Below are 230,686 nucleotides of genomic sequence, written 5' to 3' on the forward strand. Positions count from 1 at the left end.
ATTCCTCGCTATCGGTTCAGTTGCTTCGTACGCGTTCTCGTCCGGTTTCGCCGTTGCCGTCAGCGTGATAGTATTTTTGATCTATACGCTTCTTTGTATCGCGCTGCCCGTTTACACACTGTACGGCTTGTACGGCCTTAAGGGTGATCCTGACAAAAAAGCCCTGCAGCTCAAAAAGATGCTGCGCTATAACTGGATCCCGCTGATTCTGTTCTTTTTGGCGATGATTCTTTCGTTCTTTGGATCCGAATACGGGTTCGACGCCGCTAATATGTTTACCAGCCTCGGTGATGGTTATGGTCCGGGTGTCTTTCTGAATGTTCTTTCCTGGGGTATCATAGTATCTCTGGGTGCGTTCATTCTGGTGGCCGTCAAAGGGGTCGAGATTTAACGAGTAAAAGAAAAATACAAATATAACTTAATCTGGAGGATTAGTTCACGTGGTTAAACAAACGATTTTCGTCACTCTTAACGCAATCGTTGCTTTCGCGATAGGCTTTGGCCTGTGGTATGGAGTGTTTAGAACATCAGACAATCCCATCGTTCACTCGATCTATCAGGGCGGACCGCTCGTGGTGGTTCTGATTATGATCCTTTGTATGCTCATAGTCTTTGTTATCGAGCGCTACATGTCCCTGTATGGCGTCGCCAAGGGAAAGAGCTCGGTCCAGGTGTTCTTCAAGAAGCTGGTCACGCTTATTCAGAATGACGATCTCGATGGCGCCCTGGCTGCCTGCGACAAGCAGCGCGGCACGACCGCCAACGTCCTGAGAGCCGGCATCGACCGCTACCGCGAAGTCAAAGGCAACAGCGCGATGGATGCTGAGAAGAAGATTCAGCTGACGCAGTCGGCTATCGAAGAAGCCAACGCCCTCGAGGGACCGCTTCTTGAGCGTAATCTTATCGCCCTCTCGACCATTGCTTCGATCGCGACCATGGTTGGACTTCTGGGAACGACTATCGGTATGATTCGCGCCTTTGCCGCTACCGGTAACGTTGAAGGCGGCGTTATCGACGCCACCCAGCTGGCCGTTGGTATTTCCGAGGCTCTGGTTAACACCGCCGGTGGACTCGTCTCCGGTATTCTCGGAATCTTTTTCTACAATTTCTTTGTTAATAAGGTAGATGCCTTTAACTATACGACCGACGAGGCGACCTTTGAAATCATGCAGATTCTGAAGGAAAAAGAAGGAATCTAAAAAATGGCAACCAAGAAGAAACGGCGCATTTCTATCAGGATCGATATGACTCCGATGGTGGATATCGCCTTCTTGCTTCTGATCTTCTATATGGCGACCACGCAGTTCAAGCCACCGGAAGCGAGGGCTGTGGATCTGCCGCAATCGCATTCGCAGATTGAGTTGCCGGATAAAGATATTATCAATATCACCGTGACCAAGTACGACTCCATTTACGTGGACTACGTCGAAAAGCGTACTATCGATATCGAGGGCCAGGAGGTGGAAACCAAGGTCCGTATCGTCAAGACGACCGACACGTACAATGTCTCGGGTGAGATTAACCGGGCCAGAGCTAAAAACTACAGGGCGCTGATTGTGATCAAGGCCGATGAAAAGGCCAGCTTCGGCATCATGCAGGATGTAATGCGGTCCATGCAGGAAAACCACCTCGAACGCTTCCTGATTATCACCGATCACGAAGTTGAAGTCGGCGGTGGGACCGGTGAAGAAGAGGCTTAACCGGAGAGCGGTTTTTAGCGAAAGGTCAAAATGAAACGCGTATATATATATATTGAGAGGAGAGTGATGTAATAAATGGCCGGTGAAGTTGCAGAACGGGCACCGAAAGGCGGAAAAAAGGGATTAAGAAGGCCCAAGCGAAGAATCTCTATCCGTATCGATATGACACCGATGGTTGACATCGCTTTCCTTCTGTTGATCTTCTACATGGTTACGACCGTGTTCTCGATGCCCCAGGCTATGGAAATTAACCTGCCTCCCATCGAGCAGGAAGAGGATATCGAGGTTGCCGAGTCGAACCTTCTGTCGATTCGCGTCGATGCCGACGGTCGCTTCTGGTGGAATCTGAAAACGCCGACGCCGGATAATCTGCCCATACTGTTGCCTTCAGCTCCTCTCAGCGCCGATGATACGGTTAAATACCGTCTTGATTCGGACACTCTCAGGAGCCTTTTGATGGCACAGAACCTTGAGAATCCCAAACTCAATACACTGATTCTCATCCATCGGGACGGAAGTTACGGCGATATGGTTGATATCCTCGACGAAATCGACTTTCTCGAACGCGGTTGGAACCGTAACATTGCCGACCGGTTGGGCGTAAAGATCGAAGAAATTCCCAAAGATGAGAAATTCTCGTATCGTTATGCCATCGGCAAATGGGAAGATCGAGATAATAAGGTCATTGAAGCTGCCGTGGTTCAGGCACAAGGAAGGGGTGAATTACAATGACAACCCCAAATGCATTGTACTCGCCGTACGGAGCTTTTGAGCTGAAGGCCCGCTACCAGTTTAATTTCATGCTGGGAACGCTCATTACAGTGGCTGCTGTTGCGGCCATCCTTCTCACCTTCTGGATTATCAACAAGATGGGAGAGGATGACCTCGAGGCCATCGATTTGAGCGCCAAGGTGATTAAAACCGTAGCGGATCTGGGACCACCGCCCAGCGTGGCCAAAAAGCCGCCGCAGGTGAAGGTGGATCAGCCGCAGGTGGCTGCCCCGAAAGTGGGTATCCCCAAGCCGGTTGCCGACGATGAAGCTATCGACGAGGATGTCGTCTTGGCTACTCGTGACGAGCTGGCGGAGATCGTGGCTCCGGATATAGCTGCTGTGAACGAAGGCGACGGTAATATCGTTATCGATATCGCTGAGGACGATTATCTGCCGGCGCCGGACGAGTTCGTTCCGGTGGAAATCTATCCGGAGATGATTTTCCAGCAGGCCCCCGAATACCCGCGACTGGCCAAACAGGCCGGTATCACCGGTGTCGTGTGGGTCCGCGCTCTGGTCGACAAGGAAGGTAATGTGCGCAATTCCATGGTGCACAAATCTTCCGGAACCGCTTCGCTCGATGAAGCCGCCGTCGCGGCCGCGTACAAAAACAAATTCAAACCCGGCATTCAAAACGGTCGTCCCGTCAACTGCTGGGTGAGCTATAAAGTCGTGTTCGAGCTCGATACTTAATCGATTTTCGTCAGTACGACTTTTTAGCTGAAAGATCCGGGCATCCAATTGCTCCACGCAATCGGATGCCCGTTTTCTATCCCCGAATCAATTGCCTGCCGGAAGATTTCATACTCTCCAGAGTATCTAATTTAGGGCAGCGAGCTAAACCAACGATCGATTCGCTGCGTCTCATTATTAGTAGTAGGAGGGAATCCCATCTCGCTGGGCCTGAGTACGGAAATGGAACGTGCTCGCCACTCTTCTCGCTCAGTTTTTTTGCCACGACTCGAATCGATGACGTTGAACATACATGGTGAATATCATCACCTGTGACGCAATGCAGGGAGGAGGTGATTTGCGATGACAGCGTCAACTTATACGCCGTACGGGGCTTTCGAATTGAAAGCAAGGTATCAACCTAACCTAATAAAGGCCATGCTGCTCACAATTACAACGGTGGGTGTGATCCTGCTGGCAGCCTTACTGATAGAAAATCTCAAGGGCGAGCCACAGATACTTCCGGATGACAAGAAGGAGGATCGAATCATCATCATCACGGATATAAAGCAGGAACCACTGATTATCAGGTCTCGCGACATGAATGAGCAGTTCGAGCGGTCCATGGAAGCGAGAGGGACGATTCCAAAACCGATTGTCGACAGTCTCGTTGCCGACCCGGATGCCATGATTGCCTCGCGCATAGAAAAGCAGTATATGGTCGATGCCACGGGATTCGATGGGATTCCCGAAGGAACAAATATCATTGTCGTGGAAACCGAAGACGTAATCCCGCCCGCGACGGAATTCCATCCGACCGACACCCCGGCGGAGATGATCTTTTCCGTTAAGCCCATCTATCCGAGATTGGCGAAATTGTCTGGATTGGAAGGCGTGGTCTCTGTGCAGGCCTATGTCGGCATTGACGGAAACGTAATCAAGGCTCAGGTGGGGGTCTCCTCGGGATCGGATGTGCTCGATGAAGCCGCCGTGGAGGCGGCCTACAAAAACAAATTCAAGCCGGCTGTATTCGATGGTCAGCCGGTGGCTGTTTGGGTAACCTATCAAGTGCGCTTTACTCTGGACTAAAGGGCTGTCGTTGAAGACAGTTGCTGGGGGACAGCAGCAAAGGGAGGGTGACACCGGTGCCGGGCGAAGGGACTCGCCCGGTACATTTTGTTATCACACCGCTATCAGGGCAGACGAAATTCAATTTTGAGTGAGACCCAGCTTGCAACAGGCTCACTGCCGCAATGCGCCGGCTCAAATTGATACAGCTTCGCAGCGTCGAGAGCCGCCTCTTCGAAACCGCATGACTCGCAATCGGTCGTGACCACTTCCAAATCCGAAATATCACCTTCAATACCGACCAATCCCTTAACCCAGACCGTGCCCTCAAGCTCCTGTTTAAGAGCCTCCGGGGGATAAGACGGCGATGGCTGGTGCACGGCTGTGGCCGGCGTAACAGCCGGACCGTCAAAAAGCGAAGGAGGTCCGGGCAGGACAATCGCCATTGCCGCGTGTGAAGTGGAAAGGATCGCGATGATGAGAAGACCCGCTGCCAATGGATATGTTAAAAGATTTTTCATTGGTGCCTCAAAGATTAAGACCCGGTAATGCCGCTAATTTGCTGAGAACCCTGTTGCTAATAACGACGCATTTATACACCGCGCCGTTCATATTTTATTTACGGGATTATCCCGCGGGGGTTGCCACGATTTATTTTGAATCGAACCTGAGCAACTGATTCTTTTGATCAAACGTGAGTGAAAATCTCCTCAATACTTCGTAGCCGATATTCGGGCTATCCCAGTCCATGGCGAATGTGACTTTGATATTGAAAATGCTGTGTCCCGCCACCTGAAGAGGTTCAGCCAGCTGGGCGCCATACACGGCAAAACTGTTGTTGGCCGTCTTGGCCCATCCGATCAACCTGACCTCATCTCGCGTGCTCGTAGTTGCCATATAGGACCCGGGCAGGTTCAAGCCGCCTTCATGGCCGGTGTCAATGGTTGCCTGAAACTCCTTTGAGCCAAGTCTGGCGTCGACCAGGCAAAACAGCCCGTCTTTGCTGCGCATATAAGGCGTCACGTGTTTTCTGTCCGGTCCGGTCAAATCACCGAACTGCATCTGTATTTCCTTGTCGTGGTAGTCAATAGTCAGAAGCAAATCCGAAAACAGGCCGAAACTGAGGATTCCCATAATCGGTCCTTTCACCAGGCCCGGAAGATTTCCGTAGTCACGCGCCATGCATTTTAGCCCCCGAAACACTGCCCCGCCGATTTGTATGCTGTCAACAAAGACCAGATCGTGGTACTGTACGTTACTACCGGTACCATCGTCGTTCAGAGCCAGCCCCACCTTGCGAAGCCCGAATTTCGTAACCAGCGAGGTGTCAATCCGGCCGTCTCCCGATGTACCGGTATCGAGCAGAAAAGAGAAGGGGCCTTCACCATTGACTTTCGCCTTAACGACAATCTGCCCGTAAGAGCATTTAATCGGGACCTTGACGACCTCGGTGGCCAGTTCAGTTCTGGGGGGGATGGGCAGAGACTGCTCAGCCTCAATTTCGACCGCTCCGCCGGCACCGTGTGACAGACCCAGCGCCATCAGGGCAATAGCGATATGTGGCAATTTTGGCAGCATACAAAAGCCTCCATAAAAAACTACGCATCAGATATTGATTTGGTTCAAAAGTCCGTCGGCCGACACGCGCGACTTTCCATGCCGTAAGTCATTGTCGGAACGAGCATTAGTCTGGGGGGCGATTTTTTCATGAAAAATTGGTGCGATTTTTTGAAAATGCACTTGACAACTGCACAAATGTGCAGTATTATCGGTTCGCGTCGATAATTTGCCACAAAGCACCTTGAGTTAACCCTCGCTGAATCAGTCGGGGGAGTTAAACCCCAGCGATGCAGGAGCTCGATCATGAACAAAGCACAATTGATAAATAGTTGTCTTTGCGCCGAGATAACAGAGGACTACGACCACCCGACCGGAGCTTTCGCGCCGGTTGTCAGTGTGGGTGATTACTATACCTATCTCAATGCGGGCACCTGCCCCGATTGCGGGGCATCCATGTTTCGGCAGGGAAGGTGTTTTACGTGCATGTCGTGTGGTTTTACAAGCTGTGGCTGCTGAGCGACTTCGATTGACTACAACCAACAGGGGAGGAAACAGGCTATGCGTTTGGAAGATCTCGAAAAATACGGCATACCCGGACAGGTCATCTCAAGGCTGGCCCAAAGGCAGGGACAGAGCCTTCTTCCGGTCCAGAGCCGGGCAATTCGGAAAGGGCTGATTGGCAATCCGGGCGAAGCTTTTGGCGCCAGGTGTGTCAGAATGCTTGTCTCGTCCCCAACGTCCTCAGGAAAGTCATTTTGCGCTGAGATAGCCTCTATGAAGGCCCTGACGGCACGCCAGAAGACGGTTATGCTGTTTCCGCTAAAATCACTGGCCGAACAGAAATACGAGCTTCTCTCGCAAACCTACGGTGATCTCGGCATACGCACTATAATCGTTACCGGCGATCACCCTGAAAACGACGAGCGCTTTTACAAAGGCGACTACCAGATCGCCGTGGCGATTTATGAGAAATTTGACCTTCTGCTGACAAGGTTGCTCGATTCTCTTAAGAACATCGGTCTGGTTGTTATCGACGAAATCCAGACTATCACCGAACCGGGGCGGGGGGCGATTCTGGAAAGACTTCTGACCAAGATTCTGGCTTCGGGCTATAACCCGTCGCTGCTGGGTCTCTCGGCTGTTATTGGCGATGATTGCGGCTCGGCCGGCAAGCTGGCTGCCTGGCTGAGAGCGACTCTGATTGAAGAAACCACCCGGCCGGTCGAGTTGATGAGGGGAGTGGCGGCCGAAGGTTCCTTCCGGTACAGGCTTTTTAACGATGGTCTCGATGGCGTGGAGCCGTTTGAGGATTGCGATGCGGGCGATGAGCGCTTTGAACAGTTCGTCAGGCAAATCAAGAAGGCCGAAGGCTCGACGCTGGTATTTCTGAAATCACGGATGGAGACCGTTGACTGTGCCTTCAGGCTGGCGGCATCGGTTAACTGGCCCGAGGCGACAGCGGCTCTGGTTGAACTCGACGACGAGGAACCGTCGTTTCTGGTCCGCTCCCTTAAACAGGCGCTCACGCGGGGAGTGGCTTTTCATAGCTCTGACTTGTCGCCGCGTCAAAGAACAATAGTGGAACAAGCTTTTATAAATAAAGAGATTAAAGCCCTATTCTCAACTACTACTTTAGCAATGGGGGTCAACCTTTCGGCTGATACGGTCTATCTGGAAACCGTCAAATATTCATCGGGCAAATATGACCAGCGCCCGTCGCTGGTACCTGTATCCCGGTCGGATTTTGATAACATGAGCGGCCGGGCCGGTCGGCTGATACCTGATGCCAAAGCGGACCATCCTGGACGAGCCATCATTCTGGCGGAAACGGAGTTCGATCGTGAGATTCTCTGGCAGAACTATATTGCCTGCGACTCCCCTCAAGCCATCCGCTCGGCTTTCGAGAGCGTGCCTGCCGAAGACTGGTTGCTGGACATGATTGCCTGCGGTTTAATCAGGCAGGGCACCGGCGAGGCTCTCGGCGAGCCGTTCAATTATACTTTTTTGAAAAGTCTTGATAAGGCATGTCCGGTGCCCGATTTCACGGCCTCGTTACAGCGGCTGATTCATTCCGGTCTTGTCGAGATGGATGCCTTGTCCGGCAAGCTTACCGCTACCGCTCTCGGGCAGGCAACAGCCCGGGGAGGGCTCAGTGTCGAAGAAACCGTTCACTACCGGCGTGCTCTCGACTCAGGCTATCCTGATACGCCGGCGGGATGGATTGCCCTCGCGCTCAGCGGCCACGGCTGGAGCCTGCCTCCGGCTATCCTGAGCCGCTTTGAGCAAACCCACAACCTGCCTCTCAAGATGCTCTACGCTGACTTTGACAACCTCGTTGATGAGGCTGTCCGCTACCTTGCGATCAACCGCAAATCGAGCCAACCCCTGCCATACCGTCAGGCGGCATCAATCAAGGCGCTCATGCTGCTCGAACAGTGGCGCCAACTGACCCCGGTGGAAAAGCTCGAAGAGCGATTCCAGATGCACCTCGGGCAGATCATCGGCCTGGCCGAGTCAATAGCCCACCTGATGACTTCGCTCGGCGAGATTGTCCGCTCTACCGATGGGGGCTTGGCGATCACCGGTCGGCTGAAAGATTATGCTTTCAACATAAGATACGGCGTCCCGGTATCGATGCGGTCACTGCACGAACATTTCGGCAGGATACTCAACCGGTTTGATTTCGCGGCTCTCAGGCAGGCTAAAGTTGAATCGGTTGACGATCTTTTCAATGTCAGCCCGGACAATCTTGGCGCGTTAATTAAGGGTAGTAGTAAGCTAAAGAAAATCAATGACATAATAGCTATACTTAAAGGAGAACTTGAAATGGAAGCAAGAACCTCCATGACGGAAAACCGCTGCAGCTCGGCGGTGTCAGCATCGTTTGTTAAGCCGGAGTCAATCGAGATTGATGGCTCTTATGAACGGGAGAGGTATCTGGTGAAAATAAACGGTTTCCCGGTCCGGTTGACGGGTAAGTCGTTCAAGTATTTCACCAAGCTGGCCTGGTCTCGCCTCAATCGGGATTCCGGGTGGATTTACAAAGAGGATATTGAGGTTGGTTTCAACCAGGCCCGGTATCTTTATCGCATGAAAGGGGAGATCAGCGCCGGGCTCAACAGTCCCTGGCCGGTGGTCGAAAACAACCGATTGGGTTATTACCGGTTGAGCATCGACCCGTCCCGAATCCGCGTCAATGTCAACAACCTGAAAAACCACCCTGACTGGGAGGTCAGGTCGCTGGTGGCAGATAAAGACGCGGGCCGGGTCAACTAAATCGACGGTATAGCCGTTTTGTGTATCCCGCTCGGTGGGTTCAGATCGGGTATAATATGTTGGAAAAGAGTCCGTAACGGGCGGCTTTTCAGTCGTTGAAATAAAAATTTGACAACGACTTATATTTCAAGTTGCTTGCGTTCAGGGATTAACAGAATAGCCGATTAATATGCAAAACGGTGACCAATGATTATAAACAGCAAAGAAAGACTCCCGATACTAGCCGCCGATAGGGAAGAAAAATACCCGATTCTCCCGTTGAGGACGGGCGTGCTTTTTCCAGGCATGATGCTGACTATTCAGGTCGGCCGTCCGGAGAATCTGGAGCTGCTCGAACAGAGTCGTTCGGGTAAGAAACAGTTCGTTGCCGCCTACTCACCATCGCGTTATGCCGAAGCTGAGGCGACGCCCTTCCATCAGGTTGGGGTGCTGGCCGAGGTACGCGATATCAAGGCCGGTTCAGGCAACTCTCAGGTGGTTACTATCGAAGGCCTCAAACGAGTCGCCATATCCAAAATTATTCAGAGCGAACCTTTTGTTATCGCCTCGGTCAACTACATGCAGCCGGCCACGGACATGTCGAAGGAGTTGCCGGCGAAGCTCGATGAGGTTGTGGCTGTGGTGAGGGAAATCACGGCTCTTGACCCCACCTACTCGCCCGAGCAGATCAACGTACTCCAGATGAATCGCGAAGATTTCTCGCTGGCAGCCGACACCGTGGCTGCCACCTATCATTTTCCCCTTGAAGCCAAGCAGGACCTTCTGGAGACCGTTAACCTGGAACTGCGGTTCGACCGGTTGCTTAACTATCTCAACGCCGAACTCAGTCGCGTGGTTACCATACACAACATTAACACGAATGTCCAAAAGAGTCTCGAGGATGAGCAGCGCAAACACTTTTTGAGGCAGCAACTTCACGAAATCCGCAAGGCGCTCGGTGAGGACTTTGCCGAGGAAAAGGAAGCTGCCCGCATCCGCAATCTTATAAAGACCGCTCCGCACCTTCCGCCCGAGGTCGTCGCCCGGGCCACTATCGAGGCAGACCGTTTGACACACTTGTCGACCGCATCGGCCGAATATGGCGTGACCAAAAACTATCTCGACTGGCTTCTGGCGTTGCCGTGGGGGAGATGTAAGCCCGAGGATTACAAGATAACCGAAGTCGAAAAAGTTCTGTCGACCGAATACTATGGGCCGGTTAGTCTCAAAGAGCAGATTCTCCAGCGGCTGTCGGTCAGAAAACTTCTCGGCGGTGTCAACGAAGGCCCCACCCTTTGTTTGATTGGCGCTCACGGTACCGGTAAGGCGGCAATCGCCAAAGCGATCGCCAAAGCTATGGGCAAAGACTTTATTCGGATGTCGGTGGGCGGAATCTCCGATGTGACCGAAATCAAAGGCACTTCGCGAACTTTCCTCGGAGCCATGCCCGGTAAAATCATGCGTGCCCTGAGAAATGCCGGCACCTGCGATCCGGTCATGCTGATCGAAGATATCGATTATTTCAATATCGAAAACGACTCGTCTGTCAACATGGCTTTGCTTGAGGCTATAGATAATCGCATCAACTCGCGTTTTCTTGACAACTACATCGGCGTGCCCTTCGACCTGAGCAAGATAGTGTTCATTTGTTCCGTTCGTTCCTACGAAGAGATCCCGGAGCAGTTTATCCCGCGTTTTGAGATTATCGAGTTGCCCGGTTATATAGAGAGAGAGAAGATCGTCATAACAAAGAGATATATTGTCCCCAAGCTGCTCAAGAAACACGGCATCACTAAGACCGAGTTGAAATTCCCGGACAAAATTCTCTCGCGCATAATCAACAACTACACTATGGAAGCCGGGCTTCTGGGGTTGTCACAGCAGCTCGAAAAGATCTGCCGCAAGGTGGCACTCGAAAAAGTGTCCAATAATAAAAAGTCCTGGCAGGTCACCGAGAAAAATCTGGAATCGTATATCGGCCAGCCTGTCTATATACCGGAAAAAGCCGAAACTACGCCTGAAATAGGTATCGCAGCCGGTCTGGCCTGGACAGGCGCCGGCGGCGATCTGATGTTCATCGAGGGACTGAAAATGAAAGGTGGTGGGGAAATCTTCACCACCGGCTCGCTGGGCGATGTTATGCGCGAGTCGATTCAGGCGGCTTTCTCTTACGTGCGCTCCAAAGCCGATATGCTCGGCATCGACTCAGCCGACTTCAATGATTTCGATATCCATATCCATTTCCCATCGGGCGCTATTCCCAAGGATGGTCCCTCGGCCGGCGTCACGGTTTGTCTGGTAATCGCCTCGGTTATGGCCGAACGTCCTATCCGAAATGACATCGCCATGACCGGCGAAATTACGCTTCGCGGTAAAGTCCTTCCGGTGGGGGGAATTAAGGAAAAAGTCTCGGCGGCGTTCAGGGCCGGAATCTACAACGTGGCTATTCCCAAAGAGAACCAGAAAGACCTCAGGGAACTGCCAAAAGAAATCCTGCGCAAAACCAAATTCACTTTGCTGGAAAGAGTCGATGAACTCTTCGAGACCTGTCTGCTGGATTTCACACCGTCTTCCTACACCCTCGAGAAGATTTTCCAGGAGGAGATAAAGAAGGCGAAAAAGAAGACCCGCACCGGCAGGAAGAAATCGCGGGCGGCCAAGTCCAAATCGACATCGGGTAAATAACCTCTCCGCTGTTATAACCTCCCTGTTTTCAAGGCGTTGATAACGCCTGTCAAAACTTTTTGTTTACAAACATATCCAATCAACGTATCATATTTCATCAATTATCGAACTTACTGCGACTTACTGCCGTTGGGACTGTTATGTCGGGCCAAAAGAAAATAGAAACCTTTCATATCTCTACCTTCGGATGCCAGATGAATCTGGCCGATTCCTCGACATTGGTTGCAACAATGCACTCACGCGGTTATCGGCGGGTGGATGATGAAAAGGACGCTGACCTGATAATTCTCAACACCTGCTCGGTGCGTGAAAAAGCCGAGCAGAGAGTTATCGGCAGGCTCGGCGAGATATATAAATTCAAGCGAACGCGGCCCGCGCTCAAGGTGGCCGTGGTCGGGTGTATGGCTCAACGGATGGGGGAGAAGCTGCTCGAAAAGGTCCCTCACGTCGACTATGTTTTGGGAACCGACCGCATCTTTGAGCTCCCCGATGTTATCGAAGGCTCCGAGGGAACCAACCGCGTTATGACGGCATTCGGGCATGAGAATATCGATGTTATCACACCTACGAAAGAAACACCTTTCTCGGGTTTTGTTACTATCTCCCGCGGTTGTGACAACTACTGCACCTACTGCATCGTGCCTTATGTCCGTGGCAAGGAGCGTTCGCACTCGGCCGATTTCATTGTCGACTCTATCAAGAAACTGGCTGACGAAGGTGTGGTCGAGATTACGCTCCTCGGCCAGAACGTCAACAGCTATAACTGCGATGGTGTTGATTTCCCCGACCTGCTGGTAAGAACCGCCGAAGAGACTTCAGTGAAGCGTATTCGCTTTATGACCTCGCATCCCAAGGATTTTTCGTTCAAACTTGTTGATGTTATGGCCGCGCAGCCGAAGGTTGCGCCCCATATCCATCTGCCGCTCCAGTCCGGATCCGACAGGATACTCAAGAAGATGGGTCGCGTCTATACGGTCGAGCATTATCGGCGGGTGGTCGAGTATATCCGGAGCAGATTGGACTATGTCTGTCTTACGACCGACCTTATTGTCGGTTTCCCGACCGAGACGGAGGATGAATACAGGGCGACGCTGGATATTGTCCGGGAGATTGGTTTTGACAGTGCCTTTATGTTTCGCTACTCGGTGCGTCCGGGAACCACCGCGGCGAGATTTCTCGATGATGTCCCTGAGAAACAGAAGATAGACCGCCTCAAGAATTTGATTGCCCTGCAGCAGGAGATTTCGTTGAGCCGCAACCAGCGTGAGCTTGGCCAGGTCCGGTTCAGCCTTGTTGAAGGAAGCGCCCGGCGGGACAACCACCTGATGCGAGCCAGAACCGAAGGCAACAAGATAGTCTTATTCGAGGCTGACAATATCGAGCCCGGCAGCATGAGACCGATTCGAATCACGCAGGCCGATGCTTTCACACTGCACGGTACGATCGAGGAGCCCAGCTGATGTCGGCAGCATTTGCGATAGTCTCATCGATAATAGTGCTTGTCACTGCTGTTTTCCTGGTCTACCGTCTTGGTTTTTTTGCGAGTGAGAAGTTGTCCGGCCGGTACGCCTTTCTCATCGGCGGATTTCTGCTGTTTGTCGCGTCCGCGTGGCAGGTAATCAGGTACACAACCGACTACAACTTATGGTTCATCGATGAAGCATACCCGATTCTCGACATCGGGCAGTTGTTGATCTTCGTGCTTGGCTCGCTGCTGATGGTTGTCGGTCTGGCGCTCTATGCCGATTTCTGGCAGACCCGTCGCGAAGAACTCTCCATCCGCGACCAGCACCTGTCCATTCTGAACAATTTGCAGGATGATGCCCGTCAGCCATACCAGACAATGGAGCTGCTCGACATCGCGATAAAAGAGATCGTGAGTCATCTGCCGGAAACCTCCGGCGCGATATTCCTTGCCAACCGGAGTCTTCGCCAGTTGGTGCTTACTTCGTCGGTCGGCTTCACCAAGCAGGAAACGGCTTTTCTCGAACGATACCCGTTCGGCCAGAATGTAGTCAGTCAGGCAATCGAGATGAGCGAGCCGATTATAACGGGCAATTTTGTGTTCGTAGATGCTTTGGGCAAGAGCATTGTTTCGCCTTACAACTGCTGCCTCGTTCTGCCGTTGGCGGCGGGAACGGAGAAGATCGGGGCCATGCTGCTTCTATCGCAGCAAAGCAAGGCATTCGGCCGCGCCGAGATCAGGTATCTATCGCCTGTGGCCAACTGGCTGGCCGAAACCGTGAGATCATCGCGTCTGGCTAAAGAACTTGCCAGTGTCAAGGGGGAGTTGAGTTCCGCCTCGGCTCTTTATGATGATTTCAAGCACCGCATCGTTTCATCCGCCGATGCTTTTTCGGCTTCGGAAATACTCACGGCTTTCTGCCGCAGCCTGGTAGGACTGGCCGGTTCTCAATCGGTTCAGCTGCTTGGAATGAAAAACGGAATGCTGCACATTTTTGGCGGCAGCCAGCCGCTGATTGACCTCTCCGAGAACTACCGCACAGCTCTTATTGAAGCGCTCGACAGGAGAAAGCCGCTTATAATCAACCAGGAGGCGTCGGGCGACGAGGGCAGGACATATATCGCCCGTTCGACACTTCTTTATCCAATGGGCGATCAGCCTGAAACAAGCGCCATAATGTTCATGAAGGATGGCTCTCCGTTCAGGGTGAGTGATGATGTTCTCAAGACAATGGAAGTTTTCACCAAACTGGCGCGTCTGACAATCCAGCAAAGCGAAATGCACCGTCTCGATATCACCCGTCGCAAAGGGCTCGATAAGATTGTCCGGCTCCTGCGCGTCGACCGGAGCGTGAATTTCCAGGCGGCCCCCGGCTTCTTTGTCAAACACCTGGCCGGTGTGTTGCCGGTTCGTTCGGTGGCGGTGACCTTCGCAAAACAGCGCAACGGTTCCTTTAAGGCGGTCGATGGAGTAAATGTTGCCGAAGATCAACTCGAAGGTATCGAGACTCTGCCGGGCGAAGGCGTGGTGGGTAGTGTTGCTGTCGATGCTCAAACGCACTTCATCTCCGGGCGGAACAACGTGATTCAGGCGCTGCGTTCTTTCGATGAAGTCAATCGCGACAACTTACAGAAGCTTTTCGGCGAGCAGGGACAACCCAATTTCATGGCGGCCTGTCCTATCGTAAAAGTGGATGAAATAGAAGGCGTGGCGCTGTTTTTCATGTTCGATGTTTCCGAAAATGAGAAAAACGAGTGGCCGCGACTTTTGACCCTCGCGTCGGGACTCTTTTCACTACGGCTTACCATAACCGACCTCTACGAAAAACGTCTGCAACCGGAAACAGCCGACGCCGTGCCTGCCGGTAACCTCGGCGAAATAGTCAACCAGCTCAATAACCACCTGGCGGCAATTGTCGGCAACGCCGGATTGGCTGAGGTTCGTCAGGACCTGACAGGCGAGCTAAGACAACAGTTCCGGGGCATTATCGATGAAGCAGAGCGCGCTGCCGACCTTCTCAGAAGCGCTCTCGGGGAGAACAACGCGGAAATATCTCCGGCAGAGGCCGTCGAACAACCTGCTACCTATCAGCTCAACGACATCGTTGATTCTGTTCTGACCGGGCACCGCATCTCGGACAATCTGCACATGCTGGCCGGGCGCCCGCGCGAGATCAAACGGCAGCTTGGCAGTGTTCAGCAGGTCGCCTTTGGATCCGACGCTCTGCGGAGCCTCTTCGAAGAAGCGATTAGCCGCTTCGCCTCGGTTGCCGAAGACGACGATGTCATTACGGTCGCGACATATACCCGCGACGGGTATGTTTACCTTGATGTCTCCCGGCACCATCGGGATTTTCCACCGGTGCAAAACGTAGCCGGCTTCGGGCATTATCAGCAGCCATCTCAAGCGCTCCAGCACCGACCGTCGGATACTTTCCTAAAGCATCTCGGCGATCGCCCGTCCTACTACTCGGTCGACCGGGTGTCATCCACACCATCCTATCTTTCTTTCAAGTTTCCCATTAAGAGTACACCGACGGTTGCTGCGACCGAAGGCCGCCGGCCGAGGATACTGGCTATCGACGATCAGGCTGTGATTCTGGACTTGATTTCGGCCATGTGCCAATCAACGGGCTATGATGTCAAGACGGCCGAGACGGGTCAGGGTGGCCTGGAGATGGCGTTGAGGGAGAAGTTCGATGTCATTTTGACCGACCTGGCCATGCCCGGTCTGTCCGGCGTCGAAATAGCCCACGAAATTCGCAAAAAACGACCGAATGTTCCCGTCGTGCTGGTCACCGGTTACGAGGTCAAAATCAGCGCGGAACGGCTTGAGGCGGCAGGAATAACCCGTGTGCTTCATAAGCCCTTCAGGATAGAGCAATTGACCGAAATTATAGAATCCCTCATAAAGCAGCCCACTGCCTGATTTTTCCGCTCCCGTCAGCATAAACCATTACATCTTTTGACCGATATTATCGATAAGGTGTAAGATGAAGAAGATTTCGATAATCGATCAAATACGCCGGGATACGGATCTGCTGTCTTTGCCGCAGGTATTATCAGAAGTTCTCGGGGAGGTAGGCAAAGAGGATTTCTCCGCCAACAAACTGGCCGACATAATCCTCAAGGATCCATCCCTGACCAGCCGCGTGCTGCGCATGTCGAATTCTTCGTTTTACCAGAGGTTCGCTGAGATCAAAACAGTGCACCAGGCCATTTCCGTGCTTGGCGCAACCACCGTCAAGTGTCTCGCCCTGTCGACCTCCGTCTTTCACCCCGAAAAGATAGCTCGCGAAAGCGGTGTCGATGCCGCTGAGTATTTCATGTATGTTCTTTCAGTGGCTGCCGGATGCCAGAAGATTGCAAGGGCGGTTTCATATCCATCCACCGAGGAAGCTTTCATTGCCGGGCTTTTACACGATATCGGCGTGATGTTTTTCCTCCATAAGTACCCCCGTGAATACAAACAAATAATCGCCCACGAGTCACATGTCGATTCCTTGGCCGAGGCCGAGAAGAACATCTTCGGGACCGACCATACCGAGGTTGGATTGCACATGGCCGAGGTTTGGCGGATCCCGCGTGAAATTGTCGAGGCTATCGGCAACCACCATTCCTCGCCGGTAAAAGGCGAAGGCGGCAGTCTCTCGAATATCGTCCGCCTGGCGGTTCTTATGTCCCGCGACCGCTGGTCAGGATACGAAGTCGGGCTGGAAGACAGGCTGAACGAAATCAACGCCGCCGCCGGGACACTGTCTTTAAGCAAAGACCAGATCGACAGCATTTCGAGTTCGCTGCTGATCGATACCCTTGAGATCGCCGAGTACCTTGGCCTTGATATAGGCAACGTTGAGGCTATGCTGACCCAGGCTAACCAGGAAATCTGGAAGACCTACCTGATAGTTGAAAACCTCTTCAAAGAACGCCAGGAACTCAGCCAGAGTTTGCTCAGAGAAGAGCGCGCCAAAGGCGCGGTCGAATCAAAAAATATCGCCATGGCCACTCTCTCGCACTATCTGAACAATGCCGTGATGGCCATATACGGGCGGTCCCAGATTCTGCGCCTGATGTTGCAGAAAGGCCAGACCGAAAGAATCCTCGAGCAGCTCGAGGACAACCTTCAGAGAATAGACCAGTCGGTCAAGAGAATCGTCGCTGTCCTTGAAGAGATGAAGCAGGTCTCGCCAATCGACCAGAAGAAATTCGATTCCATGTCAAAGGCTATGAATATCGATGACCGTATCGCCAAGAGGCTTGCCAAGCTCAATGAGACCGCCAAATGGGATGAGGTTATTGCTCCTCCCGCCAAGTAATCACCACAGTTGACCACGACCCTTATTTTTCTTATCATCTGCTATGCTTAGATTTCTCACTTCGGGCGAATCTCACGGCCCGCAACTGACTGCCATAATCGATGGCTTCCCGGCCGGCTTCAAAGTCGACATCAAGAAGATAAATTCGGAACTTGCTCGCCGTCAGAAAGGCTTCGGCCGGGGGGGCAGGATGAAGATTGAAAATGATAAAGTCGATATAGTGTCCGGCCTGCGTGGCGGCGTGACGCTTGGTTCTCCCGTAACGCTGGTGATCGTCAATAAGGACTGGACCAACTGGCGCAATGTAATGCATCCCACACAGCCTGTCTCGGGCAAACTGTCCGCGAGAGAACAAGAGCTTGCCGGAGAAATTACCGGCCCAAGACCGGGACACGCCGACCTGCCCGGCGCGATCAAGTTTGCTCACCGCGATATCAGAAATGTTCTGGAGAGAGCGTCAGCACGAGAGACTGCCGCGAGAACCGCCGTCGGCGCTTTGGCCCGTCAGTTCCTGGAGCATTTTAATGTCCAGATTGTCTCACAGGTGACCCGGATCGGCGACGTCGTTATGCCCGGGATATCTTATCCGGAGAATCTTGAGGTTTGGCGCGAGCGCGTTGAAAAGTCACTGGTACGTTGCCCCGACTCCAAAATCGGCGCAAAGATGATCGAGGCTATAAAAGCGGCCAAGAAAGCAAAAGACTCTCTGGGCGGGGTTGTCGAAGTCATCACACGCGGTCTGCCGGTTGGACTGGGAAGTTACACCCAATGGGATCTTCGCATGGACAGCCGTCTGGCGGCAGCATTTATGTCCATTCCATCCGTTAAAGGCGTCGAAATCGGGCTGGGCTTCAAAGCGGCCGAAAAAAGAGGCAGTCAGGTACACGATGAGATAGAATTTCTGGAAAAAGTAAGACCTGCCTCGAAAGATTTCGTGCGTAAGTCAAATAACGCAGGTGGAATAGAAGGTGGCATTTCAAATGGAGAAGACATCATCGTGCGTGCCGCTGTAAAACCGGTTTCAACCCTGTACCGTCCGCTGAATACGGTCGATACAGTCACCCGGAAGACTGTCAAGGCCAGGATCGAGCGGGCGGATACGTGTGTTGTTCCCGCCGTTGCCGTCATAGGTGAGGCCGTGGCGGCGGTTGTCTTTATGGATACTTTCCTTGATAAATTCGGCCATGATAACATGGCTGAGATTGAGGCCAACTACCAGGGGTTCCTGGCAAGGGGGTTGTAGCACGTTTTTTTTCTTCCCTTTTTCCACAAAATACCATAAAATGGGTAAGAGTAATAGATTATTATGGTGAAATAGACCCTCAATATATACTTGGAGATTTTAGATGACATACAAATATTCAGCCGGCCCGATCGAAGAATTTCATGGCGGAACTGCTGTCATTTTCCTGCCGCAATTCGAAAAAGTCTCCGACCGATTGCTTAAGAAACTCGATGAAGCTACTGCCGGTTCTGTTACGACCATGCTGGAGTCCGGTGAGTTTTGCGGCAAGGAGAAAGAGCTGGCTGTTATCTATCGAACCAGCGGTTTTAAGGCGGACAGAATAATCCTTGCCGGGTTGGGCGAATCAAAGAAAATAGACGCCGACAGCTATCGCAAAGCGGCCGGCATTGCCTCGCGTTCCAAGGCCCTCACCACCGCCCGAAAGGCTGCTTTCTATCTCGGCAAAGGTCGCAAGGAAGAGTTTTATCAGGCGGCAGTGGAAGGCTATCTGCTCGGATCACACAAGCTCCTTGAATTCAAGACGGGCAAAAGCAGCAAGGATGAAAATGTCTTGGACGAGATAACGTTCATCTCCGATGATTCAAAGGACCTCAAAAAGATAGAGAAGGCTGTTGGCCGTGGCGTTATTTACGCCGAAAGCCAAAATCTCGTAAGAGTCCTGGCCAACACTCCCGGAAATCATCTCACGCCACGGTTACTTGCGGCCAAAGCCCAGGAACTTGCCAAAGCGCATGGACTTCGATGCACAATCCTTGAAGAAAAGCAGATTGTGAGAGAGAAGATGGGCGCTCTCATGGCGGTTGCCAAAGGGGCCACCGAGCCGCCTCGCTTCATTGTCCTCGAACACCGCGGGGCTTCTGCCTCAAGCAAGCCGATAGTGCTGGTGGGAAAGGGTGTTACTTTTGACACCGGCGGCATTTCGCTCAAACCGGCTCTGAATATGCACGAAATGAAAAGCGACATGGCCGGAGCGGCGGCTGTTCTTGCGGCGGTTGTCGCGGCGGCCCGCTTAAAAATCCCCCAGAATGTTGTTGGACTTATGCCGGCCACTGAGAATGTCCCTTCCGCCACGGCAACCAAGCCCGGTGATATCGTCACCTCCCGCAAAGGCCTGACCATTGAGATTATCAATACCGATGCCGAAGGTCGGTTGATTCTCGCGGATGCTTTAGATTACGCGAACAAGTTCAAGCCGCAGGCAGTTGTCGATATAGCGACCCTGACCGGTTCGGCTCTCGTTGTTCTGGGATACGCCGGTATTCCCATATTGGGCAACAATCCGAAGCTGATTAAGGCTATCCAAGAAGCAGCCGAAGCTACCGCCGAGAGAGTATGGGAATTGCCTATCTGGGATGAACACCGTGAGAATATGAAATCTACTATAGCCGATGTCGTCAATTCACATGGACGGCCGGGTGCCACTATCACCGCCGCGGCTTTTCTGGAGAACTTTATCGGCGACTATCCCTGGGCACATGTTGATATTGCTTCGGTCGATACCGAGCCGAGTGGACGCCCCTATATCCCCAAGGGCGTAACGGGTATTGGAGCCCGCCTGCTGATTGATTTGGTTCACAGGTGGAAAAGGCTCTGAGCAAGACGGTCCTATGAGATAAAAGGCCGCCTTTTAGGCGGCCTTTCCCAATTTGGTCAAAGGGCTGGTCAGCGCGACCAGCAAGGCGCTGTATCCTTTCCCGGGCGGGTCAACCGCCGCAGATTATTGCCTTCAATGTCACAGATCCAGATGGAACCATCATCGGTCGCGAACGTCAACCACTTCGCGTCCGGAGAAAACGAGGGAGGATACTGTGCCAGCGTCGTACGCGCCGGTGCCTTTACAATGAGACTCTTCTCCAGAAGGTCAGGGGAGAGTCTGTACAACCCTGCTTCCGCCGAATCGACGCCAATGGCAGCCAACCACGCGCCATCGGGTGACCATCTCGGCGCCACCAGCCCCATATTCTTCGCGGCCAGAGTTCCAATCGAATCAAGCGATATCTTGATCTCGTCGGTGGACAGCACCACAATTCCGCCGGGCTGATACTCATCAAAGAAAACAAAAGCGATATCCCCCGAATCATTCATCGTGGGCGTTACCAGAAACAACTCCTCCTCCTGCTTCCAGTCCGGGCGGAGCAACTCTATTTCACCGTCGGCGACATTTAGAAGGCACAGCTGATAGCTGGGATGGTGGGCGCTGATTCGATCCGCGTTCATATCGTTCCATAACAGGATTTTCGCGCCGTCACCACTCCACTCGGGACCGCGTGCCCCGAGTTGTTCGGTCAGTCGGATCCAGTGTTTCATATTTCCGGTATCGGCTGAATCGAGATCGCATAGAAAAAGGTCGTACACTTTGTGACGGCCGCCCGTCATGTCCGGCGCCTTCAAATCGACAACTCCGGAACGCGTGAACACTATTTGGCGGTTGTCCGGCGACCAGGAGAGTCTTCCGTCAGCGTTGTGTACCTCGCAGACCATTCGCTGATTGGTACCATCGGCATCCATAATCCAGATATTGCCTGCCCGGATGTAGGCAATTTGTCCCGACGGTGCTAAAAGTTGGGAGGCGGAATCAGAAGGCGGCGTCTGCGCCGACGCCGCCGTTATCATCACAACGACTAAAATTATATGCAGTGAGGCTATATGCATGACTCGATATGGAAACTTCACTTAAACCACTCCTGTGAAACTCGACATCCTGCTTACCTAAAGAATGCGAGTCGCTCCGTACGAGTCAACAATATACTTTCCGGCTGTTTTTACCAGCTGAAGAAACGCTTCAACTCCAGCTTACCGGTGAAGCCGGACAGGCCAAGATCCACTCTACCGTCCGAATCTCCGGTATAAGAAGCGATAATCTCCTCATCCTGGTCGTTATACCAGGCGACATTATCGAAATTCAAATACAAGTATTTGAAGTCTACGCCCAGTACCAGGCCGAAAACTCTTGTCGGGTAGTCAGCGCCCGCGCCAAACGAAAACCCGAGAGCCTGATCCTTGAACGTAGCGTTATCGGCGTCGCTGGTATTGGTCGCGAGATTCAAATTCTGATACTCCGACCATACATCCCACTGGGCTTGGTAAAAGCCGACACCGGCGTTAACTCTCAATGAGATGTTTTCCAGTTCTTGATCGACTTTGGGCGGATTGTAAAAATAGTACTGGATCATCGTCGAGGCGCCATAAACATGGACCTCCGACGACGGGTTCTCGATGTACGCGCCCACCGGCTCATAGAAATAACTGCCTTCGAGGCTCTCGCCGATCTTGAGCCAGTATTCGACGCCAACCGACCAGGCGAAACGTTTGTTGAACATCATACCAAAGTCGAGTCCGAAAGTTTTCGCATCACCGAGCCAGGAAATGGTGGCGTCGGTGAAGTTCACGGTTTCATAGCTGGCGAACTTGTTGTAGTCGTTGTCGCGATTGATGCGATTCAACGCAAAATAGCCCGAAACCCACGTCAGCTTTTTGGTATGTTTCTTCTCGATCTTGTTCATGTACTTCTGGATGAATTCATCTTCAGACGAGTCGCCGGCATTTACGATCACGGCCGACAAGAGTAAACATATCCCCGTCAGCGCAATAATGATTCTTGGACGCATTTTTCCTCCTGCATTTCGAAAGTGCTTGGTTTTCTATTATGTATCGGAAAAAAGGTGTGTTTTCTTGACGGTATTGATTTTGGGAATGGGGGAAACAAAAAGGCGGGTCAGCGACCCGCCTTAGTTGTTGCCAGTAAATAAGTTATGTTCTACTTGCCAGACTTCGAATAATCCAGGCCCGCAAGCTGAGAATACAGATTCCAGCGACGGTCACAGTCCCTCTGACCCAGCTCCAAAAGCATCTTGGCCCGCTGGGCATCCTGAGCCTTCAGAGTCCTGAATCGAATCTCAGCGTAAGCGTAATCCTCGAATGAGATCGAGGGAGCCTTGCAATCAAGCTGGAGGGGATTCTTACCCTGATCAATAAGATCCGGGTTGTAGCGGTAAAGCAGCCAGTGCCCGGACTTCACAGCCTTCTCTTCGGCTTCGAGTCCGTGCGCCATGTCGATACCGTGAGCGATACAGTGGCTGTAGCAAATTACGATCGACGGTCCGTTGTACTTTTCCGCTTCGACCATAGCCTTAACCGTCTGATTCTGGCTGGCGCCCATAGCAACCTGAGCCACGTAGACCGAGCCATACGACATCATCATCAGGCCGAGGTCTTTCTTGGCCAGGGGTTTGCCGGCAGCGGCGAATTTGGCCGTGGAGCCGCGCGGTGTCGCCTTGGACATCTGACCACCGGTGTTCGAGTAAACCTCGGTATCGAGCACCAGGAGGTTCACGTTGCGGCCGGACGCCAAAACGTGGTCCAGACCGCCGAAACCGATGTCGTACGCCCATCCGTCACCGCCAATACCCCAAACCGACTTGCGAACGAGATAATTGGCCACATTCCGCAGCGCTTTGACTTTATCCTTGTTGGCGCCGTTCATGTTGTTCAGTTTGTCGAAAAGAGCCTTTACGCGTTCGCGCTGTTTTTCGATACCTTCCTGACTCAACTGATCGGCGTTGGCGAGTCCATCGTACATCTCAGGAGTCAGGTCCTTGACCAACTCCAGAGCGTACGTGTTGAGCTTGTCCACTGTCAGACGCATACCGAGCGCGAACTCGGCGTTGTCCTCAAACAGTGAATTCGACCACGCCGGACCGAGGCCATCGGCTCTCTTGCAGTAAGGAGTCGTTGGCAGGTTGCCGCCGTATATCGAACTACAGCCCGTGGCGTTGCCGCACAGAGCGCGATCACCGAATAACTGTGTCATGAGCTTCACATAAGGGGTCTCGCCGCAGCCACCGCAGGCGCCGGAGAATTCAAACAACGGCTGAACGAACTGTGAACCCTTCACGGTCTCGATATTGAACAACGACTGATCCGGATCGGGCAGTTCGTTCATGAAAAACTCCCAGTTCTTCTTTTCGCGCTCGCGAATCGGAGCCTGAAGAGTCATGTTAATTGCCTTGCGACCGGTCTTGTTGCCTTCGGCATCCTTCACCTCGACCGGGCAGGCGTTAACGCAGACCACGCAGCCGGTGCAGTCTTCCGGAGCGACCTGAAGCGAATAATACAGACCTTCATACTGTTTGGTCCTGGCATCGGCATACAAAAAGTCCGCCGGAGCTTTCGCGATATACTTCTTATCGTATACCTTTGGTCTGATAGCGGCATGCGGGCAGACGATAGAACAGATATTACACTGAATACAGGCTTCCTTGTCCCACTGGGGAATGTCCACGGCGATATTGCGCTTTTCGTATTGCGTCGTGCCGGTGGGATACGTTCCGTCAATAGGGAACGCCGAAACCGGAAGGTCGTCGCCGCGACCGGCGATAATCTCAGCCGTGACAGTCTTGACGAATTCGGGCGCGAAATCCGGTACGATCGGCGGACGATGCGCCTTGCTGGTGACCTTCTGCGGGTACTTGACCTCCTTGACAGCGTCAGCAGAGGCGTCTACCGCTTCGTGATTCATCTTGACGACCTTTTCGCCCTTGGCGCCATAGGTCTTGACGATGGAATCTTTGATAGCCTTAATGGCCTCATCCGGAGGAAGAATTCCGGAGATGAGGAAGAAGGCGGTTTGCATGATCATGTTGATGCGAGCGCCCAGCCCCAGCTTTTTCGCTACCGCGATAGCATCGATTACATAAAACTTGGCCCTGCGATCGATTATCTGCTTTTGGACCTCGATAGGCATCTGGTCCCAGATTTCATCCGGACCGAATGGTGAGTTCAATAGAAACGTGCCGCCTTCAATCAGCTTGTCGACCATGTCATATTTCTCGAGGAAAGAGAAATTGTGGCAGGCAACGAACTGTCCTCTGGTGATCAGATATGGCTTGCGGATAAGGTTTTTTCCGAAGCGGACGTGTGACACGGTTACCGCGCCGGCTTTCTTGGAGTCGTAAACGAAATATCCCTGGGCGTAGTTGTCCGTGTACTCACCGATGATCTTGATGGAGTTTTTGTTGGCCCCCACGGTACCATCGGCTCCGAGTCCGTAAAACAGGCCGCGGAAGTTGGCGCCCTCGAGATCGAATGACAGGTCGGGGTCGAGCGATGTCATTGTCACGTCGTCTTTGATACCTACGGTAAAGTGATTTTTCGGCTCTTTCTGTTTCAGATTGTCGAAAATCGCTTTCGCCATCGGCGGGTTGAACTCTTTCGAACCCAGACCATAGCGGCCGCCGACAATCAACGGACGATTCTTGAACGGTGCGAAGCCGTTGTCAAGCGCTTCGTTCAGGGCGGTCTGAACATCGGCATAGAGCGGCTCACCAACAGAGCCCGGCTCCTTGGTGCGGTCCATGACGGCGATCTTCTTCACACTCGCCGGCAGGGCCTCGGCGAATGCCTTGACCGCAAACGGACGGTACAGACGGACTTTGATCAGGCCGACTTTTTCACCCTTGGCAACCAACTCGTCAACAGTCTCATGAACCACTTCGGCGCCCGTTCCCATGATTACCACGACATTCTCGGCATCGGGATGACCAAAGTAATCGAACAACTTGTACTGACGTCCTACTACTTTGGCATACTTGTTCATCGCCTGCTGGATGTGATCCGGGGCGGCGCTGTAGAACTTGTTAACCGTCTCGCGCGACTGGAAGAATACATCGGGGTTCTGCGAAGTTCCCTTGATGGTCGGGAAATCGGGGGAGAGGGCGCGTTTGCGATGTTGCGCCACGAGGTCCACATCCATCAGTTCTCTCATGTCGTCGAACGTCACTTCTTCGACCTTCTGTACCTCATGCGACGTGCGGAAACCGTCAAAGAAGTGAACGAACGGTACTCGGCTGGCGAGGGTGCCCATCTGGGCGATGAGAGCGAGGTCCATTACTTCCTGAACCGAACCCGAAGCAAGCAGGCCGAATCCGGTCGATCGGGTAGCCATAACGTCGGAATGGTCACCGAAGATCGACAGAGCATGACTCGCTACCGCGCGCGCCGAAACATGGAACACTGTCGGTGTCAGCTCGCCGGCGATTTTGAACATGTTCGGAATCATCAGAAGCAGACCCTGCGAGGCCGTGAATGTGGTCGTCAAAGCTCCGCTGGTCAACGCTCCATGAACCGCACCCGAGGCGCCTCCCTCAGACTGCATCTCAACTACATCGGGGATAGTTCCCCAGATATTGGTTTCTCCCGCCGCCGACTTTTCATCGGCAATTTCACCCATATTCGATGAGGGTGTGATCGGATAAATCGCGATTACCTCGTTTGTGGCATGCGCCGCATAAGCGGCAGCAGTATTGCCATCAATAGTAACCATCCGACGTGCCTTCTTCGTACTTTTAGAATTCCTGGAATCTTTATTTTGTACGGCTTCTTTTGACATCATCAACTCCTGAATTACTCAATGACTAACAACCCGTAGGTCTTTAAAAAAATCCCCGGGATACTCAGTCCGATTTGGACGTCGTTATCCCCTGTTGTCCTTGATATTTACCTTTTTTATCTCTATATGAATGACTACAAATCTCGTCTGCCTGAAGAAATATCAGCTGGGCGATTCCCTCGTTGGCGTACACCCGGGCAGGTACCGGACCGGTGTTGGAGAGCGAAATAGTCGCATAGCCTTCCCACTCCGGTTCAAAAGGAGTGACATTTACAATCACACCCGACCGCGCGTAAGTCGACTTGCCGGTGCAGATGGTGATTATGTTACGGGGAATCTTGAAATATTCGCGGGTGCGTCCCAGCAGGAAGGAATTGGCCGGAATGAGCACCGACTCCGCCCGCAGGTCCTTGAAATGCTCAAGCGGGCTGTTCTTTGGGTCAATTTCGGACAGTCCGGAGGGGTCGAAAACCTTGAACTCGTCAGACAGGCTTATATCGTAGCCGTAAGACGACACCCCAAAACTTATCCCAGCCCTGACCTGGGACTCGGAAAAGGGCTTGATCATCTCATGGTTTTTGGCCATTTCGATGATCCAGCGATCGGACTTTACCGGCATAAACTAACCCAATCCTTCTCTTTTGCAAACGTCCAGAGAAGATAAGGTTTTTGATATGGGTTGTAAACCGGTTTAACAGGAAAAAAGTCAGAATTTCTTCTGATTAGCCGGCGACAGTCTTGCTGGTCTGCCAGCGGGAAAGGTCCGCTAACGTATGGTCAGCAAATACAGAGATCAACTTACTCTCAGCTATCACCAACAACTCTCTAAGTGAACAGAACCCCGCCTTGGTACAAAGCGTTGGTTCCGGTATGCACTTGAGTAGATGATAAGGTCCCTGGATAGACTCCAGAATCTCTTTTATGGAGATCTCTTCCGGACGTTTACCCAGCGTGAAACCGCCGCGTACCCCTCTGTGTGAGCGCACAAGACCAGATCTGGATAGCGACTGGAATATTTTCGCGAGGAATTTTTCCGGTATCTCCTGAGCCTCAGAAATCTCCGAAAGAGGAGTTATGACATTAGGTTCTTTTTCGGCAAGGTACAAGATCCCCAGTAGCCCGTACTCCTCAGCCTTCGTAAACTGCACCGCACCCTCCTTCCCAAAGAGCTTCGTATTTCAATTAGTGAATCAAAATCAATAATATCTTTATTTAAATATATCTTCGGGAAGCCGCATTGTCAACCGAATTTGGTCAGTATTCAAATAAATACCAATCGGCGGCAGGCAAACCTCAAACCATTTGGGCGGTTGCCTTTTTGACCGCGAAATTGTACATTTTCGGACACGGGCTAACTCTGAAAGGATCAAAATGACAGAAAAAAAGGCCGATTCCAAGGGCCTTCTGTTGGTCTATACGGGCAACGGAAAAGGCAAAACTACGGCTGCCCTGGGCATGTGTGTGCGTGCGGTTGGTTATAACTGGAATATATGCGTTATCCAGTTCATCAAAGGAAGCTGGAAATACGGCGAACTCAAGGGCATCAAAAGACTCGAGCCCAATGTTGAACTTCACACCGTCGGCGAAGGTTTTGTAGGTATAATCGATGATGACAAGTCTTTTGAAGAACACCGGTTCGCCGCCCAGGAGGGAGTGAAGCTGGCGCTCGACAAAATATCCTCAGGCAAATACCAGTTGATTATCCTCGATGAACTCAATGTTGCCATTGATCTTGGCCTGGTCACCGAGGAGGAACTCGACTCAATTCTGGCTGCCCGTAATGAAAAGCAACACTTGGTAATAACCGGACGAAATGCCCTGGACTCGTTACAGCAGAAAGCCGATTTGGTGACCGAGATGCGCGAAATTAAACACCCCTACCAGAAGGGCATTCTCGCTCAAAAGGGGATTGACTGGTGAAAATCGCTGTCACCGGCGGAACAGGGTTCGTTGGTCACCATCTGGTGAACAAGCTGCTGAGCGCCGGACACGAAGTCACGGTAGTGACGCGAAGAGTACCGGCCCGCGATCGTTTTGTCAGCGAGGTGGTGTATCATGTAGGCTCGGTCGACGATACCGAGGCGCTTAAGTCGGCTTTTAAAAGCATCTTTGCGGTCTATCATCTGGTCGGGATTATCGCCGAGACAAAAACGAACTCCTTCGATAAAACCGTATCTCAAGGGACCGCCAACGTAGTGCAGGCCTGCCACGAGTCCTCTGTTGCAAGACTGATCTACCTATCGGCAATGGGCACCTCCATCAATGCTCCCACCAGATACCACCGGACGAAATATCTCGCTGAGCAGGCAGTGATCGACTCGGGACTGGACTTTGTAATCTACAGGCCCTCGATCATCTACGGTCCGGGGGACGGATTTGTCTCCCTTCTGACCCGAATGATTAAGATGTATCCCGTCACACCGGTTATCGGATCCGGTAAATTCATGCTGCAGCCGGTCTATATCGATGACCTCGTGCAGGCGATGGCGGCCGCCCTGACCAACGACCGGGTCTTGTCTCAGATAATCGAAATTGGCGGTCCCGAAAAGCTTGAATATATTGAAATATTGAATATTATTAAGCGCGTGCTTGGCAAACGGAGGGTGAACTTTCACATCCCCATAGCGGTTATGTACGCAGTAGCATCGGCGCTGGAGAAAATTCTCACGCCGGCCCCGATAACGCGCGACCAACTGAAGATGATGGAGATGGGCAACACCGGTGACATCACCAGAATGAAAGAACTTCTCTCGATTGAACCGATAGAATTGGAAAAAGGACTAAGAAAATATCTGAGGTATCCAAATGGCTGAAATAATCGAATATGATGTTGTAATTGTTGGCGGTGGACCCGGCGGTCTTTGCGCCGGACTTTATTCCGCCCGCGCCAATCGCAAAACAGTCTGTCTCGAAAAATATATTCCCGGCGGCCAGATTGCCAACACGGGCGAGGTCGAAGACTATATCGGATTCGAACACATCCAGGGCTCGGAACTGGCCCAGAAGTTCGCTGACCACGCCACAAAATTCGGCCTTGAAATCAAAATGGAAGAAGTCGAAGAAGTTTACTCCGAAGGCGACTATCGTTTGGCAAAATGCGCTTCCGGCAAAGTATACAGAGGGAGAGCGGTTATTCTCTCCACCGGCGGCTCACCTGTGTTTCTTGACATCCCCGGAGAAAAGGAATATAGCGGCAGGGGCGTCTCTTATTGTGCCATATGCGACGGCGCTTTCTTCAAGGGCCAGGTTATCGCCGTCGTCGGTGGGGGAGATGCCGCCGTGGAAGAAGGCGGCTACCTGACAAAATACGCGTCGAAAGTCTATATCATCCACCGCCGCGACGAACTGCGCGCTCAGAAAATTATTCAGCAACGAGCTTTCGCCAACGACAAAATTGAATTTATCTGGGATTCCGTCGTCGAGGAAATCGAGGGCGACGGTAAACGCGTCAGTAATCTCAAACTCAAAAATGTGAAAACCGGGGAAATGTCGGATCTCGCCGTCGGCGCGGTTTTCCCCTATATCGGCTTCCATCCCAATTCAGATATAACCCGCGAAGAGATGAAAAAAGACGAGGGCGGCTATATTCTCACCGATTACAAGATGGCGACCTCCATCCCCGGCGTATTCGCCTGTGGCGATGTTCGCTCCCAGCTCGTCAGACAGGTCACCAACGCTGTGGGCGACGGTACCACCGCTGCTGTGGCCGCCGAGAAATATATCGAAGCACTTGAGGACAAGCACGCTAAGCGCGCCTAAGATAATATCTTACGAATCAATATCAGCCGGTCCGATGATGCTGACCACGCCATCCAGCCGGCTGTTGCGTCCTGTGCGGGTACTTGCCGCATCCTGATGCCATCAAAATTGTGAATTTTGCTTCGGCAAAATATTGCACTATTGCATACGATTTTTGAAGTAAATCACCAATATTCGTATCGGTTTTATCCATTTTGGGGTCTTTTTATTTCTTGCTACTTAATGGGTTATCCATTATCATGAGTGTAAGGCCGACGCAACATACCACTTTCGGTAATCGGCACGGGGCTTGCAACGTATAAAGTTTGCAGGACTTTAAAGGTTTGGAGAAATGGGAGTGGTGTGTGCTGGACATCCAGCCACCTGACGTTAGAGTCGGGCATCCCCCCTCCACCACTCCCACTTTGTATTTTCAGCCCAGGTCAACTTTCCCCCGAATCATCCGATATATCTTAAGGTTATGAGCATAAAAAGGATAATGCGCGTTTTCCCGAACAAGCGGGCCGCTTTTCTTACCAGGCTGGGGAATATAATACTAATTCAGGTTGTTTTTGTTTTTACTGCCCTTGCCATTGTCATCTTCTATCCCGCCGAAAACGAGACGGTCGATTCAGAATACGTCTCGATGAGAAATAAACTTCGCGAAGCTACATCAAGTATTGACCGGGCGGCCGACAGCTCCTATTCAGACATAGCCTCGCTCGTCGGTGACAAGGAATTCCGAAAGCAACTTGAGCATTCCCTGAAAATCAACAACGTGGTCCAGTCTTACCTCTACGCGGTGAGCGGTGACAGTAAAGCCGTGAGGCTGTTCGAACTCTACGAATTAACCGGACCTTTCCCGGATGAAAAATACGCCGGCTTCGAGTCGCTGGTCGATCCCGACATAATCGTAAACGATGTTGGCTCTTCGGAAGAACTGCTTATCCCCATTATTCACGGCGGACGCTTTTTCGTATACTACTATCACGCCGGGGTCGTGAACAATATGTCGCTGGTCCTTGTGGCGATTTCCGATCACACCAATCTTGGGATGGGCGGGGAGCAGTTTCGGTACACTTTCCTGATGTTGTTTCTGGTGGCGGCCCTGGTGTCGCTGCTGACGGTTTATCTCATCAATAAAAGATTCCAGCAGCCTCTCGAAAGACTCATCCGGGGCTTCGAAAAAACCGTCAAGGGGGAACTGTACTCTCTGGTCGAGACGGACATGGATAACGAACTGTCGAAGCTTGCCGAAGCATACAACAACATGTCTCTCACCCTGTGGGAGAACAATAAGAAGATGACCGATTACAACGCCCGCCTTGAAGAGTCGAATGAGATGCTGATCGAATCGCAGGAGTTTTTGCAGACGCTGATCGACTCTTCACCGGTTTGCATTATATCAACTTCCCCCGAAGGCGAGATAACGGTATTCAATCGCAAAGCCTCCGAGGTTTTCCGGATAGAACGGTCGAAAGCAATCGGCAGCGATGTCGGCAAGCTCTTTTCGCAAAAACGCCATAGTGAAACCGCCAAGCTTGTCCTCGGCGACAACCAGGCTCAGGAAGTACTTTGCCGAAGAGGCGACGCCAGTTTGTTTCCAGCGTATCTCATATCCGCGGCGGTTCATACTCGTGAGGGCGAAGTATGGGCCCACTTGTACATAGTCAAGGACATTTCCGAGTCGAGGAATTTCCAGGAGATGATGGTGCGTCTGGACCGCTACTATACCCGCGGTGAAATGGCCGGCGACATAGCCCACGAAATCAACAATTTCCTCGCCATTCTCTCGGGCAATGTTGAACTGATGCCCCTTCTAATGAAAAAAAATGATAACGAAAAAATTGCCAAGAAACTCGAGGTAATGAAGAATACCATCGACAGAATAGCCCACTTCACCGATGGTCTCATGGATCTCAACGAGGGCGACATCAGATTCGAACCGTCCGATTTGAATCAGCTGATAGAGAACGTGGTCGCTTTCCTCAAGCCACAAAACCGGTTTGACCACATCGAAATCGTCACTAACCTGTCCACCGACATCCCGCTGGTTGAATTGGACCCCGGACAAATCCAGCAGCTTTTGGTCAACCTGCTTCAAAACGCGGCCGAGGCTCTGGAGGAACGGCAATCCGACCGGCGCATCGTGATTGAATCACGCATAGTCGAAAGCGATAGTTCGCGAAGGGCGCTTCTGAAAATCTCCGACAACGGACCCGGCGTCCAGAATGACAAGGAAGACCTCGTTTTCCACAAGCGCTTCACCACCAAGCGCAAGGGACACGGTATCGGCCTGATCACGTGCAAAAAGATAGTAGACACTCATCGGGCAAATATTTTGTACGAATACGATAACGGCGCCTCTTTCACCGTTACCCTGCCCATAGAGCAGAACGTCGCAACCGTCGCCACTTCCTCTGCCGCAGAAGCGGCGACCCCGGCATAACTTTTACTTGCCAGCAATCATCCAATAAAATAGCTTCAGCATATGTCCAGACGGGAAAAAACGGCTATTGCCGGGATTGAACAGCGATATATCGCCATCATTCTGATAACCCTGGCGGTGGTCGTTTTTGTCATAACTTGGGTCAGCATAAAAGAAAGCCGTGAAGACAGCCTCCAACTTCTGGTGGCACAGGGCACGGCGTTTGTAGGGGCCCTCACCGAGGCGGCCGACAACGCAATCGAGTCCGAGCGTTTCTTCGATTATCTCGTCCACATGCGTTATGCCGAAATAGTCGTTGAACTGGCCCAGATGCCGCTCGATGCTTTTACTGACCGGGAATTGCTTCAGGTCGCGTCGGCCCACAATCTTTACGGCATTTACATCTATGGTGTGGATACCAACCTGATCGCCGGAGGCGTCGCGCGCGGGTCAGTTGTCAAGCCTCCCGATTTTGTCGTCAACGAAATAGGCCAGCTCATTGCCAATCCGGAAAACAACTATATCCTTCTGCTTGATCAGGGGGACAGTCCCGATGAAACCGTCCATTACTATATCGAGATGACCAATAACCTCGACCGGATTGTCCTGATTGTCGCCGACGCTCACTACTACGTCAATGCCCTCAGCCAGACACAGATTGGTTTTCTGGTGCAGAAGATGGGACAGGAAGCCGGCGTCGAGTATATAATTTACCAGTCGACCGACGGAATCATCTTTGCCTCCCGCAAAACCGGCAGCCTGCTTTCAATAGAATCAGACCCGTTTCTGTCGGAGTCGCTCGATAGTGATTCAACCCGGCATCGCCTCTATGATTTTCAGGGAAGCGAAGTCCTCGAGTTGGTTCATCCATTCGCTACCACTACTTATCCGTTCGGTCTTCTGAGAATAGGCCTGTCGCTGGATGCCTACGCCGCCATTTCGCGCGGTTACGACAGGCAGATGATCACGATTTCGGCCGTGCTGTTTGTGTTTGTGGTGGTGGTCGTGTTGTATCTGAACACCCGGCGTAAGAGAAAAGAAATCGCCCGCGAGTATCGTCGCATGAAATCAATCAGTGACAAGATATTCGATCAGATGCGAATAGGCGTGGCGGCGGTCGACCGTCGCGGACACATCATCCTTGCCAACGAGGCTTTCGAACGCACCCTGGGACTTAAAGACAGCGCCGGCGCGGTCTGGGACAGCGCCATCAAACTCGAGGAACTCGCCTTCAAGAGGATTGAGGACGGCGCTGAAATGTCGTTTGAGAAAGAACTCTCAGCCAGCGTCAATAACGAGCAGAAGCAACTCCTTGTGGCAATATCGAAGATGAAATCCGATGAAGGTCAGTTCGATGGTATCGTCAGCGTTCTCTATGATGTTACGGGGTACCGCGACTTACAACGCAAGTCGGCCCGCAAGGAGAGACTCTCCGAAATGGGTAACCTCGCCGCCGGCGTCGCCCACGAAATTCGAAATCCGCTCAACACCATCTCAATAGCGGCTCAGCGTCTGGCCGCCGAATTCACGCCTTCGGAGAATCAGCAGGAGTATCTGTCTTTCACGAAGCAGATTCGGGCCGAGACAAAACGTCTCAACGAAATCATCACCAAATTTCTTGCTCTGGCCCACGAAGCCAACGAACGCCGCAAAATCATTAATCTTAGCCAGGCCGCCGCCGATTTCCGCAAGCTTGTTGAAGCGGAAACTGACACGCTGTGTATCGAGTTATCGATCGATGTCGATCCTGCCCTCGAGATACAGGCCGATCCCGACAACCTCAAGCAAGTGCTGTCGAACCTCTTTAACAACGCTAAAGAAGCTCTCGGTGGTCGCCCCGGTGAGATTTCTATCTCGGCCAGAAAAGTCGAGTCTCTGGTTGAGATTCGGTTCGAAGACAGCGGGCCCGGTATATCGCCCGAGATTCGCGAAAAGATATTCACTCCTTACTACACTACCAAGGAAGCTGGAACCGGACTCGGATTGCCTACTGTCCACCGCATAATTTCGGACGCCGGGGGAGAGGTGAAAGTGGAAAGCAGCTCGCTGGGCGGAGCATGCTTTGTCATAACTCTACCCGCTTGAGCGAAACCGATCGTGAATAAAGAAAGCGGCTCGCAAGCGAGCCGCTTTTTATTCTACAATGCCCGAAACAATTACTTGTTGATCTGAGCCTTGATCCAGGCCGTGCTGACTGATTTCGGACGAGTAATGGCCGTACCCAGGGCGCGGTTGAGCACCAGCTGAGCCAGCATACCCATCGAACGGGACACCGAGAACAGAACGGTGTAGTAATCGAATTCCTTAATTCCGGCTTCGTACAGAAGAGCGCCGGAACCGGCATCGACGTTCGGCCACGGGTTCTTGGCCTTGCCCTGAGCCTGAAGTACCTTCGGAACGACATTGAAGACACGGTCGACAGTCTGGAAGACCGGGTTGTTCTTGAGATACTTCTTGCCGAAGCCGTTGAAAGCGGTAAACCGCGGATCAGTGACACGCAATACGGCATGGCCGTATCCCGGGATGACCTTACCACTGTTGAGGGTTTCCCATGCGTAATCTTCAATCTGCTTCTCACTCGGAGCGCCGCCGAATTTCTCCATCGTCTGGAGAATCCAGTTAAGACATTCCTGATTGGCCAGACCATGCAGAGGGCCGGCCAGACCGTTCAAACCCGCTGACACAGCGTAATACGGATCCGAGAGGGCCGAACCAACGGTATGACAGGTAAACGCCGACACGTTACCACCCTCGTGGTCGGTGTGCAGCGTCAGATACAAACGCATCATTTCATAGTTCTGACCCTTGCGCGACGGCAAACCGAGCATCTTGGCATAGTCCGCGCCCCAGTCGAGCTTGTTGGACGGCTCGATCAGGTCACCCTTCTTGTACTTGATGCGATAGACGCCGGCCGCGATGGTGTGGATGGTTGCGATAATTTTGATGGCATCGGCCAGAGCCGGTTCCCAGTATTCCGTTTTCGCCATACCGGCGTCATACTGTTTGCGGAACTGTGACTCGTTCTCCATAGCCAGAATTGCCGTGTCGAGCATAGCCATCGGATGCGAGGTCTTCGGCATCGCCTTGAGAACTTTCCAAACATAGTTCGGAACCTCACCGGCGGCCTTCAGTTCCTTTTGGAACAATTTGAGCTCTTCCTCGGAAGGGAGCTCACCGGTGATCAACAACCAGAAGATTTCTTCAGGAAGTTTATCCTGAATCTTGAGAATCGGCTTGCCACGAATAATCAAACCCTGATCCGGTTCTACGACGGACGTATCGCAAATCATCCCCTTAACGCCGCGCATGCCGCCGAACGCCTGAGCAATAGTAACCTCGGAGATAACTTTATCACCGTGGTTCTTCAGAATATCAGCTCTCTCTTCGCGGAGTTTGGGAATAATACCGGCCAGTGTTTCTTTCAAAGTTTTGGCCATGAGAGACTCCTTTATTTGGTTTTGAATCTTGGGTTAATTGGTTCTCGTATTCCGTTATGTAATAGTTACAATGTGAAATGTTTCACATTCGCCTATATTACATTCGCACTCTAACCTTGTCAAGAGGCACACGTCAATTTGCTCTAAGATTTTTCAATTATACGAAGATTTTTCCGGGATTGAGCAGGCCATCAGCGTCAAAAACGGATTTTATGCGCTTCATGTAATCCAGAGTCAAAGCGTCGAATTCAAGCGTCAAATAGTCCTGTTTTGCCAGACCGATCCCATGTTCGCCCGATAGAGTACCCCCCAGTTCGACTGCCTTTCTCAGAAGTACCCGTATTTGGTCTTCCATGACACCGTAATCGCCCGGGTCACCGGTCATCGACAGGAAATTGACATGAAGATTGCCGTCTCCGGCATGACCGAAGGCGTTAATTCTGAGCGGGCTTCGCCGGTTCATTTCGGCTACAAAGTCCACCAGCACAGGGAACTTTGAAATCGGTACCGCCACATCCTCGGAAATCCTTATCTCGGCTATTTCTTTGACCGCTTTGCTTAGATTGCGTCTTACCCGCCAGAGGGACTCCGCCCGGGAGGCATCGTTTTCCACCCTCAAATAGGAGCATCTGTTCTTTTCGCAAAAAGCCCTTATCACCCCGGTAATCTCCGGGCGTTTCTCTGCCGGCGTCTCGAAAAGCAGAATGGCGGCAGCGTTGTCGATTCCTTCGGTGCGCTCATATTGATTGGAGCAGGCCGCCGCGTCACCATCGAGATACTCCATCACCGTCAGAACGATTCCCGCACGGGTTATATCGCTGACAGTTTGAGCGGCGTTCTTCGGGTTTTCAAATGCCACAAGGATGGTATCCCCAACCGCAGGTGTTGGTATCAGTCGAACGGCGATTTCGGTTATCACAGCAAGGGTACCCTCGCTGCCGATTATCACGTCAGCAAGCGCAAACCCGCGATTTTCGTTGTAGATACCGGTTTTTAGGATTCTGCCGTCAGCCGTCACAGCCCTAAGCCCGATTACATAGTCCTTAGTGACCCCGAAACGCTTACACCTCAGTCCACCGGCATTCTCAGCCACATTTCCACCTATCGTGGATTCATCATAGCTGGCCGGGTCCGGGGGATAGGTCAAACCGAACTCGGCCGCGGAATCCATGAGATGTTTCGTGATCACGCCGGGCCCGACCCGTGCCGTTTCAGTCTCAGCGTCGATTTGAAGCCCTGTCATTCGCTCTGTCGATAGCACCAGACTGCCATCCTTCGGAACGCATCCCCCCGATAGGCCCGTACCCGCTCCCCTCGGCACCACGGCAAGATTATTTTGCTTACAGAATCGCAGAGCGGCAATCACATCCGACTCGTTGGCGGCGAAGACTATGGCCGAAGGTCGACCGATGGCTATGGTGGCATCGTGGAAATACTTTTCGTAGTCGGTGAGATCCGTGACCAGCAGGGAAGGGTCACTCAACTGCCCGGCCAGATCCGAAATAGAAAATGATGACATTTGCGCCCCGGTGATTTTGACTACTTTGCGTTGCTTGCGGACGGTTTGCTGGAAGAAGACTCCGAGCCTGACGTTGACTTGGCACCCGATGAACCGGTAACGCCCGCCGAACTGTCCTTGGTAGCATCAGCTTTGTATTTGCTGTTGCGGTAGTCGGTGATATAGAACCCCGACCCTTTGAAAATCAGTCCCGCGCCGCCACTGATAATACGTTGAGTCTTTCCCCCGCAGGAGGGGCAGATAGTGATGGGCGGGTCACTTATGGCCTGAAATTCTTCGAACTCATGTCCGCACTCAGCACATCGATATTCATAAGTAGGCATTAGTCTTCCCAGTTGCTAATCAGTGCTTCAATCATCCATCCGGTAAGACATTTAACAGATCGGACAGACATTAGTTCACTGATTGTTGATCATCCATACCGCCAGCCCCGGTCGCGTGCCAACCGGGCGTTAGGTTTCCAGTCGGTCAGTTTGGCTGCCGGCTTGTCCTTGGGCGGCGGAGGTGTTGTCTTCTTCGTCGAAGCCATCGAGACCTTGGTTTCGGACTCTGGAGCTATGCTGTAGGAATCCTCGGCGGCGCGAATAATCTCCGCCATCAGACCCTCTTCGGCCACCTTCTCCGTGAAAGCCCGGCGACCGTTGACGAGATCGCGAAGATAGTAGTCTATCTGATCTTTTGAATAGTAATGTTCCGGCACATACTGGCTCAGGTCCGCGCCCTCCGCTGAGACAATCACCTCGGTTCCAAAAAGACTGGGGGCATACTGGTTGGTGCTGCGAAGGTCTCCGCGCTGGATAGCGGCCATGGTGTTTATGGGCACGCGTTCGGTTTTGCGCACCATCTTTTTGGCGCCGCTCTCGCTGAGCTCGATAATCTCGCCCATACCACCGGTGTTATACTGATAAAAAGAGACCTTGTCCGGATAATTGGAGACCAGTTCCATGACAATCCGGTAGAACAGGTTTACCTTGGCGGCTCGTGACCCGACAATAAACGGATCCGTCCCAACCGTGCGCACCGATTCTCCCGCCTTGGCCGGATTCGATGCGTAGCTGTGGCTCGACTCTCCCCACAGATAAGCCAGCACCGCCTGCATCGGCGTCAGACGTTGCGAGAACGACATAATCGTATTACGGCGGGTAATAAACGCAAACACCAAACCATCCAACTCGTCCAGAGGCGGAAGGTCGTACGAGGGATACCAGATGTCCTTCATCGCGAACGGTCCCCAGCCGCGCTTGATCTTGAGCTGCTTTTTCATCACCACCGCGCGGCCGTTACCGCACAGGTTTTCATCGAGAAAATCAGGCGCTCCTCTGGAGTCGATCATGACATTCTCATAAAGCGCGCTCTTGTGAACAAGGGAGTTGTACATCGCTTCCTGAAGTTTGGAGTCCACATCGGTTTTGACGAAGAAGTTGGCCTCGGAACCGAAAGCCGCGCCGTCGTTCTTCAGAAAACAGATATCATCCTGGCAAACCAGCGTCCGCTCGCCCTTGCTCCAGTCCAACCCGAGTTGGTGACATGACCAGGTGCTCTTACCCGTCGCGGAAAGCCCGAACAAAAACACTCCGTACTTCTTAAGCTTGTTAGTTTTCGGGTCCTTTATGATTACGACCTTCGTACCCGCGTGAAGCCCCAGCATTCCCAGTTTGTCGGCGCCGAACATGCCGTTGCGTAAAAATCCCTTTTTGTCCTCGCCCATATAATCCGAGCCAAGAACCATGGTGAGATTATAGTCGGGAAGGACAAGCGCCTGCTGGCGAATCTGATGTTCTTCGGGAATGTGTATCAGGGTGAACTCCGGCCCCGGGTCTTTCGTGATTGGCCCCATGGTGTGTCCCCACATATAAGCCAACCTGTGATTTTTTGGGTCGGCGATCGACATGTAAAGATTACACTTGGGATTGTACTCGGAATTCCGGCCCATCTGGCGACGAAGACGAACGAAAGGCATCGTCTCCATCAGGTGTAGCACCTTGTCCAGCTCGTCCGGCGCTTTGGATATGATCTGTTTCTTGCCGTCGGCAAGATGGTACTCGCGGACTTTCTCCGAGCCGAGCACGACCGTCTTTTCGGCGATACGGCTGGAAACCATCGAGCGCCAGCCCCAGGAACCGTAAGTGGTTTGCCTGCCGGTTGCGACCGCCGGCTCACGCAACTCCTCGAGAGTTACGTCCTTTATGTTTGGCCCGTTCAGGCGCCGCTGAAGGTCACGATAAAAACGGGCGTAAATTTCAGTTTGATATATTGAATCTGACATTTCGATTTATTCCTTGGGCAATATGTCATCATCTTTAAAAAAGAACGCAACTTCAGTCTTGGCCGTTGCACTGCTATCCGAACCGTGGACAACGTTCTTCTCCACAGAAGTGCCAAACTCGCGCCTAATGGTGCTATACTTGGCCTTGGCAGGGTCGGTAGCGCCCATCAATTCACGCCAGCGCTCAATAGAACCATGACCGCCCAGCACCATCACGACAATCGGGCCGGATGTCATGAACTCCACCAGCGATTTATAGAACGGCTTCGCCTCATGGACAGCATAAAACTGCTCAGCCTGAGCTTTACTCAGCTTGAGCACCCGCATGCCGCGAATAACCAGTCCGGCGCTTTCAATCTTGCTGATAATCTTACCCACCAGCTTACGTTTGACGCCGTCCGGCTTTATTATTCCGAGTGTGTTTGCCATGTCAACCTCCTAGCCAACCAATTCTTTGATTCGTGACTTCAGAGCTTCCGGCGGAATCGCGGCGATATTAACCTTGAACGCCTTGGCCACTCGGAATAACTGATGGAAATTACGTCTTTGCAGATCGACCTGATCCACCGACGAACCGAGCATATACGGATTGAAGAAAGGCTGTGTCTTAAACGGAGTCATGCCGGCTCCCGAAGCAAGACGATACTTGCCCTCGGTGACGTACTCCAGCGCCGATGCTTCGTCCAGCTTTTGAATGGCCGGGGAATTCGGCTCATAGCAAAGCATGGCTACCGCTTTAAGACGGCTGCGTTTCACATACCGTTCCGGTCCGCCGATCCACGACGGATCGACCAGCGCGCGGGAAACATCCGAACCCCAGTAGCAATAAGGTTCGCCAAGGTCCAGAGGACACTCGTCTTCAAGCGCCTTCATGTTGGTCCAATCGGCCCGGTTTGTCACCACGTTCTCGCACTTGCTCCGGTCGAAGATTCTCCCGTAACGCGGGAATTTCTCGGTGATATCGGTCTTCAGATAGAACTTTCGCTCCGGAGCGTCAGCCACCGCCTCGTTGCCCCGGTAACGAACGAACACCCAGTCGTTGGTCAAAAAGCGGGCTTTGTCGTCCTCTAAGAGACGGAAAAACGTCGAACCGCGCTTGAGTCCTTTCGGGCCTATCAGCGCCAGTCCCTTTCCGTTGTAATCGACACAGGCAGCCCGGATACCGTGAACATCGAGAAGTCTCTCGCTGGCCTGAGCCACCATGCCCAGCGCCCAACTGCGAACCTGACCGTAATAACTGGTGTTGAACAGAATGGCCGTCCGCATATCCGGGTTGTAGTAACCAAAAGGCGTTCTACCCGGGACACCATCGACAGCATAGATGATACCGTGCGGTTCGAGGTCCGACTCGAGCTGCGCCGGATACCAGTTCTCCACCCAGAAATCGTACAAGTGCGGTACATTGGTGCGAAGCTGAATAATTATGCCGTTGATATTCGCGTTCCACTCGAAATAGCGATCATAAGGCAGGGAAGCCTCCGCTTCCTGCACCAGGGCATCGCGTTCCTCGACGGAAACATCATATTTCGCTTCGACATTGGCGCGCGGGTGAGTCATGACATTCTGAAGAGCCACACGCTTGTACTTGGGCGACTCCTTAAGTTTTGCCATGGCTTCGATAATCCGGTCGGTGCCTTCTTCGATCTTATCCATCGAGGTAGCGTACGACAAACGAATATTGTCTTCCGCCCCGAAAGCGCTTCCCGGTACGATCGCCACAGCGGCTTCTTTTAGAAGGTAGTATGAGAGGCCGTAGGAATTACGAATCTTCATGCCGCCGTACTCCGTGTTGTAGTAGGCCGAAGTGTTGGGGAAGAGGTAGAACGCTCCTTTTGGCTCGAAACACGAAATATCCGGTATCCGTCTCAACTTACTGAGCATGTAATTGCGGCGTGCGCTGAACTCGGCCACCATCTGATTTATTTCGCTCTGATGGCCGCTCAGCGCCTCGGCGGCTGCCTTCTGTGCGATCGAATTCGGGTTTGATGTCGCATGCGACTGAATTATATCCATCGCGTTGATTATCTCTCGCGGTCCGGCGGCAAAACCAATGCGCCATCCGGTCATCGAATACGACTTCGAAACACCGTTGATAACAACAGTCTTCTCTTTGATTTTATCGCTCAAAGATGCGATCGAATGGAAACGGTATCCATCGTAAACAACCTTCTCGTAGATTTCATCCGCTACAATAAGCAGTCCTTCGGCGACCGCGACCTCGCACAGCTCCATAAGCTGGTCGCGAGTATAGGTAGCCCCGGTCGGGTTGGCCGGGTTGTTTATGATTACCGCTTTGGTATTGAAATTTATATTGGCCTTGAGCTCTTCGGGCGTCAGCCTGAATCCATTGTCCTCGCGGGTGGGGACAATGACCGGTTTGCCTTTTACCATCAAAACCTGCTGAGGATACGATACCCAATACGGAGCCGGAATGATTACTTCCTCGTCCTTGTTGAGAATAGCCATCATCAGGTTGTAAAGGCTGTGCTTGGCGCCGCACGATACGATAATCTCTTTCGGCTTATACTCCAGCCCGTGGTCTTCTTTCAAACGGGCGCGGATGGCTTCCTTAAGCTCCGGAATACCGTCATTGGGAGTATAGCCGGTAAAATTATCGTCAATCGCCTTCTTGCCGGCTTCTTTGATATCGGCCGGAGTAGGGAAGTCCGGTTCGCCGACAGAGAAGTCGATGACATCAATGCCCGACGCTTTCATGGCCTTGGCTTTGGCATTGATGCGGAGAGTAGGAGAGAGCTCTAAACGGCCTATCCTGTTGGAAATCATCTCTTATTCCTTATCCGGGCCGGTTTTCGTCTTGCGCGGTGATTCGCTCTTTTCCTCTGTTTGTTTGTCAGCCAGCTTCTTGATCCAGTCTTCCAGATCAAAACCCGACAGTGACTTTACTACCGTAGGCAACTGGCTCATCATGGTCGCCAGTTCGCCGGTAATCTTCGATGTGCCCAGCTTGCCGTCGTTGGACACCATAACGATCTTCTCTATCTTGGATATCGGGGCGGCCATCTCGCGGGCCAGATCAGGAAGCTTCTCGAACATCATTTGAAGCATCGCCGGCTGCGAATAAGAATTCCACGATTCAGCCTTCATGCGCAGAGCTTCAGCTTCGGCATGGCCGACCTTCTCGACAAGCTCAGCTTCAATCAGGCCCTGCACCCGCTTGGCTTCCGCCATGCCTTTGGCTTCGGCCTCAAGACGGTACTGCTCTGCCGCGGCAGGCTTGCGAACTTTCGCTTCAAGCTCCTGCTCGACACGGGCGATCTCTCTTTTTTCCAGCTCGATAGCCGCGTCTTTTTCAATCAGCTTAACCTTGGCTTCCTCGGCCTTCAGTTCCTGGTTGAGTTTGTGTCTTTCCAACTCATAGGCGAAATCGGCATCGGCTTTTTTGCGATTGAGTTCCTTTTGTAGGTCGGTTTTCTTCAGTTCAAAGTCCTGATTGGCCTTGGCGACCGCCGTGTCGGCGACCAACTTGGCAATGTCCCCTTCTTTCTTCGCTTCGGCCGACTTGATGATGGCGTCGCGAGCCGCTTCAGCCTCGGCGACTTCAGCGTCCCGGCGGGCCTGAACAATCCGCGGCTTACCGAGAGCTTCGAGGTAACCCGATGGATCGGTGATTTCTTTGAGGTTGTAAGACTGAAGTTTCAATCCCATGTTGGCGAAATAAGCGGATACATCCTCGAATATCTTGTTCGCGAAATCCTTGCGGCCCTTGTTGAGCGACTCCAGATTCATCGTACCTATCAACGCGCGAGTCGAACCTTCAAGAGTGCGAAGAGCTACATCGCGAATCTCCGATATCGGTCTTCCCAGAAATTGTTCGGCGGCCAGATGAATCGATGCTTCATCTCCGGCGATCTTTACCTCGGCCGTACCCTTAACAGTCGACCGGATACCGTTGGTTGCTATCGCATCCTCGACGACAAAAGACATGGGAATGATCTCGAGCGGCAGTATCTGAGCCTGCTCGATGAACGGCTTGACAAAAGTACCGCCGCCGATGCGGATCCGGTAACCTACTTCCTTAGTGGTGCCATCGGCCAGCGTTACCTGACGCTTCTTGCCACCGGAAATTATCAGCACCTCATTGGGACCGACTTTGCGGTAATTTTTCAGTACGATTATCAATACAGCCGCGATTACGACTACAACTGCGATTACTGTAATTATAAGGGGACTCACGATCACAATCTCCTCTGCAATGATTTCCGGACGGTAGCCTTCCGCCAAAATTTAGTGAAACTGAGAAAATAAGGACTCGCCCAAAATTGTCAACCGATATTTCTGACCAAGCTGTTTAAAATTAGCAGCTTAGCCAACTTATTAAAGATTTTTGCTTCCACTTTTGTATTGTTACAAAATCCAGCCGCTGCTATCCCTTCATCAGAACGGCAATTGCCGAAACATCAACAATATCGCCCGCCGAACAGCCGCGCGACAGGTCGTTGGCCGGTTTGGCCAATCCCTGGATAATCGGGCCTGTGGCCGTGGCTTTCGCCAGCCGCTGGGTCAGCTTGTACGCGATATTGCCCGCATCAAGGTCCGGGAAAATCAGCACATTGGCCTGACCGGCAATCTCACTGCCCGGAGCCTTACTCTTAGCGACTTCAGGCACGATAGCGGCGTCAACCTGAAGCTCACCGTCAACCTTCAACTCCGGATGTTCTTTCTTGAGAATCTCCAGAGCTGTTGTCACCTTCGTGACATCCGAATGCTGCGCCGACCCCTTGGTCGAGAACGATAGCATAGCGATCTTGGGCTCCATACCCAGTAGATTGCGCATCGACTCGGCTGTCGAAACGGCGATTGACGCCAGTTGTTCGGCTGTCGGGTTCGGAACCACCGCGCCATCGGCATAAAAGAATATCTTGTCCTTCTCACCGCGGTATTCCGGAACCGTCATCATAAAGAAACTGGAAACCGTGCTGATACCCGGCTTAAGGCCTATTACCTGTATTCCCGCTCTGAGAACATCACCGGTAGTGTTTACCGCGCCGGCCACCGAAGCGTCGACCTTGTCGTGCCTGACCATCATCGCCCCGAAATAGAGTGTGTTGGCCAAAGTCGCGCGGGCTTCTTGCGCCGAGACTTTGCGTTTCTTGCGCAGCTCCACAAAATCGGCAACATAGGTTTCAAAATCCGGTGATTCGACAGGATTGATGACTTCCACGGTGGCAAGATCCAACCCGTGCTCTTTGGCCAGCCCGGCGATCACTTTCGTGTCACCAAGAATCGTGACCTTGGCGATTTTCTCGGCCACGATTACTCTGGCCGCCTGTATCGTCCTTGGCTCTGTCCCTTCCGGAAGCACCACCCGACGATTCTTTTCTCTGGCTTTGTCCTTTATAATAGATAAGGCGTTCATGAACTGCTCCAGTTGTTTATATTATCAACATCGCGTTGTGCGTTAGTTTGCGACATACTCTTCTTTGAATTCAGGATCACTCAAATAAGCCTCGATAAACTGGTCAATATCACCATCCATAACCGCTTGGACGTTCGATGTCTCCGACGAAGTCCGGTGGTCTTTGACCATATTGTAGGGATGAAAAACATATGACCGAATCTGCGAACCCCACTCGATCTTCTTTTTCGCCTTTTCGAACTTATCCATCTTCTTGGCGTCTTCCTCTCTCTTCAACTGGTAGAGGCGAGCCTTGAGCACGCTGAAAGCGGCATCCTTGTTCTTGTGCTGGCTGCGTTCGGTCTGGCAGGTAACCACAATACCGGTAGGAAAGTGGGTGATGCGAATGGCCGATGAGGTCTTGTTGACATGCTGCCCGCCCGCTCCGGAGGCGCGATACGTGTCCACCCGTATATCTTCTTCCTTGATTTCAATTTCAACACTGTCCTCGACAACCGGATAGACATGCACGGATACGAAGGAAGTATGCCGCCGCGAGTTGGCGTCGAAAGGCGATATCCTGACCAGCCGATGTACCCCTGATTCGGCTTTCAAAAATCCGTAGGCGAACTCGCCCTTGATTTTTAGCATCGCCGATTTCAATCCGGCTTCCTCGCCCGGCTGGTAATCCATCAACTCCGCCGTAAAATCTTTACGTTCCGCCCACCGGTTGTACATCCGAAACAGCATATCAGCCCAGTCCTGCGACTCCGTGCCGCCCGCTCCCGGATGAATGGTTAAAATAGCGTCGCGGTAGTCATCGGGGCCGGACAGCAGGGAAGAGAACTCGAATTTCTCGATTTCCGACTGCACGTCCGCAAACGCCTCGATTACATCACGAGCATCAGCGGAATTGTCAACCAGGTCCGGCATCTCCAACAACTCTTCAACGGCAGCCAGATCAGACGCCAGCTTGGCATGGGCCTCGACCCATTTCTTGTGAGTGGAAATCTCTTTAAGCACGGCCTGGGCGGCCTGATTATCATCCCAGAATCCGGGGGAAGCGCTCCGGGCCTCCAACTTCGCTATTTTGTCGGTTCGCGTCGGAAGGTCAAAGATACCTCGCTAGTTTTTCGAGTTTTTCTTTGAGTTCCGTGAGTTGGCTCTTGGCTTCGGTAAGGTTCATAATCTCCTTTGTCTCCGGTTAAAAAAATTAAGCCTAAATATATGTCAGCACCCATTGCAGGTCAACGACAATCGGGCTGATAATGTGATTTTTTTCACAATTTGAACTCGCCCGGCAACTTTCAAAAACTGTTGACTTTAACCCCGGGCCACCTATTTTGACGACATACTATGACCTTGAAAACACTTGTGGTTGGCCCATTTCAGGTAAACTGTTACCTCTGGTGGCATGAAACCTCGGGCGATGGTGTGATTATCGATCCGGGGGCAGAACATTCCCTTATTATCAGCCAGATCCAAAAGGCCGATTTCTCGCCAAAGGCCATTTTGCTCACCCACGGTCACGGCGACCATATAGCCGCCGTTGCCGATGTGAAGAGCCACTTCGATATCCCGCTCTTTGTTGGGCGAGGGGAAGAGAAGCTTCTGGCCAATCCATCCGCCAATGTCTCAGCGCTTTTCGACCAACCTATCGTGGCGCCACCGCCGGATAGTCTACTTGACGACGAGCAGCTGGTGACTTTCGGCAGCGTAAAACTCAAGGTCCTCAAAACCCCCGGTCACTCTCCGGGCGGTGTGTGTTATCTCGACGAGTCCGCCGGTTACTTGTTCTGCGGCGACACCCTGTTTTACGGTTCAATCGGACGCACCGATTTCCCCGGCTGCTCCCACGAGACGCTGATTAAATCTATTAACGATAAAATCCTGAAACTACCGGACGACATTGTTTGTTATCCGGGACACGGCCCTCACACAACCGTGGGTGCCGAACGAAACAACAACCCTTTTTTGACTGGACGCTATTTTGTCTGACCTGAATAAGATTCAACCGATTCACATTCAGGGGGCGATGGACTACCACGTTCACTGTGATTATTCGATCGATGCCGAAGGCACGATCGATGAATTCTGCGAGGCCGCCATCAAGCGCAACCTCGCTGAAATCTGTTTCACCACCCATTACGACGCCAATCCTAACAGTGATGGCAACGTGGAGTATATCGTCGTGAAAGGACAGAAGCGACCTGTCAGTCCAGACAGCCTGGCTTATTATGTCGATGATGTCCGCCGCGCCGCCGAAGAATTTTACGCCAGGGGCCTGTCAGTTAAGCTGGGTGTCGAAATTGGCTGGTTTAAGGGTTGCGAGGAAATCGTCCAGCGTTTAAAAGAGCGCTTCAACTTCGACTACGTTCTGTGCGGTATCCACGAAATCGAAGATATCTGTTTCTGCTGCAGCCACAGCTACGAGAAATGCTTCAGGCGTTATCAGCCCGAACAGGTAGCCGAGAAGTATTTCGAAGATGTGATTCTGGCGGCCAAAAGCGGGCTGTTCGATTCCATAGCCCACCTGGTTTATTACCTGCGCTCAGGGCAGGACTACTACGGCGATAAGATCCTGCGGGTGCACGAACCATTCCTCGAAGATACCTTCAAAGCGCTTATAGCGAGCGACACTGGAATTGAGATCAACACTTCCGGAATCCGTCACGGATTCAAAGAGTACTATCCCCGGATGAATGTCATCAACGCCGCCAAAAAGGCCGGGGTTGAAGTTAATTTCCTCGGGTCCGACGCTCACAAGCCGGAGCAGATTGGGTATGATTTCGAGGCTGCTTTGGCGTTGGTTCCCGATTCGATTCGGGGTTGCGAGGACTGAGGTTAAACGCCATCAGGGCGAGATCCTCATGGTTGCCAGAAAATCCAAAAAACTGCCGCGTTTATTTTATAACCGGCCGACTCTCGAGGTCGCCCGTGACTTGCTCGGAAAAGTCATCGTTTATAATTCCTCCGAAGGCCGACTTTCGGCAAGAATTGTCGAGGTAGAAGCCTACATAGGCCAGGACGATCCTGCCTGCCACGCCGCTCGTGGAAAAACCAAAAGAAATGCCGTGATGTTTGGGGAACCCGGACACACTTATGTCTATTTCATATACGGTATGTATTATTGCCTCAACTTTGTGACTGAACCGGAAAACCAGGCAGCAGCTGTTTTAATTCGCGCGGCCGAGCCTCTTGAGGGAATCGAGATCATGGAACAGAATTCTCCTCGAAGCACCGAGCAACTCCTGCTGTCCGGCCCGGGAAAATTCTGCCGGTCGTTCGGACTGACCCGCGAGCACAACGGCCTCGATCTTACGGGAGATATTATCTACATCGAAGATCATCCGGACAGACCTGCGAGAATCGTCACCACACCGCGCATTGGTATCAATAACGCCCGCGATAAAAAGTGGCGCTTCTGCGATGCTTCGTCGCCGGCGCTCTCAAGAAAATGAAAACAAAAAATATCACCATACAGAGGTGTTCAAAGATGCCCAGGAAAACAACTACCACTAAAACCAGAAAAACGGCTCGGCCAACCGAACACAGCAAGAGCGTCGTTTCCGTGAAAAACACCATGATACCGATTTCGGTGTTTGGCAACGTCCTCAAGCAGTTCGAAGCGGCCGCCCAAAAGCTCCACCTGGATCCGTCCCTGAAGGAATTCATGAAGATACCCCGGCGGAGCACCATAGTAAATCTGCCGGTGCGCATGGACGATGGTACCTACAAAATGTTCACCGGCTACCGCGTTCAGCACTCAATAGCGAGGGGACCGGCCAAAGGCGGCATCAGGTATCATCCTGATGTTACCCTCGATGAAGTCCAGGCTCTTGCCGCCTGGATGACCTGGAAAAGCGCTGTCGTAAACATTCCCTTCGGCGGCGGCAAAGGCGGGATTGTCTGTGACCCGCAAAAACTCTCCGAGGGAGAACTCGAAAGACTCACTCGCCGCTATGTGGCTGACCTGATGAAGATATTTGGCCCCGATGATGACATTCCGGCTCCCGATGTCGGCACCGGTCCGAGAGTGATGGCCTGGTTCATGGATACCTATTCCATGCGTGAAAACCACTCCGTGCCTGCTTCCGTTACCGGCAAGCCCACGGTGTTGGGCGGCTCGCTCGGACGCACTGAGGCCACCGGCCGCGGTGTTATGCTCACTACCCGCGAGGCCGCAAAGCACTTGAAACTCGATCTCTCCAGGGCTACGGCCTCCGTACAGGGTTTCGGAAATGTCGGCTCTATCTCAGCCAAACTGCTTCACGAACACGGTGTGAAGTTTCTTTACGTTTCCGATGTAACCGGCGCGATTCACAATCCTGATGGTATCGATATTCCGGAAATGATTGCTTATGCGGCAAAGAAAAGGAGCATCCTTGGTTTTCCGGGAACCAAAAAGATCGATCCGGCAGAAGTTCTCAGCGCCAAAGTTGATATTCTCATCCCGGCAGCGCTCGAAAATCAAATAACCGCAGCCAACGCTCAGAAGGTCAACGCCCGGATCGTAGCCGAAGGCGCCAACGGTCCGGTCACGCCCGAGGCAGACGCCATTTTGGAGAAAAAGAAAATAATGGTCATACCCGACATACTCTGCAACGCCGGCGGTGTGACGGTTTCATATTTCGAATGGGTCCAGAATCGCATCGGCTACTCGTGGACGGAGGAAGAAGTCAACCGAAGGCTCGAAGAGAAAATGGTTGCGGCTTTCAAGGATGTGCTCACGATCTCACTCGAGCACAAGACCAGCCTAAGAATCGCGGCCTTTATGCTGGCTATCACCCGGGTTGCCGAGGTCATTCAACTGCGCGGTATCTACGCATAGATACACAGAGGAAAAAGACCAAAACACGCTACGGCCCGCCGACTGCGGGCCGTGTTCTTTTTCGATTTATTTGTTGTCAATGAGCGTATAATTGATAACATTATCGCAAACCAACACGACGGGAGAGACCCATGTTCAGCCAGGAATTCCTTCAACGTGCAATCATAGCGTTGCCGGCTATTCTGTTTGCACTCACCGTGCACGAGTTCTTTCACGCTTATCTTGCACTGAAATTCGGTGACCCCACCGCGCGCGATCAGGGAAGACTCACGCTGAACCCGCTTGCGCATTTGGACCTGATGGGAACGCTCATGATGTTTCTCTCGCAGTTTCGATTCGGCTGGGCCAAGCCGGTACCGGTGAATCCCTACAACCTGAGAAACCCCCGCGTCGCCGACTTCTGGATTTCCGCCGCCGGGCCGCTTTCGAACCTCGGCTTGGGATTCGTATTCGGGATGCTGTTTCGACTTGCCGCTACCACGCAAGTTCAGCTACCGGAACCGCTCTATATGTTCCTTTACTTCTCAGTTATGATCAATGTATCGCTGGCCTTTTTCAATCTTATTCCGATTTTTCCGCTCGATGGTTCGCATATTCTCAGAAGTGTATTGCCTCCCAGCTATGAGCCTACGCTCGATCAGTTCGACCGCATTGGCCCCATCCTGCTTCTTGTCCTGATCGTGGTGGGGGGCTTCTGGATAATTTTGGGACCGTTCATTAGTTTTTTTGTGTACCTGTTCGCGGGGGTGAGGGTTGGCTAAAATGCGAGCGCAATTCTGTCGGTCGGAAGTGATCGCACTTATGCTGCTAACGGTCGGTTGCGGGGGACCGCAAAAGGGACTGTTGGTTGGTGATGAAGCCGAGTGGCAGGGAAACGTCCAGGTAGAAGCATATCTCTTCGATGCCAGGTTGCGTCGCGATAACAAACCAACCTCCGTTCGTCTCGAATTTTTTCACACCGACTCGGTAATTGCCGTCGCCGGCAGGGGATACTTCGGCAAGGGAGCTCTCAAGGGGAGGCTGACCCCTGACTCGCTGGAGATATATTTTCCGACCACCGATGAGTACGTCAGAGAAGCCACCTCAGACCTTATGGCTTCCTTCGATTGCGCGGGTAATATCAAGTCGTTTGATATCATGGCCTTGTTTACAGACCTTCCCGAAAGAGTCCTGAAAGGATCCGGGACCTATATTGCAGCCGATACCACTGATAACCAGCACCCCGTTTACAAGATTACGACCCCCGGTTGCCCCTGGGAGATCGAACTGACCTATGCCCGCCAGCGCAAAGGCTGGCGAATTAAGTCTTTCAGCTTCTCCGATGGGGGCGATGTAACGCTGAAGGGGGACAGGCGCGAGTACAAAAGAGACGCTACTGTCAAAGCCGTCAAATTCTTCGTTCCCATACGCGAAAGCTCCATCCGCATAATCCCCTAATTTTCTTCAACTTATACGAGTTGACATGCCGGGTAAAATGTCAGATATTATTTGTTTGTGCTTTAAATAGGAGCGTTTTCTGAGCCTTTACAGTCGTACCTTCTCGGTTCTAAAGCCGTATTGGAAGCAGTTGGTGACTGCCTCGCTATCGGCGGCTGTTCACGCGATTTTGTCCGGCGTGATGGTCTGGATGTTCGGTCCGCTGCTTATGACCCTCTTTCAGATCCAGACAATTCCGGGCCTGGAGGGCATCGCCGCGCCCGTTCAGCAGCAGACTGTGACAACCGAACAGACCGTCGCCGATGACCAGGGATTCTTTGCCTCAATTACCGCTTCAATCAACTCGGCCAAAGAGTCCATGAAGGGTTGGGTCGATTCACTGGTCGAAGCAGACACCAGGCAAAACCAGTTGATACGCTTCTGCTGGGTTATCTTCTTCGTCGTTTTAGCCCGCAACATATTTTTATATCTTCAGGGCTTTTTCATGGCCTACGTGCAGCAATCGGTCGTGAGATCATTTCGCGACCGCCTGTTCGACAAATATCAACGCCTCTCGCTGGACTATTTTCACAGTCGAAGAACCGGCCAGATAATCTCGCGGGTGACCAACGATGTCATGGTGCTCAATGAGGCGGTCGATATCGGTTTCAATCGTCTGGTTACCGACTCAATCATGGTATTGGTCTATTTCGCCTTCCTGGTCATTCTTTCGTGGAAACTCACGCTGCTGGCGATGGTGATTCTTCCGGTAGTATTCGGCTTCATCTGGTTCGTCGGCAAGAAACTGCGCAAGTACTCCGAGCGCTCTCAAGAGAGGATGTCCGATGTTAACGCGGTGTTGGAAGAATCAGTCAACAATATCCGCATCGTTAAAGCCTTTTCGATGGAGAAGTTCGAGAGCGAGAAATTCTTCAAAGCCACCTACAACTATTTCCGCGCGCTGCTGCGCATGACGCGTATCAGGCATCTGGCTGCCCCGATAAATGACATGCTCGCCACTATCGCCGGTATCATCATTCTGCTCTATGCCGGAAGCAGAATAATAAGCGGCACGGGGGATCTCGACGCCGGCGACTTTATGACTTTCATCCTCGCCATGTTCGCCATGATCAAACCGGTCAAATCGCTCAGCCAGATTCATATCAAACTGCAGGAGGGCATGGCGGCCGCCGAACGCGTCTTCAAGGTCATCGATGCCAACGAAAAAGTCAAAGATATCCCCAACGCCCACGTTATCGAGCGTTTTAACGATAATATCGTCTATGACAAGGTGACCTTCAGCTACAACGGCACCGATACAGTTCTCAAGGATATTTCCTTCGAAGTCAAACTGGGCGAGGTAGTAGCCTTCGTGGGCCCATCAGGGGGCGGCAAGTCCACCCTGTTGGATCTCCTGCCGCGATTTTACGACCCTCAGAACGGACGGATCCTCGTCGATGGCCACGATATCAAGACAGTCTCGCTGCAGTCGCTGCGCTCGCTTCTGGGAATCGTCACCCAGGAAACGTATCTGTTCAACGATACTGTCTTCAACAATATCGCCTACGGACTAAATGGCGTTTCCCAGGAGAGAGTCATCGAAACCGCTCGGATGGCCAACGCTCACGACTTCATCGAGCACCTCGAATCCGGCTACGATACATTGGTCGGCAACAGGGGCGTTAAATTGTCCGGCGGCCAGCGTCAACGACTCGCCATCGCGAGAGCGCTTCTCAAAAATCCCCAGATTCTCATTTTTGATGAAGCCACTTCGGCGCTGGATACCGAAGCTGAAGTTCTGGTGCAGGAGGCTATAGACCGGCTCATGAAAAACCGCACGACTCTCGTCATAGCCCACCGCTTATCGACTATCAAACACGCCAACCGCATCCTCGTTGTTGATGGCGGACGTATCGTTGAAAGCGGCTCGCACGAAGAACTTATCAAAATCAACGGTCTCTATCACCGCCTGTACTCCATGCAGTTTCGGGATATGTGATGAATATCGCCTTTCTCAACTCGATTGCGAAAGATACCTACGGCGGCATGGAAGAGTGGATTCGGCTGGTGTCGGCCGGTCTTGAAGCGCTCGGACACCGGGTGACCCTGATAGGAAGACCCGGTTCAAAGTATCTCCGGAGAATCAGCAAGGGCCATCCAGACACAGACATCGTCGAACTTGACATTTCCGGCGATTTCAATCCTTTTACCATATCCAGACTACGGAAATTTCTGCGTGATAAGAAAATCGAAATCCTGCTGGTAAACTTCAACAAGGATGTTCGACTGGGGGGAATCGCCGCGCGATTGAACGGTGATGTCAAAGTCGTATGGTCGGTAGGAATCAATATTGCCGAAAACGGTTTTGTCCACCGCATATTGACTCCGAGGCTGGTTGACAAAATCATTGTGCCTTCCGAATCTCTGAAGCGGGAAATAGCATCGTGCAAACATATAGATGTCGGCAGCATCGAGGTGATTCCCATCGGCATTGGTGACAATTCGTCGGTTCAGCCGAGGGATAAAGCGCGCCGCCGCCTCAGAAAAACTTATGGTCTGCCTGATGACGCCACCGTTGCCGTAACTGTCGGAAGATTCGTTTACCAGAAGGGACATGAGTATCTGGTTGACGCCGCCGTTGAAATCACACGTCGTTTTCCGGATTTGTATTTCCTGCTGCTCGGCGACGGTCCCGGTGAGAAAAAACTCAGGACGCACATTGAAAAATTGGGCCTGACCGATCGCTTTATTTTTGCGGGGATGGTTGATGATGTCGACCGAGAACTTGCCGGGTGTGACCTGATGATCCACCCATCCAAGGAAGAACCATTCGGAATCGCCCTTCTGGAAGGGATGCGAATGGGACTGCCGATTATTGCCAGTCGCGTCGGCGGGATTCCGGAGGTGGTTTCCGATGAGGAGTCGGCGCTGCTTTTCGAGCCGTGCAGCCCCTGGGCCATTGCTGAGGCGGCCTCGGAGGTTCTCGCAGACAGAGACCGCATGAAAAGGATGGGGGAGGCCGGGCGACTGCGATGGCGGGAGAAGTTCAGCTACGAAAAGATGATAAGACGGGTCAGTCGCTGTCTTACGGAATTGTCGGGGGCACTCCGATCATCGACCCTCGCCGACAGTGGCGACGAATCCGCAGCGAAAAACATGCTGAGTACTTAAATGAATATTCTATTTTTCGATTCTATCGATAAAGATATCTTTGGAGGTCTGGAAAACTGGATCGGCATGGTAGCCAGTCGTTTTGTTCAGAAGGGACACGACATAACCGTGGCCGGCCGTCCCAATTCCGAGTTTCTGCGGCGTATCGCCGCTCTCGACCCCAACATCAAAGTCCTGCCCGTTCGTATCTCGGGTGATTTTGACCCGTTTGTGATACAGAAGATCAAGCGATACCTCAAACAACAAGCGATTGACATCGTCTTCGTGAACTTCAATAAAGATATTCGCCTGGCGGGCCTGGCCGCGACGCTCTATGGCAAAGCAAAGGTCATCTGGAGAGTCGGACTCAATATCACTAAAGACAGCCTCGTTCACAAAATGCTGACCCCGAGGCTCATTGATGGTGTCATCACGCCCTCACATTCGCTCAAAAAAGAAATCACGGCATTGGGTTATATAACCAACGACATAGTCGAGGTCATACATAACGGTACCCTCGTGAAAAACTTTCCTCGCCCCGACCAGGAGGCCCGCGCCGAACTTCGCCGGAAGTACAATCTACCCGGAAACAGCATAATAGCCGTGACCGTTGGAAGATTCGTCAACCACAAGGGACACGCGTATCTCATCGAGGCAGCTCCCGAAATCGTCAAGAAACACCCGGATGTGAGATTTCTGTTTTTGGGCGACGGCTATATGCAGGCGGATCACGAAAAACGGATTGCCGAATTGGGGCTGGAACAGCATTTTGTTTTTGCCGGCATGCTCGACAACCTTGACCTCGAACTCGGCGGCGCCGATTTCGTTGTCCACCCGTCAATCATCGAGCCGTTCTCAAACGCTGTCCTCGAATGCATGCGGGCCGGGCTGCCGACTGTCGCCACCCGCGTCGGAGGCACCGAGGAGGCGCTCATCGATGGCGAAACCTCGATCATGGTCGACCCGGCAAACTCCGAACAGTTGTCGTCAGCCATCATCAAAATGCTCGACTCCCCGCCGTTGATGCTGGCGATGGGGAAGGCGTCGCAAAAAAGGTGGCGCGAACAGTTTACAATTGATATTATGCTGGACAAGGTGGAAAAATATTTGTCCCGTTTCACTACAAGAGCATAGGAAAATGAATCGACTCAAGCCACTGGAACACTGGTTCAAAGACTTCTTCTTCAACGTTTTTAAGCGCTTTCTGAAGAAGGGGCAGGCCGATTTTACGCCTCTTGACGGCGCCAAAATCAAAAAAGTGCTCTTTCTGCGCCCGGAGAAGATTGGCGATATGGTCATATCGTTTCCGGTGTTCGATGGACTCAAGAAGAATTTCCCGCATATAAAAATCGCCATCCTGGGCTCCCCGACCAACTACGCCATTATCAAGGATGACCCCCGCTTCGACACCATTTATATCTATAAGAAAAAACCGATACACGATATCAAGACCCTCATGGCTATGCGTCGCGGCGGCTACGATTGTGTCGTCGATATGATCGGCAACGACTCGGTCACGGCTCTTTTCCTCTCGCAGCTCTGCGCCCCCGGCAAACCAAGAATCGGCGTTGGGAAAGTGAAATTTCGCGAATACTACGATTTCAACTACGACCACCGCCTCGGCAACACCGGTCACATTATCGAAAACACGCTAAAGCTGCTGAACGCTTTCGATATCAATAGCGAGAAAGTGCCGTGCTACGCCGAACCGTATATCGACGAATCCATCAACGAGATGGCGAAGTCCTATATAAAAACCGTCACCAACGGTGATCACGGTCTGCTGAAAGTGGGCTACAACCTCTCCGCCGGCTCTCCCACGAGAGTCTGGGCCGAGGAAAAGTCCGCCGCCCTGCTGAAAAAGCTGCTGACGCACAACTGCGGCTGCCACGTCATTCTATTCACTGTCCCGTGGGAGCGCAAGCGAGCCCTCAGGCTGCAGCAGCAGGTTGGCGGCAGTATCGATATCGTACCGGATAGATTGAACCTGACCGAGGCCGCGGCCATAATTCGCCATCTCGATGTCTTCATCTCGCCCGACACTTCGCTCGTCCACATTGCCCGGTCGCTCAAAGTTCCGGTCGTGGGCCTCTACAGCCGCTATATGAAGAATTTCCTGCTCTGGAGACCATACGGTCAGCAGACGGGCGCGGTTGTTTCCGGCTGCGATGGAAATATATTTGATATCACGGTCGATCAGGTGTACGATACCTTTGTCGATGTCGTCAAACAGCAAAACCTGGGGAAACAATGAGTCCGCTTTCTGTGGTCATAATCTCCAAAAACGAGGAGCGCAACATCGCTCGCTGCCTCGCGTCGGTAAGCTGGGCCGATGAGATTATTCTGATCGACAGCCAATCCCAGGATGAAACCGTGAATATCGCCCAGCAATACAAAGCAAAGGTCTATTCCCCCGAATGGAAAGGATACGGTGCCGCCAAGAAAGAAGGCGTCAAGAGAGCATCTTCGGATTGGATACTGTCTATCGATGCCGACGAGGAGGTTTCGCCTCAATTGCGCGATGAAATCAGAGAAGTCTTAAGCAGTGACGGCGCCGGATCGGGATACTATCTCAAGCGCAAGACACTCTTTCTCGGACGGTGGATCAAACACTGCGGATGGTACCCTGATTACGTCTTGAGGTTATTTCGGAAATCCAGGGGGGATTTCGATGGAGCCTTCGTTCACGAGAAAGTCGTCGTCGAGGGTGAGATTGGCCACTTGAATAATGAGCTGCTTCACTATAGCTATCCGACGCTCGAAGAGTATTTCCGGAAATTCGACTGGTACACCAGCCTCGGGGCCAGGGAGACCGTCCGCAAAGGAACTTCAGCGGGATGGTTCGACATCGTGGTAAAACCGCCACTCGCCTTTGTGAGCCGCTACGTGCTTCGCCAGGGGTTTCGTGACGGTCTGGAGGGTTTTTTGATCTCGGTGTTGTCGGCGCTGGCGGTCATGGTCAAGTATGCCAAGGCCCGCGAAATATACAGAAAAAAGGAAACGGTAGAATAACCATATGTCTAAACAACTTGAATTTGAAAAGGGCGACGGCATCCTCATCAGCCGGACCGACCGGCTCGGCGACCTGATACTCGCTTTGCCGTTCGTGGAGACTATCTCCGAACGATACCCCCAGTGCCGGGTCGATGTGATCTCGTCGCTGTACGCTTCGCCCATCCTCGAAAACAACAAGCGCATCCATAAAATCCTGCGCGTCCAAAACGATCAGCTTCTCACCAACAAGCTTTACAAGAAAGACCTGCTGCAGAAGATCAAGAAAGAAAAATACAAAGCGGTAGTGGCTCTTTATCCCGAGCGCCAGATGTCGCGGCTGTTCTATAAAGCGGAGATTCCCTATCGTCTGGGCACGGCCGGGCGGTTTCACTCTGTCTTTTTCAACATGCGTCTCGTACACAGCCGCAAGAAGAACCTCAAACACGAATACGAATACAATCTCGACTTCCTCAGATTCTTCCGGCGCGGCAAAACGGTCGATTTTCCCAACGTCTATCTGCGTCCGAAAGAAATAAACAACGCCCGCCGAATCTTAAACGAGGCCGGCGTGAGCGACCATTTCGTTGTAATCCATCCCGGCTCGGGCGGGTCGGCCGAGAGATGGCCGCTGGAAAACTTTATCAGGCTCTACCGTCTTCTCAAGCAGCACGGAATCGAGCTGGTTGTTTCAGGCTCCGAGGAAGAAGGCGAGGTTATCGCCGAGGCCGAAAAGGCGCTTGGCATTCCCGTCCGCAAAATCACCGGACAAACCGACCTGAGAACGCTGGCGGCCGTATTATCCCTGGCGAACCTCGTCGTGGCCAATTCCACCGGGCCGCTGCATCTCGCGGTCGCGGTCGGCACGCACGGCGTGGGCTTATATCCGAGCCGCAAGGCCATGTCGCCGCTCCGCTGGGGACCGCTCGGCGCGGGGGGCAGGGTCATCCAGCCGGTCGGCGTGGAGTGCAAGTGTCCGCCACGGCACTGCAAGTGCATGGAAACCATAACACCCGAACGAGTCATGAACGAAATTCTCGAGATGCTCCAAACCGCGCCGGAGGCAAAACGGTAGAGTATGAACCTGGCTGAATTCATAATCAGGATCGAGGCCTTCAACGCCAATGTCAATATTCCCCTGATTCGCAAGGCGTACGAGTTCTCGGATAAAGCCCACCAGGGGCAAAAGCGCCTCTCCGGTGAACCGTATGTCGAACACTGCCTCGAGGTCGCCTTCATCCTCGCCGAACAGCACATGGATTCCGCCACGATAGCCGCCGGACTGGTTCACGATGTGGTCGAGGACACCGAGGTCAGCCTGGAGGAACTGCGGCAGGATTTCGGCGATGAAATAGCCGACCTTGTCGACGGCGTCACGAAGATCGGCGCGGTGCAGTACTCCTCGCGCGAGGAACAGCAGGTCGAATATTTCCGCAAGATGCTTCTCTCCATGGCGCAGGATATCCGCGTTATCCTCATAAAACTCGCGGACCGGCTTCACAATATGCGTACTCTCGACCACATGGCCCCCGATAAACAGAAACTCATCGCACAGGAAACCCGCGATATCTACTGTTCGCTGGCGCATCGTTTCGGTATTAACAAAGTCAAAACCGAGCTCGAGGACCTCTCTCTCAAATATCTCGAGCCGGAAACCTATGTCGACCTGGCCCGCCGGGTCAAGGAAAGCAAGGAGCAGCGCGAGGAGTATATCACTTCCCTGGTCACGCCTATCAAAGAAGCGCTGAGCAAGGATGGTATCAAGGCCGATGTTTACGGACGCGCCAAACATCTCGATTCCATCAATCGCAAGATGGTCGTGCGAAAAGTGCCGTTCGAAGAGATGTTTGACCTGTTTGCCATCCGCGTTATTGTCAACACCGAACGCGACTGCTACCACGCTCTGGGTATCCTGCACTCCATCTGGAAACCGGTGGCGGATAGATTCCACGACTATATCGCCAATCCCAAACCCAACGGTTACCGCTCGCTGCACACCACCGTTTTCGGGCCGGACAACAAAATGGTCGAGATACAGATCCGGACCCACCAGATGCACCATGTCGCGGAGAACGGTATCGCCGCGCACTGGCTGTATAAAGAAGGCAAGCACCAGATGAGCAAGTCGGACCGTCAGATGGTCTGGTTGCGCGATGTTCTCGAGTGGCAGAAAGACATGACCAATCCATCGGATTTCCTCGAATACCTCAAGATCGATTTGTATTCGGAGGATATTTTCGTATTCACGCCCAATCGCAAACTGGTTCATCTGCCGAAAGGCTCCACGCCGCTCGATTTCGCTTTCCAGATTCATACCGATGTCGGTATCCACTGCGCCGGCGCCAAAATAAACAGCCGTCTGCAGCCGCTCTCGACAGAGCTTCAGTCGGGCGATATCGTTGAGATTATCACCAATCCCAACCGGACCCCATCGCACGACTGGCTCAAACTGGTCCGGACATCATCGGCCCGCGCCAGAATCCGTCGGTGGCTCAAACAGGCCGGTTTTGAACAGTCGGTCGCCCTCGGCAAACAGGTGGTGGAGAGAAAACTCAAAGAGCAGCGCCTCAAGTTGCCGCCCGATGATGTTCTGCAGGGGTATGCCGAGCAGCTCAATCGCAAGTCGGTCGAGGAACTCTTCGCTGCTATCGGCAACGGCTCCATGACCGCCCGTCACCTCATCGAACTTATTAATCCCGAGCCGGAAGAGAAAACCGCCGGGTTTGTCAACAAAGTGATCGACCGTATCCGCGGCGCCAAGGGCATACGGGTGCACGGCATGGATGACATGATGTTCCGGTTCGCGGGATGTTGCCAGCCGGTTCCGGGTGAGGATATTGTCGGTTTTATCACCCGCGGGCGCGGAGTTACTATTCATCGCAGCGACTGCCCGAGCGCCACGCATCTTTTGAACGAGTTTCCGGAGCGACGCATCGATGTCAGCTGGGACACCGCCAAGGGGCAATCTTTCGTGGTGCAGCTCAAGCTGGTGGTCGAGGACCGCCGCAATATGCTTCGCGATATCACTCAGGCTATTGCCGATGTCGACACCAACGTGAGGGCTGCCGAGATGTACACGCAGGATTCGACAGCGATCGGGCGATTCGTGGTGGAGGTGTCGAGTTTGTCGCATTTGAATCGCATTCTCGACAAGGTTCGCAAAGTCAAGGGCGTCGTATCGGTCAACCGCGAGGCCGGGGGAGACACCGGCGCGGAGTGAAGTGGGGGGAAAATGGTCGCCGTAGGGAAGAACCCTCTTCCACAAGAGACTATAATCGTGAGCGGTTCTGCCAGATGCGATCGGCAAGATCGCGTCATTCCGTTGAAAAACGGAATCCAGTCTTCGATGCAGTGTTATCGTGCTGTCAGGTGTCCCCACCTGACGGGCACAGGGAGAAAAAGGCGTGATGTCGCATTTGATAAATCAAACGCCTACATCGCCGCGATCCCCGTAGGGCGGGTCCGTCTTCGAACCCGCCGCTGAACCAAAAAATCCCCCGCATTTTCTTCTCATTCATCCCGTCACACCGATTTGGCTTCGTTTCGTTATTTTGATTGGCCCCTCACCCCGACCCTCTCCCGGAGGGCGAGGGGGGGAAGAGGCGTTTTCGGTTCGGGCAGTGGCGATCGGCAAGGTCGCGTCATTCCGTTGAAAAACGGAATCCAGTCTTCGATGGGTGGCAGGCTCAAACCCTGTTTGGGCCTGACCTGTAGGGGTTCAAAATTTTGAACCCCTACAACGACGGGCGTCTCATCCGCCTGTGGCGAACCCTGGGGCTTGTGCCCGGTGAATCTTCAGATTCACCGGGTAGTACGTTTGATAAATCAAACGCCTACATCGCCGCGATCCCCGTAGGGCGGGTCCGTCTTCGAACCCGCCATTGAACCAAAAAATCCCCGCATTTTCTTCTCATTCATCCCGTTATATTGATTTGGGTTCGTTTCGTTATTTTATGTTACCCCTCACGCAACAACGGGTGGCAGGCTCAAACTTGCTTTGGGCCTGGACCTCAGGGTTCAAGATTTTGAACCCCTACAAGACCGGATTTTCTGATTGGTTGTGTCACCTCTGCAAAATTGTGCCCGGTGAATCTTCAGATTCACCGGGAAATCCAAAATTGGCTTTGTTTCGTTATTTTTCAGGGATCCTAAAATCATGTTTTTTCTCCCTAACTGTTTGTTTCTGTTGATAGTTATGCCATTTTGCGAAGCCATTTTGGTGCACTAATTTTCGTGCTGTCCCGCCGATGGCGGGTCCCCACTTGACAGTTTTCCGTGCTGTTCCGCCGGTGGCGGATCCCCACTTGACAGCTACAACCCTATTGCTTTGTCCGGACATAATTCCACCTCATATATGACGACCTCGCCTGTTTTTTTACACGGATGTTGTTGGGAAAATGCGGGGGGAATTGAGTCTTGACCAAACCGGTTAAAATGTTGATATTTGGCGGTATATTCCATCATGAATCACGAAGAGGGAGGACACCTATTTCGCGGTATTCAATCAGCAAGGGGAGATACGAGATTTAGTATGAAAAACGGTCTTATTCCTGTTAACAGAATAGAGAACAAAATCTTCCTGCTCCGCTCTTGCAACATTATGCTGGACAGCGACCTGGCGAACCTTTACGGAGTAGAGACGAAGGCGCTTATACAGGCGGTCAAAAGAAACATCGACCGGTTCCCCGATGATTTTATGTTTCAGCTTACGAAAGAGGAGTTCGCCAACTTGAGGTCACAATTTGGTACCTCAAGTCAATGGGGCGGGCGACGGTACCCGCCGTATGCCTTCACCGAGCAGGGTGTCGCTATGCTTTCATCGGTGCTGAAAAGCAAGAGGGCGGTGCGGGTCAATATCGAAATCATGCGGGCGTTCGTTAAACTGCGGGAGCTTCTGGCTACGAACGAGAAACTTGCCCGGAAACTGAATGAACTGGAAAAGAAATATGACGCTCAATTCAAAGTCGTTTTCGACGCCATCAGGCAGCTGATGCAGCCGCCGATGAAGAAAGCGCGGAAGATCGGGTTTGAATAGGAGACTAATACTCAGCAAAAGTAGGTCGAAACTCCTGCCCGTCAGGGTCCCCGCCTCGCGGGGAAGTTTCGACAACTAAGAAATTTGGAGAAAGATGTCGAAACCACGCTCATCCCCGCTGCACGCGGGTATGATGCTCAGGGGTTTCGACCTACGAGGATTCAAAAGACTGGCGTAGGAGTCCAATCGCTTGAACTCCTACGTCCAGAATCCTCCCCTGAAAAGCACACGATATCTCTACAATGGAGGCGGAGTCGGCTGTTGTCCCAGCCGGGATGCTCTCTCCATTGCTTGTTGTTGTCGGCGTTTGTTGCGATAGTCTAAGGCTATGAATCCCACGCTCAGCCAGAATCCAAGGAAACACACCATCGCCAGACTGTATGAGAGGGGCCACACCACGAGGCCAAGTCCGATGAGGGCGAACGGTGTGATGGGCGACTGCGCCACCTTCCGAATCACTGACGCACGCGTCTTATACACCTCGATTGCTTTCGTGGTCCACTTTTTTATAGCACGAAGCGGCTTTACTATCTGTCTGCGGTTGATCCACAGCAGAAGTGCCGCGAGTGCTATCAGCAACCACTTGACCACACCGGCCATCCAGTCGCGACTATAGACGACCTCTACACTCAGCGGATCGCCCGGCTTGATGAAGGTCCGCGCGAAACGATACACCTGCCCGCCGGTCGGCACTTGAATCTGAATCGGCAAAATTCCACCGGCCACTCCGCGGGCGTAGGAACTGAGGCGATTACTGAAATCGAACTCCTGCGTTACCTGGTATTTCAACTGCTCTTCCTGTTGCGGGATATTGCGAAATTCGCTGCGGAAATTACCTTCGTTGTAGGCCTTTTTGAGCTCGTCAGCGGGAAGAGCCGAGGGTTCCACCTCGCCGAGTTCGGTCAGGTAACTTACCACTTCACTGTCGAACACACGCTTGCGGTTAGACAATATGTTGATTCCGCGTATCATCTCTTCGATCTCCAGCGTGCTTTCGAAATGGTGGTACGAATAATCGTTAGGCAGATAAACGGACCACATCACCCGGCTGATAAGCAGGTCCACGACCGGAAGGGTAGAAGTGCGCGAACCGTACCAGTCGAAGTTATTCTCAACCACGCAGTAGAGGATCTCAACAGGGAACGACTCGAGCGTGCTCCCGTTCATGCGCGAACGAATGAGCGGGACCATGAGCGTACCACTATCGTTAACCGATGATTCCACCGGCTGATTATCGACAAACACACTCCAGAGATCGGAGCCGTCCGGAATCTGTACTTCCAGAAACTGCTTGTCGCTGTTGACTACCTGATAAACCAGGCGGTGAACGATCTTACCGTCTTCGGTAAACAAAGTGACTACGTTCGCAGAATTTATGGCTGCCACCGGAACCGGAATTTTGTCGTGCTTTTTGATGTCGAGCACAAGGCTGTAAGGATGTTTCAGATATTTGAAACCGACAGTCAATGGCTTACTCGACTTGTTGACTATCTGGGGCGGCAGCTTGGACGCGGCCACCTGCTCAAGCCCTTTGTTCTCTGCTACTGTCACCTCGGCGCTGGTATTCAACACGATTCCGAGAAAGCCCGTCTCTCGCTCGGACTCAAGCACCCGCATCCCGGAAAAGACGTTGGCCATCCCGGATTCGGTCGTCGACAGTTCCGAACGAATTGTTATGGTCGTGTTGCCCTTTTTGTCGTAGGTGAACGGAACCAGGATCGTGCTAACACCATTGAGTTCCTTTTCCTGCCACTCGCCGACGCCTTCGCCAGCGACACTCAGCACCCGAAGATCACGCGGGATGGCCACCCTGATGCCGTCGATTTCGCTGTAAAGGATGTTCAGGTTGATGTCGGTCGTAATGCTCAGGCTGCCGTCTTCAATTGAAAGCAGGTGGTACAACTCGGTGTAAAGCTTGGCCGGAACTTTTTCGGTCGGGGCGACTTTCTTGCGCCAACGTACGCTAACAATGCCATCCGAGGCAATGGCAGCATTTACGATTGTCAGGTCGCCCTTCGTGGTCGTGAGCACCTGCTGAGCCTGCGGAATCTCGACATCGATATCGGCCAGAGGCATCTCCAGCGTGAGAAGACGGATCGGCGTGGGAATAATGCTCAGATCGAATTTGTTCGGCCCCTTGTCGAGCGACGATTTCACGGAGAACCGTACGACCACCTTGTGCTCGCCGTCTTTGTCCAGCACTACCCTGTGAAAGGCCGCATCGGTAGTTACCAATGCCTGTTTGCCATCGACCGTAATGTCTTCCAGAGCAATAACCACCGGAAGAAGCGGAACCTCCACATAGGCGTCTTTCTTCAGGACGTGCACGGTGAATTCGCCAGTAAAGACTGTGCTGCCGGTTTTCATCTTGCCACTGTAGATCGCTTTCGTTATCAGAAAATCGACTGGTCTGCAATCGGTGATTTCAACCGGTGGTTTCATTTGCCTGACCAGTGAGTCGAATTCCGCCCGCGTGAGTACGACGTTGCCGCCGCTGATGATTTGGGCGCCGGTCGGTTTGACGCCGGTTTGGGCCAGCAATTTCTGGAATGTTTCGAGTGAGATGACTATCCGATCCTTATCGAGGTTCAGAAGATTGCTGAATTGATCCCAGGGGACGGTAGCCTCACCGCCCGGATTGACAGGGCGAAAGCTCTCATCGGCTCTTGCCCGATCCGCCAACCCGCCACAGGCGAGTATCGCGATACTGATTAGAACAAGTGACCATTTCATTTGGGCCTCCTCATCTTATTTTGGCTTCTTTCTGATTTACTGTTTGCCTAAGCAACCCCCGCGAAAGCAGGTCTCCAGAAGCTTCTGATGACGGTTGTCTCCGGCCATTATCCACTCTGGTTAATGAGATTACCGTTGAAGGTCTGTTTTCTTCCCGAGAATTTGACCGGAGGCGGTTTTCATACAAAAGCGATAGTGATTGGTTGGGATGGAGCTTATAGGGGTTCAGAATTTTGAACCGCTACAGAATACGAAGACTGGATTCCGTCCTTCGACGGAATGACTTGGTCTGGTGACCGCGTCTCACTGGATTCCGTTTTTCAACGGAATGACGGAGGGTGGCGCAACGAAAGCGGGCAGATGAGATCCCGCGAAGAGCGGGACCATGCACGGAATACAAAAATGATGAAACGAAGCCAAATCACCGTATCTAATAACGAAGCAGCGGGTTATGGCGATATATGGGCTGGGCTAAAACACCAGATCGAGCGAGAGGGTGTCAACACCGCGCTCGACAACCACTACGGTCGAATCGCCGGGGGAAAATTTGCCCAGAGCGCTCATGTAATCATAGATGTCGCCAATGGCATTATCACCGATCCGGATAATAACATCACCCTCGATAACACCCGCTTTCGCGCCCGGACGGTCCGGTATGACACCATCGACACGAACTCCCTTAACCTCGGCCACGTGGTCCGGCATCACCCCCAGACTCACGGAAAATTGCGAGCGTCGTTTGCCCATGCCGCTGTCTTTCGTTTTCTGGAAGGTAAGCGGAGAATCGATAGCATCGAAATGGTCAATTATATCACGGGCGAGCTGTGTCACGCGGACAATGCCGTGCGTATCGATTCGCTCGATATCATCGGTGGGCTTGTGATAATCACTGTGCGGGCCGGTGAAGAAGGTCATCGATGGAATCCCGCGGTTGTAAAACGGGGTGTGATCCGATGGTCCCACGCCGGACTCTTTGAGAGAGAGCTTGAGGTGATCGTAAGAAACGCTGTCGAAGAACGTCTTGAACTCTTCGCAGGTTCCGGTGCCCATGATAGCCAGTCCATCCTGGTCGGCCAGTCGCCCGATCATATCGAGGTTGAGCATCATTCGGACTTTCGAGGAATCTATGGTCATGTTCTTGGCGAAGTGGGTCGAGCCGAGCACGCCGGCTTCTTCACCGGAGAAAGCGATGAAAAGCAGCGAATAATGAAGGCGATCGCGCTCAGATGAATAGTGGCGGGCCAGTTCGAGCATGACGGCTACGCCCGACGCGTTGTCATCGGCGCCGTTGTGAATCATCTTTTCTTCGCCTTTGTACATCGATGATGGTCCGCCCCAGCCCAGATGGTCATAGTGGGCGCCGATTATGACTGTCGTGTCGCTTCGCCCGGGGATGAAACCAATGACGTTGTATGATGTATCGCGGACACGGATAAGCTCGGTCGCGCCGGTCACCGACGATATCAACGGCTCATCGATTGACAAGCCAAGTTTCTCCAGCCCGGCGCGTTTCAGCCAGAGAACGGGGATGTCTTTGGCATGGACGAAAGCGGCCGGTTCATCTTTGATGGCATCGTCTTTGTCCGAGGGTGTGATGAAGATAATCGCCGATGCTTCGTGCTCGACGGCGTTGTTGATCTTGTCGGTAATCGCGGAGTACTTGTCGAAGTCGATGCCCTCGTGTTGATCTTTGGGAGGGGAGAAGCGACGGACGAGTACCGCCTTGCCGGCGACATCTATGCCTTCGTAGTCATCGTAGTCGCCTTCATTTTCCGCGACCGTGATGCCATAGCCGGCATCGACAACGGATTCGAAGTCAAGAGCGGCGGCGGTGTCGGATTGAAGAAGCGGCTGGTAGTCATCGAAAAGCACAAGGGGTGTGCCGTTGATGCTGAGCTTGTTGCCGGGGCCGAGGTCGATGCGCTTTATGAAGTCATAGGCTTGAAGGTAGTCGTCATCATCCCCTGTCGGCGCCAGGCCCGCCCCGACAAAAACATTCTGGATATACTGCCCGGCTTTCCATTCGCCGATTTCGCCGACCTCGCGGCCCTCAAGGGAGTCATCGGCGAGCACCGAAATATGGCGATAGACTGAATCAGCCGTGATAAGATATGGTGAACCGGCCGCACTTGAATTTGTTACAGCGAGTACGAGCAAACTAAACAGAGCGTATGTGAATGAGCGCATTGGAATCCTTTCCTTATTGGTAGTAAGACAACGGCCGGAATATACAGTGAATACCCGCGGTTGTCATGGATTTTGATTGCGCCGGGTTTATCGTCATACGTACCATTGAGTAAAACATATTGGACAATATCGGTTTTTGTTGTTATACTTACGGACTGATAAAGTGAAACGGAAAATGTTCTAAGACATAAGGGTACAGGTGCTTAAGATGAAGCGTTCCAGCAGAGATATTCTGGTGATTGTCGGTGTTCTGATTGTTGTGGCGGTTGGCTATTTTCTCTTCAAAGAGCCATCGCCGCTATCCAAACAAGAGGCGGCTGTGGAGTTTGAACATCCCGATGTTGAGGGGATGGATAGAAACGCTATGCCATCGCTGGCGAACTTTCCGACTGATTATGAGTCACTGGTGCAGCTTGGTAATCAGTTGATGGATCAGGGGAATTTTCCGATCGCGGCCGAGGCCTACAAGCGGGCATTGGCGATCGACCCTCGTGATCCCAATGTCCGCACGGATTTCGGCGCCTGTCTTCACGGGATGGGCCTTCAGCGACGGGCTATCGAAGAGTTTCACCGGGTGCTTACGGAGCATCCCGAACACGCTATCGCCAATTTCAATCTGGGGATAGTTTTTTACAACACCAAGACTCTGGATTCAGCGCGCTATTACTGGAAGGAGTATCTGAGGATTGAACCCGACGGTCAGGCCGCAGCTCAGGCCAAACAATATTTGGAGACGATAGGCGGTTAGTATTCTTACGCTACTTCAAAATTTCGCCGGGTCAGTGTGGGCAATGCTCGTTGACTCGGCGTTTTTGCTCTTAGTCGGGATAGCCCTGGCCGGGCTGGTGCGGGTGCTGCTCAATGAGGCCAGTGTGCGCAGATTTCTGACCGGCTCGAAATCAGCGGTGGTGCTGAAATCGGCGCTGCTTGGGATTCCGCTGCCGTTGTGCTCGTGCTCGGTGGTGCCGGTTGCCTATGAACTCCGCAAGTCCGGCCTCAGCAGAGGCGGCACGACGGCATTTCTGGTGTCTACCCCGGAGACCGGTGTCGATTCCATTCTACTGACCTACTCGCTGACCGATCCGCTTATGACGGTTGCCAGACCGATTACGGCGTTCGTAACGGCTATGGCGGCCGGGCTGGCGGTGGAACTGTCACCCTGGGTAGACGTCAGCGTTGAAGAGCCTGCCGGCGCATGCACAGACGACTGCTGCAGCCCTGTCAGGGCGAATGCGAACACGGAATCCCGGTCTCTCGGGCAGAAGATTGTCGATGGTCTCAAGTATGCTTTTGGGGATTTGATGGATGATCTCGCGCCATATTTATTTATCGGTTATCTGCTGGCGGGCGTGGCGGCACTTTTACTTGGCGACCAGTTTGGCGCGATACCCGAGACATTCCGAAGCGGGTGGGGCAGTTATGTGGGAGCGGTGGTAGTCGGGCTGCCGCTTTATATCTGCGCGACATCATCGACACCGCTCGCCGCGGTGCTGTTGACTTTCGGGTTTTCGCCGGGAGCGGTACTGGTGTTTCTGCTGGTCGGTCCGGCGACCAATGTGGCTTCGCTCACAGTAGTGAGGAAGATTCTCAAAGGGCGGGCAACGCTCGTTTATCTGGCGGCGATTGTCGTGATCTCGATTCTCTGTGGCCTGGTTTTTGACGCCGTGTACAGTTGGCTGGGCTACAGCCCGGTATACAGGTCCGGTGCGGAGAGCGATGCGGCTTCGGTGTGGGGGGTTGTGTCGGCTGTGGTTTTTTCGGTTTACGTGGTGTATCTCACCTTCCGCAAGTTGCTCCGGCGCGTTTTTTAGTTTTATCTTGTCCGGCGGCCCGCTCCGATTTTCTTTTCTGCTATGATGGCAGGCGTAAAGAAACCTCAGTGGCTGGAGGGGATGATTGACTTTTTCTTTCCGCCCCTGTGTCTGGGCTGCGGCGAGTACACTGAGAACGAAGGCTCTATCTGCGGGCGCTGCCTGAAAGCAATCGAGACATTCGACCGGCCGTTCTGTTTAAACTGTATGAGTATCATCCCGGCCGGCCACAAGTGCACTATCTGCAAAGGTGATTCACTGCCGCTTTTTGCCTATGGCAACTACACCAGTCCGCTGGAGGATATCGTCATTCAGTTCAAGTTCAAGGGTATCAAAACGCCGGCGAAGTACTTCGCCCGGCTGCTCCATGAGCAGTTCGCGCCGGTGGTGGAAGAATTGGGCAGTATGACCCTGGCGCCGATTCCTCTTCATCCGTCGCGCGAAAGCCGTCGCGGTTACAATCAGGCAGAGTTGTTAGCGCGTGAATTGGCGCAAATTTTTGGCTACGCCACGCAGGCCGACCTGCTGAGGCGAATCAAGTTGCGTAAAGAACAGGCGCGGCTCAACCACAAAGAGAGGGTGGCGAATATCAGGGGTGTGTTCGAGGTGGCGGAGGAGTTCGATATTGATGGCGGTGTGATTCTGGTTGATGATGTGGTGACATCGGGATCGACCGTACGCGAGGCCGCCGGGATTCTCAGAACGAAAGGCTACAGGGTGGTGGCGGTTCTCGCGATCGCTCACGCCTTGTAGGAATTGTCGATGGTAAAGGCGCATATAGAGGATTATCTGCAGTATCTGAAGCTCGAGCGTGGACTGTCTGCCAATACTCTGGCGTCGTACCGTCGTGACCTGGCGGAGTTTTTTTCTCCGGTTAAACACAGGGAAGTTACATCGGTCAAACCGTCGGATATTAACGAATATCTCACCCGGCTGAACAAGAGCGGGCGTAAGCCGACGACGATAGCGCGCAAGATTTCATCGATCCGCCAGTTTTTTAAATATCTCGTTAATAACGGTGTCGTCAAAGATGACCCCACTTCGGCTTTTGCCGCGCCGAAGATTGTCCGGTATCATCCGCACTATCTCTCCGCGACCGAGATCGAGAAAATCCTGTCATCGATCGAGACCAATACAGTCGCCGGTAAGCGCGATCGGGCCATAATCGAATTGCTGTATGGTTCGGGTCTGAGAATCTCGGAATTGATAAATTTGAAAATTTCTGATATAGAATTTGAGGCCGGATTTATTCGCGTAATCGGCAAAGGGGACAAAGAGCGGCTTGTCCCGATGGGGGATTTTGCTAAATCGGCAATTGAGGAATATCTGAATTTTCGAGATGAGAAAAAGGGGGGCGGTCGCTCTAATTTCGTGTTTGTCAGCAAGATAGGGGATAAATTTTCTCGGGTTAGTTTGTGGAAAATCGTCAGAAAGGTGGTCTTAAAGGCCGGAATTTTGCGGAAGGTGACTCCGCACACTTTCCGTCATTCGTTTGCCACGCATATGCTTGAGGGAGGGGCAGATCTAAGAATAGTGCAAGAAATGCTCGGTCATGCCGATATATCTACAACACAGATATATACGACGATTGATCGGGACTATATAATTGCAGAACACAAAAAGTACCATCCAAGAGAGCTGGCCCGGTCCAACGACGACTGAACCGCCTCGAGGGTCATCGTATCATTTTGCCCTCAGGCAGACCGGGATTAATATAGACTTCCATCTTCAGCGGTTCTTCCAGGCCAACAATATGTACCTGCATTACTTTGAATCGTTTGAAGATCTGGTGACGATCTGTCAAAGATTCCCGGTGGATATTATCATGATGGCCAGCAGGGGCAGTTGCGTTAAGGAAGTCGAATTGGTGAGGACCATTAAGGATAATGTCTTTCTGCGGATTGTGCCGATAATCCTGTTTCATCCGGAGCCGGACGAGAGCATCGTGGTGGCGGCCTACCAGGCCGGCGCCGAGGATTTTGTTTATGGTGACTGGCGCGACAAGTTGACGCAGGTTCGTATCAAGCGGGTGATTGAGCGTTCCCGGCGCGACCTGTCCATTAATCCATCCACCCATCTTCCGGGGCCCGCGATAATAGAGGCCGAGATTGACCGTCAGATAAATATGGAAGCACAGTTCGCCGTGTGTTACGCCGACCTCGATAATTTCAAAGCGTACAACGACTACTATGGCTATTTTTATGGCGACAAAGTGATACAGCTTACCTCGAGAGTAATCAAAGACGTTGTTTTTGATTTGTGCCGGGAGGGGTTTGTCGGTCACATTGCCGGGGATGACTTCATATTCATTATTCCGCCCGAAGAAGTAGAGCGCATCTGCGGTGAGATTATACGCACGTTCGATATACTGATACCGTTTCGGTATGACGAGCGGGCGCGGCAGCGGGGGTTCATAGAGACCACCAACCGGCGGGGAGAGCCCGAAGAATTTCCCATTCTGACGATATCCATTGCCGTTCTTATCAACGAAGACAGGCAGTTCGGGCACGTGGGGGAGATGTCGCGGATGCTGGCCGATCTGAAGACGGCAACAAAGCGCAAAGATGGTTCGAACTACATGGTCGAACGTCGCAAGAAATACTGAGCGGTCTTAGTTGCCGCGGTTCAGAGTATTTCGCAGGTCGAGTGACGGCTGGTAGGAGGGATTGAGAGCCAGCGCTCTGTTGACATACTCAAGCGCCGAATCTACGGGAAAGCCGCTGTTGTAATAAATAACGCCGATACAGTGATACGCCTGATAAAAAGTGCTGTCCCGGTTCACAACCACCCTCATCAGCTCCAAGGACCGGTTGAACTCCTGTCGCCTGAGATAGGAGAGTCCCCAGTTGAACAGTTCGGCTGGGGTGGGCTCTCCCAGAGTTCGTCCGACCGTGAAGAGTGAGTCGGCCATATTCAGTTGGCCGTTCCGAATGCCGTGCGATCCATAGCGGAAATATCCAACCGCTTGTGACGGCGCTGTCAGGATGGATTTGCGGTAGTAGTATTCGGCGGAGTCGGTCAGCCGCAATTGGCTGTAAGTGTCCGCAAGATTGGCGTAGTAGAGAGCGAGTCTTTCCGGATTTATGCCCGGGTCGCCGTGGGTGGCTATGGCATTACGAAAGAGAGCGACAGCCGTATCGGGATTGGCAACCTGTCTGACAAGCAGGCCGAGATTGTTGTAGGCGGGCGAGAAGTTTGGGTCGAGTTGTATTGCCCGCAGGTAATTCTGCGCCGCCTCGCCGTAATTGCCCTGTAAAAACTGAATGTGACCGAGGCTATTGACCAGGGTTGCGGAGTAGGGGTAGTCACGGTCGGCCATGCGGTACGACTGTTCTGCCCGGGCGTAGTCGCCGAGCTGTTCGAACTGGATGCCCTCGTTGAAATAGATTTGGAAGTCACTTGTGCCGACTTCTTCGTAATGCGTGCGGTTGAAGACGAAGAGGGGGATCAACAAGAGAGCACCTGCGACCATATACTGCTTTGACTTCATTTCGCGCAGCGAACCAAACAGATACACCAGCCCACCGGCCGCTATTATGATCATAAAGGGAATCAGGGGCAGGCGATGCCGGGCCGTAACGAGAAATAGAATAATCGACGGGATGTACGCCAATAGGAATATATAGACAGGAATCAGGTTTTTGAACTTCTCTTTCGTCAAATAGACTCCGGCCAGCGTGAGCGGAAGAAGTATTCCGAAGGGGAACATGAGGATCTTTTTCCAGACGAGTATCGAATAAAGGGCTGATTTGGTTCTTTGATGATAGATATCGAGATTATCGCTGTTTTCGAATCCGGAGAGCAAATAAACGGTCTTTCGCCAGAGCAGGTCGGCGAATTTCGCGGGATTGTTTACGATAAAGGATACGGCCTTTTTACTCCAGAATGATGACTGTTCGGCTTCCGAGAGGCGTCTTCCGGCCTCGCGCTCGGCGGCATTTTGAGTGGCGACGCCGAATTGTCGCCAGCTAACGGCCTCATTAAGGTCCACCTCCGGCATCAACATCGTCAGTCCATCGGCCTCCGGGTTATTACCGAGGTACAGATTGATTCCGCCCTGTGATGAGATCAGGATGAAATCTCCGGTGACGATCAGATTCCTGATGGTAACCGGGGCAATGGTAATGATCAGACCCACCAGTAAAACGGTCGGGAGCTTAATGCGAATGGTGAGTGAAGCTTTCTTCACGCCCGAAAAGAACAGCCAGAGCATAAGAAAAGGGATGACAATAAGCACATTGGGCCTGGCCAGTGCCGCCAAGCCGAAAACGATACCGGTCATGAGCCATGTTTTAATGGAGGATGACTGCCGGTAGGCGACGGTTCGAAACATTGCCCACACTATCAGCAAGAGAAACAGAGCGGGGATGAGGAACATTGTTTCATAAAAGACAAGTGTTCCGTAGAAGGCATAAATCAGCCCGGCCACGATGGCGGTTTTCGAATCGAACAACTGCCGAGCCAGTTGGAAGATGAACCAGGCGGTGCCGGCGGTCAGAAGGATTTGAAGAATCTTGGCGAAGAGAATGGAACTTCCGGTAACAAGAGCGAGGAGTGCGAGGAAATACGGATACAACGGGGCCCGGAAGTATGCCCCTTGCCCCCAGAACGATTCACTCAGGATTTGTTGAGCCCATTCCCAGTGCCACTTTTCGTCAACCATCGGAACCAGGAATTCGGGGAGATTGCTTATCTCAAGCAGATATATCAGTCGAACCAGAACAGCTATGGCGGCAATGGTGAGCGGCCATTTATTGTCTTTCAGCCTGTTGAGCATTTTTGATGGTGTCGGAGTCATATTCAAGCGTTTTCCGATTCTCATGGTATTCAAATGTCGGCTGACTGGCAAGTATTTATTGCGTCGCCGCTTGCGGGCCGCGAATTAGCCTGAAACAAGCCTCGAGAATTTGACGTATTTTAAAAGCAAAGGCAGTTCAATACGTAAGGGAGACTTCGAGCATGAAAAGCGTGGTTATTTGCACGATGGTTTGTCTGGTGATGCTGGCCTCCCCGGCCATGTCTCACGATAGTCACCGGACTCATATGGTGTCGGTTCACGACGTCAGTTGCCGGTGGGACAACGTAAATTTTGACCTCGAAGACGGCACGATTGTGCTCGAGCACGAAGGCCGTGATATTGAGACCGTGGAGATCACCGAGGATTATGAGTTATATGTCAACGGCGATAAGATAGAGCTCAATGAACATCAGCAGGAGCTTGTCGCGGAGTTCTATGAGTCGGTTATGGATATAATCGATTACGCCAAGGCACTCGGCTGGGAAGGAGCCAGGATCGGGGCAGAGGGCGCGAAACTTGGCCTTCAGGCGGTGGGGGGGTTGTTCAAGGTTGTCTTTACCAGTTACGACACGGATGACTTTGAACGTGATATTGAAAGGGAGGCCGAGAAGATCGAAGCCAAAGCCGAGAAGCTCGAGAAGAAGGCTGAGCGGATAGAAGTCATGGCGGAGGATTTGGCGGACCTCGCCCAGGAGATGGACGAGGAGATACCTCAACTGGACGAGTTGGGTTGGTTTTAGCGATAGCTCGATAGCGGGGGTATGAGGGGGGCGCCCCCTTGTCAGCGCCCGGTGGATATCGGTGAGAAAGTAAGAAGGCAGAAGCCGTGAAGCTTCTGCCTTTTATTAATTGGTCTCAAAGCATCGATCTCGATCGGGATCGTCTCGAGCTCAAGAATCATCAGACGCCGCTGAATTGAACGTCCTTGAAATACATAGTGGGGCGCTGCAGGCTGGAGTAAGTGTAAGGGTCGTTGCCGACCTCCACCAGCGAGCTCCAGAACTGCAGAATGTTGCCTGACACGTTCATCTCGTTGACCGGCTTAATCAGCTTGCCGTCTTCGACGTAGGTTCCGATTATTCCGAAGGAGAAGTCGCCGGTGGTATCGTTGGAGTTGCCGCCGATAAAACCGGTAACGAGAATCCCCTTCTTCATGTCTTTCACCATTTCATCGAGAGACCTGGTCCCGAGTTCAAAGGTAACGTTGGTGGTGTCGCCGCCCGTGGGTTCAACGCCCAGTTTGCGGGAATAGTACCAATCGATCAGGTATTCCTTGAGGACGCCCTTCTCGATAATAGTTCTCTTACGGCTCGGCAGTCCGTCATCGTCATAGAGACGCGAGGCAAGGCCGCCCTTCATAAACGGGTCATCCACGACCGTCAGTTTATCCGAGAAGACTTTCTGTCCCAATTTGCCATCAAGGCAGGAGTTCTTCTGCTGAAGGTTCCGACCGCTTAGTGGGCCCTCGAGAGCTCCCAAAAGGCTGGCACGGGCCCGGTTCTCGATAATCATGTCGTACGCGCCGGACTCTATCTTGGTTTGGCCGATCCTATCTAAGGCGCGTTCGACGGCGAATTCGCCGTAGGTTGAGATCGGGGGAAGGTCTTTGAAGAATCTTACGGTTCTCCAGTCCCACCATGAGGGCCGGCCGCCTTTGCCATCGGTAATACCCACTTCGACACCGGCGCTGAATGACGTGCTGCGACGCGTACCCTCGAAGCCGTTGCTGTGAACCTTAACCGATTCATAAGTACCGTCGCCGTAATACGATGTCAGCGATACTATTTTATCGGTGCGTTCACGCGTGTCGGTTTCGATGTCGCGGGCAATCTTCACGCGCTGGTCGGCCGAGACTTCATCGTAGCTGTTATCGCAGATACCCAGGTCAGCATCCTTTAGCCCGGCGTAGTATTTCGAATCGGGGAGGCTGCGATAAGGGTCTTCACCCAGATATTTCGTCATGGCCACGGCTTCTTCGATGAACTTGCTCAGTGAATCTTTGCGCAGGTCATTGGTGGTATTGCCGGAATATCTGCCTTTGGTATATATGCGGACGGTCATGCTGTTTTGTGTTGCTTCCTGAAGCTTATCGATTTTCTGGTCGCGGCACTCGATTTCGATTTCGCGACTATTGGCCACATCAACTGCGGCTTCGTCGGCGCCAAACCCTTTGGCTTGTGTAACCGCCCACTTGGCCAGTTCTAATTTCTCTTTATTATTCATAACCTGTTTTCCTGTTTCCTGTCCTTAGTGTGTTTCTGTTTTCTCTTTGACACAGTGCACTAAGCGTTACTGCCCACGGTTATCGAAGAGACCTTGGTGGTCGGCAGACCATCGGTTACCGGCGCCCACTGGCCGCCCTTGCCGCAGGTTCCGCCGCTTTGCTCGACCTCGAGGTCATTGGCCACCATCACCATCTTGGTGAGAACATCGGGCCCGTTACCAATCAGGTTGACATCCTTCACCGGGGTGGTGAGTTTGCCGTCCTCAATCATGTAGCCGGACTTGAGATAGAAAGTGAAATCTCCGGGGCCGATATTGACTTCACCGTTAGTGAACGATTCGGCATAAAGGCCTTTCTTGACACTGGCAATAATCTCCTCTTTAGTGTGCGGACCGTTGAGCATGTAAGTGTTGGTCATGCGTGGGATGGGCATGTAGCGGAAGGATTGCCGGCGACCATTTCCGGTGGGTTTAACGCCGTAGTGTTTGGCGCTGATATAGTCGTGGAGATAGGTTTCGAGTATTCCGTCTCTGACCAGGTACGTTTTGTGGGTGTCATTACCTTCGTCGTCGATATTGATCGATCCGCGGTAGCTGGGGATGGTACCGTCATCGACTATCGAGACGAACGGTTGGGCGACCGGTTTGCCGATTTTGTCCGCGAAGATCGATTCGCCTTTGCGATTGTAGTCGGCTTCCATGCCATGTCCTATGGCTTCGTGAAGGAGGATGCCGGCTTTCCCGGGAGCGAGCACGACTTCCATTTCCCCTCCGGCCATTGGGACGGCCTGGAACAGGTCGATTGTACGTCGCACGGCTTCTTTGGCCAGAGTATCGATATTTTCCGGTGTATAGAGTTCGAGTCCGAAGCGACCTCCGATCATGTGATAGTTTTCTTCGCGGCGGCCCTCCTGTTCGGCGATACACTGGGCGAAGGTGCGGGACATGGGGCGGTAATCGCAGACAATACGGCCATCGGAGGTGGCCAGAAGGACATACTGGGTTCCGCTGGTAAACCAGATTTGGGAGTTCACGACGCGCGGATCGAGCGAGAGGACCTTGTCATTGATTTGTTGGAGCTTTGGTATAATCTCGTCGAAACCGACGTCTTCCCATGACTGCTCTACCGGGTAGAGGTCTTTGCTGTCGTGCAGTACCAGTTCTTTCGGGGGGGCATTCTTTGCCTGATTGGCGATGTTGGCGGCCGTTTTTGCGGCAAGCTTCATCGCCTCGGGCGTAATCTCCTCCGTGAAGGAATATCCGGTCTGGTCACCCTCCACGACTCTGATGCCGACGCCGAAATCCACGGTGGAATAAGCCCGGTTGACCAGATTGTCTTCGAGGCCGATGCTGTTGCTGATTGAGTGTTCGAAGAAGATATCGCAGTAGTCTCCGCCTTTCTCCAGGGCGGCAGCCATTACCTGCTTGATGATAGCCTCATCGACACCGAAGTGGGTGTAGTAGTCATTAAGATTGAGGCTACCGGCGGGTGGGGTAGTGAGCGCCGCCAGCGGGTCTACCTTGAAGATAAAAGGCAGGCTTACGAGCGCTACTCCTTTTGCGCCTGTCTTTACAAATTCTCGTCTGGTCATTGAGGCCATGACAGATTCCTCCGTTTATGATGTAATGGAAACATGTTTGAATTGGCTGGTCATCATGCGCGACTTACACTTGTATAACTACGTCTACGAAAAATGTGACAAAAGTTTTCTTTTTTTTGTGTAATGCGAGTTTTTTTTGAGTTGCGAGGGGGTTTTTACCGGAAGCGTTCGCAAGTCCGCACAAAGCGAGGTCATCAAACTGCCGGTTGGTCGGTCAGCGGAATGCGAAGCGAGGCAACAGACCGGGTCTGTTGCCTCGTCTGAGAGTTCAGCGGCGATTTACCCCTTTTTTTCCAAAGCCGCGCCAGGCCAGGTGGCCCAGGACGGCAGCTAAGCCGAAGAAACATATAAGCGAAAGCCAAGGGCCGAACCATCCGGTGAGAGTCGCCATCATGCCGTCGTGATTATCATAGAAGGACTCATAAGCGCCCCAGGAGCCTATCATAAAGGCCACCGCGACGCCAATGAGAGCGTCGCCAGCTACCAGCCCCGAGGCAAACAGAACGCCATTTTCGTTTCTGGATTTGTAGAGGCCCTTATCGGACCATTTTTTGATTAACAAAGCTACCAGTCCGCCGGTCATAATCGGGGTGGATAAAGACAGCGGGAGATAAAGTCCAATCGCGAACGGCAGTGAGCCGACGCCGAGCAATTCGACAGCGAAAGCGATCATGCCGCCAACGATGATCGGGAGCCACGGAAGGTTGGCGTTCATGACGCCTTTGACGACGGTGGCCATCACGTTGGCTTGCGGGGCAAGAAGGGGGGCTCTGGTAGAACCTTCGATCTGGACGAAGCCGAAAGCGTCGTTAAGGAAGTAGATCGTGAAGCCCATAGCGATAGCGGGGAAGAACAGGCCGATGAATTCGGTGAGCTGCTGTTTCCATGGGGTGGCTCCGAGGAGGTATCCGGTTTTGAGGTCCTGAGCTATGTCGCCAGACATACACACGGCTATACAAACGATAGTACCCACCGACATGGCTGTAACCATACCCTTGACTCCGGAGACTCCGAAATAGACCAAAATAAGACAGGTTGCCAGGAGGGTAGCGATAGTCATTCCGGAGACGGGTGACGATGAAGAGCCGACTATACCGACAATTCTTGCGGCCACCACGACGAAAAAGAAGCCGAATAGTACGGCCATAGCCGACCCGAGCAAGTGGAGTTCGGTGCTTGGGAGAATCCAGATAGCTATAATGATGCCCACTACGGCCAGCAGAACCCACTTCATAGGCAGATCTATGTCGGTTCGCGGGGCGGTTTCGGCATCGGTCTTTTTCTTGCCGAGGAGTTGTCCAAATCCCTTGGAGAAGGAGGAGATGATGACCGGGAATGACTTGATTAGTGATACGAAGCCGCCAACGGCTACTGCTCCGACACCGAGGTATTTAATATAGAAATCACGAAGTTGCGATGAGTCCATGTCGCTGATGGGGATGTCGCCCGGAGTGATGATTATTCCCGGAATTTGCTGACCGATGAAGGCGATTAGCGGTCCGATTCCCAGGTATCCCAGGACCGCTCCGCTGAGCATAAGCGCGGAGATGCGGGGGCCGATTATGTAGCCTACTCCCAGCAGGGCGGGGGTAGCGTCAACGCCGATAGTGCCGCCTTTGAGGACTCTTTGGAAGTCGTAGTTGACGGATTCGGACCAGGTTTTCAGCATGTTCATCAGGATTTTGTAGAACGCTCCCAGACCGATACCCGTGAAAACGAGTTTAGCTTTGTTGCCGCCTTCGTCGCCCGCGACGATAATTTCGGCGCAGGCGGTGCCTTCAGGAAAAGCCAGACGTTCGTGTTCGCGTTCAACCAGGTATTTACGCAGGGGGATCATCAGCAGAATGCCCAGGGCTCCCCCGAGCATAGACAGCCAGAAGATCTGCATTTTGGAGACTTCGTGAAAATACCCGGCCGCAGCCAGGGCCTGATCTGCCGACCAGATGAAGAATGCCGGAATGGTGAAGATGATGCCGGCAGCCAGAGACTCGCCCGCCGAGCCGATTGTCTGGACAATGTTGTTTTCAAGCACGGTGACCTTTTTGAAAAGGAGTCGGAGCACCGCCATAGAGATAACGGCAGCCGGGATAGAGGCGGAGACGGTCATTCCGAATTTGAGTCCGAGGTAGGCATTGGCCACGCCAAAGACTACCGAAATAATGGACCCCAGAATCACCGCTTTCCAGGTCACTTCGGCAACGGACTGCTCCGCGCCGATAAAGGGCTTGAAGTTTTGCTGATTATTTTCGGTGTTGGACACTTATCCTCCGGTAGGTGTGGAATGGAACTAAAATTTCTTAAAAAAAACGGATAGAGTCCGCTAAGTGTCAAGCATTTAGTTAGGTCAGAGTGTCGTAGCGGAGGACATTTTGGTCAATTCGTGTGTTTATACGAACGGGGCGAAATGGGGGTCTGAAGGGGCACTTTTGGCGGAAAATCCATTTTTTTTGTCTTTTTGGATTAAAAAAGGGGAACCCGGCGTGCGTCGATTTAGTAGAAGCCATGAGAGGATTTCGTGGCAATTCATCTTTGAGTACGCCCTAACTTGTTAAAAAATCGACCATTTCATCGTTATAAGCACTTGGTAAACAAGAAAACGCCTTGACAAAATTGCGGTTATGGTATATTTTCCGGGTAAGGTACTGACCGATTTACAATTTAGGTACTACACCGCCTTGGACTTACAGTTGAATAATAGTTCGTATTACACATCTAACAGCTGGCGTGGTCGAGGAATATACTTGATCAGAGTCAGCAGCAACTTAATCAACCCTTAATTGTTAGGGAGGTGAACCTTGACAAAACGTTTACAACCAATCCTAGTTGTCGCCATGGTTCTGTTGGTTCCCGCACTAGTGTTTGCTGGCACCAATAACTTTGGGGTAGCTAAGACTGCCTATCAGAACGGCAGCCTGGTTGTGGAGTTGGTAGTGTCCAATGCTCACCCGCTGGCAGGGCTTGATATTCCTCTTCGTTACTCCGAAGGCGTAACGTTGGAGAAGGTCACATTTGAAGGTACCCGTGTATCTTATTTTGACTTCAAGTCTGCCTACATCAACACGCAGGATCGTACCGTTCTCATCGGGTTACTGCCTCAGCTGAGCCCGGTTGCGAAACCCGATCTCGCGGTTGGTGAGGGTGCCATCTGTCAGCTGCACTTCCGGGTGGACGATGAGTCGGTTTCCGAGGTAACTATTGAAGCTATAGCGACCAAGGATCCGAATCACGTGCTGACCTACATCTACCATGATGGTGATGTCCCTCGCGGTCTTTACCCTGAGTTCAACAGTGTTACTGTTTCGCTCAGCAATCCCGGCGAACTGCCGCAGGCGTACGCCCTTCGCCAGAATTTCCCGAATCCGTTCAACCCCACCACCGATATCTGCTTCGATCTTCCGAAAGCCGGTAAGGTGAATCTGACTGTTTACAACGTACTCGGTCAGAAGGTTGCTACCCTGGTTGACGGTGATCTGGAAGCTGGAAACCATACCATCACCTGGGATGCTTCGCAGCAGGCCAGTGGTGTATACTTCTATCGTATAGAGGCCGGTGAGTTCTCAAAGACGATGAAGTCAATGTTGTTGAAGTAAGAAAGTACTTTTGGGCTTTGGAGACTTGAAGTAAGAAAATTGTTCAGTTAAATAAATTCGCCAATAGCCCTTTCCCCTTACGGGGAAAGGGCTTTTTTTATGCGTAAGCCCAATATCTGCGTCTGGTGTGGCACAGGAACTGCGTTTTTGACGTCAGGTGGGAAAACGCGCAATTCGGGCGCGCAATTTAGCGCATTGACAGTCAAAGGCTTACGACGTATGATGGTCGACTGGCACAATATTTGTTAAGTATTCAGGCAGACACCGGGGTGTTGAAAGACCCAAAAGTCTGGAGACATCTACATCAGCTTTCTTGGCGGTTGAGCTGATGAAGAAAACCCCGGATGGTGAGGAGAGAGAAGGTCTCAGCGTAAAAGTTGGGACCTTTTTCCATTGATCATTTATCCCTGGTTATCATTACCTGATAACGATCAAGCTAACGTCTTCGTCATCGGCGGGCGCCACAGATATCTTTCTCGATGATAAATCGTTCAGCACAGATACCTCGACTGAGACTTCTTTCCTGGCCGATGTGTACCGGGCGGTGATCATGGCCGCTTTGCGCAGGTTTTCCTCGGAGGCGTTACCGATAAGCAGCGCGACGGGCGAGCCGATATTGAGCGCTTCCAGATGAACATGGTGAGGGCGTTTGAGGGCCATCAGTCTGTTGTTGTCACTCTCGTTTCGTCCGACTACGAGTTTGGTGTCAGTATCGAGTCGGAAATGCCGTCCCACTCTGAGCAGGTTGAGGTCGTCGAAGGTCAGCTTTTCGCTGTGGGCGAGAAGGTCGCGGAGCCGGTTGGAGTAGCCGGCATCGGTCAACAGACAACCGGCAGCGGGTGATGGGTAATCATCGAGTCCGTAGTTATCGGCCAATTGGAGTTGACGTTTTCTACTGCGTCCGCTGATAGCCTCGAGCTTTTCTCGGTCAACGATACCATTCAGTTCGGCCTCGGTGGGCGGCAGTAATTTTGCCGAGAGTGGCCGTAGCAGCTTTCCTTTGAGGCCGGATTGTTTCTCTGTCAGGTTCAGTTTGTTGCGAACTTGAGACATCGGTCGTTGTCCAAGGACCTCACCGGTGACTACGAAATCGGCTCCGGCCACTTCCATGAATTGACGGGCTTCGGTGAGCATCAGAATACGGCAGTCGGTGCACGGATTCATGTTTTTTCCGCGTCCGTAGCGCGGGTTTTCGACGATGTCGATGAATTTTTGCCCGAGGTGCATCAGTTTGACATCGAAACCGTACTTTTCGGCGGTCGGGTACGGGTCCGAGCCGCACGATGAGCGGTCCCCAATATCGCAGCCAAAGTGAGTCATGAAGGTCAGGGCGGTAACTTTGATATTCTGGTCAAGCATTAGCAGGACTGCCAGGGCGGAATCGAGTCCTCCGGAGAAAAGCGCTATGGCATGGCCGCGATGGGGTTGTGTTTCTATAATCACTGTCTGATGCCCCTGTGTCGGTTAAATTCTTGTTAAGCTTTAATATAACGACAAATTTAGACCTTGTCTTTGACTAAATATGAATTATTTTAGGTTTTCCGCGGTGGCTTGACCGACTGATTGCGTGAATGCAGTAAGTGAAAGTAGCGATGATATTTATAAGATTGATAAACGACTGGCTACAGCATTTTGCATACGAGTGTCAGAGCATCTTCTTTTTCTCGCTTAAGATGCTCAAGGGTCTCTTTGTCAGACCGGTCTATCATATGGAGATTCGCGAGCAGATGTACCTGATCGGTATCGGTTCGCTTTATCTGGTGGTTCTGACGGGGATATTCGCGGGGCAGGGATTTGCGCTGGCGTTTTCGGTCGAACTGGCTGACTTCGGCGCCAAGAATTACCTGGGCAGGATAATGTCTATTGCTATTGTTCGTGAACTGGGGCCGGTTCTGACGGGGCTTATGATCGCGGCGAGAGTAGCGGCCGGTATCACGGCCGAGATAGGGGCGATGAAATCATCCAATCAGCTCGACGCCATGACAGCTTTTGGGATAGACCCTATCAAGAAACTCGCGGTACCCCGGATGATCGCTCTGTTTTTCATGGTACCGGCTCTGACAATCGTTTGCGACCTGATCGCGATAGTCGGAGGCTGGATGATTGCGGTTTTGATTTCACACGTTACTTCTACCATGTACTGGTCGGCGGTCAAGGAACGGCTGATTTTCGGCAACATTTTTATCGGCCTGTTCAAGCCGGTTATGTACTCTTTGGTGATAGCCTTCGTTTCGTGTTATAAGGGATTTACATCGGAAGGCGGCACGAAAGGGGTTGGCCGGGCCACCACCGAATCGGTAGTGCTGTCATCGATTACCATACTGGTCGTGAACTTTTTCATCACCAAAGTCGTTTTCTCGCTTATCAAGGGATATTTATGATCGAGTTTCGAAACGTAGATTTCTCGTACGACACAAAGCCGATTTTGAAGAACGTGTCATTTACGGTCGGCCAGTCGGAAGCGGTGGTAATCATGGGACCATCGGGTTCCGGAAAGTCCACCGTTCTGCGGCTCATTCTGGGATTGGAGTGTCCGCAGCATGGAGAGATTCTCGTTGATGGTCAGAATATTTGCCTGATGAAGGAAAAGCAGAAGCAGGAGATTCGCAAGAAGATAGGGATGGTTTTTCAGGACGGAGCGCTTTTTGATTCTCTGTCGGTGTGGGAGAATGTGGGGTATTATTTGCTGGAGCACACCACTCTGCCTGTTGATGAGATAGGCCAGCGAGCAATGGAGATGTTGGGTTTTGTGGGGTTGGACGCGGAAGAGATAATGAACAAGTTGCCCGAGCATCTTTCGGGCGGTATGCAGCGCCGGGTGGCCATAGGACGGGCCCTTTTATCGACAGATCCACGGGTCATGCTTTATGATGAGCCCACCACCGGACTTGACCCGCAGTCAACCGAGAATGTGATAGCTCTCATCAACAAGCTTCACGACGAAAAGTCGTTGTCGACGGTCGTCGTGACTCACCAGATTGCCGATGCTCTGGCTATTGCCGACAAGTTTGTGGTTATCGTTAATGGCGAAGTTGTTTTTATAGGCACTCTTGACCAGTTGCGCTTGAGCGACAATGAGAAAGTGCGGGCGTTTCTGGAGCCGTTCAGGCAATCGGTGATGCAGGTGGCGGAAAGAAAATTCGTGGATATCTAAAATACATGCTATCGATATGAGATAAGCGGCACGCCCGCCGGGTGTGTGGTTCAACAGAGGCTGGAGCAGAAAAGGTTTGAGATATGAAAAGAACAACCGTTGTTAAGTGGGGCAATCTTAAGGTCGGTCTGCTGCTGACATTTGTCATTGCCATCCTTTTTTACGCGTCTTTTTCCGGAGGGGGTACCTCTATATTTGATCCCAAGGGGAAGTTTGTGTGTTATTTCCGTAACGTAAACGGCTTGGTGAACGGTTCCCCGGTGTGGATGTCGGGGGTTGAGGTGGGAAATGTACGCTCGGTGAATTTTGTTAATATTGACTCTCTTCATCAGGTTGAAGTGGTTTGTCGCGTGAAGAAATCGGTGTGGAATCGGTTAACGAAGGACGCCAGGGTGATGCTGGGTACGATTGGTTTTCTGGGAGACAAGTATGTGGAAGTGCTGCCGGGAACAGTCGGCGGTCCGGCTATCGAGGAGATGGATGTTATAGAGACGGTAGACGCCGGCGATGCTACCGCGATGTTCAAGGCGGGTGAAGAGGCCATTAACGATGCCAAGCAGTTTGTGGTGGAGCTTGATACTCTTCTGGCGAGGATGAATCGCGGCGAGGGGACGCTGGGGAAGATGGCAACTGATGATAGGATGTACAGCGAGATGACTCTGTTGTTGTCGCGTCTCACAGTTCTGGTTTCCGATCTTCAGAAAAACCAGGAGAGAATAGTCTCGTCGATAGAGAAGACAGCCAACTCTGTTGGAAGTTTATCGGAGAAGGTGGACAACAACACGGGGACGCTGGGACGTCTGGCGAATGATCCGTCGCTTTATGACAATCTGAGCGCATCGACCGCGAAGCTGGATACGATACTTCGGAAGATTAATGCCGCTGAGGGGAACCTCGGATTACTTGTCAATGATACCGCCATGTATTCTGAGATGACCAATCTTATGGCGAGGTTGAACAACCTGATCACGGACATACAGGCGAATCCGCGCAGGTATTTCAAGTTCAGCGTGTTTTAAGGGAAGGTTCTTACATGCTTAGCCGATGGATGGTGCGGCGAGAAGCCAAGAAGCTGCGAAAGCGGGTCCTGCGTTACAATACGAAGGAGCATAAGCGCGAATCCTTGCTCCCGTTGTGCAGAGCATACGTCAGTCTGGTTAAGGAGGTGTACGGGGAGAAAACGGACCTCCTAAGATTTGTCTCACCGGGATCCATGTCGCACGCATCACTAGACAAGGGCTTGAGGGAATTTCTGGCAACGATCGAAACGACGGGGTTACCATATGGTTATCGGGCGCCGAAGAGCACACAGACTGTCTCGGTTATAGTGTCGCTGATTACAGGTGCACTGATACCGATAGTCATTCTCGCAGTTACCAAGCAATCTGACGAAGAAGCGAAAAACAAGTCCTTACGGGCGGCTGCGGAGGTAACGCGAGTGTCGTTCTATGCGTGTTTGGAGGAGTACGACACGCAACGGAAGCGAGACTTCGATTCACTTTATAGCAGCTTAGTTGTGAAATGGGGTGGGAAATCGGGAATAATAGTTACACCTATAAGTAGTTTCCTCAGCGAGCACAGAATGAGAAGAGACAACATTATTGACTCCTTTCTTACGGCCTATACTGGACAAGGTGGAGATTCGAGTACGTTGGAGTACAAGAGGACCTTGCCTGTGAATGCATATCACAGTCTCACTAAGAACCTTCCTGGCTGTGATGGGGCGCTACGCAATCTAGGATTAGATACTCTTTGACCTAGACTCAACTCGCACGCTAATTTCTGGCTGTTTCGAAGCTACCATTAACCGGGCTCTCTTAGCCCTGTTGGTCCCCCATTGGAATTGTAAGCGAGTTTTTTCTCTTGACACAGGTCCCGAATCTGTCGCAATTTATTCTCAACACAGTCAAAAGAAGGAGGGTCTTATGATTAGCATTGGTGTAAAGGGTCTGGCACTGTACATGACGGCAGGAGAGGCGCGTAAACGCCGAATACTCCACGACTACAAATATCCACATCCGGCAGGACATGCCCAGGCGACTTACTACACTGAAGCACGTTCTGCTATAAAGAGATATCATGAGAGCGACGAAGATGTCACGGTGCTCATGGCCTCCTATGCGGCCCTGAAGATGAAGGCTAAGATTTCGAGGGGGCGTCGCAGCACTAAACTCGAACACAATGCTGCGGCAGTGATCGCTTACGTTCCATTTTCCCGTAACTACAAGGGACTTCGGTTACAAAAGCGACCCCAGTTGTCTCTCACCCACGGCAACATTAAGATAACAATGCAGCCGGACATTTACGCGATTTGGAGGAAGCGACCTCTAATCCTCAAGTTCGACTTTTCGGATAGGCAGCCCGAACCAAGGCTCGTCAAGGTGATCACTCAGGCTTATTTGCTGGCGGCCCGGCAAAGCGGAATATCCATCAAGCCACGAGACGTGGCATACTGCGAAATAAGGAGAGGTCGTATCCATAACGGCAGTCGAATTGGCAGCACTGTTACGCGCGACATCGAAGCAGCATGTGACAATATCGATGCAATCTGGGATAGACTATAGTCGACCGCTAATTTCAATCAGAGAAAGGTATATCAGTCTATGCCGGGATGTGGGCGAGCATGTAGTCCAGGAGCTTGAGCACGCCGTCCTTGCCGCTCTCGCCGACTTCCATCGGAGGACCCACGCAGGTCGGGCAACCATCAGAGCAGGCGCACTTTCTGATGTGGTCGCGACAGGACTCGAAAAGTCTCTCATGTTCCACGAATAACTTTTGTGCCAATCCAACCCCTCCGGGGATATTTTCATAGACATAAACAGTGGGCCTTTCCGTAAAGGGGGCGCGCACCTGTGAGATTGAGCGGAGGTCACGCGGGTCGCACATCACCCACAGAGGAGCGATCTTGCCAAGAATGTTCGCCAATCCTCTCAGGGAGCCGCCAAATTGAGACCCGTCGAGGCCCACCCGGAAGGGAATATCGCCCGGGAAGGAATACCAGAAGGAGGTGGTGTGCATCTCAAGCTCAGGAAGATTGAGCTCGCCGGAACCTATATTTTCGTGCGTCTGGAATTTGATTTTCTTGAACAGGACGGTGACGTTGGTGACGGTAACCTCGCCATGGCTCATGACAGCATCACCGAAGTTCTCGTCGTCGATCGTGGACAGCACTTTGAGGTCAGTCTTGGTCTCGGCGTCGGTATAGTAGTCAACATCCACTTCTTTCACATAAGCTTTTTTACCTTCCCAGTCGAGCTTTGTGACCTGATACTGGTTGGCGGAGTGGAGATAGATAGCCTCGGGGTGGAGGAAAATTGGAGCCGAGAAATAGTCCACTTCGCCGATTACCTCGGAGTTGTTGCTTTCATTGAGAATGACGAAATTATCCGGCGAGGCGGACCGGAGCGATATTTGCTGTGCCGGATAGATTTCCGATGACCAGTGATAACGGTTGCCGGCTTTGCGAAGGATATTCGATTCGGTCAGATAGTCCAGGATTTGATTGGTACCATCCTGCTGAAGGCCGTCATTCTCGTCAAAGGGCAGTTCGAAAGCGGCACATTTGATGTGATTGGTCCGGATTATCAGGTTATCGGGATCGATGATGCCGGATTCAGGGGTTCGTTCGAAAACATACTTCGGTTCAGCGCACAGGAACTGGTTGATGGCTGTCGAGTTGGCTACCATTACGGTCACTGCGGTGGTACTTCGCCGTCCGGCTCTCCCTGCCTGCTGCCAGAGCGACGCAATAGAGCCGGGGTAACCGACGATAATGGATACATCGAGACTCCCGATATCAACCCCGAGTTCGAGGGCGTTGGTTGACACGACTCCGGTGATTGAACCGTTTCGCAATCCCGCCTCGATACGTCGTCTCTCATTGGGAAGGTAGCCTCCGCGATAGCCGGCTACATTTATGCCGCGCCCGAAGCTGCCTTTCAATTCTCTCTGGAGGTAGGTTAAGAGAACCTCGACATAAAGGCGGAAGTGAGCGAAGACAATGGTCTGGATTTTTTGCTTCAGAAACAGGGAGGCCAGGCGCGCGGCTTCGTTCACGGATGACTTGCGGATTCCGAGTTGTTTGTTCACCACCGGAGGGTTGTAAATAAGGAAATGGCGCTCGCCCGACGGCGCTCCATTGTTGTCGATGAGGGTGACTTTTCGCCCGATGATCCTTTCGGTCAGGTCGTCGGGGTTGGCGATTGTCGCCGAGCAGCATATGAAGGTCGGATTGGAGCCATAGAACCGGCATATCCGTTTGAGCCGTTTGATGACATTTGCCAGGTGAGAGCCAAAGACGCCTCGATAGTGATGTACCTCGTCTATAACGACATATTTGAGATTTTCGAATAGTTTAATCCATTTGGTATGGTGCGGCAGGATGCCGGCGTGAAGCATGTCCGGGTTGGTGACCACGATATGTCCGGCCGAGCGAATGAGCCTGCGAGCTGTCTGAGGTGTGTCACCATCGAAAGTATAAGTCTTGATATCGACCTCTGTTTTTTGGATCAGGTCATATAGTTCGGCAAGCTGGTCCTGCGAGAGCGCCTTGGTGGGAAACAGGTACAGAGCCCGCGAGTTTGGGTCTTTCATGATGCGATCCAGAACGGGAATGTTATAGCACAGGGTCTTTCCCGAGGCGGTCGGGGTTACCACGACAACATCGTTATCCTTTCGGACAGCTTCGATGGCTTCAGCCTGATGCGTGTAGAGGCGCTCGATACCGCGCTGTTTCAGGGTAGTGACCAACCGTTGGTCAAGGCCCGGGGGGTAGTCGGCATATTTCGCGGGGCGCGGGGGATAGGTTTTCCAGTGGGAAATATTCCCCTTGAGTTCATGGTCGCTTTTGAGGAGGTCGATTATCTGGTCAAGGTTCATAGCGATACGTTAGAATTTTATACCATGCCGGTCAATTGCCTTTTACAAATATCACAGAATCTTTCGGTCTTGTTGTCAATGTCGAGCATCATCTGGCTGTAATAGTTCACGCACTTGGGGTTGCGGCAATCGGAGATTTCGAAAAGATGGGCGATCTGGTGTACCGCCTCTTTGTAAAGCCGAGGGTATATCTTCGAATCGTCTTCGGGCAGACCATAGAACTCCTGGCGGATTTCGTAGAGTGAGACAATTCCGGTGCCCGAAAGGATATCGGCATGCCCGAGAACATTGTTTTCGTCGGGTAGATACAGGTCTTCTTCGCACACGGCGAAGACTTTTTCGCGGCTGTTGGCTTTGAGGCGCTCGAGCTTGGAGAGTATAACCTGGCAGTAGTATTGGTTTCTGATGACATTGTGAGCCTCTACCGGCGTCTTCATGCCCTTGAGGATGTCCACCGACCTGTTAAAGATCGGTCCGAGGTCGGCGGCCAGCCTGTTGACCATCATGAAATCTACTTCGCCGAGGGGGACCACGACTATTTTCGATTTTAACAGCGCCATCTTATCCACTTGAGTCTACCCGCCTGCCACGAAGAATTTATCAGTGGTGCCGTCGGGGGAGACCTTTACTTCCGCCTTTTGCGAACATCGGGGACACCAGCCGACAAAGGCCGTGCCTTTCCGATTCAGATATATGCGGGAGTAAACGTTACAGCATCTGAAATGCATCCCGATAAACGGCCTTTGTTTTTTTTCTGTCATAATTTAAAATAAGCAATTTTCCTATTGAGACAACACTAATTGCTCGTCAATGGTTCATTGACCGGACCTTTTGAGTTCGCGCATAATAGTCACGGAGGCGGAACTTCCCAGCCGCACGGCGCCCGCCACAAGCATTTCACGACAATCGGCCAGGGTGCGAATGCCCCCTGATGCTTTGACTTCAATTTGTTCGTTTGCCGTTGCGACAAGGTTTCGCACCTGCTGTGGGGTTGCTCCGCCGAAGAACCCGGTCGACGTTTTCACGAACTGGGCTCCGCCGTTAATGCACGCCTTCACGGCATCGGCCTGCTGCTGTTCAGTCAGCAAACCGGCCTCTATTATCACTTTGAGCAGTATATTATACGGCAGATTCTTCCGCATTTCATCAACCTCACGTTCAACTTCGACGAATTGATTGTCAACCAGCCGGCCGATTGCGGCCACCATGTCAATCTCGTGAGCGCCGTCGGAAACGGCCTTGATGGCCTCAGTTACTTTGACGTCGGAACGGTTGGCGCCCAGAGGGAATCCTGCCACGGAGACAATTTTGACGTCAGAACCGGATAGCTCCGACTTCGCGGCAGCAACCCACACCGGATTTACGGCTACGGCGTAGAGTTGATGTTCGCTCGCGTCAGCGCACAAGATGGAGATATCACGACGGGTGGTCTCGGGTTTCAGGGCAGCATGATCAAATCGTTTATTCAGGTCAATCAGAATGTTGTCCATTGAATCAGCTCACAATCGAACTCAGGAAAGATTTACCCGTCAGACTGTGTTTGATCCGGAAATTTTCCGCGATGGTGGCGGCGATATCCGCGAAAGTTTCGCGTGTTCCGAGGTACACAGCGGACCTCAATTTGTGCGAGTAGACCAAAAGCGGAACATACTCGCGGGTGTGGTCAGTCGAAGTTTTCAAGGTCGGGTCGCAGCCGTGATCGGCAGTGATAAACAGCAAGTCATCGCCGCGCAAATCACCAAGGAGGGTCTGAAGGTGAAAGTCGAATTCGACCAATCCGCGCGCGAATCCCTTTTCATCGTTGCGATGTCCCCAGAGCATATCGAAGTCCACGCAATTCGCGACAATCATGTGGTGCTGATGGTCGGTGCGTACGCTGTCAATAACGGAGTTCATGACTTCGGCGTTATTGGCGGCCTTGATTCTATTGCTAAAGCCTCGTTCGCCGTAGAGGTCGTACACCTTTCCGATGGCGAGAGTTTCTTTCCCGTTGGCGAGCATAAGGTCAAGAATAGTATTCTTGGGCGGCTTAAGGGAAAAATCTCTTCGGCCGGCGGTTCGGACAAAGTTGCCCTGGGAGCCAACGAAGGGTCTGGCGATTACCCTGGCGACAGCGTATTGTCCGACGAGCAATTGGCGCGCTATTCCACATATGTCGTAGAGTTTTTCCGGACTGTAAACGTCTTCGTGAGCGGCCAGTTGAAAAACGGAATCAGCTGAAGTATAGAGGATAACCTCTCCGGTTTCCATGTGATGGGGGCCGAGTTTCTGGATGATTTCGGTGCCGCTGGCCGGGAAATTGCCGATTGTCTTTATTGACGCGCGGTGTTCAAATTCACGGACCAACTCATGCGGGAAGCCGTTGGGGAAGGTCGGAAAAGGTTCTTCAAGTGTGAGGCCGGCGATTTCCCAGTGTCCTGTGGTTGAGTCTTTGCCGGGCGATTTTTCCGCCATTTTGCCGCAGCACCATTGGGGCGCACGGCTGGGGGGGACACCCTGAATTTCCACGATGTTACCCAGTCCAAGTTTTTCCATGGCGGGGAGATGAAGTCCGCCGGCTGCCCGGGCCACATGGGGGAGAGTAGCCGCCCCGGCATCACCGTACATTTCGGCATCGGGAAGAGCTCCCACACCGCAGGCGTCGATTACAATGACTATCACACGGCCGAAGTACATGCCTGAAATTTAGGTATCCGATTGTCGAAAGTAAACAGCCTGATTGTCACATTTCTGTCGGGGGTATAAAAGAACCGGCGGTGATTCCGCCGGTTTTGCAGTCTTTATTGGCAGAGATTATTCGCTGATGCCTATTTTTTTGAGGGCGTAAACGGCTTCATTTTCGACATCGACCTTGAAATTGACCATCTTACCGTCTTTCAACCTGGAGCGGTCACCATCGACTTTCCACGTCTCTTTCTGTAAGACCACAAGGCCTTCTTTGTAAGCGAAGTACATATGCCCTTTGGATTTTATCTTATCCAGCCCGCTGCGCATTGTGGAGTCTTTGGCGGCGGGCTCGACCGGAATAACGAGGTTGCCTTCGTATTCGATAAGAGCGCAATCGTAGCCGCTTTCTCTTACGAGCGATTTGATGAGGAAGGTAGTCGAGGCTTCCATGCTTTCATTGGGGAGTACCACTTTAGTCGTCTGAGTCCAGTTATAACCGACCGGTTTTTCGCCCGAAGGGAACACCGGAAGACCCTGTTCGTAGTAGTTTTTGATATACTTTATTCTGGACTGTTCTTTGAGGTCGACAAACTCCACTTCGACAATCTTGCCGTTGGGTAGAACCGTCATGAAGGTGGTTCTCTCTGTCTGGTACGGTTCCATTTTCGTGGAATCTTCCTTACTTGGTCTCATAAAGTGCCAGATAGCGTGTTCGGAAACCTGAGCGGCGGTATCATCGACGAACTTCACGAATTCCTGTTCAATGTCCACTTTATATTCTTCGGCGTGTTCATAGATGATCGAGTCGGCTTCCAATACTTTTTCTCTCACTTTGGAGGTCTGTTCGTACTGAAGCTTCATGCCCGGTTCGAATTTAAACCGAAGGCTGATTCTCTTCTCTCCTTGAGAACAACTGCCTATCAGGAGGGCAGCAGCGGACATAAGTAAAATGGCGGTTATCTTCTTCAAAATTTTGCTCCCTGCTTCATGTTAAAACGTAGATCCTGCGACTTGCGCGAGGCCTGTGGGTGGGGCGAATCTCCCCAGAATTCCAGGTGCTCCCAACAGCAGCATCCCTTTGGATACCAGTGCCTTTTCTTCTACGGTCACAATAGTAATATTATCGGAGGCAACAACTTCTTCTAAAGGCACAGATACAAATACTGGGGCCTCGGTAGTCCCGATATCAGCCAGGTGTTGCTTGTGCGTAGAGCCGAGCAGAAGAGCCGAAAAGAGAATAACCAGCGAGGCAGCGACCGAAACAAGCGATCTGACGAAAGCATTGCGATCGTAGGAGCGTCTGTCCACGGCGCGTGTCGCTTCAGAAGGGGGGGCGATAGAATCCACCGTTCTTGCCCGAATCAGGCTAGTTGTTTCCAGCCAGTAATCCTGACCGGGGTCCGGCGTTTTTCTATTTTGGAGGAGCTCCTTGAGGACTATTGCCGATTCATATTCGGCCCGGCATTTATCACATGCCGTAATATGTTTTTCAATTTGAGCCTGCTGCTCAGTTGTCAGTTCTTTATCGACAAAATCCTCAAGGAGCGCCAAAGTGCTTTGGCATGTCATTTTTACTCCTTAGCTTTAAACCGCTGTTTTAAAATCTTCCTTATTTTGGTTCGCGCGATATGGAGGTTTGACCGAACGGTGGCTTCAGGACAATCGAAGACCTGGGCTATCTCACTCTTGGTGTAACCTTCAACATCGTGAAGGATGGCTGTTAAACGTTGCCGAGGGGGCAACTGTTCCAGCGCCCGATTAACCTCTTCCATCAAGCGTTTTCTCTCGAAGCTCTCACTCGGCGTTTCCACGCGCGCTGACAAATCCATTTGGATGCTGCCGGGCAGCGTCGCGGTATCATCAGGTATGGCGCTGTGTCCCTTATGCTTACGCAACATATCAATCGCGTAGTTGGTAGCTACCCGAATGATAAAGCTCGAGAAGTATCTTACATCATTTAGTTCCTTGCGTTTGCGATACACTCTGACGAAGGTCTCCTGAACCACCTCATCGGCATCGAGGTGATTCCCAAGTACCTGGTAGGCCAGAGAGTATATCTTCTTTCTGTATCGCTCGACCAGCAGTCCGAAGGCCTGGTCGTCGCCCGCCAGAAAGTCTTCAACCAGTTCGGGAATCGACTTATTCATCCCCGAACCGCTTTCTATTACCTAACATAGGGACGCTTGCGGGTTTTGCTTGTTTAACAAAATTAGTCCAAAAAAATAGCATTGACTACCCGGATTCAATAGATTATGCTTCAGGGCGATATTTGTCAATCTTTTTTTAGACAATAACTTAGAAGAAATAAAGTCTTGCCGGACGAACCCATCCAAAATAATAAGTACAAGCTCTTTTCCGTTGGGGCCATAGGTACCTTTATGGCAACTCTTGACGGGTCTATTCTCAATGTTGCCCTGCCGACCATAGCCACCGACTTGGACATATCTATTGATATTGTCGCCTGGGTGGTGCTGTCGTATTCATTGACGATGATTTCGCTGATGCTGGTGTTCGGGGCGTGGTCGGGAATCAGGGGTTATTATTTTTCATATCGGTTCGGGTATTCCCTTTTCATCATAGGGTCTCTTATCTGTGCCCTGAGCGGGGATATTTATATGCTGGTAGCGGGAAGGGTGGTACAGGCGGTTGGCACGGCCATGTTCGTTGCTGTTGGTCCGGGGATGATCACGCAGGTTTTCGGCTCCGCTGAAAGGGGCAAGGGTCTTGGGATGATGGTTATGATGGTTTCGGCCGGGTTCATGGTGGGGCCGCCGCTGGGTGGTTTCATGCTCAGCGTGTGGCCGTGGTCATCAATCTTCTTGATCAATATCCCAATAGGACTGTTTGGTTTGGTATGGGTTCACAGGTATTTCAGGAATATTCCTCCGACTTCGCCGGGGAAAAAGCTCAATCTGAGAGGAGCGGTTTCGATTTCGCTCGGTCTGGTGAGCGGGACTTTCTGTCTTTCGTTGATTAACGACTTTCCCCTGTCTGACTTTCGGGTCTGGGGGCTGGCGGTACTTTCGCTGGCGGCAATCGCGGTTTTTTTCAAGTACGAATCACAACGGGAGTATGCTCTCATCGGGCTGGACATCTTCAGGAATCGTCCTTTTATAACGGCGCTGGGGGCCATGTTGTTTACCTTCATGTCAACCTCGGGAGTATTCATCTTAGTTCCTTTTTATCTCGAAGACATCAAGCATTTCGAGCCGAGTCAGGTCGGGCTGTTTTTGATCATCGTACCGATACTCATGCTGGTGCTGGCGCCGGTTTCGGGAAGACTCTCCGATCGGATAGGGTATCGTTTTCTTACCAGTCTGGGGATCGTGCTTTTGATGGTCGGACTGGCGCTGCTGAGTGAACTCGGGGTTGACACCGCGAGTCGGTATATCGTGCTTTGTCTGATCGTGCTCGGGGCCGGAGTGGGGATTTTCAACACGCCGAACTCGTCGGCCATGATGGGTGCGGTTCGTGATGACCAGAGAGCCGTGGTTTCAAGTATTCTTGGGACGACACGGAACATTGGCATGTCGGTGGGCGTGGCGCTTACGACGGTACTTTTCAGCTATTTTCGGGTTGGTTATTCCAGTGTCATGTCGGCGGCGGAGGCTTTTATACACAGCTATCGCAACGTAATCTATGTTTCTATTTTCATTGCTTTGATCAGTCTTATTTTGTCCGCAACCCGGCACAACAGGCTGAGTTGAGCGCTAAATAAACTTATTGACATTGCCGAAACATTGGCTATTATAGGGTTCGTTTTAAGGGGCCATAGCTCAGCTGGGAGAGCGCTTGACTGGCAGTCAAGAGGTCAGGGGTTCGATCCCCCTTGGCTCCACCAAATTTGAGAGAAACCCCGCCGTTTGGCGGGGTTTTTTGTTTGGAAATATCGGAGGTACGTCTTAGATTCAGGTAAGACGAGATCATGTACTCCTACGACAGGTTCATAAAAAGCCCGTGGTCGCTGGTTATTATCGGCGATGGCCGCGTCATTTTTCGCTCCAGGGCCTCAGCCCTCAAACCCTTGGTGCGGTATCTGAGAAGCAGACGAGATCACGGCGGTCAGGTGATTATTTATGACAAGTATATCGGACGAGCGGCAGCCATGCTTATGACCCTCATCGGACCGCTCGAGGTCCATACGCCTGTCATCAGCGAAGGAGGTAAACAGGTTCTGGAGCAATACCGAATTCGGTTTCACGCGGATCGGGAGGTGAAATTTCTCATGGGTATAGCATCTGACCAGATGTGTGGCTGGGAGAAGATGTCCATAGGGAAAACGCCGACGGAGCTCTGGGATATGTTGAAATAAGTCGTACTTTAATGTGCTCAACTGCCGCTTGCAATATGCGGCAATTTGGATGAGGAAGAGGGTAAAAAGACAACCGCCAGTCGACAGCCTTGGACAACCGAATCATAATATTCTGACAACGCCGTTTATGGTTGTTGTAGCGCTGTATTTTGCAGGCAGCTTTTTCCCGGGTCGGCTGACCTGGGGCTTCAGTTACTGGAGTCTCTGGCCCTTGCCGGTAGCTGTCGGCGCGTTTGTTATTGCAGCTATCATGCTGAGACCGGGGGTGGCTAACCCAATAGCGTTGTTGCTTGGCAGGGTGTGTCATCCGGCTGCGGCCATGACGGGGAAGGTCAAGAAACCGGTATCAATGGTTCTGCTTTTCGCCGCGGCAGTTCTGGTTCTGTTTTATTTCAGGTCACGCGGGCTGGTATATGGCGACGGCTACGCCGTGCTCAATGACACCACAAGTGGCGATGATGTTGTCCTGCTGGACCAATACTACCTTCAGATTCTGGCCGTCTATTTCAATCACTATGCCTATGCGTTTCTCGACGCCGTTGTGCCGTGGACAGCGCAGGATAAAATCGCGCTGATCAAAGCGGTCGGGGGCGCGGTCGGGCTGTGGGCGATTTTTCGGATCGCCCGGCAAATCACGACGGATGGTGTTTCGAGAGCTTTTGTAACTGTCGGAGCGCTTTCGAGTGGGTCGGTGATTTTATTCTTCGGCTATATCGAAAATTACACTTGGGCAACCGCTCTGGCTCTCTGGGCGTTGAGTTTTTCCATCGGTTTCGTCCGACGTGAGAACGGGGTGGCCGGGATGGTGATCTGCGCCGTGCTGGCATTCTTTTTCCACATGGCTACGCTGCCAATCGCGGTTGTCGTGCTGATCAGTTTGTTTATGCGAGGCAGTCCCTCCGGCAATTTTCTTCTGGATATCGGCCTGAAGAAAGTAGCCGCGTTCTTTGCCGTTTTCTCGGGCATATTTGTCACGGTATCGCAACTTCTGGATATAGAAATCTTCGTTCCGCTTTGGGCGACGAGGGGGAATCCATATTCAGCGTTTTCGGCCGCCCATCTCATTGATGTGGCCAACCAGATGTTACTGGTAGCTCCTTTGGGGGTACTGCTACTGATCTTTACAGCAGCCTTTGGTCGTAAACTGGCGTTTGCGGTATCCGAAGAAGACGGCATTCTGTGCATGTCGGCGTGGCTGATGTTTCTCGTATCGTTCTGGGTGGATCCGGAGATAGGCGCTCCCCGTGACTGGGATCTTTTGTCGTTCTATGGTATTCCGTTGACGATGTGGGGGTTGTATCGGTTCACGAAGTTCTTCAGGCAGCGGCAAATTCCGTCCATTTATGCGGTCGCCGCGACAGTGGTCGCCGTTTTTACGCTTCTTCCGAATCTGTACGAAAAGCAGAGTCTTCAGCGGTCCGTGTCGCGCCTTGACATGTTACTGGCGGAGGATCCTCATTATCAGTCTACTTATCAGTTGGCGGAACGCTGCATGCCGTGGGTAGCTATCCTGCAGCAGGGGGCGGATGAAGAAGAATTGGCGGTCAAGTACCTCCATCGCCGCTTACTTGCTGTTCCCGACGAGTACAAAGCCTGCTTTACACTGGGCGATATTTACCGTCGGCGTGGAATCTATGATTCGGCGTCGATTTATCTTCGTCGGGGGGCACATCTCAAGCCTGATGAGATGCAGATGATTCTTACTCTGGCGAAGCTGGAACGACATCTTGAGCGTTACGCCGAGTCAATCAAGTGGGCCGCGAGGGCGGTTGAGTTGAGTCCCATGGATGTTGATGCTCTGACCGAACTGGGGATTGCGCTAAGTGAGCGGGGCTACCCTGAGCGATCTCTGCCTCATTTTCAGCGAGCGTTCAGCATAGCTCCGAGCGCCTATGACCAGCAGGTCAATCTGGGGATGTGTCATGCGATGACCGGCACGATAGACTCCGCGTACTATTATATCGCCATGGCATTTTCGAATGCAGCTTCGAGCAGGAGACCGGAGTTGTGCTATTGTCTCATTTCCGCGGCGCTCGAACTCAATTTGACAGCGGATGCCTCGCGGTATCTTGATACCTTAAGGCGAATTGATCCCTCATCACCGCACATATCGAGTCTGGGGGCTCAACTGGCAGCTGCCCAGAAACGCTGATCGCGCTAGGCGTGATTCAATCGTTCCCCTCAGAATCCTGAACAATTCGATAGCGTTTTATCCTGTCCAGCCTGAAGGTTCTGGCTGCCTTAGCTTTTTCGCAGAAGGCGTTTATGTAGTAGACCGAGCCGAGGCGGAAAACCTGCTGAGGGTGAATTATTCGATTGGTGGATGGCTTGACCGGGTGATCGTAGTCAATCATGACCCGTCCGTCAGTATTGATAGCAAGTTGCAGGTCCGCAAAGTTGTCCGGCAACTCGGCTTTTTCGCTTTCCCAGTCAGTCATCTTGTAGACAGTAAGAGTTTTCATTAGAGCGCTTGAGTCCGGAAGGTCAGCAAACTTGTGGGCGGCATTGGCAACGAGCCGGTAAACGAACTCGGCGTCACTGAGGGCGCGGTGCGCCTGCGAGTCGGAGATTCGGAAATGACGTACCAGGTTCAAAAGTGAGTATGACGGCAGACCGGGGAAGAACCGGTGGTAAATATCGACCGTATCCAGAATTGGGTTTTCACCAAAGGTCAGTTTAGAGCGGTCGAGTTCGGTTCCGACGAAAGATATATCGAAAGGTGCGTTGTGAGCTATAAGAATGGATTCAGGTCCGCAGAAGCCGAGAAAATCGCTCAAGACTCTGTCGGCGGTGGGCGAGCCTGCCACCATCTCATCGGTAATTCCATGAATTTCAATGACCTCTTCGGGGACGGGTCGCAGCGGGTTTATCAGTGACTGAAAAGTCTCAATGGGGCCGTCTTCCAGAGTGAATTTTACAGCCGCCAGTTCGACAAGCCGGTTGATCGGCGCCCACATTCCGGTGGTTTCGGTGTCAAAGGCCACGAATACCTGCCGTTTGAGGTAATCTGATAAGACGGGAAGGTTGCTCATAGGGATAATTAGGGTCGACCGAATTCAATTGACAACCTCTTTTTGGAATATATCTTTTCGGATACATGCGGAGGTTAAGTTATGACGAATGTTTTTGATCAGGCAAGCGACAGGGTCTTTTCGATAAGGCCGGTCACCAAAGTCATGACCCGCTACACCCCTGAGTCAGGCTCAGGTCTTCAGGACACTTAGATGTCCGCGCATCAGGTTGACTCGGCTGTAAATTTTTCCCTTAAAGAATCACTAAGTTTTGGAGAATAGATTATGGCTATAGTTTTAGACGGCTCCGGTCTGACGATAGAGAAGTTGGTCAGAATCGCGAGATACAATGAAGAGGTTTCGCTGCACCCCGATGCTGTTGCGCGCATCAAGAAATGCCGCGCTATGCTCGAGAAGAAGATAGAGGCCAAAGAGATCATGTACGGTGTCAACACGGGTATAGGCGAGTTCTCGGAGGTGGTTTTGGATGACGAGCAGGTCAAGCAATTCCAGAAATACCTGGTTTATAATCATTCGGCGGGCATCGGAGATCCGGCGCCAATCGAGTATGTGCGAGGCGCTATGGCTGCCAGAATTAATGTTCACGCTCACGGCAATTCGGGAGTTCGCCCGGAGGTGACCCAGACTCTGGTTGACATGCTGAACAAGGGAGTGACGCCCTTTGTGTGCCAGAAGGGATCGGTGGGGGCGTGCGGCGACCTGGCGCCAATGTCGCAGATTGCGCTGCTGATGATGGGAGAAGGCCAGGCATATTACAAAGGGGAACTTCTCGATGGTAAGGTCGCTCTGGACAGGGCAGGCATTGCTGTTCCCGGTTTGAAGACACGCGACGGACTGGCGGTGATCAATGGTTCAAACGTGCTGACAGCAATGAGCGCTATCCTTTTGTATGATGCCAACCGCTGGTTCAAGCAGGCCGAGATAGCGGCGGCTATGTCTTTGGAAGCGCTCAAGGCCAACATGAAACCGTATACGCCCAAGCTTCATGAGGTACGCGGGTTCGCGGGAGCTGTCAGGAGCGCGAAAGCAATCGGGAAACTGGTAAAGGGCGGCGATCTGGCCGAAGGTCGGATGAAGTGCAAGGTTCAGGATGCTTATTCGATGCGTTCGACGCCGCAGGTTATCGGAGCCGCACATGACGCGCTTCAATATGCCCGTTCGCAGGTTGAAATCGAACTGAATGGCGTGGGTGACAACCCGATTTTCTTCCCGGACGAAAATCTGCAGTTATCGGGAGCCAATTTTCAGGGAAGCCCGGTGTCGGTACCGATGGACATGATTGGCGCCTGTATCACGATGGTGAGCGTGATGTCGGAGAGGCGGATGAACCGCCTGAACAATCCGGCCCTGAGTGTCGGTCTTCCGCCGTTTCTCACCAAGGGCGCCGGAATGTTTTCCGGTCTTATGCTCTGCCAGTACACGGCGGACTCACTGATCGTCGAACAGAGAATCCTGTCAACGCCGGCGTCGATTCATTCGATCCCCGCCGCGGCCGATCAGGAAGATTTCGTTTCGATGGGAATGAACACCGCTATCAAGAACGCGCAGATACTCGATAACGCTTATGGCGTTCTCGGGATTGAATTTCTGGCGGCGGCGCAGGCTCTGGATTTCCGTGAATATAAATTCGGAGATGGCGTCACGAAGGCGAAAGAAGTTGTCAGACGTCATGTCGATTTTCTCGATATCGATCGCCCTCTTTACCCGGATAACACAGCCATGAAAAATCTCGTGAAATCGTGCGAGATTCTCGAAGAGGTTGAGAAGGTGGTCGGTCCGCTCGAGTAAGGTTGTCGTTGATATGAAATGAGAAAGGCTCGCCGGCGCGGGCCTTTTTTCATAGTCACTTTTCGACCGGAAAGGAGAGTTGCTCGGCTGTCTGAACGTACTTTCGAAGTCGGTCCCTGGCCCACAACAATTCATCGGGCAGCACCTCGAACTTCGCCGCAGATTGTCCGACTCCCAGCTCCCGCAATGTGGAATCGACTGACCCGCCAGTACCCTGAAGATACAGATATCCCTGGTCTATCAGGGCGAATCGGTTAAGAACGTGCATGACATTGTATCGAGTAGACTGGTCGAGCATGGCAAGATAGACCTGCGTCCATGGGGGACTGCCGGGGTTTTCTCCGATGACCCCAAGCTGTTCCAGCGTTACATCTCCAAACCATCCCTTCTGTAATGCCCGGGTGCGCCGTGTTCCAAAGCCGTAAATCAGGCCGAGGTCTTCGGCATAGAAGTAGTCGTTGTCAATATACGCTATCCTGCTGCCAACATTCATCACCGCGAATCCGCTGTCTTTTTCGGGCAGTCCGAAAATATCGCGTCCCCAGCTGGCATGGACGTAGTCATCGCCCAATAGCCCCATCAGGGTGGGGAGGATATCTGTTTGCGAACCGTAAGCTCCCACTCGTACGGCGCTGTCGCCGATGAGCGCCGGTGAGTAGATAAGAAGTGGAATGTGAAAGTAATCTGTCTCGAGGATGAACCGCGTTGGTCCGATTCGGTTGTGATCGGAGACGAATACAAAGACTGTGCTGTCGGAGACAGTTTTATCCTCCATGAGGTCGAAGAATATTCCCACGGAATGGTCGGCGTATATCTGGCTGTTGAATATCTTAGAGCTGTCTTCGCTGTCGAAATAGCGCCTTACGGTAGAGTCGGGGAGATCCCAGGGTTCATGGTTGGAGAGAGTCAGTATGGTCATCTGGAACGGTCGGGGGAGTGAGTCGACGAGAGTTGCTGCTTTTTCAAACAGGACATGATCCGGAATTCCCCACTTGGAAAAGTAGAGGTTCCTGCCGAGTTGTTTGTCTCCGTGAAACTCGTGGAATTTTTTCTCTCTGAGAAAGCCTTCCATATTATCGAAAGCCAGATCCCCGCCGTAGACAAAAACGTTTCGGTAGCCGCGGGTATCGAGGATTTCCGAGAGGCTCACGAACGGGTGGCGGGCGTCATAGCGTTTCATGATAGATCGCCCGGGGATGGAAGGAAATGAGCAGAGGGTGGCGGCGATGCCGAAATTGGTGCGAACGCCGCTGGCGTAAAAATGATCAAACAGCATGCCGTTTGTCGCGAGGCGGTCGAAATTGGGCGTCAGGCTGCGTTTTCCGGAGAGCGAGCTTGTGAGATGTGCCGACCAGCTTTCGGAGAGAATTATTACTACGTTAGGTTGAAATCCGTAAGCGTTGGGATTCTGGCGGGTGAGGCGCAGCAGCGAGCTGTCGGGATCGAGCCATTCATCCTTGTCTGTTTCCAGCATCTTCTGCGTCGCAAGCAGAGCATCGTGCGGGTCGACAAAAGGGAAACGGTTCTGGCGGGGCAGGTATGACAGCCTGGGGTCACGATTCTGCTCAGTAAGGTTGCGGCCGAGAGTATAAATGCCGTTTAGGGCCAGTTGATTGAGAAAGCGGTTCTGGCTGAAATAGGCGATTCCCCAGTCCATCGGGGCCAGACTTATTCGTCCGCGGATACCCAGGACTGCCAGGCAGAAAAACAGGACAAAGTAAACTATCTGGTTCGATAAGGAGCGGCGGTTTTCAACGCGGCGGCTAATCCTGAGAATCAGCCACAGCGTCGCCAGAAGCAGCAGGGTGATAACCAACCATACTAAGAGCGATCGATAAAATTCCGGGTCGGTGACAATCAGGTTGCCGGCCATGTTGCCATCGCCAAGATATTCCGCAGCCAGAAAGTTCAGGTGCGAATCGAAGAACTTGTAGAAACGGATGTCGGTCAACAGAAGCAAAGTGAAGAAGGAAAACACGACCGTCAGGTATGCAATCAAGGTTCGGCGTATCGCCTTGCTTGCCGTTTTGACCCAGGGGAGAAGCAGAATGAGTGGGGCCAGCGCCAGCAGAACAATCATCTGGTCGAAGCGGGCGCCTATCAGAAAGGCGCGGAGGACTTCCGATAGCGGTTCGTCGCTGACGTATTCGGCAAAGTTGGTTAAAAACAGTAGTCGAAAGACGGTGAAGAAGACCATACCGGCGATGTACACGGATGCGATGATCACGAAGGGCCGGGAGGGGAGATATTTGCTCAGCGATGGTCGGGTCGAGAGTTTCATAGATAGAATAAAGCCGGCTCTGACAGGCAAGTCAAGAGCCGGTCTGTAACGGTTTCAATCTGTTGGAGCCGTGGCCTATTCGTCTTCGATAATTACAGCGGTTCCGTAGGCCAGAAGTTCCGCGGCGCCCTGCATCATTTCCGAAGTAGAGAAGCGGGCCATTATGATAGCGTTGGCTCCTTGCGCTTTGGCGTCTTCAACCATGCGGTCGATGGCCTGTTCCCGTGATTCCGAAATGAGCTTGGTGTACTCGTTTATTTCACCGCCGACAATGTTGCGGAAAAGGGCGGCGATGTCGCGTCCGATGTGCCGGGCGCGGATGGTATTGCCTCTGACAAGGCCGATGGTCTTTACGACTTTTTTCCCGGCGATGTGCTCACTGGTAGTTATGATCATCTATTAATCTCCCGATAGCGGTCTCGTTTGTAGGCGAACAGTCGTTCTCTAACGAATGAGACCAGCAAGATTACGGAGCCGACAGCAAGGGCCGTAACGCCTATTTTGATCCATATCGGTACCTCGGGATCAATATACAACTGTGAGAAGAATTGAAAAAGGCCAAAAGACAACAGTACAATGGCGCCAAGGGAGAATAATATCCAGCCCACTCCGCGCTCCAGTTTTCGGTACAGGTCCTGCCAGTAGCTATCCCAGACCTCCGGGGGAAGGTCGGCGTAGCGCACCATACTTGTTACCTCCTTGAGTTTTCTGAACTCTTCCAGCTCCGCCCTGAGCTCAGGGTCCGTCAGAAGTGCTTGCTCAAACGCAACTCTCTGCTCGTCGCTGAGCTCTCCGTCGACATAGCCTGCCAGAAGTTCGCGTTTGTCTTTAGTCATAATACTGCCTCATCAGCTTTCCCAGCTTTTTGCGGGCGTAATAAAGTCGCGACATAACCGTACCCTTCGGGATCGACAAGAGCTTCGCTATCTCATCGTATGACATGCCCCGAAAGTGCTGCAACGTTATGATCTCCCGGTCGTCGAACGGGAGATCCATCAACGCCTGCCTGAGACACCTGATCTCTTCTTTTGTTTGAAGGGAGTCTTCGGGCGTCCGGCAGTCGACCAGCAGAAACGACGCATCGTCAACATCGACGATCTTATTGTCGCGGTGAGAGCGACGACGTAGCCAGGTACGGCACAGATTTGAAATGATGGTATAGAACCAGGGGAGGAACGGCTGTTCGATATCGTAGGTGTTGGCGCTTCGGTATACTCTGAGGAAGGCCTCCTGCGAGATGTCATGGGCGTCGTCTTTATTGCCCACCAGTCCCAATGCCAGCCGGTAAGCCAATTTCTTGTGCCGCTCGACCAGTTTTCCAAGAGCGGTTTTATTGCCGGATTTGATATCCATGACCAGAGCGGCATCCGTTTCCATTTCAACTATTTCCTTCGTAAGATTCATACTCTGCTGTTAGCTGGATATTCATGGATTTTGGCTTTAAATACGAAAAAATAATTGAGGTTGTTACACAAGTTAAAACTACTTGCTTAAGTCTGTGAGATATTGAATCTTAGCGTGGTTTGGCTGTCGCCGCAACCTATCGGCACGGCACGCGTATACGGAATATGTATTGAGTGGATTTTGGCTCAGGATGATGATGCATCGCAGAAATGGCAACCAGAAAAACTTTAATATCCCAACAGGCGCACAATATATTGGTAGTGAAGAAGTTGCTGACAATTCCACTGCTGATACGTCTATGGTATAGGCGGGAAAATTAGCACAACAATTCTCGAAAGTGCTTAATGTTTTTGACAGACAGGAAGGTGACGGTTAGGGTGCTCAAAGTGGCTGCGGTGATTTTTGCTGTCGTTTTCATCACGGTTTTGAGCGGTTCGGCGGTGGCCCAGCAATCGGGCAATACATCGATTGAGATTCGCATTACTACTCCAAAGTCGCTGGCGCTGTTCGATGGCGACAAACTGGCGGTTGTATATCATCTGGAAAACGTTGCCGGAAATTTCATTGAGCTTAAGGCATCGAAGTATAACACACCGCAGAGGTATCAGTTGACTGTCGGCAGGGTGAACCGGTTTGATTTGAAGCTCGAGGAGTTGCGCGATTTTTACGCTTTTGACAGTCTGCATGTGACCTTCCGGCCCAGAATATCGGCCAGCAGCCTGGCTGATTCTCTTATCGAAATCGGCGTGCTAAGAGACTCACGGGTGGTGAGAGGAAATTATTCGTATACGCTTGAGAGGGACAACTATGAGCAACAGCCTTTGACCGAGATTGTGGTTGGCTCGGGAGATGATAGTAAAGTCATAAAAGTTCTGGAGTCCAAGCCACAGTGGAAGAAACTGGTGGAAGATTTGTCGGCCAATCCGTCGCGAAGGCGGCTGACCAAAGTAATAAGAATTTCCTCCGCGATTGCGGCTGCAGGTTCAGCCCTCTGGGCGTGGCAGAGTAATAACGAAGCGAACAATGTGTACGATGAGTATATGACCAAGATTCATCCGGTTGACATATCCGCTAAGTACCGTGAGTACGAAGATCTGATCGAGCAACGGAACATCCTGGGAGCTTTTGCTCTGGTCTTCGCGGCGACGAATGCCGCGACCTTCATCTTTGCGCCCGGTGACGAAACGGATTTGGTGCGGGAGTACGAGGCTCAGTGGGGCAAATCGGGTATTTCGTTGGACCTTAAACCCGATTATCAGGGGATTGCCGTCACAGTGCGATTTTAGATTGTGGCAGAGTTTATGCCTATGAAATGGTTAGATGCGACAACGAGCAGGAGAGTGACGCGGTTTACCTCAATATCTCTGCTTGTCATGGTAGTGGTGATGCTCGGCTGTTCACTTGATCCGAAGGAGAGAGCGAATCCGTTTGATCCTGACAATCCGCTCAATTTTGGCGATCCGCTGTGGCTCGAGGTAAGCATCGTAGATACGGTGATAGACTCCTCGCCGGTGAAAGCGCCGCTGCTGGACTGGCGCGATGTTGACCAGACTCTTTTGGACGAATTTCACGTTTACCGAAGACGGACGATATTCGATTCCATCTTGGTGATGGTGGCGACTGTCGAGCCGGATGTATCGGTGTACCTGGATGTTAATACCCGGCTTGGCGTTCGATACGATTACCGGGTGGTGGCAATAATGGCGAATCGCACGGATTCGGTCCTGAGCGCCATTGAGTCCGTTTATCTCAGATAGTTTCCTGGATATAAAGAGCGCTGCTAAGGCAGGGCGACCATGCGGGCCAGTTCTTTTTCGATGCCTTCGGGGTCGAGTCGTTGTACTTTGATGACGGCGCGCCGGCTCATCCCGGTCACTTTTTCCGCGACATAATGATGATCGGCTTCCCGGGCAATCTGATGCAGGTGAGTGACGACAATAAGCTGATTGTCGGAAGACAGTCGTTTCAGTTTTTTGCCGACTTCGATGGCGGTTTGCCCGCCGATTCCCGAGTCGACTTCATCAAAGACCAAGAGTGAATGCGTAAGTTTGTTGTTTTTCTTTTCCGCGGATTTGAGGGCCAGAAGGACGCGGGATATCTCTCCGCCAGAGGCGGTCTTTACCAGAGACTTGAGGGGTTCACCCGGGTTGGCCGAAAATAGTATTCTTCCGGTTTCCAGGCCGCCGGCTCCCGGTTTGACCGCCCGGCCGTTGATAATCACCCCCTGCGGGTCATCCTCGTAGACGAACTCGACTTGGAAGCCGCCATTATCGATGGCCAGTTCTTTCAGCTCCTTGACCACGAGTTTCTGCAGATAATCAGCAGCTTTTCTTCGAGTGTCGGTCAAAGAGAGGGCATGCCGGCAGTAGGTATCGAATAGCTGCTGAGTCTTCTTTGTCAGTTGATCGATGTAACTGTTTACATCCGGGGGACCGCCGGCCAGCTTGTCTCTTATTATTCCAAGAGAGTCGAGAATCGATTGCTCGGAGCCGCCATATTTCTTCTTCAGGCTGTAGATTTCATCGAGCCTCAGGTTGATTTCCTCGATACGCTCAGGGTTGTCTTCGATAGACGAGCCGTACTGTTCGATGAAGGTCCGGAGATCTTCGATTTGATAGGCCACATCGGTGAGTTCTCTGACTTTGGACTCGAGTTTGGAATCGATGTCCGCCATCTTGTCGAGTTCTTTTTGCGCGAGCGAGATCAGCGATGAAATGGAATTTTCTTCGTTTTCGATGATTTCCTGTACGAGGGAGGCCGAAGTCATGAGACTTCGAGCCGAATCGAGAATCTTTTTTTCTCTGATAAGCTCTTCTTCTTCGCCGAGCCGGATTTGTCCCTTTTCGATCTCGTTTTTCTGGAAGAGCAGAAGTTCGCGTTCTTTTGTGAGTTGTTCGCGTTTGGCGATAATATCTGCCAGTTCCGAGGCGCTCTTTTTCCAGGCGAAGTAGGCATCAGCGACGGTGTGTCGGATATCGTGCAGGGCGGCGAAGTTGTCGAGGAAGTGCAGGTGGTTATCCTCATCCATGAGCATCTGGTTGGCGTGCTGGCCGAGAATTTCGGCGACCGGATAGGTAACCGCTTTGAGCTGGTTCAGGGTGGAGTTTTTGCCGTTTATTTTGATTTTCGAGTTACCGTCGCGGGATATCTCGCGATACACTGTCAGCGAGTCTTCGGATATGAAATCCTCGTACTCCTTCTTGTATTCAGGGGACATGAGGGAGACATCGAAGGTGGCTTCGATAACGCTCTGTTCAGCGCCGTGGCGGATATACTCGCGATCGGCCCGTCCGCCGAGGGCAAGAGACAGGGCGGTGACGATTACGGATTTCCCGGCGCCGGTTTCGCCGGTCAACACTGACATGCCGTTGTCGAATTCGAGTTCGGCATTGGCGACGAGGGCGAGGTCTAAGATTTTAATCTTTCTTAGCATCTAATCCAAACGTCCTGAGTTCCTGCAGTATTTCGTCGGCTTTCTGCTGGTTACCTTCGGATTCGGCTTTGGCCAGTTCCTTTTGCAGCCTGCTTCGTATGCGCTTCGATTTTTCTTCCAAAATGAGCTTAACGAATCGACGCGTCTCGGGTTCGATCTTGTCTTCCTCCCACACGGTCGAGGCTACCTCTGTTACGAGTGAAATGAAGCGTTCATCAGCTATGTTATCGACCAGTTTTTTGGCGTCCACAACGCCAATCTCGCGATACTGATTGGCTATGGCGCCGTAGAGCCTGGCCAGTTCGCGGGAATCGAAGTCTTCGGGGGATATTTTCTCGAAGATGGAGTCGATGGTTCCGGGGTTGGAAAACAGCAGCGACAAAAATCCCATCTCGATAGCGTTGTGCTTTTTTGCCCTGACGGTGGCCTGCTCCGGGCCGGATTGTACGATGTCTCTTTGGAAGACGGCGGCGTCCACACCCATCAAGTCGGCGGCCTCGGAGAAAAAGAGCGAGCGCCGGGTGGGGTCACCGATTTTGGAGCCTATGGTCGCAAACTCTTTGACCAGTTTTTCCTTGCCTATGATTCCCGCTGTCTCCCGGTCGAAATCTTTGATTCGATAGGGTACGAACTGCATGGCGTCGTGTTGAAGTTCATCGATTTTGTCTCTGCCGAACTTTCTGGCGATAGTATCCGGGTCTTCGCCTTCGGGCGGCACAATGATTTTGACTTCGAGTCCGGCATCGTAAAGGGAGTCGACCGAGCGGAGGGCGGCGGTGCGGCCGGCCGAGTCAGCGTCGAAAAACAGATAAACTTCTCCCGCAAAGCGAGCCAGCAGGCGGGCCTGTTGCGCCGTGAAGGCCGTTCCCGACGAGGCGACAACATTGCGAACACCGATCTGCCAAAGCGAGATGAGATCGAAGTAGCCCTCGACGACGAAAACCGAGTTACTGTCACGAATGGCATCTTTGGCGGAATTGAGTCCATAGAGGACATTGCCTTTGATATACATGGCAGTTTCGGGTGAGTTTACGTACTTCGCCGGTTCGCCCTTTTTGAGTGTGCGTCCGCCGAAAGCTATCGGTTTCTGGCTGAGATTGAAGATGGGAATCATCAGGCGGTAGCGGAAGCGGTCGAAGTAATTGCCTTTAGTTTCGGACTTCAGCGCAAGTCCGGCCTTTTCCAAATCCTCCGGTGAGATTTCTTTGCGCGCCGCGTGATTTAACAGCCCATCCCACTCGTCGCCGGCCAGACCCAGTTTAAAAAACTCAACGGCTTCGTCGGAGATATTCCTTTTATTTCTCAAATAACCGTCGCGAACCGACGCGTACTTGGGGCGTTCGAGTGTTTTCTGGAAATATTCGAGAGCGGTTTGATTGGCGTAATTGATTCTATCGAGCAGTTCGCGCTTGAAATCATCGGTGCGTTCTTCACGAATGGGGATATTGGCTTTTCGCGCGAGGTGTTTGACCGTTTCGATGAAAGACATCTTTTCGTGTTCCATCAGAAACGTAAAGACGTTACCGCCTTTGCCGCATCCGAAGCAGTGGAATATTTGTTTGTCGGGGGAGACGTTGAACGAGGGGGTTTTTTCGGTGTGGAAGGGGCAAAGGGCCTGGTAGTTGCGGCCGCGCTTTTTCAGACGGATATATTCATTGATCACCTGCACGATGTCGCTGGCCTGCCGGATTTGTTCTATAGTCTCCTGCGGAATCATATCAGCCTTTGAGCCTTATGACGGTTACGCCGGCGCCGCCTTCGTTCCAGTTACCCAGCCTCATGGATGCGACATCCGGGTGACTTTTCAGGTAGTCGGTAAGCTTGCGCCTCAGCGCGCCGGTCCCTTTGCCGTGTATAACGTAAGCGTGATGGAGACCGCTGACAATAGCCTGGTCCAAAAATCTTTCCAGGGCCTCGATAGCTTCATCACCTGTCATTCCTCTCAGGTCGATTTCCGTGCCGGCCGGTTCCTCTTCGGATTGGTATGAGGTGGCGCTGGACCGCGGGAAATCCGATTCTGCCTGAAAGTCAGTTTTCTTCAGGTTTCTCAGCTCGACAACCGTGAAGACGTTGCCCACTTTTATACGTGCCTTGTCCTTGCCGACCATCTCCGAGATTTCCCCTTTCTGATTGAGGGAAATAATCTCGACGCGATCACCCTTTTCGAACGAGGTGTGTGGTGTGACTTTTGGTTGTGATTCGCGCAGCATTCGCCTGACAGCGTCTTCACCTCTGCGAAGTTGATGATGGAACTTCTTTACCGTTTCATCGGAGGCGCCGGAGGTGCGAATATCGGCAACGAGGCGTTCGATATCTTTTCGGGTCTGTTCGAGGAAAGAGCGGGTTTCTTCGAGAGCTTTCTTTTTTTCCGATTCCACTTCTTTTTTGAGATGCTCTGTCTGTGATTTGTACAGGGACTCGAGTTGCTCAACGTTTCTGAGTCTTTCCTCGCGTTCTCGCTGATTCTTTTTGAGGTCGGCCAGCTCCTGTTCGAGGGAGTCAATCAGGCTATCGAGAGATTTTTCACCAGTTCCGAGAAGGGATGAGGCCCGGGTGCAGATCGATGGCGGCATACCCAGTCTACCGGCGATCTCGATGGCGTATGAGGATCCCGGCAGGCCAAGTCTCAGTTTGTAGGTGGGGGCAAAGGTCTGACGGTCAAACTCGAGCGAGGCGTTTTCGATCTGGGGGTACTCCATCGCGAGTGTCTTGAGCTGGGAGTAATGGGTGGTGACGATTAGTTTCGCGCCGCGGTCAAGAGCGTGCAGGATTATCGATTCAGCCAGAGCCGCGCCTTCTTTTGGATCGGTTCCGGCTCCAATTTCATCGTACAACAAGAGGACCTTATCCGAAGCGGCGTTCAGCCCGCTTATGATATTTCTGACATGCGATGAAAAAGTGGAGAGAGAAAGTTCGATAGACTGCTCATCGCCGATATCAGCGAAAATGTCTTCAAAAATGCCGACTTCGGAGAGCTCGTCGGCGGAAATGTGAAGGCCCGCCTGAGCCATTAGGATACTCAGCCCGATCGTTTTAAGGGCTACAGTTTTGCCGCCGGTGTTCGGGCCGGTTATCAAAATACCCTGGCGGGAATCATCGAGCGCGATATTGTTGGCGACGACTTTTGCGGCGTCGGTGAATTGCATTATCAGCAGCGGGTGACGGACATTGCGCAGGTCGAAATCAGGGCGGTCGATAATAGTCGGTCGATTGCCTTTTATCGCATTGGAAAAGGTGCCGGCGGCGTGAAAAGAATCGAGCTTGCCGATCAGCCTGATATTTTCCAGAAGAGCCTCCGCGCGGCGTCCAATCTCGGTCGTAAGGGTTTTCAATATGCGTATTATTTCCTGGCGCTCTTCCTGGTATAGCATGTTGATGCGGTTGTTGAGCTCGACAGTTTCCTGTGGTTCGACATAGAACGTCGCGCCGGATTGACTGCGATCGTGCAGTATACCCATGTCGCCCCGGTACTGACTGGTGGGGATGCCGATCACATAACGCTCATTGCGCATGGTGACAATATCATCCTGCCAGCCGGCCTGTTTGGTCTGTTTGCCGAGTATCTGCTCCAGCCGGTTGATGATTTTCTGTCTGCCGGCTACCAGCTCGGAACGGATCTCCTTGAGTTTGCGAGAGGCGGTATCTTTGACCTCGCCGGTTTCATCGATAGCTTTGTGAATATCCGTTTTCAGCTCCGGGAAAGCCCTGATCTTGTTCAGGTACTCGGCAATCAACGGGAAATTGTCGCGGTTATCCTTATCGTACCTTTCGATCTCGATAGAGACACTGACCAGATTACCGATTGTAAGAATCTGTTTTGGTTCGAGAAAGATGCCCTCGACGGTCGATTGCCGTATTTCCTCCGTGCAGTCTTCGAGGCGGTACAGGGGGAAGGGGGTGCCGAAATTAATGATATCTTTCATTTGCGATATTTCGGACTGTCGCTGTCGTATGGCGGTCGGATCGTACATAGGAACGAAGCCGGATACCTCTGAGGCCCCGAAAGGGGTGAGGCATTTTCCCCTGATGAGCGATATGACTTTGGGGAATTCCAGAATGTTGAGCGTGTGTTCGTTCATGGTTTTTGCCGGCGATACGGCATTAAAAAAACCGGCCGCAGGCCGGTTTAATATAAGAATTCTCGGTACAAATAAAAGTCAAATTACGACTCGTCCATATCGGTGGAGAAGAACTTCTCCATTTGATACAGCACCCGGTGTACCTCGACCCTGTCCTCATCGAGGAACTCTCGCTGTGTCTTTGTTTTTGTGGGGGCGACCAGTAAGGTATTTTCGATCTTTTCCATAAAGCTGGGATTATTGGGGTGGATTTTAGCGGTACTTTCGAACATGAGAGGTACGGTTTTTGCGACGGCCGGTCCGAAGAATGACGATTCATAGGAGGTGTAAAACCCGTCCGGCATCGGCAGCAAAAAGATCAAAAACGACAAAAAGCCTACGGCCACCCACCCTCTTAGGAAGCCGATGAGGGCGCCGCCCAACTGGTCCTTGCGGCCTGTTTGTCTGACCTGTGCTACTTTGTAAAAGAGCATACCCAGAATCTTGAAAACAGCGTAGGACAGAGCCAGGAGGATGGCAAACGACAGGAAGGCCGAAATCAGGGGCGAACCGCCGAGACGCTCGTACACCCAGACAGCAAAGTTGTCGATGTAGTTTACCGATACGATGATGGCGGCAAAGAAGACGATAAATGCCATGAGTTCCCGGATTAACCCTTTTTTCGATCCAACGATTACCGAGGCCAACAGCAAGACGATTAGTATACCATCTATCCAATTCATATAGATTTTTCTCCACTATTAAATGGATTTGTAAGCAATATAGAGAGGCTAAAAAATACGGCGCAAGTTTTATTTTTTCGTCGAAATGCGGGTTATTTGGAGAGTAAGTCCATAACAAGCCTGTTGATTACCTTACCGTCAGCCTGCCCTTTTACTTTCGGCATAACCGCTTTCATCACCAGGCCCACTTTTGCGGGAGAGTCGGCCCCGGTTTCTTTGATTGCCTGTTTGACGATATCGATCAACTGCTCTTCGCTGAGTTGCTCGGGGAGATATTGCTCTATTATTTCCAGCCCGTACTTTTCCTGTCTGACGAGATCATCGCGGCCGCCCTTTTCGAACATCTCGATTGAGTCACGACGTTTCTTGCGGGCGCTGTTAAGCACCGCCACAGCATCGTCATCGGTCAGTTCTTCACGCAACTCGATTTGACGATACTTCAGGTCAGACTTAAGGCCCCGAAGGACCGTGAGTTTTTCTTTCTCACCGGCCTTGAGGGCCTTTTTCATATCATCTTCTATCCTGCTAACGATAGACATTTATATCAGTAATCTTCCTGCATCATTCTCATCCGCCGGGCTTTGCGCTTGGCAACAGCCAGTTTGCGCTTTTTCGCCTCGGACGGTTTTTCGAAATGCTGATGTTTTTTAATATCAGTCAATATTCCGGTTTTTTCACAGAACTTATTGAATCGGCGAAGGGCTTTTTCAAATGACTCATCGTCGCGTACTTTAACGCCTGTCAACTAACAAACACCCCCTTCACCAATGCTAAAGGTTTCTGCGCTAATATCATGTATCATAACATCGGAATGATATCGAATTATCTCCATTTGTCAATGCCATTTTGCAGCAATACTTGCCGAATAAACCCAATTTCTCCTGTTTTGTGATGTAGGGAGGCAAATCAATCGCCGATTTAAAGTGCAACCTTAACATTCGTAAAGAGATATAAGAGACATGCCATTCACCGTAGCCCATCCCGCGATTGTATTGCCGCTCAAAAGGTTCTTCCCGAGATACCTGTCGCTGACCGGATTGATGGCGGGAGCAATGTCGCCGGACCTTATATATTTTTTGGGCTTTTCGACTGCATATCGTGGATTAAGTCACAGCTGGGCAGGTCTATTTTGGTTCTGTGTACCGGCCGGAGTCTTGTTTTCGATAGCTTTTCACCGGCTTTTTAAGGCTCCGTTTATCGGGAATCTGCCAGATCCTCTGGATCGTCATTTTTCGGGTCTGGCGACACAAGAGTGGAGGATAGAGGGCTCTCGCGGCTGGGTGACTCTCACGTTGTCAGTTTTGACCGGCGCGCTGAGTCACTTTTTCTGGGACTCTTTTACACATCCGGGCGGCGAGATTGCCCGGGCAATCCCGCTCTTGGGCGAATACCACCATCTGATGGGATTGTGGCTATCGAACGCCTCCGTGATGCAGCATCTCAGCACGGTTGTCGGTATGTCAGTACTAACCGTAGCCGCATGTAAAGGAAAATACCTCCCACCGCCGGTTTCCGACTGGCGAGGTACCGCGAAGGGAGGCAAAACGGGATTCTGGCTCGCAGGAACGGCGGTGGCTGGCCTGTTTGGTATAGGGGCGGTTTTGGCCAACCAGACGATTTTATCAAAAGATGGGGTACCATCTGCGAATGTCTTTGGCGTTTCATCCTGGGCCGGATTCTTTTATTTCGTGGTGATATATGGACTTGCGCGAAAGCCGAGTCTGCTGAAGATTTTAGAGGAAAATAGATAAATTTAATCAAGTATGTGCAACTTTTTCCTATACCCTGCGTATTACAGGTAGGGTTTAAAGGAAGTAGTAAGCGTTAGATTGAAGGGAAATTGATTCTTTGTTGAGCCGGTTGTAAGAAGTTAAAAATTTAGATTCTTTCGGAGGTTAAGCTTCCGGAAGCACCAAATCCCTTCATCCTCTTGAGCCGCAGGCGAAGGCCCCACATGACTTCGCCTGCATTTTTTTTATATAAGCTGGATTTCATCACTTGAATTCGAGCGACGACGGTTTTCGATCCGAAAGGAAATGGTAGTGGATGTGGTCGATTTCCTGCCCGAAACCATTGTTGATGACTATCCTGAAATGATCTTGCAGCCCCAGTTTTCCTGCTATAATCTTCACGGTATCATCCATTAGGGCCAGAACTTCCGGTGGCGCTTGGAAGAAATTTCTAATCTCCGCTTTAGGAATAATCAGCAAATGAACCGGGGCCTTGGGACGATGGTCGGCTATGACGATAATGTCAGCGGTTTCATAGAAGATTTTCGCGGGCAACTGGCGATTTATTATGCGGGTGAATACTGACGGCATGTAGGGATTATACCTTAGGGCGCCTGTGCAGGCAACCGGTAACAATTGATTTTGAGGACGGTTCTTGCTAATTGCGGGGGTTTTGATTAGATTTATGGCCGATAATTTCCACGGTTGAGTAGTATTTGCCATAGATAAAGGAGGAATCGTCCAATGTCCGGTCACTCAAAATGGGCGACGATCAAGCGCAAAAAGGGAAAAGCCGACGCCGAGCGCGGTAAGATTTTTACGCGTCATATTAAAGAAATAACCATAGCGGCCCGTGAGGGCGGCGGAGACCCCGAAGGGAATCCTCGTTTGCGGACCGCCATTGCAGCCGCAAAGGCATCCAACATGCCGGCCGACAATATCAAACGAGCCATCCAAAAAGGCACGGGAGAACTTCCCGGTGTAACGTATGAGTCTGTGACATATGAAGGCTACGGTCCGGGTGGGGTAGCGGTGTACATGGAAGTGCTCACGGACAACAAAAATCGCGTGGTATCCGAGATACGGCACATCCTCACCAAGTACGGCGGCAACCTCGGTTCCAACGGTTGTGTGGCCTGGATATTCGAGAAGAAGGGCATAATTACTGTCGAGCTCGATGCTGCTGATGAAGACACACTCATGGAAGTTGCCACTGAGGCGGGCGCTGAGGATATTCAAACCGAATCCGGTTCTTACGAGATAGTTACACAGCCCGGCGATGTCGATGTTGTCCGCTCCGCCCTTGAAGCGAAGGGGATACCGATGGTGTCGGCCGAGGTAACCATGCAGGCGTCCAACACCGTGAAGCTCGACAATGAGTCGCAGGCTAATTCGATGTTGAAGATGTACGAGTTGCTGGAAGAGAATGACGATATCCAGAAAGTTTATGCCAACTTCGATATCGATGAATCCGTTCTGGAAAAACTGGCTTGACGGCGGTGGCATCGTTTAAGTTCAGTAACATAAAGGGGCTGTTGTTCGACCTTGATGGTGTTTTATTCGTTGGTGATGAGCCAATCGATGGCGCCGCCGAGACTCTCGCCTATTTGCGGGAGAAGAATATTCCCTGCCGATTCGTAACGAACACCACTACCAGGTCACTGGACGCTCTTTATCAGAAGACGGATCGACTCGGACTCGGAATCAAAAAAGAAGAAATCTTCACGCCTCCCAAGATAGCCGCAAGGTATCTTCGCAAAAAGGGCAACCCCAGTTTGCTTTTGATACTCGAGGAGAGTACCAAGCAGGAGTTTGTCGGGTTTGCTCTCGATGATATCAACCCCGATGTGATTGTGATAGGTCATTACAGCGACCGTTGGAATTACAGTCTCCTGAATCGTCTTTTCGGTCTGATAATTAACGGCGCGGAGCTTTTGGCTCTTCACAAGGGACGCTACTGGGAGACATCCAGGGGGCTCACTCTCGATATAGGCGCTTTCGTTACAGGATTGGAGTATGCGACGGGAACGGAAGCTACCGTTATTGGCAAGCCGTCACGGGAATTCTTCCGGCTGGCCGTTGAAGACATGAATCTTTCGCCGAAAGACGTTGTCATGATCGGTGACGATATAGTTTCGGATATCGGTGGAGCCCAGTTGGCCGGGCTGTCGGGAGTGCTGGTCAGAACCGGCAAATACAGGGAAGAAATTGTAGCCAGATCATCGGTCGTGCCTGATAAGATCGTAGACTCGGTGAGGTCTCTGAAGCATCTGCTTTGACGGGTCTCACAAATTGCCCGGATTCCATGTTTTAAGTTGATATTTTTACCGATTACGGCATATTTGAATTCATGCGTATTCTCGGAATAGACCCCGGGCTGAACATCACCGGCTATGCTGTCATTGAGGACAATTGTGATACTATTACCGTCCAGGAGGCGGGGATAGTTCGCACCGATGGCAGCGATCCGATGGAGACCCGGCTGCACCATATCGGTCAGGAGTTGGAAGCTATTATCGACCAGTTCCGGCCTGACGCGGTGGCGGTGGAGGAGCTTTACTCACATTATAACCATCCGCGCACTGCCATCATAATGGGGCACGCGCGGGGGATAGTGTTTTTGAAGGCGGCCCAGTTCGGCGTTAAAGTGTTTCCATACGCGTCCACGAAAGTAAAAAACGCCCTGACCGGCAACGGCAGAGCCTCCAAGCGTCAGGTTCAGCAGATGATAGCGTCCACGCTTTGTCTGGGCGCCATTCCGGAGCCTCCGGATGTTGCCGATGCTCTGGCGGTGGCACTGTGTCACATGCGCATGCTCAGGCACCAGCAGATGAGTGCAGTATGATAGGATGTATCAAGGGTACACTGGCACGCATCACCGATGATTTCGCCCTGGTAGAAAACGGCGGGGTTTACTATGAGATCCTGCTTCCTTCGGCCGTGGCCGAGAGGCTGAAGGCGAATGGTAAGGTTGGCAGCGAGATCGAATTCAAGACAATTTACTACATTGAAGCGGGCGACAAGAAGTCGAATCATTATCCCAAGCTGGTGGGTTTTACCAGTAATATCGATCGGGAGTTTTTCTCATTGTTTACGCAGGTGCCCGGTCTGGGGATAAAGAAAGCTCTTAAATCGCTGATTCTTCCTATAAGGGAAATCGCGACGGCTATCGAGACCAAGGATGCATCGACGCTGAATCGTCTTCCAGGTGTGGGCGGAAGACTGGCGGATAAGATTATCGCCGAGTTGCACGGCAAGACAAGCAAGTTTGCGCTTTCAAAGACTGATGAACCTTTGGCCAAGAAGGAAGACAAAAAGGCGCTTGGTCCGATTGAACACGAGGCGGTTGAGGTTCTGCTCCAGCTTCAGTATAGGCGTCAGGAGGCGGAGGAGATGGTAGCCAGGGTCATTAAGACCGCTCCCAAGGTAAGCAGGGTCGAGGAGCTTATTTCGCTCATCTTCCGCAACGAGCAACAGGGAAGAGGGTAGGTTTTAGATGGCCCGTGAACGAATAGTATCAGGCTCGCAGGTTACTCCCGAGGAAGACAGCCTGCAGTTATCCCTCAGGCCTAAACTATTGAGTGAGTATATAGGTCAAAATGTCTTACGGGAGAAGCTTAAAGTAACACTTGAGGCGGCTCGCGGACGCTCCGAGTGCATTGAGCATGTTTTGCTATATGGGCCTCCGGGGCTGGGAAAGACAACACTGGCGCACATAATCGCCAATGAGATGGGGACAAAGATTTACGCGACTGCGGGTCCGGCTCTTCAGCGGACCGGCGACCTGATGGGTATTCTGACCAACCTTAAGGAAGGCGATATACTTTTTATCGATGAGATTCATCGCCTTTCGCCTACTATCGAGGAGTTTATGTATCCCGCGATGGAGGATTTCAAGGTTGATTTCGTGGTCGATAAGGGAGCGTTTGCCAAAGTAATCAATGTCCCTCTCAAGCGGTTTACGCTGGTGGGAGCGACGACCCGGGCGGGGATGTTGTCGGCGCCACTGCGAGACCGTTTTGGGCTGTATTACCATTTGGATTTTTATCCGGTCGAAGAACTCAAGGAAATTGTTATTCGTTCCGCCGGTCTGTTGGAGACACAGATAGACCCGGACGCGGCTGCGGTTGTCGCGGGACGATCCCGGGGGACGCCGCGGATAGCCAACCGGCTTTTGAGACGGGTGAGGGATTATGCCGCTGTCAAGGGGGATGGTATCATCGACGCCGATATAGCCGGCAAGGCGCTGGATGCTGAAGGGATTGACAGTATCGGGCTGGATAATCTTGACCGCAAGCTATTGAAGGTCATAATAGAATACTATAAGGGCGGCCCGGTCGGTATTGAGGCTCTGGCCGCCACTCTCAGCGAGGAAGTCGATACGCTCGTCGATATGGTTGAGCCATATCTTCTTAAGATCGGCTTCGTTCAAAGAACCAAGCGAGGTCGGGTGGCCTCAAGTGAAGCGGCCAGGCACCTGGGAGTTGACATTCCAGGTGGCGGTCAGCAGAATCTTTTTTAATCGTAAAGTGTTATCTAAAGAGAACCGATAAAAGGTTCTTTAACGCCTATCTGGCTCCGGAGCGTTTTGCAGCAAGGAGGACGAAATGCCAGATGATGAATTTAGGCTTTTGATTAAATCACTTGGGGGGCAGATGTTTGAGGGAAGGCCGGACGCCAAGGGCGTCATGGCCAGCCTGATTAAAGACACTATTCAGTTTCGCGACAAGCTGAAAGAAGAAACCGGTCAGGTGCTGACGGTGGAAGACACCCGCAAGGCGCTTGATGCTCTGGAGACTCATCTGAGCGGCGATAAATTTCCCAAGAACCTGACGCCGGAGCAGAAGGCCCTGGCGCAGATATTCATCGATCGCGTAATTCTGTTCAAAGTACAGTAGTGGAGTGGCGATGTTGGATCAGGCTGGAAAGTTGCTTATTCTCTTCGGTGTTCTTTTCGTCGCCGCTGGACTCATCATGATATTTTTCGATAAAATTCCGTTTCTGGGCAAACTTCCCGGTGATGTCTCATTCCGCTACGGCAGCAGCCGGGTTTACATTCCTGTTGTTTCCTGTATAATCCTGTCAGTCATCATTACAATAGTAATCAACCTGATTGGCCGTTGGAAGTGACACTGGGACTTGACCCGTATGGTCTTATACCGCTTATTGTCCTGCGATGAATATAAGTCTCTTTGATTACCAGCTTCCGTCTGAGCTAATCGCCCAGCACCCGGCCCGCAACCGGGATGAATCGCGCCTGATGGTTCTCAATCGGGGGACTGGAAATACGGAAATCAAATCCTTTGCGGAATTCATCGATTATCCTCGCGCGGGAGACGCTCTCATTGTTAATAACACGAAAGTATTCAAGGCCCGACTGCTCGGCAATCGGACTACGGGAGCCGAGGTGGAGGTGTTTCTGATTCGCCAATTGGATGAGAATCCTCTACAGTGGCTGGCGATGGTGAGACCGTCAAGGCGAGTGAAAGAGGGAGAAACGATCCATTTTCAGAGGGCCTGTCAGACGGACAGACAGAGTTTGACGCTGGTGGAAAACCGAGGCAGCAAGTGGGTGGTTCGGTTTGACTCAATGCTATCGCAGGAGAGGATTATCGAGTGCTATGGGCACGTGCCTTTACCTCAGTATATCAAGAGGACTGATATCCCGGAAGATGTCAGCCGGTATCAGACAATCTTCGCCAGGGCTGACAGGGTTGGCGCTGTCGCCGCTCCCACCGCCGGTTTTCACTTTACTCCCGAAGTTCTTCGGAGACTAAAGGAGAAGGGCGTCCATGTGGCCGAGTTGACCTTGCACGTGGGGCCAGGCACGTTTAAACCGGTTCAGGTGGAGGAAATTGAGCGGCACACTGTAGATCCTGAATATGCCATTCTTTCTGAGGAGACGACGGCGACGATAAACGGCGTCCGCGAGTCGGGGGGAAGGATATTCGTGGTGGGGACGACTTCGGTTCGTACGCTCGAAGCTGCACCCGTCAAAGATGGAAGGATCGTGCCCTTTGAGGGGGAGGTGGATCTGTTTATCAAGCCGGGGCATCAGTTCAAGTTTGTGGACCATTTGCTAACGAATTTCCATCTGCCCAAATCCTCGCTGCTCATTCTTGTTTCAGCCTTCGCGGGTCGGGAGACAATACTCGAGGCCTACCACAGAGCGGTCGAAAATAGCTTTCGCTTTTACAGCTATGGCGACGCCATGTTAATTCTCTAATGGGTGGCGGCCGGCGGAAACCCGTCAAATTTGCTTCGTTGACTAAGTCTTTAAAGCTCACTTATATTGGCCTATCATGAAAACAGCAGCGCTTATAGTGGCCGGGGGGAAATCAGAGCGGTTTGGAGGGGAAGTTCCCAAACAGTTTAGGACACTGTGCGGACGGCCGATGCTCTCCTGGTGCGTGGACAGTTTTGAAAAAGCCGGTTCAATCGACAACATTATTGTCGTTGTAGCCGAAGAATACCTGTTGTATACGAGCGAGAAGATAATTGACCCGTATGGGTTTCACAAGGTGACCAAGATTGTGCCGGGAGGAGTGAGCAGGCGGGAATCAGTTTACAACGGATTGAAGGCATTGCCGCTTTCGACTGACTTTGTGGCGATTCACGATGGTGCCCGTCCGCTGGTTTTGGCGGAGGATATAAACCGGGTGGTCAAGGTGGCGGCGCAGGAGCGGGCCGCTATTCTGGCAACAAAGGCGGCGGATACAGTTAAGCGGGTCCGTGATTCCTACATAATCTCCACGCTTGAGCGGGACTCGCTTTTCATGGCGCAGACGCCGCAGGTCTTTCAATACGATTTAATAGTCCAGGCGCACCGGGAATGTCATGAAAAAGGCGGGGATGAGAGTATAACAGATGATGCTTCGCTGGTGGAGAAACGGGGATTCAAGGTGAAGGCCGTTGAACCATCGGCCCCCAACTTCAAAGTGACGACATCCGATGATTTGGTGTTGGCAGAGGCGGTTTTGAAAGGACGAGTCAATGACTGATATTCGCATCGGGCACGGTTTTGATGCCCATCGGTTGGTTGCCGGAAGAGCTCTTACGATTGGCGGTGTGAGGATTCCATACGAACGCGGGTTGGAGGGGCACAGCGATGCCGATGTCTTGCTGCACGCGATAATGGACGCCTTGCTGGGAGCCGCGGGTCTTCCCGATATCGGTCAGCACTTCCCACCATCCGATCCCAAATACAGAGGCGCTGACTCGGCTGTGCTTCTTGGCGAGGTATATCGTCTTATCAAGGATGCCGGAATAATCGGTATCATAAATATCGATACGGTTCTGTTTGCCGAGCAGCCGAAGCTCAATCCGCATGTTGAGTCGATGAAGTTGAGGATAGCCGCCATACTCGATATCGAACCGTCGCAAGTAAACATCAAAGCCACGACGACGGAGAAGATGGGGTTTATTGGTCGGGGGGAAGGCATTGGCGCGTCGGCTGTTTGTCTGGTCAGAAAGAATGGTTGAAGATCCCACCAGAATAAACCAGCTACTCGACTTCATATTCAGCTATGGGCCGTTTTGGGTGTACCTGGCTCTTTTTGTGGCCTGTTTTGCTGAAAATGTCTTCCCGCCCTTTCCGGGTGACAGTTTTATTGTCGCCGCGGGCGCTTTGGTGGCAGTAAATCGACTCGATCTTGAGATGGCCATAATCATCATTATGGCGGGGGGACTGGCTTCGGTGATGTTGATTTATCTCTTTGGTGTCCGTTATGGCCGGGATTTCTTCATGGAAAAGGACTACCGCTATTTCTCGGCGAAAGACATTGTTAATGTTGAGCGAAAGTTTGAAAAGTGGGGTCCACTGATTCTTGTTATATCCCGGTTTGTTGTGGGATTTCGTTCGGCGCTTGCCCTGGTAGCCGGTATCAGCCGTTATCAACCGTTCAAAATGCTCGTATATTCGGCTATTTCATATGCTTTGTTCACAGGGCTGCTAATGTACGCTGCGATGAAATTCGTGGAGCACCTGGAAGTGGTGAAAGAATATTTTAGAACATACAATTTGATTATCTGGCCTGTCTTGATTATCGTTGTGGCTTTTTATATAATTCGAAGGTTTAAAATGTCAAGAGAAGGAAAGCGATGAGAGTATTATTGCTTGCCGGAGGTGACTCAAGCGAACGCAGGGTTTCGCTGGATTCCGGAAAGGCCGTGTATGAGGCGCTGCGCCGCCTCGGGCACAAAGTTTATGCCATTGATCCTTCGACCGGAAGGTCTCTTTTGACCAGCGATGGTTCTTTTATCGAGCACAAATCCGATCCGGCGGCGAGGACACCGGTGCCGAAAAGTAAGACCTGGTCATTGGCCAATGCGCTCGGCTCACCGGGATTTACCGATATTGAGGTTGTTTTTATTACCTTGCATGGTGGATCGGGTGAAAACGGAAAGATTCAGTGCTTGCTGGATCTCGCCGGTAAGAAATACACCGGTTCCAATATGGCTGCTTCGGCAATCGCCATGGATAAGGCGGTCGCGAAAAAACTGAGTATCGCCGAAAATATCCAGACGCCGGAATTCGCTCTATATCGCACCAAGGGGAAGAAAATCGACGAGCGGCTTGGCCAGGAGATCTGCCAGCGCTTTAAGTTTCCGATCATAGTAAAACCGAACGATGGCGGCTCGACGATTGGATTGTCGAAAGTCGAATCTGCTGAGGCTCTTCCCGAGGCGCTGGAAAAGTGTAAGAAGGAGACTGACGATATTCTGGTCGAGAAATATATCAAGGGTCGCGAGATAACGGCGGCTGTGCTCGATGGCAAGGCTCTCCCGCTCGTGGAAATCAAGCCGAAGAAGGGGTTGTACGATTTCGAGGCCAAGTACACCAAGGGGATGTCCGATTACATCGTGCCCGCGGAGATAGACAAGGACGCGGCAGCCTCGATTCAGCAGGCCGCTCTCAGAATATACAACGTTATTGGGGCCACGGGACTGGTCAGAGTGGATTTTATTTTAGACGAAGACAACCAATACTTCTTTCTGGAGTTGAACACTCTGCCCGGCATGACGGAATTGTCGCTGGCGCCCATGGCAGCCAATGCGGTGGGAATCGGATTTGATGATCTGGTCAATAAGCTCATGAACTCGGCGATGCATCGATAGGATTTCTGCTGATGGATAGTAAATTTAAGCCGAGAGCTGTTATATTTGATTTGGGGTCAACCTTGATTGAATATGAGTCGGATTCATGGGAAACCCTGAGCATCCTGTGCGCTGCCAGCGTGAACAAGTTTCTGGTCAAGCGAGGATACGCTACTCCCGGTGATGAAGAGTTCTTTCAGTTGTTCGAGGAGGTCAAGAAAGACTTCCGCGAGTCCGCATCCAAAAGTCTGGTGGAGTGGACCATACCTCAGGCGGCGTCGAAGCTACTCGAGAAGCTGGAAATAGAGCCGGGTGACGGCTTCATAGAAGATCTTTTTGAGGCTTATTATAAGCCGGTTGCCGCCAGGATTTACGCATATGACGATGCTGTGCGAATTCTCGAGCGAATCAAGGCAAGAGTGGGGACTATCGGGTTGATATCCAATACCATTTTTCCCGAAGACACTCATCGGGGCGAACTCAAGAAATTCGGGCTGGCCCCGTTTTTGGATTTCACCATATTCAGTTCCAGTTTTGGCTTACGAAAACCACACCCTGACATATTCTACAAAGCAGCCAATCTGGCGGGCTGTGCGCCGGCGGAGTGCGTGTATATAGGGGACAGATATGTCGAGGATTACCGCGGTCCGACGGAGATGGGTATGAAGGCCATCTTGAAACTCTGGCCGCGCCGGGAGTATCCTGGGGACATGCCGGCCGATATTCCCACTATTACTTCGTTGACCGACCTGGGTAACTATCTTGATATTTGAGTGGACGTTAGCGTCGTTCTTTCATATATTACGCCCTAATTGAATCGAAAAATCAGATGTTGCTGTAAATTCAGTGATTGGGAGCCTTTATGGACAAAACCGAACTGCTTTTGAAAGAAATTACCGAAGCTAACGGAGTCTCCGGTTACGAGAGTGAAATTCGCAAATTAATGGTTCGCGAGCTCAAACAGCTGACAGACAAACTTGAATACGACAATCTTGGGTCAGTTTTGGGAGTTAAGAAAGGGACCAGTGACAGTCCGAGGGTTATGGTTATAGGCCATATGGATGAGATCGGGTTTATGGTGAAGGAAATCACCAAGGAGGGCTATATCAAATTCCTTCCGCTCGGCGGTTGGTGGCCTCATGTGACGCTTGGACAGAGGATGCGAGTAATCAGTTCCAAGGGAGTGTTTATAGGCGTGGTTGGTTCTAAGCCGCCGCATATTCTCCCTGAAGAGGATCGCAAGAAGGTTCTTGATATAAAAGATATGTTTATCGATGTCGGTGTTCAGGAGAAATTCGATATCAAGAAGAAGCTGGGTATCCAGCCCGGTGACCCGATTGTACCTGACAGCAATTTTACGATTATGGGCAACGACAAGATGTATCTTTCAAAGGCGTTTGACAACAGGGTTGCTTGCGCAATCGTTCTGGATCTACTGAGAAAGTTTCAGAAGGTGAAGCATCCGAACACTCTTCTGGCCGGTGGTACGGTTCAGGAAGAGGTCGGTTTGAGGGGCGCGCAGACTATAGCCCACGTGGCTGATCCCGATGTCTGCATTACCGTAGATGTCGGCGTGGCCCAGGACGTGCCGCCGGAAGGCTTCTCGCGGCCCGAGAAACTCGGCAGCGGCGCCACCGTATTGATCTATGATGGCGGTATGATTCCGAACCTCAAGCTTCGTGACCTTGTCATAAAGACGGCGGAAGAAAAGAAGATTCCGTATCATTTATCGTATATGGAAAGAGGTTCCGGTGACAGCGCCCGCGTGCACTTGAGTCGTCGGGGAGTACCGTCGATTTACATCGGGCCGCCCGTGCGCTATATCCACAGCCACAACGGCATCCTCAATCGCAGCGACTACGACAACACGGTGAGGTTGTTCTTTGAGGTCATAAAGAAGCTGGATAAGAAGACAGTAAAATCGTTCACGGAGGGATAAGTCGAAAATGGCTCTGGTATTCAGAAATACCCTGACGCGTCAAAAGGAGGAATTCAAGCCCATCGAGCCCGGCAAGGTGCGCATGTACACGTGCGGACCCACCGTATACAAGTTCGCTCATATCGGCAATTTCCGTGCTTATATGTTCGAGGACCTGTTGCGTCGTTACCTGAAGTATAAGGGCTACGACGTCTACCAGGTCATGAACATAACCGACATTGACGACAAGACAATTCGCGACTCTAAGGCACAGGGGATCACGTTGAAGGATTTCACAGCCCCGAATATTAAGTCGTTTTTCGAGGACCTTGATTCGCTTGGAATCGAGCGGGCGGAGAAATATCCGGCTGCTACCGAGCATATTCCTGAAATGGTGGAGTTGGTCAAGAAACTGATCGAGAAAGGTCATGCTTATGAAGTTGACGGCAACTACTATTTCAAGATATCGTCGTTTCGGGATTACGGTAAGCTCGCCAATCTTGATATGGCCGGTCTGAAGGCAGGCGCGAGAATTGCGGCCGATGAGTATGCGAAGGACTCGGTATCGGATTTTGCCCTTTGGAAAGCCTGGGATGAGTCGGACGGCGATGTTTACTGGGAGACGGAAATAGGCAAGGGTCGTCCCGGATGGCATATTGAGTGTTCGGCGATGTCGATGAAGTATCTCGGCAAGCATTTTGATATTCACACCGGTGGCGTCGACAATATGTTCCCACACCACGAGAACGAGATAGCGCAGTCCGAAGCGGCCACTGATGAGAAATTCGTCAACTACTGGTTGCACTGCGGTTACCTGATTGTCGATGGTCGTAAAATGTCAAAGTCGCTGGGGAATTTCTTTACTCTCAGAGACATTCTGGCCAAGGGCTATTCAGGGGTGGTGGTGCGGTATCTGCTGATCGCCAGTCACTATCGTCAGCAGCTCGATTTTACCTTCTCCGGTCTCGATTCGGCGCGCGGCGCTTTGGAGAGATACAATGACTTTATCGCCAACCTGTCCGAGTACACGGGTGGAGAGTCAAGCGGCGCGGCCGATAGTATTATCGAAAAAGCCCTGGCGGGTTTCGAGAAGTCGCTCGATGACGATTTGAATATTTCGGGCGCTCTTGGCGCTGTCTTTGATTTTATCCGCGACATAAATCGTCTCAGGGCGGAAAACGCGCTTTCGGTCAAGGAGCGGGACAGAGCCTTGGAAACAATAAAGGGATTCGACTCGGTGCTCAATTTCACCTATGAATCAAGCGGTGATCTGGACAGGGAGATAGAGTCGCTTATAGCTCAGCGCACCCAGGCGAAAAAGAACAAGGATTATGCTCTGGCCGATAAAATTCGCAATGACCTTCTGGCCAGAGGAATTATCCTTGAGGATACGCCGCAGGGTGTGCGGTGGAAAAAGAAAGTTTGACGGGAAAGTCGAACCGAGGCTCCCTTAGAAAATATATTGACTTGATTGCCAAAATTGTTTGATTAGTACCGCTTCAACGCCGGCGTAACTCAGTTGGTAGAGTAGCTGATTTGTAATCAGCCAGTCAGCGGTTCGAGTCCGCTCGCCGGCTTTTCTTATTGCACGACATCAACCTATCTTACCGCGTCACCGGGAATTAATTTCTTTTAATGGGACGTTGTTTGGAGCCACTCAACTTTTGTGACGGTCAATATCAGATTTTTCCCGTGGGCTCCGGGTTACAGCGACTCTCCGGAAGCCCGCCAGATTCGAGTGAGGGTCTGTTTCCGCGTTACAACAAGGGATGGGTTGGCATACGGAATCTTTTGTGGGGAAGCAGGCTCAGACTCTTCTTATTCAGCTAAACTTTTCAATTTTTTGCGCGTAAAGCCGATAAAATACATGAGCGGTGGGAATTTCAAGCTTGCGCTTCCCGAACCATAGTAGTACCTAAAGGGCAGAGATTGACCGCAGAATAGCTTTATGAACATAGTCGTCACGGAAGACCTGACAAAGATTTACCGCACCGGCATGAAAAAGGGCGGAATTACCGCTCTTGACGGTGTCTCCCTTACAATCGAGCAACCGGAGATATTTGGCTTGCTTGGTCCCAACGGAGCGGGCAAGACAACCCTTCTTAAAACTTTACTGGGAATTACCACCATCACGGCCGGAAGCGCCACCATAGCGGGACTTCCTCCCGATAACCCGGCATCCCGAAGAAAAGTGGGATACCTTCCGGAAAATCACCGTTTCCCGAGTCATCTCACCGGGCTGGGGCTACTGGAGTTCACCGGACGTCTTTTCGGCATGAGTCGCGGCGACATTAACTCACGCGCCGGAATACTTCTCAAGCTGGTCGATATGGACCGGTGGGGTAATGTCAAGATCACGAAATACTCCAAAGGTATGCAGCAGAGGATAGGGTTGGCTCAGGCGATGATGTCCGATCCGGAGATACTGTTTTTGGACGAGCCCACCGATGGTGTTGATCCGGTAGGGAAGACGGAAATAAGGAAGGTACTTCAGAAGATCCGCGATGAGGGCAAGTCGATAATTCTGAATTCGCATCTGTTGTCCGAGGTCGAATCGGTCGCTGACAGAGTGGCGATACTCTCCCGGGGCCGGGTCATAAAGATGGGAACAGTGGATGAGTTGACCAGCCGGGAGAGTCAATACGAAATCGAAGCTGAGTTTGGCAACAAGTTGTTTGAGATTCCGGAGGCGATTGGCAAGCGTGTTTCGTTGTCGATGAACCGTCTGGTGGTCCAGCTTGTCGATGATAAGAAGATAAACTGGGTGATTGATGAGATACGACTGAAGAAGATTGATATCAAATCGGTAAAGCCGATCAAGGTATCGCTGGAACAATCCTTCATTGAGACCATCAGCGGAAGCGGCAAGGTGGAGACGTCATGAGGGGTCTGACTCGAAGTTGCATATCCGAGATGGTCGACCGGAAAATCTTCTGGGTCTTTATCGTGGTGACAATGATTGCTATAGCGGTCATACTTGTAAGTGGTCAGGCGCAGTTTGGTGGTGGTCGCGGGGATTCTATGGAGATGAATCTCGGGGAGGTTAATGAGGCTCTGGGCAATCCAGTGACCCGCGGATTTGCCATTTTCATCGATATTCTCGTAGTGCTGGCGGTCCTGGCTACGGCCGGATTGATACCGAGTATGCTCATCAGGGGGCGGGCGGATTTCTACCTGTCGAAACCGATCTCCCGAACGTCTCTTTTGGTCAACAAGTTCTTTGGTATTCTTGTGGCTTATTCCGTAGTGGTTGTTGTGTGCGGACTTGCCGGAAATCTTGTCATGTATCTGGTCCACGGCATATATAGCGACAATATCATCTACGTGTATCTTTTGAACCTTGTCAGTCTATTTATCTGGCTTTCGATTACCACCTTTGCCGGGATTCTGTTTGGGTCAGGTTCCATGGCAGTGATGACTGCCGTGCTGGTGTGGTTTCTGCAGTATCTGCTGCAGTATCGTGATTTCGTAAATCAGTTCGTAGAGTCGCGGTTCGTAATCAGGCTGATGGATATTTTCTATTATATACTTCCGAAGACCAGTGAGTTGTCCGATCTGACGATTGATGTTGCGGTTGGCTCCAGAGTAGCCAGCTGGCTGCCGCTGTATACGTCGCTGGCTTTCGGCGCGGCGGCTTTGATCGCGGCAATTTTCGTTTTTAACAGAAGAGACTATTAGGGGAGGCGTGGGGCGACTTCATCACGGCACGCAAGCAAGATGGTAAGTGATTCCGAAATAACAAAGTTGCTTGAACCGTTTCAGATCGCGTTGAAGCTTGAGAAGGAAGGTCGAGAACTTTTTCTCTATGCGGCTCGCACGACCAAGAGCAAGCTGGCAAGACAGACTTTCGAGTATCTTGCCCGTGAAGAAGACAAGCATATCGAGAAAATAGAGAAGTTTTACAGCGCTCTGGAGTTGTCCAGAGGCAGTGAGATACCGGAAATAGAAGACTCTCAGGCCGAAGAGAAGCTCGAATCCTTTAATCAGAGACTCGAGAGTATCAAAGATGAGTATCAGGTGACGACATCGGATGTCGAAGCTTATGAGATGGCACTGCAGTTTGAGAGTGGAACAGAGGAGTTCTACGAAGAGAAGTTGCGTGAGGCGGAGAATCCGAAGATTCGGCGATTTTACCAGTGGCTGATGGACGAGGAGCAGATGCACACGAGGCTATTGAAGTCGTGTTTGAGATTTGTGGAGAATCCAGCGGAGTGGTTCGCCAAGAGGAAGAGGATTTGATTGGTAAGTGTAATGCCCTGTGAAAGAAGGCGTTAAGGGGTAAAACAATTCGTAACGGTGATATTAAAAGCTTTACTGTATTAGTGAACATACATATATTGATTTAACATTTTTTGGCGACGAAAACATGGAGACAACTAGATGACGCCATCTGAATACCTCAAGAAGACCGAAAAGAAGAGATTCGACGATCTGTTCAAGCTTCTGCGATTCCCGTCTGTGTCGGCAAAATCAGAACATAAAAAGGATATGAAAATCTGCTCGGACTGGCTAAGAAAGCATTTGAGCGATATAGGCTTTAAGGCAAAGGTTCTTCCGACCGGCGGGCATCCGGTTGTGTATGCGGAATATCTGGTTGGCAAGGATGTGCCGACAGTTCTGTATTATGGTCACTACGATGTTCAACCTCCGGAACCTCTTGATTTGTGGAAGACTGGACCTTTCCAGCCGCAAATTCGTAGCGGTTACATTTATTCCCGGGGTGTTGCGGACGACAAAGGGCAGACGTTTTGTCACATCAAAGGTCTTGAGGCGGTTATCAAGACCACCGGTACTCTTCCGATAAATGTGAAGTTCATTATCGAGGGTGAGGAAGAGGTATCATCGGAACACCTTCCCGCGTTCATAAAGAAAAACAAGAGGATGCTCAGGTCCGATATCGCCGTTGTGTCCGACACGGCGCAGTTTGCCAAGGAAGTGCCGGCGGTTACTTTCGGTTTGCGCGGTCTGGCCTCGGTAGAGGTTTTTGTATATGGCCCGACTCGAGATCTCCATTCCGGGACTTTCGGCGGGGCTGTTGCCAATCCGGTCAATGTTCTGGCGTGGTTAATCGGTCAGTTGCATGATAAGAATGGAAAAGTGGCGGTTCCGGGCTTTTATGAGGATGTTAGACCTGTCAGTGCCTGGGAGCGCGAGCAATTCAAAAAACTCCCGTTCAACGAGTCTGCCTACAGGAAGTCGCTGGGTGTTCCCGCGCTTAACGGAGAGAAGAACTATACGACTTTTGAGCGGACATGGTCCAGGCCGACTCTTGATGTTAACGGTATAGCGGGTGGCTATCAGGGCGAGGGCGGCAAGACCATTATTCCGTCGAAAGCCTCAGCCAAGATCACGATGAGGCTGGTTCCCAATCAGGATCCGTGGGATATTTGTAACAAGGCGGAAAAATATCTACTCAAGATAGCCCCGAAGACTGTCAAGGTGAAGGTCGATAAGCATGGAGGGGCGACCGCGGTGGAGGTTCCTATCGAGGGCCCCTGGCTTGATGCCGCGGCGCTCGCGATCAAGAAGGGCTTTGGGACATCGCCGGTGTTCATGAAGGAGGGTGGTTCAATTCCGATAGTGGGCGATTTCAAGCGCATACTCGGTATTAACACTATACTAATTGGATTCGGACAGAGTGATGATAATGTTCATTCTCCGAATGAGCGACTCCGTGTAAAAGATTTTGAACGTGGTTGCAGGACAGCAGCGGCCCTTCCGGCTGAATTGGCGCAGGTAAAGGTGTAATGGAACTCGGCCTCAAGGGCAAGAAAGCATTAGTTACTGGCGCCTCCGCAGGACTGGGGGCAGCAGCCGCTATGGCGCTGGCTATGGAGGGTGTTCAGCTTTATATCAACTCCCGTGATATAAATAAACTCCAGAAGGCAGCTGACAGAATAACCGAGAGGACGGGCATCACGCCCGTCATGTGCGTGGGGGATGTCTCCAGAGCGGCCGATATAGAGAAGCTCGAGAGCCGGATTGGTCATGTCGATATCCTCGTTTCCAACGCCGGGGGGCCTCCACCGGGGCAATTTACCGACCTTCCTGCGGAAAGCTGGCAGGAGGGGCTCGATCTGGTGCTGTTTTCCGCCATTAATTTGACCAGGATGGTAATCGACGGTATGATAAAGCAGAAATGGGGAAGACTGATTTATCTTACTTCGGTTGGGGTGCTGCAGCCGATTGATGATCTGATTCTATCCAATACTTATCGGGCAGGTGTGACCGGTTTTTGCAAGACGATTTCCAACAATTATGCCAAATACGGTATTACCGCCAATTGCGTCTGTCCCGGATACACCGCTACGGAGAGGCTGGCCAATCTGGCCGCGAAGAAATCCGAAGAGACGGGTAAACCGGTTGAGGAAATCGTGAAAGGCTTTGCCGCTAACATACCGGCCGGGCGTATAGGTAAGCCGGAAGAACTGGCTGCTCTTATCACATTCCTTGCGTCCGATAAAGCGGCGTTTATCACCGGAACATCGATACCGGTTGATGGCGGTATGTTCAAGAGCCTGATTTAGCCATTAGTCCGCTGTGGATTCCTGCCGTGGCAATACCATCACAAGAAACTGAACGTCGGCCGGGCCAAATTCGGTTGGCGTCGCTATTGCCGGCTATCATACTTCTTCAGATTCTTGATGCTCTCTGTTTTCCGATTACAAGGTATGGAACATTAATCATCGAGCCGTTCACGTTTGCGTTTTTTCGTTTTGTAATTTCTTCCGCTGTGCTTCTGACAGTCGTCCGATTTTTCAGGCGAACACCGCCGGTGGAGCGCAGGGATTGGCCGAAGATTGTTCTTCTGGCGGTACTGATAATCCCCGGCAATCAAATGTTGTATATGTTCGGGCAGTCGATGACAGCGGCCGGGCATGGAGCCTTTCTGTTCGCAACGTCGCCGGTCTGGATATTTTTGCTCGCCATAATACATCTTAAAGAGTCTGTCACGGCAAAGAAAGTGTCCGGCATAGTCCTTTCGTTTGGCGGGGTTCTGGTGATAATGTTCGGGGGAGAGGCGCATTTCGGTTTCGAGTACCTCCTTGGGGATCTAATAATCCTCATCGCCGTGATGGCCTGGTGCTATTATACCATTATCGGGAAACCGCTCGTTGAGAAGTATGGCGCTTTTCGTGTGACTGCTTATGCGCTGTCCATTGGCTCCGTTTTGTATTTTCCTTTTGGGCTTTATCGCGCGGTGACGTTTGACTATGCCGGGGTGACGTTGGCCGCATGGGGTGCGGTGGCTTTTATGGCGCTGGGCATGTCTGTCGGTTTATACGTCTTATGGTACTGGGTTTTGAAACATATGGACGCTTCCCGCGTAGCAGTATGGCATAACCTGTTTCCGGTGATTTCGGCGGTAGTGGCTTATTTTATGCTCGGGGAACCACTGACGACAACTTTTGTTCTGGGGGGAGCAGTCGTTCTGGCAGGAGTAACCGTAGCGGAGGTTTGAGATTATTTTAGACCAGCAACTGACACATTCGGTAACGCCCTCAGTAGCGGTCGAGAGGACATATGGCGCCGGCTTTATCATCGGGGTGCTGGTTTTTCAGCAGACCCTGGGGGCCTTGACATTCCCGGTGGCAAAATATGGTTTGGCGTTTATTGAGCCATTTGCTTTCGCGTTCTACCGTTTCGCTCTGTCTTCGGTGATCCTGTTGTCCATCGTGAGGTTCATGAATCACGCTGTTGCTATCGATAGGGCGGATTACTGGAAAATCATAGGACTGGGATTTCTGATTATCCCGTTCAATCAAACCACATACCTTGTCGGGCAGTCACTGACGGGTGCGGGACACGGGGCGCTGCTTTTCGCGACGGTACCGATTTGGATTTTTATCGGCGCCATGCTGCACCTTCGCGAGAGACCTTCCGTTCGCCGTACCCTGGGCGTCGTAGTCGCTCTCAGTGGCGTCATAATCGTCATGACCACGGGTGCTGTTCAAATCAGCTCAGACTATCTCTGGGGCGATCTTCTTATTTTGATAGCGGTCTTTGCCTGGGCCTATTATGCTGTTCTCGGCAAGAAACTGGTTCGCAAGTATGGCGCCCTGCGCGTCACTGCTTACGCGCTTGCTTCGGGTTCGCTTCTTTATTTTCCTTTTGGGCTGTATTTCGCCACGAAAGTCGATTACGCCGCCGTGCCGGTGTCGGCGTGGGGTTCGGTGGCTTATGTGGCCATTGGCGTATCTGTTGTTGCCTATGTTTTGTGGTACTGGGTGTTGAAATACTTCGAGGCATCACGGGTAGCGGTGTTTCACAATATCCAGCCCCTGATTGCCTCCGGAGTAGCCTATGTATGGCTCAACGAACCGCTTGGCCTGACTTTCGTCGTGGGAGGCTCGGTTGCGCTGCTTGGTGTGGTTATCGCCGAGACCCGCTGAAGTCCCGGCTTCGTAACTGCCTGCCTCAGTGTCCTTCGAGACTTTTGAAATTCTTGAACTTCGCAGTATCCGAAAAAGTGTCCGGGAACTTCATATAAGTCAGGACGCTGTCAATCATATAAATGTGGTTGCGCTCCTCGTTGGCTATCAGATTGAGAAGGTTCTTTCGGGCCGGGTCGGGCTCTTCCTCGGCTTTTTCGCGATAGAACTTCTCGGACTTTTCCTCCAGTTTCAGCGCTTCAAGCCAGATCGACTTCTCGTTGTCGGTGAACGAGGGGTGCTTGGTGTTGTTGGATAGCTCGACAAAGATGTTTTTGGCTTTGGTGAGCGTGGCGGAATGACTCTGGCCGGTCGTTAGCGCCGACGGACCGGCTCCTTCGTTGAGCTTTTTAAAGATGTTGTAATGCTTCTGCTCTTCTTCGGCAAGCATTGTCAGCACCTGCCTGAGATCCGCATTTTTCTGCTCGCCGGCATGTTTCAAATAGAAAGCTTTGCCATCGAGCTCCATCTGCATGGCAAATTCAAACATATTCATTTTGGTAGTAACCCTCCTTTGCTAATATATTTTCGAGTACGGAACGCTCTGACGGTTTCAATCCAGACCTTCCGCTTTCAGATTCTCCTTGGAAAAGTCTTTTTCAAGCTGCGGGTCAGTGAACACACCATCCTTACGGATCAATTTCCCGTCGAACCATATCTCGCCGCCGCCGTAGTCCTTTCGCTGGATCAAGACCAAATCCCAGTGAATTGCGGAGTCATTGCCGTTGGGGGCTTCGTCATAGCACTGGCCGGGGGTGAAGTGAATCGAGCCCGCGATCTTCTCGTCAAACAGCGTGTCTTTCATGGGCTTCAGGATGAACGGGTTTACGCCTATGGCGAATTCTCCAACATAACGGGCGCCGTCGTCGGTGTTGAAGATTTTGTTCAGTTTGTCGTTGTCACCGTCGCAGGTAGCTTTGACGATCTTGCCCTTTTCGAAGGTGAGGGAGATGTTCGTGAACACGGTTCCCTGATGCAAACTGGGGGTGTTGTAGGTAATGGTCCCGTTGACCGAGTTCCGCACCGGCGCCGTGTAAACCTCGCCGTCGGGGATGTTACGGAGGCCGTCGCACTTGATAACGCCGATGTCTTTTATCGAGAACGTGAGGTCGGTTCCGGGCGATACTATCCGTACCTTGTCAGTGGTCTGCATCAACGCGAAGAGTTTATCCATAGCTTTGGACATTTTGGCATAGTCGGCGCAGCATACATCATAGTAGAAATCCTCAAACGTCTCCTGCGATGTTTCCGCCAGCTGAGCCATGGCGTTGTTGGGATAGCGAAGAACGACCCAGCGGGTCCGCTTGACACGCTCTTCCAGATGAACCGGTTTGTAGAAGAGGGTGTTAAACTTGTCCATCTTCTCTGTAGGTATGTCGGCCATGTCGAAAGGATTATCAGAGCCACGAAGGGAGATATAAGTATCGGCTTTCTTCATGAGTTCCAGATGAAGTTCGGCGAGCTTTTTGAACTGGTCATCGCCGGCGCCTTTGACATACTGCCTGAGAAGAGATTCATCGCTATAATACCAGAAGGGGGTGGCTCCAAGTTCGGTGGCGCGGCGGATAACGTGTTTGGCCAGGTCCAGAGTATCTTTGCCTTTAATCTCAAGATAGAGAATTTCTCCCGGTTTGATTTTAACCGAGTATTCCAGTAACTGGCGGGCGAGTATTTCGTTACGTTTGTCTTTCATGGCCTATCCTTTCTTTGTATTTACGACCTCTGATGATAGGCAATTTAGGGCGCCAAATCAACAAAATCGGCGATTTTGTTGGAATTCGGACCGAGCCATCCCAGCTCCATCCCGAAACTTTGCCCCCGCAGCAATGTTATACTCAATGTGAATCAGCAACGCGTAAAAATAGGGACTTCCGGTTTCAGCTACAAAGACTGGCTGGGTAATTTTTATCCGCAGTTCTGCCCTCAGGCCGATTTTCTCAAGTACTATTCGTCGCAGTTCAAGACAGTTGAGATTGACGCCACCTTTTATCGTGTTCCATCCAAGGAAACGGTTCAGAAGTGGGCAAAGCTGACCCCCGACGATTTCGTTTTTTCGGCCAAGTTTCCTCAGACAGTCACTCACGATGGTAACCTGTCCGCCCGTGTAGGCAACGCCCTCGATTTCATCGAAGTCATGAAACATCTGGAATCAAAGCGCGGGCCATTGCTTTTGCAGTTTCCTTACAGTTTTAAGCCCGACCAGGCGGAGCTTCTAATCGGTCTTTTGGAAGCGCTGCCGGAAAACGGTCTTTTTGCGGTGGAGTTGCGCAATAAGAAATGGCTTGATGTAAAAGACGTCTTTGAACTCTTTTGCGAAAGAAACATAGCCTTCTGCCTGATAGACCATCCGTGGATGCCATTAGTTAATATCAAGACAGCGGATTTTCAGTACATTCGCATGCTTGGCGACAGAAAGAAGATCGAGAGCGATTTCAGCTATGTCAGGTTCGGCCGGGAGCAGGAGCTTTCCCAGTGGGCTGAGATTATCCGGCAGTGGGCGGCACAGGATGTAAACTGCTTTGTGTATTTCAATAACCACTATTCCGGTCACGCTCCCACGACCGCCGTGCTGCTTCGCGAAATCCTCGTCCAAAATACCTGAGACTGACTTCCTTCGTACTGCCGTTATATAATGTATAAGTTTATGTGAGGGGCGCATACTATTGGTGGGCAGTGTTTTATATGTGCATTGTTTTGACTGGCACGCTCGGCCAGCAGGGCCGTTATGCTTCTACTGCTTAAAGTACGCTCGCATCCTACCGATACTTGCATTGACAGGATTTCTGACAGCCATAAGGCGGACTTGTGTTACCTAAGGAGCATGTTCAATGCACAGTACCGATAAGACAGGGACTTTAGCCGGGTCGGCACACGATAGGCCAAATCCGGTGCAGATTCTGACGATAAGTATCGGCCCCGAGGAGTTCGGGGTAGACATTATGGAGGTCGAAGAGATTCTCCAGAGGCCGACTATCAGTCCGATACCGGGTGCGCCGAATTATGTCGAAGGTACGGTGAGATACGGCGAAAATGTTGTCCCGGTCGTTAACATGCGCAAGGGCTTCGGTCTTGAAGCTACGGAAGGCGACAGCCAGAGTCGCGTCATAGTCGTGAAGATCGAGGGTAAGTTGGCCGGAATGCGGGTTGATTCGGTCAACGGTATTGTTCGCATAACGCAGTCGGAAATTGAACCGACCGGTGATATCAGTAAAGGTGTGGTAAGTCCGGCCTACATCAAGAGCATTGTCAATTTCGATGATCGTTCGCTCGGCATTCTGAATCTCGCGAAGACAATCGAGATTGGTCGGCTGTCAAGATCCGTTACTGATCCATCGGGGTAAGGATATCCCGAGAGTCTCCAAAGCAGGACAGCCGGCGTTTCAGCCGGCTTTCTTGCATCTATCTGACCGTTAATACCACTATTCGCTGGATGGGGCCTCCCTGAGAAAAGCCGCTGATTCTTCCGGAGCGACCGTGTTGATGTATATGCCGGAGCCAATCTCAAATCCGGCCGGGATGGATATTTTGGGTATAATCACCATGTACCAGTGGAGATACCGGGTGTCTTCGTCGCCGATTGGCGACGACCGGATAACATAGTTGTAGTCCGGATCGTTGAGCCCAAAATGTATTTTCGCCAGAATTTCTTTAAGGACACAGGCAAAATCGGACAATTCTTCGTTGGTGGCCGAGACGAAACTGGGCATGTGTCTTCTAGGGTAGATACGGCATTCGAAGGGTGAACGGGCGGCGAAGGGGCAGAAGGCGACGAAATTATCGGTGGTAAGAATGATTCTCTCTTTCTGCCTGAGTTCTTCTTCGAGCATATCACAGTACACGCAGGTCCCCCGTTCATCGTAGTGCAGTACCGCCTGTTCCAGCGGGTATCTGACGTGCGGTGGGACTATGGGGGTGGCGATTATCTGAGAGTGCGGGTGTTCCAGCGATGTCCCTGCGCGCTGCCCATGATTGCGAAATATCGTAATGAGGTTGATCTTGTCGTTTTTGCTGATGGCGAAATGTCGCTGGCGGTAGGCCCGCAGAACATTGGTTACTTCGTCCGGCTTCATCAGAGCGATGCTCGTGTTGTGACGAGGGTGCTCGATGACGACCTCGGCAACACCGAAACCGTCGGCTGTTAAAAAAGACCCGACCCGGTTGCGAGTGGTGTCAAGATTAGGCTGGAGAGCGGCATACTTGTTCGGAACAACCCGCACCTGCCAGTTGTCGTCCTCAGGATAAATATAGACCGGATCTTCGGTTTGGTTCTCGTTACCCGGACAGAACGGGCAACCCTGCTTGTAATCCGGAAAATCTCGACGTTCTTTGCGTGGCCCGGCGTAATCCGATGGCCGTCCCCCGCGCTCGGGCGCCAGGACAACCCATTCCTTAGTGGCTTGATTCTGACGGAATTCCGGCATAGGCCCCCCGTTTCATGTTCTTATTCGCAGCGACTCAGTGATTCCGCTTGATATCGTTGAGCGACCAGTCATAGGGGAAAAATTCGACTGTCCACGGCTCGGTTGTATCAACGAACTCGAAGATAGATTTATCCGCATAGGTGAAGATGAAATTCAGGGCAGCCGCTCTGGCAGGTTCCAGCTGAGGGTATTCTTCGGTTCCATACATTTCGATGAATTCATCGCCGAACCAGGAGAAAAGCTCGTTGGTGGTGACGGTATTGGTATGCGGGTTGATCTTGTTAAGTTTAGGTTCGTTGACGAAGGCTATCACGGCATCGTTGAGCTGGGCACTGACGGTTTGTGGCAAGAGAGGTCGATCCAGAAGGGGAGGAGCTCCCTTTGAGGCGTTATTGAGGGCGAAATGTATTCTGGGGTCCTTAAATTCAGGGCGAAGGATGTCGTGCTCGATCTCATTGAGAGATACCTTTCTACCGGCAATATCCCATTTCTTATCGTCAAAGGCCCCTTTAATATCCTTTATCGATTTCACGGGGTAATGGTTCAGAATCGTCTGCAGCGCGAAGGCATTATAGGCGTTTATCCAGAGCGCCATTCGCGCAGCCGGCTCCAAACTTGCATATGTCTCAGATGATGTCTTTCCGAGTTGGTCGATAAATTTGTCCAGAGCCTTGCGATCTTTGAGCAGGGCTGCATAGTCAACACCGTCGGTCTTCACAAACGAACCGAGAACAGTGCCATAGGAGTAATAGAACTCATTTTCGGCGGGGGATTTGGCGCCTGAGGGTGTGTCCGCCGAGCTGCAGCCTACGACCGGCAGAACTACCATTGTGATGATCCAGAGATATCTCATTTTTGCCCTTCCAAACTAAATCGTGCAAAGATTCATCGGTTTTCTGAAGCCTCCCCTGTCATGGGGACAAATCGAACAGGGATAATCTCCTCAGTTGTCGTCTTTCCGTTGCTTTTAGTAACTAACAAGAGTTGCTGCCAGTGTGTTCCGACCGGAACCACCAAACGTCCTTTGTCGGCCAGCTGGTCAATCAGAGGCTGGGGGATTGAAGGCGGGGCGCAGGTGACGATGACAGCATCGTACGGCGCATGCTCGGCCCAGCCATTGTAGCCATCGCCGCACATAACGCTGATATTGGAGTAGCCGAGACTTTCCAACAGACTATCCGCACGGCGGCACAGGGGTTCGATTATCTCAATGGTGAACACACTGTCGGCCAGTTCGGCCAGAAGAGCTGCCTGGTAACCGGAACCGGTGCCGATCTCCAGGACTTTATCCATAGAGTCGATATCAAGCAGTTCGGTCATGAGGGCTACTATATACGGCTGGGAGATTGTCTGGTCTTCGCCGATCGGCAACGGATAGTCACTATAAGCGTCTTTTTGATACTGTTCGGGGACGAAACGATGTCTCTCAACTTTGCGCATAGCCCCAAGAACGCCCGGGTCAGATATACCTCTGGCTTCAATCTGGCTCTGGACCATTTTAAGTCGTTGTTGTTGGAACACCCCAGTAGAGTCGGATGGGGCATCCTGTTGAGATTGTGAGCAGAATGACAGGCCACAGGCTATGAACAATATGATAACGATTTGTCGTGCCCAGCTCATTTCGTGACCCCTTTGACGACGGAAGATAGAAGGGTGCTACCTTAATCTTGAGTATTTCCATTTGCCTCGCAAGCGATTTTTGTCCGGCTGGAGAGGAATAATACGGGGAAAGTAATTTGCGTCGGGGCCCAATGGTGATATATTGAGGACTGATTCCAGATCAGAACAGGCTTCAGGAGTACCGAAATAAACCGCAAGATCACATTTCTGTATACGAATATCGGGCGAGGCCACCCGTACTATCTCGATGGGATCGTTGAGTCTATCACTCGCCGGGGTCAGCTCGCCATGGTGAGGCGCCAGACAGATGTTTTTGAAGTCTCCAGCGGGTTGGCTCGACTGGGGTGGAAAGCAGTCCGCTCTCTCTACTACCGGGGGGCATCGGACGGCATGTTTGGGAAACTGTATAAAGGGATACGCGGCCGGGCCGATTACAACAGGCCGGGGCTGACTCTTAACGCTCTCGCTGGCGGCATCAGACCGGCTATATTGAACAGTCAGGATACAGTAGTTGTGGCTCATCCGACGCTCGTGGCTATCCTGAGAGGACACAGAGATCTGGTTTATCAGCATGGCGAAGTTGTCGCTCCCGATGAGTCAATAGTCAAAGGGGCAAACTATGTTCTGGTCCCGACTGATACGGTGGCGAAATCTTTTGTTGCGGGAGGTTATGACGAGTCGCGGGTAATTGTTACTGGATTGTGTATTGAGCCGTCGCTGGTGCGAGTCGCCCGTGAGTCGTTTGAGGCGCGAGTGCTCAGAATAAATGGTCAGGGTCCTCTCACTGGAGCGTTCTTCAGTTCCGGAGCCGAGCCCAAGACGCATGTAAAGAGTCTGGTGGCCGCCGCTGTTTATGCCGCAAATTCAGGGGGGAGAGCCATACTGTTCGCCCGCCGGGGCGGTTTTTTTCAACAATACGCCGCGGCAAAGTTTGGCGAGTCTCGGATTCAGTATATGTCGGTGGGGAGCGCCGATGGTTTGCCGTCCGAACTTCCTGAGGCCATGGTGGTGTTGTACGAATCAAGACGCGAACTAAATGCTTTCACGACCAGCCTGTTTCGGTACTTTGACTATTTTGTCTCACCATCGCATGAGAGGACCAATTGGGCTCTCGGGTTGGGTTTGCCGATGTTTGTGGTTGGACCCTGCTATGGTCCTTTCGCGCCCCAGAATAGGGACATCTTGCTAAAATCCGGCGTTGCGGATGTTCTTGACACGCCGGTGTCAGCGGTTGGTTTCGGGGATAAATTGACCGCCATGCGGCAGCACGGCGTGCTCAGCGATATGGCACACGCCGGGATCGGCAAATTTGATATAAACGGGTTTGAAAAGGCCGCTGAATTCTTGACCGCAGAGTAACCTGCGTCTTTACCTTAGACTTAGCGCGGGCGCTTGAGCTGCCGGAGGAATTCGGCTGTGATAGTTGTGGTGTGTGATAGCACTTCGAGGCAAGTCAGCACCCTTTATCTGAGAATCCGATTCCAGCGCACGGGTTTTTCTTTTGCTTTGGCCGGGTATCCTTTATATTCTGCGGATTATGCTTGGCAAAGCGATAGCATTTATCAGACAATTCGATAAGAGTCTGTGGATTCTTTCTGCCGGGTGGTTCGTGAGCGCCGCCGGGTTTGCGATCTCCATTCCTTTCATAGCCATCTACTTTCATGCCGAGTTGGGTATGTCTATGTCCGAAATTGGGGTGTTTTTCGGGGCGATGGCGGTGGTTCGTTCTGTATTTCAAGCTGTCGGAGGAGAGGTTTCCGATCGCATGGAACGGAACACCCTGATGGTGTACTCGCAGATATTCAGGGCGGTGGCCTTTGCCGTTCTCGCAATATCAATCTACCAGGACTGGGGATTTTGGCCGATTGCTTCGTCGCTGGGAGTCAACGCCATATTTGGCGCCGTATTTCAACCGGTGGCGAATGCCGTGGTTTCGGATATCGTTCCGGCAGATAAACGTCTCGATGGCTACGCCATTACTCGATCCGCCGGCAATCTCGGCTGGGCGGTCGGACCGGCGCTTGGAGGTTTTTTCGCGGGATATTCCTACGGCATACTATTCGTCATGTCCTCAGCAGCTACCCTAATCTCCGGGCTCGTTTTCTTGTTCTTCATGAAGCCGGTGCCAACCGTTCGGGTCCAGGAGCGGTTCAAGTTCTCGGATCTGATGGCAATAAAGAAGGACCCCTACCTTGCCCGGCATTCTCTTTTGATATTCGCTTTGTATCTTGTCGTGGCACAGCTTATGGCGCCGTTTTCGGTCTACACGGTGGAGATGGTCAAGATAAGTGAACATCAACTGGGTTTATTGTATACTCTCAACGGTCTGATTGTCGTACTGTTTCAGATACCGGTTACTCGATTATTGGCGAAATACAAGCTTACCAGCCAACTTGCGGCGGGAGCGTTCCTTTATGCCGTAGGTTACGGTATGGTCGGACTGCTCGTCGGATTTGAATATTTCGTGGTGGCTATCGTTATCGTGACCATAGGTGAAATAGTCATGTCGCCGCCATCGCTCACCTTGACCTCAAATCTGGCCCCGGAGGGGAGGATGGGGAGGTACATGGGGATTTTCGGGTTCTTTGTCGCCTCCGGGTGGTCATTTGGCCCCCTTTACGGAGGTGTGATTCTCGACCAGTTCGGAGCTAACGCCGCCATAGCTTGGGCCCTGATTGCATCGCTGGCCATACTCGCCGGTTTCGGTTATATGCTTTTCACGCGGTCACTGCCGGACCGTTTCAATATCAGGGATTAGAACAACCCTACTTGATGATAACGAACTTTCCTATCTGAGTACCCTTCTCAGACTCCACCACCCAGTAATACAGGCCGGTTACCGCTGCCTGAGTGTTGCGAGTGATCAGATTCCATGTATCGTGCATGGCCTCCGGACCACCATCGGGATAATTGTGGTCGAGTTCGCGCACAAGGTCACCGTCGAGAGAGTAGATATATATCTTGCAGACGGGCGGAAGGTTCCCGAAGTGAATCCGCTTCATCCGGCTGGAGGCTTCGTTGCTGTACCGGTTTTCGTAACCTTCGTCGTCGTACCCAGCGTCTGCTCGATAAGGGTTGGGGTATACGTATATCTTTCGATTCTGTTGATCAGCCTGCTCGGCTGAGGTCAGAGGGTATACCTCTATAGCTCCGTTGAGAAGGGAACTCTCCATTGGACCGAGACCGACCTCCGGGGAGCCGAAGTCGAATGCGGTCACGTTAATGAAGTATGGTACCGTAGGAAGAAGATTATCTACCGTCACTTCATACTCAAAGTACTTGAGGTAGCCGTCTTCGGTAACTTCATCGGGCCTTGCCAACTCGGGCGCCAATGATGTTGGATAGGGTTGGTCGGGGTATCTTTTGATAATCGGAGTTGATATTCCCAATTCCGAGCAGTTATAGTCTTGTGTGATGAAGTAGAAGAGTGAGTCGGGGCAGAGGGGATGCTTATAAGGATGCGCGCTTGTATAAGCGAGCGGATTGAAGTTGTCGTCGCCGATCAGGTCACCGTAGAGAAGTTGAAGATCTTCGAGGAGGAACGGCGTATCCTTCACTTCCCATCGGTCACCGACCAGATTGTACACAAACTTTGTATAATCCTCCAGGTCGTACGACCCCACCAGGCTGTAACTGGTGGCTCTGCTGTCGCGGGCACAGTACACGCGATAACCTTCGAAATCAATCCTTCCGGTGAATTGATCTCCCGTCGTTTCCGAGAGAAGGCCGTTGAATCGCACTGTCACGGAGTTCAATTGCGGCTCCAGGCGCACAATCGGTGCTGGAGGCGGAGAGGCACCTCTAAAATCGGGAACCCCGTCGCCTTCGTAAAAAGTCGTCCGACAGTTCACATACGCCAGACCCGTGTCGGTAACGATAGTATCCAGGCAGCAAGTGCGAGACTTTCCGAAATAGCCGTCTCCATCGGTGTCGATGCCCGGGTTGTCGTAGATCCAGGAGGCCCACCGTGTGTTTTTGACGAGGTTGGAGAAGTTGAGAGACTTGTAGTATGCGGCGGGATTGTTGGGGTTCCAGGACGTCTCAAAGTCGGAGGGATTGACGTGGAAGCTGTCTCCGGCGACCAGGGCGAACGTTATAGGTAATGACTCACCCGGATAAATATCAAACGGTCCGAAAGAGAGAAGAAATCTATTATCAAAGCCGTCCGCGAAGTTGTCTGAAAATTCCGGTGGTGGCAGCCACCCCTGCGAGCTATAGTCGATGTTGGCGTACAGCATATCATAGTCGAACTCAGGATGTCTCATTACGTAGTACTTGTTTCGATCCCCTAGCGGAGTTCCGAGTCTATCGCCGAAATCCCTGAAAGGGTCGATCTCCTTTTCAGACCGTCGTGGTCCCCAGTCACGGGATGGATCTTCGTAATTGGTGATCCACCAATTGAATGAATAGTCTGGGTAGTCAGATGGTGTCTTTACGATTTTGACCCCAGCGGCTGCTCGAGGGGAAGTCTCGATCCACTTGCCGTCGGCGGGGTCGCCGTCGTTATCAGCGAAATACGCAATGTTGATGGTATCGATAAACCCGCATCCCTCAGGAGCCGGGTGAAATCGGTAAAAACCGACTATATCGTCCCACCATCCTCCGTCAGTGAGTATGTGCAAAATGTCGCAGTCCATCCAAATGGCCATGTACACTTGTTGGAGTGTTTTGTCCCCGACATTTTTCACTTTGTAGTCAAATAGAATGAAATCATCGGCGTAATCGTAACTCCAGGCCATCGAACGGTGGACCACTTCGACGTTGAGGGGTTTATGAGTGGAATTGTCGTAGAAGTCAATTCCGACTAGTGTCGGATCGTCCCTCGTATCGTCGTACTCACAGATTATATCCTCCTCTGACTTCGCATCTATCGAGTAGTAGCTACTGCTAACATCTATCGTTTTATATTCGAACCCGGCGGTCTGTCGTGTGTGAACAACCCATTCTTCAGTTGGCCAAAACTCGTTTCTGGAATAGAAGTCGTCACTGGCGACCGATACGGCCGTGTCCCGACCAATCACCGCGCCAATCCATAAAGAAGCAGAAAACATGTATATCAGGTCGCTATACTTTGGATAAACGCATCCCAGGAACCACTGGCCGGTGATGGGATCCAAAATGTCTCCCCCTAAAGTGCTGATGGTCCCGTTGTTGGCGACTACCAGTTGCAGGTTGCCGATGTCGTGCACAGCGTACTGGACATAGAGGCCAGAAGCCGTGAGCGACGTCGTCGATTTGGTAGCAGTGAGAAACTGTTTGTTGATAACATCGCGGCCCGCTCCGGAAGACACGAGGAAGCAAAGGACAAACAGTGCCGTCTGACAAAGTTGTTTCATAATGGAAGTACCCTCCTAATAATGTGCTGCTGATTACTTGATGATAACGAACTTCCCCATCTGCGTCCCCTGTTCGGACTCCACCACCCAGTAATACAGGCCGGTTACCGCTGCCTGAGTGTTGCGAGTGATGAGGTCCCAGGTATCGTGCATAGCCTCAGGTCCCCCTTCGGGATAGTTGTGGCCAATCTCGCGAACGAGATCACCGTCGAGAGAGTAGATATATATCTTGCAGACGGGCGGAAGGTTCGCAAAGTGCAATCGGCGCATGCGATCTTCAGATAGAATTCCGTGTCGGTTTTCGTAGCCCAGCCCGTCGTAATCAGCATCGATCCGATAAGGGTTGGGGTAGACATAAACCTTGAGGTCGTTTTCTTCAACTTCCTCCACCGACGTTAGGGGGTAGGCTACCTGAGCGCCATTGAGGACAGATGTTTCCAGCGCCGAAAGACCTATTTCCGGCGATCCGAAGTCAAAAGCGGTGACGTTAATATAGTACGGCACGGTCGGGAGGAGATCCTCGATAATAAATTCGTACTCGAAATATTTGAGGTAGCCGTCTTCGGTCAATTCTTCCGGCTGAGCGTCGTCAGCATTGAGCGTTGAAGGATAGGGCTGGTCAGGGTAGATGCGGCGTATCGGTGTGGTGACGCCGAACTCCGCGCGATTGAAATCCTGGGTGACGAAATAAAACACCGAATCGCGGTAGTAAGGGTGAAAATACGGGTTAACGGCGGAGTATGACGTGGGGTTGAAATTTTCTATTCCAGCCGGGTCACCATAGAGCGCTTGAAGCTCGCTTCTGGTAAACGGTAGATCTGACACAGACCACGCCAATCTGGCGTGGTCGTAAACGTATTTGCTGAAATTTTCCCTATCGTACGAGGCGATTATACTGTAGCTCTGTAACCGGTCGTCGCGGCCTATATAAACGCGATAACCTTCGAAATCAACCAGGCCTGAGAATCTATCGGCTTCGGTCTCCGACCTCAAACCGTTAAATCGGATCCGGAGCGATCCGAGTTGCGGTTCGACCCAGAATTCCGGGGCGGGCGGAGGAGAGGCTCCTCGGAAGTCAGGGACCCCGTCACCTTCGTACCAGGTGGTATCACAAATTCCGAAAACGAGACCGGTGTCGGTGACTGTTGTATCCGAGCAGCAAACATGGTGCTTGCCGCTGTCGCCATCGCCATCGGTATCGACTCCCGGATTATCGTATATCCAGGATGCCCACCGGGAATTGGTCGCCAGCGAGGAGAAATCGAGCTTGTTGTAGAATATGGATGGGTGGTAGGGATCAAAGGAATCGAAATCATTCGGGTTAACGTGAAAATTCTCGCCTCCGACCCAGGCCAGCGATATGGGCAGTTTCTCACCGGGGTCAATAGTAAACGGCCCGAATGACATGATATAGCGAACATCAAATCCTTTAGCATAGGTTTCGGCATATTCGGGCGGCGGCAAGAATCCCTCGGCAGTGTGGTCGACGGCAGTGTACATCAAATCGTAATCGAACTCTTTGTGTCTCATCACATAGTATTTGTTGTGATCGCCCGCCGGCGTGCCCATGCGTACCCCGAAATCACGGAACGGATCTTCCGGTGTACCTCTCAGCCTGGGACCGAAATCTCTGGTGACATCGGTCCAGTTCATTATCCACCAGTTGAAGGAATAGTTCAATGAATCTGAAGGGGTGCGAACCACGCGTACCCCGACGACAGAAAGGGGAGACTTTTCGGTCCAACGACCATCGACCGGTTCACCATCGTTGTCGGCGTGGTAGGCTATATTAATGGTATCGATAAACCCGCAGCCGTCTGCGGAGGGGTGTGTCCTGTAGAATCCGACAATGTCGTCGGTCCAGTACTCTATATCCTGTAAGGACTGGTGAAAGACGCAGCCATCCAACCATATCCCCATATAGACATCCTCAAGCGTTTCGTTGCCGATATTTTCCACCTTGTAGTCGAAGAGTATGAAATCATCGGCGTAATCATAGCTCCAGGCCATAGATCGCTGGGTGGCTTTGATATTCAGGGGCACGTGAGGGGTGGGATCATCACAGTAATCCGAATTGACCAGCGCGGGATTGGTCGAGGTATCCGTGTAGTAACAAATGATATCCTCTTCCGAATACGCGTCTTCGCTGTAGTTCGGACTGGTGGGGTCGATTGTCTCGAATTTCATCTCACCGAACGGGGGGATGTCGGGCCACATCTCGTACGAACAATACAAATCTTCCGCGCCGGTAGATACAATAGTGTCCCTCCCGACCACCGCCCCCACCCACAGGGCGCAAACCCATAGGTAGATGAGATCACTGTTTTTGGGATATATACACGCCTGGACATAGCTGCCGGTAATGGGATCCAGAACAGGTTCGCCTTCGGAACCGAACGTGCCGTTGTTTCGGACGACCAGTTGCATACGCCCCCGTGTGTGCACCGCTCGTTCTATCACACGACGGTCAGAGGCCGCGAGGGTGGTCAAACGGTCGGCTGTCGATGTTCTGTCCAGCTTGGGATTTCGTGCGTCGGCAGAATAGTTGAAGATGCAGGTGACGCAGGTCACCAGGAGAATGGCGGTTCGGAAGCCTTTTTTCAAGAAAGACCCCTACGTTTGTAAGATGCTAGCGTATTATGACGAATTTACCCATCTGGGTGCCGTGCTCGGACTCCACAACCCAGTAGTACAGGCCGCTTACCGCCGCCTGTGTGTTACGGGTGATCAGATTCCATGTGTCGTGCATCGCCTCCGGGCCACCATCGGGATAGTTGTGATCCAACTCGCGAACAAGGTCGCCATCGAGCGAATAGATATATATCTTACAGACCCTGGGCAGATTGGCGAAATGAAGGCGTCTCATGCGTGAGGCGGCCTCGGTACCGTCACGATTCTCAAACCCATCACCGTCATAGTTCTGGTCCGCCCGATACGGATTGGGGTAGACATAAACTTTGAGGTTTTGCTCCTCCACTTCATCTACGGCCGTAAGCGGATAGGCGGTCTGGGCGCCGATAGTGATTGAGCTTTCCATGGCCCCCAATCCCACTTCGGGCGAGCCGAAGTCGAATGCCGTAATGTTCACGTAGTACGGTATCGTGGGCAGGAGATTGTCAATCTCCATTTCGTATTCGAAATACTTGAGGTACCCGTCTTCCGTGAGTTCGTCCTCTTCGGCGAGTTCCGGGTACAGCGATGACGGATAAGGCTGGTCCGGGTAAATCTTGCGGATCGGCGTGGTTACGCCGAATTCGGACTGGTTGAAATCCTGTCTCACGAAGAAGAATAGCGAGTCGGGCGAATACGGATGCTGGTATGGCGATACGCGGGTATAGGCGAGAGGGTCGAATTCAGGCTGTCCGATCGGATCGCCGTATAACTGCTGCAGTTGCTCAAGGCTGAATGGCGTGTCAAACACTTCCCAGGCATCGTAGGTGGCGTTGTAGACGAACTTGGTGAAGTCTTCTCGATCGTATGATGCGACGAGGCTGTAGCTGGTTGCCCGTTCATCGCGTCCTATATACACGCGATAGCCCTCGAAGTCGAGATCACCGGTGAAGTGGTCTCCGGTAATTTCAGACAGCCGGCCGTTAAACCTTACTTTGATGGAACCGACAGAAGGATGCAGCCAGAACTCCGGAGGCGGCGGCGGAGAAGCGCCGCGAAAGTCCGGCACACCGTCGCCCTCATAGAATGTCGTGTCACAGCCCTGGTAGACTATGCCGGTGTCCGTCATTACAGTATCGGTGCAGCAGGTTCTGTATTTGCCACGATAACCGTTACCGTCGGTGTCAACGCCGGGGTTGTCATATATCCACGATGCCCATCGAGCGTTCTCAACAACCGAGGAGAAATCCAGTTTGTTGTAATAACGCGTCGGTTGATACGGATCCCAGTTGTCGTCGAAATCCGTGGGCCCGACATGAAAATCCTCTCCTCCGACCCAGGCGAATGTTATCGGAAGCACCTCTCCCGGTTCGATATCGAAGGGGCCAAAGGACAGAAGGTTGCGCACATCGAAACCGTCGGCATAGTTATCAGCACCTTCCGGGGGAGACAACCAGCCTTCCTGCGTATGATCAACGGCTGTGAACAGCAGATCGTAGTCAAACTCCTGGTGTCTCAGGATGTAGTACTTATTCTTGTCACCCCGTGGACTTCCCAAGCTGTAGTCGAAATCGCGAAAGGGGTCTTCTTCTGTACCCGCCCTTCTGGGCCCCCAGTCTCTGGAACCGTCACTGAAATTCCAGACCCACCAATTGTAGGAATAGCTCAGAGAGTCCGATGGTGTTCTTACCACCTTGACACCCAGAATCGGTCGCACTGACATGGCGTCCCACGCGCCGGAAGTCGGGTCTCCATCATTATCTGCGTGATAGGCGATGTTAATCGTATCAGTGTAGGGGCATACCTCATCAACATCCCAGGTGTGCTTAAAACCGACAATGTCATCGGTCCAGTGATTGGCATCCTTGTTCAATACGTGCCAGACATCTCCGTCGATCCATATCCCCATATACACGTCTGTTAATCTCTCGGTGCCGATATTTTCCACCTTGTAGTCGAAGAGTATGAAGTCATCGGCATAGTCGTAACTCCAGGCCATCGAGCGCTGGGTGACTTCAATGCCGAGGGGGCGGTGCGGTAGATTGTCAAACGGGTCGACGCCGACGATGGATACATCCGTGCGCGTGTCGTCATACATACAGATTATATCCTGTTCGGAATATGCGTCATCGGAATAATAGGCGTTGCTTGGATCAATAGTGAGATATTGGAAACCACCTTTATGTTCGTACTGGCCGCGCCACGATTCAGTGGGCCAGAATTCTTTTGTGTTGTACCAGTCTTCATTGCCGCACGATACCGCCGTGTCGCGTCCCACAACAGCGCCTACCCAGAGAGCCGCCACCCACAAATACACCAAATCGCTGTATTTCGGGTAAACACAGGATGTTATCTGCTCGCCGGTGAAGGGGTCCTCTTTGGCGGTTCCTTCGGTTCCGAAAGTCCCATTGTTGCCGATTATCAGCTGCATGTTGCCGCGGCTGTGGGCGGAGTACTGAATTACCGGATTCTCGTACGACGAAAGAGGTATGGTTCTCGTCGTAGGCACTTTGGATACCACGTCGCGGCCGAAAATGCTGGATGTCGCTAAGGCAAAGACCGCCAACAAGACGAGCTGTTGGCGGGTCTTTACCGCAAAAAATCTGTACATAAAGATGTAGTTACATAATGATGACAAGTTTCCCGACCTGAGCCTCGCCGTCTTCACTCTCGACGACCCAATAATACAGGCCCGAGGCAACCATCTGGGTATTGCGGGTTATCATATTCCAGATTTCATGGGAGGCCTCCGGATCGTCCGGACTCTTGTCATGCTCCAGTTGACGCACTAAATCTCCGTCGAGCGTATATATGCTGATGGTGCACTTGGGCGGCAGATTGGCAAAATGAATCTCTCGAACGCGATCATCGGGACGGTCGGCATCCATTCTACCTTCATACCCCTGCTCGCGGTAATCAGCATCCCCTCGATACGGATTGGGGTATACATAGGCTTTCAGCCCTCTGGCGGCGACCTCGCTCGATGAGGCCAGCGGATAAGCGGCCTGCGCACCGGCAGATTTGGCTGATTCGAGAGCCTGAAGCCCGGATTCCGGTGAGCCAAAGTCGAAGGCGGTAACATTTACCCACCACTCGATGGTTGGCTGCAGGCTGTCGATGGTCAATTCGTATTCGAAATATTTCAGCAAGCTTTCTTCGGTAAGCTCGTCCGGGTCGGCCAGCGACGGGTCGAGATTTGATGGATAGGGCTGGTCGGGATATACTTTCTCGATTCTCGTGCTCACTCCAAGTTCGGATACATTGTAATCCTGCGGGGTGAAGTAGAACATGGAGTCCGGAAATCCCGGCATTCTGTAGGGTTGCGCGATGGAGTAAGAGAGAGGCGTGAAATCATCACCGTAGAGTATCCGTAGCGAGTCAATTGTAAACGGTATGTCTCTGAGCTCATACCCGGCCTCAGGCAGTTTGTTGGGGTTGTAGACCAATTTATTGTAGTCCTCAATGTCATAGGATGCTACAACTCCAAAACTGCTCTCACGTTGGTCCAGGCCCACATAAACGCGGTATCCCTCGAAATCTACAATCCTCGAGAAAACATCGGTTGTTGTCTCAGTCTTGGTTCCGTTGAAACGAACCCGGATTGACCCGACGGAGGACTCAAGCCAGAAATCCGGCGGGGGCGGGGGGGAAGCGCCCTGGAAGTCAGGCTTGCCATCGCCTTTGTACCAGAAAGTTTCACACTGAGTCTGGGCTTCATCAAAGCAGCAGGTTCGTACCGCTCCGGAGTCGCCATCGCCATCGGTGTCCAGCCCGGGGTTATCATAAACTCTGGAAGCCCAAGTCGAGTTGAGCGCCAGGTCGGCGAAGTTCAGGTTGTCGTAGTACGTGTCTGGGTTATAACTTCCCGATTCCAGAAAAGCTCCATTTGTGGGAAGCTGATGGAAGTTTTCACCGGCCACATAAGCGAATGATATCGGCAGTTTCTCCCCCGGTTCGATATCGAACGGTCCGAAGGACAACAGATACCGGGTATCAAAACCGTTGGATACGTTGGCAACGTCGATTCCAGAAGGAAAGGACCAGATTGGATCAGTAGGCTGGACTGCTGCCACCCGGATCTGGTCAAAGTCGAACTCGCGGTTTCGCAACAGATAGTATTTGTTCCGATCGCCCTCAGGTGTTCCGAGGCCGCCGGTACCGAAATCTCTGAAATCCTCTTCCCATGCTCCCACTCCTTCGCGTTCGCGTGGACCGTAGTCAAACTGGGCGGCGCCGTTGGAAATCCACCAGTTGAAGGAGACTTCCGGATAATCTCCGGGGGTACGGACAATTCTCATGGCGGTGACATGAGGGCATGACTCATCGGTAAACGCACCGCCGACCGGGTCTCCGTCGTTATCCACGATATAGGCCAGGTTTACGGTGTCTTCGAACTGACAGACATCTTCGTATGTGGAGACAAAAGTCTCTCGGAAACCGCAGATATCGTCAGTGTGGTAATCCTGTACGCCTGTCCAGCCGACATCGCTATCGTTGTAGAAGCCCATGTAGGCGGCCTTGATGGTGGAGTTACCGATGTTTTTCACTTCGTAGTCAAACAGTACAAAATCCTCGGCGTAGGAGTAAGACCAGGCATACGACCGTTGGGTAACTTCAATGTTCAATGGTGTGTGAAGTTCACCGCCCCATGTGTTCTGCCCTACGAACGGAAAGGTGTCGGAGTACCTGGCTATGTAGTCTTCTTCGGAAATAGCGCCGTTGTACAGATCGGGGCTTTCAGGTTCGCGAAGGGTGCGATAGATCATGTCGCCCAGGCCGAAGACATCGGGCCGGAATTCCTCGCAACAACCAGTTGTCCAGCCATCGGCGCCGGTTGATACCAGCGTATCGCGCCCTATGACCGCGCCGATCCAGAATGATGCTGCGAACAGGTATTCAACGTTTGAATTTTTCGGGTACTCGCACGAACGCACCACATCACCCGTGATACAGTCTTCCGTGCCGCCGACCGCCCAGCCGGTTCCCAGGGTGCCGTTGTTGTTCACACCCAGCGCTATTTTGCCAACATCCTGCGAGACAATACAATAAGCAGGCTGGTCGATTGCGGAGAGGCTGTTATAAAGATCCTTGGCGGTGTTCTTGTCATAAGCCGCTCGACTGAATACAGCCTGAGTGAATAGAAGGCTAATCGCAAGAAACAGAAAAATAGTTTTAAAGATGTTCCTAGTCATCATGACCCTTACACTCTGGTTTGAAAGTTATAAAACTGATATTCATCCTCTTGTATGGTTCAAGGGAACCAGACTAAACTTGCAGCGAATATTAAGCGGTAAAAGTACGAAATTGTAGCAGCGTAGGCAAGCTATTTTGCTGAAAAAATTAGCCACGATTCCTCTCTTGAGCTAAGTTCCCCGGAGCCCTTATCTGCCTGATTTCAGAACGCTTACGCTTTTTCCGAGTCTACGTGCTGCTTAGTCTCAGGCAAAGACATCCATGCGATTTACGTCGCATTCTCCGAGTACCACCGTACTGACGAACTTATCGTGAAAAATGATTAGTTGAATCTCACAAAAAAGAGTGTGAAATAACAACATACAGAGCTTAGCCTGCGCAAATGCTACGCCCTAAACAGGATATAATTTGGTGGTGTTGGCTGACGATTGAAAGAAAGTCCCTGACGCCAGCGGTACAAACCGGCCGACCGCTGTATCCTGTTGATTACATTATGATTACGAGCTTGCCGACCTGAGTCTCGCGGCCGGGTGACTCCACTGTCCAGTAATAGAGTCCCGAGGCGACCATTTGCGTGTTGCGGGTAATAAGGTTCCAGGTCTCATGAGATGCGGTGGGGTCGTAAGGATTGACATCATGCTCCAGCTCTCGGACAAGGTCGCCATCAAGGGAATAAATCTTTATCGTGCACCTTGCAGGTAAGTTCGCAAAGTGTATAGCTCGCACCCGGTCGTCAGGCCGGTCCGTCTGCGTGCGGCCTTCGAATCCGAGGTCTCGGTAGTCCGCATCGCTGCGATAGGGATTGGGGTATACATATACCTTCAGGTTTTTTTGCTCGGCTTCCAAGGCTGTGACGTCGGGATAAGCCACCTGAGCGCCGATGGTCACGGAGCTTTCCAGCGATTCCAATTCGGCCTCCGGCGAACCGAAGTCGAACGCGGTGACATTGACATAGTACGGAACGGTTGGAAGGAGATTCTCAATGAATACTTCGTATTCGAAATATTTCAGGTAGCCATCAGCGGTTACCTCATCCGCACGAGCTGAGTCGGGGTTCAGGCTCGAGGGATAGGGCTGATCCGGGTAAATCTTGCGAATCGGTGATGATTCACCGAAGACCGCGCAATTGAAGTCCTGAGCTTCAAAGATGAACAATGAATCGGGAAACAGCGGATGACGGTACGGATTCACACGGGTGTAAGATGTCGGCTCGAAGGTACTGTCGTCGCAGGAGAGAGCGTAAAGGCAGCGCAGCGAATCCAAGGAGAACGGTATGTCGAACAACTCATAAGTTTCGCCGGTCCAAACCAGTTTATTATAGTCCTGTCGATCATAGGAACCGATCAGGCTGTAACTGGTCTGCCTGTCATCGCGGGAGATATAGACGCGATATCCCTCGAAGTCACAGACGCCCGAGAAGACGTCTTTGGATGTTTCCGAGCGCTGTCCGTTTATTCGCACGCGTATGGCGCCGGTGGTAGGTTCCAGCCAGAAGAGCGGTGGCGGCGGGGGCGAGGCGCCGCGAAAGTCAGGTACGCCGTCGCCCTCATACCAGATCATCTCGCATACATTAGGGTCCCATTCTTGCGTGGTGAGTGTATCCAGTATGTCTTCGAGACTTATTGCCACTGAATCGGAGCAGCACAGGCGCACTTTGCCGGCGTAGCCATCGCCATCGGTGTCGATTCCAGGGTTGTCATAAATGCGTCCGGCCCAGGCGGCGTTAAGGCCGAGGTCGGAAAAGCCGATGTTGTCGTAATACCGATCCGGGCTGAGAGGAAGGTTGTCGATGTTTGCCGGGTCGGTGTGGAAATTCTCTCCGGCAATATAGGCGAATGAGATCGGCAGGCGCTCGCCCGGCTCAATATCGAATGGCCCAAAGGATAGAAGGTACCTGGTATCGAAACCATCGGCGACATTGTAGGCCAGTGACTGAACCGGATAGAGCCATAGTGGGTCCGTAGCGCCGATAGTGGCGGTGTGGACCTGGTCGTAGTCGAATTCCATGTTGCGCATTATATAATATTTATTGCGATCACCTTCGGGAGTGCCCAACCCCCCGGTGCCAAAATCGCGAAATTCTTCCGGCCAGCGGCCGACTTCGCTTCGCTCCCTCGGACCGAAATCCAACGGAGCGGAGGTGTTGCTTACCCACCAGTTAAACGAGACATCGAGGCTGTCGGCAGGTGTGCGTATAATGCGCGTTCCGGTGACATTGGGAACGGACTCTTCTCCGAAGACACCGCCGACGGGGTCGCCGTCGTTATCCGCTATCCAGGCTATGTTTACCGTGTCCCAGAAAAGGCAGCCACCATAGTAACGCGGTGAGGCTTCAATAAAGCCACAGATATCGTCCGCATAGCCCCCTCCCGTAGAACTCTGGCCGAAATAAACATCGGCATCGACATATATTCCCATATAGACATTGCGGAGTTGCGACTCGCCAATGTTGCGGACCGTATAGTCGAAAAGAACGAAATCCTCAGCGTACGAATACGACCAGGCATAAGAACGCTGGCTGACTTCTATGTTCAAAGGGATGTGTGTCCGACCGTCCAGATCGTTACCGGTGCCGGCCACGACCGTATCGGTGTACATCATGATATAGTCTTCCTCCGACACGGCGCCTTGTCTCTGGCTGGCATCGAGTGAGCTAATGGATCGCTTGATGATGTCACCGAAAGGCGACGGGTCGGGAGAGAACTCGCGAACCCACGACCATCCCGTCGCAGCAGTCGAGACCAAGGTGTCACGACCGACGACAGCTCCGATCCAGAAGGATCCGGCATACAGATATCTGGTGTTGGAGCCTTTGGGATATTCGCAGTCCAGGAGCTGCTCGCCGGTGATTACGTCGATCGAGGATACCGAGAAGCCCGTGCCAAACGTGCCGTTGTTGTTGATGGCTAGTACCATTCGTCCGACGTGGTGCCCGACGGCCCCGTAGGCCGGAGTGGACGCCGAAAGGGTGAGGTCGTTGGCCTTGGCGTGTTCGTCGTACAAGGCCCTGCCCGAAACCGAGCCGGTGAATATCAGAAGTGTCAAGGCTAGCGTGCAGGATCGTCTGGCTGTCATTGCTCATCCCCCCGAGTCGAGTTGTTTTTCCAAGAGACGTTCATGGATGTGCAGGTGTTTTATAGTTTCTTCGCCTACTATTTTTTGAAAACGTCAAATATAGCTGGCAGGGCAGTCCGGTGCAATGGTTTTCTGCTTTGGGCTGCCTTGCGGATTGTTGAAAGTTAAGCCGGCCGTATGATTGTCAATTCTGTCATTGTGGTGGTCCGCCTCTGAGGGCGTGCTGATAAAGTCCTCGTGCCTGGTTGCGGCAGGTCCTGTAAATCCGCTTAGCAGATGTATGTGATCTGACGCTTGTGCAGCTCTTGGACTAAGGTGTCAGGTCATAATTTCTGCAAGCAGAAATTATGACCTGACACGACAGCGGAGAGGCGTTTCAACGGGCACCTAAGGGCAGACTTCCGGGGCCGGTCCCGCCTTCCATATGTAATTGACCAGATATGTAAGATCGAGCGGATCAATTTCCCCGTCGCCGTTGTTATCACATTCCTCGGGACACGGAACGTCCGGGCCGCCCTTCCACATCCAGTTTACGAAATACGTCACGTCCAGCGGATCCAGAACACCGTTGTGGTCGATGTCGCCGCGTAGCTGGCAGCACGTCAATACGACCGATATTTCGCCGCTTTCGGTGGGTACCGTATAGTCCAGAATATCGGACTGATACTCCGGCAGATAGGCTTCATAGCCACCGAGTCGCACTGTGGCCGTTTGGCCTTCCACGGCGGCCGCGGGGATGGTCCAGTACAATTTCAGGATGTCTCCCGTACCCGGGGCCAGATCCGGGGATGTCCCTACGTTGGAGGCAATGAGCCTGAGCGTGAAACGCTTGCCGAACCATACGTCATAGTGCAGATAATCCTGCTGTTCAAAATATTCCGTGCGACAACCGACAGTGGAGAAGGAGTCGAAAGTAACGGCCAGATCTCCGGGGAACTCCACCGGAATCTTGAAGTAATGAACGGGTACGGTGTTGTTGGCGGTGATGACGATCTCCACCTGCTCACCGGGCGCCGCGCCGTCTGTGCCTGCTTTCATGGTGTCGGCCAGGACGATCATATAATCCAGCTTGGTCATGGTGTGCGGCTCGCCGCCCGACATGACCTCGAGCGTGACATCAAAAATGCCAGCGGTGTTATAGGTGTGGGCTGGATTTTGTACTGCGGCGGTGCCACCATCGCCGAAGTTCCATGACCAACTATCAACCGCAAGTCCCGAGGAGCCGAAAAAGTCGACACCAAGGGGAGCCCAGCCGCTGGTCACGCTGGAGGTAAAAGACACGCCGAAGACCGCATCACTTGATCCCCTTAGATCCGGAAGCGGTCCGATGTTTTTAGAACTTAAAGCCTGCGGGGTGGAGTACGATGTCAGGAGGGCACGCATTCCGTTGTGATCGAGAGTCGTTGTGTGAGCCGCCTTGTTTATTCCCTGCAGCACGGCGCATGCGCCCACGATTATGGGCGACGCGCTGGAGGTGCCGGCGAACTCGGCGGTATAGTAGTCATCCGGTGTGGTTCCGTACAGGTCACCGTAGCCGAGGGTGAATACGTTCCAGGTTCCGAACGCGTGTACATCGAGACGTATTCCATAGTTCGTGAAAGACGCCGGCACGTGGTTTTCATCGGAGGCGGCTACCATAATGGCGCCGGAAAACCGATAGTCGGGATAAAAAAGGCTGTCGTAGATTGAAGTGTCGTCATAGTTTTCCGCTCCGTTTCCTCCGGCTTCGACAACTATCCGGCCGAGAGCGGACGCGGTCAGGATGGCGTCGAAATTCTCCTGCCAGTATTCCATTGCAACATACCCGCGCTGGTCGGAACGAACCTGGAAATCATAGTGTGGCCCGGGGGCGTGCAGCTCGATGAGAATAATGTCGCCTTCCACACAATTGGCCGTAGCTGTGGTTATCGCGTTGGCTGTGGTCATTGAGCCAATGGAAACAGTGCCGAGGTCAACATTGTAGGCTATGCCGGTCATGCCAAAATCGTTTGAGTCGGAGGCGATTTCTCCCAGAACGGCCGTGCCGTGGTTCCACCATCCTGGGTCATCTATTAAGGCACCCGCGATATGAAAGTCATCCGTTCCGCCGTGCAAATCCTCATGCGTCTGAATCCAGTTTCCCTCGATGTCGATGACTTTGACATTCTCGCCATGACCGCCGGGAAGTCCCCACCCATAGTAGGCATCGATACCGGTAGGAGCCGCCTGCAGATAATACTGTCCCGATTCCCAGGCCGGAGTCAAAGACGATGTTACCTCTATGCTGGCGACCTCCGGTCTGGGTGCAAAATAGGCTACTTCAACAATGTCCAAGCCGCGAATCTGTTTAAGCAATGCCAGGCGTTCCTGAGGCGATGCCGATGCCGGGATATCAATTTCATAATACAGCGTCAGGTCAGGAAGGCTGATTCCGGCCCGGCGAGAACCTTCTTGGCGCATCCTGTCAAGAGCAGACTTGTCCATCTGGAAGCGTGGCGACACGCCGGCAGCGCGGTCGGATGAGGCCAGTAACGCGTTCAAGCTGTTCCAAGCCGTGCCGGTTCGGTCGAAGCGTCCTTGGTTTAAGACCGGCTGGCCAAGTCCCTCTCGGATTTTGAAAACGATTTTGTCGCTTTCCGCGTCGAAAACATCGGACTGATCCGTCGGCAGAGCGACAACGCGTCTTTTGAGCGAATTGTCCTTTGCGTGAAGGCTTGCGGCAGTCAAAAATAGAGCAAACAACAATAACAGTGAGGTACTCAGTCGGTGAAATTGCTGTGGCTTCATATCGAGACCTTTTTATTGAAGAGTTATGTTCGTCGTATTCAGATGTACCCAAACAAGATAAAATAAAACTTCGTTTTAGCAACCATAAATTGCGGCGGCGTCAGGTGTGTCTTGTAAGCTATGACAAAATAAGCAGTTATGTAGTTAGGGGGATAGGGAGAGGGTTCGATGAAACAGGCAAATATCGGTCATAATAGGCGATGAATAGAAAAGATTGTTTCTCTAAATAAAAGAGCCGGCTCGTTGAGCCGGCTCTTATCTGTTGGAAGAACAAATCTATGGTGTGGGCCGGGCAAACAAATCAGAGTTCAACTGAGGATTCACCAGGAATTCCGAAACAACCGTAGAGCCGAAATCCTGTCCGTTGAACGTGCGCTTCAGTTTCATCGGAACTTTTATACCGTCGACTTCGGTCCACTCGTAGTATGTTTCTTCCACCAATCCCGGTCCAAAGGGAGTGGGGCCGTAGTATGCCTTGCAGACCAACTGGCCGTCTTTGCCAATCCCCAGACGACACAACTGGTCGCCGTCTTCATCGCTGATGGCGACATATTCGATATACACGTCATCAATCGAAATGTCGGGACCGTCGTAAACCGCCTCATAATAAGGATGGTCGGCTTGGCTGAAGATATAGATGAAATCGCGTTTTTGTTCCTTGCGATTATCCGCAATATCCTCTTCGGTCATAGGCACGACTTCACCGGTTTCGCCCGTTTTCCAGCCCTCGGTCCCGTTGCGTATGTCGTAGAACGGCTGTCCCATCATGTATATGACGCTCCGAGACTGCTGTGGATAGACGTTGGCGGTTTCGTATTGCAGGGCGATCTCACCCTGCGGCGAACTGACGGTAATGGTGGCGTTGATTGAGGTTGACTGGACTTTCTTGAAGTTCGCCAGACCTCCGGCAGTTTCAATTGCCTTCATGAGAAGAGCGGTTCCCTTGTCGAGATTTTCATCGTTTTTTAGGACTTCCTTTTTGACCTCGCCGGATGGGATGGTTATATCGATGGTATCGACCGGGCCAAGGCCGAGGTTTTCCAGCGGTTCATCGAACTGGGCGGCGTTGCCGACAACGAGGACGATCATTTCATCGGGGCGGATATTGGTTTTAGCGGCGGCTTGCACGGCCTCGGGTGTAACACTTTCGACTTTCATTTTTTCCTGTTGGAGAAAATCTTCAGGCAGGCCGTAGAAGTCGTAGGTCATCATCCGGTCGAGCACCTCGCGACGGCTGTCGAAATTGAAAACGAACGAATTCAAATATCCGTCTTTGCCTTTTTTCATTTCAGGTTCGGTCGGCGGATCCGTTAACATAGATTTGATCTGAGTGAGCATTTCCCGTGTAGCCTGAAGGGCGCTCTGGGGTTTGGTGGCGGCCATCGCGAAGAAATATCCGGGATAGCCGAAGTTCGATATGTAGCGACCGCCGGTCGAATAGGCCAGCCCCAGTTTTGTGCGTACGGCATCGGTCAGGCGGCTTCCGAAGCCTTCGCCCAGGATGCTGCTCATGACGATCCGGTCGGCGTAGTCGGGGTCGGTGGCCAGCCCGCCGATATGCCCGATTCTGATATATGCCTGCTCGACATCCGTCTTTTCCGCGTAGAAGACCTTACTGCGATATTCATAGTTCACTGCGGGCGGGGGAGGAACAGGCTCCGAGCCGCGTTGCCAGTCGCCAAAATACTTTTTTATCTGCTCAATCATTGTGTCGGCGTCTATGTCGCCCCAGACAGCGAGCTGAACGTTTTCCGGTTTGAAATAGCGATCATGAAAGGCGACGAGATCATCGCGCGTGATGGTGTTGATAGTGGCATATTCAGTGTGTCTGGCGTAAGGGGAATCGGCGCCGTAAATGAGTTTCAAGAATTCTCGTCGGGCTACCGTGCTTATTTCGTCGTTGCGGCGTGCGATCCCGGTGCGATGCTGCATTTTGGCCAGATCGATCTTATCCTCGTTAAAGACCGGTCGCCGCAAGATCTCAGCGAGGACTTCGAGGGCGAGGTCGGTGTATTCACTGAGAACATTTATCGATGCCCCAGCCGAGGTGACATCGATGCCGGTTTCCACTCTTCCGCCGATGCCTTCCAGCATTTCGTCGATTTGATCACCGGTCCACTTCGCTGTGCCGCCGGTTCGCATGACCATGCCGCAAATATTGGCCAGTCCCACTTTGTCAGCAGGTTCAAGATACTCTCCGCAGTTGATGCGGGCACTGACATTGAAAACCGGCAGAGACTTGTCTTGAAGCAGGTACAACTGCATGCCATTGTCCAAAGTCACTTTCTGTACTTCCGGCACGGTGAGCTGATTCAAGGGTGGATATTTCAGACCTTCCACGTTCTGGGCGCCAATCGGGCATCCGGCAAAAAGGGACAGAAGACCGACCGCCAGTAATGTGCTGTATATTGTTTTCATTTGATTTCAACTCCCGATTAACTTCCCTGGGTTCTCAAAACGGCAACGGTCCGATTTTGTTTGGTGAGATACTTTTGCGCCACCCGCTGCACGTCTTCGGGCGTGACCGCGTTGATTCTATCGAGCTGTCTGAAGAGTTCCCGCCAATCCCCATAGTCGTTTTGATATCCGGCCAGACGGATGGCCAGGCCCATGTTGTTATCGAGGCCATTTATTAATTCGGCCTTTGCTCTGGCTTTGATCTTTTCAATCTCTTCGACCGGTATTGGTTCATTTTTTAACCGTTCGGCTTCGAAAAACACCTGCTCTTCGCACTCATCGGGGTTGTGTTCGGGTGATGGAACGGCGTAGGCGATCATCATGCATGGGTACTTTGTTCCGGGCCAGCCAAGCATCACGCCCGCCTGAGCGGCTATCTTTTTTTCTTTTACAAGATTTTTGTAAAGGAGTGATGTGCGTCCCTGACCGAAATAGTCAGCAAGGGCCGACACGGCCGGCCAATCGGGATGCGTCTCTTCCGGAACGTGCCAGCCGGTCGCGAATAGAGGCTGTGATGGATCTTCCAGCTCAATTCGACGTTCGCCTTTCTGCTCCGGTTCAACGGTCGCCAGCGATTCAGGTTTGGGTTTGCCTGGGATGCTGCCCCAGTACTTCTGCGCCAGCTTAAATATTTTATCAGGCTCTACATCGCCGACTATCGATACAATCATGTTCGATGGTACATAATATTTGTCGAAATAATCCTTAGCAGCGTCGCGGGTATAGTTCTGAATGTCTGACATATGCCCGACTATTGTAATGCCGTAGGGATGAGCCTGATAAGCGGTTGCCATCAGGCCCCAGAGTGTTCTCATAATGGGATTGTTTTCGAGAGTTTGACGGCGTTCTTCGGCGATGACGTCGCGCTCGCGGTACATCTCGCGAAGCACTGGATTGCGAAAACGCTCCGATTCCATCGCCATCCACAACTCGACCTTGTTCGAGGGCAGGCTCATCAAATAAATGGTCTGGTCCTTGCCGGTGCCGGCGTTCAGACCTACCGCGCCCTGCGATTCCATGATCTGGTCGAACTTATTGGGTTCAACATATTGGCGGGCGTCTTCAATGGCTTTATTGAAGTCCTCGGTCAGTTGGGCCAGGCGCGTTGAGTCGGCAAAACGTCCCTTTTTGCGTTCCGATCTCAGTTCGTACCAAATGGAATCTTCAACCGCCATGGCCTTGAGTTCCTTCTTGAGGTCTTTGGTACCCAGTGTGGTGGTGCCTTTGAAAGCCATGTGTTCGAACATGTGCGCCATTCCGGTGTACTCTTTCGGATCATTGACACCACCAACGTTGACGAAGGTGACAAACGACGCCACCGGGGCGTCGTGGCGCTCCATCACAATAATCTTGAGTCCGTTTTCGAGTTCAAATTCGCTTACCGAATTTTCGAGTTCGGAGAAGTCGAAACCGACGGCAAGCGGAGTTGAGAACAGGAAAACACACAAAGTGAGGACAAGGACTCTTGAAGAGATTTTGCTCATCAATTCCTCCTATATCATCGAGCGATTTACAGGTAATTTACCAACGAATTAAATCGCGCGGAGCGGTCGTGTCAAGAGATTACTCTGCCTTGCCGAGAAAACAAGGCGGATGAGTGGACCATTTTGGATGCGTTTTGACAGAAGCAGACGACAGAGGCGCGTCTACCACCAGCTGATCATCTTGGGCTTGATAGTGTGGGGGAGATTGTCGTTTTTCGGTATGATGCGGGCGGTGATGCCGAATCGTCCGGATTCCATAGCTACGACCTCGCCCGTAAACGAATAGACTCCATTTTCACCGCCGCTGAAAGTGGTCGGCTGCGGTTGGTAATCCAGAATTTGTTCCTGTGAATTGAGTTTTCCGGCCACCACCTCGACAGAGACATCTTCTGGCCTGATCTCTCCCAGCACGACATCGATCTTGATCGGGAATCGCTGACCGACGAAGAGAGTGCCACCGACCTCGGGCGTCTCAACGTCCTTTATAGTAATTTTGTCCCAGCTGGAGTTCATTCTGCCCATCCACCCGGTTACCTCGCGGGTTAAGGCGTAGTCATTGTCACGCAGCTTTTTGGCGAAACCGAGAGCCGGGACGTAAAACTTCTCAACATATTCAATAGCCATCCGGTGAGTGGAGAAATTCTCTCCAGCCATGTGGATGGTCGCTTTCATTTTGGCGATCCAGTCGGCCGGCAAACCGATCTCGTTGCGATCATAAAAAAGCGGAACGACCTCTCGTTCGAGTGTGGAATACAGTAGTTCGGCCTCCAGTTTATCCTGAGTCTCCACGTTCTCGTATTCCTCGCCGTTACCGATCTTGAAGCCGTTCGAATCATCGTAGCCTTCGACCCACCACCCATCCAGAACAGACAGATTCAGAACACCGTTGATGGCGGCTTTCATACCCGATGTTCCCGAGGCCTCCTGAGGACGACGGGGGTTATTCAGCCAGACATCCGCTCCCTGGACCAGATAACGAGCGACGTTGATGTCATAATCTTCAAGAAAGATGATGCGATTGCGGAAGCGTTCCTCGGATGCATATGTTACCAGTTGTTTTATAATTTCCTTACCCGGATTGTCGAGCGGATGCGCCTTCCCGGCGATAATCATCTGCACCGGGAATCTCTCGTTGTTGATTATCTTCTCGAGGCGATTGAGGTCCGAGAATATAAGATTGCCGCGCTTGTATGTTGAAAAGCGTCGGGCAAATCCAATCGTCAAAATTTGAGGGTCGAGAGTCTGGTCGGCCCTTTGAACCTGGAACTGCGATGATCCTCGTCGGGCCAGTTGCCGTTTGAGTTGCTTGCGCGCGAAGAATATCAGGCGCTCGCGACGACGGTTGTGGATTCGCCATAGTTCAGCGTCGGGTATTTTATATGCTTCTTTCCATATCTCGAGTTCGCCCGGTTTTTCCTGATAACGGTGACCGAAATAGGACTCGTACAGTTCTTTCATGTCGTGCGATATCCAAGAGAACGAATGAACCCCGTTGGTGATTGCCGTGATCGGGACTTCTTCCCGTGGTACTTCCGGCCAGATATTGTGCCACATTTCTCTGGATACCCGGCCATGGAGTTTTGAAACCCCGTTGGCAAAAGCGGAATACCGCAGGGCGGCCACCGTCATACAGAATGGTTCCTGTTCGTCTCCCGCGATGACCCGGCCGATGGAAATGAAGTCTTTCCAGCTGATACCCAGATCTGTCACGAATTTGCCGAGATACCGGTGAATCAGAACCGGATCGAAACGTTCATTACCGGCGGGTACCGGGGTGTGAGTGGTGAAAATCGTGGTGGACCAGATATATTGCGACGCTTCTTCGAATGAGAGGTTTTTATCTTGCATCAGGTGTCTGATGCGCTCAAGAGTCAAAAACCACGAATGACCTTCGTTCATGTGATAGATCAGAGGTTCGATACCGAGGGCTCTGAGGGCTTTGACGCCGCCTATGCCGAGGACGATTTCCTGACGGATGCGCATGTCTTTGTCACCGCCGTATAGCACCGATGTTACCTCGCGGCACTTGGACGAGTTCTCGGGTATGTTTGTATCAAGCAGAAAGAGCGGAGTGACACCGACTTTTACTTTCCATATCTGAATGCGGACGGGAGTGCCATCATATTGGACAGTTACCTTGAGCGGTTCACCGCTTTCGTCTTTAACCAGTTCCACCGGCATGTGGTACCAGTCGTTTTCCTCATATCTTTCCTGTTGCCAGCCGTCACTGGACAAAAACTGTCTGAAATAGCCGTAGCGGTAAAGAAGCCCAACCGCCACCACCGGCAGTCCGAGGTCCGAGGCTGACTTGAGCGTGTCACCCGAAAGCACCCCGAGGCCACCGGAGTAAACCGGCAGGCCTGTATCCAGGCCGTATTCCAGTGAAAAATAAGCTACCGCGGTTTTGTCTATATTAGCGTAATGCTCGTCAAACCACTTTTTGGACTGCAGATATGCTTTGAATTTGGTGTACACTCTGTCCATGCTTGCCAGGAAACCTTCATCGGTGGCAGCCTTTTCCAGAGTTTTTTGGGGCAGCCGGGAGAGCATTTCGACCGGATTCTGGGAGCATTCCTCCCACATTTCCGGGTTTAGACGAATGAACAGCTTGACGATATCCCAGTTCCAGGAATACCAGAGGTTTTGCGCCATTTCATGTAACGGGGCGATTCGTTCGGGAAGTTTTGGCAGTACGAGAAACTGTTTAACGCGCATTTGAGTCCTTTACTGTCTGGTCCGTCATTGATGCTAACAGGTATATCTAATTATCGCCTAAATCAACAATTATTTTAACCGCCGGGATTGTCATATTTGATAACAGGCAATCAACGAAATTTGTTTGCCGGTCCTTTGTCCGGCGGGGAGATAACCGCCTTTAAATTCAAAGGCTGACATCAATTTTTAGCTTTTTTTGAGTATCGAATTTGGGTACATTGGCCCACATGAAAAAGCCAAAAAAGAGAATCGGGGTGCTTACGGGTGGTGGAGACTGCCCGGGGCTGAACGCTGTCATACGAGCGATTGTCAAGGCAGCAGATAATGAACTTGGACTTGAAGTTATAGGGTTTAAGGACGGTTACGAAGGGCTAATTGAAAACCGCTTCATGGAGATTGACTCCAGGAATGTCTCGGGCATTCTGGCCCGGGGCGGTACAATCCTTGGTACATCCAACCGGGCTGACCCCTTCAAATATCCGGTGCTTCAGGGCGATGATTACGTGTATTTGGATCGTTCCAGCCAGGCCGTTCGCAACTACGAGGCGCTGGGTCTTGATGCGCTGATTGCCATCGGCGGCGACGGTACTATGGCGGCATCGGCCGGCATGGCCAAAAAAGGCTTGCCGGTTGTGGGCGTTCCCAAAACGATCGATAACGATTTGGCCGGGACCGACGTTACTTTTGGGTTTGACTCAGCCGTGGTGACCGCGACCGAGGCTATCGATAAGATACACACCACCGCCCAATCGCATCATCGGGTGATGATTGTCGAGGTGATGGGTCGATACGCCGGATGGCTCGCCCTGTATTCCGGGATAGCCGGTGGCGGCGATATTATCCTTATGCCGGAATTCCCGTACGATATAGAGGGTATCTGCGATGCCGTACGCAATCGCAACGCCCAGGGTAAGACGTTCTCAATAGTTGTGGTAGGCGAGGGGGCCAAGCCTATCGGTGGCGAGATGGTCGTCAGCCGGACAATCAAAACCTCCCCCGACGCTATCCGCCTCGGTGGTATTTCTCACCAGGTAGCTTCCCAGATTGAGGGGTTGACCAACATCGAATGCCGCGTGACAATTCTCGGACATCTTTTGCGAGGCGGTTCGCCCAGTGCCTATGATCGCATCCTGGCCACCCGTTTTGGAATCGAGGCGGTCAAAATGGTCGACAGAGGCGAGTTTGGAAAACTGGTTGTGCTGAAAAACGGTCAAATGAACTGTGTGCCATTGGAAGATGTTGCCGGTAAACTCCGTCTGGTGACGGTAGATGACCCCATGGTCAAGACCGCACTATCGCTCGGTCTATGTCTCGGCGGTCCCTCGGATGTTCCGTTCAAGGAGTTTTATTCTGAGATACTTAGGAAATGAGTTTGGCCGGCCGTTCTGATGGCGACCGGGCCAGTTTTCGGATAGACTAATTTGATAACACTTTCATTTCACGGGGCGGCCGGAGTCGTCACCGGATCAAAGAACTTAATTACCGTTAACGCTCGCAGGTTCCTGGTTGACTGTGGGGTTTTTCAGGGGCCCAAAGTACTGCGTCAGCAGAATTGGGCAGCACCGCCTTTCGAGCCGGCCTCCATTGAAGCGATAATTCTCACTCACGCTCACATCGACCATATCGGATACCTTCCCCGTCTGGTCAGGCAGGGCTTTAGCGGGAAAATATTCGCCACCGCGCCCACCGTTGAGCTTGCCAGGATTCTTCTGCTCGACGCCGCGCACATTCAAGAAGAAGACGCGGAGTTCAGAAACAAGCGCCGGGCCACGAGTCATGAAAAGGCGCTGCCGTTATATACTACCGATGATGCGAGAAAGACTTTCGACCTTTTCGTGCCGGTTGCGTTCCATCGGTGGAAGAAACTCGGGGACGAAATCAGGTTCCGCTTTCATGCGGTTGGTCACATTCTGGGCGCGGCGAGCGTCGAACTCGGACTTGATGATGGCGTGAAGAAGACATCCATACTGTTTTCCGGTGACGTTGGTCGGTACGCGACGCCGCTTATAATTGATCCGGTCACGCCCCCGCAGACAGATTACCTGGTGTGTGAATCGACTTATGGGGGAGAGGTTCACGAGCCTCAGGACATTTTCTTTGAGATGGCCAAAGTGATTGATGAGGTAATAAGGCGCAAGAGCGTGCTGTTAATACCGGCCTTCGCGGTCGGCAGGACGCAGCAGGTGACATATATTATCGATGTTCTCATCGATCAGAAACGCATCCCCAGTATTCCGATTCACATTGATTCGCCGATGGCCGTGAGGGTCACCGATGTTTACCGGCGTTTTTCATCGTATCACGAGATCAACTCAGACGCTTTGAGGCGCGTGAAGAACGTTTTTTATGGCCGAAACGTAAAACTCCACCGTAAGAGAAAGTCGTCCAAGAAACTCAATCGTATAAAAGGCCCCGCGATCATACTTTCAGCGAGCGGAATGATGACCGCCGGTCGCATTTTGCACCACTTAATAAATCGCCTTCCCGATCCGAAAACTACAGTAGCGCTGGTCGGTTACATGGCCGAGGGAACGCTCGGAAGACGCTTGCTTGAGGGCGAAAAGATGGTTTATATTCATAAGATACCGGTGGAGGTGAAGGCCAAGATGGTGACCATGATGGGGCTGTCCGGACATGCTGATTCGTATGAACTGCTTCACTGGCTCGAGCCGTGGAAGAATCACCCCAAAAAGGTTTTCATCAATCACGGGGAGCCGCTGCGATCGGAGGCGATGGCCAGGCAATTCAGGGAAATCAAGGGCTGGGATACTTACGTCCCCGCCCTGCACGAGACTGTAGAACTGTAGAAAGGAATCAGGCTGGTATGCCGAATAAGAATGACCGCGAAAAAATGGTCGAGAAACTGAAAAGATCCCCCGCTTACCGGATTGCGTATTATGACAACGATTTTATGGACGCCGAATCCTGCCGGCCTGTCAGGTTACAGCTTGAGTTACTGAAACCGGAACTTCTTTTTGCCGAACTTGGCATCCTTTCGACCATCGTGGTTTTCGGTGGTACGAGAATAGTGGAGCCTTCAATCGCCAAGGCCAATGTGGCACGCCTGGAGAAGCGTCTGGCGGCCAAACCCGATGACGCCCAGATAAAAACAGATCTTCGCAGGGCCAAGGCGGTTCTGGCCAAGTCGTGGTACTATGACGAAGCCCGCGAATTCGGGCGACTGGTTTCGGTGGAGGGTCAGATGTCCGGCAACCACAATTTCGTGGTTGTAACCGGAGGCGGGCCGGGTATCATGGAGGCTGCCAATCGCGGCGCCTATGATGTCGGGGCCAAGTCCATCGGGCTGAATATCACCTTGCCGATGGAACAGAGGCCGAATCCATACATCTCACCGGAGCTGTGTCTCCAATTTCACTATTTTGCCATCCGCAAGATGCATTTTATGCTTCGGGCCAAAGCGCTTGTGGCGTTTCCCGGAGGCTACGGGACTATGGACGAAGTCTTTGAGGCGCTGACGCTGGTTCAGACCCATAAAGTCAAGCCGTTGCCCATTGTCCTGTTCGGCGAGAAATACTGGAAAAAGCTTATCGATTTCGATTATCTCGTTGAAGAGGGCACTATTGGGGAGAAGGACCTCGAATTATTCGTCTATGCCGATACGGCTAAAGACGCCTGGGAGTATATCAGGTATTTTTACCAGAGCGAGCTGAACAATAATAGGCGTCAGAATATCTGAAGTTGGGAGATAGTTTATAAGTCAAGGCGGGAACACACGTCCCCGCCTTTTCATTTATGGGATTACACAAGTGGTTCGCCTGCCTATTGTGTTTGCTGCGGTACGCCCGCAAAGTTGCGTTTGGCGCCCTTGGCAGCTTCGACCTGACGAATCACCTCTTTGAAATGTGCCCGGGTAATCTCATCAATACGTTGCGATGCAGCGGCCTTCTTCGCGGCTTGTTCGAGGATATCGAGATCAGTTGCCGCGAGCGTGATGGCGTCGGTCGGATAGACGGCCGGGCTGGTGAGGTAAATGGCCGCGATCCAGTTTAGATGAGCCAGTTGGAGCTGCCGGCGCTGACTGTTGACATTGTCCGGCGCGACAATCTCGCCCCAGATCGATCGACGAACATCCGTGAACATGTCCTGCATTGTGTATGCTTCGTCACCGATCCCGTACCGGTCGATATTATTCAGCAGTTGTCCGACAGTCATGGCGCTGTAGAGTTTGCCGAGCGCCGTCTGCTGAATATTGAGGATATTCTGATGCCAGGGGTAGGCCATGGGCGAGCGGTAGATTGTACCGATAAAGTCGCCGCTTCTGGGGGATTGCAGCCTGTTCAACAGCTCCGCCGGGACATCGAAGGCATCCGCGGCGAAAATGTAATCGCGCAAAAACTCGATAGCGCGGCGCTGTTCGCTGGCCGGCACCGGTGTGAACGGAATGTCACCGTCGGTGTCCCCGATGTGTGTCGTGCCGTGGTACAGCCCGCCAACGTATCGTGCGGCGTACTGGGCCGCTTCGCGGTAGGAGCGCCAGCCGGTGTCGAACACCCGGCGGATCTTTTCATAGCTCTCACCAGGCTTTTCGAAGTCTTTGATGGCGTTGCCCCATAGCTCGCGGGTAAGCTCGATTTTGTGTTTGCTGTAGGCCAGCGGGTCATCGCCAAGATCGAACATATTCGTGAGGGGATCGACACTGAACGCGGTTACATCGAAATCCGTAGCATAGGCCAGAAGATCATCACCTGCCCGTGTGGCAATGGCCTTGAGTTGCTCGAGTTCCTCAGAAGGTGATTGGGCGCCGAATTCGGAGTAGCCGTACTCAACGCGCCAGTCATCAAATGGTCCCGGCACCGAGGCGAAGAACTCTCCTTGCGGCTGACCTTTAGCGGCGATATTCGGCGGGGCATACTCCATAATAGTCCCGGTAGTGCTGTTTTTCTTGGTGAATTCCCGGTTCTGGATCTGCTCGAGGGTGTAGATGGTAGAGGCCTTGAAATTGTGTCTGAAGCCCAGGGTGTGGCCGACTTCGTGCGCCACCAGTTCTACCAGATATGAATGGACATATTCCCTGGTAAGGGAATCTTTGTCGGCCAGGTCGCCAGCCGTGCTCATCAGGTATGCCATACCGAAGGCGGCTTCCTGGGCAAGCTCCTGGGCGTAATTACAGTGAAGTTCGAGGCCGTTGCGGTGTTCCTCAAATGTATCGGGGGCGTCCAGTATGCGGCCATCGTAAGATACCGGCTTTATGAAATTCTCCATATTGGTGTACATGTACCTTACGAAATCGGCTGAGATGCTGATGTCAGCGTCGTATATTTGGCCCGTGAAGGGGTTGGCCCGGCTTGGACCAATCGCATAAACGCCGGGCGAGACCATCCAGCGAATCGTGCTGTAGCGGACATCGAGCGGGTCCCAATCCGCGGTGTCGGGCATTTGTTTGGCTACAATGGCGTTTCTGAAGCCGACTTTTTCAAAAGACTGATTCCAGAACTCGATTCCTTCAGCTATCGCATCGCGATACTCGTGGGGTACGGTATTTTCAATCCAGAACACGATTGGCTGCTCCGGTTCGGAAACCCGGGCCTCGGGGTTTTTCTTTTTCAAATGCCACCGATTGATATACCTCACGTAAGAGGATTCCCGGTCGAGCTCCGAATAGTCCTGGTAGAAGGTGGTGAAGTATCCCACCCGGTCATCATCGAGGCGAGGCACATAGTCAGTCTCCGGCAGAGTCGAGAGTGAAAAGTGATAGGTATGGAAAAAACTTTCGCCGCTTTGTAATGTTGGGCCGTCATTTGGGATAGATGATTTAAAGTGTAGCTTTATATCGATTTCGCTGTTGTGCGGGAAGGATTTGATCCGGTCGAAGAAGCTGTTTTTGGAGTCGAAGGAATAACCCTTTTTGGCCTGAGTTCCCAGGCGATAACTGGTGTTTTCGGCGTCCTGAATGAACAGCGGTTCGGCCTCAATAAGCACGGCGCCGGTTTTTGAGTCGGGTTTGGACTTTACTTCACTTGTGGCAAACAGGTGGTCGGATATGCCCGAGGCTACCGCGTTGTACATGGTGGTGGCGCTGTCGGCCCTTAGCCGGAGATTCTTCTCGAGCAAGAGAATGTTTTTGCCGACCCGCTTGAAATAAAAGGGGAATGATCGTCCGGGAGGGCCGGTATCATAGTAGGTGCCGTCGCCTGTCGCGCGGGCCATACCACACAGGTAAATTGGTCCCATTTGCTCGGGCTTGATCGCCATGAGTACGGTGTTATCAACCGTATCGAGATAGAACGTGAACAGGCCTTCGATAGCGACGCGATCGATTGTCAGTTCATTAAAAGACTTCAGTTTGGTGTCCTTGTTCGGCATGATGACTTCGGCTTTCTGTTCCGACTGCTCCTGTCCGAAAACGCGAACGCGTCTTCCGGCAAAAGCATCGACAGCCAGAATAGCCAGCATGGCCAGCGTGAGGACAAGGATGATTGGGATTTGTCGTGGGCGCATTTTTACTCCTGAGTGTTGAAAATATATTTCAAATACTAATAATCTACGTCAATACGGAATTGCGGTTGCGGCTCCGAGGCTGATTGTCGTATTCATTTTTATCCTTATGACATGAAACAGGCGTGCTTTGTCAACTGTTCTTCAAAAAGTGCGCCAGATACTTTCGCCCTTTATCCGTCAACCGGTAATACGTGTGATTGCGATGTTTGATCCACTTGTTATCGACGATCCCTTTGCGGTATTGCACCATGGTGGCATCGACCCGTTCGATCAGTCTCATGTCCGTTAATTTCCGGTGGCGGTCGAATGCCTCCTGCTTGCTTATGTTCAGCTTTCTGGCTACCACCAGCGAATAATCGATTCCGTACCTCTCGTGATGTCTCAGCACTTCAAAATCTGTGTCCTGCAACTCGCCATAATCCGATTCGGGCCTAAATTCGCTTTTGTCATCAATCGCATCATCCCATCTCACCGAAATCAATCTCTCGGGGTCAAGTTCCTTGACGTGGCCGCAGTCGCGCCGATGGATTTTTATCACGTTGCCGTGGCTGTAGTAGCCGATGATATCGTCGGGGGGAGATGGCGCGCAGCAGGATGCCACCCGGTAGTCTTTCTTTAGTTTCAACTCGCTCAAGTTACAGTCAGATTTAGGTTGAAATTCGATTCGTATCTGCCTAAATTCGTTAAAAACCCCGTAAAAGAAAAGACAATTATCCATGAGTGACGCGATAATCTCAAGTCCGGCCGGTGTTCTTGCTATCCTCGCTGCGATAACATCGTTTTTTTTCTACCTCGAAAACAAAACCAAATGGAATTTCTTCAACTACTTTCCACCGTTAATATTCATTTATGTTCTGCCGGTGTTTTTCTCCAACGCCGGCGTGATACCATCGGCATCGCCCGTGTACGACTTCATGAAAGACAACCTGCTGCCCATGTTTCTGGTGATTATGCTGCTCGAGGTTGATATTTTCGCAACGGTAAAGGTAATGGGCAAGGGTGTGTTCGTGATGCTTCTGGGTACGCTCGGTGTTGTGGTCGGCGCGCCGGTCGCGCTGTTTCTTGTCAAGAGCGGTCTTGGGCCGGAAGCGTGGAAGGGGTTCGCGGCGCTGGCTGGAAGCTGGATTGGCGGCACGGGCAACATGGCCGCAGTGGCGGTGGCATTCGATCTGGACACGAGTTCGCTTGATTTCGGCTATGCTGTCATAACCGATAACGCCGTCTATTTGATCTGGTTGCCGATTATGCTGGCATCGAAGAATTTCGCGAAGAAGTTCAATAAATTCACCGGTATGTCCTCTGACCGTCTGGCTAATATGGAGAAGGCCGCCGAAGAACTCACCACTGATAAAGGTCGGATGGAGATGCGTCACGTTTTGTATCTGGTATTTTTCGGTTTTGCGGTGACGGCTCTATCGGCCTGGCTGGCCGGTTTTGTTTCGACAACACAGGTCTTTTCGTACAGCACATATAAGATACTCATTGTCACAGTGCTTGCCATCGGTCTTTCGTTCACACCCGCCAGTCGCGTTCCCGGTTCGCACGCGGTGGCGATGGCGCTGGTTTATCTATTCGTGGCTCAGATGGGGGCCACGGCGGATTTGTCGAATCTGAGCAGCTCAGTCTTCTGGTTTCTGCTGGGCGGCTATATCTGGATTCTTATCCACGGTTTCTTCCTGGTCGGGGCAGCGCGGTTGTTCAAGGTTGATGTTCACACCGCCGCGATAGCATCGGCCGCCAATATTGGCGGCGCGGCATCGGCGCCCATCGTGGCCGCTTATCACAAACCTTCGCTGGTTCCGGTGTCGATCCTGATGGCGTTGTTGGGTTATGCTGTTGGCACTCCCGCTGCTATTTTTGCCGGGTGGTTGTGCCGGCTGGTGATGTAGACCCCCTCGGTGGGTCCGGTGTGAACGGAATCTACTGTAACGCTCCTATCGGGAATCGGTAAGAATTGGACCACTCAAGAAACTCATTTACCTTCTCTTCATTTTCGGTCAGCCAGGATTGAATGATCGGATCGTCGGAAAGTTGAAATATGTAGTAAACGAAAGGGCGAACCAGTTCCCTGTTGTACATTTCATTAAAATAAGGCGCGTAGTACTTCCAAGCTAAACCTGATCGTTCCTCACCAGACGCGGTACTGTTCATCATACCGAAAATGCCGTCGAGAGCGTCGTAGATTTGTTCGATTGGGTGTTTGTCTTTGTTCTCTTCGTTTAACCGTGAAGCTCCGTAAAGGCCAATCATCAGATTGATGGCTGTAAAGTCGCCCTCAGGATTATCCTCCGTATAGTTCACATTTACCTTGATAACGCTGTCAGCCGTTTTCTCCACTCCCGCCATGAGAAGGTTCTGCAGCTCGGATAGTGCCTCAGCGGCTCTTCGTGTGCCCGGTTCGAGAATGAGGAATCGGCAGAATGCGAGAATGCAAGGAACTCGACAGTTAAGGTTCTCGTATTCCTGAGCGAGAGCCAGATGGCTGGAGGAATGGGTCGGCTCGGAGATGACGGCTTTCTTGTAACATTCAGCTGCCTTTTTCGATTCGCTCATCTTGCTGTAAACCAAGCCTTTGTTAAAATTGAGCATGAAGTAGTCCGGCTGGAAGTCCAAGCCGCGATCGTACGCAGCGATAGCTTCGTTATAGTCTCCCATAATGCTTGCGGTGTTTCCCAGCAGAACTAAGGCGTTCGATAGATGAGGGCCGTTGTACTCTGATGCTCTCTCGATATAACTGCGGGCTGAATCATAGTTCTCGCGATAATAGTACGTGTATGATATTTCGTAAAGAGCCAGAGGATTGTGGGGATTCATCTCGAGGGCCTGGCAATATTTTGAGATAGCTTCATCGTACTTTCGGGCGTTGTGAAGTGCAATACCTTCTTCTATTAACGCGGTCACTTCGGCAGAGTTCTCCACCGGCTGTTTTAAAGACTTTGTTTCGCTGGCAAATGCACCCGACAAAAATAGGCTCAGGAACACGAGGATAAGGATCGTTTTCAACATAGGTCCCTCCAGTTTCTTTTCGTAATAAAGTCTGATTGTAATCCTTAGGGGCAATCAGACGCCTTATCTATATACAAGCACACTTTGAGGACTGAGTCTCCCGCAAAACATCTTCCCTGAAACTCCTTGGTTGTCAGAACTTCGCCGTGAGATGGGGAATCCGACGCACGGAAGTTTCGATTTACTTTTGCTATCCCCCCAGATTCCGTGTTTCCTCTTTTGTGATAATATATTTATTGCAGACGTTGGGGGAGAAGTAGGCCGGAAGGGCCAGCGAGTCAACGTTCCATATCAAGATATCCCCCACGCGATATTGAAAGGGAGCACCTCCACTCAACGTAATGAACTGCTGTGGGAGAAGGTCTCTGGTATTGTCGACTCTCTCAATCGTGAGAGTGTAATCGCTACCGCGGCTGGGGATCTCGCCATCCCGGCACGCGGCGGAGTCAGCCGATGGGGAGAACTTCTCGGACAGGACCAGAAGATAAGAGCTATCGATCTTATCGCGGAAGATGAACAGGTTGTATCCATAGAACAACGTATCGAGAGTGACGAATTCAAGTGTTCCCGAGATTATCCGAGACCGCGGGGGCGCTGTCCGCAGATTGGCGAGCACGCCTATGATAACGGCCACTGCGACAAATATAATGACCCCCAGTTGTGCTTTGCGATCACGAAACATCCGAGTGATCCTCCTGCTTTAATAGTGGCGCCGTGCGCTGTGCGATTCGTTCATCAGTTTGACAATGAGGAAGCCATGAACCTCCCACCTGTAACCTAGAATAAATGATCGACTGTCGGCCGGTCAATATTAAAGACGGACGAAGAGGGAAACCCGTCGTATTTTTATGATAGTTTGAAGCTTACAGGGATTCGGATTCGTTTCGTTTTCTCTTGTTGTTACCAGTCATTGTCCCGTTTGATAAATCAAACGGCCACAAGTCTATTCATACAGTGGTTGGGGTGGGGTAATTACCGTCGGTATGAAGCGAAATTGGCGGGTTGGAAGAAGGAGGGGGCTCAGGCGTTGCCGTGGCGTTCGATATCGCCGCGCATGGGGACAAACCGAACCGCATAGAGGGAGACTCGCTTGAGACCCTCCGGGGTGCGACGGAGCTTGATAAGATCCTGAGCATCATCGTATTCTTCACGGATCGGCAGGACCATGACTCCGTCGGGAGCCAGTTGGCCGATGAGGGCTTCGGGGATTCTCGGCGCGGCAGCGGTGAGGATGATAGCATCGTATGGCCCGTTTTCCGGCCATCCAAGGGAGCCATCAGCGACCTTGGCGTGGATATTGCGATAATGGAGCTGCTTAAACAGCTCCTGAGCCTGATTCAGCAGCGATGGTACGATTTCGACGGTATACACCTCGCGGGCAATTTCGGCAAGCACCGCCGCCTGGTAGCCGCTGCCGGTACCAATTTCGAGCACTTTGCTCTTGTGCGTTAGTTCCATATGTTCAGTCATGGAAGCCACAATATATGGTTGTGAGATCGTCTGGCCGTGTCCGATCGGTAGCGGGCCGTCATCATAGGCTTCGTGCCGCAATTCGGGTGGTACAAAAAGGTGGCGTGGGACGGTACGCATGGCATCGAGCACGGCTTTATCGCGAACATCGCGTCGGGCAATCTGACGTTCGACCATTTCTTCGCGAAGCCGGGCGAAGTCAATATTGGCTGTGTCTTTACTTTTGAATAACATCATAGGGCGCCACCTGCACTAATATAACGCGCGAAGAAGGCGAATTCAACAAAATATGAACTGATGTGGTTGAAATGGGTTGTATCGATTATTAATGTGATAGTAATGGTAATTCGTGATCTTCAGGAGGACGAGCCATATGGTCAGGAAATACTGGCTTTTTAAGAACGAGCCGGACTGTTTTTCGATCGATGATCTGGAGAAAGCGCCAGATCAGACCACGCAGTGGGAGGGGGTACGCAATTATCAGGCACGGAATTTCCTTCGCGACGAAGTCAAAGTGGGTGATGCTGTGCTCTATTATCACAGCAACGCCAAACCGACCGGTATCGTAGGCGTCTGTGAGGTGGTGCGAGCCGGTTATCCCGATCCGACCGCTATGGACCCCGAGAGTGAGTATTTTGACCCGAAGGCGTCGAGGGAGGATCCGAGGTGGTATATGGTAGATGTCAAACTCTGCCGAAGGCTCAAGGGGACAATTACCCTCGCTACTCTGAAGAAGACCCCCGGGCTTGAGAATATGATGGTTACTCAGAAAGGGAGCAGGCTTTCGATACAGCCGGTTAGACTTGAGGAGTGGAAGCTTATCATGAAGTTGACCATAGGCTTGTAGCCCAGGGTTAAGTTGTTAGAAAGTAGTTGACTTGGGCGGAAAATCCGATAATTTGGGCATACTTGTGCTGGGGTAGCTCAGATGGTCAGAGCGCCTGACTGTGGATCAGGAGGTCGGCGGTTCGACCCCGCCCCCCAGTACCATTTTTAGTGTTTCCCACGACAATTCCACTTTCTAAGACCATGCCGGCAGGCATCTGGCTGTTGCGTCGGTCTTCTTTTACTGTTGCGACAAATCTCCAGTAACGTCCGATGGAGCTACTTCTTAGGGCTCAGCTCTTGGGTTTTACGGATGAACCGACGATTGAGATTGTATGGGGTAATATCGATTATTTCGCCCCGTCGCATCCTCGCCTTCATGTCCTGCCAGTACTCGACCGTAAACAGGTCGGCGTGGACTCGTTTGAAGGTTCCTTTAAGAGCCTGGGGAATGCCGGAATAACGTTCCATTTCATCGACAAAGAAGTCATCAGGCATGGCGGTGATTCGGTCTTCTTCGGGCTGGAGAATTTCGATATCGTTGCGTGGCTCGGGCTTTTCGTAGAAATTCACCTGCTCCAGCGGCTCGACATCATCGTAGTCAAACAATACCACCCGGCGACGGCGGGTGACGCCGTAATTCCAGATATTGAACAAGTCGCAGGGGAAAATTCCGGCGGCGGTGAGGTCCTTGAGGAAGTAGCCGAAGTCGACGAGAATGTGGCGGATAGCCTCGGGGTCTTTTTCCTGCTCGAAATACATCGGAAGGGGGATCACTTTGCGCTGCAGGTAGAGGTGTTTGATAACGACAAATTCCTCGTCGATGCTGACCGTTTCCCTGGCGGCCTGGTTGAACTCGTTCAGAAGTTGGCGCGAAAAGCGCCTGGTTCTGAAGCGAAGGTTCTCGAAATCCTGCGTGTCGACCATTCGACCCACTCTGTCACGGCCGCGGACCAGTTCGTATCGGGACATGACTTCTTCGCGGCTGCTCTGTTTGTTGGTGATGGCATCGGATCTCAGGAAACAGGGACGATCCTTGATTACCTTGAAGACAAAATTGTAGTCCGGTAGTGTGAACACGAGCATCACCGCACCTTCTTTGCCGGGCGCGATGATGAATTGTTCCCTTGATTCGTGAACGAAGTGATGAAGATCGCGGTAGAACTCGGTTTTACCGTGTTTGTTGTAGCCGATCGATATGTAGAGCTCCGCAACCGGTTTCTCCGGAAGGATCGATCTGAGGAAGTCGATGAGGGTGTCGTGGCGGGCGACCTCGACATGGAAGTATGAATGGGCGAAGCCGAAAACACGGCTGACATCCTGCACGCTGAGCAAGACGGTATCGACATATATGCCGGTTTCGACATTGTACAGCGGCAGCACGAAAGGTATGACGGCATCGGAGACATTTATCCGTCCGACGATATAGGCCACTTTGTTGCGGAAAAACGGCGCCCTGACGACATCGATGGAATCCAGACGATTGTTACCGGCTATCGGCCAGAGGTAGAGGTCGACCTCCTCAGCGACGGCCTGAACATCTCGCTCCAGATCCTCGAACGGGGGTTTGAATTTGAGGTCGAGGAGAATTTGGCGAATGATCTGGCGGGTGTCAGTGTCCCGCGGATAAGTTATATAGACAGGTTCGGCGCATTTGATGGGCCGGTTGATGGGCTCGAGATAAAAGAACTCGATTTCGCGATCGACGCCAACTGTTTGAAGCACCTTTCTGGTGACGGAGTTGAAGAAGGTTTCGGCGAGTTCTATGTCGTGGCGGCGCTGGAAGAGTGAGAGGTATTTCTTTTTGGCGGCTTTCCAGACGGATTTATCGTGCAATTGTTCGCCGAGCATTTTTAGAATGCGGGGGGAGACTTTCTGAAGGTATGCTTCGTATAGCTCGAGGCGGCGTATGGCGTCTTTATGACGGCCCTGTTCGCCGATCCAGTCGCGACGTTCAAAGCGTGCTCTAGCCCGGCAGGTGATACGGAGAAATTCGTCGCAGTAGCCATCAAAGGTGTCTCTGATCAGAACTGCCAGGATGTTGGCGAGGCTGGTTACATCCTGACCCACGACAACTGCTCCTTTAGAAGTTGCAGACGAAATATAGTATAGCGGACAAAAGAACGCAATAACAACTGAAGTGGGAATTTACTTTATGAAATAACCTTTCACCGGGCTCCTGGGACCGCCTTTCTTACGAATTTTTAATTTTACTGTCATGATTACGTAACCCGCCGAAGATAGCTTGCTTTCGAATAAACGACGATAACAGGCCCATTCAGTGTAAGGAGTATCTATGGCCTTCCCGAGAGAAATACCCGGATCGTTCGTGCCGCAGGAGAAAACACTATGGCACTCCTACAGTTTACAGCTTTTGGTTCCCAATCAATTTGCCAAAATAGCCAACCGCATTTTGAGCGGGCGCTACAATTTGATTACTCCGCGGACCCAGGAAAGGGTAACCACGGTCAAAGCTTAATTGGATTAATTGGAAAACAATTCGCCTTCAAATAGAGTGAGTCGCTCCTAATTTACCTTCCACCGTATCATCCCAACGGTAGGATCCATCCCGGGGTCCTACCGTGTTTTTATTGCACCTTTTGGTTTCGCGTAAGTCAATTATCTTTAAAACATGAGTCAGATACCGGGTTATCTGCAAATGAAAGAGGGAGGCAGCTCGCCATGCTGCCTCCCTGAAAGTCAATGCAGATCAGTAAGAAAGAATTGTTCTACAAAATAACTATCGCCTAAGAAAAGTACTTCAGTTACAGGTGACCGGAGCAGAACCAGCCTTCCAGATGTAGTTCACCAGGTAGGTAAGGTCAAGCGGGTCGGTAAAATCGCTACCGTCAACGTCGCCTTCATCGATACACGGCATTTCGGGGCCGGCCTTCCACAGGAAGTTGACGAAGTAGGTAACATCGAGCGGGTCAACGAAACCATCGTGGTTAATGTCGCCGCTCAAACGGCAGCAACTGGCCTCCTGGCTGAGTACGCCATAGAAGTCGAGCGCTGACCAGCCAGCGGTCCAGGCTGACGGCATCGGCACATCGGGATCGAAAGCGCCGGCGTAGTCAACGGCCTGGAAAGTCGGCCAGGAAATATCAATAGCATCCGGGTAGCCATCGGCGTCCGGAGGGGGGTTGAATCCGTAAGCCGGGTCGGTGGGGTTAATCCAACCGGTCCAAGCGGCGCCCGCGAGATCGAGCGGGCGGGGATCCAACAGACCGTTGGTGCCGCGGTCGATGCTGACGATGTTCGGATTGGCGGCGTAGTTCCATCCGCTGGTGAAGAAGGCATCAACTACTGTGACGTTGTTGTTGCAGATTGCCAGAGGGGTATTACCGTAGCCGAATTCCCACCATACGTTGTTTCTGAAAACGAGCTGTCCCTGCAGGAAGCGATCCCAACTGTCGGTCGGTTCGCCATCGGAAACCTCAATGTTGAGACCGTAGGTGCCGTGGTCGGCGAAAATGCTGTTGAAATAACCACAGCCGGCGTTGTCACGGATGGTGAAAGTGCGCTGTCCGCCGTTTTCGGCGCCGCGTCCAAAATAAGTGACGTTGGATACCAGCGGAGTGGCAAAGGGCTGAGCGGCAACGTTATTTTCGGTGCCACCGTCGTGTTCGCCACCGCAGTCGCCATCGACAGTGGTTTCAATGGCAAACCAGAACTGACCGGTGCCACGGAAGCCCTGGTCATAGTCGAAGCAGTCATCGCCGCAGAAGGCAGCGATGAGGTGGTCGGTGTTCGGGCAGCCGCCGAACCATTCGAAACCATCGTCGAGGTTGAAGAACACTTCGACGTGGCTTATAGTGGTGCCGCGGCCGATCGCGCCCATGGTCAGACCGTTGATCTCGTTGGCAGCTTCGAGTTCCGTCCCGCCGTGGCGGATCGAAACGTAGCGAAGGATACCGGAATTGTCGTTATCATCGGTGCCGCCATACTGGGCCCGAGGATCGCCGGCCGGCAGACCTTCGATTTCGTTGGTAACTTCATAATCGCCGACAACAGCATTACCCAGCAGGATAACGCCACCCCAGCGACCGCGACCGCTAACCGGATCAAACGGAATATCGTAGGGGTTATCGAGATCATCGTGAATGGAAGTGAAGATGATCGGCAGTTCCGCCGTGCCTTCGGCAAAAATCTGGCCGCCGCGGGCGACGATCAGAGCCGTGGCATCGGAACCGAGCCCATCTTCAGCCTTAATGATAGTACCGGGTTCTATGGTGAGGACTTCGCCGTCTTCGACGAAGCAGAATCCCGACAGCTGATAGACGTTACCTGATGTCCAGGTGGTGCTGCCGGCGATATCGGCGTCGGTGATGATAACCACCGGTTTGCCGTCGTCGGATATCTGGCCGAAGGCCAGGGCCGGCACCATCAGGACAAAAAGAGATGTGAGTATAACGCGTATCACAGTTTTCCTCCTAAAAGTTGCGTCGGTATTGTTGGTTAGTACTGAGTTGAAAAGAACAAGACTATACTGGTTTATTGTCTTTGAAAAAAAGCTTTGTTTGTCCCGTTACTATTTACCTCCTGTTCTGGGTAAGTGGCTGACCGCGTTCAAGCATCGGGTGAGTTGTATCCGGCAAAATATTCGCAGCTGAAGGTTGCGGGCCTGAGTCGTATTACACATCGTTTATTTCTATTTGCTCAGGCACGTTCACTTTTCGCAACGATTATTCGGCCAGTTGGTCCACACCTTTCTCCTGTTAATGGCGGCAGCGGTTTTTGGTTTACCATATGTTATAAGAAACTCCGACACTGTAAGTGATGCCTCGAGAGTGTGAGCTATATACGCTCTTGAGATTCTCGAGGCCTTCATATTCCTGGTGGAGGAACAGAACGTCCTCGTCAAGAATGTTTTTTACGCTGAATTTCACGCTGGCAAGTCCGAACATTCTCTGGGAGGCCACCAGATCGAGCTGGTGACGCGATTGTTCGTATATGTCCGGTGTTGCGCCGCGGGCTACGATTGCCAGACGGTCGCCGAATACGTTATAGAGTATGCCAATAGAGGTTCCGGTATTCGCGTTGTCGTAAGAGAGGTCAATATTGGCCAGAAGCGGAGATTGTCCCGCCATGGGCCGTGTGCTCTCGGCATCGGGGTTTATTGCGCGGATTTTTTCCATATCGGACTCAAGAATATCCACTTCGGAATGAGCAAGAGTCAGGTTGCCGCCGAAGCTGAAATTTGACAACGCACGATTAATGTGATCAAGGCGTGTCTTGATTTCGAACTCAAGCCCATAGACTGTGGCGCGATAGGAGTTCTCCGGCTGTAGGTTATCGTTATTGGCTACAAAAGTAAGCTCGATAGGGTCGCGCAGAAGTTTATAGAAGCCGCTCATCGCGATTACTTCGCCGGGCCGGGTGAACCATTCCCACCGCAGGTCGTAGTTGTCGATAAGGGTACGCTTGAGATTCGGGTTGCCGACAAACACACGGGCCACACCGAAATCTTCGGATGCGAAGGGGGACATTTCTCGTATCGTGGGTAAAGCGATTGTGCGCCCATAGGACAGACGGAAGTTGGTGTTGTCGGTAGCGTGGTAAATAAAACCGACTGAGGGCAGAATATCTTCGGCGTCTATCTCACCCGGTTCATACTTGGAATCCTGGGTCACACAGTACAGATTGGTTTTTTCGTAGCGAGCGCCGCCCACAAAGCTGATATTCCCCAGAAGCGGTGTTTGAAGCATAGCGTACGTGGCTTTAACATCACTCGACCCTTCATACTGGTTCCGGAGCTCAACGTTTTCCAGCAGAACATTATCGAACTGGTAAGAAACGAGTGTGTCGCCGTTGAAGGGCGGAAGAGTGTCAATGTCGGTCAGTCCGACATAAGTGGCATACTCATTCGGGTCGCCGCGGTACTCGCCATAGTATTGGTAGTCAAAATTTCTCTCCTGATGGGTTCTGTCTGAACTCAGCCAATTGAATCCGGTTTTGATTTTTCCGGTGTGGGAAACAGGGATGGACAGGTTGAAGGTGATCGTGTTGTTCGACTCCTCCAGCTTGCGCCATCCGCGAGAGGGCACCGGGAAGCGGCTCGGGTCGATGCGGTAGGCGGTATCTATGTCAGCAAATTCCTGGTCCTCATATTCATAGTAGTAGTCGGTAAAGAAGCGAATGTCGGGTTCCTGCTGTGTCGTTTCGGCATGGGAAAGCTGCCAGTCAGCTCGGAGGCTGCCGAGACCGAAGGGACTCAGATGTTCGCCGTTAAGTTGGATCGAGGTGAGATTTCTCTCAACGTAGGACAGTACATACGATCGCAGTGACTGGTCGGGGTCGAGGTGCTCCGGCGCCGTACCGGTAAGATATCTGCCGACCGACTCGCCGTGTTGATCCCTCATGAAAGTCAGACCGATCTTGTCGTTGTCGGTGATACCGTACTTTATTGTGAAAAGTCCGCCCCAGAGTACTTCTTCGGTGCCCTTGATGTCCTCCAATTCATGGTCGACTGTCAGGGCGGTGCTGCCGGAACCGGTCAAGCGGTATTTACCGGAGAAGCCATCGTTGTAGGCGGAGTATTTTTTGCTGTAAGAAAAGCTCGCTAAAATGCCGAGCGGTCTGCCAAAGGGATTAAACAGGTCAGCGTAGCTGACCGAGTGACTCTGGTTGACAGGCGCATGTTTACGGACTTTCGGCGTCATCACCGGGTCAAAGGACTTAGCAGCGGTATCCATGTAGGCCGCCAGCGTGGCCACCGAGTCATCGTGGATACCTCCCAGCAGGTAGGCGCCGCTTTGTGGAGCTTGGTCCTGCAGGTCTTCATTTTCAATGATGTACGAAGGAATATCGCGCTTTCCACCGTCGTAGCCGAGCCAATCACTCGAGCTGCCATCGTACGTCAAGATTTCCTTATCGGTGGTAACCGAATTGTAACCGGAGGAGGTTGAGAAGACCAGCATACGTCTCTCCGGATAATCCCTCGTTTTTAGATTGACGCTTCCGCCGGCAAAGTTTCCGGGCTTGTCGGGAGTGAACGTCTTTTCCACTACTATATTGTCGAGCAGGCCGGACGGGATCAGATCCATGGGGGCAGCCTGTTTATCGGGGTCGGGACTGGGGATGGGGCTGCTGTTGAGCAGGGTGTTGGCGTAACGGTCGCCAAGGCCTCGAACGTAGACGTATTTTCCGCCAACAACCGAGGCTCCGACCACTTTTGTCATGGCCTCGGCAGCGTCACCGCTTCCTGAGCGCTGGATTTCGTCGGCGCTAATGGCGTCACTGATAGCCGCAGACTTTTGCCTGACGGACAGCATGGCGGCGTGCGTGTTCTTCAATTGCGTGGCTTTGACAGTAATGCCTTCGACTTCCGTGATGGCCGGACTGAGGGTCAGGTTTAAGCTCACCGGTTCGGACTCGGTCACCTCTACGCCGCTGATTGTTACCCCCTGGTGAGTGACACTGGAGATCACTAATGTATATGTACCGGTGGCTACATTCTTGATTCTGAAATTACCGTCCATGTCGGTAATGGCTCCCTGGCTGGTGCCCTCAATCATGACAGTAACGCCTATCAAACCTTCGCCGGTTTGTTCTTCGACAATCCTACCGGTAATCGTCGAGGTCTTGCCCACAGAGGCAAGAGCCGAAACAGTTCCGCACAGGACAAGCAGTGCGATGGTTAAGACGTTTAGTGTTTGACGGAAACGGTTCGTGTCGCTCAAAAAGCAACTCCTTTTCATCTCTTGATCACTGAATCTCAATTCAGCACCTCCTCGTAAATCATCCCTGTATAATTGCTGTTCTTCCACCAAAAACGCGGGTCAGTGTGACAGCAAGCCATCACACAGAACTCGAGTTTAAGTTCTGGCTCGTCTTAGAATCCCTTGAGCCAAGGCATAAATGCGCCCGGAGTGTTAAGCGATTATTGGTGATTCTTTAAAAACGCGTTAGTGTAGTGTGAAGAGAAAAAGAACGTTTCAGGTTTGGTAAGGCGACAAGATTCCGCGTCAGCTATGCATCGTTAAAGCGGTCTGAATAGTCCGGTTTTGATTGGTAGGGGAGGTTGGCAGATGTTGCTCATAGTGACGCTGCAATCTTTACGAAATTTTAATACACGTATAACATAACCGTAAGAATATGTTGATAAGTTGCGGCTCCTGAGGATGAGAAAGGGAGCAAGTTTATCCTAACCAATTTGTAACTCAAGCTTAATCTGGTGGAGATGTTATGATGTTGTCTAAGTTAAAAGCGATGATGTTCTTGGTTTTCGTGTTGGCTTTACTGGCCGCGGCAGGATGCGATGAAGAGGAATCTCTGCCTCTCGGGACAATGCCCGCGGCAACGGCATGCCAGCCGCTGCTGTTGTCTCCATCAGATAACGATACTGTCTACGACAATATGGCGAGCTTGAGCTGGAATTTCAATTCGGGTTCGTGCGTTGATCCTGAGCAGTATACGGTTTTGTTGAGTTTGCTGCCGGACGGCTCGAATCCTGTTACACTGAACACAACGAAAGACACCATTACTGCGACTGGTTTGTTGATGGATACATTATATTATTGGCGGATAGTTGGGTATGGAGAACACGCCGACACCTCGGTAAGTGCAATTAGACGGCTTTACACTGAGACTCAATTTCCCGGGATGGCGTATCTCCCGTCGCCTTCGGACCTGGCGGTGGATGTGGATATGAATGCCGATTTGTCCTGGAGTATATATGATGCCGGCGGAAAGGCTTTTACCTATGACCTCTGGTTTGACTACGACAATATGAAGACGCCGGTGGTGACCGGTTTGACTGACACGACATTCGAGCCGGATATTCTCGATCCGAATCGTCGATACCTGTGGCGAGTGAGGGCCATAAGCGAGGACGCTGACACGGTCGATGGTCCGTTCTGGGAATTTACGGTCGAGCCGCCGCCGCCGATATACACGATATTGGAAATTGAGAACCAAATATTGGATCCGTACCCCGGTTATAGTCAGATAAGAAATTATCTTGAAGCGGGCTTTTATTTGACGACTGAGATGCTCAACCCGCTACAGGCCGGGGGGGTGACAGTCTATGACGTCGCTGGAGACACCACTTATACGCTAACCTGGAAAACAGACAAGAAAGTTTATTCGTTTACCGAATCGGTTACTCCGTTCATCACCAATGACGCGCAGTATACTTTTAATATAGCCGAGGGCGGCGCACTTGGTGAATTCAGTGTTTCCGAGACTTTTCTCAGTTGTGGTCCGAGGATAACCAATCTGCCCCCATATAGTTTCATGTCGAAAAGCGCCGGTTATGAGCTCGAGTGGACCAATACCTGCGATGGCAGTGTGAATTTGATCGTAATGAAAGATGAGGACACGACCGGTGTCTATATTCAGACCGACAATGATGGCAGCTATTTGCTTACGGCCGATGATTTCGCGCCAATCGGGACCGGAACAGGGGCCTATATTGTACTGCTCGTTTCCGAGCGGGAGGCTGGTATCGTAAATCACATTTGCGCTTCCGAGAGCGCAATTCGGGTGAAATCTTATCACAAGATATACGACGTGATATTGGTCCCTTGATTCTTTGTCGGCCTCGCTTTATCATTGGAGGGGATGGATAGAGCCATAGTGGGGTGATTACATGCTTTGGGCACCCCGTTACATATAGATTGGGATGACGGTGATATCGCGATCGCTTCTGAAAAGACTATCAGGTTGGTGCCTGATCGTCTTTCTTTATTTTCATTTCATCGCCGGTTGCAGGGATATTGGACAGGAGCTTGACCGGTATCTGGCCGGGGCTCATGATTTGTGGAATTTTGACGGGGCTGTATCGGTTAGCAGGGATGGTCGCATTCTTTACAGCCGAGCTTTTGGTTTGGCGAATCAGGCCATGAATGAAGCGAATACGCCTGAAACGAAGTTCTTCATAGGCTCCATAAGCAAGCAATTCACAGCTGCCGCCATTATGATACTTCACCAGGATGGTCTTTTGGATATTGACCAGCCTATTTCAGCATATTTGCCGTCGTATCCCTCCGAGTCAGGAAAGAAAATAACAGTACGTCATCTTCTTAGCCATACCTCGGGGATACCGAATTTTACGGACGATATCGAGATACTGCTTCAGCGCACAGAGCCGGTGTCACCGGACGAGTTAATCGCGCGCTTTTCATCGCGAGCGCTGGAGTTTGAGCCGGGCACGAGATTCAAGTACAGCAATTCAGGATATGTTTTGCTCGGAAGGATCATTGAAGCTGTGTCGGGACAGTCATACGAGGCGTTTCTCCACAAGAAAATTTTCAAGCCGGCGGGGATGCTCAATACGGGATATGGCAGACGGGAGGCGGCCGTGCCGAACCGAGCCGATGGATATACCGTTGGAGACAAGGAAGTAATCGTGGAAGCGTTGCGGGTTGAATACTCGATGTTGTATTCATCAGGCGCTCTGTACTCTACTGTCGGCGATATGGCGAAATGGGACAGCATTTTGTATGCCGGTTCAATCCTGACCCAGGAATCCATCGATGAAATGACCAGACCTGGCTGCGGGGGGTATGGATTTGGATGGTTTGTGGAAGAAAGATTCGGTCGACGGCATGTTTTTCACGGCGGATTCATGGATGGTTTTAACGCGACGTTTGAGCGCTGGCCCGATGACCGGCTGTGCGTAATAGTGTTCAGTAATGAAGACGAAGCTCCGGTGAAGAAAATGGCGCGGGGTGTGGCGGCTATCATCTTTGGCCGGGAATATGTTCGGCCCGTATCCAAAAAGCCGTCGAGCGTTGACCCCGACCTTCTTGTGCAGTACGAGGGAGTTTATGAAATGATCAACGGGACATACCGGTTTGTCACGCGTGAGGGAGACACCCTGTACACCCACATGCAGGGCGAACCCAGACGTACTTTGCTTGCCCAGGGTGTGGACACATTCTTTTTCGCGTCGGATAACACCAAAACAATAACCTTCTCGCGCGTCAATGGTTCATCGGTCACGGGCCTGGAGATTGTTGATGACGGGTATCTCATCTCGACGCAGAAGCTGTCGGGCGGTGAGGCGGACGAAATACTCATAGATCGGGATGTCGTGGCTGTCGATCCCTTTATCTTGAAAAGATACGAAGGCACGTATGAGATTCAAACCGAGTTCGGTAGGAGGTCGGCGGCGCTTCTGGTCGAAGTGGTTGCTTGTGGCGATCATCTTGTAGTCACGTTGCACGATGGAGCTGCGGTAGAGATTTTCCCCGGTTCGCACACTCGATTCTTCCACATGGAAGCCGACTTCGTCTGTAATTTCATCGTTGATGCGGGTGCGAATGTGGTTGGTTGTTCGATCAATATGGCCGGTAATGTTGTCAATGCGGTGAAAGTGCGTTGAAGTTGTGTTGGCAAGCCGCGCCGATTTAGAAACAGAAAGCCCCCGGAGATTAATTTCAGGGGGCTATATCAACAATTATCGAGCTATCAGAGGTCGAGGCCGGGTGTAGTGCTGACTGCCTGTTCGCTAAGTCTGAAGAAGCTGCGGACTTTGACCACGAGTTCGATAGCGAGTGAGAACACCAGCGGCGTCAGCACCAGCGTAATCACGGTCGAAACGGCCAGACCGCCGACCACCACCGCGCCAAGCCCCCGATACAATTCCGAGCCGGCGCCCGGCATGATTATTAGCGGCAGCATACCGAGGGCCGATGTGGCGGTAGACATGAATATCGGGCGGACACGGACCCTGACAGATTCTTTGACCGCCGAGCGCGGGTCCAAACCTTCTCTCATGAGATTCAGAGCCTGATAGACGATGAGGATCGAGTTGTTGATGACTGTGCCCACCAGAATCACGAATCCCAGCATGGTCAGGATGTCGAGTTGCTGGCCGCTGTCGAATATCTGTACTATGTCCAGGCCGAGTACGCCGCCAAAAGTGGCCAGAGGCACTGTCAGCAGCACTACCAGAGGGTAGGTGAACGACTGGAACAGAGCTGCCAAAAGCAGGTAGGTCAGGATGACGGCGATATGGAAATCTGTAGTCAATTCGCGTCGAAGTTTGGTGAGGTCGTCGGCGGTGCCGGAAAGGTTGATATCATACAGTCCGCCGACCTGACCCTGCTGGCGCAAGGGTTTAACGATTTCGTTATCGATGGTCGTCATGGCTTTTTCGAGCGCTAAGTTATCAGGCAAGACGGTCTCGATAGAGACCACGCGCTGACGTTCGATGTGGTTGATCTGAACCGGTCCCTGTTGGAGACTTACGTTACCTACGTCTCCGACGGTGATAATCCTGCCGGAGCTTGTCGCCATGGGGAGTAAAGCTATGTCCTGAGTATGTTGCGCCCACTCATCGCGACCCTTAATCAACAGATCGAGCTCGCGTCCGTTGTGAAAATACTCGCTGACGATGGCACCGTCGACGATAGCATTGATGGCCTGGCCAATCTCGGTGGCGGTCATGGCTACATCGGCGGCGCGGATACGGTCGGGGGTGACGCGGATCTCAGGATTACCGAGATCGAGCCCCGGAATAGGTCGGGAGTTGGAGCCGAGCAACACCTGACCGGTTTTTGCGAAAACCTGTCCGGCTATGGCGAGGACCTCAGGCAGTTCCGGTCCGGTAACATCTATTCGTACGGATCTGGTCCCGGCGAAACCTCCGCCAAACAACGATGCCTGGCTGGCGAAACCAATAGCCCCGGGAATCGAGAACAGGGCCCGATTGGCGACAGGCACCAGTTCTCTGGCCCGCTCTTCATCGCGCGCCCGTAATCCCATAAAGGCCTGATTGGGAAAGGCGACATAGAAGAAATTATCAATCCCGCCTCCCGGCATGGAAGCGGCGCTGTCGCCGGTGGCTTCCCACAACGGTCGTATTTGCGATTCTATCGACTCTCCGGCGCGAATCATTTCATCGAGATTATAGCCGGGGGGAGGCAGCATGAAGCCGAAGACCAAATTTCGGTTGCCGTTGGGGAGATATTCGGCGTCCGGTAACAGCAGCCACGTAAGACCCATTGACAGGAAAACGATGCCAACTATGGTGCCGACGCGTCGGGTTGTACGGGCGTTGACATAGTCGACGAAGGCGGCAATTTTGGCGGCGAAGCGATTCAGGAAGGTTTTGCTTTCGTCGGCGCCGGTTTTGTTCTCAGGAACTCTGAGAACGCGTGAAGAAAGGGTCGGGATGACTGTGATTGACACAATCAGAGAGATAACGATAGCGCTTGATATGGCTATGGCTATATCCTGAAAGAGCTGGCCCGCCTGCTCCTGGACGAACATGATCGGAAGGAAAACCGCTATCGTGGTGACGGTCGAGGCCAGAAGGGCTCCCCAGACTTCCCGGGTTCCATCGGCGGCCGCCTGCCAGCGGTTTTTGCCCATCTGCATATGGCGATAAATGTTTTCGAGAACGACAATGGCGGAATCGACCACCATACCTACGGCAAAGGCCATACCCGCCAGAGATATGACGTTGATGGTACGTCCGAAAAGATACATGGCGAGGAAGGTGGTGATAATCGAAATCGGTATCGCCAGTGCGATTATAAGAATGGCGGAACGCGAACGAAGGAAGATGAATAGCGTCAGGACGGCGAGAAACCCGCCCAGGTATATATTGGACAGGACAAGGTCGATGGCCGAATTGATATAGACTGTCTCGCGATAGACATTTTCAATGTGCATGCCGCGCGGCTCCATGACCTCTTTGTTGAGAATGTCGATCTGTGTCATCAAGCCATCGAGGACATCCATAACATTGGCGCCGACCTGCCTCTGAGCGTTGAAAGCAATGGCGGCTGTTCCCATGTGACGTACCATGGCCTGCGGCTTCTGGTAAGTCAGCGAGACCTCGGCAATGTCGTGAACGTGAATAGAGACACCGTTGCGGACCGCCACGACAGTGTTCTCGACGTCCTCTACCGATTCGAAACGGGCCATGGTGCGGACAACGTAACGGCGCTTACCTTCGCCGAAATCACCGGCGGAGATGTCGCGGTTTTCGGAGCGTAAAGCGCCGGCAAGTTGATTGACTGTAACGCCGTTCGAAGCCAGAAGCGCCGGATCAAAGACCACGTGGAGTTCCTGCTCGAGACCTCCGAAGATGTTCACCGAGGATACTCCCTCGACTCTTTCCAGACGGGGTTTTACTACGTCCTCCACCATTGTCTGCGTGTGAGGGACATAAACGCCGGCGCTGTCGGGTTTTATTACGAACCAGGCGATAGCCCCCTCGAGCAGACCGGATGTTGTCACGACCGGACGTTCGGCGTTGGTAGGGTAGGATGGGACTTCGTTTAACTTGTTGGTGACTCTAACAACGGCGCCCGTCAGGTCGGTACCAACCGGAAATTCGAGGGTCACCTGTCCATAGCTATCTTGCGATTCGGAAGACATTTCGAGAACGCCTTCGACTGATTTCAGGTATTCTTCCTGTTTCTCGATGATTTCTTTTTCGATTTCGCCCGGCGACGCTCCCACCCAGGTGGTGGTGACAGTGATGATGGGCCGTTCTATTTCCGGCGTCAACTGCACGGGTACTTTGTACAGGGCGATAAACCCGCCGATAAGGGCGATTAATACGCCGACGATTACGGTTACCGGGAACTTAATTGATGATGTTATGAGGCTCATACGACTTTCTTCCTGTCTGGTTCTGACCGTATAGCTTAATTGGAAGCCGAGGCCTGCTTTGGCGTTTCCGGCTGTGACGCGCTTCCCGAGGGCTGTCCACCCGCGGTGTTGACGGGTGACCCCGGAAAGATACGCTCGTTTCCACGCACGATAACCGGCATTCCGGGAGTAAGTTGCTCGGCCACCACCGCGATCATCTGTCCATCGGTAGAGGTCGTAGCGACTGAAATCGGGACGGCCTTGCCGTCGTGGATAGTATATACGAGGGTCTGGTTGCCTTGCCTGACGATGGCATCCTTCGAGACCGCCAGGCCGGTAAATTTGGTGTCAAGTGACAAGGTGGCCCGGACCAGCATGCCGCCCCCGAGACTACCGCTGGTGTTGGAAACCTCGATTATAACCGGGAAAGTGTGGGTTTCTTCTACGGCACTCGGGGCAATCCCCGTCACCGTGCCCGACAGTTGATTAGTACCGCCGTTCTGACTGATGAAAACTGGGCTGCCGATCGCCAGTCGACCAAAGTACTTTTCCGGAAGGTCGACAGTTACTCTGGCATGAGACAGGTCGGCCATTTCGAATACCGGCATTCCGGGGTTAACCCATTCGCCAATATTGACAAGCCGTCGGCCGGTGAAACCTTCGAACGGAGCGGATATAACAGCCTTTTTCAGGTCAAGTTCGAGCATCTTTTGCTCGGCTTCGAGCTGGCTATAGCGAGCCTGAAGTATGCCGGCCCAGGTTACGGCGCTGTCAAGGGCGGTGTTGCTGATGAGGGTCTGATCGTAAAGTTCTTGTGCTCGTCGCTTCTGAGATTCGGCAAGTTCGGCTTCGAGTCGCGTCTGCTCCGCCAGGGCGCGTTTCGAATCGAGCTCGTACCGGATTCTCTCAGCATCGACCGTCACCAGCGCGGCTCCCGCGCGGACCGGTACCCCTTCTTGAACGTTAATAGCTTTAATTCGCCCGTAGACTTCAGATACTATCCGACTTTCTACGGAGGCCTCGGTTCGCCCGACAAGAGTTATCTGGTCGGTAAATTCCATTTGCTTGACTTCATCGGTGACTACCAACACCGGCGGCTGTCCCTGCGCCAGCGTGATGGAGCCGGACAACATCGTGACCAGCGCCGTTACGACAGAAACATAACGCATAATTTTCATGGATATCAATTTCCCTCTAAGTTAAGATTCGATAGTGTAATTTTAGCCCGCCCTTTGACTTTTACAATCGGTAGAACAAGATGGGGCGTCCGCGGTTCCCGTCAAAGATATTGAAACGTGAAAAAGTGGAGAATTAGAGTCCATTAGACGGCAGCGACTTAACTCGCGGCGGCCGGGATGCCGGGCGAAGAAAGTAGATGTGCTGTTTGGGCGGGGTTACTTGCGGAATTCCGTCGTTTCACCGATTACGGCGGCGCCGACCGCGTCGCCCCAGACATTGACGGTGGTGCGGCAACGGTCCAAAAACCAGTCAATTGCCCAGATAAGGCCGATGCCTTCAAGCGGGAGACCTACCGCCGAGAGTACAAATACCATAGTAACGGTGCCGGCGTGGGGGATCCCGGCGGCACCGATCGATGCGAGGGTGGCAGTCATGAAGATTATAATCTGCTGGCCCAAGGCGAGGTCCACGCCGTAGATCTGGGCTATGAAGAGCGCCGCAACGGCTTCATAGAGAGCGGTACCATCCATGTTGATAGTCGCCCCGAGCGGAAGGACAAATGAGGCGGCGCGACTGTCAACTTTGTTCTTGTCTTCGACGCATTCCATCGTAACCGGAAGTGAGGCCGATGACGATGCTGTGGTGAAGGCGGTGGCGAGAGATTGCCCCATATTGATTAAATATTCGAGTGGTTTTTTCTTTCCGAACATTTTGAGTATCAGGGGGAGGATGATAGTGGCGTGTATGAGCAATCCAAGAACCACGGTTAGAGTATATAGTCCAAGACCCCGCACCAGTTCATCGATAGATTGCCGATTCTCGGCTACGATGCCGCCAATTAATGCGAGGACTCCGACGGGGGCAAAGTAGATTACTATGGTAACGATTTTCATGATGGCGAGATTGAGGCCTTCGAAAAACTGAATTACGGGACGGCCTTTCTCTCCGATAGTCGTGAGAACGCCGCCGAAGAAGAGGGAGACGACAATCAGAGGCAGAACATCACTTCTGGCGGCAGCATCGAAGACATTCTGTGGAATGAGACCGACAAGTACATCTATGAGGGTTTTACCCTGGCTTTCAATGACAATTTCAGGGACGAAAGCGCCGAAATTTTCCACGCCGACACCGGGTCGGATGATATTGACCAGGATAATACCAATCAGGACCGAAAGGCCCGTTGTCACCAGATAGTAAAGCAGGGTTTTGCCGGTGGTGCGTCCCAGTTTGCGGATATCTCCCAGCGAGGTGACTCCTACTATCATTGAAGCGATGATTAACGGAATTACAACCATCTTGAGGGCGTTTAAGAAGATGGTGCCGATAAAGCTGATCTGGAGGAAAAAGTCCCCCATGTAAAGGCCGCCGAGAACGCCAAGGATTGCTCCGGCAATCATGCCGATCAGGATTATGTTTCCGGTTTTTGAAGTCAAGGTGGTGTCACCGATTCCTGGTTAAGCTTTGGTTAGAATAGTTATCTCATTTATTCAACGCAACTTAAAAGATGTGTTTCCCGGATTAACTTGGTCAGGAGAAAATAAAAGTGGACCTGGGTCATGATAATAGTTGACGTTTTAGGGGTCCTAAACGTATGCAGTATAGGAACCTCACACATCTTGAGCGTGCCACCTTCACCGCAGCATGAACAAAAACCCAAGGAGGGGATTATGAAAAATCTGTTAATCACGGGTTTGTGTGTCGGTATGCTCACGGCTGGCGCACAGGCTCAGGATCCGGGCATTGCTGATACTGTCAAGCTCATTGGTGACTCGCTGATTATCGGGCAGTCGCGAAGTGTTGACCTCGTGATTGTGAACGATGAGGAACTTGGGCTTATCGAGATACCGCTTCTAATGGAATCTCTCGATGGTGGTTGGATGACCTACGATTCGGCCGTATTCGTGGGACGCATGTCGGATCCGTCGGTACTGAATTTCCGTGTTTTTAGTTCCAGGGAAAACGATGGGGTTTCGCCCGATTCGATTGAGATTGCCGGTATGGCAATGGGGGACAACCTGCTTCCCCCGGGCAACGATGCCGTAGCGAGGCTGTATTTTACAGGCACCAGTTTGGGGACAGCTTCGCTTGATACCTGTACTCTGCTTCCATACAATTACCTGCTTTTGATCGCAGGGGGCAATGCCGCGATTATGCCGGCGTTCACCGGTGTTACGCTGGATGTTGTCGATGCGGCGCTGCCGCCGAGGATAACATTGCCGGAAACACCCTTTCGCGTGGTAGCGGGTGCGACGGTCGGATTCGATGTCTTTGCGGAATCTCCTGCCGGTCAGGATGTGGCCATCGAACTGGTTGAACTGACCGGTTACGATAGCCCCGCGACACCATCAATTGCCCCAACGCTGGGGACCGGTTCTCCGGCAAGTTTCGAGTGGCTCACAACGGCGGCTGATGTCGGCATCTGGAAAGCGGTGATCAGAGTATGTGATGAAGACGGGCTGTGCGTGTCCGGTGTCGTTGAAATTCAGGTCGTTACCTCCAGCGCCTACCTGATCGCGTTTGATGAAAAGGGATCCACGGTGGCCAACGACAGCTGGGGTATGACCTTCGGGAATTTCGATAGTGACGCCAACGCGGAGTTGGTGTCGGCCGGCGGCCCGGTAGAAGAGACTGGCGGAAGGGAGTTGTATGATTATGACGCCGCCGCGCAGACTTTCACCTGTATTTACTCGGAGTCGGGAGGTAATTTCAATCAGGGACCGTGCCCGGTTTATTTCGACGCCGACGACAATCTGGACCTGGTGATATCACAGGGAATAGAGGGGAACGACGTGATATATTTCCTGGCCGGTGACGGAAACAACGGCTTTGACCTTGTGACCCAATCGGCGTCAGACTATGTCTTCAGGGGAGCGGTTCTCTGCGAGGTGACGCGCGATCAGTATCTTGATTATATCGTGGCTGCGAAGGATCGGGTTTACATATACAGCTCCGATGCCGAGTACTCATTCGATTTGATGCGCTATATAACTACTCCTGATACGGCCCTGACAGTTAACGCCGCTGACTTCAACGGTGACGGTTATACCGATCTGGCCGTTGGTACATCCAAAGGAGTTCAGATTTATATCAACTCCGGTGAGATGGCTTATTTCCTGCCGGGCGCGTTTTATCCGCAGACCTGGGGGACGACAGACATTGAAGTTACCAACCAGGGATCCGATTTCAATAACGACAACGTGTACGACCTTTGTGTATCAACTCCCTCTGTGGGACTCCAGTACAGTGAGATTACGGTTTATCTGGGAAATGGTGATGGTACCTTCGAGAGGGTCGTTGTCGATACGGTGAGGGGCTATGTACATGGAAACTGTGCGGCTGATTTCAACCTGGACAATCAACTGGATATCGCCTGTGTCAACAGCGGTGAGCGGAAATTCGTTATTTACTTTGGCAACGGCGATGGTACTTTCACGAACCAGATTCGCTTTGATGTCGACGATGATTACGCGGGGCAGATTGCGGCCAATGACGTCGACCTTGATGGTGACATGGACCTGGTGCTGGCAGGAAAGCAGAGCACGTTTGAGACGGGGAGGCTTTATCTGTTCCACAATCAACTTAACCCAACCGGGTTTGTGGCGTCATCGTTCGAGGCGACGGCTGTCAACAATGTTGAAATTCAGTTGACATCTTCGAGCGGCAAAGTGCTCAACAGGGTCAAGAACGGTATGCCATCGGCAGCGTTGTATCAGCGCAATATCGACGGCAATTCGGAGCTGGATGATTTCGCATCGGTTCAGTTGCTGGAGTCGGGTGCTTACAGGATTGATGCCATGCCGCGGCCCAATCTGGCAGTTGGTGATCCGTTTTCGCTCGATTTCAAGGTGAACGGAGTCAATTATCGACTCGCGCACGACGCGTCGATGACCGAGAGTGGCTATCAGTTTGAGATCTATCCGAACGGCGGTTCACCGGTGCTTCCATTGCCCGGAGAGATAACGAAGGAGAATCAGCTTACTTTCCAATGGGAGGGCGAGGGAGAGTTCGTCTTCCAGCTTGCATCGGATATCGCGTTCGAGAATCTGCTCGTGAACGAGACCGTGAGCGGAAACGTCTATGCCGGGCCGACTCTGACAGTAGAGGATACATCGACATTTTACTGGAGAGTGACGGCCGCGGGTGCGGCCAAGTCGGCGTCTGAATTCGCCGCATTCTATCCGGTTACAATAGCGGTTGAATCGCCCACTGACATGGATGAGGATGGATTGGCGCAGTTGCCGAAGGTGTTTGGTCTGTCGCAGAATCATCCGAACCCGTTCAACCCGGAAACAGAGATAGCGTTCGCGTTGCCGGTGGCCAGCGGCGTGAAGCTGGAGATTTTCAATATCGCCGGACAGCGAGTGACGACGCTTGTCGATGCGGACTACCCGGCGGGTGAGCATGTGGTTGTCTGGGATGGCACGGACAACGGCGGTGTCCAGGTGGCTACGGGAATGTATCTGTATCGTATTCAGGCGGGCGATTTCGTATCATCGCGCAAGATGGTATTGATTAAGTAAAGTACCCGGTTTTCAATCGACCGGTGGTGAGAAGGGTCTTGCTGTTTAGGGATGTGACGGCGAGACCCTCTTCTTTTGTCATGCCAGTGTCATATTTTGGGTATTACCCGATTTTGATCTTGATTGGCGGCCGAAAGCCTTTATATTTGCCGCTAATACGAGATAACATGGACTCACTATGCCCAATACGTTGACCGATACCCGAACGACAACGCCGAAGAGACGGCGAACATCGGTGCAGAAATTCCGCTTTTACAGCCAACTGTTTTCGCTGGCTATCAATGTGTGGATCGGGGTGCAGTTTTACCTGTTCGTGGTGTTTCTGGAGAGAGGGGGAGACGCGCTTTATGTGCCGCGTCCGGCGGGCGTTGAAGGGTGGCTTCCTATCAGCTCGCTGGTTTCGCTGAGGTACTGGTGGGAGACCGGCATCGTGAACAATATCCATCCGGCGGGCCTGATGATTTTTGCGGTAATTCTGCTGGTGGCCCTGCTTTTCAAGAAGGGGTTTTGTTCGTGGGTGTGCCCGATCGGGTTTGTCTCGGAAATTCTCGGTGATATATCAGACAAGATCTTCAAGCGACGCATCAAGCCGTGGGTGTGGCTGGATTATCCGCTAAGGTCGCTCAAGTATATTCTGCTCGGATTCTTTATCTGGGCGGTGCTGATTCAGATGACGCCGGAATCGACGAAAGCATTCGTTTATTCAAACTACAATGTCGTGGCGGATATTTTGATGCTGCGCTTCTTTACTGATATCAGCACGTTTGCGCTAAGTGTGATTGCGGCTTTGTTTCTGCTGTCGCTGGTGGTGCGGGGATTCTGGTGCCGGTATTTGTGTCCTTACGGAGGACTTCTGGGCATTCTTAATTTCATCTCGCCGACAAGAATTATCCGCGACAAAGACAAATGCATCGATTGCGCGGCGTGCGCTCGGGTGTGCCCGACTTTCATAAAGGTCGATAAGGTTGGCGAAGTGCGCTCGGATGAATGCACGGGGTGCCTGGCCTGCGTGGATAGCTGCCCGGTGCCGCAAACCCTGCAGGTACATCTGGTGTCGAAAAAGAGGCCGTTTTCCAAGATCAAGTGGGCGGCGGCGCTGGTGATAATTTTCTGGGGGAGTCTCTTGGTTTTCAAGTTAGTTGGACCGTGGGATAACAGCGTGACCACGACCGAGTATATTCAGCACATGCCGGCTATCAGAACAGGGCAGTATATGCATCCGTAGCAAGCGAGAATCGGAGCGGTTTATGGCTAAAAAGCGGCGTTCATTTTTCGATGTCTATCCTGAAGAGTACGATATTCTGACAAACGCGAAACAGCGGGAGGGGTATCATCGCAAGGAGGTCCGGGCGATTGCCGATGAGTTCGAACCCAAGTCGGTTATGGATGCCGGCTGCGCCACCGGGTTGACATCGCGGCTGTTTGCCGAACTGGGGATAAGCACGGTTGGGCTGGACCGAGCTAAACCGATGCTTGAGATAGCAAGGCGCAACGGTAGCACCAACAACAAGTTATTGTCGTATATGTATGGTACTTTTGAAGGGCTGCCCAAGAAGCTTCATGGGAAATTCGAGCTGGTGGTTTGTCTGGCCAATGCCATCGCGGGGGTGGGGACGATGAAAATGCTCGGCCAGTCGCTTCGAAATTTTCGCGATGTTCTCAGTCCTGGCGGGACTTTACTGATTCAAATGCTGAATTATGCCGCGCTCAGAGAGGGCGAGATTATGCCGGTGAGGGCGACCGAGAACAACGGCATAGTCCTTGAGCGATTCAGCGAGCGGCGGGGAAAGCGGCTTTATCTTTATGTCACGCGGGTTGATTTGAAATCCGATAATCCGGTCGTTGAAGTTTTCCGTAGCGAGTTTGACAATTTCACGCCAAAGGAGGTTGAGAACAGTTTGAAGAAGGTTGGGTTTACCTCTATTCGTCGGTATAATGATCTGTATTTGAAGAAGCCGTTCAGTAAGTCATCGCGGGATCTGGTCATCACGGCCCGTCGGGCCGATTGATGACGGTTTAGAATATCACCACAAACTTGCCCATCTGCGTGGAGCCATCCTCGGCTTCGACCACCCAATAATACAATCCGGTAACGACCATCTGCGTGTTGCGCGTGATGAGATTCCAGCTATCGTGTGCGGCGTGAGGGTCATCGGGGGGATAGTCGTGGTCGAGCTCGCGGATCAAGTCGCCATCGAGAGAATAGATATAGATTTTACATTTCGGGGGGAGGTTGCCGAAATTGAGTTCGCGGACGCGGCAGTCGGGACGGTCTTCTTCTGTGCGCCCTTCATAGCCAAGATCACGGTAGTCGGCGTCGCCGCGATACGGATTGGGATAAACGTACACTTTGCCCCTGCGGTTGGGATCGGCCGAAGACGGAGTCAGGGGGAAGCCGTTTTGGGCGGCGAGGGTAATCGATGATTCCAACGGAGGCATGTCCGATTTGGGGTCGCCGAAATCGAAGGCGGTGACGTTGAGCCAGTACTCCACCGTGGGTAGCAGGCCGGTTATCTCGAATTCGTACTCGTAGTATTTCAGGTAACCGTCATCGGTGTAATATTCGGACGGGAGTGATTCTTCGGGCAGCAGCGACGGGTCGGGCTGGTCGGGGTAGGTCTTTCGGATGGGAGTGGAGACGCCCAGTTCGCTGACGTTGTAATCGTGGATGCGGAAGAAGAAAATCGAGTCCGAGAAGCCGGGCATGCGGTAGGGATCGGCGCGGGTGTAGTTGAGGGGGTGAAAGAGGCTGTCGTCGCAGGGGTCGGGGGTATATCCGTAGAGGCAGCGAAGGCTGTCGAGGGTGAAGGGGAAGCTCAGGCACAGCCAGGTATCGTCCTCGCTGTTTTTATCCCAGATGTATTTGTCGTAGTTTTCTTTGTCGTATGACGCGACGAGGTTGTAACTGGATTCGCGTTCGTCGCGGCCGAGATAGACGCGGTAACCCTCGAAGTCTATGAGTTTCGAGAAGACATCGACATCGGTTTCGGAACGTTGCCCGTTGAAGCGAACGTGAAAGCCGCCGATGATGGGGGTGATCCAGACAGTCGGCGGGGGGGGCGGCGCTGCCGCTCGCCAGTCGGGGATACCATCGCCGGCATAGTATACCGTGTCGGCGCTGGTGGGGATCCACAGGCCGTTGCTATAGATGGAATCGTAAACGCAGATGTCGAATTTGCCGGAGTCGCCGTCACCATCGGTATCGTAGCCGGGGTTGTCGTAAATCCATTTGGCCCACATGGCGTTTTTGAACAGGTCGGAGAAGTCGAGCTTGTTGTAGTAGAGGGTGGGGAAGGTGGGCAGATGAACGATGTTGTTGGGATCGGTGTGGAAGTCTTCACCGGCTACGAAGGCGTAGGCGAGGTGAATGGAGGCTCGCGGCGGGATGGTGTATGGGCCGATAGACTGCACCTGCTGAAAGAAGAAGCCATCGGCGATGTTGGCTGCCCAGTCCTGCGGGGGGCAATTGACATAGGGGTCAGTGCATGAGATGGTGGAAGCGAAGGCGGGGTCCCAGTCGATCTCACGGTTGGACATCAGGTGATAGCGATTGGGATCGCCCGACGGGTAGCCGTTGTAGCGGCCGGTTCGGAAATCGCGAAAGCTTGACCATCTTTGAGGGCCGAAGTCAAAAGCCTGATCATAATTTACCCAGTCGTATGCCCACCAGTTGTATGAGGTGTGAACTGGCCCAAGGTCGGACCAGTGGGGATAGTCTATAAAAAACATGCCGGCGACATCGGGCACGGACTTGAGGTACTCATCGCCGACCTTGACTTTGTAGTCGATGAACTGACCGTTGACCGGGTCGCCATCGTTGTCGGCTCCCCACATCAGGTTGATGGTATCGGTGACGTTGCATGCGGTGGGGATCGGTATTTCGGAGACGAAACCGATCAGATCGTCGGGGCCGTAGTAATTCCACTCTGTGCCACTGAACAGGACGTGAGGAGCATAGCAGAGTCCGAAATAGGCATTCTCGATGGCGGTATCCCCAGTATTTTGAATCTCGACATCAAATAGAATAAAGTCTTGGGCATAGGAGTAAGACCAGGCGTAGGATTTTTGAGTTACCTCAAGATTTAACGGTTTGTGCCAGGTATATAGTCCGTCAGAGTAGTCGGGCCATTCATAGAGCGTCCACCCGGGGTCTATTGTATCAGTTCCGGTCAAGATATAGTCTTGCTGTGAAACCGCATCAACAAAATTAGCAGATGTCGGGTCGAGAACGGAGCGAAATACTGTCGGTTCAACAGGTAGTATTTCGTGGTTTCTCGAAACCAGAGTGTCTCTGCCGTGCACTGCTCCTATCCATAGGGCAGCCTGCGCAAGATAGTTGAGTCGGGAACTCTTTGGGTATTCAGCTCCACCTTCAAACGGTCTCTCGCCCGTAAGACAATCCCTGAGGTCACCGCCAGTACTGCCGAGCAGGGTTATCCACAGAGGATCAACATTTAATACGACCTTTCCCATAGTATGTACGGGCGCACATTCCGGTGTGACGTAAGGGGCGGCAGTTAGAGTGAGCGCTGAATCCCTGTATTTGAAGATGTCACGAGCAATAATATGAGATGAGACCAAACCCGTGCCAAGCGCAAAAAAGATAAGCTTGGTGAATGCAAATTTTAACACAAAACATCTCCCCAAGGTGCTATTGGTCTGAAAGACGGATGAGCACTTGGTTGATTGGACGGCGCTCGAACGCTGTCAGTCACGTATGAAATAAAAAGCCAAAAATAGTAGCAAAAGTCAATGTTTTTCTGAGATGCCGAGTCGACCGGGCAGTCACCCGGCGATGATGCCTTTGCCGACGCGGCCGTCGATGAGGATGTCGAGCGGTTTCTCCAGTCGAAGGTGAGCTACAAAGTCGGTGCGGTCAACCACCGGCTGCCTGCACAACCAATCAAAATCGATAAAGCCGTTTTTGGCGGATGGATTGATGGTGAAATAACCAACACGGAACGATGTCAGGTTCTGGAAGAAGTGGGTTCCGAAAGACGGGTCGGGAGCGAAATCGCCATAGGCGGCCTCGATAATAATCCGCGCGCCGGAAATTTGATTCCAGACAACCGGAATGCCGAGCCATCGTTCAGAAGTTCCCCAGCGTCCGGGGCCGATGAGCAGATAGGGGATATTATCGTTGTTCAGTCTATCGTTAAACCGACCGACCTCGCCGGCGATCTTGACAGTGTTGCCGCGTTCAAATGTTTCCGGTGACACGAGAACAATATCGCGAATCTCACGCGTGCGCATGTTGCCGAGAGTTTTTTCGCTTCGCGCGATGATGTTGTTGTCTTTGACGGAATCTATCGAGATAGTTTCGAAGGGAGCGTCCTTGATCATCGGGCGAACCTGAAGGAAGTAGAAGTCTTTGGGCTGGCCTTCGGGAGTATCCAGATCGACCGCGAACTCGATTTCGACCGGGCAATTGAGGCCTTCGCTTCCCAGTTGGAGCAGGAATTTCACGATCTCGGTTAGTGGGAAGGTGTTCGACTTCAAGATCGGCGAGAAGGTGATGACTCGCGTGCCACTCTGACGGTAGCCATCGTAGATGCGGTCATTTTCGGCGGAATAAGTAGAGCAAAGGTTCTCGATCGTGCCATCTTCTTCGGCCTGCGAGAGAGTGAGTTTTATCACGCCATCGTCGCCTCCAGGACGAGGGGTGACAGATGGGTTGGTCATGTCTATGGCGAAAAACTCGTGCTGGGTGTTTTTGAGCATGTCTTTAACAGTCGATAGCTGCGGAAGTTTGTTCGGGTAGCTGGGGGAGAAGCGCAGGCAGTTCATGCCTTCGACGATCGTTTTGCCGAGGCCGAGGGCGACATAGACGACGCCATCTTCAGGTTCCACACCATCGATCGGATAATAATTGTATGAAAGAGCCACGCCCGCGAAGCTGGGGTAGAAGGCTTTGCCGTAGTTGCGGCCGACCGCCTGCTGGATGATGACCGCCATTTTTTCTTCTTCGACACGGTTCCCGGCAGCCTCGTGATAAGCGCGGGCGTTTTTGAAGAAGGTCGAGGCGTAGACACTTTTGATAGCCTGTTCGAGTTGCTGGCGACGGGTCTTGCGGCTCGAATGATTGTTCGGGAGCATGTGAGTTTCGTAGATGCCCGCGAATGTCTGCAGATGCGAGTCTTCGAGCATCGAAGACGAACGAACCGCCAGAGGGTATTTTACAATGTCGAGGAAAGTATCGAGGTCGCCCAGGATGTTTTTGGGTAATTTTGCTTTCAGGAAGCGTTCGCCGATCTCTTCATCCGGCAGACCCTTGAGAGCGTATTCGGCGAGGTCGTTTTCCTGCATGAAGTCATCGAAAACATCGGTGCCGAGGATAATCGATTTCGGCACGGAGATCGTGACGCCTTCGAAAGAATCGGACAGCTTGAACTGGTGCAGCAGGGCGTTTATGAAAGCGAGGCCGCGACCTTTGCCGCCGATGGAACCGCCGCCGAGTCTTACGAATTCGGTTTGCAGGTCGAATTGTCTTCGGGAGAAATCGGTGATAACGCCGAGGGCTTTTTCGCGGCGGAACTGCTGTATGGCGTTTATGAGATAGGCGCGAAGGGCGGCGGCGTCTTTGAACGCCGACACTTTGACCGGCCTGATCTGGGCGGCGAGGTCGAATTCGGTGCGGGCCATCAGCCAGTTGGAAAAGTGATTTCGGCTGGCGTGGTAGACGAGTGATTTATCCGGTACGGTGGTGAGGCATTTCTCCATCGATTTAAAATCTCCCGCAGCGGCGATTTTTTCGCCGCTGTCGGGGTCGATAAAGCTGAAATCGCCGAACCCGAAATGGCTCAGGATGAAATTGCGCAGGTCGGTGTGGAGGGTGGGAGACTGTTTGTATAGAAACCCCACTCGATTTTGCTGTGCGAGCTCGGCGTTGAGCATGCCGGATGACTGCATGATGATGGGCAGGTCGGGTTGCTGCTCGCGGATTTTGCGGATGAGTTTTATGCCGGCCTCGTCGTCGATCTCTCCGCCGATTTTGAAGCGAAAATCACTGATGATTGCCAGCAGGTATTTCTGGTATTTCTCGAACAGTTGCCATGCTTCTTCGTAGTTCTGGGCGAGGAGAATTTTTGGTCTGGCGCGCATGCGCAGAATCTTGTGCGATATGTTCAACCCTTCGGCCATCAGGGCGCGCGTTTGAAGCATGATCTCCCGGTAGACGAGCGGGAGATAGGACGAGAAGAATTTGACGGAGTCCTCGACAATGATAATAACGCGCACGCCAACGCGAGCGGTATCGGCCTCAACGTTCTTGCGGTCTTCGATGAGTTTTATTATCGACAGCAGGATGCGAACATCGCCGGTCCATACGAATATCTGGTCGATGATGTTGCTGTAGTTTTTGGTCATCATGGCGGCCAGTTCGCGTTCGTGGTAAGCGAGAAGGATAACGGGCATATCGGGGATGAGGTCTTTGACGGCGCGTCCGAAGGCGAGGACATCGATATCGCTCACCCGCTTGAATATGAGGACCATGTCGATTGATTGCGTTTTGAGTATTTCGAGCGCTTCCACGGCGTTGTTGGCGCGTTTGACGTGAGGGGAGATGGTCAGGTTGAGTTCGAGGTACTCGTTGTAGATAAGGTCGGTCAGCTGACCATCTTCTTCGAGGACATACGAGTCGTACGAGCTCGAGACGAGGAGGATGTGTTTGACCCTGAACTGCATCAGGGTATCGAAATTCAGGAATTTCGATTCGTAGGAGATGAGTCTTTTTTTCGACTGCGGTTTGTCCATAGGGTTCATCCAATAAAGATATACGCCGCGCGCGGTGCTATGCAATCAAAAATTAGGTAATAAAAGGGCGGAACCGCTGAGCGGTTCCGCCATCTATCAACAAGCAGGATAGTTCCGCTTGATTATCAGACTACGCCCTGATCGAGCATGGAGTTGGCGACCTTCATGAAACCGGCAATGTTGGCGCCGGCAATGTAGTTGCCCTTCATGCCATATTTCTCGGCAGCCTGAGAAGAAGCCTCGTGTATGCTGATCATGATGTTGTGCAGACGAGTGTCGACCTCTTCGCGGGTCCAGGAAAGGCGCAGGCTGTTCTGCGACATTTCCAGACCGGAGACGGCGACGCCACCAGCGTTGGCGGCTTTGCCGGGGCCAAAGAGGACTTTGTTCTGCAGGAATACATCAGCGCCGTCCGGGGTGGTCGGCATATTAGCGCCTTCTGCGACGCAGATACAGCCGTTCTTGACGAGGGTCTTGGCATCGTTGCCATTGAGTTCGTTCTGAGTGGCGCACGGCAGAGCTACATCGACCTTGACATTCCACACGCCGTTACCTTCGTGGTACTTGGCGCCTCTGAACTTGTCGGCGTATTCTTTGATGCGTCCGCGGCGGACGTTTTTGAGGTCCATGACGAAGTCCCACTTTTCGCCGGAGATACCGTCTTCGTCGACGATGTAGCCGGCAGAGTCGGACAGGGTGACCACTTTACCGCCGAGTTCGTTGACTTTCTCGACAGCATACTGGGCCACATTTCCGGAGCCGGAGATCGCTACGCGCATTCCGTCGAAGGATTTGCCCCGAGTCTTGAGCATTTCCTGGGCGAAGTAAACGGTACCGTAACCGGTGGCTTCCGGACGAATCAAGGAGCCGCCCCAGTTGAGGCCTTTACCGGTCAGGACGCCTTCAAAGGCGTTGCGGAGCTTCTTGTACTGGCCATAAAGGAAACCGATTTCACGGCCGCCCACGCCGATGTCACCGGCCGGAACGTCGGTGTTCGGGCCGATGTGGCGGAACAGTTCGCTCATGAAGCTCTGGCAGAAGGCCATGACTTCGTTGTCGGATTTGCCTTTGGGGTCGAAATCGGAACCGCCTTTACCGCCGCCCATGGGCAGGGTGGTAAGGCTGTTTTTGAAAACCTGCTCGAAGCCGAGGAATTTCAGGATGCCGAGATTGACGCTCGGGTGGAAGCGCAAACCGCCTTTGTACGGGCCGATGGCGCTGTTGAACTCAATGCGGAAACCGCGATTTACCTGAACCCGGCCCTTATCGTCAACCCACGGTACGCGGAACATGATTACGCGTTCGGGCTCGATGATCCTCTCGAGGACTTTGGCTTCTTTGAATTCGGGATGTTTCGCAATAACCGGCTCCAGAGATTCGACGACTTCCTGAACGGCCTGATGGAATTCAGGCTGGGCAGGATTCTTGGCCTTTACATCGGCCATGATGCTGTCAACAAAATTTGACATCTTCTACTCCTAAGAAGGTTTAGATTGAGTGACTTTGCGTTGCGTTCCAGTACAGTTTGGGAAACAATAAAGAAGGCATATATAAAAATGCCTGCTAAAAGTCAAGTCCTTCGATTTAAATTGGCCATTTTTTCCAGTTCAAATCGTCTCACGGACGCCGGTGTGGTGGGGAAAAAAGAAAGCCGGGTATCAGGATCGATACCCGGTTTGTCATATTACAATTCTGTCGGCTTGCTTAGCAGCCGGAGCAGCCGCCTGAGCAGTCGCTATCGCCGGTCGTCAGGACATACCCGCCGCGACCCATCTGATCCTTGCGGTAGTCTACTGTTATTTTGCCGATTTGCGTCAAAAAGGTTTTCAATTTTGAGTCGATCCAAGCGGTTACGCCGTTCGACTCGAGTTTTTCCATTCCATCGACTGACTCTTCCAGAGCCATTCCCAAAGAAGGACCGCTTCAGCCATACCCTCTGAAATATATAATAAGCTGCTTGTCCTTAGCTGAATCCGAACTCAGCACTTTGGAGAGTTCTTCTTTCGCAATGTCGGTAACTTCGAGCATGAATATCAATAGCCTTTCTCTGCTTTATATATCGGATATAAATTTAATAAAAACGATTCAAAAAGCTTATCTTTTTTCTCACTTTTTTGCTTGCTTGGGTGGCAGGTCGGTCGATGGCAAAAAAACCTTGCCAGCAGGGTTAAAAATGTTGATTCTTACCCAGAGGTTTCGCCGTTTGGCACGGCCTGCCCTGTTATCATCAATCAGAGAAACCAACATGTGGAGTCTGTTATGCCGCTGACCATCTGTATCTATGAAGACAGCAAGTACAGAAATTTCACTCCCCTCACGCATTTCCGACCGGTTTATACTCTCAGAGCCGGCGTAGTACCGTTGTTCGAACGCGCGAAGCGCCATTTCGGTGATGCGGCGCTCTGCCTGTCGTGCCGAGGCCAACTGGCCACAGTTCTCGCGTCGTGTTACAAGGCTTATGCGGTGAATATCATAAAGAAGAATGCCACCGATATACTTTTGCTCAATGGTCGCATACGCGATTACGGTGATCTTCCGAAGTTGATCCGGGAGGCCAAGATTTCGACGCATTTTACCAGCGGGGGGGAGACGGTGGCGTTGCTGTGGAAGAACGATTCCATTCGAAATCTGCCCGAAGTTGCCACCCCATCGGATTACCACCGTTATTTCAAGGAACACGGCGACGAGATACCGGAATTTCACACCACGGCAACATTATATGAGTACCTGTGGCATATCATGGCTGATATTGAAAGGGAAATTACGACGGACTTTGAAAAGGTGAAGAGTTCTTTGGGCGCTCCGATGAACGTTCGGATACACGACGGCGTTTACTGGGTGAACCAGGACAATGTGATTCTGGGCAACGATGTCGAGATAATGCCGGGGTCGGTGATAGATGCCTCTCGCGGGCCGGTGTTCATTGACAACAATTCAAGAGTTGAATCACACGCGGCCATATATGGGCCGACCTATATCGGTCCGAACTGCGTTATTGTGGCCGGCAAGATTTCCGGCTGTTCGATCGGGCATACCTGTCGCGTGGGAGGCGAGATTGAGGCCAGTGTTTTTCAGTCTTACGTCAACAAGTACCACGCCGGGTTTATCGGGCACAGTTATGTTGGTTCGTGGGTGAATTTTGGCGCTATGACGACCAATTCGGACTTGAAGAACAATTATTCCAATATCAGGGTTACGGTAAATGGTGAGTCGGTCGATACCGGTTCCAACAAGGTGGGCTCGTTTATTGGTGATCACACCAAGTTCGGAATAGGTATGCTTTTGACGACCGGTATTAATGTGGGAGTCTGCTGTAACCTTTTTGGCGGAAGTCTGATAAGCGACAAGGAGATACCTTCGTTTAAGTGGGGCGCCACGGGCTCTTACACCGAATACGATTACCGCAAAGCGCTTGAGACCGCGCGGATTACGGCTGCGCGTCGAAACTATACCCTGAGCGATGCCGAGGAGGGGCTCATGATTGCGCTTGCTGAGGACAAGTGTAACGGGGCGGGCACCCTGGATATTTAGTCGAATACTTCGTTGAGTTTCTCCGATTGTGCCGGTTGACAATCGGCGGGCATTTGTATATTTTTCACGCTTTAAGTCTGGAGAATAGATGCCGGAACTACGCAAAGACCCGATTATAGGTCGGTGGGTCATCATATCTACGGAACGGGGGCGGCGACCTTCATCATTCAGTTCAGTATCCAAACGCGGCAGCGCCAAGATGTGTCCCTTCTGCCCGGGTCATGAGGACAACACCCCTCCCGAGATCATAGCATACCGTCAACCGGGTTCATCGGCTAACCAACCGGGATGGACTCTGCGGGTTATTCCGAACAAGTATCCGGCCCTGATAGTTGAGGGCAGTCTCAATCGTGAACCGAAGGGTCTTTATGACAAGATGCATGGAATCGGAGCGCATGAGGTGATTATCGAGACGCCCGATCACGCGATGGATATAGTGGACATGCCGGTCAAGCAGGTGAGAGATATTCTCTGGGTTTACCGTGAGCGAATGATCGACCTCGAGAGGGACCGTCGGCTCAAGTATATCCTTCTGTTCAAGAATCATGGTGAGGCAGCCGGGGCGTCGTTGGAGCATGCGCACAGCCAGCTGATAGCGACGCCGATTATCCCCAAGAGGGTAGCCGAAGAATTGGAAGGGGCCAAGAAGTATTATGATTTCAAGGAGCGGTGTATATACTGTGATATCGTACGTCAGGAGCTGATCGACAATGAGCGAATCGTATCCGATTTTGACGCTTTCCTGGTTATCCAGCCGTTTGCCCCGAGATTTCCTTTCGAGACCTGGCTGATTCCGAAGTCGCACCAGTCGAGTTTTATCGATATGAGTGACTCGGACTATGAGACGTTGGCGCGTTGTTTGAAGGATACCTTGTTGAGATTGAAGATTGCGCTGAACGATCCGCCTTTCAATTATATAATTCACACCCGTCCGGTTTCTAAAGATTATCACGAATTTTATCATTGGCACATCGAGATTATTCCCAAGCTCACCAAGGTTGCCGGATTTGAGTGGGGGTCGGGATTTTATATTAATCCGACCACACCGGAGGAGGCGGCTCAGTTCCTTCGAAAGATTAACACCGAGCAGGGCGCGGGGGCGCGAGCTGACTCCGAGGCGGCCGGCAGGGATGTTTAATCGATGAAAATTTTAGTCGTAGCGTCAGAAGCCGTACCTTTCGCCAAGACCGGGGGGCTCGGTGATGTTGTCGGTGCGCTGCCACGTGCGCTTGCTCGTGTGGGCCATCACGTCAAGGTGTTCATACCGCGTTACAAGACACTGAGCCTGGGCTATTATCAGACACGTTTGCTCGACTGGAACTCGGCTGTTGAGATTGACAGCCGGAAACTGCCGCTGTCGATAGAATGCGTACGTGAGCGGAAGAGTCCGCTCGAACATTATTTCGTGCGCAATGACAGTCTTTTCAGCCGTTCTCAGTTCTATGTCGATGACAGGACCGGCGCTGATTATCCCGACAACGACGATCGCTTCATTTTCTTTACCCGCGCGGTACTAAATACCGTAAAACATCTGGACTGGCGTCCTGACGTGATTCATGTGCATGATTGGCAGGCGGCCCTGATCCCCGCGTATCTTCGCCTGATGCTACAGGATGAACCGTTTTTCACCGGTGTCAAGACAGTTCTCACGATTCACAATCTGGCCTTTCAGGGAACGTTCGAAGCGGACCGCTTCAAGTCGATCGGCTTGCCGGAGTCGCACTTTTATCCGACCGGCCCGTTCGAGTTCTACGGTAAGTCGAATTTTTTGAAAGCCGGAATCATATATGCCGATAAGATTACCACAGTGTCTCGACGTTACGCCGAAGAGATCCAGTCATCCGAGATGGGTTGCGGGCTCGATGGTGTCCTCAGGCAGAGGAGCGATGACCTGATTGGAATTGTCAACGGGGTCGATTACTCCGTCTGGTCGCCATCGCGCGACAAAAAGATTCCCTATACATATTATCCGGCCAATCTATCGGGCAAACGGATGAACAAGGTTGAGCTTCTCAACCGGCTTGGTCTTCCGGTGCGCGACGGTACTCCGCTGATAGGTATAATATCTCGTCTGTCGGATCAGAAGGGTTTCGATCTGATTGCGGAGATCGCGGCTGCTATATTCTCGATGGATGTACAGATGGTGGTGCTGGGCAGCGGCGACGCGAAGTATCACGAGCTTTTTGAAAGTCTCGAGAAGCAATATCCTGACAGGGTTAAGGCATGTTTGAAGTTCGATGACGATCTGGCTCACTGGATAGAGGCCGGCGCCGATATGTTTTTGATGCCTTCAAGGTTCGAACCGTGCGGATTGAATCAGATGTATTCGCTCAAGTACGGTACGGTTCCGATCGTGCGGGAGGTGGGCGGTTTGGCGGATACTGTCCAGAATTACGATGCCTCGACATCCGAGGGGAACGGTTTTGTCTTCAAGGATTATTCTTCGGGACAACTGCTGGCGACGATCAAGAGAGCAACTGAGACCTATCGCCGCAAGAGGGTGTGGACGAAGATCATGAAAGCCGGCATGCAGCTTGACTATTCATGGGACAATGTGGCCGGGAAGTATATTGAATTGTTCACGAAATTGACGTCAAACTGATCTTTGATCTCTTTTGAAAGACTCCTATAAAACAGCTCTTTTTCTGTTCCCGGCGGTTCTGATTTACGCCTGGTTTTGTTACCAGCTCAATTACACGCAGGATGATGCTTATATATCCTACCGCTATGTTGCCAACTTCCTCAACGGCGATGGACTGGTATACAATGTGGGGGAGAGGATTGAGGGTTTCACCAATTTCGGCTGGGTGATGTATCTGCTATTGTGGGGAGCAATCGGGTTGCCCTACATAATAATATCAAAGTTAACCGGGATTGTCTTTGGCGCGGCGACAATTGTATTGACGTACAAACTGGCGCGGCAGCTTTTTACTCCGGAGTCGCCGAATTCCCATTTCTTTGCGATGATTGCCGCGTATCTGGTGGCCGCTAATCAATCGCTGGCCTATTGGTCAGTCTCCGGTCTGGAAACATCGACCTTCGGATTCTTCGCACTCTTATCATTGCATCTGTATCTGCGTCGAAGCTGGTTGCTGATCGGGTCGCTGTTGGCATCGGTAATGCTCCGTCCGGAGGGAGCTCTGGTGGCGGGCATGCTCGTTTTACTGGGGTGGATAGACGGGAGAGAGGCGGCTATTTTTGCTCTCAAGTGCGCGGGGATAGCGGCTATGCTGTTCGTGCCGGTGATCGGGTTCAAGTTGCTCTATTACGGATCAGTTTTGCCGAATCCTTTTTATGCCAAGGTTTCGTTCAGTCAGGAGCGTCTGTATGATGGATTTGAATATGCCGCGCGTTTTTTCAAGCACTATGGATTTTTCGGATTGGGACTGATCGTGCCGGCTGTGTTTTACCGCCGCTTGACAGATGTCGGGAGAGCGGTGCTGCTGTTCAGTCTGTTTTATACAGTGTATGTTGTCTTGATTGGAGGAGATGTACTCAAGGTGCACCGCTTCTTTTTACCTGTGTTTGGCAGTTCCGCGGTTCTGATTGTTTATGTGGTGTCACTGTTGGTCCGCGACAGGTCCGTAACTGTCCAGCGCGCGGTGGCCGGCGCCGCGGCGATCGTGCTGGTCGTGCTGACGGTTTTGTTGCCGAGGGAGTTCGTCCTGACATATAATCGGTTGGAAAAGGCGTTGACGGATAAGATGGCGATCATCGCCGGCGAGTTGAAGAAATCCGATGTTTCCGATTTCTCCGTGGCGCTCAGCACGATCGGCATATTCGGATACGAATTGGTCGGTCACGACATTATAGACATGGTCGGTCTCACCGATTCGACCATAGCGCGTCATCCGGAAACCCCTGTCAGACAGTTCAAATCAACCTGGAAAGAGCAGAATTACAACTGTCGATATGTTCTGAGCCGCAAGCCGGACTATATCATGTTTTCAACCGGTGTAAAGCCTTCGGCGCCCGCGGAAAAAGCTCTGCTTTTGTACCGTCAGTTTCTGGATGGTTATCGGACGATCGGTTGGGCCATTCAGCCGGATCCTGATGACCCGAGGGCGACGATACAGTCTATTTTTAAGCGGGTGAGGGATGTGGAGGGCCCGCTGGCTGCTACATATCCGGTCGACTTTGTCGAATTATACAAGCAGGGGCTGGATGCTTATGCGGCGGGCAATCAGAATGCGGCGATTCAATATTTTCAGTCGGCTATGGAGATATCGCCGCAGCCGGTGTATATATATCTTTATTATCATGAAGCTTTGAGCTACGTGGCCATGCGCAATGCCCCGGTGGCGGAATTTTTGATGGATTCGGTGGTGGCTCGCGATTCACTGATATTTATGGCTCACGCGCAGCTTTACAAATACGCCGCCTTCAGAGGCGACGACGCCAAGGCCAGAATTCACCGTCGCTGGCTGTTAAAACTTGCCCCCTGGTACGTACCACGTCTGGAGGCTCAGGTAGCGGAAATGCTCGAAAACAAGGCCAGGCAAGGTCCCTAAACAATATTGCTGAAATGAGTTGACAAGGTCAAAATTGATTATATATTTTGACTGCAATTCAAAGCGGGAATAGCTCAGTTGGTAGAGCACCACCTTGCCAAGGTGGCTGTCGCGAGTTCGAGCCTCGTTTCCCGCTTTATTTTTGGGCGGCATAGCCAAGTGGTAAGGCAGAGGTCTGCAAAACCTTTATTCCCCGGTTCGAATCCGGGTGCCGCCTCTTTTTTTTTTGCCCTGCATTCTCAATTGGCACCGAATTCAACAAACAGCAAACAGATATAGGAAGTGCGCTACGTTACTCGTGCAAGCCACAACCGACCGCAGAATTGCGTGGCACGCACATTTGCGTCGTGCCTCCGGTCAAAAATGTGCGAAGAAACGGAAATTTAACTTGTCAGGTCGCGCGAGCTGTGCGTATATTAGCCGCCGTAATAAAGAACGAACCCTAACTCATTGGAGGCACGTATCATGGCTATGAAAATAACAGATGAATGCACCGCCTGTGGACTCTGTCTGCCGGAGTGCCCAACCGAATCAATTTCTGAGGGTGATATTTATGTGATAAATCCTGAGACCTGCAACGAGTGTGAAGATCAGGATGATGGTCCTCAGTGCCAGGCTGTCTGCCCGGTAGATTGTATTGAAAAAGCATAATACGTTTTTTGCGATGATAATCGGCCGCCCCTATGGGCGGCTTTTTTTTGCCTTCAGATATAAAAAAAGAGGGCGCTACTCTGGTTGGGTAGAGGGGGCTAGGAAACTACCCAGGGACAGCAGAGAGTCACCCTCGAAGATTGTGTGCCCAATAATGTAATTATCGGATTAAAGGCATTTTTGTCAAGTTTTTTTAATAAAATGTTCGGCGCTAAGACGTTAGTACCTTACGATTTTGATCGGAATCGTAAGAATCGTGGGTTTGTCCTCGCCATCTTTATCCAAGAGCAATGTCAAGCTTGTAAGATAAGTGCCCTTGCCTAAATCGCTTGAAGGCTCAACTTCAAGTTCGATAAACTCACCGTTTTCAGCCTCTTTTTTGAGAATTTTCACCGAGAAGATACCATCGAATTGGTCATAGTCGCCAAGCTTAATCTCATCGAATTTCCTGTTGGCGATTTTCACCTTCTGACCTCTTTTCCCGGGCAGGAAAAACAGCGAAATGGGATCCGGTTGCAGATTGTGAAACCACTGTCCGGCGATAGCGCTGTACGAGTACTCTATCTTTGGATGCTTAGGATCATCGGTGAAGACCGTAAAGGACTTGTTGGTCGGACCGTAGTAATCCCTGGTGTTAAAGGTGAGCATGAAAGTAGCTGTGTCGCCGGGAAGCAGGGTAGAATCCGACGTAGCCACGGTGGAGCAGTCGCATGATACTTCGACTTTGGTGATGGTTATCGGATAATCGAGCACGTTGACCAGAATAAAATCGTGGAAAACGTTGAAGTCTATTCCGACGTGTCCGAAATCGAAGACGTGGGCGTCATGGTTGAGTCTCTCTTGAGCTTGAGAAGAAAGTGCGAACACCGTCAGCATGACAGCTACCGGCGCGATTAGTGACCTTAGCATTTGTACTATTTCACCTCCACTTTCGGCAGATAACCGTGCTGCCTCATCCAATTATCGTTATAACATTTGCTCAGGTATCTGATGCCGGCATCGGCAAAGACCCCGACTATCAGGGAGTCGGGTCCAAGATCCCTCGCGATTTTCTCCATCGCCCAGGCGACAGCTCCCGATGAGCCTCCGCCCGATATACCCTCGCGTCTGGCAATCAGTCGGGCCCGCTGAAACGAATCTTTATCGTCGACGGTGATGACATCATCCACCAGTTGCGGGTACAGTGCCTTGGTGACGACATCGGAGCCGATACCTTCGACTTTATAAGCGTAACCCTTGATTTCGCGGTGGTGTTTGATATAGTCGGCGAAGATCGACCCGGCGGGGTCGACGGCGATGCATTTTATGGCGGGGTTTTTCTCTTTCAGGTATTTCGCGACTCCCGAGAAATTTCCGCCGGTGCCGATGCCGCACACGAAGTGGCTTATTTTGCCATCGGTATCATCGTAAATTTCGGGCCCGGTGGTGTAGTAATGCGCCATCACGTTATCCTGACTGTTGTACTGATCCATATCGAAATAGCCGCGCTCCTTGGCAAGACGTCGGGCGACCATGTAAAAACCGCGCGGGTCATCGTGATCGTCGACTTCAGGCGTGACAATTAATTCGGCGCCGTATGATTTAATGAGGTCGATTTTTTCCTGGCTGGTTTTTTCGGGAGTGGTAACGATTGCTTTCAGTCCGAGAACCGAGGCTACCATCGCGAGGGCCGACCCGGTGTTGCCGGAAGTATTATCGATGACGGTATCGCCGGGTCTGAGCCGACCTTCATCCATAGCCTTTTTCAATATGTAATAGCAGATCCTGTCCTTGAGCGAGCCGGTCGGGTTAAGGAATTCCAGTTTGACGTACGCCTGAGGACCGTATTCCGGGATGCCGGTTCTCAGCCTCAACAGAGGCGTATGGCCGATCAATTCGAGGATTGATTCGTAAGCTTTCATTTGGTCTCCTGTAATGGTTACGAATTTTATACAATTTAAAGAAGATTTTCAACCATAAATTTCCGCGATTGACGGGGTATTTTAAAGTTGACAAGCATTGCGGGCCGAGCGATATATCAACCAAACGCAGTTGAAGGGGTGTTGTTTACGTCGCTCTGGGCTAAATATCATAACGCAGGAGGTCGGGATGGGTAATTATAAATTGGCATTAGTTATCATACTTTCGCTGAGTATGGGGTTCGGCTGTTCGAAAAAGAAGGAAGAGGCGGCAGAGTTGGAAAAGGAGATGCTCGGAAAGCCGGACACCGCGACAGCCGTCATGACGCAACCGGCAACCGACACGACACCTGATGTGGCGGCGGTGCCGCAAGAGCCCGAACCGTCGTTTATGGGCGCTCCAGCAGGCAGTGGTTATACAGTTCAGGTGGCAGGATGTGAAGATCGGGCTTATGCGGAATATCTTGTCGAAAAGTACACTGCCCGTGGTTACGAGCCCTTTGTCACGACCACGACCGTCGAAGGTCAGATATATTATCGGGTCAGGATAGGCGCTTTTGCGACGCTCTCCGAAGCCAGGGCGCTTAAGATTCAACTTGAGGATAGATATTCGGTCGATGCCTGGATTGATTACATCCAGTAGCTGTTTTTGAGTCGTTCCGGACAGACAATTCAGAGCCGGGTCGTGATAGCAGACGAACGCTTTCACACCCGGCTTATTTGTTATCAAGCGTATAGGAGAAAAAATGAAAAGTCATACGGAATACCTTGTGTTCAATACCACTAAGCGGCGGGAGTACATTAATATAACGGACAGGGTAGAAAACGCGTTAAGAGAGAGCGGCATTCGCGAGGGGCTGGTACTGGTTTCGGCCATGCACATAACGGCGGGAATCTATATTAATGATGCAGAATCGGGTTTAATAGCCGACATCGACGAATGGGCCGATAAACTCGCTCCCGAGGGACCGGACTACCGCCATCACCGGACGGGCGAGGATAACGGTGACGCCCATTTAAAGAATCTCCTGATCGGTTCGCAGGTGGTGCTTCCGGTGACAGAGGGCAGGCTTGATTTCGGGCCGTGGCAGCAGGTTTACTATGCGGAATTCGACGGACGCCGCCGTAAAAGAGTCATCGTCAAAATAATCGGCGAGTAAAAGCCAGGAACGTCATCCTGATTGGCAACAAAAAGGCCGGGGCGCAAAGTCCCCGGCCTCAAGCGCCGTAAAATCAAAAGCTCTAGTCAGTCTTCTTTTCCGGTTCCATGACTTTCAGGTAGCGATCGAAAAACTCCACATGTTTGGTGTATTCCGCGATCGTGCTGCTTCGCTTTTTCGTACCATGGCCTTCGCTTGAGAATATCAGCGAATCGACCTCGCCGCCGCGTTTCTGGATAGCTTCGATTATCTGCCGGGCCTCGCCGATGGGGACACGTGGATCATTTTCTCCGTGTATGACCAGAAGAGGTGTTTCTATCAGATGAGCCTTATTCAGCGGCGATATGGACTCAAGGAATTCCGGATCGGACAATGGGCCGTACTCGGTCTCGCGGTACATGCGTCGGTAGGCCGCGGTGTTTTGCAGGAAGGTTCGGAAGTTGGATATTCCCACGATATCGATTGCCGCCGCGAACAGTCGGGGATACTCCGTTATCATTCCCAACACCACGTATCCGCCGTAGGATCCGCCGCGTATGCCGAGCATTTCTGGTTTCGTATAACCGTTTTCAATTAGCCAATCCGCGCCGGCTTTATAGTCCTTGAGTGAGTTCTTGCGGTTTTTATAATTGTCGAGATTCATGTAATGAATGCCATAGCCGGAAGAGCCGCGCGGGTTGGGCGCCAGGACGCCATAGCCGTTGAGCATCAGGTATTGGATGTTTCGCGCGAAGCTCGGCTGGAACTGGCCCTCGGGGCCGCCGTGAGCGTCGATGACAAACGGCACCGGCTCACCTTCTTTGTAATCGGGGGGCAGGTATAGAAAGGCCGGAATTTCGAGGTCGTCGAAGCTCTTATAATGGACAAGCTTGGGTTCGCGGAAGAGCTTGCGATCAATGCCGGCGTATGTGGAGAATGTGAGCTGTTTCAAGTCCTTTGTATATGGGTTCCATCGCCAGACATCCGGGGCCCGGGTAGGGCCGTTGAAGCCAAGGATGATGTCGCCGTGTTGGTCGATGAAGGCGGAACTGACAATGCCGTCCAGAGGCGGGCCCGGAAGTTCCTTACCGGATGCCATTTCGCGAATTCTGATACGCTGATAGCCGTCCTCATTGAGCAGCGCTATCATAATCTTGAAATCGCGTGAGACTCCGAGGCCGCCGACCTCCCATCTCGGATCAAGCCATCCATCGGCGACGTACTCTACCTGCGCGTTCCCCACCGTTATTTTCGCCAGACGGGGGATGCCATCATCATTGTCGTTACAGGTCAACCAGATGGTCTCGTTATCCGGCATGAGGATAGGGGAGCCGTAATTCACCGAGCCATCATCCTCGTTGAGTTTCTTGTATTCGAGAGTGGTCAGGTTGAGCAGGAACAGGTCGTTGGTGACGTTGGAGGTACCGTTGTCGATAATGAGCCAGTTACCATCGGCCGAGATATCGGCCACGGAACTCCATCCCGTAACAGTGGTGGTATCGCCGAAGACCTTGCGGTGTTCGCCGGTGGCGATATCCATCTGGTAAATAAAGAAGTCCTTTTTGTTTTCCTCATTCGAGAAATAGAAGATGGATTTGTCATCGGTAGCCCATACGACAGCGCCGAAGCGGATGTCGTCGTACTGCGTCAGTTGAACGCTTCGGCCGGTCTCCGTGTCGATCAAATAGAGCTGTGATTGTTCCGAGCCGCCAACCGAGGCTCCCACGATACCCATTTGGGCATTATTCGACAGGCTGAAAAAGTCTATTCCGTCTTCGAAAGTTGTCAACTGATAAGGCCAGCCTTCTTCGGTGAGCCGGAAGACTTGTGGCGCGCCGGTCATATGTGTTTCAAAAAACACCTTCCGGCCGTCCCAGCTGCACCCCAGGGGTGAGTTATAGCCGATCTGGAGGAAAGTGCCTATGTCGGGTATGTATTTTCCCTTGTCGAGCAGGGATTCGACTTTAGCAGTTGGTTCGTCGGCGCCGTTTTGCGATGAGCAGCCGGTCAGGATCACGGCGACTACAGTCATGCTCACGATAATGAAGCTTAGCAATGCCTTCATGGAATTCTCCCGTATAATTGCGCTGTTGTTGATTTCATAACGTTACGACGAACATAAGCCGAAAATGTCCGACGGGCAACCACTAAAAGGCAGAAATCGCGAGGGGGTTATACAGCGCACCGGCCGGATGAGATAAAATCTCATCCGGCCGTGGCTTTAAGAGATGGAATATCTGTTTTGCTTAGTCTTTGATCGAAGTATATTTGAAGCAGGTTGATTCTTCCTGCTCAAATACCACCCGCTTATAGAATTCGCACGTGTAGCATCTTCGGGAGCAGACTGAGGAGCCACTGGCGGAGGAGCAGAGTCCGTGAGGAACCATCCAGCAGGCTCTCCCGGCACCTATTCCGCCGTTGAGGCCGTCGTATTTCAGGTAGGACGGGACGGGGCATTCCCCCAGTATCGGGGCCATCAGGCCACCGTTTTCTCTGCCGCAGTTTTTGTACTCCCAGCAGTTGAGTTTCTTGGTCATTTGCCAAACCTATTGCGATTCGACAATTCTCTGGACGGTGCTGTACCTTTGATCCGCTTTGAATTGTTTCATCTGCTCGTCAGTAGCGACCTCGACGAATTTTTCATAGCTTTTCTTGACGTTCTTTTCATCGGCTATGGCGAGGTAGGACAGGACCAGATACTGGTGAACCAGCGGGTTTTCGGACTCAACCGAGCGCGCGTCCTTAAAGTGCTTGATCGCCTTCTTGTACTGTTGCTGTTTGAACCTTGCCTCTCCCAACCCGTAATATCCCTGGAAATTTCTGTTGTCGAGACTCACGACTTTGTCATAGTCGGCTAGGGAGGCAAGGATGTCGCCCCGGGACAGGTAGAGATCGGCTCGTCCCAGATAGGCGGCGGTGGAGTTGGCATCTAATTCTATTGCCGCGTTAAAACAGTTCATGGCTGAGCTGAGGTCTTTCTTCATGCGATATATTTCGCCCGCCCTCAGATAGTCGTCGTAGGACTCGCGGTACATTTTCAGACCGGCGTGCGCCTGTGCCCTGCGGTAGTAGGCGTCGGCGTTGCTCGGAGAAAACTTTATGGCTTCGGTGAAATCGTTTACCGCGGTGGCGTAGTCGCCGTTTTTAAGAGCTGATTCGGCCGCGTGGAAATAATCATCCTTTTTATAGCGTTGCGCCTTTTCGGCCTGTTTCATCGGCGTAAGTGTTACGGACAGTTTATAATCCTCTCCTGAGGCGAGGGAGAAAGAGCCTTCCACGGCATTATAGCCGTCGCTTTCTACACGATAACGGTGAGTGCCGGGTTTGATTTTACTGTAAGTTAGATTCCCGGCGCCGAGCACCGATCCATCCAATTCAAACCGGGCTCCATCGACGTTTGCTTGCAGCGTGACTTTGCCTGGCGCGGAGGAAGATGTTTTAGTGGATGTTGTTGTCGATTTGGTGGACGCGGGCTTGGCAGGAACTACCGGTTCGGTTTTGGCTGCCAGAGGGGCGGAAGGTTCCGGCTTGGTAACCGCGGGCGCCGGGTCCTGCAGCTGCGGTTGAACAGGCTGTTTTGATGGCGCCGGTCTTTCGGCCCGGGCAACCGGAGTATCATCCCGCTGCGGGCTGCCCGGCCGCAGGAGCACCATGCGGACTTCGTCCTCGGTTACGGTCACCTGTTCCGTCTGGACCAACTGGTCTTCGAGTAAGTAGTCAACCTGATAGGTTCCGACTGGCAATAATCCGGCGGCGAAAAAGCCGCTGGCATCCGATTTGAGAGTGGCGTTTCTCTCGGGCAATCTGATCGTGGCTCCCATAAGGTATGGTTGATTGTATTCATCGAGAACCACGCCCACAAGATGTCCTTCGCCGGAGCCTGACCCGGAGGTGAAGATGGCCACCATCAAGCCCATGAGGATGATGAATAGGGTGCCGACGGCTGCGACCATGTGGGTTGGTTTGATTTTTTTTGGCTTCAGCAAATACTCGCGATCGTTCACTTTTAACGTGTCGTTAGTCATCAGGCTGTGGCTGCCAAGCACGTGGACATAGTTTTTGTAATAATATGCGATACCGATTCCTTTTCGCGGGCGACCGTCTTTTTTTGTCGAGGGTTGCTCGGGATCGAGTACGGCTTCCGACGTGCCGGGGGAGGCACTTTCTTTTGTGGCTTCGGCTACGCGTTTGCGCAGTTGCTGGACATCTTTGTCCTTCAAGAAAGATTTGGAGCCGTACAGGTTCTGCTCGATCTTCTTGATTTCTTCGGCCGACAGCTTTTTGACAGAGCCCACGGAGTCATCGCTCTGGGCTGTTGGTGTTATTGCCTGAACCGGCGTGTCGCAGGCTGGATAGTTCGGGTCCGCCGCAGGCGGAGGCGGAGGTGCGCTTTCGCCGATCGGAGTGTCGAATCGGGCGGCGTCAAAAGGACGTTGCGAACCGAAGGCGTCTTTCTGCGCCTCCTGTTCCATAAGGTCCGTAGTTGATTCAATGCCCAAATCGTCTCTAAGCGGCGTGTTATCAGAGCCCCCTACAAGCTGCCGATTCTCGTCCGCGGTTTCCGTTACGAGAAAATCCACGCTGGCATTTTCCGATGACTCGCATTCGGTCATATCGGTGTCTGTGGCAATGGGATACCCGCAGTGAATGCAAGTTCTGGTATCGCTGGACGGTTGTTCGGCGCGGCAGTTGGAACAAACTGTCAAGGAAAATTCTCCCGTCAAAAGTTTAGCCTCATTTAGAATAAATTATCGGCGTAAGAGCATATTTCTTTAGATGATAGGCAGGGCGCGACCGTCTGTTTACTTGAGATAAATTCTATTGAAATAAGCACTTGACAATGGCGTCGGTGAAAGGTTATAATCAAGCTTCGAAAAATCTTGGCTTTAAATTATACCGGTGGCTCCGGAGGAGGAAGGAATAGATGTTCAAGCACGTTAAGCTACTGTTTTTCTTGGTCTTACTCTCATTTTCCCTGTTACTGTACTGGGGATGTGACCAGCCGGAGGATGTATTAACCCCGCTGACGGAAACCAATTTGTGGCTCCAGCCGGAAAAATTGCCTGACAACCCGGAGGGGATGGTGTACGAGTTGTGGGTTGCCGATGCCACGGATACGGTGTCGATCGAAAGGTTCGGTTACGACTTCGCCCGTCGCAAGTTCCTCAATGTTGATGGTACCGACAGGGTTGATTCAAACCAATTCCATCTGAACTACGACATTCTGACTTTTACCAATATCCTGCTTTCCGTGGAACTGAATCCGGATGACAACTCCAACTCTCCGGGTGCTATTATGCTGGTCGACTTCACGGCGTCGCAGACCATAAAGATGAAGTTTCCCAAGATGGATTCGCTTTGGTCATCGACGATCTGGTACAGCATGGAATCGGCGTCGGACGGGATGGATTCGTTGACCGATGGTTATTCGATATGGTTCTGCGGCTACACGGAAGCCAGCAGGGATTTCAATGACACCCTTTCCATAGTGGAATGGGCGGAGATTCCGGAGACTCTGGATGTCGAAGAAGTCCCTGATACGGGAGTGGTGGTGTTTATCGGGATTGACACGGTCACGATCGAGCGGCGCGACACCGTTCGCGTATACGGTCTGGATTCGTTCCCGCAGAGCATAATTCGATTTGACAGTTTGCTGGATACCTTATTCGAGGCACCTTTTGTCAATGAACGGCTTGCGATCGAGTTCGAGGTGGTGCCGGGTACGATAGTGTACGACAATTTCCTGATGAACAACGAGGATTTCGGTTTCCCGGATCTGAGCGAGTACGGATGGAAATATAAAGGCTGGGTCGTTTCGCCGCAGATCGATTCGACCGCTGTGAACACGAGGATGACTTTGCCTTCCTGGGTGATTATCGGCACGGCGCTTGACGAAACCGAAGGCGCCATGTTGACGACGGGTACTTTCACCAATCCGTGCTATCCCGATGACGCCAACCCGTACGTGGTCAGCACAAGGGTGCCGAGAGTTCCTGGTGAGGATTTCCTTACAAATCTCCCGGAGGGGATTCCGGCCGTGAATCTGGTGCCAAGCCGTAGCGGCAATCCGGGCAGGGTGTTCATTTCGCTGGAGCCCTGCAACTGGAACAGCGATACCACCAACTTCCCACTGGTAGCGTTTATCGGGGAACTTCCCGAGGATCGTGCAGCCGTCACCAGCGGCGTCGCTTTACAACAGTTCTATCTCAGGGGCTGGATGCAAGACGAGAGCGATCCGTTCTACGGGTTCCCCTGGATCCGGGTCAATATAGAGAGAAAATAGAATACTGCTCTCAGAAGTTTGTGGGCCGGCGCTCGAAAGAGACGCCGGCCTTTTTTGTGCATGGCCACTCGCTTCATAATTTTAACTTGCCAATCGGCGACTTAGAGCATATATTCGGACCAATTTTTATAGCCTGAAGTCGTAAGTTATTAACAAACATAGTCTTAACGGGAGAATAACGGATGGGAACAGGCTTGATTTCAGCCGTGATTGGTGTTGTAGGTTTGGCCTTCGCACTGATCCTATTCACGTTTATTAAGAATAAGCCTTCGGGGACGGATCTGATGAAAGAGATCTCCGGGGTGATTCATGATGGCGCCATGGTGTTTCTGAAGCGGGAATATTCGATCCTGGTGCTCTTTATCATTGTTGTATTCGCGCTTCTCGCTTGGAAGATAGGTCTTGAGACCGGTTTTGCTTTTCTGGGAGGCGCGGCCTGTTCAATGCTGGCCGGTTTTTTCGGTATGAAAGCCGCCACCCGTGCCAACGTGCGTACGACCGCAGCAGCCAAGGATTTCGGCCAGCCTGCAGCCCTCTCTATCGCTTTCAGTGGCGGCGCTGTCATGGGAATGTCGGTCGCGGCGCTGGGGCTGGTTGGTGTGGGCATTGCCTATCACTTTTTTGGGGATAATCCGGTTCACGCGAGCGCGATAAATGGCTTTGCCATGGGCGCATCGTCGATAGCTCTTTTTGCGCGTGTTGGCGGGGGAATCTTCACGAAGGCCGCCGATGTTGGCGCGGACCTTGTAGGTAAAGTGGAAGCCGGTATTCCGGAGGACGACCCAAGAAATCCGGCCGTGATCGCGGACAACGTCGGCGATAATGTTGGCGATACCGCCGGGATGGGGGCCGATCTTTTTGAGTCATACGTAGGATCTGTCATCGCCACGATAGCTATCGGTGCAACCTCGATTGCGATCCCGGAATCTGCCCGTGCGGCGCATATGCAGCTTCCGCTGATGATTGTGGCTTTCGGAGCCATCGCCTCCATTCTGGGAGTGCTTTCGGTGTGGGTTTTCTCCAAAATGAATCCGGCGGCGACGCTTCGCCTCGTCACCTATGTGGGCGCGGCGGTTATGCTTGCGGCTTCATGGGTCATTATAGACAAGCTGGCACTCGACCAGAAAATTTTCTGGGCGATTCTGGCCGGTAATCTGGCCGGTATAGTCCTGGGGCTGTTGACCGAGTACTACACCGCGGGCAAGCCCATCAGGCGAATAGCGGACGCTTCTCTTACGGGTTCGGCTACAAACATCATTTCCGGCCTGGCGGTGGGGATGCAGTCGGTGCTGCTTCCGGTCATTGTCATCTGTGCCGCTATTTACACCGGGTACTCGTTCGCGGGGCTTTATGGCATAGGGATAGCCGGGGTTGGTATGCTGGCTACGATAGGTGTGACGATGTCGGTCGATGCTTATGGTCCGATAGCTGATAACGCCGGCGGTATTTCCGAGATGTCGGGCCTCGGGCCGGACGTTCGTGCCATAACCGACCGGCTCGATTCGCTTGGCAACACGACGGCCGCTATAGGCAAGGGGTTCGCTATTGGCTCGGCAGCCTTGACAGCTCTGGCGCTGTTTTCGGCATATTCTACAGCCGTCAATCTGCAGACAATCAGTCTGCTTGAGCCGACGGTTGTCATAGGGTTTTTCATTGGCGGAGTGTTGCCGTTTTTCATCGCCGCGCTCACGATGACAGCGGTCGGTCGGGCAGCATCGAAGATGGTCGACGAAGTGCGCCGGCAGTTCCGTGAGATCAAGGGTTTGATGGAAGGAACCGCCAAGCCTGATACGAGCAAGTGTGTGGATATCGCCACCAGGGGCGCTCTTCAACAGATGATTATTCCGGGTTTGACGGCGGTGCTTTCGCCGATTATTATCGGATCGCTTCTTGGGAAAGAAGCCCTTGGCGGAATGCTGGCGGGATCGACGATGTCGGGAGTGATGCTGGCCTTGATGATGGCCAATGCCGGCGGGGCGTGGGATAACGCCAAGAAGTATATCGAAGCCGGAGCCCACGGTGGCAAAGGCTCCGCTGCTCACAAGGCGGCAGTGGTCGGGGATACGGTCGGTGATCCCTTTAAGGACACCTCCGGACCATCGATGAACATTCTGATCAAGCTTATGGCGATTGTATCGCTGGTGGTTGGTCCATATCTGTTCGGGTAATAGGGCGCCGGATTGGACGGGGATATGTCGATTGACATGTCCCCTTTTTTTTGCTTCCCAATTGAATATTGCCGGGTATCTTTGGTATTACGTTCCAAAGAAACGTGGCAATGAAACTTTTATAGACTTTCTTCGTTAAATCTAAACATAAGAGGAGGTTGCTGTGCACCAGACAAATATGGCGGATATGTCGACGCCCAAGCAGAGTGTCAAAGGCTTGTCCTTTAAGGGACTGTGGCAGGTTTTTTATCAGCCTTCGGCTTTCTTCGCGAGCTTGAAGGATAATCCCAGGATACTGGTTCCGTATATTGCGGTGGGAATTGTGTGTCTGCTCGCTTTTGGGCTGATAGCCGATCTCATGGTAGAGATGCAGGTGGAGTCACCTCAGACGGCCGAACGACTTCAGGGTCAGGAGCTCACTCCGCAGATGCTTACTTTTATGAAATGGAGTTCAATTATTTTCCCAACGCTCGCTTTCTTGCTTTATCCACTCCTTGTCGCGGCGCTGGTGCTGGTTTTCGGAAATTTCGTAATGGCGGGGCAGGCCACATTCAAGCCGGTGCTGTCGGTGGCATTGTATGGGACATTCATTTACATGGTGGGCGTGTTGGTGTTGGCGCCTATGATGCTTGCCAAGGGAACGGTGATGGTATCGCTCTCGCTCGGGGTGCTCGCGGCGTCGGAGGGGCCACAGAGCCCGCTATATCAGGCTCTGTCGAAAATTGGAGTTTTTAATATCTGGGAAATAATCGTTGTTGGAATTGGATTGTCAATAGTATATGGAGTAGCGCGCAACAAAGGTTACCTGTTGTCTGTCCTATCAATAGGTTTGTTATCTTTAATTGGCGTGCTATGGGCCTGGCTTGCGCAGGTGGCATTTTAAAGGAGATGTTAGATGAAATTTGATTTGGGCAAAACACTGCTTTTGGCAGTGCTCATTACACTGGCTGGGGTGAACATTCAGGCTCAGGGGAACAAACTCACTCTGGATGATTGTATCGAAATGGCGCTTCAGAACCGCTACTCGATTATCGCCGCTCGCGGTTCCGAGGACCTGGCGAAAGCGGGTCAGAGATCGGCATTGGGAGCGTTTCTTCCAAGGGTGAGCGCGAGTTACTCGTACTATGAATCGAAGACGCGGGATCTGAAAACCCAGCTTGAGGGTTTTCCGGAGGAAACGCAGCCTGATCAGGATGGAAGCGGAGAGACGATCAGCGCTTCGGCGAGCATGACTCTTTTCGATCTGGCGAATTTCTTTGATTACGCCAGCGCTCGCGCGAACAGGGCCGCCGCCCGTCTGGATGTGATCAATTCCGAACACGACCTCATTTATTCGGTTAAACTGGCTTACTACGCCTATCTTGCCAATGTTGAGAATGTGAAGGTTCAGGAGCAGGCGGTTGCCAGGAGCGAAGAACAGCTCAAGTTAATCACCTCGCGCTACGAACTCGGCTCGGCGTCGAAGTCGGATGTTCTCAAGCAGAAAGTTCAGTATGGCAATGACAGATTGGCCCTGCTTCGGGCCAACAACGCCGTGGTGACCTCCAAGGCCACCTTGGCATATACGATAGGTTTGGAACCGAACGGTGATGTGGAGTTTTCATCCGATTACGATATCCGCGAATTTACCGGTACGATGGATGAGGCGCTGCAGTACGGTCTGGCTCACGAGCCCGGCCTGCTCGCATCCGGAAAGAGTCTGGCGGCTGCGAAGAACTCCGTGCGCTCGGGCTATTCGAGTTACCTACCTGTACTGACCGGCTCGGCTTCTTACTCCATATCTGATGGGAGTTCGGGCGATACGCTTCTGTACAATTCGTCTTCGAAGACCACCCGCTACGGTTTGACTGCTTCGTGGAATATTTTTGATGGTTTCATCAGGGAAAGTTATGTAACATCGGCGAAGGTCAGCCGTAACAACGCCCGGGCGGCGCTGGCCGACACCAGGAACCTGGTGGTGCAGGAAATCAAGACGGCTTATTTTGACGCGGAACAGCAGAAGCTGGCCAAGGAAGTCGCTTCTGAGAATGTTGACGCGGCCAATGAAGATCTGAAGATTACCCAGGAGAAATATAACCTGGGGGCGGCCACTATTCTGGATTTACTCGATGCTCAGGTTTCGCTGAAGCAGGCGCAGGTGTCCATGATTCAGGCGGATTTTGACCTTAACCTGGCAATAGCACAGCTCGAGAATGCGATGGGGAAAATGTAAGCGGAGACGCCCCGGCTTCGTAAAAATTGAGAAGGTAAAATGTAATGTCAAAAAAGAAGTTGCTGATAATAATAATTGTGGTTGCGGTGGTGGCCGTTCTGATCATAGCCAACTTCGTCGTTAGCACTGACAAGACCACAGGCGTCCAGGGCGAGGAGGCAAAGAAACGAGAACTCGTCGAAATCGTCTCAGCATCGGGCAGGATCCAACCGCAGACCAAGGTGAATATCACTTCCGAGATTAACGGCGAGATAATCGCTTTGCTCGTGAAGGAAGGGGATGCGATCAGCGCGGGTGATTTGCTGATCGTTCTGGATACGGTGCAGCTGCGTTCCGATGTAGACCAGGCCAGGTATGCCGTCACGGAGTTGAATGCCCGGTTGGAGGGGGCCAAGGTGACGCTGGATCAGGCGGAGGAAGAATTTCACCGTCAGGAAAAGTTGTACGAGGATAAGTTGACCTCCGAAACGCAATATACAGCGGCCAAGTACGCATATCTTAATGCCAAGTCTTCGCATGAAGCTACCAAGGCGTCGGCGAAACAGGTTCAGTCAAGATATGAGTGGCAACTTGACAATCTGAGCAAGGCGAAGATTGTCGCTCCGATGTCGGGTATAGTGACTTACCTGGACTGCGAGGTCGGAGAAATTGCTCCGGCCCAGACCGCATACACGCAGGGCAAGACCTTGATGACGATATCGAACCTCAATGTCTTTGAGGTTGAAGTTGAAGTGGATGAGACTGAAATAAATAAGGTGGACCTGAATCAGGTGGCCGATATCGAGGTGGACGCTTTTCCGGATACGGTGTTTGACGGCGAGGTGGTTGAGATTGGCAACACCGCGGTTGTTTCGGGGCTGGGGACGCAGGACCAGTCGACGAATTTCAACGTGAAGGTCATATTTAAAGATCCAAACGTAAGGATCCGTCCGGGAATGTCGGCTACGGTTGATATCGTTACCGATCGTCGCGATGATGCTCTGACTGTTCCGTACAGCGCGATTGTCATGCGTGCTTACGATGCCGATTCGCTTGAGAAAGCGCGGGCGATGGCGCCGGCTGAAGACGAAGAGGGCGGCGGTTCCGGTTTGCGGGCCGCGGAAGGCAATGACAGTACATCGGATACGCTTGGGCAGGATGAAGGGGAGCGGGAAGAATTCAAGGGTGTTTTCGTGGTGCGCGGCGGTAAGGCACAGTTTGTGCCGGTCGAAACCGGCATCGCCGACCAGAAATATATAGAAATAACTTCAAACCTGACCGAGGGTGACACGGTCATCGCCGGTCCATATCGCGTACTCAGAGATGTCAAAGATGGTGATCTGGTTGAGGTGACGAGTAGGCGAGGGACGGAGACTGATTAGCCATGCCATTAATTGAAACCAGAGATCTTTGGAAGACCTATGAGATGGGCAGTGAGAAAGTTCACGCCCTCAGGGGAGTTTCTATAACCATCGAAAAAGGCGAGTACGTGGCGATCATGGGGCCCTCGGGTTCAGGCAAATCGACGCTTATGAACCTGATCGGTTGTCTGGATACTCCCACCAAAGGGGAGTATTTTCTCAACTCAAGGCGTGTCAGCCAGATGAACGACGACGAGCTGGCGGCCATCCGCAACCGGGAAATAGGGTTCGTGTTCCAGACGTTTAATCTGCTTCCGAGAGCTACTGCGCTTCACAATGTTGAGCTGCCGCTGATTTACAATGGAACATCGGCCCAGGCCAGGCGAGACAAAGCCAATCTGGCCCTCAGCCGGGTTGATCTCGGAGACCGTGTTACGCACAAGCCCAGCGAGCTTTCCGGTGGTCAGCGCCAGAGAGTGGCGATCGCCCGCGCTCTCGTAAACGACCCATCGCTGCTTCTGGCAGACGAACCGACCGGTAATCTTGACAGTAAGACATCGGTTGAAATCATGAAATTGATCGATGAGCTTCACCGTCAGGGCAACACGATTATAATCGTGACGCATGAAAAGGATATCGCTCTCCATGCGCACCGTGTTTTGTCCATTCTTGATGGTGAGATTGCCTCGGATGAGCGTGTGTCGGAAAGTCAGCGAAACGGCGTACACTGAGTTATGATCGTAGGTTCGATTTTCACAATCGCCTTTGACGCCCTCCGGGCTAATCGCCTGAGGAGTTCCCTGACGCTTTTGGGCGTTATTATCGGGGTCACCTCGGTAATGACGATAATTTCGGCTTTGGAGGGGATGTCGAGTTCCATAGAGGCACAATTTCAGAGACTTGGTCCGGCGACGTTTATCGTTCAGCGTATAGCCGTTGTTACGTCCGAAGAGGAATTTCTGGAGAAGATCAAGCGCAAGCCTATCGATTACGAGGCGCTGGAGTTGATAGAGAAGGGGTGCGATCTGTGCGACAAGGTTTCGCCGCGGGCCTTCAATGAGGCACGGGTGAAGTATGGCGATCAGGCACTCCGCAATATCTTTGTCCTTGGCGCAACCGCGAATTACATCGATATCGTCGATCTTGAAGTTCAGCAGGGCCGATTTCACTCATTTGAGGATGATCTCTATCGCCGTCCCGTAGTTTTCATAGGAGACATGATCAAAGAAGAGCTCTTTTACGGCTTAGACCCGATCGGAAAGCAGCTCAAGATCGATGGCAACAAATATACGGTCATCGGTGTGGCAAAGAAAATGGGAACCCTGTTCGGGGAGAGTCAGGACAATTTCG

General features: G+C 52.1%; 178 protein-coding genes and 5 tRNA genes (2 of these 183 only partly in view). 107 read left to right on the forward strand and 76 right to left on the reverse strand.

All coding sequences use genetic code 11. The annotated features are described in order from the left end of the window. The 6 genes from AB1483_07230 to AB1483_07255 all read left to right on the forward strand — a co-directional run. Positions 1-391 carry the 3' end of a hypothetical protein gene (locus tag AB1483_07230; protein ID MEW6412250.1) on the forward strand. It extends 563 nt beyond the left edge of the window, so the window shows 391 of its 954 coding nt (coding positions 564-954); its start codon lies off the left edge, out of view; its stop codon occupies positions 389-391. 49 nt (positions 392-440) lie between these two features. Then, positions 441-1,199 (forward strand): MotA/TolQ/ExbB proton channel family protein, encoded by a 759-nt coding sequence (locus tag AB1483_07235; protein MEW6412251.1) that lies wholly within the window; start codon positions 441-443, stop codon positions 1,197-1,199. A 3-nt stretch (positions 1,200-1,202) separates the two neighbouring features. After that, complete coding sequence (locus AB1483_07240; GenBank protein MEW6412252.1) at positions 1,203-1,700, forward strand: biopolymer transporter ExbD; 498 nt, start codon at positions 1,203-1,205, stop codon at positions 1,698-1,700. A 75-nt stretch (positions 1,701-1,775) separates the two neighbouring features. Continuing rightward, positions 1,776-2,432 (forward strand): biopolymer transporter ExbD, encoded by a 657-nt coding sequence (locus tag AB1483_07245; GenBank protein ID MEW6412253.1) that lies wholly within the window; start codon positions 1,776-1,778, stop codon positions 2,430-2,432. Beyond that, positions 2,429-3,166 carry an energy transducer TonB gene (locus tag AB1483_07250; protein ID MEW6412254.1) on the forward strand — a complete coding sequence of 246 codons (738 nt, stop codon included), beginning with the start codon at positions 2,429-2,431 and terminating at the stop codon, positions 3,164-3,166. The genes AB1483_07245 and AB1483_07250 overlap by 4 nt, the downstream gene beginning before the upstream one ends. Before the next feature lie 342 nt (positions 3,167-3,508). Further along, positions 3,509-4,234: an energy transducer TonB gene (locus tag AB1483_07255; protein MEW6412255.1), complete on the forward strand. Its 726-nt coding sequence runs from the start codon at positions 3,509-3,511 to the stop codon at positions 4,232-4,234. A 104-nt stretch (positions 4,235-4,338) separates the two neighbouring features. Here AB1483_07255 and AB1483_07260 read toward each other — a convergent pair whose 3' ends face one another. Continuing rightward, positions 4,339-4,734 carry an energy transducer TonB gene (locus AB1483_07260; protein ID MEW6412256.1) on the reverse strand — a complete coding sequence of 132 codons (396 nt, stop codon included), beginning with the start codon at positions 4,732-4,734 and terminating at the stop codon, positions 4,339-4,341. 130 nt (positions 4,735-4,864) lie between these two features. Next, positions 4,865-5,791, reverse strand: a complete 927-nt coding sequence (locus AB1483_07265) for a retropepsin-like aspartic protease (GenBank protein MEW6412257.1) — start codon at positions 5,789-5,791, stop codon at positions 4,865-4,867. Between the two features lie 285 nt (positions 5,792-6,076). Between AB1483_07265 and AB1483_07270 the strand changes: the two genes are divergently transcribed. The 8 genes from AB1483_07270 (at position 6,077) to AB1483_07305 (ending at position 20,333) form a co-directional block, all read left to right on the forward strand. Next, positions 6,077-6,289, forward strand: coding sequence for a hypothetical protein (locus AB1483_07270; GenBank protein MEW6412258.1), 213 nt, complete (start codon positions 6,077-6,079; stop codon positions 6,287-6,289). 42 nt (positions 6,290-6,331) lie between these two features. Continuing rightward, entirely contained in the window at positions 6,332-9,049 is a 2,718-nt protein-coding gene (locus tag AB1483_07275) for a DEAD/DEAH box helicase (protein MEW6412259.1), read from the forward strand. 186 nt (positions 9,050-9,235) lie between these two features. Further along, a complete protein-coding gene (gene lon, locus AB1483_07280; GenBank protein ID MEW6412260.1) occupies positions 9,236-11,713 on the forward strand; it encodes an endopeptidase La in 2,478 nt (825 codons plus the stop codon). A gap of 140 nt (positions 11,714-11,853) precedes the next feature. After that, a complete protein-coding gene (gene miaB / locus AB1483_07285; GenBank protein ID MEW6412261.1) occupies positions 11,854-13,173 on the forward strand; it encodes a tRNA (N6-isopentenyl adenosine(37)-C2)-methylthiotransferase MiaB in 1,320 nt (439 codons plus the stop codon). Next, positions 13,173-16,106: a response regulator gene (locus AB1483_07290; GenBank protein MEW6412262.1), complete on the forward strand. Its 2,934-nt coding sequence runs from the start codon at positions 13,173-13,175 to the stop codon at positions 16,104-16,106. Before miaB ends, AB1483_07290 begins: the two co-directional genes overlap by 1 nt. Before the next feature lie 64 nt (positions 16,107-16,170). Then, positions 16,171-17,493 (forward strand): HDOD domain-containing protein, encoded by a 1,323-nt coding sequence (locus AB1483_07295; protein ID MEW6412263.1) that lies wholly within the window; start codon positions 16,171-16,173, stop codon positions 17,491-17,493. 43 nt (positions 17,494-17,536) lie between these two features. After that, complete coding sequence (aroC, locus tag AB1483_07300; GenBank protein ID MEW6412264.1) at positions 17,537-18,736, forward strand: chorismate synthase; 1,200 nt, start codon at positions 17,537-17,539, stop codon at positions 18,734-18,736. A 103-nt stretch (positions 18,737-18,839) separates the two neighbouring features. Next, a complete protein-coding gene (locus AB1483_07305; GenBank protein MEW6412265.1) occupies positions 18,840-20,333 on the forward strand; it encodes a leucyl aminopeptidase in 1,494 nt (497 codons plus the stop codon). A 68-nt stretch (positions 20,334-20,401) separates the two neighbouring features. On the opposite strand, the gene AB1483_07310 is transcribed toward AB1483_07305, so the two are convergent. The 5 genes from AB1483_07310 to AB1483_07330 all read right to left on the reverse strand — a co-directional run bounded on the left by AB1483_07310 (position 20,402) and on the right by AB1483_07330 (position 27,274). Beyond that, complete coding sequence (locus AB1483_07310; GenBank protein MEW6412266.1) at positions 20,402-21,412, reverse strand: hypothetical protein; 1,011 nt, start codon at positions 21,410-21,412, stop codon at positions 20,402-20,404. An 89-nt stretch (positions 21,413-21,501) separates the two neighbouring features. Continuing rightward, positions 21,502-22,347, reverse strand: coding sequence for a hypothetical protein (locus AB1483_07315; GenBank protein MEW6412267.1), 846 nt, complete (start codon positions 22,345-22,347; stop codon positions 21,502-21,504). 149 nt (positions 22,348-22,496) lie between these two features. Further along, positions 22,497-26,060 (reverse strand): pyruvate:ferredoxin (flavodoxin) oxidoreductase, encoded by a 3,564-nt coding sequence (gene nifJ, locus AB1483_07320; protein ID MEW6412268.1) that lies wholly within the window; start codon positions 26,058-26,060, stop codon positions 22,497-22,499. A 130-nt stretch (positions 26,061-26,190) separates the two neighbouring features. Continuing rightward, positions 26,191-26,745, reverse strand: a complete 555-nt coding sequence (gene dcd, locus AB1483_07325) for a dCTP deaminase (GenBank protein MEW6412269.1) — start codon at positions 26,743-26,745, stop codon at positions 26,191-26,193. Between the two features lie 103 nt (positions 26,746-26,848). Continuing rightward, the gene (locus AB1483_07330) at positions 26,849-27,274 is read right to left on the reverse strand and encodes an Rrf2 family transcriptional regulator (GenBank protein ID MEW6412270.1); all 426 of its coding nucleotides are present in this window, start codon (positions 27,272-27,274) and stop codon (positions 26,849-26,851) included. Positions 27,275-27,497: 223 nt separating this feature from the next. Between AB1483_07330 and cobO the strand changes: the two genes are divergently transcribed. From cobO to AB1483_07355, 5 genes are all read left to right on the forward strand, one after another. Then, complete coding sequence (gene cobO, locus AB1483_07335; protein MEW6412271.1) at positions 27,498-28,046, forward strand: cob(I)yrinic acid a,c-diamide adenosyltransferase; 549 nt, start codon at positions 27,498-27,500, stop codon at positions 28,044-28,046. Continuing rightward, positions 28,043-28,939 carry a complex I NDUFA9 subunit family protein gene (locus AB1483_07340; protein ID MEW6412272.1) on the forward strand — a complete coding sequence of 299 codons (897 nt, stop codon included), beginning with the start codon at positions 28,043-28,045 and terminating at the stop codon, positions 28,937-28,939. The genes cobO and AB1483_07340 overlap by 4 nt, the downstream gene beginning before the upstream one ends. Beyond that, positions 28,932-29,885, forward strand: coding sequence for a thioredoxin-disulfide reductase (gene trxB, locus AB1483_07345; protein MEW6412273.1), 954 nt, complete (start codon positions 28,932-28,934; stop codon positions 29,883-29,885). The genes AB1483_07340 and trxB overlap by 8 nt, the downstream gene beginning before the upstream one ends. A gap of 460 nt (positions 29,886-30,345) precedes the next feature. Then, a complete protein-coding gene (locus AB1483_07350) occupies positions 30,346-32,313 on the forward strand; it encodes an ATP-binding protein (GenBank protein ID MEW6412274.1) in 1,968 nt (655 codons plus the stop codon). Positions 32,314-32,355: 42 nt separating this feature from the next. Next, positions 32,356-34,377 carry an ATP-binding protein gene (locus tag AB1483_07355; protein MEW6412275.1) on the forward strand — a complete coding sequence of 674 codons (2,022 nt, stop codon included), beginning with the start codon at positions 32,356-32,358 and terminating at the stop codon, positions 34,375-34,377. Positions 34,378-34,448: 71 nt separating this feature from the next. Here the strand turns inward: AB1483_07355 and AB1483_07360 are convergent, their stop codons facing one another. The 9 genes from AB1483_07360 to prfB all read right to left on the reverse strand — a co-directional run bounded on the left by AB1483_07360 (position 34,449) and on the right by prfB (position 46,056). Then, positions 34,449-35,729 (reverse strand): citrate (Si)-synthase, encoded by a 1,281-nt coding sequence (locus tag AB1483_07360; protein ID MEW6412276.1) that lies wholly within the window; start codon positions 35,727-35,729, stop codon positions 34,449-34,451. Positions 35,730-35,886: 157 nt separating this feature from the next. Continuing rightward, positions 35,887-37,248, reverse strand: coding sequence for an FAD-linked oxidase C-terminal domain-containing protein (locus AB1483_07365; protein ID MEW6412277.1), 1,362 nt, complete (start codon positions 37,246-37,248; stop codon positions 35,887-35,889). A gap of 20 nt (positions 37,249-37,268) precedes the next feature. Next, on the reverse strand, positions 37,269-37,571 hold the full coding sequence (locus tag AB1483_07370; GenBank protein ID MEW6412278.1) for an FmdB family zinc ribbon protein: 303 nt from the start codon (positions 37,569-37,571) through the stop codon (positions 37,269-37,271). An 89-nt stretch (positions 37,572-37,660) separates the two neighbouring features. Then, a complete protein-coding gene (locus AB1483_07375; protein MEW6412279.1) occupies positions 37,661-39,514 on the reverse strand; it encodes a phosphoenolpyruvate carboxykinase (ATP) in 1,854 nt (617 codons plus the stop codon). A gap of 6 nt (positions 39,515-39,520) precedes the next feature. Next, complete coding sequence (ndk, locus tag AB1483_07380; protein MEW6412280.1) at positions 39,521-39,943, reverse strand: nucleoside-diphosphate kinase; 423 nt, start codon at positions 39,941-39,943, stop codon at positions 39,521-39,523. Between the two features lie 9 nt (positions 39,944-39,952). After that, a complete protein-coding gene (locus AB1483_07385) occupies positions 39,953-42,298 on the reverse strand; it encodes a pyridoxal phosphate-dependent aminotransferase (protein MEW6412281.1) in 2,346 nt (781 codons plus the stop codon). A 3-nt stretch (positions 42,299-42,301) separates the two neighbouring features. Further along, positions 42,302-43,708, reverse strand: a complete 1,407-nt coding sequence (locus AB1483_07390; GenBank protein ID MEW6412282.1) for an SPFH domain-containing protein — start codon at positions 43,706-43,708, stop codon at positions 42,302-42,304. A 190-nt stretch (positions 43,709-43,898) separates the two neighbouring features. After that, a complete protein-coding gene (pta, locus tag AB1483_07395; GenBank protein MEW6412283.1) occupies positions 43,899-44,891 on the reverse strand; it encodes a phosphate acetyltransferase in 993 nt (330 codons plus the stop codon). Positions 44,892-44,933: 42 nt separating this feature from the next. After that, positions 44,934-46,056, reverse strand: a protein-coding gene (gene prfB / locus AB1483_07400; protein ID MEW6412284.1) for a peptide chain release factor 2 whose coding sequence is annotated in 2 segments (ribosomal slippage) — positions 44,934-45,995 and positions 45,997-46,056 — 1,122 coding nt in all. Because the reading frame shifts where the segments join, the coding sequence is not laid out codon by codon here. A gap of 170 nt (positions 46,057-46,226) precedes the next feature. Between prfB and AB1483_07405 the strand changes: the two genes are divergently transcribed. The 14 genes from AB1483_07405 (at position 46,227) to AB1483_07470 (ending at position 62,293) form a co-directional block, all read left to right on the forward strand. Further along, complete coding sequence (locus tag AB1483_07405) at positions 46,227-46,868, forward strand: MBL fold metallo-hydrolase (protein ID MEW6412285.1); 642 nt, start codon at positions 46,227-46,229, stop codon at positions 46,866-46,868. Continuing rightward, the gene (locus tag AB1483_07410) at positions 46,861-47,712 is read left to right on the forward strand and encodes a histidinol-phosphatase HisJ family protein (protein MEW6412286.1); all 852 of its coding nucleotides are present in this window, start codon (positions 46,861-46,863) and stop codon (positions 47,710-47,712) included. Before AB1483_07405 ends, AB1483_07410 begins: the two co-directional genes overlap by 8 nt. A 28-nt stretch (positions 47,713-47,740) precedes the next feature. After that, complete coding sequence (locus AB1483_07415) at positions 47,741-48,331, forward strand: DNA-3-methyladenine glycosylase (GenBank protein ID MEW6412287.1); 591 nt, start codon at positions 47,741-47,743, stop codon at positions 48,329-48,331. Between the two features lie 35 nt (positions 48,332-48,366). After that, positions 48,367-49,701, forward strand: coding sequence for a Glu/Leu/Phe/Val dehydrogenase (locus tag AB1483_07420; protein ID MEW6412288.1), 1,335 nt, complete (start codon positions 48,367-48,369; stop codon positions 49,699-49,701). A gap of 131 nt (positions 49,702-49,832) precedes the next feature. Continuing rightward, the gene (locus AB1483_07425; protein MEW6412289.1) at positions 49,833-50,462 is read left to right on the forward strand and encodes a site-2 protease family protein; all 630 of its coding nucleotides are present in this window, start codon (positions 49,833-49,835) and stop codon (positions 50,460-50,462) included. A 40-nt stretch (positions 50,463-50,502) separates the two neighbouring features. Beyond that, positions 50,503-51,138 (forward strand): hypothetical protein, encoded by a 636-nt coding sequence (locus AB1483_07430; protein ID MEW6412290.1) that lies wholly within the window; start codon positions 50,503-50,505, stop codon positions 51,136-51,138. Positions 51,139-51,271: 133 nt separating this feature from the next. Further along, positions 51,272-53,116, forward strand: coding sequence for an ABC transporter ATP-binding protein (locus AB1483_07435; protein ID MEW6412291.1), 1,845 nt, complete (start codon positions 51,272-51,274; stop codon positions 53,114-53,116). After that, on the forward strand, positions 53,116-54,288 hold the full coding sequence (locus AB1483_07440) for a glycosyltransferase family 4 protein (GenBank protein MEW6412292.1): 1,173 nt from the start codon (positions 53,116-53,118) through the stop codon (positions 54,286-54,288). Before AB1483_07435 ends, AB1483_07440 begins: the two co-directional genes overlap by 1 nt. Further along, complete coding sequence (locus AB1483_07445; GenBank protein MEW6412293.1) at positions 54,289-55,401, forward strand: glycosyltransferase family 4 protein; 1,113 nt, start codon at positions 54,289-54,291, stop codon at positions 55,399-55,401. It begins immediately after the preceding gene. Between the two features lie 4 nt (positions 55,402-55,405). Continuing rightward, entirely contained in the window at positions 55,406-56,521 is a 1,116-nt protein-coding gene (locus tag AB1483_07450) for a glycosyltransferase family 9 protein (GenBank protein ID MEW6412294.1), read from the forward strand. Further along, positions 56,518-57,279, forward strand: coding sequence for a glycosyltransferase family 2 protein (locus AB1483_07455; protein ID MEW6412295.1), 762 nt, complete (start codon positions 56,518-56,520; stop codon positions 57,277-57,279). Before AB1483_07450 ends, AB1483_07455 begins: the two co-directional genes overlap by 4 nt. Positions 57,280-57,283: 4 nt before the next feature. Then, complete coding sequence (locus tag AB1483_07460) at positions 57,284-58,333, forward strand: glycosyltransferase family 9 protein (protein MEW6412296.1); 1,050 nt, start codon at positions 57,284-57,286, stop codon at positions 58,331-58,333. A 3-nt stretch (positions 58,334-58,336) separates the two neighbouring features. Further along, on the forward strand, positions 58,337-60,478 hold the full coding sequence (locus AB1483_07465; protein MEW6412297.1) for a bifunctional (p)ppGpp synthetase/guanosine-3',5'-bis(diphosphate) 3'-pyrophosphohydrolase: 2,142 nt from the start codon (positions 58,337-58,339) through the stop codon (positions 60,476-60,478). Positions 60,479-61,789: 1,311 nt separating this feature from the next. Then, complete coding sequence (locus AB1483_07470) at positions 61,790-62,293, forward strand: ORF6N domain-containing protein (GenBank protein MEW6412298.1); 504 nt, start codon at positions 61,790-61,792, stop codon at positions 62,291-62,293. 237 nt (positions 62,294-62,530) lie between these two features. Here the strand turns inward: AB1483_07470 and AB1483_07475 are convergent, their stop codons facing one another. Both AB1483_07475 and AB1483_07480 read right to left on the reverse strand, forming a co-directional pair. Beyond that, positions 62,531-65,026 carry a hypothetical protein gene (locus AB1483_07475; protein MEW6412299.1) on the reverse strand — a complete coding sequence of 832 codons (2,496 nt, stop codon included), beginning with the start codon at positions 65,024-65,026 and terminating at the stop codon, positions 62,531-62,533. Between the two features lie 471 nt (positions 65,027-65,497). Next, complete coding sequence (locus AB1483_07480; protein ID MEW6412300.1) at positions 65,498-67,213, reverse strand: M20/M25/M40 family metallo-hydrolase; 1,716 nt, start codon at positions 67,211-67,213, stop codon at positions 65,498-65,500. 208 nt (positions 67,214-67,421) lie between these two features. Here AB1483_07480 and AB1483_07485 point away from each other — a divergent pair, with 208 nt between their 5' ends. The 5 genes from AB1483_07485 to AB1483_07505 all read left to right on the forward strand — a co-directional run bounded on the left by AB1483_07485 (position 67,422) and on the right by AB1483_07505 (position 71,629). Beyond that, on the forward strand, positions 67,422-67,961 hold the full coding sequence (locus AB1483_07485; protein ID MEW6412301.1) for a tetratricopeptide repeat protein: 540 nt from the start codon (positions 67,422-67,424) through the stop codon (positions 67,959-67,961). Between the two features lie 43 nt (positions 67,962-68,004). Next, on the forward strand, positions 68,005-69,024 hold the full coding sequence (locus tag AB1483_07490) for an SO_0444 family Cu/Zn efflux transporter (GenBank protein ID MEW6412302.1): 1,020 nt from the start codon (positions 68,005-68,007) through the stop codon (positions 69,022-69,024). Between the two features lie 42 nt (positions 69,025-69,066). Next, positions 69,067-69,777, forward strand: a complete 711-nt coding sequence (locus AB1483_07495; GenBank protein ID MEW6412303.1) for a ComF family protein — start codon at positions 69,067-69,069, stop codon at positions 69,775-69,777. 9 nt (positions 69,778-69,786) lie between these two features. Continuing rightward, complete coding sequence (xerD, locus tag AB1483_07500) at positions 69,787-70,686, forward strand: site-specific tyrosine recombinase XerD (GenBank protein MEW6412304.1); 900 nt, start codon at positions 69,787-69,789, stop codon at positions 70,684-70,686. 91 nt (positions 70,687-70,777) lie between these two features. After that, entirely contained in the window at positions 70,778-71,629 is an 852-nt protein-coding gene (locus AB1483_07505) for a diguanylate cyclase (protein MEW6412305.1), read from the forward strand. A gap of 6 nt (positions 71,630-71,635) precedes the next feature. Here AB1483_07505 and AB1483_07510 read toward each other — a convergent pair whose 3' ends face one another. Next, positions 71,636-73,822 carry a tetratricopeptide repeat protein gene (locus tag AB1483_07510; GenBank protein MEW6412306.1) on the reverse strand — a complete coding sequence of 729 codons (2,187 nt, stop codon included), beginning with the start codon at positions 73,820-73,822 and terminating at the stop codon, positions 71,636-71,638. Positions 73,823-73,983: 161 nt separating this feature from the next. On the opposite strand from AB1483_07510, the gene AB1483_07515 reads away from it, so the two are divergent. Next, complete coding sequence (locus AB1483_07515; GenBank protein MEW6412307.1) at positions 73,984-74,562, forward strand: DUF2884 family protein; 579 nt, start codon at positions 73,984-73,986, stop codon at positions 74,560-74,562. Between the two features lie 160 nt (positions 74,563-74,722). Here AB1483_07515 and AB1483_07520 read toward each other — a convergent pair whose 3' ends face one another. From AB1483_07520 to AB1483_07530, 3 genes are all read right to left on the reverse strand, one after another. Continuing rightward, complete coding sequence (locus AB1483_07520) at positions 74,723-76,045, reverse strand: TldD/PmbA family protein (protein ID MEW6412308.1); 1,323 nt, start codon at positions 76,043-76,045, stop codon at positions 74,723-74,725. Between the two features lie 59 nt (positions 76,046-76,104). Next, entirely contained in the window at positions 76,105-77,637 is a 1,533-nt protein-coding gene (locus tag AB1483_07525) for a TldD/PmbA family protein (GenBank protein MEW6412309.1), read from the reverse strand. Between the two features lie 277 nt (positions 77,638-77,914). After that, the gene (locus tag AB1483_07530) at positions 77,915-79,906 is read right to left on the reverse strand and encodes an oligopeptide transporter, OPT family (protein ID MEW6412310.1); all 1,992 of its coding nucleotides are present in this window, start codon (positions 79,904-79,906) and stop codon (positions 77,915-77,917) included. Between the two features lie 535 nt (positions 79,907-80,441). Between AB1483_07530 and AB1483_07535 the strand changes: the two genes are divergently transcribed. After that, the gene (locus AB1483_07535) at positions 80,442-81,236 is read left to right on the forward strand and encodes a T9SS type A sorting domain-containing protein (protein MEW6412311.1); all 795 of its coding nucleotides are present in this window, start codon (positions 80,442-80,444) and stop codon (positions 81,234-81,236) included. Between the two features lie 417 nt (positions 81,237-81,653). Here AB1483_07535 and AB1483_07540 read toward each other — a convergent pair whose 3' ends face one another. Further along, positions 81,654-82,679, reverse strand: a complete 1,026-nt coding sequence (locus AB1483_07540; GenBank protein MEW6412312.1) for a hypothetical protein — start codon at positions 82,677-82,679, stop codon at positions 81,654-81,656. A 149-nt stretch (positions 82,680-82,828) separates the two neighbouring features. Between AB1483_07540 and AB1483_07545 the strand changes: the two genes are divergently transcribed. The 4 genes from AB1483_07545 (at position 82,829) to AB1483_07560 (ending at position 86,954) form a co-directional block, all read left to right on the forward strand. Then, the gene (locus AB1483_07545) at positions 82,829-83,617 is read left to right on the forward strand and encodes an ABC transporter permease (GenBank protein ID MEW6412313.1); all 789 of its coding nucleotides are present in this window, start codon (positions 82,829-82,831) and stop codon (positions 83,615-83,617) included. Further along, on the forward strand, positions 83,614-84,390 hold the full coding sequence (locus AB1483_07550) for an ATP-binding cassette domain-containing protein (GenBank protein MEW6412314.1): 777 nt from the start codon (positions 83,614-83,616) through the stop codon (positions 84,388-84,390). The genes AB1483_07545 and AB1483_07550 overlap by 4 nt, the downstream gene beginning before the upstream one ends. Before the next feature lie 83 nt (positions 84,391-84,473). Next, complete coding sequence (locus AB1483_07555; GenBank protein MEW6412315.1) at positions 84,474-85,409, forward strand: MlaD family protein; 936 nt, start codon at positions 84,474-84,476, stop codon at positions 85,407-85,409. A gap of 906 nt (positions 85,410-86,315) precedes the next feature. Then, positions 86,316-86,954, forward strand: a complete 639-nt coding sequence (locus AB1483_07560) for a hypothetical protein (GenBank protein ID MEW6412316.1) — start codon at positions 86,316-86,318, stop codon at positions 86,952-86,954. Positions 86,955-86,991: 37 nt separating this feature from the next. On the opposite strand, the gene AB1483_07565 is transcribed toward AB1483_07560, so the two are convergent. The 7 genes from AB1483_07565 to AB1483_07595 form a co-directional block, all read right to left on the reverse strand. Beyond that, the gene (locus AB1483_07565; GenBank protein MEW6412317.1) at positions 86,992-89,268 is read right to left on the reverse strand and encodes a DEAD/DEAH box helicase; all 2,277 of its coding nucleotides are present in this window, start codon (positions 89,266-89,268) and stop codon (positions 86,992-86,994) included. A 17-nt stretch (positions 89,269-89,285) separates the two neighbouring features. Further along, entirely contained in the window at positions 89,286-89,828 is a 543-nt protein-coding gene (locus AB1483_07570) for a peptidase zinc-dependent (GenBank protein MEW6412318.1), read from the reverse strand. Positions 89,829-90,083: 255 nt separating this feature from the next. Next, complete coding sequence (gene deoC, locus AB1483_07575; protein MEW6412319.1) at positions 90,084-90,758, reverse strand: deoxyribose-phosphate aldolase; 675 nt, start codon at positions 90,756-90,758, stop codon at positions 90,084-90,086. Between the two features lie 4 nt (positions 90,759-90,762). Then, the gene (locus tag AB1483_07580; GenBank protein ID MEW6412320.1) at positions 90,763-91,944 is read right to left on the reverse strand and encodes a phosphopentomutase; all 1,182 of its coding nucleotides are present in this window, start codon (positions 91,942-91,944) and stop codon (positions 90,763-90,765) included. 117 nt (positions 91,945-92,061) lie between these two features. Then, complete coding sequence (locus AB1483_07585; GenBank protein MEW6412321.1) at positions 92,062-92,904, reverse strand: hypothetical protein; 843 nt, start codon at positions 92,902-92,904, stop codon at positions 92,062-92,064. Between the two features lie 21 nt (positions 92,905-92,925). Next, a complete protein-coding gene (locus AB1483_07590) occupies positions 92,926-93,504 on the reverse strand; it encodes a zf-HC2 domain-containing protein (GenBank protein ID MEW6412322.1) in 579 nt (192 codons plus the stop codon). Positions 93,505-93,506: 2 nt separating this feature from the next. After that, complete coding sequence (locus AB1483_07595; GenBank protein MEW6412323.1) at positions 93,507-94,082, reverse strand: RNA polymerase sigma factor; 576 nt, start codon at positions 94,080-94,082, stop codon at positions 93,507-93,509. Positions 94,083-94,247: 165 nt separating this feature from the next. Here AB1483_07595 and AB1483_07600 point away from each other — a divergent pair, with 165 nt between their 5' ends. The 4 genes from AB1483_07600 to AB1483_07615 all read left to right on the forward strand — a co-directional run bounded on the left by AB1483_07600 (position 94,248) and on the right by AB1483_07615 (position 98,399). Beyond that, positions 94,248-95,642, forward strand: a complete 1,395-nt coding sequence (locus AB1483_07600) for an MFS transporter (protein ID MEW6412324.1) — start codon at positions 94,248-94,250, stop codon at positions 95,640-95,642. A gap of 58 nt (positions 95,643-95,700) precedes the next feature. Beyond that, positions 95,701-95,776: transfer RNA gene (locus AB1483_07605), tRNA-Ala, on the forward strand. Positions 95,777-95,860: 84 nt separating this feature from the next. Next, positions 95,861-96,247 (forward strand): DUF1893 domain-containing protein, encoded by a 387-nt coding sequence (locus AB1483_07610; GenBank protein MEW6412325.1) that lies wholly within the window; start codon positions 95,861-95,863, stop codon positions 96,245-96,247. 49 nt (positions 96,248-96,296) lie between these two features. Continuing rightward, on the forward strand, positions 96,297-98,399 hold the full coding sequence (locus AB1483_07615; protein ID MEW6412326.1) for a hypothetical protein: 2,103 nt from the start codon (positions 96,297-96,299) through the stop codon (positions 98,397-98,399). Between the two features lie 16 nt (positions 98,400-98,415). On the opposite strand, the gene AB1483_07620 is transcribed toward AB1483_07615, so the two are convergent. After that, entirely contained in the window at positions 98,416-99,279 is an 864-nt protein-coding gene (locus AB1483_07620; protein ID MEW6412327.1) for an exonuclease domain-containing protein, read from the reverse strand. A 264-nt stretch (positions 99,280-99,543) separates the two neighbouring features. Between AB1483_07620 and AB1483_07625 the strand changes: the two genes are divergently transcribed. Then, positions 99,544-101,067: an aromatic amino acid ammonia-lyase gene (locus AB1483_07625; protein ID MEW6412328.1), complete on the forward strand. Its 1,524-nt coding sequence runs from the start codon at positions 99,544-99,546 to the stop codon at positions 101,065-101,067. 55 nt (positions 101,068-101,122) lie between these two features. Here AB1483_07625 and AB1483_07630 read toward each other — a convergent pair whose 3' ends face one another. The 4 genes from AB1483_07630 to AB1483_07645 form a co-directional block, all read right to left on the reverse strand. Further along, the gene (locus AB1483_07630) at positions 101,123-103,348 is read right to left on the reverse strand and encodes a sulfatase-like hydrolase/transferase (GenBank protein ID MEW6412329.1); all 2,226 of its coding nucleotides are present in this window, start codon (positions 103,346-103,348) and stop codon (positions 101,123-101,125) included. 75 nt (positions 103,349-103,423) lie between these two features. Then, entirely contained in the window at positions 103,424-103,744 is a 321-nt protein-coding gene (locus AB1483_07635; protein ID MEW6412330.1) for a heavy metal-binding domain-containing protein, read from the reverse strand. After that, entirely contained in the window at positions 103,741-104,184 is a 444-nt protein-coding gene (locus AB1483_07640) for a zf-HC2 domain-containing protein (protein ID MEW6412331.1), read from the reverse strand. Before AB1483_07640 ends, AB1483_07635 begins: the two co-directional genes overlap by 4 nt. Then, positions 104,177-104,752 (reverse strand): RNA polymerase sigma factor, encoded by a 576-nt coding sequence (locus AB1483_07645; protein ID MEW6412332.1) that lies wholly within the window; start codon positions 104,750-104,752, stop codon positions 104,177-104,179. Before AB1483_07645 ends, AB1483_07640 begins: the two co-directional genes overlap by 8 nt. A 350-nt stretch (positions 104,753-105,102) precedes the next feature. Here AB1483_07645 and AB1483_07650 point away from each other — a divergent pair, with 350 nt between their 5' ends. Continuing rightward, positions 105,103-106,038, forward strand: a complete 936-nt coding sequence (locus AB1483_07650) for a hypothetical protein (protein MEW6412333.1) — start codon at positions 105,103-105,105, stop codon at positions 106,036-106,038. Positions 106,039-106,059: 21 nt separating this feature from the next. Then, a complete protein-coding gene (locus AB1483_07655) occupies positions 106,060-106,509 on the forward strand; it encodes a hypothetical protein (GenBank protein MEW6412334.1) in 450 nt (149 codons plus the stop codon). A gap of 23 nt (positions 106,510-106,532) precedes the next feature. Here AB1483_07655 and recN read toward each other — a convergent pair whose 3' ends face one another. The 6 genes from recN to rpsU all read right to left on the reverse strand — a co-directional run bounded on the left by recN (position 106,533) and on the right by rpsU (position 113,731). Then, entirely contained in the window at positions 106,533-108,185 is a 1,653-nt protein-coding gene (recN, locus tag AB1483_07660; protein ID MEW6412335.1) for a DNA repair protein RecN, read from the reverse strand. Beyond that, complete coding sequence (dnaG, locus tag AB1483_07665; protein MEW6412336.1) at positions 108,169-109,902, reverse strand: DNA primase; 1,734 nt, start codon at positions 109,900-109,902, stop codon at positions 108,169-108,171. The genes recN and dnaG overlap by 17 nt, the downstream gene beginning before the upstream one ends. 1 nt (position 109,903) lies before the next feature. After that, positions 109,904-112,264, reverse strand: coding sequence for an endonuclease MutS2 (locus AB1483_07670; protein MEW6412337.1), 2,361 nt, complete (start codon positions 112,262-112,264; stop codon positions 109,904-109,906). 83 nt (positions 112,265-112,347) lie between these two features. Then, positions 112,348-112,986 carry a CvpA family protein gene (locus AB1483_07675; protein MEW6412338.1) on the reverse strand — a complete coding sequence of 213 codons (639 nt, stop codon included), beginning with the start codon at positions 112,984-112,986 and terminating at the stop codon, positions 112,348-112,350. A 92-nt stretch (positions 112,987-113,078) separates the two neighbouring features. Further along, positions 113,079-113,525, reverse strand: a complete 447-nt coding sequence (locus AB1483_07680; GenBank protein ID MEW6412339.1) for a GatB/YqeY domain-containing protein — start codon at positions 113,523-113,525, stop codon at positions 113,079-113,081. 5 nt (positions 113,526-113,530) lie between these two features. Then, complete coding sequence (gene rpsU, locus AB1483_07685) at positions 113,531-113,731, reverse strand: 30S ribosomal protein S21 (GenBank protein ID MEW6412340.1); 201 nt, start codon at positions 113,729-113,731, stop codon at positions 113,531-113,533. Between the two features lie 214 nt (positions 113,732-113,945). Between rpsU and AB1483_07690 the strand changes: the two genes are divergently transcribed. Next, the gene (locus AB1483_07690) at positions 113,946-114,737 is read left to right on the forward strand and encodes a DUF4184 family protein (GenBank protein MEW6412341.1); all 792 of its coding nucleotides are present in this window, start codon (positions 113,946-113,948) and stop codon (positions 114,735-114,737) included. A gap of 243 nt (positions 114,738-114,980) precedes the next feature. On the opposite strand, the gene AB1483_07695 is transcribed toward AB1483_07690, so the two are convergent. After that, positions 114,981-115,307, reverse strand: a complete 327-nt coding sequence (locus AB1483_07695; protein ID MEW6412342.1) for an HIT family protein — start codon at positions 115,305-115,307, stop codon at positions 114,981-114,983. A 153-nt stretch (positions 115,308-115,460) separates the two neighbouring features. On the opposite strand from AB1483_07695, the gene AB1483_07700 reads away from it, so the two are divergent. The 23 genes from AB1483_07700 to AB1483_07810 all read left to right on the forward strand — a co-directional run bounded on the left by AB1483_07700 (position 115,461) and on the right by AB1483_07810 (position 134,123). Continuing rightward, positions 115,461-116,210, forward strand: coding sequence for a YebC/PmpR family DNA-binding transcriptional regulator (locus AB1483_07700; protein ID MEW6412343.1), 750 nt, complete (start codon positions 115,461-115,463; stop codon positions 116,208-116,210). A gap of 5 nt (positions 116,211-116,215) precedes the next feature. Continuing rightward, positions 116,216-116,995, forward strand: coding sequence for a TIGR01458 family HAD-type hydrolase (locus tag AB1483_07705; protein ID MEW6412344.1), 780 nt, complete (start codon positions 116,216-116,218; stop codon positions 116,993-116,995). Positions 116,996-117,066: 71 nt separating this feature from the next. After that, positions 117,067-117,561: a crossover junction endodeoxyribonuclease RuvC gene (ruvC, locus tag AB1483_07710; GenBank protein ID MEW6412345.1), complete on the forward strand. Its 495-nt coding sequence runs from the start codon at positions 117,067-117,069 to the stop codon at positions 117,559-117,561. Next, entirely contained in the window at positions 117,558-118,205 is a 648-nt protein-coding gene (gene ruvA / locus AB1483_07715; GenBank protein MEW6412346.1) for a Holliday junction branch migration protein RuvA, read from the forward strand. The genes ruvC and ruvA overlap by 4 nt, the downstream gene beginning before the upstream one ends. Positions 118,206-118,212: 7 nt before the next feature. Next, entirely contained in the window at positions 118,213-119,238 is a 1,026-nt protein-coding gene (gene ruvB, locus AB1483_07720; protein MEW6412347.1) for a Holliday junction branch migration DNA helicase RuvB, read from the forward strand. 85 nt (positions 119,239-119,323) lie between these two features. Next, positions 119,324-119,614, forward strand: coding sequence for a hypothetical protein (locus tag AB1483_07725; GenBank protein MEW6412348.1), 291 nt, complete (start codon positions 119,324-119,326; stop codon positions 119,612-119,614). A gap of 10 nt (positions 119,615-119,624) precedes the next feature. Next, complete coding sequence (locus tag AB1483_07730) at positions 119,625-119,846, forward strand: DUF2905 domain-containing protein (GenBank protein MEW6412349.1); 222 nt, start codon at positions 119,625-119,627, stop codon at positions 119,844-119,846. A 46-nt stretch (positions 119,847-119,892) separates the two neighbouring features. Continuing rightward, positions 119,893-120,942, forward strand: a complete 1,050-nt coding sequence (queA, locus tag AB1483_07735) for a tRNA preQ1(34) S-adenosylmethionine ribosyltransferase-isomerase QueA (GenBank protein ID MEW6412350.1) — start codon at positions 119,893-119,895, stop codon at positions 120,940-120,942. 76 nt (positions 120,943-121,018) lie between these two features. Continuing rightward, positions 121,019-121,717 (forward strand): 2-C-methyl-D-erythritol 4-phosphate cytidylyltransferase, encoded by a 699-nt coding sequence (gene ispD / locus AB1483_07740; protein MEW6412351.1) that lies wholly within the window; start codon positions 121,019-121,021, stop codon positions 121,715-121,717. Continuing rightward, entirely contained in the window at positions 121,710-122,198 is a 489-nt protein-coding gene (gene ispF, locus AB1483_07745; GenBank protein ID MEW6412352.1) for a 2-C-methyl-D-erythritol 2,4-cyclodiphosphate synthase, read from the forward strand. Before ispD ends, ispF begins: the two co-directional genes overlap by 8 nt. Beyond that, entirely contained in the window at positions 122,191-122,820 is a 630-nt protein-coding gene (locus AB1483_07750; protein ID MEW6412353.1) for a DedA family protein, read from the forward strand. Before ispF ends, AB1483_07750 begins: the two co-directional genes overlap by 8 nt. Next, positions 122,817-123,833 (forward strand): D-alanine--D-alanine ligase, encoded by a 1,017-nt coding sequence (locus tag AB1483_07755; GenBank protein ID MEW6412354.1) that lies wholly within the window; start codon positions 122,817-122,819, stop codon positions 123,831-123,833. Before AB1483_07750 ends, AB1483_07755 begins: the two co-directional genes overlap by 4 nt. A gap of 11 nt (positions 123,834-123,844) precedes the next feature. Then, positions 123,845-124,585 (forward strand): HAD family hydrolase, encoded by a 741-nt coding sequence (locus AB1483_07760; GenBank protein MEW6412355.1) that lies wholly within the window; start codon positions 123,845-123,847, stop codon positions 124,583-124,585. 89 nt (positions 124,586-124,674) lie between these two features. Next, the gene (locus tag AB1483_07765) at positions 124,675-125,751 is read left to right on the forward strand and encodes a M42 family metallopeptidase (protein ID MEW6412356.1); all 1,077 of its coding nucleotides are present in this window, start codon (positions 124,675-124,677) and stop codon (positions 125,749-125,751) included. Positions 125,752-125,758: 7 nt separating this feature from the next. Further along, positions 125,759-127,156, forward strand: a complete 1,398-nt coding sequence (gene cysS, locus AB1483_07770) for a cysteine--tRNA ligase (protein MEW6412357.1) — start codon at positions 125,759-125,761, stop codon at positions 127,154-127,156. Between the two features lie 78 nt (positions 127,157-127,234). After that, positions 127,235-127,307 (forward strand) — tRNA-Thr (locus AB1483_07775). Between the two features lie 371 nt (positions 127,308-127,678). Then, the gene (locus AB1483_07780) at positions 127,679-128,614 is read left to right on the forward strand and encodes an ABC transporter ATP-binding protein (protein MEW6412358.1); all 936 of its coding nucleotides are present in this window, start codon (positions 127,679-127,681) and stop codon (positions 128,612-128,614) included. Then, positions 128,611-129,408, forward strand: coding sequence for a hypothetical protein (locus tag AB1483_07785; GenBank protein ID MEW6412359.1), 798 nt, complete (start codon positions 128,611-128,613; stop codon positions 129,406-129,408). Before AB1483_07780 ends, AB1483_07785 begins: the two co-directional genes overlap by 4 nt. 39 nt (positions 129,409-129,447) lie before the next feature. Continuing rightward, positions 129,448-129,969, forward strand: coding sequence for a ferritin family protein (locus AB1483_07790; GenBank protein MEW6412360.1), 522 nt, complete (start codon positions 129,448-129,450; stop codon positions 129,967-129,969). 141 nt (positions 129,970-130,110) lie between these two features. After that, positions 130,111-131,478, forward strand: coding sequence for a dipeptidase (locus AB1483_07795; protein MEW6412361.1), 1,368 nt, complete (start codon positions 130,111-130,113; stop codon positions 131,476-131,478). Next, a complete protein-coding gene (locus tag AB1483_07800) occupies positions 131,478-132,257 on the forward strand; it encodes an SDR family oxidoreductase (GenBank protein ID MEW6412362.1) in 780 nt (259 codons plus the stop codon). The genes AB1483_07795 and AB1483_07800 overlap by 1 nt, the downstream gene beginning before the upstream one ends. 86 nt (positions 132,258-132,343) lie before the next feature. Then, positions 132,344-133,192, forward strand: a complete 849-nt coding sequence (locus AB1483_07805) for a DMT family transporter (protein ID MEW6412363.1) — start codon at positions 132,344-132,346, stop codon at positions 133,190-133,192. Between the two features lie 85 nt (positions 133,193-133,277). After that, entirely contained in the window at positions 133,278-134,123 is an 846-nt protein-coding gene (locus tag AB1483_07810) for a DMT family transporter (GenBank protein ID MEW6412364.1), read from the forward strand. A 25-nt stretch (positions 134,124-134,148) separates the two neighbouring features. Here AB1483_07810 and AB1483_07815 read toward each other — a convergent pair whose 3' ends face one another. Together AB1483_07815 and AB1483_07820 are read right to left on the reverse strand one after the other, a co-directional pair. After that, complete coding sequence (locus tag AB1483_07815) at positions 134,149-134,658, reverse strand: ferritin family protein (GenBank protein ID MEW6412365.1); 510 nt, start codon at positions 134,656-134,658, stop codon at positions 134,149-134,151. 57 nt (positions 134,659-134,715) lie between these two features. Beyond that, positions 134,716-135,855, reverse strand: coding sequence for an aminopeptidase (locus AB1483_07820; protein ID MEW6412366.1), 1,140 nt, complete (start codon positions 135,853-135,855; stop codon positions 134,716-134,718). Positions 135,856-136,002: 147 nt separating this feature from the next. On the opposite strand from AB1483_07820, the gene AB1483_07825 reads away from it, so the two are divergent. Further along, complete coding sequence (locus AB1483_07825; protein MEW6412367.1) at positions 136,003-136,764, forward strand: DUF72 domain-containing protein; 762 nt, start codon at positions 136,003-136,005, stop codon at positions 136,762-136,764. Positions 136,765-136,990: 226 nt separating this feature from the next. Then, a complete protein-coding gene (locus tag AB1483_07830) occupies positions 136,991-137,503 on the forward strand; it encodes a chemotaxis protein CheW (protein ID MEW6412368.1) in 513 nt (170 codons plus the stop codon). 78 nt (positions 137,504-137,581) lie between these two features. Here the strand turns inward: AB1483_07830 and galT (AB1483_07835) are convergent, their stop codons facing one another. From galT (AB1483_07835) to AB1483_07845, 3 genes are read right to left on the reverse strand one after another with little or no spacing between them, the layout of a single operon-like run. Then, a complete protein-coding gene (gene galT / locus AB1483_07835; protein MEW6412369.1) occupies positions 137,582-138,583 on the reverse strand; it encodes a galactose-1-phosphate uridylyltransferase in 1,002 nt (333 codons plus the stop codon). A gap of 34 nt (positions 138,584-138,617) precedes the next feature. Then, positions 138,618-139,436: a DUF547 domain-containing protein gene (locus AB1483_07840; GenBank protein ID MEW6412370.1), complete on the reverse strand. Its 819-nt coding sequence runs from the start codon at positions 139,434-139,436 to the stop codon at positions 138,618-138,620. Positions 139,437-139,468: 32 nt separating this feature from the next. After that, positions 139,469-140,203: a protein-L-isoaspartate(D-aspartate) O-methyltransferase gene (locus tag AB1483_07845; GenBank protein MEW6412371.1), complete on the reverse strand. Its 735-nt coding sequence runs from the start codon at positions 140,201-140,203 to the stop codon at positions 139,469-139,471. A gap of 288 nt (positions 140,204-140,491) precedes the next feature. On the opposite strand from AB1483_07845, the gene AB1483_07850 reads away from it, so the two are divergent. Together AB1483_07850 and AB1483_07855 are read left to right on the forward strand one after the other, a co-directional pair. Next, entirely contained in the window at positions 140,492-141,562 is a 1,071-nt protein-coding gene (locus tag AB1483_07850; GenBank protein MEW6412372.1) for a hypothetical protein, read from the forward strand. Positions 141,563-141,740: 178 nt separating this feature from the next. Then, positions 141,741-142,961 (forward strand): MFS transporter, encoded by a 1,221-nt coding sequence (locus tag AB1483_07855; protein ID MEW6412373.1) that lies wholly within the window; start codon positions 141,741-141,743, stop codon positions 142,959-142,961. A gap of 7 nt (positions 142,962-142,968) precedes the next feature. Here the strand turns inward: AB1483_07855 and AB1483_07860 are convergent, their stop codons facing one another. The 9 genes from AB1483_07860 to glgP form a co-directional block, all read right to left on the reverse strand. After that, positions 142,969-145,539: a hypothetical protein gene (locus tag AB1483_07860; GenBank protein ID MEW6412374.1), complete on the reverse strand. Its 2,571-nt coding sequence runs from the start codon at positions 145,537-145,539 to the stop codon at positions 142,969-142,971. 33 nt (positions 145,540-145,572) lie between these two features. After that, the gene (locus AB1483_07865) at positions 145,573-148,143 is read right to left on the reverse strand and encodes a hypothetical protein (GenBank protein ID MEW6412375.1); all 2,571 of its coding nucleotides are present in this window, start codon (positions 148,141-148,143) and stop codon (positions 145,573-145,575) included. A gap of 25 nt (positions 148,144-148,168) precedes the next feature. After that, positions 148,169-150,760, reverse strand: a complete 2,592-nt coding sequence (locus tag AB1483_07870) for a hypothetical protein (GenBank protein ID MEW6412376.1) — start codon at positions 150,758-150,760, stop codon at positions 148,169-148,171. 10 nt (positions 150,761-150,770) lie between these two features. Next, positions 150,771-153,344 (reverse strand): hypothetical protein, encoded by a 2,574-nt coding sequence (locus AB1483_07875; GenBank protein MEW6412377.1) that lies wholly within the window; start codon positions 153,342-153,344, stop codon positions 150,771-150,773. Positions 153,345-153,828: 484 nt separating this feature from the next. Continuing rightward, positions 153,829-156,417 (reverse strand): hypothetical protein, encoded by a 2,589-nt coding sequence (locus AB1483_07880; protein MEW6412378.1) that lies wholly within the window; start codon positions 156,415-156,417, stop codon positions 153,829-153,831. Between the two features lie 387 nt (positions 156,418-156,804). Then, on the reverse strand, positions 156,805-159,183 hold the full coding sequence (locus AB1483_07885) for a S8 family serine peptidase (protein MEW6412379.1): 2,379 nt from the start codon (positions 159,181-159,183) through the stop codon (positions 156,805-156,807). Positions 159,184-159,459: 276 nt separating this feature from the next. Next, entirely contained in the window at positions 159,460-161,601 is a 2,142-nt protein-coding gene (locus AB1483_07890) for a pitrilysin family protein (GenBank protein ID MEW6412380.1), read from the reverse strand. A gap of 17 nt (positions 161,602-161,618) precedes the next feature. Then, positions 161,619-163,124 carry a pitrilysin family protein gene (locus AB1483_07895; protein MEW6412381.1) on the reverse strand — a complete coding sequence of 502 codons (1,506 nt, stop codon included), beginning with the start codon at positions 163,122-163,124 and terminating at the stop codon, positions 161,619-161,621. Positions 163,125-163,286: 162 nt separating this feature from the next. Beyond that, complete coding sequence (gene glgP / locus AB1483_07900; protein MEW6412382.1) at positions 163,287-165,839, reverse strand: alpha-glucan family phosphorylase; 2,553 nt, start codon at positions 165,837-165,839, stop codon at positions 163,287-163,289. Positions 165,840-166,066: 227 nt separating this feature from the next. Between glgP and AB1483_07905 the strand changes: the two genes are divergently transcribed. Genes AB1483_07905 through AB1483_07915 form a run of 3 tightly spaced genes read left to right on the forward strand, consistent with a single transcriptional unit; the run spans position 166,067 to position 169,536 of the window. Further along, positions 166,067-167,209, forward strand: coding sequence for a 6-phosphofructokinase (locus AB1483_07905; protein ID MEW6412383.1), 1,143 nt, complete (start codon positions 166,067-166,069; stop codon positions 167,207-167,209). Between the two features lie 51 nt (positions 167,210-167,260). Beyond that, positions 167,261-168,646 carry an MBL fold metallo-hydrolase gene (locus tag AB1483_07910; GenBank protein MEW6412384.1) on the forward strand — a complete coding sequence of 462 codons (1,386 nt, stop codon included), beginning with the start codon at positions 167,261-167,263 and terminating at the stop codon, positions 168,644-168,646. Between the two features lie 17 nt (positions 168,647-168,663). Beyond that, the gene (locus tag AB1483_07915; GenBank protein MEW6412385.1) at positions 168,664-169,536 is read left to right on the forward strand and encodes a TIGR00730 family Rossman fold protein; all 873 of its coding nucleotides are present in this window, start codon (positions 168,664-168,666) and stop codon (positions 169,534-169,536) included. Positions 169,537-169,619: 83 nt separating this feature from the next. Here AB1483_07915 and AB1483_07920 read toward each other — a convergent pair whose 3' ends face one another. Both AB1483_07920 and AB1483_07925 read right to left on the reverse strand, forming a co-directional pair. Next, complete coding sequence (locus AB1483_07920) at positions 169,620-172,298, reverse strand: zinc-dependent metalloprotease (protein MEW6412386.1); 2,679 nt, start codon at positions 172,296-172,298, stop codon at positions 169,620-169,622. A gap of 130 nt (positions 172,299-172,428) precedes the next feature. Further along, complete coding sequence (locus tag AB1483_07925; GenBank protein MEW6412387.1) at positions 172,429-172,923, reverse strand: DUF2250 domain-containing protein; 495 nt, start codon at positions 172,921-172,923, stop codon at positions 172,429-172,431. A 91-nt stretch (positions 172,924-173,014) separates the two neighbouring features. Here AB1483_07925 and AB1483_07930 point away from each other — a divergent pair, with 91 nt between their 5' ends. Then, the gene (locus AB1483_07930) at positions 173,015-174,187 is read left to right on the forward strand and encodes a DUF819 family protein (GenBank protein MEW6412388.1); all 1,173 of its coding nucleotides are present in this window, start codon (positions 173,015-173,017) and stop codon (positions 174,185-174,187) included. A gap of 31 nt (positions 174,188-174,218) precedes the next feature. Here AB1483_07930 and AB1483_07935 read toward each other — a convergent pair whose 3' ends face one another. The 3 genes from AB1483_07935 to AB1483_07945 form a co-directional block, all read right to left on the reverse strand. Then, entirely contained in the window at positions 174,219-175,304 is a 1,086-nt protein-coding gene (locus tag AB1483_07935) for a tetratricopeptide repeat protein (protein MEW6412389.1), read from the reverse strand. 190 nt (positions 175,305-175,494) lie between these two features. Further along, complete coding sequence (locus tag AB1483_07940; protein ID MEW6412390.1) at positions 175,495-175,986, reverse strand: hypothetical protein; 492 nt, start codon at positions 175,984-175,986, stop codon at positions 175,495-175,497. A 338-nt stretch (positions 175,987-176,324) separates the two neighbouring features. Continuing rightward, positions 176,325-177,011: a protein-L-isoaspartate(D-aspartate) O-methyltransferase gene (locus tag AB1483_07945; GenBank protein MEW6412391.1), complete on the reverse strand. Its 687-nt coding sequence runs from the start codon at positions 177,009-177,011 to the stop codon at positions 176,325-176,327. Positions 177,012-177,147: 136 nt separating this feature from the next. On the opposite strand from AB1483_07945, the gene AB1483_07950 reads away from it, so the two are divergent. Beyond that, the gene (locus tag AB1483_07950; GenBank protein MEW6412392.1) at positions 177,148-177,621 is read left to right on the forward strand and encodes an EVE domain-containing protein; all 474 of its coding nucleotides are present in this window, start codon (positions 177,148-177,150) and stop codon (positions 177,619-177,621) included. Between the two features lie 66 nt (positions 177,622-177,687). Further along, positions 177,688-177,764: transfer RNA gene (locus AB1483_07955), tRNA-His, on the forward strand. A gap of 114 nt (positions 177,765-177,878) precedes the next feature. Here the strand turns inward: AB1483_07955 and aceK are convergent. Then, the gene (gene aceK / locus AB1483_07960) at positions 177,879-179,669 is read right to left on the reverse strand and encodes a bifunctional isocitrate dehydrogenase kinase/phosphatase (protein ID MEW6412393.1); all 1,791 of its coding nucleotides are present in this window, start codon (positions 179,667-179,669) and stop codon (positions 177,879-177,881) included. 226 nt (positions 179,670-179,895) lie between these two features. On the opposite strand from aceK, the gene AB1483_07965 reads away from it, so the two are divergent. After that, entirely contained in the window at positions 179,896-180,078 is a 183-nt protein-coding gene (locus tag AB1483_07965; protein ID MEW6412394.1) for a hypothetical protein, read from the forward strand. 282 nt (positions 180,079-180,360) lie between these two features. On the opposite strand, the gene AB1483_07970 is transcribed toward AB1483_07965, so the two are convergent. Beyond that, complete coding sequence (locus tag AB1483_07970) at positions 180,361-182,022, reverse strand: T9SS C-terminal target domain-containing protein (protein MEW6412395.1); 1,662 nt, start codon at positions 182,020-182,022, stop codon at positions 180,361-180,363. Positions 182,023-182,341: 319 nt separating this feature from the next. Continuing rightward, a complete protein-coding gene (locus tag AB1483_07975) occupies positions 182,342-185,281 on the reverse strand; it encodes a TonB-dependent receptor (GenBank protein ID MEW6412396.1) in 2,940 nt (979 codons plus the stop codon). Between the two features lie 505 nt (positions 185,282-185,786). On the opposite strand from AB1483_07975, the gene AB1483_07980 reads away from it, so the two are divergent. After that, positions 185,787-187,130, forward strand: coding sequence for a hypothetical protein (locus AB1483_07980; GenBank protein MEW6412397.1), 1,344 nt, complete (start codon positions 185,787-185,789; stop codon positions 187,128-187,130). Positions 187,131-187,230: 100 nt separating this feature from the next. After that, entirely contained in the window at positions 187,231-188,928 is a 1,698-nt protein-coding gene (locus AB1483_07985; GenBank protein ID MEW6412398.1) for a serine hydrolase, read from the forward strand. Between the two features lie 86 nt (positions 188,929-189,014). Here AB1483_07985 and AB1483_07990 read toward each other — a convergent pair whose 3' ends face one another. The 3 genes from AB1483_07990 to AB1483_08000 form a co-directional block, all read right to left on the reverse strand. Next, on the reverse strand, positions 189,015-192,173 hold the full coding sequence (locus AB1483_07990; protein ID MEW6412399.1) for an efflux RND transporter permease subunit: 3,159 nt from the start codon (positions 192,171-192,173) through the stop codon (positions 189,015-189,017). 35 nt (positions 192,174-192,208) lie between these two features. Continuing rightward, a complete protein-coding gene (locus tag AB1483_07995; GenBank protein ID MEW6412400.1) occupies positions 192,209-193,330 on the reverse strand; it encodes an efflux RND transporter periplasmic adaptor subunit in 1,122 nt (373 codons plus the stop codon). A gap of 216 nt (positions 193,331-193,546) precedes the next feature. After that, on the reverse strand, positions 193,547-194,764 hold the full coding sequence (locus AB1483_08000; protein ID MEW6412401.1) for a dicarboxylate/amino acid:cation symporter: 1,218 nt from the start codon (positions 194,762-194,764) through the stop codon (positions 193,547-193,549). 234 nt (positions 194,765-194,998) lie between these two features. Here AB1483_08000 and AB1483_08005 point away from each other — a divergent pair, with 234 nt between their 5' ends. The 3 genes from AB1483_08005 to AB1483_08015 all read left to right on the forward strand — a co-directional run bounded on the left by AB1483_08005 (position 194,999) and on the right by AB1483_08015 (position 199,860). Then, positions 194,999-197,851: an FG-GAP-like repeat-containing protein gene (locus AB1483_08005; GenBank protein ID MEW6412402.1), complete on the forward strand. Its 2,853-nt coding sequence runs from the start codon at positions 194,999-195,001 to the stop codon at positions 197,849-197,851. Positions 197,852-198,029: 178 nt separating this feature from the next. Then, positions 198,030-199,076 (forward strand): 4Fe-4S binding protein, encoded by a 1,047-nt coding sequence (locus tag AB1483_08010; protein ID MEW6412403.1) that lies wholly within the window; start codon positions 198,030-198,032, stop codon positions 199,074-199,076. A 22-nt stretch (positions 199,077-199,098) separates the two neighbouring features. Next, positions 199,099-199,860 (forward strand): class I SAM-dependent methyltransferase, encoded by a 762-nt coding sequence (locus AB1483_08015; GenBank protein MEW6412404.1) that lies wholly within the window; start codon positions 199,099-199,101, stop codon positions 199,858-199,860. 7 nt (positions 199,861-199,867) lie between these two features. On the opposite strand, the gene AB1483_08020 is transcribed toward AB1483_08015, so the two are convergent. From AB1483_08020 to AB1483_08035, 4 genes are all read right to left on the reverse strand, one after another. After that, the gene (locus AB1483_08020; protein MEW6412405.1) at positions 199,868-202,324 is read right to left on the reverse strand and encodes a hypothetical protein; all 2,457 of its coding nucleotides are present in this window, start codon (positions 202,322-202,324) and stop codon (positions 199,868-199,870) included. A gap of 312 nt (positions 202,325-202,636) precedes the next feature. Beyond that, on the reverse strand, positions 202,637-205,603 hold the full coding sequence (locus tag AB1483_08025; GenBank protein MEW6412406.1) for a PEP/pyruvate-binding domain-containing protein: 2,967 nt from the start codon (positions 205,601-205,603) through the stop codon (positions 202,637-202,639). Between the two features lie 125 nt (positions 205,604-205,728). Beyond that, a complete protein-coding gene (gene gdhA, locus AB1483_08030) occupies positions 205,729-207,072 on the reverse strand; it encodes an NADP-specific glutamate dehydrogenase (GenBank protein ID MEW6412407.1) in 1,344 nt (447 codons plus the stop codon). A 235-nt stretch (positions 207,073-207,307) separates the two neighbouring features. Continuing rightward, entirely contained in the window at positions 207,308-207,508 is a 201-nt protein-coding gene (locus AB1483_08035) for a hypothetical protein (GenBank protein ID MEW6412408.1), read from the reverse strand. 354 nt (positions 207,509-207,862) lie between these two features. Here AB1483_08035 and AB1483_08040 point away from each other — a divergent pair, with 354 nt between their 5' ends. The 7 genes from AB1483_08040 (at position 207,863) to AB1483_08070 (ending at position 214,296) form a co-directional block, all read left to right on the forward strand. After that, positions 207,863-209,134 (forward strand): putative sugar nucleotidyl transferase, encoded by a 1,272-nt coding sequence (locus tag AB1483_08040; protein MEW6412409.1) that lies wholly within the window; start codon positions 207,863-207,865, stop codon positions 209,132-209,134. 88 nt (positions 209,135-209,222) lie between these two features. Beyond that, positions 209,223-210,272 (forward strand): galactose-1-phosphate uridylyltransferase, encoded by a 1,050-nt coding sequence (gene galT, locus AB1483_08045; protein MEW6412410.1) that lies wholly within the window; start codon positions 209,223-209,225, stop codon positions 210,270-210,272. Between the two features lie 3 nt (positions 210,273-210,275). Next, complete coding sequence (gene glgA / locus AB1483_08050) at positions 210,276-211,736, forward strand: glycogen synthase GlgA (protein ID MEW6412411.1); 1,461 nt, start codon at positions 210,276-210,278, stop codon at positions 211,734-211,736. Positions 211,737-211,749: 13 nt separating this feature from the next. Next, positions 211,750-213,645, forward strand: a complete 1,896-nt coding sequence (locus AB1483_08055) for a hypothetical protein (GenBank protein ID MEW6412412.1) — start codon at positions 211,750-211,752, stop codon at positions 213,643-213,645. Positions 213,646-213,708: 63 nt separating this feature from the next. After that, positions 213,709-213,781: transfer RNA gene (locus AB1483_08060), tRNA-Gly, on the forward strand. A gap of 9 nt (positions 213,782-213,790) precedes the next feature. After that, a tRNA-Cys gene (locus tag AB1483_08065) sits at positions 213,791-213,862 on the forward strand. 248 nt (positions 213,863-214,110) lie between these two features. Then, entirely contained in the window at positions 214,111-214,296 is a 186-nt protein-coding gene (locus tag AB1483_08070; protein MEW6412413.1) for a 4Fe-4S binding protein, read from the forward strand. A 219-nt stretch (positions 214,297-214,515) separates the two neighbouring features. Here AB1483_08070 and AB1483_08075 read toward each other — a convergent pair whose 3' ends face one another. Both AB1483_08075 and AB1483_08080 read right to left on the reverse strand, forming a co-directional pair. Then, positions 214,516-215,205: a DUF1573 domain-containing protein gene (locus AB1483_08075; protein MEW6412414.1), complete on the reverse strand. Its 690-nt coding sequence runs from the start codon at positions 215,203-215,205 to the stop codon at positions 214,516-214,518. A gap of 5 nt (positions 215,206-215,210) precedes the next feature. Beyond that, positions 215,211-216,197: a cysteine synthase family protein gene (locus AB1483_08080; GenBank protein MEW6412415.1), complete on the reverse strand. Its 987-nt coding sequence runs from the start codon at positions 216,195-216,197 to the stop codon at positions 215,211-215,213. Positions 216,198-216,384: 187 nt separating this feature from the next. Between AB1483_08080 and AB1483_08085 the strand changes: the two genes are divergently transcribed. Together AB1483_08085 and AB1483_08090 are read left to right on the forward strand one after the other, a co-directional pair. Next, positions 216,385-216,837 carry an SPOR domain-containing protein gene (locus tag AB1483_08085; GenBank protein MEW6412416.1) on the forward strand — a complete coding sequence of 151 codons (453 nt, stop codon included), beginning with the start codon at positions 216,385-216,387 and terminating at the stop codon, positions 216,835-216,837. A 103-nt stretch (positions 216,838-216,940) separates the two neighbouring features. Next, entirely contained in the window at positions 216,941-217,354 is a 414-nt protein-coding gene (locus AB1483_08090; GenBank protein MEW6412417.1) for a secondary thiamine-phosphate synthase enzyme YjbQ, read from the forward strand. An 82-nt stretch (positions 217,355-217,436) separates the two neighbouring features. Here AB1483_08090 and AB1483_08095 read toward each other — a convergent pair whose 3' ends face one another. The 3 genes from AB1483_08095 to AB1483_08105 form a co-directional block, all read right to left on the reverse strand. Then, a complete protein-coding gene (locus AB1483_08095) occupies positions 217,437-219,398 on the reverse strand; it encodes a S9 family peptidase (protein MEW6412418.1) in 1,962 nt (653 codons plus the stop codon). A gap of 181 nt (positions 219,399-219,579) precedes the next feature. Further along, the gene (locus AB1483_08100) at positions 219,580-219,870 is read right to left on the reverse strand and encodes a two-CW domain-containing protein (GenBank protein ID MEW6412419.1); all 291 of its coding nucleotides are present in this window, start codon (positions 219,868-219,870) and stop codon (positions 219,580-219,582) included. 9 nt (positions 219,871-219,879) lie between these two features. Beyond that, positions 219,880-222,039 (reverse strand): tetratricopeptide repeat protein, encoded by a 2,160-nt coding sequence (locus AB1483_08105; GenBank protein MEW6412420.1) that lies wholly within the window; start codon positions 222,037-222,039, stop codon positions 219,880-219,882. A gap of 218 nt (positions 222,040-222,257) precedes the next feature. Here AB1483_08105 and AB1483_08110 point away from each other — a divergent pair, with 218 nt between their 5' ends. The 7 genes from AB1483_08110 to AB1483_08140 all read left to right on the forward strand — a co-directional run. Continuing rightward, positions 222,258-223,616 carry a hypothetical protein gene (locus tag AB1483_08110; protein ID MEW6412421.1) on the forward strand — a complete coding sequence of 453 codons (1,359 nt, stop codon included), beginning with the start codon at positions 222,258-222,260 and terminating at the stop codon, positions 223,614-223,616. A 182-nt stretch (positions 223,617-223,798) separates the two neighbouring features. Then, entirely contained in the window at positions 223,799-225,784 is a 1,986-nt protein-coding gene (locus AB1483_08115) for a sodium-translocating pyrophosphatase (GenBank protein MEW6412422.1), read from the forward strand. Positions 225,785-225,947: 163 nt separating this feature from the next. Next, a complete protein-coding gene (locus tag AB1483_08120; GenBank protein ID MEW6412423.1) occupies positions 225,948-226,667 on the forward strand; it encodes a YIP1 family protein in 720 nt (239 codons plus the stop codon). A gap of 12 nt (positions 226,668-226,679) precedes the next feature. Further along, positions 226,680-227,996 carry a TolC family protein gene (locus AB1483_08125; GenBank protein MEW6412424.1) on the forward strand — a complete coding sequence of 439 codons (1,317 nt, stop codon included), beginning with the start codon at positions 226,680-226,682 and terminating at the stop codon, positions 227,994-227,996. Between the two features lie 44 nt (positions 227,997-228,040). Next, on the forward strand, positions 228,041-229,357 hold the full coding sequence (locus AB1483_08130; GenBank protein ID MEW6412425.1) for an efflux RND transporter periplasmic adaptor subunit: 1,317 nt from the start codon (positions 228,041-228,043) through the stop codon (positions 229,355-229,357). 2 nt (positions 229,358-229,359) lie between these two features. After that, positions 229,360-230,067 carry an ABC transporter ATP-binding protein gene (locus AB1483_08135; protein MEW6412426.1) on the forward strand — a complete coding sequence of 236 codons (708 nt, stop codon included), beginning with the start codon at positions 229,360-229,362 and terminating at the stop codon, positions 230,065-230,067. A 3-nt stretch (positions 230,068-230,070) separates the two neighbouring features. Beyond that, on the forward strand, positions 230,071-230,686 hold the 5' portion of the coding sequence (locus AB1483_08140; GenBank protein ID MEW6412427.1) for an ABC transporter permease. It continues 605 nt past the right edge of the window; 616 of the gene's 1,221 nt are visible here — the first part of the coding sequence; the start codon lies at positions 230,071-230,073; the stop codon falls past the right edge of the window.

It is taken from the genome of Candidatus Zixiibacteriota bacterium (assembly GCA_040756055.1).
Classification (GTDB): Bacteria; Zixibacteria; MSB-5A5; order GN15; family FEB-12.

Coding starts and splice junctions, on each gene's coding strand:
- AB1483_07565 (MEW6412317.1), bottom strand. CDS start 89,268: ATGAACCTTGACCAGATAATCGACCTCCTCAAAAGCGACCATGAACTC.
- AB1483_07465 (MEW6412297.1), top strand. CDS start 58,337: ATGAACCTGGCTGAATTCATAATCAGGATCGAGGCCTTCAACGCCAAT.
- AB1483_07840 (MEW6412370.1), bottom strand. CDS start 139,436: ATGAGATATCTCTGGATCATCACAATGGTAGTTCTGCCGGTCGTAGGC.
- AB1483_07885 (MEW6412379.1), bottom strand. CDS start 159,183: ATGAAGCCACAGCAATTTCACCGACTGAGTACCTCACTGTTATTGTTG.
- ispF (MEW6412352.1), top strand. CDS start 121,710: ATGACTGATATTCGCATCGGGCACGGTTTTGATGCCCATCGGTTGGTT.
- AB1483_07480 (MEW6412300.1), bottom strand. CDS start 67,213: ATGCGCTCATTCACATACGCTCTGTTTAGTTTGCTCGTACTCGCTGTA.
- AB1483_08125 (MEW6412424.1), top strand. CDS start 226,680: ATGAAATTTGATTTGGGCAAAACACTGCTTTTGGCAGTGCTCATTACA.
- AB1483_07525 (MEW6412309.1), bottom strand. CDS start 77,637: ATGACCAGACGAGAATTTGTAAAGACAGGCGCAAAAGGAGTAGCGCTC.
- AB1483_08035 (MEW6412408.1), bottom strand. CDS start 207,508: ATGGCTCTGGAAGAGTCAGTCGATGGAATGGAAAAACTCGAGTCGAAC.
- AB1483_07670 (MEW6412337.1), bottom strand. CDS start 112,264: ATGAACGAACACACGCTCAACATTCTGGAATTCCCCAAAGTCATATCG.
- AB1483_08100 (MEW6412419.1), bottom strand. CDS start 219,870: ATGACCAAGAAACTCAACTGCTGGGAGTACAAAAACTGCGGCAGAGAA.
- AB1483_07405 (MEW6412285.1), top strand. CDS start 46,227: ATGACCTTGAAAACACTTGTGGTTGGCCCATTTCAGGTAAACTGTTAC.
- AB1483_07645 (MEW6412332.1), bottom strand. CDS start 104,752: ATGAATCTTACGAAGGAAATAGTTGAAATGGAAACGGATGCCGCTCTG.
- AB1483_07760 (MEW6412355.1), top strand. CDS start 123,845: ATGGATAGTAAATTTAAGCCGAGAGCTGTTATATTTGATTTGGGGTCA.
- AB1483_07855 (MEW6412373.1), top strand. CDS start 141,741: ATGCTTGGCAAAGCGATAGCATTTATCAGACAATTCGATAAGAGTCTG.
- AB1483_07990 (MEW6412399.1), bottom strand. CDS start 192,173: ATGAGCCTCATAACATCATCAATTAAGTTCCCGGTAACCGTAATCGTC.
- trxB (MEW6412273.1), top strand. CDS start 28,932: ATGGCTGAAATAATCGAATATGATGTTGTAATTGTTGGCGGTGGACCC.
- AB1483_08115 (MEW6412422.1), top strand. CDS start 223,799: ATGGGAACAGGCTTGATTTCAGCCGTGATTGGTGTTGTAGGTTTGGCC.
- AB1483_07355 (MEW6412275.1), top strand. CDS start 32,356: ATGTCCAGACGGGAAAAAACGGCTATTGCCGGGATTGAACAGCGATAT.
- AB1483_07795 (MEW6412361.1), top strand. CDS start 130,111: ATGACGCCATCTGAATACCTCAAGAAGACCGAAAAGAAGAGATTCGAC.
- AB1483_07895 (MEW6412381.1), bottom strand. CDS start 163,124: ATGAGCAAAATCTCTTCAAGAGTCCTTGTCCTCACTTTGTGTGTTTTC.
- AB1483_07880 (MEW6412378.1), bottom strand. CDS start 156,417: ATGACAGCCAGACGATCCTGCACGCTAGCCTTGACACTTCTGATATTC.
- AB1483_07935 (MEW6412389.1), bottom strand. CDS start 175,304: ATGTTGAAAACGATCCTTATCCTCGTGTTCCTGAGCCTATTTTTGTCG.
- galT (MEW6412410.1), top strand. CDS start 209,223: ATGCCGGAACTACGCAAAGACCCGATTATAGGTCGGTGGGTCATCATA.
- AB1483_08040 (MEW6412409.1), top strand. CDS start 207,863: ATGCCGCTGACCATCTGTATCTATGAAGACAGCAAGTACAGAAATTTC.
- AB1483_07860 (MEW6412374.1), bottom strand. CDS start 145,539: ATGAAACAACTTTGTCAGACGGCACTGTTTGTCCTTTGCTTCCTCGTG.
- AB1483_08110 (MEW6412421.1), top strand. CDS start 222,258: ATGTTCAAGCACGTTAAGCTACTGTTTTTCTTGGTCTTACTCTCATTT.
- AB1483_07730 (MEW6412349.1), top strand. CDS start 119,625: ATGTTGGATCAGGCTGGAAAGTTGCTTATTCTCTTCGGTGTTCTTTTC.
- AB1483_07595 (MEW6412323.1), bottom strand. CDS start 94,082: ATGAATAAGTCGATTCCCGAACTGGTTGAAGACTTTCTGGCGGGCGAC.
- AB1483_07830 (MEW6412368.1), top strand. CDS start 136,991: ATGCACAGTACCGATAAGACAGGGACTTTAGCCGGGTCGGCACACGAT.
- AB1483_08085 (MEW6412416.1), top strand. CDS start 216,385: ATGGGTAATTATAAATTGGCATTAGTTATCATACTTTCGCTGAGTATG.
- AB1483_07350 (MEW6412274.1), top strand. CDS start 30,346: ATGAGCATAAAAAGGATAATGCGCGTTTTCCCGAACAAGCGGGCCGCT.
- glgP (MEW6412382.1), bottom strand. CDS start 165,839: ATGCGCGTTAAACAGTTTCTCGTACTGCCAAAACTTCCCGAACGAATC.
- AB1483_07750 (MEW6412353.1), top strand. CDS start 122,191: ATGGTTGAAGATCCCACCAGAATAAACCAGCTACTCGACTTCATATTC.
- AB1483_07430 (MEW6412290.1), top strand. CDS start 50,503: ATGCTGCTAACGGTCGGTTGCGGGGGACCGCAAAAGGGACTGTTGGTT.
- AB1483_07950 (MEW6412392.1), top strand. CDS start 177,148: ATGGTCAGGAAATACTGGCTTTTTAAGAACGAGCCGGACTGTTTTTCG.
- AB1483_07315 (MEW6412267.1), bottom strand. CDS start 22,347: ATGCGTCCAAGAATCATTATTGCGCTGACGGGGATATGTTTACTCTTG.
- AB1483_08010 (MEW6412403.1), top strand. CDS start 198,030: ATGCCCAATACGTTGACCGATACCCGAACGACAACGCCGAAGAGACGG.
- AB1483_08135 (MEW6412426.1), top strand. CDS start 229,360: ATGCCATTAATTGAAACCAGAGATCTTTGGAAGACCTATGAGATGGGC.
- AB1483_07250 (MEW6412254.1), top strand. CDS start 2,429: ATGACAACCCCAAATGCATTGTACTCGCCGTACGGAGCTTTTGAGCTG.
- ispD (MEW6412351.1), top strand. CDS start 121,019: ATGAAAACAGCAGCGCTTATAGTGGCCGGGGGGAAATCAGAGCGGTTT.
- AB1483_07800 (MEW6412362.1), top strand. CDS start 131,478: ATGGAACTCGGCCTCAAGGGCAAGAAAGCATTAGTTACTGGCGCCTCC.
- AB1483_07945 (MEW6412391.1), bottom strand. CDS start 177,011: ATGATGTTATTCAAAAGTAAAGACACAGCCAATATTGACTTCGCCCGG.
- AB1483_07555 (MEW6412315.1), top strand. CDS start 84,474: ATGAAAAGAACAACCGTTGTTAAGTGGGGCAATCTTAAGGTCGGTCTG.
- cobO (MEW6412271.1), top strand. CDS start 27,498: ATGACAGAAAAAAAGGCCGATTCCAAGGGCCTTCTGTTGGTCTATACG.
- lon (MEW6412260.1), top strand. CDS start 9,236: ATGATTATAAACAGCAAAGAAAGACTCCCGATACTAGCCGCCGATAGG.
- cysS (MEW6412357.1), top strand. CDS start 125,759: ATGGCTCTGGTATTCAGAAATACCCTGACGCGTCAAAAGGAGGAATTC.
- AB1483_07550 (MEW6412314.1), top strand. CDS start 83,614: ATGATCGAGTTTCGAAACGTAGATTTCTCGTACGACACAAAGCCGATT.
- AB1483_07520 (MEW6412308.1), bottom strand. CDS start 76,045: ATGAATAATAAAGAGAAATTAGAACTGGCCAAGTGGGCGGTTACACAA.
- AB1483_08015 (MEW6412404.1), top strand. CDS start 199,099: ATGGCTAAAAAGCGGCGTTCATTTTTCGATGTCTATCCTGAAGAGTAC.
- AB1483_07415 (MEW6412287.1), top strand. CDS start 47,741: ATGGTTGCCAGAAAATCCAAAAAACTGCCGCGTTTATTTTATAACCGG.
- AB1483_07370 (MEW6412278.1), bottom strand. CDS start 37,571: ATGCCTACTTATGAATATCGATGTGCTGAGTGCGGACATGAGTTCGAA.
- AB1483_07490 (MEW6412302.1), top strand. CDS start 68,005: ATGCTCGTTGACTCGGCGTTTTTGCTCTTAGTCGGGATAGCCCTGGCC.
- ndk (MEW6412280.1), bottom strand. CDS start 39,943: ATGGCAAACACACTCGGAATAATAAAGCCGGACGGCGTCAAACGTAAG.
- AB1483_07470 (MEW6412298.1), top strand. CDS start 61,790: ATGAAAAACGGTCTTATTCCTGTTAACAGAATAGAGAACAAAATCTTC.
- AB1483_07695 (MEW6412342.1), bottom strand. CDS start 115,307: ATGCCGTCAGTATTCACCCGCATAATAAATCGCCAGTTGCCCGCGAAA.
- ruvA (MEW6412346.1), top strand. CDS start 117,558: ATGATAGGATGTATCAAGGGTACACTGGCACGCATCACCGATGATTTC.
- ruvC (MEW6412345.1), top strand. CDS start 117,067: ATGCGTATTCTCGGAATAGACCCCGGGCTGAACATCACCGGCTATGCT.
- recN (MEW6412335.1), bottom strand. CDS start 108,185: ATGCTAAGAAAGATTAAAATCTTAGACCTCGCCCTCGTCGCCAATGCC.
- AB1483_07545 (MEW6412313.1), top strand. CDS start 82,829: ATGATATTTATAAGATTGATAAACGACTGGCTACAGCATTTTGCATAC.
- AB1483_07620 (MEW6412327.1), bottom strand. CDS start 99,279: ATGAGCAACCTTCCCGTCTTATCAGATTACCTCAAACGGCAGGTATTC.
- AB1483_07965 (MEW6412394.1), top strand. CDS start 179,896: ATGGCCTTCCCGAGAGAAATACCCGGATCGTTCGTGCCGCAGGAGAAA.
- galT (MEW6412369.1), bottom strand. CDS start 138,583: ATGCCGGAATTCCGTCAGAATCAAGCCACTAAGGAATGGGTTGTCCTG.
- ruvB (MEW6412347.1), top strand. CDS start 118,213: ATGGCCCGTGAACGAATAGTATCAGGCTCGCAGGTTACTCCCGAGGAA.
- AB1483_07455 (MEW6412295.1), top strand. CDS start 56,518: ATGAGTCCGCTTTCTGTGGTCATAATCTCCAAAAACGAGGAGCGCAAC.
- AB1483_07995 (MEW6412400.1), bottom strand. CDS start 193,330: ATGAAAATTATGCGTTATGTTTCTGTCGTAACGGCGCTGGTCACGATG.
- AB1483_07780 (MEW6412358.1), top strand. CDS start 127,679: ATGAACATAGTCGTCACGGAAGACCTGACAAAGATTTACCGCACCGGC.
- AB1483_07980 (MEW6412397.1), top strand. CDS start 185,787: ATGATGTTGTCTAAGTTAAAAGCGATGATGTTCTTGGTTTTCGTGTTG.
- AB1483_07515 (MEW6412307.1), top strand. CDS start 73,984: ATGAAAAGCGTGGTTATTTGCACGATGGTTTGTCTGGTGATGCTGGCC.
- AB1483_07690 (MEW6412341.1), top strand. CDS start 113,946: ATGCCATTCACCGTAGCCCATCCCGCGATTGTATTGCCGCTCAAAAGG.
- AB1483_07385 (MEW6412281.1), bottom strand. CDS start 42,298: ATGATTTCCAACAGGATAGGCCGTTTAGAGCTCTCTCCTACTCTCCGC.
- AB1483_08095 (MEW6412418.1), bottom strand. CDS start 219,398: ATGAAGGCATTGCTAAGCTTCATTATCGTGAGCATGACTGTAGTCGCC.
- queA (MEW6412350.1), top strand. CDS start 119,893: ATGAATATAAGTCTCTTTGATTACCAGCTTCCGTCTGAGCTAATCGCC.
- AB1483_07290 (MEW6412262.1), top strand. CDS start 13,173: ATGTCGGCAGCATTTGCGATAGTCTCATCGATAATAGTGCTTGTCACT.
- AB1483_07755 (MEW6412354.1), top strand. CDS start 122,817: ATGAGAGTATTATTGCTTGCCGGAGGTGACTCAAGCGAACGCAGGGTT.
- AB1483_08090 (MEW6412417.1), top strand. CDS start 216,941: ATGAAAAGTCATACGGAATACCTTGTGTTCAATACCACTAAGCGGCGG.
- dnaG (MEW6412336.1), bottom strand. CDS start 109,902: ATGATTCCGCAGGAGACTATAGAACAAATCCGGCAGGCCAGCGACATC.
- AB1483_07635 (MEW6412330.1), bottom strand. CDS start 103,744: ATGATCATAACTACCAGTGAGCACATCGCCGGGAAAAAAGTCGTAAAG.
- AB1483_07610 (MEW6412325.1), top strand. CDS start 95,861: ATGTACTCCTACGACAGGTTCATAAAAAGCCCGTGGTCGCTGGTTATT.
- AB1483_07485 (MEW6412301.1), top strand. CDS start 67,422: ATGAAGCGTTCCAGCAGAGATATTCTGGTGATTGTCGGTGTTCTGATT.
- gdhA (MEW6412407.1), bottom strand. CDS start 207,072: ATGTCAAATTTTGTTGACAGCATCATGGCCGATGTAAAGGCCAAGAAT.
- AB1483_07675 (MEW6412338.1), bottom strand. CDS start 112,986: ATGAATTGGATAGATGGTATACTAATCGTCTTGCTGTTGGCCTCGGTA.
- AB1483_07365 (MEW6412277.1), bottom strand. CDS start 37,248: ATGTCATCATTTTCTATTTCGGATCTGGCCGGGCAGTTGAGTGACCCT.
- AB1483_07275 (MEW6412259.1), top strand. CDS start 6,332: ATGCGTTTGGAAGATCTCGAAAAATACGGCATACCCGGACAGGTCATC.
- dcd (MEW6412269.1), bottom strand. CDS start 26,745: ATGCCGGTAAAGTCCGATCGCTGGATCATCGAAATGGCCAAAAACCAT.
- AB1483_07245 (MEW6412253.1), top strand. CDS start 1,776: ATGGCCGGTGAAGTTGCAGAACGGGCACCGAAAGGCGGAAAAAAGGGA.
- AB1483_07460 (MEW6412296.1), top strand. CDS start 57,284: ATGTCTAAACAACTTGAATTTGAAAAGGGCGACGGCATCCTCATCAGC.
- AB1483_07420 (MEW6412288.1), top strand. CDS start 48,367: ATGCCCAGGAAAACAACTACCACTAAAACCAGAAAAACGGCTCGGCCA.
- AB1483_08130 (MEW6412425.1), top strand. CDS start 228,041: ATGTCAAAAAAGAAGTTGCTGATAATAATAATTGTGGTTGCGGTGGTG.
- AB1483_07680 (MEW6412339.1), bottom strand. CDS start 113,525: ATGTCTATCGTTAGCAGGATAGAAGATGATATGAAAAAGGCCCTCAAG.
- AB1483_07495 (MEW6412303.1), top strand. CDS start 69,067: ATGATGGCAGGCGTAAAGAAACCTCAGTGGCTGGAGGGGATGATTGAC.
- AB1483_07440 (MEW6412292.1), top strand. CDS start 53,116: ATGAATATCGCCTTTCTCAACTCGATTGCGAAAGATACCTACGGCGGC.
- AB1483_07845 (MEW6412371.1), bottom strand. CDS start 140,203: ATGAGCTGGGCACGACAAATCGTTATCATATTGTTCATAGCCTGTGGC.
- AB1483_07820 (MEW6412366.1), bottom strand. CDS start 135,855: ATGAAAGACAAACGTAACGAAATACTCGCCCGCCAGTTACTGGAATAC.
- AB1483_08080 (MEW6412415.1), bottom strand. CDS start 216,197: ATGAAAGCTTACGAATCAATCCTCGAATTGATCGGCCATACGCCTCTG.
- AB1483_07265 (MEW6412257.1), bottom strand. CDS start 5,791: ATGCTGCCAAAATTGCCACATATCGCTATTGCCCTGATGGCGCTGGGT.
- AB1483_07505 (MEW6412305.1), top strand. CDS start 70,778: ATGTACCTGCATTACTTTGAATCGTTTGAAGATCTGGTGACGATCTGT.
- AB1483_07590 (MEW6412322.1), bottom strand. CDS start 93,504: ATGACATGCCAAAGCACTTTGGCGCTCCTTGAGGATTTTGTCGATAAA.
- AB1483_08020 (MEW6412405.1), bottom strand. CDS start 202,324: ATGGGAAAGGTCGTATTAAATGTTGATCCTCTGTGGATAACCCTGCTC.
- AB1483_08025 (MEW6412406.1), bottom strand. CDS start 205,603: ATGGACAAACCGCAGTCGAAAAAAAGACTCATCTCCTACGAATCGAAA.
- AB1483_07790 (MEW6412360.1), top strand. CDS start 129,448: ATGGTAAGTGATTCCGAAATAACAAAGTTGCTTGAACCGTTTCAGATC.
- AB1483_07890 (MEW6412380.1), bottom strand. CDS start 161,601: ATGAAAACAATATACAGCACATTACTGGCGGTCGGTCTTCTGTCCCTT.
- AB1483_07260 (MEW6412256.1), bottom strand. CDS start 4,734: ATGAAAAATCTTTTAACATATCCATTGGCAGCGGGTCTTCTCATCATC.
- AB1483_07625 (MEW6412328.1), top strand. CDS start 99,544: ATGGCTATAGTTTTAGACGGCTCCGGTCTGACGATAGAGAAGTTGGTC.
- AB1483_07765 (MEW6412356.1), top strand. CDS start 124,675: ATGGACAAAACCGAACTGCTTTTGAAAGAAATTACCGAAGCTAACGGA.
- AB1483_07295 (MEW6412263.1), top strand. CDS start 16,171: ATGAAGAAGATTTCGATAATCGATCAAATACGCCGGGATACGGATCTG.
- AB1483_07875 (MEW6412377.1), bottom strand. CDS start 153,344: ATGATGACTAGGAACATCTTTAAAACTATTTTTCTGTTTCTTGCGATT.
- AB1483_07425 (MEW6412289.1), top strand. CDS start 49,833: ATGTTCAGCCAGGAATTCCTTCAACGTGCAATCATAGCGTTGCCGGCT.
- AB1483_07920 (MEW6412386.1), bottom strand. CDS start 172,298: ATGCGCCCACGACAAATCCCAATCATCCTTGTCCTCACGCTGGCCATG.
- AB1483_07445 (MEW6412293.1), top strand. CDS start 54,289: ATGAATATTCTATTTTTCGATTCTATCGATAAAGATATCTTTGGAGGT.
- AB1483_07570 (MEW6412318.1), bottom strand. CDS start 89,828: ATGGCGCTGTTAAAATCGAAAATAGTCGTGGTCCCCCTCGGCGAAGTA.
- AB1483_07450 (MEW6412294.1), top strand. CDS start 55,406: ATGAATCGACTCAAGCCACTGGAACACTGGTTCAAAGACTTCTTCTTC.
- pta (MEW6412283.1), bottom strand. CDS start 44,891: ATGAACGCCTTATCTATTATAAAGGACAAAGCCAGAGAAAAGAATCGT.
- AB1483_07240 (MEW6412252.1), top strand. CDS start 1,203: ATGGCAACCAAGAAGAAACGGCGCATTTCTATCAGGATCGATATGACT.
- AB1483_07640 (MEW6412331.1), bottom strand. CDS start 104,184: ATGACTAAAGACAAACGCGAACTTCTGGCAGGCTATGTCGACGGAGAG.
- AB1483_07510 (MEW6412306.1), bottom strand. CDS start 73,822: ATGACTCCGACACCATCAAAAATGCTCAACAGGCTGAAAGACAATAAA.
- miaB (MEW6412261.1), top strand. CDS start 11,854: ATGTCGGGCCAAAAGAAAATAGAAACCTTTCATATCTCTACCTTCGGA.
- xerD (MEW6412304.1), top strand. CDS start 69,787: ATGGTAAAGGCGCATATAGAGGATTATCTGCAGTATCTGAAGCTCGAG.
- nifJ (MEW6412268.1), bottom strand. CDS start 26,060: ATGGTTACTATTGATGGCAATACTGCTGCCGCTTATGCGGCGCATGCC.
- AB1483_07785 (MEW6412359.1), top strand. CDS start 128,611: ATGAGGGGTCTGACTCGAAGTTGCATATCCGAGATGGTCGACCGGAAA.
- AB1483_08070 (MEW6412413.1), top strand. CDS start 214,111: ATGGCTATGAAAATAACAGATGAATGCACCGCCTGTGGACTCTGTCTG.
- AB1483_07615 (MEW6412326.1), top strand. CDS start 96,297: ATGAGGAAGAGGGTAAAAAGACAACCGCCAGTCGACAGCCTTGGACAA.
- AB1483_07580 (MEW6412320.1), bottom strand. CDS start 91,944: ATGTACTTCGGCCGTGTGATAGTCATTGTAATCGACGCCTGCGGTGTG.
- AB1483_07725 (MEW6412348.1), top strand. CDS start 119,324: ATGCCAGATGATGAATTTAGGCTTTTGATTAAATCACTTGGGGGGCAG.
- AB1483_08005 (MEW6412402.1), top strand. CDS start 194,999: ATGAAAAATCTGTTAATCACGGGTTTGTGTGTCGGTATGCTCACGGCT.
- AB1483_07870 (MEW6412376.1), bottom strand. CDS start 150,760: ATGTACAGATTTTTTGCGGTAAAGACCCGCCAACAGCTCGTCTTGTTG.
- AB1483_07305 (MEW6412265.1), top strand. CDS start 18,840: ATGACATACAAATATTCAGCCGGCCCGATCGAAGAATTTCATGGCGGA.
- AB1483_07700 (MEW6412343.1), top strand. CDS start 115,461: ATGTCCGGTCACTCAAAATGGGCGACGATCAAGCGCAAAAAGGGAAAA.
- AB1483_07560 (MEW6412316.1), top strand. CDS start 86,316: ATGATTAGCATTGGTGTAAAGGGTCTGGCACTGTACATGACGGCAGGA.
- AB1483_07905 (MEW6412383.1), top strand. CDS start 166,067: ATGAAAAAGCCAAAAAAGAGAATCGGGGTGCTTACGGGTGGTGGAGAC.
- AB1483_08075 (MEW6412414.1), bottom strand. CDS start 215,205: ATGCTAAGGTCACTAATCGCGCCGGTAGCTGTCATGCTGACGGTGTTC.
- AB1483_07630 (MEW6412329.1), bottom strand. CDS start 103,348: ATGAAACTCTCGACCCGACCATCGCTGAGCAAATATCTCCCCTCCCGG.
- AB1483_07915 (MEW6412385.1), top strand. CDS start 168,664: ATGCCGAATAAGAATGACCGCGAAAAAATGGTCGAGAAACTGAAAAGA.
- AB1483_07655 (MEW6412334.1), top strand. CDS start 106,060: ATGAAATGGTTAGATGCGACAACGAGCAGGAGAGTGACGCGGTTTACC.
- glgA (MEW6412411.1), top strand. CDS start 210,276: ATGAAAATTTTAGTCGTAGCGTCAGAAGCCGTACCTTTCGCCAAGACC.
- AB1483_07815 (MEW6412365.1), bottom strand. CDS start 134,658: ATGAATATGTTTGAATTTGCCATGCAGATGGAGCTCGATGGCAAAGCT.
- AB1483_07850 (MEW6412372.1), top strand. CDS start 140,492: ATGGTGAGGCGCCAGACAGATGTTTTTGAAGTCTCCAGCGGGTTGGCT.
- deoC (MEW6412319.1), bottom strand. CDS start 90,758: ATGGACAACATTCTGATTGACCTGAATAAACGATTTGATCATGCTGCC.
- AB1483_07475 (MEW6412299.1), bottom strand. CDS start 65,026: ATGAAATGGTCACTTGTTCTAATCAGTATCGCGATACTCGCCTGTGGC.
- AB1483_07930 (MEW6412388.1), top strand. CDS start 173,015: ATGAGTGACGCGATAATCTCAAGTCCGGCCGGTGTTCTTGCTATCCTC.
- AB1483_07270 (MEW6412258.1), top strand. CDS start 6,077: ATGAACAAAGCACAATTGATAAATAGTTGTCTTTGCGCCGAGATAACA.
- AB1483_07940 (MEW6412390.1), bottom strand. CDS start 175,986: ATGTTTCGTGATCGCAAAGCACAACTGGGGGTCATTATATTTGTCGCA.
- AB1483_07255 (MEW6412255.1), top strand. CDS start 3,509: ATGACAGCGTCAACTTATACGCCGTACGGGGCTTTCGAATTGAAAGCA.
- aroC (MEW6412264.1), top strand. CDS start 17,537: ATGCTTAGATTTCTCACTTCGGGCGAATCTCACGGCCCGCAACTGACT.
- AB1483_07360 (MEW6412276.1), bottom strand. CDS start 35,729: ATGGCCAAAACTTTGAAAGAAACACTGGCCGGTATTATTCCCAAACTC.
- AB1483_07375 (MEW6412279.1), bottom strand. CDS start 39,514: ATGTCAGATTCAATATATCAAACTGAAATTTACGCCCGTTTTTATCGT.